This is a genomic window from Pseudomonas sp. ZL2 (genome assembly GCF_054788455.1).
The window spans coordinates 1-183,381 of the sequence record NZ_JBGOGX010000051.1; the positions used below are offsets into that span (position 1 = coordinate 1).

Genomic DNA, 183,381 nt, shown 5'->3' on the forward strand with positions numbered 1-183,381 from the left:
AGGGGGCTTCGGTGGGAGCGGGCTTGCCCCGCGATGCTTTATGAGTGCGTGAAATCATGTCAACCAACGAGCACCTCAGTGAGCTGATTCGCGCCAACGACGTCGATGGCTTCGATCGCTGGGCATTGCCCAGTTTCGACCCCGAGCCTGAGCCGGAACCCGAGCCCGAGCCCGAAGCGGTTCAGGACGAAATCGAAGAAGTGCCGCTGGAAGAAGTCCAGCCACTGACCCTCGAAGAACTCGAAAGCATCCGCCAGGAAGCCTACAACGAAGGTTTTGCCACCGGCGAGCGCGAGGGCTTTCACAGCACCCAGCTCAAGGTCCGCCAGGAAGCCGAAGAGGCCCTCAGCGCCAAGCTGGCCGGCCTCGAACAGCTCATGGGGCATCTGCTCGAGCCTATCGCCGAGCAGGACAGCCAGATCGAAAAAGCCGTGGTGCACCTGGTCGGGCATATCGCCCGCGAGGTTATCGGTCGCGAACTGCGCAGCGATTCCAGCCAGATCGCCCAGGTGCTGCGTGAAGCCCTGAAGCTGCTGCCAATGGGCGCCGAGAGCATCCGTATCCATATCAATCCGCAGGACTTCGAGCTGGTCAAGGCCCTGCGCGAGCGTCACGAAGAGCGCTGGAAGCTGCTCGAAGACGAAGCCCTGCTGCCGGGCGGCTGTCGCATCGAAACCGATCACAGCCGTATCGACGCGAGCATGGAAACCCGTATCGAAAAGGCCATGACGCAGCTCTTCGATCAGCTCCACGACCAAGGCCTGCACCCGGCGGCGCCGGACTTGCAGGTCGATCTGGACAGCCCCGATGCGCCTTGAGCGAACCAGCTTCGGCAAGCGTCTGGGGGCTTACGCCGATGCCGTCAATTTACCCTCCCAGCCGGTGGTAGAAGGCCGCCTGCTGCGCATGGTCGGCCTGACCCTCGAAGCCGAAGGCCTGCGCGCGGCGGTCGGCAGCCGTTGCGTGGTGATCAATGACGACAGCTATCACCCGGTGCGGGTCGAGGCTGAAGTCATGGGCTTTGCTGGCGGCAAGGTGTTCCTCATGCCGGTCGGCAGCGTGGCCGGCATCGCTCCCGGTGCCCGTGTGGTGCCGCTGGCGGACAGCGGCCGCCTGCCGATGGGCATGAGCATGCTCGGACGGGTGCTCGATGGCGCCGGTCGTGCCCTGGATGGCAAAGGCGGGATGAAGGCCGAGGACTGGGTGCCGATGGACGGCCCGACCATCAACCCGCTCAACCGCGACCCGATCAGCCAGCCGCTGGATGTGGGTATTCGCAGCATCAACGGTTTGTTGACGGTCGGCCGCGGCCAGCGTCTGGGCCTGTTCGCCGGTACCGGCGTCGGCAAGAGTGTGCTGTTGGGCATGATGACCCGCTTCACCGAAGCGGACATCATTGTCGTCGGCCTGATCGGTGAGCGGGGCCGTGAGGTCAAGGAGTTCATCGAGCATATTCTTGGCGAAGAAGGGCTCAAGCGCTCGGTGGTAGTGGCATCGCCCGCTGACGATGCGCCGCTGATGCGCTTGCGCGCCGCGATGTACTGCACGCGCATTGCCGAGTACTTCCGCGACAAGGGCAAGAACGTCCTGTTGCTGATGGATTCGCTGACCCGTTTCGCCCAGGCCCAGCGGGAAATTGCCCTGGCCATCGGCGAGCCGCCAGCCACCAAGGGTTATCCGCCGTCGGTGTTCGCCAAGCTGCCCAAGCTGGTGGAGCGCGCCGGTAATGGCGAGGCCGGGGGTGGCTCGATCACCGCGTTCTATACCGTGCTGTCCGAGGGCGACGACCAACAGGACCCGATCGCCGACTCGGCGCGGGGTGTGCTGGACGGCCACATCGTGCTGTCCCGGCGCCTGGCCGAGGAGGGGCATTACCCGGCCATCGACATCGAGGCTTCCATCAGCCGGGTCATGCCGCAAGTGGTCAGCCCCGAGCAGATGACCGAAGCGCAGCAGTTCAAGCAACTGTGGTCGCGCCTGTCGCAGAGCCGCGACCTGATCAGCGTCGGCGCCTATGTGGCCGGTGGCGATGCCGAAACTGACCTGGCCATCACCCTGCAGCCGCGTCTGGTGCATTTCCTGCGCCAGGGTCTGAACGACAACGTCGGCATGCAGCAGAGTCGCGAGCACCTGGCTGGCGTGTTCGCCCCCCTGCCTGCGGCAGGCGGCTGATAGATCATGGCCCAGCCAAGCCGTGCCGCGCGTCTGGCGCCGGTGGTGGAGATGGCGGAGAACGCCGAACGCCAGGCCGCCCAGCGCCTTGGGCAGTTCCAGCAACAGGTGAGCATGGCCCAGGCCAAGCTCGGCGAGCTCGACCGCTTTCGCGCCGACTACCAGTTGCAGTGGATCAATCGTGGTGCGCAGGGCGTGTCCGGTAGCTGGCTGGTCAACTACCAGAGCTTTCTCGGCCAGCTCGAAACGGCCATGACCCAGCAGCGCCAGAGCCTGGCCTGGCACCAGAACAACCTGAAAAACGCCCGGAGCACCTGGCAACAGGCCTACGCCCGGGTCGAAGGCTTGCGCAAGCTGGTGCAGCGTTACATCGACGAGGCGCGAATGCTTGAAGACAAGCGCGAGCAGAAGCTGCTCGACGAGTTGTCCCAGCGCCTGCCGCGCCACGACCGCTACTGATCCGTGCGTTGATCGGCAGGGCTTGCCGGTGGGGGGCGGGGCTGCTAAACCTTCTAGGTGTCTGCAATCGTCGCAATGGAAGGAATCATCGACATGGCAGTTGTATCTGAAGTATCCCCGGATGGGAAAAAGCTGACGATAAAGGTCAAAGGGCGTTTTGACTTCGGCAAGCATCAGGAATTTCGCCAAGCCTACGAGGACGAGCCGCGCAAGCCGGAGTCAGTGGTTGTCGACCTCAAGGACGCCACCTATCTGGACAGTTCGGCCCTGGGCATGTTGTTGCTGCTGCGCGATCACGTGGGGGGTGACGATTCGGAAATCCGCGTGGTCAACACCAGCTCCGATGTGCGAAAGATCCTCGCCATCTCCAACTTCGAAAAGCTGTTCGACATCAGTTGAGCCAGCCAGCCCATGATTTCGAAGCGCTCACTGTACTGATCGCCGAAGATGGCGCGGCAGACCGTTTGCTGCTCGCCACTATCGTGCGTAAACAGGGGCATCAAGTGCTCACCGCCGAAAACGGCGAGCAGGCGGTGACCCTGTTTGCCGAACAGCGCCCGCACATCGTTCTGCTCGATGCCTTGATGCCGGTGATGGACGGTTTCGAGGCGGCGCGGCAGATCAAGGCGCTGGCGGGTGAGGCGCTGGTGCCGATCATCTTTCTTACATCCTTGAGTGAAGAACAGGCACTGGTGCGCTGCCTGGAGGCGGGTGGCGACGATTTTCTGGCAAAGCCCTACAGCCCGGTGATCCTCGCCGCCAAAATCAAGGCGATGGACCGTTTGCGCCGCTTGCAGGCCACGGTGCTTGAGCAGCGCGACCAGATCGCCCGCCATCACAATCACCTGCTCAACGAGCAGCGGGTGGCCAAGGCGGTGTTCGACCAGGTGGCCCATGCCGGCTGTCTGAGTGCGCCGAACATCCGCTACCTGCAATCCCCCTACGCCTTGTTCAACGGCGACTTGCTGCTGGCGGCCTTCACCCCGGCGGGTGATATGCACGTACTGCTCGGCGACTTTACCGGGCACGGCCTGCCGGCTGCGGTAGGTGCCATGCCGTTGGCTGAAGTGTTCTACGGCATGACCGCCAAGGGCTACGGCCTGGCCGAAACCTTGCGGGAGATGAATGCCAAGCTCAAGCGCATCCTGCCGGTGGACATGTTCTGTTGTGCACTGTTACTCAACCTGAGCTTTCAGCGGCGGGTGGTAGAGGTTTGGAATGGTGGGATGCCCGACGGTTATCTGTTGCCGGCCGGTGGCGGCGAACCCATGCCACTGGTTTCGCGTCACCTGCCCTTGGGAATCCTGACGCCGGAGCGCTTCGACGACACTACCGAAGTGCTGCCCCTGGCCCTGGGCGAGCGCCTGTTTCTGCTGTCCGATGGCGTGGTCGATACCAGTGACGACAACGAGCAGTTGTTTGGCGTCGAACGCCTGCGTCAGGTTCTGGGTGCCAACCGTCGGCCGGCGCTGTTGTTCGAAGAAGTCCTGCAGGCGCTGGAGGGTTTTCGCGGGCGCTCGCGAGACGACGTCAGCCTGCTGGATATCGAGGTGGTCGAGCCGCAACTGTTGTCGCCGCCTCCGGTGATCTATTCTGACAGTGGTCAGTCGAGCCCGCTGGACTGGTCGTTGCAATTTGAATTTCGTGCCGACACGCTAAAGCGTTTCAATCCGTTACCGTACTTGCTGCAGCTGCTGCAGGAGATTCATGGTCTGCGGGCTCAGAACGGGGCATTGCACAGTGTGCTGACCGAGCTGTATTCCAATGCCCTGGAACATGGGGTGCTGGGCCTGGACTCAGCGCTCAAGCGCGATGCGCGCAGCTTTGCAAGTTATTACCAGATGCGCAATGAGCGTCTGCAGGCCCTGAGCGAGGGGTTCATCCGCGTGCACCTGAGGGTTGAACCCGGGCCGCGGGGCGGGCGTCTGATAATTGAGGTCGAAGATAGCGGCAAGGGCTTCAATGTGAGTAAAGTGCTCGCCAGGCCTGTGTCCGAGCAAGGGTTGTGCGGGCGCGGGCTGAACCTCATACGCCGGTTGAGCCGGCGTGCCGAATGGGTCGACGAGGGGCGTCGCGCATGCGTGGAGTTCGCCTGGGAGGCTCTGGCATAATCCAACTTGATCAAGGAGTGAGCAAGTGTCCGAAATTCACATCGATCGCAAGGTGCTCAGCGACTTGCAGGAGGTCATGGAAGATGGCTACCTGCAATTGCTCGAGACCTTTCTTGCAGATTCCGAAATACGCCTCAGCCAGTTGCATGGGGCGAAGAACGCCGACGAGCTGGCGCATGCGGCGCACAGTTTCAAGGGCAGCAGCAGCAATATGGGCGCCGTGGCGCTGGCCGAGTTGTGCCGGCAGCTCGAAGATCGGGTCAACCATGGGCCGCTGCAAGGAATCGAAGATTTGATCAACCAGATCGACCGCGAGTACGCAGCGGTCCGTGGCTTGTATTACGACGAACGCCAGCGGGTGTCGATTGGTTGAGCATAAGTTCAAACCTGGCGCGAGTTTTGCGTAGTCTTCGCTAATTCACGTTTACGACTTCTGTAGCGGAGACTCCTACATGCCTGTCGCCTCCAACCCCCTGCTGCAAACCAGTGCCGTGGCGAAGCCGTCGCGCGCCGCTGCCGGTGCGCCGGATAAATCGCTGCAGGCCCCTAACGACAAGGCGTCCGGCTTTTCCGATGTGTATGCCAAGCAGTCTCGTGAGACGGCTGTAGGCGTCAAAGACACGCCTGTGCCTGAGAAAACCACCGCTGGTGCAACTGGCGGCAAGAATGCTGCCGCCGACCAGTCGAAGGTTGCCGACAGCGGCAAGAATTTGCCTGAAGACCAGGACAGCGCCGAGGTCGAACCTTCGCAGTTGTCTGACCCGACCTTGCTCGACCCCAGTCTGGTGGCTGGGCAAGTGACCGATGCGCAGCCGGGGGCGCAGTTGATCCAGGCCCAGGCTGAAGCCGTGGCGCCGGTGATCCAGGCTGCGGCTGCACAATTGCAGGTGGCTTCGACGCCAGGCCAGGCGATAGCCGAAGAGCCCGAGTTCGATCCCGAGGCCGATCCGCTGGCTGACCTGCCGGCCTTGCGCCTGGCCCTGGAGCAAAGTGCCCAGGCCCAGGGCACCACCTCCGCCCATACCGCAGGCAAGGCCGGCAATGCCCAGCCTGAAGCGGCAACGGCGCAGCCTGCCGTCAATACACTGGCGGCCCTGCTGGACAAGCCCGATGCCGATGCTGAACAGGGCGAGCCGGGCGAAAAAGCCTTCAGCGGCCTGATCGATGATGGTCTCAAGGATCTCAAGAGCGCTTCGAGCGATACCCGTGTCGACAACTTTGCCGAGCGCCTGAGCAGCCTGACCCAGGCGGCCACGGCCAAGACCGCCAATGCCGTGCCGGTGGCCGCGCCGCTCAATCAACCGTTGGCGATGAACCAGAGCGGCTGGACCGAGGGTCTGGTCAACCGGGTCATGTACCTGTCCAGCCAGAACCTGAAATCGGCGGATATCAAACTTGAGCCGGCCGAGCTCGGGCGCCTGGACATTCGCGTCAACCTGGCGCCCGAGCAGCAGGCACAGGTGACCTTCGTCAGTGGTCATGCCGGGGTGCGCGAGGCGCTGGAAAACCAGGTCCACCGTCTCAAGGAGATGTTTGCCCAGCAAGGCCTCGGGCAGCCGGACGTCAACGTCGCCGACCAGTCCCGTGGCGGACAGCAGCAGGGTGCCCAGGACACGCCGAAGCTCAGCGGCGTGGCTGCGCGGCGCAATGAGTCTGGCGAATCCGCTGAAATCGCACCAGGCGCAATGCCGGTCGAGCAGCAGTCGGTTGTGGGCTCAAGCGCCGTGGATTACTACGCCTGATTGGCTGCGGTCTTTGTGGGAGCTGGCCTTGCCGGCGATGCAAGGCGCAACCTTGCCCTTCCAGGTTGGCATAACACTTGCTCAACCCTCGCCATGTGACTGAAATCTCCGATGAATGACGGATTATTGGCATGGCGAAGAGCGAAGCAGAGAAAGACCCCGCCGCTAAAGGCAAACTCAAGCTGATCCTGCTGTTGGTGCTGGCATTGCTGCTGGCTATCGGTCTGTCGGTTGGCGCCACCTGGTTCTTCCTGCACGCGTCCGAGGGCAAGCCAGCGGTTGATCCGGCCCTGGCCAACCTCAAGCCTGCGGCGATCTATGAGCCCCTGGCGCCGGCCTTCGTGGTCAACTTCAACCAGAACGGCCGCCAGCGCTTCATGCAGGTGAGCATCACCATGCAAGGCCGTGACCAGGCAGCGCTGGACGCCCTCAAGGTGCATATGCCGGTGATTCGCAACAACCTGGTCATGCTGTTCTCGGGGCAGGGTTTCGACACCCTGGCCAGCCCGGTCGGCCAGGAAATGCTACGTCAGAAGGCCACCGCGAGTGTCCAGGAAGTGGCGCAGAAGGAAGTCGGCAAGCCGGTCGTCGACCAGTTGCTGTTCACCAATTTCGTATTGCAGTAGGAGCCCCAGATGGCCGTGCAGGACCTGCTGTCCCAGGATGAAATCGATGCCTTGCTGCATGGCGTCGACGATGGTCTGGTGCAAACCGAGAGCAATGCCGAACCCGGCAGTGTCAAAAGTTATGACCTGACCAGCCAGGACCGGATCGTCCGCGGACGCATGCCGACCCTGGAAATGATCAACGAGCGGTTCGCCCGTTATACCCGCATCAGCATGTTCAACCTGCTGCGTCGCTCCGCTGACGTCGCGGTCGGCGGCGTGCAGGTGATGAAGTTCGGTGAGTACGTGCATTCGCTGTACGTGCCTACCAGCCTGAACCTGGTGAAGATCAAGCCGCTGCGCGGTACCTCGCTGTTCATCCTCGACGCCAAGCTGGTGTTCAAGCTGGTGGACAACTTCTTTGGCGGCGACGGACGTCACGCCAAGATCGAAGGCCGCGAGTTCACCCCGACCGAGCTGCGCGTGGTGCGCATGGTACTGGACCAGGCCTTCGTCGACCTCAAGGAAGCCTGGCAGGCGATCATGCCGGTCAACTTCGAGTACATCAACTCCGAGGTCAACCCGGCCATGGCCAACATCGTCGGGCCGAGCGAGGCGGTGGTGGTCTCGACCTTCCACATCGAACTCGATGGTGGCGGCGGCGACCTGCACGTGACCATGCCGTACTCGATGATCGAGCCGGTGCGCGAAATGCTTGACGCGGGCTTCCAGTCCGACCTGGATGACCAGGACGAACGCTGGATCAAGGCCCTGCGTGAAGACGTGCTGGACGTCAGCGTACCGCTCAGTGCCACGGTCGCCCGTCGCCAGTTGAAGCTGCGCGACATCCTGCACATGCAGCCGGGCGACGTGATTCCGGTCGAGCTGCCGGAAGAGCTGATCCTGCGGGCCAACGGCGTGCCGTCGTTCAAGGCCAAGCTGGGTTCGCACAAGGGCAACCTGGCCCTGCAGATTATCGATCCGATCGAGCGCCGCTGAGGCGCTCGTGGTTCCAACTCCGAATTGATTGCCCGTCGAGGACAAAATGGCTAACGAAAACGATATCACCTCCCCGGAGGAGCAGGCCCTGGCCGATGAGTGGGCCGCGGCCCTGGAAGAAACCGGCGACGCCGGGCAGTCCGATATCGACGCCTTGCTGGCTGCCGATGCCGGCAATACATCGCCCAACCGCCTGGCCATGGAAGAGTTCGGCAGTTCGCCGCGCAGCAACGAGCCGGTCACCCTCGATGGTCCGAACCTGGATGTGATCCTGGATATTCCAGTGAGCATTTCCATGGAAGTGGGCAGCACCGAAATCAACATCCGCAACCTGCTGCAGCTCAACCAGGGCTCGGTGATCGAGCTTGACCGCCTGGCCGGTGAGCCGCTCGATGTGCTGGTCAACGGCACCCTGATCGCCCATGGCGAAGTGGTTGTGGTCAACGAAAAGTTCGGCATCCGCCTGACTGACGTGATCAGCCCAAGCGAACGTATCAAGAAGCTGCGCTGAGTGAACAGGCTCCTGCGCAACAGCCTGGCCCTGGCCTGTGGCCTGTATGTAGACGTCGCCCTGGCCACGACGCAACCGGCTGCCGCAGTCGTGGCGCCGGTTGCGGCAAGCGGCAGCGCGGCGGGGCAGTTGACCCAGCTGGTGCTGGGCTTGCTGTTGGTGCTGGGGCTGATCTTTTTGCTTGCCTGGCTGCTGCGCCGGGTGCAGAACGCCGCACCGGGCAGTGCTCAGGTCATCGAGATCCTCGGCAGCCGTTCACTGGGGCCGCGAGATCGCCTGCTGCTGATACAGGTCGGCAAGGAGCAGATTCTCATCGGTCATTCGCCGGGCACCATCGAGGCCCTGCATGTCATGGCTGAACCGATTGAAGTGCCCGCCAGTGCGCGTCAGGCAACACCAGAATTCGCCCAGCGCCTGATGGAGCTGATGGGCAAGGATCAGAAGGGAAGGTCGTAATGGGCGCGTTGCGCATGATGTTGGCGCTGCTGCTGATGCTGGTGGCGCCTATGGCTTTGGCGGCCGATCCACTGTCGATCCCGGCGATTACCCTGTCCAGCGGGGCTGACGGCCAGCAGGAGTACTCGGTCAGCCTGCAGATCCTGCTGATCATGACGGCGCTGAGCTTCATCCCGGCATTTGTCGTGCTGATGACCAGCTTTACCCGCATCATCATCGTTTTTTCCATTCTGCGTCAGGCCCTGGGCCTGCAGCAGACGCCGTCGAACCAGATTCTCAACGGCATGGCGCTGTTTTTGACCCTGTTCATCATGGCGCCGGTGTTCGACCGGATAAACCAGGAAGCCGTGCAGCCGTACCTGGCTGAGAAGCTCAGCGCCCAGGACGCGATCAGCAAGGCCCAGGCGCCGCTGAAGAACTTCATGCTGGCGCAGACCCGCGAGAGCGACCTTGACCTGTTCATGCGCCTGTCCAAGCGCACCGATATCGCCAGCCCCGATCAGGCGCCACTGACCATTCTGGTGCCGGCCTTCGTCACTTCCGAGCTCAAGACCGCGTTCCAGATCGGCTTCATGATCTTCATCCCGTTCCTGATCATCGACCTGGTGGTCGCCAGTGTGCTGATGGCCATGGGTATGATGATGCTCTCGCCGCTGATCATCTCGTTGCCGTTCAAGATCATGCTGTTCGTCCTGGTCGATGGCTGGGCGCTGATCATGGGTACCCTGGCCGGCAGTTTCGGCGGCGTCTGACGCCGCGAGGAGAAGTAGTCCATGACCCCTGAAGTGGCTGTCGACCTGTTCCGTGACGCGCTCTGGCTGACCACCCTGATGGTTGCCATCCTGGTGGTGCCGAGCCTGCTGGTGGGCCTGATCGTGGCGATGTTCCAGGCTGCCACCCAGATCAACGAACAGACCCTGAGCTTCCTGCCGCGCCTGCTGGTGATGCTGGTGACCCTGATCGTGGTCGGTCCGTGGCTGGTGCAGAAATTCATGGAATACATCCTGTCGTTGTACGGCAGCATTCCGCAGCTGATTGGCTGATCCGGCGATGCTCGAGCTGACCGATGCGCAGATTGGTGCCTGGGTGGCCAGTTTCATCCTGCCGCTGTTTCGCGTCACCGCTGTGCTGATGACCATGCCGATCTTTGGTACAACCCTTGTGCCGGCGCGCATTCGCCTGTATTTCGCCCTGGCGATTACCGTGGTGATCGTCCCTGGCTTGCCGCCGATGCCGGTGGTCGAGGCGCTGGACTTCAAGGCGCTGTTGCTGGTGGCCGAGCAGATCGTCATCGGCGCCCTGTTTGGCATGGCGCTGCAGTTGTTCTTCCAGATTTTCGTCATTGCCGGGCAGATCGTCGCGATCCAGATGGGTATGGCCTTCGCCTCCATGGTCGACCCGACCAACGGCGTCAACGTCGCGGTGGTCAGCCAGTTCCTGACCATGCTGGTGACCTTGCTGTTCCTCGCTATCAACGGCCACCTGGTGGTCTTCGAGGTACTGACCGAGAGCTTTACCACCTTGCCGGTGGGTGGCGGCTTGCTGGTCAATCATTTCTGGGACCTGGTCGGACATCTGGGTTGGGTGCTGGGGGCGGCGCTGCTGCTGGTGCTACCGGCCATTGCCGCGCTGCTGGTGGTCAACATTGCTTTTGGCGTGATGACCCGGGCGGCACCGCAGTTGAACATCTTTTCCATCGGCTTTCCGCTGACCCTGGTGCTGGGGATGGTGATCTTCTGGATCACCCTGGCCGATATACTTCCTCACTACCATTCACTGGCTTCCGAAGCCTTGCAGTGGCTGCGTGAACTGGCACGGGCGCGCTGAGCATGGCAGAGAGCGAAAGCGGTCAGGACAAAACAGAAGACCCCACCGAGAAACGCAAGAAGGACGCGCGCGAGAAGGGCGAGATTGCGCGTTCCAAGGAACTCAACACGGTCGCGGTGACCCTGGCGGGCGCGGGTGCGCTGCTGGCGTTTGGCGGTGGCCTGGCGCAAACCCTGATGGAGCTGATGCGCATCAATTTCAGCTTGTCCCGCGAGGTGCTCATCGATGAACGGTCCATGGGTATTTTTCTCATGGCCTCCGGCAAGATGGCCCTGCTGGCTACCCAGCCGGTGTTGCTGGTGCTGCTGATCGCGGCAATCATCGGCCCGGTGTCGCTGGGTGGGTTCCTGTTTTCCAGCAGTTCGCTGGCACCGAAGTTCAGCCGCATGAATCCGCTATCGGGGATCAAGCGGATGTTCTCGGTCAACGCCTTGTCCGAGCTGCTCAAGGCGCTGGCCAAGTTCTTCATGATTCTGATCGTCGCCCTGACGGTGTTGTCGGCTGATCGCGATGACCTGCTGGCGATTGCCAACGAGCCGCTGGAGCAGGCGATCATCCATAGCGTCCAGGTGGTTGGCTGGAGTGCGCTGTGGATGGCGGCGGGGCTGTTGATCATCGCTGCGGTGGACGTGCCGATCCAGCTCTGGCAGGCGCATAAGAAGCTGCTGATGACCAAGCAGGAAGTGCGCGACGAGTACAAGGATTCCGAGGGCAAGCCCGAGGTCAAGCAGCGCATTCGCCAGTTGCAGCGCGAGGCTTCGCAGCGGCGGATGATGGCGGCGATCCCTGAGGCGGATGTGATCATCACCAACCCGACTCACTATGCCGTGGCGCTCAAGTACGACCCGGAGAAGGGTGCGGCACCGCTGCTGCTGGCCAAGGGTGCCGACTTTATCGCCCTGAAGATTCGCGAGATCGCCAACGAGCACAAGATCCAGGTGCTCGAATCGCCGGCGCTGGCGCGTTCGATCTACTACTCCACCGAGCTTGAAGAAGAGATTCCCGCCGGCTTGTACCTGGCAGTGGCCCAGGTGCTGGCCTATGTCTACCAGATCCGCCAGTACCGCGCTGGCAAGGGCAAGCCGCCGGAGCCGCTCAAGGACCTGCCGATCCCGCCGGATTTGCGTCGCGACTCCTGACCAAGTCTACGCAGGTTCATTGTGGGAGCCGGCCTTGCCGGCGATGGCTGCGCAGCAGCCCCGAGTCACTCAAACCACCTCGTTCAACAAAGTTGGAAAGCTTCTTGCAAAGGCAGCGCTGCGCGCCTCAAAGGCGTCAAAGTTTTGCTTGAGCTAACGAGGAATACCGGTGGATCGCTCTCAGTTAATCAACAGTGCCCGTAGCAACCTGGTCGGTCTAGGCCGGGGTAACCTGGGTGTGCCGCTGTTGCTGCTGGTGATGCTGGCAATGATGATGTTGCCGATCCCGCCGTTTTTGCTCGACGTGTTCTTCACCTTCAACATCGCCTTGTCGATCGTGGTCCTGCTGGTCTGCGTCTACGCCCTGCGCCCGCTGGATTTCGCCGCGTTTCCGACCATCCTGCTGGTGGCGACGCTATTGCGCCTGGCGCTCAACGTCGCCTCCACGCGGGTGGTGATGCTCCACGGTCACGATGGCCACGAGGCCGCCGGTAAGGTGATCCAGGCCTTCGGCGAGGTGGTGATCGGCGGTAACTACGTGGTCGGTATCGTGGTCTTCGCGATCCTGATGATCATCAACTTCGTGGTGGTGACCAAGGGCGCCGGGCGAATTTCCGAGGTGAGCGCGCGCTTCACCCTCGACGCCATGCCCGGCAAGCAGATGGCCATTGACGCCGACCTCAACGCCGGCCTGATCGACCAGGCCCAGGCCAAGGCACGCCGTGCCGAAGTGGCGGGCGAGGCCGAGTTCTACGGCTCGATGGACGGTGCCAGCAAGTTTGTTCGTGGTGACGCCATCGCCGGCCTGCTGATCCTGTTCATCAACCTGATCGGCGGCATGGCCGTCGGCATGTTCCAGCACAACATGACCTTTGCCGATGCCGGCAAGGTCTACGCCCTGTTGACCATCGGTGACGGTTTGGTGGCGCAGCTGCCATCGTTGTTGCTGTCCACGGCGGCCGCGATCATGGTCACCCGCGCCTCGGGCTCCGAGGACATGGGCAAGCAGATCAACCGGCAGATGTTCGACTCGCCCAAGGCCCTGGCGGTCTCCGCCGGCCTGATGATCGTCATGGGCCTGGTGCCGGGGATGCCGCACATTGCCTTCCTGAGTCTCGGCCTGCTGGCCGCTGGTGGTGCTTATCTGGTGTGGCGCAAGCAGAACCAGGTCAAGCTCAAGGCCCTGGAAGAGGTGCAGCGCCAGCAGGACCTGCTGCCATCGCCGCAGCGCGCCATGGAAACCAAGGAGCTGGGCTGGGATGACGTCACCCCGATCGACATGATCGGCCTTGAGGTCGGTTACCGGCTGATTCCGCTGGTGGATCGCAACCAGGGCGGCCAGTTGCTGGCGCGGATCAAGGGCGTGCGCAAGAAGCTGTCCCAGGATCTGGGCTTTCTCATGCCTACGGTGCACATTCGCGACAACCTCGACCTGGCGCCTAGTGCCTACCGCCTGACCCTGATGGGGGTGATCCTGGCTGAGGCGGAGATCTACCCGGACCGGGAGCTGGCGATCAACCCCGGGCAGGTGTTCGGTACCCTCAGCGGCATTGCCGCCCGCGACCCGGCCTTTGGCCTGGAGGCGGTGTGGGTCGACGTCAACCAGCGCAGCCAGGCACAATCGCTGGGCTACACCGTGGTGGATGCCAGTACCGTGGTTGCGACCCACCTCAACCAGATCCTGCACAAGCATTGCCACGAGCTGATCGGCCACGAAGAAGTGCAGCAACTGTTGCAGGTGCTGGCCAAGGCCTCGCCCAAGCTTGCCGAGGAGCTGGTGCCGGGCGTCATTTCCTTGTCGGGGCTGCTCAAGGTCCTGCAGGCGTTGCTCGCCGAACAGGTTCCGGTGCGTGATATTCGCAGCATTGCCGAGGCTATCGCCAACAACCCGGCCAAGAGTCAAGATACCGCCGCGCTGGTGGCGGTGGTGCGCGTCGGATTGTGTCGCGCCATCGTGCAAAGCATTGTCGGCGTTGAGTCCGAGCTGCCTGTGATCACCCTTGAGCCAAGATTGGAACAGATTTTGCTCAATAGTTTGCAAAGGGCTGGGCAAGGCCAGGAAGACGGTGTTCTTCTTGAGCCGAGCATGGCCGAAAAGCTTCAGCGTTCGTTGATCGAAGCCGCCCAGCGTCAGGAGATGCAAGGGCAGCCGGCGATCCTCCTGGTCGCAGGACCGGTACGAGCCATGCTGTCGCGCTTCGGTCGCCTGGCTGTACCGAATTTGCATGTTTTGGCGTATCAGGAAATACCTGACAACAAGCAAGTTACCATCGTCGCCACAGTGGGCCCGAACGGCTGAGGTAGTGGGTTATGCAAGTTAAGCGTTTTTTCGCCGCCGATATGCGTCAGGCCATGAAGCTGGTTCGCGATGAGCTGGGGGCCGAGGCCGCCATCATCGGTAATCGCCGGATTGCTGGTGGTGTCGAGCTGACGGCTGCGCTGGACTACAAGCTGTCCGCCCTGGCGCCGCGGGTGCCGAATGTCGAGCTCGAAGACGAGCTGCGCAAGACCCAGTCGCGCATCGTCACCGCGCAGGCCGAACTGAGCAGCCGCAGCGACAGCGAAGACGCCAACCGCCAGCTGTTTGCCGGCCTGCCGCTGACCGCCTCCGAGCCGCTGGTCGATCCGCAGGTCGAAGCGCCGGTGACGACTGCTGCGCCGGCCGCCGCACCCATTGATCCGCGCCTGTTCGACTCGATGCGCTCGGAACTGTCGGGGCTGCGTGAGCTGCTCGAAGTCCAGCTCGGCTCGCTGGCCTGGAGCCAGCTGCAGGGCAACAAGCCGCAGCAGGCCAACCTCTGGCGCCGCCTGCAGCGCATCGGCCTGTCTGGTCCGATTGCCCGTGAGCTGCTTGACCTGACCACCGAAATCGAAGAGCCACGCCATGCCTGGCGCATGCTCCTGGCGCATCTTGCGCGCATGATTCAGGTGCCGGAAATCGAACCGATTGAAGAAGGCGGTGTCATTGCCATGGTCGGTCCGGCAGGCATGGGCAAGACCACCACCCTGGCCAAGCTCGCCGCGCGTTACGTGCTCAAGTACGGCGCACAGAACCTGGCCCTGGTGAGCATGGACAGCTTCCGTATCGGCGCCCAGGAGCAGCTCAAGACCCTGGGGCGGATCCTCAACGTGTCGGTTACTCACGTAGACCCGGGCCAGTCGTTGGCCCAGGCCCTCGACCCGCTGCTGCGCAAGCGCGTGGTGCTGATCGATACCGCCGGCCTGCAGGCCAGCGACCCGGCGCTGCGCATGCAACTGGAAACCCTTGCCGGGCGCGGGATTCAGGCCAAGAATTACCTGGTGCTGGCAACCACCAGCCAGAAGCAGGTGCTCACCGCCGCCTATCACAGCTACAAACGTTGTGGTCTGGCCGGTTGCATCCTGACCAAGCTAGATGAAACCGCCAGCCTCGGCGAGGTGTTGAGCCTGGCAATCAGTCACGAACTGCCGGTGGCCTATCTTACCGATGGCCCGCGCATTCCTGACGACCTGCATCTGCCGCGCCGGCACCAGTTGGTCAGCCGCGCAGTGAGCGTGCAGGTGCAGGACGAGCCCAGCGAAGAGGCCATGGCCGACATGTTCGCTGATCTCTACCACAGCTCCGGCAAACGCGTGGGCTGAGGTGAACTTGAATACGTTGCAAAGTACCTACATCAATGGTCTGCCAGGCATTTTTCAGGTGTTGAAAGCGCAGCCCAGTCATGTGGCCTCGGTCTAAGTAAGACAAGGTAAAGAACAAACATGGGTAGCATGCATCCCGTACAGGTGATCGCCGTGACCGGCGGCAAAGGTGGCGTTGGCAAGACTAACGTGTCAGTGAACCTGTCATTGGCGCTGGCTGAGCTTGGCCGTCGGGTCATGCTGCTGGACGCCGATCTGGGCCTGGCCAACGTTGACGTGCTGCTGGGCCTGACGCCCAAGCGCACCCTGGCCGACGTCATCGAGGGCCGTTGCGAGCTGCGCGATGTGCTGCTGCAAGGCCCCGGTGGTGTGCGCATCGTGCCGGCGGCCTCGGGCACGCAAAGCATGGTGCACCTGGCTCCAGCCCAGCACGCCGGCCTGATCCAGGCTTTCAGCGAGATCGGCGACAACCTCGATGTGCTGGTGATCGACACCGCTGCGGGTATCGGTGACTCGGTAGTCAGTTTTGTCCGCGCCGCCCAGGAAGTGCTGCTGGTGGTGTGCGACGAGCCCACCTCGATCACCGACGCCTACGCGCTGATCAAGTTGCTCAACCGCGATTACGGCATGAACCGCTTTCGCGTCCTGGCGAACATGGCCCAGAGCCCTCAGGAAGGGCGCAACCTGTTCGCCAAGTTGACCAAGGTCACTGATCGCTTCCTCGATGTCGCCTTACAATACGTCGGTGCGGTGCCTTACGACGAATGTGTGCGCAAGGCGGTGCAGAAGCAGCGAGCGGTCTATGAAGCCTTTCCGCGTTCCAAGTGCGCGCTGGCATTCAAGGCCATTGCCCAGAAGGTCGATACCTGGCCGCTGCCTGCCAACCCACGGGGTCACCTGGAGTTTTTTGTCGAGCGCCTGGTGCAACCGACGAGCGCGGGTCCGGTGCTATGAACGCCAGCGGTTATCGGATGTACAGCAAGGCCTCGCGTGATGCCCAGTACGAGTTGATCGAGCGTTATGCGCCGCTGGTCAAGCGCATCGCCTACCACTTGCTGGCGCGTTTGCCGGCCAGTGTGCAGGTGGAGGACCTGATCCAGGCCGGAATGATCGGCCTGCTCGAAGTCTCCAACAAGTACGACGCGAGCAAGGGTGCGAGCTTCGAGACCTATGCCGGTATCCGCATCCGCGGCGCCATGCTCGATGAAGTGCGCAAGGGCGACTGGGCGCCGCGTTCGGTACACCGCAATACCCGCATGGTCAGTGACGCGATTCGAGCAATTGAAGCAAAAACCGGCCGTGACGCTAAAGATCACGAGGTTGCTGCCGAACTTCAATTGAGTCTCGATGATTATTACGGGATTTTGAATGACACCCTCGGCAGCCGCCTGTTCAGTTTCGACGACCTGCTGCAGGACGGCGAACATGAAGGGCTGCACGAGGACGGTGCCAGTGCCCAGCTCGAGCCTTCGCGCGATCTGGAAGACGAGCGTTTTCAGGCAGCCTTGGCCGATGCCATCGCCAACCTGCCGGAACGCGAGCGTCTGGTCCTGGCGCTGTACTACGACGAAGAACTCAACCTCAAGGAGATCGGTGAGGTCCTGGGGGTGAGTGAGTCGCGTGTCAGCCAGTTGCACAGCCAGTGCGCGGCACGTTTGCGTGGTCGCCTGGGGGAATGGCGGGCGCGTTGAACACCGGTTCGATGCAGTCGTGAAATGTAATGCCGAATTGATTGAATGCGCGTTCCGCGCTGAACGCGTTAAAGACTGCTTGGAGGTCTAATTGAACAAAGACATGAAAATCCTCATCGTGGACGACTTTTCGACGATGCGGCGGATCATCAAGAACCTGTTGCGTGATCTGGGCTTTACCAACACCCAGGAAGCCGACGACGGCAACACCGCGCTGCCAATGCTTGAAAGCGGTCATTTCGACTTTTTGGTGACCGACTGGAACATGCCCGGCATGTCCGGTATCGACCTGCTGCGCAAAGTGCGTGCCGACGAGCGCCTGAAACACCTGCCGGTGCTGATGGTGACTGCCGAAGCCAAGCGCGAGCAGATCATCGAAGCTGCCCAGGCCGGGGTCAACGGCTACGTGGTCAAGCCATTTACCGCCCAGGTGCTGAAAGAAAAGATCGAAAAGATCTTCGAGCGCGTCAATAGCTGAGGTACGCCACGGGGGCGCTATGGAGCAAACACAATCATCCTTGGGCGAGTTTGAGTCGACACTCAAGAAACACGCCAAGGAACTGGTCGACAGCCTGGAACGAGGCAAGTTCGGCGATGCGGTGCAACTGATCCATCAGCTGAACCAGACCCGTGACCTAGGCCTGTACCAGGAAGTCGGCAAACTCACCCGCGAGTTGCACAGCGCGATCGTCAGCTTCCAGATCGACCCGCACATGCCGCAGGCCGAGGAAGTGTCGCAGATTACCGATGCCACCGAACGCCTGTCCTACGTGGTCAAGCTGACCGAGGGCGCGGCCAACCGCACCATGGACCTGGTCGAAGCCAGCACGCCGGTACTCAATGAATTGAGCGACGAGGCCAAGGCGTTGAGCGTCGACTGGCAGCGTTTCATGCGCCGCGAAGTGGCGGCACCGGAATTCCGTGAGCTGGCCAAGCGTGTCGACAGTTTCCTGACACGCAGCGAGGAGGGCAGCCGCAAGGTCGCCGGGCACCTCAATGACATCCTTCTGGCTCAGGACTACCAAGACCTGACCGGCCAGGTGATCAAGCGCGTCACGACGCTGGTTACCGAAGTAGAAAGCAATCTGCTCAAGCTCGTGCTGATGGCAAGCCAGGTCGACCGCTTTGCCGGTATCGAACATGACCACCAGCAGCTGCGCGCTGAAAAAGATCAAGAAAAACATCCGACTCGGGGTGAAGGTCCGCAGATTCATGCCGATAAGCGTGAAGACGTCGTGTCCGGTCAGGACGATGTCGACGATCTGCTGTCCAGTCTGGGTTTTTAGGGAGCACGTTTAATGAGCTTCGGCGCCGATGAAGAAATCCTTCAGGATTTCCTGGTAGAAGCCGGCGAAATTCTTGAGCAACTGTCCGAGCAACTGGTCGAGCTGGAAAGCCGTCCGGATGATGCCGATTTGCTCAATGCAATTTTTCGCGGTTTTCACACTGTAAAAGGGGGCGCCGGCTTCCTCCAGCTCAACGAGCTGGTGGAGTGCTGCCATATCGCCGAAAACGTGTTCGACATCCTGCGCAAGGGTGCCCGGCGCGTTGATGCCGAACTGATGGACGTGGTCCTGGAAGCCCTGGACACGGTCAACAGCATGTTCGGCCAGGTGCGCGAGCGCACCGATATCACCCCGGCCACCCCTGAGCTGCTGGCGGCGCTGTCGCGCCTGGCCGAGCCTGCCGGGGAAGACGAGGTTGCTGCACCTGAACCGGAGGTGGTTGAAACGCCAGCGGCCGAGGCCGAAGCGGATATCACCGATACCGAATTCGAACAGCTGCTCGATTCGCTCAATGCGGTCAAGGCCGAAGCCGAGGCCCAGGTGACCGAGCCGGCCAGTGACGAAATCACCGACGCCGAGTTCGAGTCGCTGCTCGACCAGTTGCACGGCAAGGGCCAGTTCGCCGCCGACAGCCTCGGTGCCGCAGCTGAAGCGCCCGTTGCAGCCGCCGCAGGCGGTGACGCCAGTGGTGACATCACCGACGATGAGTTCGAAGCACTGCTCGATCAGTTGCACGGCAAGGGTAACTTTGCCGTCGATGCACTGCCGGGCGCCGCGAGTGCACCTGCCGAGGCCGTTGCGCCTGCGGCAGGCGGCGATCATATCTCCGAGCACGAGTTCGAAGCGCTGCTCGACGAGCTGCACGGCAAGGGCAAGTTCGTCCCGGATGCCGTTGTCACTGCAGCGCCTGCCGCCACCGCAGCGCCAGCCAAAGCTGCGGTCAAGCCTGCGCCGGCACCTGCCGCCAAGGCCGCTGCTCCTGCCGCCGCGCCCGCCCCGGCGGCAAAGGCTGCGGCAGCGGCGCCTGCGCGCCAGGCCGCACCGGCTGCCGAGAAGCACCCGGCCAGCGAAACCGAGACCACCGTACGGGTCGATACCGCACGTCTCGACGAGATCATGAACATGGTCGGCGAGCTGGTGCTGGTGCGTAACCGCCTGGTGCGCCTGGGCCTGAACAGTGGCGATGAGGCCATGTCCAAGGCTGTGTCGAACCTCGACGTGGTGACGGCCGACCTGCAGACCGCGGTGATGAAAACCCGCATGCAGCCGATCAAGAAGGTCTTCGGGCGCTTCCCGCGCCTGGTTCGCGACCTGGCCCGGCAGCTGAAGAAAGAAATCAACCTGGAACTGGTCGGTGAAGAGACCGACCTCGACAAGAACCTGGTCGAAGCCCTGGCCGACCCGCTGGTGCACTTGGTGCGCAACGCCGTCGACCATGGTGTCGAGACCCCGGAAGAGCGCGAGGCCTCGGGCAAGTCCCGTGGCGGCAAGGTGGTGCTCTCGGCCGAACAGGAAGGCGACCATATCCTGCTGTCGATCTCCGATGACGGCAAGGGCATGGACGCCGACGTGTTGCGCGCCATCGCGGTCAAGCGCGGAGTGATGGACAAGGACGCGGCCGATCGCCTGAGCGAGACCGAGTGCTACAACCTGATCTTCGCCCCGGGCTTCTCGACCAAGACCGAGATTTCCGATGTGTCCGGGCGTGGCGTGGGTATGGACGTGGTGAAAACCAAGATTTCCCAGCTCAACGGCTCGATCAACATCTACTCGACCAAGGGCCTGGGCTCGAAGATCGTCATCAAGGTGCCACTGACCCTGGCGATCATGCCGACCCTGATGGTCATGCTTGGCAACCAGGCGTTCGCCTTCCCGCTGGTCAACGTCAACGAGATTTTCCACCTCGACCTGTCGCGCACCAACGTGGTCGACGGCCAGGAAGTGGTGATCGTGCGTGACAAGGCCTTGCCGCTGTTCTACCTCAAGCGCTGGCTGGTCAGCTCCGCCGCTCATGAAGAGCAGCGCGAAGGCCATGTGGTGATCCTTTCGGTCGGTACCCAGCGGATCGGCTTCGTCGTCGATCAACTGGTAGGCCAGGAAGAAGTGGTCATCAAGCCGCTGGGCAAGATGCTCCAGGGCACCCCGGGCATGTCGGGCGCCACCATCACCGGTGACGGGCGCATTGCGCTGATCCTCGACGTACCGAGCATGCTCAAGCGTTACGCCGCCCGGCGTATTTGATTCTGGTGGCGCGGCGTTACGCCGCGCCCCCTAATGGAGTGTTTATGGCAGTCAAGGTCCTGGTGGTGGATGATTCCGGTTTCTTCCGCCGCCGTGTCTCGGAAATTCTTTCAGCGGACCCGACTATCCAGGTCGTCGGTACCGCGACCAACGGCAAGGAAGCGATCGACCAAGCGCTGTCGCTCAAGCCCGATGTCATCACCATGGACTACGAAATGCCCATGATGGATGGCATCACCGCCGTGCGTCACATCATGCAGCGTTGCCCGACCCCGGTGCTGATGTTCTCCTCGCTGACTCACGAAGGCGCGCGCGTCACCCTCGATGCCCTGGATGCCGGTGCGGTCGATTACCTGCCGAAGAACTTCGAAGACATCTCGCGCAACCCGGAGAAGGTCAAGCAGTTGCTGTGCGAAAAGGTCCATACCATTTCCCGTAGCAACCGTCGTTTCAGTGCCTACGCAAGCCCGGCGCCAACCCCGGCTCCGGCGCCGGCCGCGCAGCCAAGCGTCAGCAGCCTGGGCAGCACGCCCGCGCCGCGCGCCGCAGCCCCGGTACGTACCAGCGCAGCGGCAGCCAGCACGTCGCCTGCGCCCAAGCGCAAGCCGTACAAGCTGGTCGCCATCGGCACTTCCACCGGCGGCCCGGTTGCCCTGCAGCGGGTCCTGACCCAGTTGCCGGCCAGCTTTCCGGCGCCGATCGTGCTGATCCAGCACATGCCGGCGGCGTTCACCAAGGCTTTTGCCGAGCGCCTCGACAAACTGTGCAAGATCAGCGTCAAGGAAGCCGAAGACGGCGACATGCTGCGCCCGGGCCTGGCCCTGCTGGCCCCTGGCGGCAAGCAGATGATGGTCGACGGCCGCGGCACGGTGAAGATCCTGCCGGGCGATGAGCGCCTGAACTACAAGCCGTGCGTGGACATCACTTTCGGCTCGGCGGCCAAGTCCTATGGCGACAAGGTGCTCTCGGTGGTGCTCACCGGCATGGGCGCCGACGGTCGGGAAGGCGCACGCCTGCTCAAGCAGGGCGGCAGCACGGTGTGGGCCCAGGATGAAGCCAGCTGCGTGATCTACGGCATGCCCATGGCCATCGTCAAAGCCAACCTGGCCGACGCCGTCTACGGCCTGGACGAGATCGGCAAGCACCTGGTCGAGGCCTGCGTCTGATGGATGTCTTGAGCCTTATCGGGATCATCCTGGCGTTTGTCGCCATCGTCGGCGGCAACTACCTCGAGGGCGGTCACCTGTCGGCGCTGCTCAATGGCCCGGCGGCGCTGATCGTAATTGGCGGTACCCTGGCGGCAGCTTTGCTGCAGTCGCCCATGAGCGCCTTCAAGCGCGCGCTGCAGATCGTGCGCTGGATCCTCTTCCCGCCACGGATCGACCTGGCCGGCGGTATCGACCGGGTAGTCAACTGGTCGCTGACCGCGCGCAAGGAAGGCCTGCTGGGCCTTGAAGGGGTCGCCGATGCCGAGCCGGACCCGTATGCGCGCAAAGGCCTGCAGTTGCTGGTCGACGGCGCCGAACCCGAAGCCATCCGCAGCATCCTCGAGGTGGATTTCTACACCCAGGAAAGCCGTGATGTGCAGGCCGCCAAGGTGTTCGAGAGCATGGGCGGCTATGCGCCGACCATCGGTATCATCGGTGCGGTGATGGGCCTGATCCATGTGATGGGCAACCTGGCCGATCCGTCGCAATTGGGTAGCGGCATTGCCGTGGCGTTCGTCGCCACGATCTATGGCGTGGCCAGTGCCAACCTGATCCTGCTGCCGATCGCCAACAAGCTCAAAGCCCTGGCCCTGCGTCAATCGCGCTACCGGGAAATGCTCCTGGAAGGTTTGCTGTCGATCGCCGAGGGCGAAAACCCGCGCTCGATCGAGCTGAAGCTTCAGGGCTTCATGGAGTAACACATGGCGCGCCGTCGACAACCCGAAGAGCATGAAAACCACGAACGCTGGCTGGTGTCCTACGCCGACTTCATCACCTTGCTGTTCGCCTTCTTCGTGGTCATGTATTCGATCTCCTCGATCAACGAGGGCAAGTACAAGGTCATTTCCCAGGCCCTGATCGGCGTGTTCAACGACCCCGAGCGGAGCATGAAGCCGATCCCCATCGGCGACGAGCGCCCGCTCAGCGTCAAGCCGGCCGAGCCGTTGATCAAGGACAGTGAACAGGTCGACGCAGGCCTGGCACAAACCAGCAGCGACCCGTTGAAGACCATCACCGATGACGTACGCGACGCCTTCGGCGACCTGATCAAGTCCGACCAGATGACCGTGCGCGGCAACGAGCTGTGGGTCGAGATCGAACTCAATTCCTCGCTGTTGTTCGGCAGCGGCGACGCCATGCCTAGCGATGTGGCGTTCAACATCATCGAGAAGGTGGCCAATATCCTCAGGCCGTTCGCCAACCCGGTGCATGTCGAAGGCTTTACCGATGACCTGCCGATCCGCACGGCGCAGTACCCGACCAACTGGGAGCTGTCGTCGGCGCGGGCGGCGAGCATCGTCCGCCTGTTGGCGATGGAAGGAGTGAATCCGGCGCGCATGGCCTCGGTCGGCTATGGCGAGTTTCAGCCGATCGCCGGCAATGACACCGCTGAAGGTCGCGCGCGCAACCGACGGGTGGTGCTGGTGATCTCGCGCAACCTGGAAGTACGCCGCAGCCTGACCGGTACTGGCAGCGCCAATGCCACTCCGGATGCGGCCATGAAGCGGGCTGGCACACAAACTGCACCGGCTGCGGTAGCACCGACGGTGGGCGACAAACGCGTCAATTCCCCGTCACCGACCCTATAACCGATCCCGGCAGGGCAGGCTGCCGTACCGGGAGGAAGCAACGCAATGAGAGTCTGGGCAGTAGCCAATCAAAAAGGTGGAGTCGGCAAGACCACCACGTCCATCGCCCTGGCCGGCCTGCTGGCCGAGGCGGGCAAGCGCGTGGTTGTCGTCGACCTCGACCCGCACGGGTCGATGACCAGCTATTTCGGGCATAACCCCGATGCGCTGGAGCACAGCTGCTACGACCTGTTCCTGCACAAGGGCACGGTGCCCGAAGGCTTGCCCGGGCAGTTGCTGCTGCCGACCAGCGACGAGAAGATCTCGCTGTTGCCCTCGAGTACCGCCCTGGCCGTGCTCGAGCGCCAGTCGCCGGGCCAGAGTGGCCTGGGCCTGGTGATCGCCAAGTCTCTGGCGCAGCTGTGGCAGGATTTCGACTACGCCATCATCGACAGCCCGCCGTTGCTCGGCGTGCTGATGGTCAATGCCCTGGCGGCCAGCCAGCAGCTGGTGATCCCGGTGCAGACCGAGTACCTGGCGGTCAAGGGCCTGGAGCGCATGGTCAGCACCCTGGCGATGGTCAACCGCTCGCGCAAGCAGGCCTTGCCCTATCACATCGTGCCGACCCTGTTCGACCGCCGCACCCAGGCCTCCATGGGCACCTTGCGGGTGCTGCGCGACGCTTACCCCGAACATATCTGGCAAGGCTATATCCCGGTCGACACGCGCCTGCGTGATGCCAGCCGGGCCGGGCAGACGCCCTCGCAATTCGACGGCAAGAGCCGCGGCGTGGTGGCTTACCGGGCCTTGCTCAAGCACCTGCTGACGCAGAACCTTGCCTTGCAGGTGGCCTGATGAATCGCCCTCAACAGCTTGCCAGCCGGCCACAAATGGCCCTGCAGAGCTACCTCGATGGCTTGCTGCAGGAGGCCACCGAAGAACTCGATGAGGCAGTGCCGGTATCGGTCGAGCCGGACGAGTTCCAGGCGGCGGTACGTGAAGAGCAGGCCCGTGATGCCCAGGTCGCAGCCCAGGCGGTCGTGACGCCTGCGCCACTGCCGTTTGCCGAGCCGCCACGGTCGGTGTTGCCGCTGACCTTGCCGCCGGTGGTCGAGCCCGTGGTCGAAGTGCCTGAGCCTGAGCCTGAGCCTGCGGTCGAGGTCGCCCAGGTTGCGCCGATCGAGCCACTGGTGGATGTGCACCTGCCGCCGGCACCGAATCAACCGGTACCGCCGGCCACGATCGACGGCCGTCCGGCCTGGGCCGCCGAGCCGTTCGAATGCCTGTTGTTCGACGTCGCGGGGCTGACCCTGGCGGTACCGCTGGTGTGCCTTGGCTCGATCTACTCGTTGGCGGGCCACGAATTGACACCGTTGTTCGGCCAGCCTGACTGGTTCCTCGGCATCCTGCCGAGCCAGAGCGGCAACCTCAAGGTCCTGGACACCGCCCGCTGGGTCATGCCCGATCGTTACCGGGATGATTTTCGCCAGGGCTTGCAGTACGTGATTTCGGTCCAGGGCTACGAATGGGGCCTGGCGGTACATCAGGTCAGCCGTTCGCTGCGCCTGGACCCCAACGAAATCAAATGGCGCAGCCAGCGTGGCCAACGGCCTTGGCTGGCTGGCACCGTTATCGAACACATGTGCGCGTTGCTCGACGTCGCCGAACTGGCCGAGTTGATCGCCAGCGGTGCGGTCAAGCAGCTGCACAGCACCCATAAATAATCGGCCGCATCTGCCGCGACCGCACTGAGCACTCCGCCGATGGCGGATTTTGAGGGATAGGGGAATGAAAAAATCGTCTGCACAAGGTTCCGAAGATCCGATCCTGCAGTGGGTGACCTTCAAGCTGGACAACGAGTCCTACGGCATCAACGTGATGCAGGTGCAGGAAGTCCTGCGCTACACCGAGATCGCCCCGGTCCCGGGTGCCCCGAGCTACGTGCTGGGCATCATCAACCTGCGCGGTAACGTGGTCACCGTGATTGACACCCGCCAGCGCTTCGGCCTGCTGTCGAGCGAGATCACCGACAATACCCGTATTGTCATCATCGAGGCCGACAAGCAAGTGGTCGGCATCCTGGTCGACAGCGTCGCTGAAGTGGTTTACCTGCGTCAGTCGGAAATCGAGACCGCGCCGAATGTCGGCAACGAGGAATCGGCCAAGTTCATCCAGGGCGTGTGCAACAAGAACAACGAACTGCTGATCCTGGTCGAGCTGGACAAGATGATGACCGAGGAAGAGTGGTCCGAGCTGGAGAACATCTGAGTTGATCCTCGAGGTTGCAGTCATATTTCTGGCGCTGCTGTGGGCGGTCAGCCTGTGGTTCTTCCTGAACTACAGCAAGCGCCAGCGTGAGCTGGCCGCGCAACAGGCCCAGGGCGATGCTGTGCGTGACCAGCGCATCAAGGACCTGGGCAAACGCCTGGACGACTACCAGAACGGCAGCGTGCGCATGGGTGAAGCCCTGCACGAGCTGCGGGCGGTGGTTGCGCCCTTGCCGGACAAGCTCCTGCAACTGGAACAGCGTGACCCCAACAGCCTGTCGTTCGCGCAAGCGGCGCGGCTGGTGGGCATGGGTGCCAGCGTTGATGAACTGACCCAGTCCTGCGGTTTGACCCAGGCTGAGGCGGAGTTGATGAGCAAGTTGCACCGCAGCTGAAATCAATCGCGGCCTGTGGGAGCCGGCCTTGCCGGCGATCGACCGCGCAGCGGTCGTGATCCAGTCACTGCCTGGTGTGCTGGCTATACCGGCCTCATCGCTGGCAAGCCAGCTCCCACAGGTTTTGCACAATCCCTTCAAGTCTTCCCATACAAGCGGGCTTGCCCCGCGATGCTTTCAGGTACCCGGCAATCTCAGATCGGTGGGGGTGATATCGCGCTCCTGCGGCCCTTCATCGACAAACCCCACCGGCACCTTGCCCTTGAGCTGCCAGGCAAAGGCGATGATTTCGGCGATGGTCAGGTACAGGGCCTCGGGAATCTGATCGCCCAGTTCCATGCGCGCCAGCAGGCGCACCAGTTCGGCATTTTCATAGATCGGCACTTCGTGCTCGCGGGCAATCGCCAGGATTGCCTCGGCCAGCTCGTCGTCGCCCTTGGCGCTAAGGGTCGGGGCCTGCTGGCCGTCGTAGGTCAGGGCAATGGCCTGGCGTGGAGTCTTATCAATCATGCCTGTTCATCCACCCATCTTTGTTCCAGGTGCGTGCGCGGCCCCTGGGGCGGTGTGCCGTGATGGCAGTGCAGTTCGGTGACGTTCAGGCCCCGCGCCAGCAGGCGTTCGCGCAGGTGGCCGAGCTGGCTTTCGATCAATTGTGCGGTGCTCGGCAGTTCGGCCCAGAGCTGGCTGGACAGGCTGCCCTGGCTGATCTGCGCCTGTACCTGCAGCGGCCCCAGCGGATGCAGGTCGAAGGACAGCTCGATGCGCCAGAGCATTTCCAGCGGGTCGCGGCGTTCGCGCTCCGGGTCGCCTTGCTGCTCGGGGGTTTCTTCGCGCTGCAGTTTCATCTGTAGCGGCATGAAGTCCTGGCCGGTGCGCAGCGGGATCTCCAGTTGCCAGGTGGTCTGCAGGTTGCCATCGGCGGTGGTGCCGGTCTGTTCCAGGCTTGCCAGCTGATGGCTTTGCAGGCGCGATATGGCCGCAGCGGCCAGGCGCAGCAAATGCTCAAGGTCACCTTCGCCGTCCTGGCTCTGCAACAAGCGCGAGGGCAGGGGAAAGCCACCGGGATGTGGCCGCGGGCTGACCTGGCCGAGCATGCCCAGGGCATTGCGGACCATGCCGGGCATGACCTGGGCCAGGGTGCTGGCGGCGGCAGCCGGGTTGAACGTGGCGTTGCCGGGTAGCCCCGGCAGCAGTTGCGCCACCAGGCGCACCACTTGGGCTTTAAGGTCGGGTGCAAGCGCAACGGGCAGCCCGGCCAGCAGCTTGGCCTCAAGAAACACGCCGCTGTTGCTCAAGGCCTGTGCCAGGCCCTTGGGGTCGCTGAGCTGGCGGATGTCCGGCAGGCTGGCCAGCAGCTTGTCTACCGTGGCGCGCACTTCGCCCGTTTGGCTATTGTCGTTGCGCAATTGTTGCAGGGTCGCGAGCAAGCCTTGCAGGGACGCCTGGCGGCTCTGCTGGGTGCTTAGCTGCTGGGTAATCGCCAGTTGCTCCTGGCGCCCGCTGAGCGGTACGAAGCTCAGCGATTGATCACTTTGCACCCGAGCGCTGAGCAGGCTGCCCACCGGCAGCGGGCGCGGGCTGTCGATGGCCAGGGTGGCGCCGGCCTGAGGGCCGCCGAGCAAGGTCACCAGCGAGCGGAACTGGGCCAGTTGACCAGGGTTCTGAGGGAGCGCCTGGCTGGTCACGACCTTGCCTTGCAGCAGGGTGCCAACAGGCAGTTCGCGGGTGTCGATGCGGGTCAGGGTGGCCACGCTGCTGGCGATGGCCTGCTGCACGGTGATGGTCAGGTTGGCGCTGCTGCTCTGGCTCACCGCCAGTTGGCTGCCCTGGGCCAGGGGCAGGGTGCTGCTGGCCTGGATGTTGGTCTGCTTGCCGTTGTCCTGGGTCAGCTTGAGCAGCATCTGGAAGTCCTGGCCGACCTGGCGCAGGGCCAATACCTCGGCCTTGGCGGTTTCGCCCGGGGCCAGCAAGGCCTGTTGCGGTTGCAGCAGGCGCAGCAGCTCACCGGTCATCGCCGAGCGCAGCTGCGGGTTGGCCGGAATCTGTGCAGCAAGGTTGTTGATTTCGCCTGTCATCCGCTCGCAACCTGTTGAAATAGCCCTCTTTGCAGTAGGACATCACATGTATAATGCCGCCCGATCTTTGGCGATCAGCGCGGCCGGGCCACATCGTCGTTGCCAGTATAACGGCAAGGCCGGGACCGACTTGAGACAGGCATCCCAAGCATAAGGCGAAACCGTGACCCCTCATCTCCAAGCCGTGGGCCTGGCCTGCGAGCGCGACTGGCGAATGCTCTTCGAAAACCTCGAATTGCACCTGGGCGCAGGCGACATGCTGCAGATCAGCGGCCCCAACGGCAGCGGCAAAACCAGCCTGCTGCGCTTGATGGCCGGCCTCATGAGCCCGACCGCCGGGCAGATTCTCCTCAGCGGCAAGCCTTTGGCTGAACAACGCAACGAACTGGCGCGCATCCTCTTGTGGATCGGCCACGCGGCCGGCATCAAGGATGTCCTCAGCCCCGAAGAGAACCTCGCCTGGCTCTGCGCCCTGCATCGCCCGGCCGCGCCGGCGGCAATCCGCACGGCCCTGGAAGCGGTCGGCCTGCGCGGTTTCGAAGACGTCCCCTGCCATACCCTGTCGGCCGGCCAGCAACGCCGCGTGGCCCTGGCCCGACTGTACCTGGACAGCCCGCCGCTGTGGATTCTCGACGAACCCTTCACTGCCCTCGACAAGCAGGGCGTGGCCCAGCTCGAAGCGCACCTGGCCGCCCATTGCGAGCAGGGCGGCATGGTTGTGCTGACCACCCACCACACGCTGGAACGCAAGCCGTCCGGTTACCGTGAACTGAACCTGGGGCAGTGGGCCGCATGAGTGTGTTTGTACTGTTGTTGCGTCGTGAAGCGCGTCTGCTGTGCCGACGTCCGGCAGAGCTTGCCAATCCGTTGGTGTTCTTCGCCATCGTCGTCGCCCTGTTCCCGTTGGCGGTCGGTCCGGAGACTCAATTGTTGCAAACCTTGTCTCCGGGACTGGTCTGGGTCGCCGCGCTTTTATCGGTTCTGCTCTCGCTGGACGGGCTTTTCCGCAGTGATTTCGAGGATGGGTCGCTGGAGCAGTGGGTCCTTTCGTCGCACCCCCTGCCTCTTCTGGTGCTGGCAAAAGTACTGGCACACTGGGCCTTTTCCGGCCTGGCACTGGTATTGTTGGCACCCTTGCTGGCACTGATGCTAGGTTTGCCTGCGGCGTGCCTGCCGGTACTGCTGGCATCGCTTTTGCTCGGTACCCCGGTACTGAGCCTGTTGGGCGCTGTGGGTGCAGCCCTGACAGTCGGCTTGAAACGTGGCGGCCTGCTGCTGGCGCTACTTATTTTGCCGTTATATATCCCGGTATTGATCCTGGGCAGTGGCGCCTTGCAGGCGGCATTGCAAGCTATGCCGGCAACCGGTTATCTGCTCTGGCTTGGCAGCCTGACCGCCCTGGCAGTAACTCTGGCACCCTTTGCAATAGCGGCTGGCCTGAAGATCAGCGTCGGCGAATAATGAGGTCTGGGCCCTGCCCAGCAAAGACCCTGGATGTACCGTGATGAAAAGCAGCGCAATCAGCTGGACGTGGTTTCACAAACTGGGTTCACCCAAATGGTTCTATTCCATCAGCGGGCGGATGCTGCCGTGGCTGGCTATTGCCGCCATCCTGCTGATCGGCATCGGCGTGGTCTGGGGCCTGGCCTTCGCGCCCCAGGACTACCAGCAAGGTAACAGCTTCAGGATCATCTACATCCACGTGCCGGCGGCGATGCTCGCCCAGTCCTGCTATGTGATGCTGGCGGTCGCCGGAGTGGTGGGCCTGGTGTGGAAGATGAAAATCGCCGACGTCGCCCTGCAGTGCGCGGCGCCCATCGGTGCCTGGATGACCGCCGTGGCGCTGGTCACCGGCGCCATCTGGGGCAAGCCGACCTGGGGCAGCTGGTGGGTCTGGGATGCACGACTGACGTCGATGCTGATCCTGCTTTTTCTGTACTTCGGTCTCATTGCCCTGAGCCATGCAATCAGCAATCGTGAGAGCGCGGCCAAGGCCTGCGCGGTGCTGGCCATCGTCGGGGTGATCAACATCCCGATCATCAAGTATTCGGTGGAGTGGTGGAACACCCTGCACCAGGGCGCCACCTTCACCCTCACCGAAAAACCGGCGATGCCTGCCGAGATGTGGCTGCCGCTGCTGCTGACGGTACTGGGCTTCTACTGCTTCTTCGGCGCCGTGCTGTTGCTGCGCATGCGCCTTGAAGTGCTCAAGCGCGAGGCGCGCGCCAGCTGGGTCAAGGAGGAGGTATTGAACAGCCTGGGTCGGGAGATGGCACGATGAGCTTTACCTCCTTCAGTGATTTTCTCGCCATGGGCCATCACGGCCTGTACGTCTGGTCGGCCTACGGCATCTGCCTGCTGGTGCTGGCCTTCAACGTCGCCGCGCCCGTGCGCGCCAAGCGCCGTTACCTGCAAGAACAGGCGCGCCGTCTGCGCCGGGAGAACAAACCGTGAATCCGCAGCGTAAAAAGCGTCTGTTCATCATCCTCGGCCTGCTGGCCGGGATTGGCATCGCCGTGGGCCTGGCCCTGAGCGCCCTGCAGCAGAACATCAACCTGTTCTATACCCCGACCCAGATCGCCAATGGCGAAGCGCCGCTGGACACCCGCATCCGCGCTGGCGGCATGGTCGAGAAAGGCTCGCTGCAACGCTCCGGTGACTCGCTGGACGTGCGCTTTGTGGTCACCGACTTCAGCAAGTCGGTGCCTATCACCTACCGCGGCATCCTCCCGGACCTGTTCCGCGAAGGGCAGGGTATCGTCGCCCTGGGCAAGCTCAATGCCGAAGGCGTGGTGGTGGCCGATGAAGTGCTGGCCAAGCACGACGAGAAATACATGCCGCCGGAAGTCACCAAAGCCCTCAAGGAAAGCGGCCAGGCCGCCACCGATGCTGGAGCCAAGCCATGAATGCGGCACTGATCATTCCTGAACTGGGCCAGCTGGCGATGATCCTGGCGATCTGTTTCGCTTGCGTCCAGGCCACCATCCCGCTGCTCGGCGCCTGGCGCGGCGACAGCCTGTGGATGAGCCTGGCGCGCCCGGCAGCCTGGGGCCAGTTCGCCTTTTTGGCGTTCGCCTTCGCCTGCCTGACCCACGCCTTCATGACCGACAACTTCTCGGTCGCCTATGTCGCCAACAACTCCAACAGTGCCTTGCCCTGGTACTTCAAGTTCAGCGCCGTGTGGGGCGCCCACGAAGGCTCGCTGCTGCTCTGGGCGATGATCCTCGGCGGCTGGACCTTTGCCGTGTCGATCTTCTCCCGGCAATTGCCGCAGGTGATGCTGGCGCGGGTGCTGGCGGTGATGGGCATGATCAGCGTCGGCTTCCTGTCGTTCCTGATCATCACCTCCAACCCGTTCAAACGCCTGCTGCCGCAGGTGCCAAGCGACGGCGCCGACCTCAACCCGCTGCTCCAGGACATTGGCCTGATCGTCCATCCGCCGATGCTGTACATGGGCTACGTGGGCTTTTCGGTAGCCTTTGCCTTCGCCATTGCCGCCTTGCTCGGCGGCCGCCTGGACGCCGCCTGGGCCCGCTGGTCGCGGCCGTGGACCATCGTCGCCTGGGCCTTCCTGGGTATCGGTATCACCCTCGGTTCCTGGTGGGCTTACTACGAGTTGGGCTGGGGTGGCTGGTGGTTCTGGGACCCGGTCGAAAACGCCTCGTTCATGCCCTGGCTGGTGGGCACCGCGCTGATTCACTCGCTGGCGGTCACCGAGAAGCGCGGCGTGTTCAAAAGCTGGACGGTATTGCTGGCGATCGCCGCGTTCTCCCTGAGCCTGCTGGGGACCTTCCTGGTCCGTTCCGGGGTACTGACCTCGGTGCATGCCTTCGCCTCCGACCCCGAGCGCGGCATCTTCATCCTGATTTTCCTGTTGTTCGTGGTCGGTGGTTCACTGACCCTGTTTGCCCTGCGTGCACCGGTGGTCAAGAGCCAGGTCGGCTTTGCCCTGTGGTCGCGGGAAACCCTGCTGCTGGCCAACAACCTGGTGCTGGTGGTGGCGGCTTCGATGATCCTCCTGGGCACCCTGTACCCGTTGATCCTCGACGCCCTGACCGGCGCCAAGCTGTCGGTCGGCCCGCCGTACTTCGATGCACTGTTCATTCCGTTGATGGCGGTGCTGATGGTGGTGATGGCGGTGGGCGTGATCGTGCGCTGGAAAGACACCCCGAGCCAATGGCTGCTGGGCATGCTCACCCCGGTGCTGATCGCCAGCGCCGTGCTGGCGCCGATCGGCGGCTTTCTGGTCGACGATTTCGACTGGCAGGTGCTGGCCACCTTTGCCCTGGCCGCGTGGGTCATCCTCGCCGGTGCCCGCGACATCCTCGACAAGACCCGCCACAAAGGCCTGTTCAAGGGCCTGCGCGGCCTGAGCCGCAGCTACTGGGGCATGCAGGTGGCGCACCTGGGCCTGGCGGTGTGCGCCCTGGGCGTGGTGCTGTCGAGCAACAACAGCGCCGAACGCGACCTGCGCCTGGCACCGGGCGAGTCGGTGGAACTGGCCGGCTACCAGTTCATTTTCGAAGGCGCCAAGCACTTCGAAGGGCCGAACTTCACTTCCGACAAGGGCACCGTGCGAGTGGTCGAGGATGGCCGCGAGATCAGCGTCCTGCACCCGGAAAAACGCCTGTACACCGTGCAGCAGTCGATGATGACAGAAGCCGGTATCGATGCCGGTTTCACCCGTGACCTCTATGTTGCCCTCGGTGAGCCGCTGGATAACGGCGCCTGGGCGGTGCGGGTGCACGTCAAGCCGTTCGTGCGCTGGATCTGGCTGGGTGGTTTGCTGACCGGCCTGGGCGGCTTGCTGGCAGCACTGGATGGTCGTTATCGCGTCAAGGTGAAAACCCGCGTGCGTGAGGCACTGGGCATGTCTGGAGCAACTGCATGAAGCGTTGGATCATGGTGCTGCCGCTGGCGGTGTTTCTGCTGGTGGCGGTGTTTCTCTATCGCGGCCTGTTCCTCGACCCGAGCGAACTGCCCTCGGCGATGATCGGCAAGCCGTTCCCGGCCTTTGCCCTGGCGTCGGTAGACGGCAAACCGCTGACCGAGGCCGACCTGCTCGGCAAGCCGGCGCTGGTCAACGTCTGGGCCACCTGGTGCCCGTCGTGCAAGATCGAGCATCCGTACCTGAACAAGCTGGCCGAGCAGGGCGTGGTGATCCACGGGGTCAACTACAAGGACGACAACGCCGCCGCACTGAAATGGCTGGCCGAGTTCCACAACCCGTACCAGCTGGATATCCGTGACGAGCAGGGCAGCCTGGGCCTGGACCTGGGGGTGTACGGCGCGCCGGAAACCTTCCTGATCGACGCCAAGGGCATCATCCGCTACAAGCACGTAGGCGTGGTCGACGCCACCGTCTGGCGCGAGCAACTGGCGCCGCAGTACCAGAGCCTGGTCGATGAGGCCAAGCCATGAAGCGCTGGCTGGCAGCCGCCGTACTCGGCCTGAGCCTGGCCGGGGTGACCCAGGCGGCAATCGACACCTACCAGTTTGCCGATGAGGCGGAACGTGAGCGTTATCACGAGTTGACCAAGGAACTGCGCTGCCCCAAGTGCCAGAACCAGGACATCGCCGACTCCAATGCGCCGATCGCCGCCGACCTGCGTCGGGAGATCTTCCGCATGCTCGGCGAAGGCAAGAGCAACCAGCAGATCGTCGATTTCATGGTTGATCGCTACGGTGACTTCGTCCGCTACAAGCCCGCCCTGAGTGCTCGTACCTGGCTGCTGTGGTTCGGCCCGGGCGTGTTGCTGCTGGGCGGCTTTACCGTGCTTGCGCTGATTGTGCGCAAGCGCCGTGGCCAGGCAGCTGCAGGCAGCGCCGACCTTTCCCCCGAGGAGCGTGAGCGCCTCGCCAAATTGCTGGACAAAGAACAGACCCATGACTGATTTCTGGCTTGCTGCAGGCCTGCTGTTGCTGGTGGCCCTGAGCTTTTTGCTGATCCCGGTGTTGCGCAGCCGTCGTGCGCAACAGGAAGAAGACCGCACCGCCCTCAACGTTGCCCTGTACCAGGAACGCGTTGCCGAGCTGGCTGCCCAGCAGGCCGCCGGGGTGCTCGATGCCGAGCAGTTCGGCAAAGGCCGCGATGAGGCCGCGCGCGAGCTGCTGGCCGATACCGAGGGCGTCGAACCGCAGCGCCTGGGTCGCCTGGGCAAACCCTTGCCGCTGCTGGCGGCGGTGCTGGTGCCGTTGATGGGCCTGGGCCTGTACCTGCATTTCGGTGCCAGCGAGCAGGTCGAGCTGACCCAGCAATTTGCCAAGGCGCCGCAGTCCATGGAAGAAATGACCCGCCGCCTGGAGCTGGCGGTGCAGGCCCAGCCGGACTCGGCCGAAGGCCTGTACTTCCTCGGTCGTGCCTACATGGCCCAGGAGCGTCCTGCCGATGCCGCCAAGGTCTTCGAGCGCGCCGTGGCGGTTGCCGGGCGTGAGCCGGAGCTGCTCGGACAGTGGGCCCAGGCGTTGTACTTTGCCAACAACAAGCAGTGGAACGCCCAGACCCAGGCCCTGACCGACGAAGCGCTCAAGGCCGACGCGAACGAAGTCACCAGCCTCGGCCTGCTCGGCATCGCTGCGTTTGAGTCCGAGCACTACCAGCAAGCCATCGACTACTGGAACCGCCTGCTGGTACAACTGCCTGAAGGCGACGCCTCGCGGGCAGCGTTGCAGGGCGGTATCGAACGCGCCAGCGAAAAGCTCAAGGCTGGCGAGGGCAAGGCCGCACCGGCAGTTGCCGAGCAGGGCACGGCACGCCTGAAGGTACGGGTGGAACTGGCAGCGGCGCTCAAGGACAAGGTCAAGCCTGACGACACCGTGTTCATCTTCGCCCGTGCAAGTTCCGGCCCGCCGATGCCGCTGGCGGCCAAGCGGGTTACCGTGGCGCAGCTGCCGATCGAAGTGGAGTTGAGCGACAGCGATGCGATGATGCCGAACATGAAACTGTCGAGCTTCCCTGAAGTCCAACTGGTTGCGCGCATCTCTCGCGCTGGCCAGCCGACCCAGGGCGAATGGGTTGGCAAGGGTGCTCCGCTGGCCAGCAGCACTACCGCCGCGCAACACCTGACCATCGACAGCCCGGACCAGTAAGAGACCGACTATGAACAGCATCGCACGCCTGACCTTTCTCTCCCTGGTTGTGGGCTTGAGTGCATGTACCGTTCATCAGCCCTCCGAACCCACCGCGCCGCCGATCGAGACCCTGCCGCCTGGCCCGAGCACCAAGCCTGCGCCCAAGCCGGGCGCGGTGCCGAGCAAACCGGCCGTCACCCCGGTGCCCAAGCCGGTACAGCGCACCTCACCGAGCTTTGCACCACCGCCCGGTGGTGCCAGCCACTGGGACCCGCGCCTGGGTGTGTACGTGCTCGACGGCAAGCCCAACACCTTCTACCGCCAGCGCACCTACTACCGCTGGAACAACGGCTGGAGCTGGTCGACCAACCTCAACGGTCCCTGGCAGGAAACCGACAGCAGTGGCGTGCCGGGCGGTCTGGGCCGGGCTTTCGCCCAGTAGCCTGAAGTCCGCATAATGCCCCCTCGCGAATAGCCCGGGAGCTTGGCATGACACAGACGGTACTGGTGCTGGTAGAAACGGTCGACGCCTACCTGCCCCTGTTGGAGAGCAACGGTTTTCGCCTGATCCGCGCGCAGACCCCGGCTTTGCGTGCCGAGGCCATTGCCCGTCATGGCAGCGAGATCGATGCGGTACTGACCCGCGGTCCGCTGGGCCTGTACGCCGATGAAATTGCTGCCTTGCCCGCCTTGAAAATCATCTGCGTGATCGGCGCCGGTTACGAGCAGGTCGATCTGGCGGCCGCCGCTGCGCAGGGTATCACCGTGACCAACGGCGCTGGCGCCAATGCCACGGCGGTGGCTGACCATGCCATGGCCTTGCTGTTGGCGGTTGTGCGCGATATTCCCCGTGCCGATGCCTCGACCCGCCGTGGCGAGTGGAACCGGGTGATCAGCCCGTCGGTCAGCGGCAAGCGCCTGGGTATTCTCGGCCTTGGCGCGGTCGGCCTGGCGATTGCCAAGCGTGCGGCGCAGGGCTTCGACATGCAGGTGAGCTATCACAACCGCAACCCGCGTACCGATGTGGTCTATCACTACTGCGACAGCCCCTTGGCATTAGCCCGTGAATCGGATTTTCTGATCGTCGCTACCCCGGGTGGTGCCAATACCCGCCAGCTGATCGACAGGCCGGTGCTTGAAGCCCTGGGTGCAGAGGGTTTTCTGGTCAACATCGCCCGGGCCAGCGTGGTTCGCACCACTGATCTGGTCGAGGCCTTGGCAAACGGGGTGATAGCCGGTGCGGCGCTGGATGTGTTCGATGAAGAACCGGCAGTGCCCGTCACCCTGAAGGCCTTGCCCAATGTGGTGCTGACGCCGCATGTCGCCGGTCAGTCGCCGGAGGCCGCGCGCGACACGGTGCAACTGGTGCTGAAGAACCTGCAGGCATTCTTTGCCGGCGAGCCGGTGCTGACCCCGGTCACCGGCTGACAGCTGCTAGACTTGCCGCCTACCTCTCCCAGCAAGGAGCCTTGACCATGTCCCTGGAAAAACACGGCAGCTGCCTGTGCGGCGCCGTCAAACTCAGCGTCAGCCTGGAGAAAGCCAGCGTCAACGCCTGCCATTGCAGCATGTGCCGGCAGTGGGGCGGCGGGCCGTTCCTGTCGGTGCATTGCGCTGAGCCGGTGCAGTTCACCCGCGGCCAGCCGGTGTTCCATGACTCATCTGACTGGGCCCAGCGCGGTTTCTGTGGCACCTGTGGCACGCACCTGTTGTACCGGCTGAAATCCGGCAATTTCGATGCGGTGTCGGTCGGCGTGCTGGAGGGCGATACCGACTGGATCTTCGATCTGCAGGTGTATGTCGACAAGAAACCGGGCTACTACTGCTTTGCCAACCGGACCGAGGAAATGACCGCCGCGCAGGTCGAAGCGCTGTTCAACTGAGGGTCAGCAGCCAATCCTCGAACACCTGCGCCGCCGGCGAGCGCAGGGCCTGTTTGTCGTGCACCAGGTAGTCGGCCTGGCCGGTGTGCACGACAAACGCCGACACCTGGCGGATCAAGCCGTTGTCGATCCGCTCGCGGGCCATGAACTCCCAGCCCAGCCCCACACCCATCCCCTGCATCACCGCATCGAACACCAGGTTGACCTGGTTGAAGGTCACCGCATTGGCCGGCGCCTGGTAGCGCAAGCCCTGGTGGCCGAACCAGTCCTGCCAGTCCAGGCAGTTCCAGGCCGAGGCGTCCAGTTGGATCAACGGCAATGCCTGCAGCTCGCTCAGTGAATGCACTGCGGGCAGGGCACGTTTGACGCTGGCAATCGGGTAGATGGCCTCATCGAACAACTTGCTGGCCTTGAGTGAACTCCAGTGGCCATGGCCATAGAGGATGCCGAAGTCGTAGTTGCCGATATCGCTCTCGCTGATTTCGTTGCTGGCGTGAATGTTCACCGTCAGCTCCGGGTGCTGCTCGTTGAAGCGCAGCAGGCGCGGGAACAACCAGTACTGGGCCACCGCATGGGTGCAGATGACGCTGACATTACGGCTGCCGTGGCCGCTTTTCAGGCGCAGCACATTGTTCAACAGGCTTTCCAGCATGGGTTCGACAATGGCGTTGAAGCCTTCACCGGCTGTCGTCAGGGCGATACCCCGGGCGCGGCGCTCGAACAGGATCGCGCCGAGGTGCTCTTCCAGCACCTTGATCTGTTTGCTCACTGCGCTCTGGGTCAGGTACAGCTCGCTGGCGGCGCGGGTGAAGCTGCCGGTGCGGACCACCGCTTCGAAGGCAATCAGGGTGTCCAGCGGCGGCAAGTGACGGCTGAAGCGGCTCATGCTTAGGGTCCAGTCTGGGGAATGCCTCAATCATAAGGTCGATGCTTTCGGCATGAAAGGTATTCCCTGTGGGAATGTCTGCATGCCAAATCATCTTTTGTCGGAACGGCGCCCTGGCGTTAGCCTGCGCACTTCTTTGAACAGGAGCAGGCAAGTGAAGCGGGGTGTGGCTTACGCCGGTGTAGCCGGTGCGATGTGGGGGCTGGTGCTGATGGTGCCGCAGCTGTTGCCGGAGTTCAGCCCGGTGCTGCTCAGTTGTGCGCGCTTTGTCCTGTTCGGCCTGGTGACCCTGGTACTGGCGATTCCCATGCGCACGGCCCTGGGCCGCTTGACCCTGAGCGACCTGTGGATGATCGGGCGCCTGGCCCTGATCGGCAATCTGCTGTATTTCATCTGCCTGGTGGCGGCAATCCAGCGCCTGGGCGTGGCGCCGGCGTCGTTGATCGTCGGCGTGCTGCCGTTGACCATCACCCTGTACGGTCGTCACGACAGTGGCGGGGTGACGCTGCGGCAATTACTCCTGCCGCTGGGCCTGATTCTCGCCGGCATGCTGTGCATCAACCTGCAGACTTTTGCGGTCGAACCCGGTGCACTGGCCGACAAGCTTGCCGGTGTGCTCTATGCCCTCGGCGCGCTGGCCTGCTGGACCTGGTACGCGGTGCACAACAGCCGCTACCTCAAGCAGTGTGGGCATTTCGACAGCCACCAGTGGTCGGTGCTCAGCGGGGTGATGACCGGGGTGTTGAGCCTGGTACTGGTGCTGGTGCTTGCCTTGTGGCAGCCAACCCAGTTGCAGGTCGAGGCGGCGCCTGAGCGCTGGACGCTGTTCTGGCTGTACAGCCTGGGTTGCGCGGTGTTCGGCTCGTGGCTGGCGGCGTTGTTGTGGAATGCCGCGTCCAAGCGCATGCCGTTGACCCTGAGCGGCCAGTTGATTGTCTTCGAGACCCTGTTTGCCTTGCTCTATGCCTTCATCTGGCGCCAGAGCGGCCCGAGCCTGCTGGAAGGTCTGGCGATTGTCCTGGTGATCGGCGGTGTGTGCTGGTCGATGCGCCAGCATGAGCCGGGCAGGGTGCCAGCGACAGCCTGAGGTCGGTGTGGGAGCGGGCTTGCCCCGCGATGCCATGATGGTCATGGGCCTTGCAAAACCCCGCCAACCCTGCGAAAACGCTGCCCACTAAAGGCATATCCCGCTTCAACGAGGTCAAGCATGAGCAGCGAACTGCAAATCATCGATATCCAGCCAGGCGATGGCAAGGCCGTGGTCAAGGGCGCGCTGATCACTACCCATTACACCGGCTGGCTCGCCGACGGCAGCGAATTCGATTCTTCCCACAGCCGCGGCAAACCGTTCCAGTGCGTGATCGGCACCGGCCGGGTGATCAAGGGCTGGGACCAGGGCCTGATGGGCATGCAGGTCGGCGGCAAACGCAAGCTGCTGGTGCCGGCGCATCTGGCTTACGGCGAACGCAGCATGGGCAAGATCCCGCCCAATGCCGATCTGACCTTCGAGATCGAACTGCTCGAAGTCCTTACCCGCGACGATTGAGCGCCGTCCGTCTTAATTCAGCAACATCACCACGCTACAGTGGCTCTGGCTCAGGGCCGAGCGCTCAGGGATCGAACCAAAAGGCATTCTTGTACTCTGAAGCATGCCCGATTCCACGGATGGAACATCAGACAGGGATTCCCCCGCGGCTTCGGCCGCGGGGGCACAGGCGGGTCAGCCTCAACCCTTTTTGCTGTGAAGAGCCCTATGAAGTTGCCGTCCCTGTTCAAGCGTCACCGTCACGCTGCGTTGTCCCTTGCCCTGCTTGCCGGAGTCGGCCTGCTGGCCGTCGAGGCGGTGGAAAGCCGCGCCGAACCGATGGACGGTGTACAGACCCTGGTGTTCCTGCGCCACGCCGAAAAGCCCGGTGAAGGCCTTGGGCAACTCAATTGCCAGGGACTCAACCGGGCGCTGGACCTGGCCACGCTGCTGCCAGAGAAATTCGGCAAGGCCGATTATGTGTTTGCCGCCAACCCCTCCCGGCACGTCGAAGAGGGCAGCAAGGACGACGCCTACAGCTATATCCGCCCGTTGATGACCATCAGTCCCAGCGCCATCAAGCTTGGCCTGCCGGTGAACATCGACTTCGGCGCCAATGACACCGGCGAGCTGGCCGACGAGCTGCTGCAGGATAAATACCGCAACGCCACCGTCTATACCGCCTGGTCCCACGGCTACCTGCCGGAACTGATCAACACCGTGGCCGGCAAGGCCCTGGGTGAAAAACGGGTGATCACCGACGATTGGGATGGCGAGGATTTCGACTCGATGTATGTGCTGACCCTCACCTGGCACGATGGCAAGGCCAGCCTGCTCAGCCGCAATTACAAGCAGGGCCTGAACAACGGCGAGCACACCTGCCCGAGCTGATGCTCAGTTCAATGCTTCGAACTGCCCCTTGGCCTCGCGCCATTCAAACACCTTGCCCAGGCAATAGCTGTTGGTTTCCAGCAGCACCTGGGTACTGCCGCCTTCGAGACGTACCTTGACGCTGTCGATACCCTGGCTGTAGCAACCGGGCAGGCCTACGTCGAGGGTTTGCACGCGTTTGCCGCTGGCCTTGTCCATGACCTCGATGGTCTTCACCCGGTCGTGGTCGTCGGCCAGCGGAATCTGGAAATAGAAGCGCTCGGTAGATGCCGCCTGGGGTAACGACGGGGTGCCCGCCGGCCAGACCTGCTGATGACCGAAGTCAGCCACCAGGCGCAACTCCAGGGGTAGCTGCCTGGCATTGGCGTAGGCCGTCCAAGTGCCGAGCATGGGCTTCGAGGCGCCGTTGTCGTCGGGGTTGTAGAACCTCAGGCGAGCCGTGGGCAGACCGCTGCTGTCCAGTTCATCCATGGATAACTGGCGTCCATTGTTGACCGAGCGCTTGAGGCGGATCGGCGTGCGGTAGCGATCATAGAAGTAGAACCCATGCTTGTAGTCATTGGTTTTCTCGATCACCAGGGTGATCGCCTGCTTGCCCAGGGAGCCCTGATAAACAGACTGGTAGGCCTGAGTGCCGAGGCTCAGGCCAAGCAACCCGGCGGCCAGCAGGCATTTGCCCAAGGTGTTCATCGGTTGCGCTCCCTGGCTTGCTGCTCGGTCTTGAGCTCGTAGCGATTGCTCGCCGGTTGGTAGACGTAGTACTGCGGGTCTTGTCCGGCAGCACCGCCGCTGGCCAGCTGCCCGACCGGGGTGGCTTTGAAATCGATCACCCCATCACCGTTGAAGTCGGCAAAGCTCAGGCTGGCGCTGCCCTGGAAGAACAGCGCCAGGTTGTCGATGACCTGCACCGGCTGGCCGCTGGTGCGATCGAGGATAGTGATGCGGTCGACGGTGCCGACATACTCGCCTGCGGTCTTGTGCGCGTGCACGCGAAACAGCCTGCGCCCGTCCAGCGGAAGTTGCAGCAGTTCGCCCTGCCAGGAGGCGTCCCGGCGGTCACTGAAACGCGTAACGCGCTTGAGCTCCAGCGCTTGTCGCTCGCGGTTGCGCAGGTTCACCCGGGTTCCGCGCAGTTCGCGGTCGTGGCTAAAGGCGAAAGGCTGAATCAGCAGCGCGGCGGATGGCAGGTCCGGGTTATCCAGGAGATTGATCAGCAGCGGCAAGCGATGGTCGTAGGGCGTGCGTTCAAGCGGGATCAGCCACTGGCGCTGCGCCTCCAGCCAGTACCCCTCGACGGTCTGGTGCTGGGCGTCGTAGGTCAGGGCGACTTCCACGGCGGTATCGCCCTGGGTGCCTTGGTAGACACTGACGGGAAGGGCCGCTTCAACAGTGGCGCAGGGCAACAGGGTTGCCAGGCTGAGCGAGAGCAGCAGCCTTGGGAGGGGGATCATTTGAGCTGGGCGTCCATGCGAAAAAACAGCGCAAGGCTAGCAAACCTGAGGGGCGGCGGCGACTGGATATGCGTCAACAGTCAGCTCCATTTGAGAGTATTTCTCTTTAACGTCTTTCCGTTGAATCATGTGCAAAATGAGCTGGTAAAATAATACTGTTCAAATATACAGTAGTTTTGTCGCCCACGAAGGGTGACCAACCAACGACCGGGGTTCAAAAACCATGTCTTGATTGAAAACGTCCAAGCAGTAAAAGGATAGAAACATGCCAGGAAGCCTTGTATTACCCCCTATCATCATCACCGGTAGGGAACAGATTTACGGTCCGGGTGGGGGCGGTGGCTACGATCCCAACGCGGACTTGAGCTACAACCTCGCCATTCTTCAGCAGCCGGATGCGCTGCAGTCGCTGACCAAACAGCACTTACGGGGTCGGGTGTATTCCTCGCTGCGTGCGATCGAGAGCAAACTCAAAGCCTTCTTTTCGGCCAAGTTGGCAACAGTTTCGACTGATACCGAAAGCGAGTTGCAGGCAGCCGGTGTGCGCAACGAGGCCACTTACCAGACCTCGGTCGAAACCGAAAACGCCAAGCGCACGGTAGATGGCCTGATTCAAACAAAAAATGCCCTGCTCGGTGCCTATCAGGCCTTGGCGCTGGTTTATTCCGGCAGCGATCCGCTGACGCTTACGGATGCCCAAAAGGCGCAGATCGTAGCTCGGGAAATGGGCTGGAACCTGGGCCAGTACCCGGCGCTGGGCAAAGCTCAGCAAGACAGCTTCGGCGACTCTTACAGTGCCGCCTATCAGGCCAGGATCCTTGCCGAAGCCATCGCCATTCTCAACCGCAAGTCTGCTGCGCTGGCGGCGCGGCTGGCTCAGGTTCAGGCTGCTGAAGCCGAGGCGCGGCGGGTTGCGGCCGAACAGGAGGCGCGTCGTCTGGCCGAAATCAAGCGCCAGGCTGAAGAGCAAGCGCGCCTGGCTGAAGCCAAGCGTCAGGCCGAAGAGCAAGCGCGTCTGGCCGAAGCCAAGCGTAAAGCCGAGGAACAGGCACGTCTGGCGGCCGAGGAGGCGATTCGCGCGGCCAACACCTTCCGGGTGCCGGTTGCCGGAAACAAGGCCCAACTCAGTGCCGTGGCAGGTTCCATTGGCCTCGCCACGGGTTCGAAGTTCACCCTCGATGCCGCCATCCAGGGTGCTATAAAACTGTTGCAAGCTGCAGCCGGTGTTGTGCTCGATCGCGCCACCGGCGTGGGTATCGGTTTGCTGGTTTACTCACCCTCGCTAGGCAACAGTGACCGATTTCCGTCGACCTCGCTGACCGTTCCAGCCAGCAGCCTGGCGCCGAATCTGCCGCAGAACCTGGCGGCGATCGCCGCTGCTGGCGGTACGGTCGACCTGCCGTATCGGGTGGTTGGCAGCCGTACGCAGTACTCGGTGGTCAAGACCGGTTCGGCAGGTGGCCTGTCGCCGAAGGTCAAGGTCAGGATGCTGACGCTCAATCCTGCGCGCAGTGCCTACACGTTCACCAGCGCCGATACGCCGCCAATCACCCTGAGCTTTCCGATCGCATCGCCCGGCAACAGCTCCACGGGTACCCCGGCAAAACCTGTAGACGTTCCAGTTTACAACGGGGTTACCCTGACGCCGGTCCAGGTTGAGGGTGAGGTCTTTCCAGCGCTTAACCCGTTGGATATCCATGACGGCATTTACGTCTTTCCGGCCGACTCGGGATTGGCGCCACTGTATGGTGTGTTCAGCTCGCCTTATGATGGTGCCACCACTGTCGGCGTGCATAGCGGACGAAAGTACAACCCTGCCAAGGCGGGCGGCCCCGTCCGGGAGCTGGATTGGAAGAGCGCATCGGTCACTCAGGCGGGGCTCGCGCAGGTCAAGCTTCACACCGGGCGTTTTGCACCCTCTGATGCCAACAATGTCATGATTGATCGCTTGGAAAAGATCCTGCGCGGCGAGATTCCGGTCACTGATACGGACAAACGCTTTTACACGCATGAAGTCAGGGAACTGGAGCGTTATCGAGCGCTAGGCGTCAAGGACGGTCACGAAGATCGTTCGGTATGGAACGATGCCCATACGGCAACGCTTGAAGATTACAGCATCAATGAACGGACTAATCCGCTGTATACCCAGGAAGCCAAAGAGGCGGGTGACCGGCAGGAATACAGGGAAGCAATGAGGAATTTGAAATGAGCACTATCAAAGACATTATCTTGAATGAGTCGGTAGCGGATGTACTGACGGCATTGATTCCGGGATCTTCGTATCCGCGCATTGACCGGATGTACGTGGATTACAAGTTCGAGGTCATCAAGAGTGGCGAGCTGCAACGTACATTCGAGAAGCTGTTTGCCGATGGCGTATTCGCCACGGATAACAATGGCCACCCTATCAAAGGTCCAAAGTGGGTAGCGCCTGGCTTCGTGACGTCGAAAAAATACGGTCCGGCTTCATGATCTGATGCGCCATCAGAAGCACTCTCGGGGTGCTTCTTTGCTGGTGCAAGGCCCCGCTCAGGCGGGGCCTTTTTCATGCCGGCTCAAACGCCTCTGGTGACCCGCGCAATCTGCTCCCGCGCACGCTCGGCAAAATGCTCCAGCAACTCATCCAGTGTGTGCGGGTGGCTCTCGTTGGCGCGGGTCAGGGCGTAAAGGGTAATAGGCAGGGCAGGATTCAACGGCCGAACCAGCGTTCGCGCCGAATCCTGGGCGGTAAAAGGATCGATCAACGCCAACCCTGCACCGGACTCGACCATGGCCCGGGCCAGGGAATAGGTCTGCACGCGGATGCTGATCCGCGGCGCCGGCTCCAGGTTCTTCAGGTACTGGCCGACCTGGGCGGCCAGCGGGTCACTACTGCTCAGGCCGATCAACGGCGCATCGGCCAGGGACTCGACTGCCAGCGGCACGCCCTGGCGGTCTTCGCTCCAATAGCCTCTGGGCGCCAGTACCACCAGCATTCCATGGGCCAGAGGCTGCACATTCAGGCCGGGGTGTTCGGGATGGCGCAAGGTCAGGGCGACATCGATCTCGCGCATCAACAACTGCTGCACCAGCTCGCGGCTGTGCAAGCTCGACAGTTCGCACTCGGATTGTGGATGGCGCTCGGCCCACTGGCTGATCACCGGGGGGAACAGCGACAGCGCCAACGCCGGCGTTGCCCCCATGCGCAGGGTCATGCCCGGTTGCCGGCGCAGGCTGGCAGCCAGGCGCCGAACCCCCTCTACGCTGTCGCTGACCTTGTCGACTTCGCGCTCCAGCGCCAGGGCCTCGGGGGTGATCTGCAACTTGCCGCGCACCCGCAGGAACAGCGGGAAGCCCAGCTGTGCTTCTGCATGCTGGAGTATCTTCGACACCGCTGGCTGAGTCACGTGCAGCAGTTGCGCGGCGCCGCTGATGGAGCCGGTCTGGCGGATGGCCTGGAACACTTCGATATGACGCAAGCGCATGGGATCGCCCATAACCTTTGTTTATGCTTTACCCATTTTTATTCATTATCGCCAGGCTGTCACCGGGCCTAGTCTGAAGGCCTTCAGATTGGCGGATGAAAAGCACATGGCACAGCGGGTAACGGTCATCGGCGGCGGCGTTATTGGTCTGGCAACGGCGTATGCCCTGGTGCGCGAAGGCTTTGCCGTCGACCTGATCGAGGCGCGGGACAACCTTGCGGGCGGCACCAGCTTTGCCAATGGCGGGCAGCTGTCCTATCGCTATGTCGCGCCGCTGGCCGATGCCGGGGTGCCGCTGCAAGCGCTGGGCTGGCTGCTGCGCAGCGAATCGCCGCTGAAACTGCGCCCCCGCCTGGACCTGGCGCAGTGGCGCTGGATGGGCGCGTTCATGGCCGCCTGCCGCAGTTCGGTCAATCGCGCCAATGCCGCACACCTGCTGCGCCTGGCGCTGCACAGCCAGAGCACCTTGGCGCAATGGCGCGAGGAAGATGGCCTGGACGGCTTTGCCTGGCGGCGCAACGGCAAGCTGGTGACCTTTCGCAACCGCGCAAGCTTCGAGCATGCCCGCCTGCATCTGCTCGACCCGCATGGTCAGCAGGTATTGGATGCGCAGGAGATCAGCGTATTGGAGCCGGCATTGACCCATGCGCCGTTCATTGGCGGGGTGTTCACCGCCGACGAGGAGGTCGCTGATTGTCACCGCTTCTGCCTGGCCCTGGTCGAGCGCCTTCAGGCTTCGGGGCAATGCCGCTTGATGCTCGGCCAGGCGGTGACGCGCATCCACCACAGTGGCGGGGTGGTGCAGGCGCTGGAACTGGGTGAGCAGGTCTTGCCGGTGGAGCGTCTGGTGCTGTGTGCCGGGCACCGCAGTGCCAGCCTCGGCCTGCCCGGGCTGCACCTGCCAATCTATCCCCTCAAGGGCTACAGCCTGACTGCGTCGATCCAGGCCGGGCACCGGGCGCCTGAGGTGAGCATTACCGACTACGACCGCAAGATCGTCTATGCCCGCCTCGAAAACCAGCTACGCATTGCCGCCATGGTCGATATTGTCGGCTTTGATGAATCGCTGGATCCGCCGCGGCTGGCCAGCATGCGTCAGTTGGCTGAGGCGACCTTGCCCGGTGCCGCCGATTATCAGCATGCCCGCGAATGGGCCGGCATGCGCCCGGCAACCCCCAGTGGCGTGCCGTTGCTCGGTGCTACGGCGTATCGCAACCTCTGGCTCAACCTTGGCCACGGTGCTCTGGGCTTCACTCTGGCCTGCGCCAGTGGCCGACTGTTGGCCGAACTGATAGGCGGCCGCGCGCCGTCGATCGACCTGCACGGCCTGACCCCACGGGCGGCCTGACCTGAACAAGAACAACAAACGCAAGGAGTGTCCCGATGTCGATTACCCGTTTGCACCGTCCTGCTCTACTTGCCCTGTCATTGTGTTTTGCATAGCCGATTCTGGCTGAAACGCCGCCGCTCACCGGCAGCCTGAAGAAGATCGCCGAGTCCGGCAGCATCACCCTCGGCTATCGCGACTCGTCCATTCCTTTTTCTTATGTGGGCGATCACAGCGGCAAGCCCATGGGCTACTCGGTCGACCTGGCGGCTGAAATCGTCAAGCACCTGCAGGCTAAGCTGGCAGTGCCACCGCTTAAGGTGCGCTACAACCTGGTGACCTCACAGACGCGTATCCCGCTGGTGCAGAACGGTACGGTCGATCTGGAGTGCGGAACCACCGGGGTTACTGCCGAGCGGCAGAAGCAGGTGGATTTCTCCTATGGCTTTATTTTCGTCAAAGGCCAGCTGCTGACCAAAAAGGACAGCGGCATCCAGGGCCTGGATGACCTCAAGGGCAAGAATGTGGTGAGCACGGCGGGCACCACCAATGAGAAGTACCTGAAGAACTACAACCTGGAGCACCAGTTGGGGGCTTCGGTGATCAGTGCCAAGGACCACGGCGAGGCGTTCATGATGCTGCAGTCCGGGCGCGCTGCGGCGTTCTACATGGACGATGCACTGCTGTACGGCGAGCGGGCCAAGGCGCGCAACCCGCACGACTGGGTGGTGGTGGGCAAGGCGCAATCGAAGGAGATCTACAGCTGCATGGTGCGCAAGGGTGATGACGGCTTGCTGGCGCTGGTCAACGAGGCGCTGGCGGATGTCTATCGCAGCGGGCGCATCGAGGCAATCTACAACCGCTGGTTCCAGCAGCCGATCCCGCCCAATGGCCTGAACCTGGAGTTTCCGATGACCAGTGAACTGAAGGGCCTGATTGCCAGGCCCTCGAGTGAGCCGGTGCAGTAACGCCGCAGCTCTTGCAGGGGACACACAGCGCCACTGTGGGAGCCGGCCTTGCCGGCGATGAGGCCAGTGCGGTCAGCACCCCATCTGCGGCCTGACTTGCGACCGCTGCGCGCTCGATCGCTGGCAAAGCCAGCTCCCACAGTGGCCGCGGATCGTTCAGGCCATCGGTGGCAAGCGCCGTTTCACCGGGGTTTTCTTGACGATTGCGGTGTTGGTCTCGGCATGGCTGTTGAGCTTGTCCAGCACGGTGTCGAGCTCTTCCATCGAGCGTACGTGCAAGCGTGCGATAAAGCAGTCATCGCCGGTGACCTTGTCGCACTCGGTGAACTCGGGGATGGCCATGATCTGCCGTTCAACCTCTTGCAACTGCCCCGGCAACGGCCGCACCCGCACAATGGCCTGCAGCTGGTAACCGAAGCAGCGCGGGTCGATCTCCACCGTGTAGCCCTTGAGCACGCCGCGCTCCTCCAGCCGGCGCAGGCGTTCACTGACGCTGGGCGAAGACAAACCGCTGAGCTGCGCCAGGGCCTTGAGCGAGCGCCGCGAGTCTTCCATCAGTGCCTTGATCAACAGCTGGTCAATGTCGTCGGTCATACGGGCCTCGTTAGGCAAAAATCGAAAACTGCCTTGATAGTAAAGGTAGAGAGTCAGTCTAGCCTGTTTTATCAACTGGAACGGGCCCCGGCACCCTTGCCATAATTTGCCCATCGTCAAGGAGGTGAGTGATGGACAGTTCAATACGCCGTGGGTCGTTCGAAATGGTCGCTGCGATGTTGATTTCCGGGACCATTGGCTGGTTTGTGCTGGTGTCCGGGCAACCGGTGCTGGATGTGGTGTTCTGGCGCTGCGTGTTCGGTGCCGGGACCTTGTTGCTGATCTGCCTGGCCATGGGCTTTCTCAAGCCCAGCCTCCTGACCCTGACCACCTTCGCCTTGGCGGTGCTCAGCGGCGTGGCCATCGTCGGCAATTGGGTGTTGCTGTTCGCGTCTTATTCCCGCGCCTCGATTGCCATCGGTACCGCGGTGTACAACGTCCAACCGTTCATGCTGGTCGGCCTGGCGGCGCTGTTTCTCGGTGAGAAGATCACCGTGCCCAAGCTGTTCTGGCTGGCGGTTTCCTTTGCCGGGATGCTGGCGATCGTCAGTGCCCATGGCAACCAGGGCGGTAGTGGCAACGATTACCTGCTGGGCATCGCCCTGGCCTTGGGCGCGGCGCTTCTCTATGCAGTGGCGGCGTTGATCATCAAGCGCCTGAGCGGCACCCCGCCGCACCTGATCGCCCTGATCCAGGTGTGCACCGGCATTCTCCTGCTGGCGCCCTGGGCCAACACCAGCGGCCTGCCAGGCGATGTCGGCGCGCTCGCCAGCCTGGTGACCCTGGGCATCGTTCACACCGGGGTGATGTACGTGCTGCTGTATGGCGCGATCCAGAAACTGCCGACCGCCTTGACCGGGGCACTGTCGTTCATCTACCCGATCGCGGCGATCTTCGTCGACTGGTTCGCCTTCGGCCATCGGCTTGAACCACTGCAATGGCTGGGCGTGGCCGCGATCCTGCTGGCCGCGGCCGGCATGCAGCAAGGCTGGTGGTTCAAACCCGCGCTGAAGGTCCCGGCGGTCAAGCCAGACTGACCGCCGCACGGTCGATCAGGGCTGCCACTTCGGCGGCCCTGGAGGCCAGTGAGGCGTGGCTGGCGTCCAGCTTGAGCAGCTCCTTGGGTTGCATGCGTTGAGCCATGAGTTGCTGGTTGTCCGGGTGGATCATCCGGTCGTGGGTCGAGAGCTGGTACCAGGTGGGTTTGTGTTTCCACGCAGGGTCGCCGATGGTGTCGCCGAAGGTGCTGGCCAGCGGCGCTTTCTGGGTCACGCTCATGACCAGCCCTTCATCCTTGCCCAGGTCCTGGCAAAAACTCTCATGCATCTTGTCGGGTTTGATCCACAGGTAGCCATCGCCGTCCGGTTGCAGGTTGGCGGCCGCTTCCGGCGGGTGCTGGGCGGTGATGCCGCCGGGGCTCTCGCCGTTATCAGGGGCAAAGGCGGCAATGTAGACCAGGCCCGCGACATTTTTCTGGTTGCCCATCTGGGTAATCACCGCGCCGCCATAGGAATGACCGACCAACAACACCTTGCCGGGTATTGAGGCGACCATCTTGCGCGTGCGTTCGGCGTCGTCGGCAAGCGAGGTCAGGGGCATTTCCACCGCATGCAGGTTGCGGTGGCCCAGGCGTGACAGCTCAAGGATGACCCGGCTCCAGTGGGCGGCGCCGCCCCAGAAACCATGAACCAGGACAATGGATGGGGTGTCGCTCATGGCCGTTCTCCAGCTAAGGGTGGGAAAGCCAGTGTAGACGCTCCTGCCTGATTGCGAGGAGTCCTGCCGCGGGCCACGGCGCCGCGACAGGCCCAGGTCAGTTCAGCCAGGGCAGGGCTGGGCCCTGGGGGACGATACGGGTCGGGTTGATGTGGTCGTGGGAGTAGTAGTAATGCAGCTTGATATGGGCCATGTCGATGGTGCGGTAGATCTCCGGAATCCTTACCAGGCGGCACAGGTACTCATACAGCGCCGGGTATTCGCTCAAGGTCTTGAAGTTGGCCTTGAAGTGCACGTAGTACACCGCTTCATAGCGGATCAGCGTCGGCAGCAGGAACAGGTCGCTCAGGCTCAGCGTGCCACCGACCAGGTAAGGCTGCTTGCGCAGCCGGTTTTCCAGGCTGTCCATGGCCGCGAAGAACTGCGCGTAGGCCTTGTCGTAGCTGTGCTGGTCGGGGGCAAAGCCCATGTGGTAGACCATGCGGTTGATGTTGGTGTGCAGCCAGCTGTTGAGCTCGACGATGTCGCAGCTGGAGCGCTCTGGCACCAGGTCTAGCGGGGTGCGCGCCAGGGGCAGCAGGCGGGTGGCCATCTGCAGGGCCAGCTCGGCCGAATCGTTGTGGGCGATGCAGTCCTTGCGTCGGTCCCAGAGCACCGGCACCGACTGGTTGCCGCTGAAGTCCGGGTGCGAGCGTTGGTACAGGGTCGACAGCAGCGTTACGTCCTTGTGCAGTGGATCCTGGTCGCGTTCATCGAACTCCCAGCCCTTGTCGTAGCGACGCGCCGCCACCGAGGTGACATCCAGCGCATCGCCCAGGCCCAGCAGGCTCTGCACCAGGTGCACGCGGTGCGAGAATGGGCAGGCGTGGGAGATGTACAGGTGATAGCGGTTGGGTTCGGCCACCAGTTCGCTGAGGATCAGCGCTTCACCCAGGGTGTTGTCGTTCGCTTTGGACATGTTACCTCCCTTGCGCGGCAGCCAGGCTCAGGCGCGGGCGTGCGCCCATGGATTCAATGCTGTGCTGGATCTGCCGACGGGCAGCGGCCAGGCCGTTGGCCAGGCTTTCCTCGCCCATGCCCAGGCCTTCGGCGTAGATGAATTCGACGTGCTGCAGGCCGATGAAGCCCAGGGTCTGCGAGAGCCAGCCGGCCAGGCTGTCGCTGCCCTGGCTGTAGACGCCACCGCTGGTGTTGAGCACATGCACCGGTTTGTCGTTGATCAACCCGACCGGGGCGCCATCGACGTAGTTGAAGGTGACGCCGGCGCGTACCAGATAGTCGACCCAGGCATGCAGGATCGACGGTGCGCCGAAGTTGTAGCGGGGCAGGCCGATGACCACGCGGTCGGCTTCCTGCAGTTCTTCGATCAGTTCGTTGGACAGTTTCAGCGCGGCGCTGGCTTCGGCGCTGCTGGCATCGCCACCGTACAGGGCATCCATGGTCACCGCGTTGAGGTGCGGGATCGGCTGGGCGTGCAGGTCGCGCACGACAATCGAGGCTTCTGGAATCACCTCCTTGAGTTCTGCAAGGAAGTTGTCGACCAGTTGCCCGGAAAAACCGCCGTCGGTTTTGATCGAAGAACGAATGACCAATACTTTGTGATTCATGGCTTGAACTCTTGTGATGAGGGAGTCACTAGAGTTTTTAACAATTGGCCGGACAAAAATAGCGCATATATTCAGGTTCAAACTTCAAGGGTCTTCATGTATTTCCCGGCCCCCAACGCAAACAGCCCGGTGGCGCAGGCGAGTGCGCTACCGGGCTGTTTGCCGGGGCTGCGGGAGCAGCCCTTACCACTGGTGTTTGAGGCGAAACTTGGTCAGTTGCGCGCTGGCCACCTGGGTGCGGCTGCCATCGGCATTGAGCCGCCAGGCGTCGGCCTGGGTGAAGATCAGGTTGCGCCCGTCACGGATCACCCGGGCCTTGAACTCCAGCTCGCTGTGCAAGGGGCTGGCCGACATCAGCATGGTATTGAAACTGCTGGTCAGGGCATATTCCTCGGGGCCGAGAATCGGCAGCGTGGCAAGCATGCTGACCACATCGAGCATCGAATAGATCACCCCGCCGTGCAGGGTGTGGCTGAGGTTGTCGATGGCTTCGGTGACCCGCAGGCGGCAGGTGCAGGCGCCAGGCGATTGCTCCAGCAGTTCGAGCCCGCAGTAGCGCTGGTAGGCGTGTTCGAGCAGCGCACTGGAGTGGGCGGCGGCGTGTTTACTGATCTGACTCATGGCTGTGTTCCTTCACAGTTGCCGGGCAATGATTTCCAGCATGATTTCGTGGGTACCGCCGCCGATCGCCAGCAGGCGGGCATCGCGGTGAATGCGTTCGACGCCGTTGGGCGCCATGCAACCGTGGGCGCCCTGCAATTGCACGGCATCGCGGGCGATGGTTTCCAGGGTCTGTACCGCGCTGTTCTTGGCGATTGCCACCTGGTGCGGGCTCAACTGGCCGGCGGCCTGCAAGGTCACGCAGGCCTGCACGTAATGACGGCTGACGCTCAGTTGCGCGTAGTGCTCGCTCAGGCGATGGCGAATCACCGATTTGTCGATCAGGGCCTTGCCGCCGACCTTGCGCTGCCTGCACCAGGCAATGGCTTGCTGCAAGGCGATATCGGCTGAGGTGCTGGCCATTACCGCCAGGTTCAGACGCTCCTGCTGCAGGCTACCCTGCAGCAGACGGCCGACACCGCCGCCCTGGGTCAGGCGTACCACCGGGGTGTTGTCGAAGCTCAGGTCGGCCAGCGGCAGGCAGCGCCAGCCCAGGCATTGGCGCGGCGTATGGCTGATACCGGCGGCCTTGCCGTCGACCAGGAACAAGGCCAGGCCGTCTTCACAGTGGCCGACCAGCAACAGCCAGTCGGCCCGCGCGCCGTTGCAGATGAACGCCTTGTGGCCGCTTAACCGGTAGCCGTCGGCGTGGCGTTCGGCGCGGCAGGTGAGGGCGCGCAGGTCGGAGCCGGCCTGGCTTTCGGTGATCGCCAGGGCGATGCTCTGGCGGCCATCGAGCACCGCCGGGATCAGGTCGGCGGCCAGTTCCGGGGCGCTGGCCTGCAGGGCCTTGAGGCTCACAAGGTGCGAACCCAGGCCCATGGTGATGCCTTGGGCACCGCTGCGGGTCAGTTCCTCGACCAGGATCGCCAGGCGCTGTGGATCGTCCGGCAACACTGCGCTGGTATGGCCCAGGTTGAGCAACCCGGCTTCGCCGGCCAGCTGATTGAGTTGTGGCGGGTAGGCCCCGGACTCTTCCCACTGCGCCACATTGGGGCTGATGTGCTGGCTGACAAAGGCGCGCACGTCGTTGCGATAGGCTTCGCTCATGCTCGTTCCCTCAGAATACGGTGGTATGGGCCAGGTCGTGGAAGCGGTTGACGATCGGCAGGATGCGCGCCGGGGTGACCGCGCTGTCTTCTTCGAAGTAGTACAGGTCGGTCATGTCGCGCATCACTTCCAGCATCACCCGCGAGCGCTCGGCAGCGCGCACTTCGTAGCGCTGCAGGGCGGCATCGAGGCTGTCGTCGCACAGGCCGACCAGGGCCTGGGCGAGCATGAAGCCGTTCTCCAGGCCCAGGGTCAGGCCATAGCCGAGCGTCGGCAGCATGGCGTGGATGCTGTCGCCGAGCATCGCCACCCGGCCGTTGTGCCAGCGCCCGGCGCCGGTCAGGGCCATCATCTTGTGGGTGAGGATCTGCTCGTGCGGGGTCCGCTCGATCATCCGCAGGATGTCCGCGGGCAGGTCGGCGAACAGCTCCAGCAGCCCGTCACGGTCGTGCAACGGCTGGTTGTGGTGCTGGTAAGCGGCGAACCAGTACCGGTACGGCCGGTCGGCGGCCAGCGGGTAGGTGACCACCCGCGAGAAGGCCGAGGTGAAGATCTGGCAGCGGTCGCTGTGCAGCAGCGGCGAGTCGAACTCGACCATGCCGCGGCTGGCCACCAGGCCGGTGTCGTAGGGCTCGAGCCCCGGCTCCAGGCATTGGCGTACGGTCGAGCCGACGCCATCGCTGCCGATCACCAAGTCAAAGTCCTGTTGATGACCATTGCTGAAGTGCACCCGGGCCCGATCGCCGAGGTTCTCGATCCGCTCGCAGCCCATTTCGTAGCGTACCTGCTCGCCACCGAGCTTCTCGCGCAGCAGGCCGAACAGCTCGCTGCGCGGGAACATCACCGCCGGTGCCGGGATCCCCAGCCCGGCCGGACGCACCGGCTGGCTGTGGATCAACTGGCCATCGCGACCATGGGTGTCGAGGTACTCGATGGCTTTGCCGTGCTGCATGAACTCACGATCGTTGAACAGAAAGCGCAACACCTGCACGCCCTGGGGCCAGACGTAGATCCCGGTCCCGGAATCCCGTGGCCCGTGGCTGCGTTCGTAGACCGTGCAGTCCAGGCCGAAGCGCTTGAGCATGAGGGCACAGGCCAGGCCATTGAGGCCCGCGCCAATGATCGCGATCTTCATGCCGCCACCCCTGCATCCAGGGGGTTCCATTGCTGGCTGGTCATGCGGTAGCGACGTTGCAGCAGGCACAGGCTGGTCAGCTCCATCAGCATCGGGTCAAGCAGGCCCTGTTCCTGGGCCGACAGGCTCGGCAGTTGGTTGAGCAGGGCACGCACCTTGGCCGCATCGAAGAACGGCAGGGCGTCCAGGTCGCTGCTGTTGAGGGTGTCCTGGACCAGTTGATACAGGCGTCCTTGCTGCTGCAGGGTGGCCGGCGGCGCGCGGAAGTAGTGCTTCTTGCGCTCGTACAGTGCAGTCGGCAGGTAGGGGCGCATGGCTTCGCGGAAGACGAACTTCTCGGTGGCGCCACGCACCTTCATCCACACTGGCATCTGGCAGGCCAGCTCGACCACGTGGTGGTCCAGCAGCGGTACCCGGCCTTCGATGCTGTTGGCCATCTCCATGCGGTCACCGAGGGTGGTGAGGACGAAGTTGGGCAGGTACGACTTGGCCCACAGGTACATCGAGTTGTGCACCGGATCGCGGCCTTGCAGCTTGCTGTGGTCGAGACGGTCGAAGAACTGGCGGTACGGGTCGATACCGGCGAAGTGATCGCGGAAATCGGCGCGGTACAGGCCTTCCAGGGCTTTGAACCAGCCGGCCTGGTTGTCCAGCCAGGACACGCCGTGCTTGAGCTGATTGACCATCCAGTGGATGTCATGGGGCATGTTGGCGCCGGTGTAGCCCTGTTCGTTGTCCTTGATCCGCTGGCGCAGCAGGCTGATGACTTTCGGGTCCTGCTGCTCGTTGTTGTACAGCAGCATGTCGCGACGAAAATGCGGGTAGCCGGCGAACACTTCATCGGCGCCTTCACCGGTCAGCACGACCTTCATGCCGGCCTTGCGCACTTCGCGGCTGAGGATGTACTTGGCCACGCCGTGGGCGTTGAAGAATGGCGTTTCGTTGTGCCACAGGGCCTGCTCGAAATTGTCCGCCAGGTGGTCCTGGGTGATTTCGATGGTGTGGAAGCGTGCATTGTTGTGCTCGGCAGCCAGGCGCGCGAAGCGGTTCTCGTCGTAGTCGTCCATGTCGGTGAACGACAGGTTGAAGGCATCCAGCGGCTCGCCATGCAGCTTGGTGGCGATCCCGAGCATGGCCGAGGAGTCGATGCCGCCGCTCAGGTAAACGCCCATGGGCACATCGGCACGCAGGCGCAGGCGCACCGATTCCTCGATGGCTTCGCGCACTGCCTGGATCATCCCGGCTTCGTCGGACGGTGCCACTGCGTCGCGGCGGGCAAACTCCATGTCCCAGTAGCGGCCGCTGTGCAAGCCGCCGTGGTCGACCATGATCCAGCAGCCCGGCTGCACACTGCGTACACCCTTGAACAGGGTGTGATCGCGCAGGTAGAAGGCGCGGCTGGCGTAGGCGTTTTCATCCCACTCGGCGCTGACACCGGCCGCCACCAGGGCCTTGATCTCCGAAGCGAAGTACCAGTTGCCCTCATGCTGGGCGTAGAACAGCGGCTTGATCCCCAGGCGGTCACGCACTGCCAGCATCAGGCGGCGCTGACGGTCGAACAGCACCATCGAGAACTCGCCGCGCAGGCGGTTGAGCCCGGCCAGGCCCGAGCGGCGGTACAGGTGCAGGGCGATCTCGCTGTCCGAGGCGGTCTTGAAGGTGGCACCGTCAGCTTCGAGCTCGGCGCGGATGCGTTCGTGGTCGTAGAACTCACCATTGACCACGATCACCAAGTCACCTTCGTCGGCAACGATCGGCTGCATGCCGTTGTCCAGGCCGATGATGCTCAGACGGGTATGGCCGAGCACGGCGTGCTCGCCGGGGTCACGCCAGAGGCTGTGTTCGTCCGGACCGCGGTGATTGATGGCGACCAGGGCATCAAGCACTGCCTGGTCGGGAACATTGTGGCGATTGGACTGATACACACCGATAAAACCACACATGGCAAATTCCTTTTTGAATGAGGTCGGGCGTCGTCATCGGGCGGCGCCGGGTAGCGGGGGCAAACTCACCCGCAACACATCAGGGTTCACTCCACCCAGTCAGGCCGGGTGCGATTGAAAAAAGCGTTGAGTCCGTGCTGGCCTTCTGGCGAAGTGCGCAGGCGGGCGATCAGCCGCAGGTTTTCCGGTTGCTCTTCGAGCAGGCCGTCCTGGCGGCCCAGGCGCAGGAGCATGTGCTTGACCGCGCGGCTGGCCTGGGGGCCGGTCTGCAGCAGCAGTCCCAGCCAACGGTCGCGGCAACTCTCAAGCACCTGCAGCGGCACCTGCTTGTGCACCAGTTGCAGCTGCACCGCGCTGTCGCCGTCGAAAATCTCTGCCGACAGCATGTAGCGCCGCGCCTGGCGCAGGCCCATGGCGCGCACTACGTAGGGGCTGATCATCGCCGGCGCCAGGCCCAGGCGCGCTTCGCTGAAGGAGAATCGCGTCTGTTCGGCTGCCAGCACATAGTCGGCGCAGCACAGCAGGCCCAGGGCACCGCCGAACACCGAACCCTTGGCGACGACGATGACCGGCACCGGGAAGTTGTCCAGTTGCTGCAGGACAGCGGCCAGAAGGCCGGCGTCCTGCAGGTTCTGGGCTTCGCTGAAAGCCAGGCTGCGACGCATCCACTCAAGGTCGGCACCGGTGCAGAAATGCTCGCCGGCGCCGTCCAGCACCAGGGCCCGCAGCCCGGGGCGGCTGGCCAGTTCATCCAGATGCCCGGTCAAGGCCCGCAACAGGCTTTCATTGAGGGCGTTGCCGGCATGGGGACGGTTCAGGGTCAGGCAGGCAACCGTCGGCTGCAGCCAGCTCAGAAGCACTTCGCTCATGGCTTAGCTCGCCATCTGCAGCTGCTGGGCGGTGCTTTCGTACAGACGGCGGTAACCTTCGGCGCCGCAGTAGCGGAAGGCGCCAGTGGTCACGCGCGGGGTGCTGTAGTCGGCGCTGGCCGGCTGGTTGTTGCCGTAGAACCAGTCGCTGTACTGGGCGTGGCTCAGGCGCGTGCGCTGGGCGAGCATGCGCGCATGTTGCTGGCGTCGCGAATGGGCCTGGTAACCCTTGACCACGGTGGCGCTGAAGAACTCGCCGACGCTGCCCGAACCGTAGCTGAACAGGCCGATGTGCTGGCCGCTGAGGTCTTCCTCGGTCTTGTCCAGCAGCGACAGCAGGGCGATGTACAGCGAGGCGGTGTAGCAGTTGCCGATGGCTTTGCCGTATAGCTGGCTGGTGCTGTAGGCCTTGTCGCCGAGGGCCTTGGCGGCTTCCGGCTCGATATTCTCGAACACCGAGAAGGCTTTTTTCGCCATCTTGGTGAACGGCTGGTGGAAGCACAGGTAGCTGATGTCAGTGAGGGCCAGGCCGCCATCGGCACGGTAGTTCTGCCAGGCGTGTTGCAGCGACTCGAGGTAGACATCGATCGACAGTTTGCCGTCCACCAGCGCGGTGCTGCGGTAGTTCGGCCGCCAGAAGTCCATGACGTCCAGGCTGTAGCGGCCCTGGTGCGGATGGATCTCCAGCAGGCGCGGGTTTTCGCTGACGATCATCGCCACGGCGCCGGCGCCCTGGGTGCATTCACCCTCGGAGTTCTGCTCGTAGCGGGCGATGTCGGTGGCGATCACCAGGACTTTTTCCTGTGGGCGCTGGCGGACCAGGGCACAGGCCATCTGCAAGCCGGCAGTGGCGCCGTAGCAGGCCTGCTTGAACTCCACCACCCGGCAGTCGGCACGCAGGCCGAGCAGGCTATGGACGAACAGACCGGCCGATTTCGACTGGTCGATGCCGCTTTCAGTGGCCAGGATCACCGTGGCAATGCTGGCCCGGGTTGCGCTGTCGATCAACGGCAGTGCAGCGTTGGCCGCCAGGGTGACGATGTCTTCGTCAGGGGCGGGGACGGCCATGAATTCCTGGCCAATACCCACCAGGTATTTATTAGGGTCGATATTATGCCGTGCGGCAAGTTCATCGAGTGGAAAGAAGTGCTCCGGTACAAACAGCCCAATATCGTCAATGCCGATTTTCATGTGTATGCCCATTTATTATTCGTTCGAGAAGTTCCAGATACACGCCCGGGTTGTAGTTTTCCGGTGCCGACTTATCCAGTTGCAAGTGGCGGTAGAATTATTGCGGCTGAAGGTTCAATCAGGAAAAGCGAAATATTCAGATAGGATTCATGAGGGGGGTTCATGGGTTGTTGACTGTTGTTTTTTTATGACAGGCAGCCGTTGTTTTACGGCGCTGGTGTCGTATTCATTCAGCTATGCAGGGCTTTGTAACAGGCAGGCTAAAGCCTCGCGCAAGCACGAAGCGAAAAGAACAGGTGAAAGACAAGTATTATTTTATTTTGCCGGTTTGTTCGACAATAACTGTTTATTTAAATAATCAGGCGGCGCCGGGTGGAGGTCGCTTTATTGAATATTTATGCCGGTAGGGGCGGGCGCTGTACACCCGTTGCGCTGTTGCTTTAGTTGTTCGTGCCTGAGTCGCTGAATCCATAGCGTTCTCCCTGAAGGTCGGCGTTTCATCCCTGATTGAACAATCGCTTTGCTATTCAGTTGTCGCATGAAGGCGAAGGCCGGGAAAAGTGAATTAAGTAGCGCTGAACCGGTCACCCGCTTCATGTATCCGCTGCGCCTGTGGTACAAACGCCGGGGTGACGTAGTTGACGTCCCGATGCCGGTCATACAAGGAGGTAGGCATGTTTTCCAAGATCAGTCTCGATCAGTGGCGCGCGTTCGTCTCCACCGTGGAGTGCGGCGGCTTTCAGCAGGCTGGCGAGCACATGTACAAATCCCAGTCGGCGATCAGCCATTCGGTCAATCGCATGGAGATGCTGCTGGGCCAGGAGCTGTTCATCATCGAGGGGCGCAAGGCGGTGCTGACGCCGCTGGGCAAGGCCCTGTTGCCCCAGGCCAAGCACCTGCTGGGGGCGGCGCAGAAGCTCGAGCACCTGGCCAACCAGTATCAGCCGGGACTGTTTACCGAGCATGCGATGGCGGTTGACGTGTTGTTTCCCATCGAATTGCTCCAGCAGGGCTTGCATGAGTTCTCCTCGACCTTCAAGGACCACCGCATCCGTTTGTACGAAACCGCCCTGTCCGGAGCCCGCGAGCTGCTGGAAGACGGCAAGGTCGAATTGGGTATCGCCAGCAGCCTGCCATCCGGTTACCTGCAGGAGTTCCTGCTCAATGTCTCGCTGATCTGCGTGGTGGCCGCCGACCATCCGCTGGCGGCGGTCGAGGGCGAGCTGAGCCTGGATGACATGAAGACTCACCGCCAGGTGGTGATCCGCGATTCGGGTACGCGCAGTTCGCAGAACAGCGGCTGGCTCGGTACCTCGCAGCGCTGGACGGTCAGCAGCCTGGCGGCGGCCAAGACCTTCGTCGAGCGCGGCCTGGGCTTTGCCTGGCTGCCAGAGCACGTAATCGCCGACGAGCTGGCCGACGGCAGCCTGCGCCGAGTGCCGCTGCAGCACCAGCGCGAGCGCGAAGTGCCGATGTACATGGGCTATGCCGAAGAGTTCAAGCACAGCCCGGAGGTGCGGCTGATGGCGCAGATCATTCGTGAGCTGTGCCAGCAGCACAAGGACAGCGCGCAGCGCCTGGTCAGCTGAACCGGCGCCGGCCTGGTTCAGCCCTGGCGGGCCAGGTCGGCGGGCAGGAAATCCTTGTCCGGATCGTAGTCGGGCTTGAGGAACTGGGCCAGGCTCTGCAGGTCGCCGGGGTTGAGGCTGCCGGCCTCAAGCTTGAGGCGCAGGCCATTGAGGATGTAGCCGTAGCGGGCGATGTTGTAGTCGCGCACGGCGTTGTACAGATCCCGCTGGGCATCGAGGATATCGACGATGTTGCGGTTGCCCACCTCGTAACCGGCTTCGGTGGCCTTGAGCGAACCCTGGCTGGAGATGATGGTCTGGCGCCGCGCCCGTACCTGCTCGACATCACTGTTGACCGCACGAAAGGCGTTGCGCGAACGCTCCACCACTTCCCGCTGCAGGCTGGTCTGGTCGTATTCGCTCTGGTCCAGGCGATGGCTGGCCTGGCGCACTCGCGAGCTGGTGCCGCCACCGCTGAAAATCGGCAGCTTGAACTGCACCATCACCGAACTGTCGCGCTGGTTGCCCGCACGCTGGCCAAAGTGGCTGGGGTTGTCCATCAGGTCGCTGTCGCCTTCGGCATAGCCCAGCGCCAGGTTTAGGGTCGGCAGGTGTTCGGCCTTGCTGCTGCGCAGGGTCTGTTCGGCAACCTTCAATTGCGACTGGCTGGCGCGCAGGCGCAGGTTTTGGCTCAGCGCCTGGTCAACCCAGGGCTCGACCTGGTTCGGCACCGGCGCCACCACCGGCAGGCTGTGGCGGATGCCGATCAGCGGCGGCTGCGCCTGCCCGGTCAGGCGCATCAGGGCCTGGTAGGCATCATCGCTGCGGCGCTGGCTGTCGATCAGGTTGGCGTTGGCGCGGTCGAAACTGGCCTGGGCCGAGAGCACGTCGTTCTGGTCGGAGAGGCCGGCATCGAAACTCTGGCGGGTCTGGCGCAACTGGCGCTCGAAGGCGCGCAGTTCGGCCTTGGTCGCGGCCAGGTTGTCCTCGGTCAGCAGGGTGTTGAAGTAGGCCTCGGCGGTGCGCAGGATCAACTGCTGCTGGAATGCCGAGAAATCCAGCTCGGCCTGCTCGCTCTCGGCTTGCGCAGCCTTGAAGGTGAACCAGCGCGAGGCATCGAACAGCGGCTGGTTGAGGGTCAGGCGATAGAGGCTGCCGCTGCGTTCCTCGACATCATGGCGGTCGCTGCGGCGATTGCCGGCGTCAGCTTCCAGGGCCACCTGTGGCAGCAACTCGGCGCGGGCCTGGGGCACGCCCTCCTGGCGCGCCAGGTAGTTCTCCCGGGCGGCGGCCATTTCACTATTGTGTGCCACCACCTGGGTGTACACCGACATCAGGCTGCTGCGGTTAGCCTCTTCGGCCTGGGCCAGCGGCGCCAGGATCAGCAGGGTCAGGATCGACTTTCGAAACATGTGCGGTTCTCTTTTTTTACCAAGCCGGCCCCGCAGCAGCCCTTGGGGGCCACCGGGGAAGGCGGAGGGAAACAGGCGGGCAGGGCGCAGGCCGTGCCCGGTTGAAGTCAGGCCAGGGCGCTCACGTCGGCCAGTTCCTGGTGGCGTGGCGACTGGTTGGCGGCGCGGTGGTCCTTGGCCAGCAAGGAGTACACGGTCGGCAGGATGAACAGGGTGAACAGGGTGCCGATGAGCATCCCGACCACGATCACCAGGCCCAGGCTGAAGCGGCTGTGGGCGCCGGCGCCACTGGCCAGCAGCAGCGGTACCAGGCCGACGACCATGGCCGCGGTGGTCATCAGGATCGGCCGCAGGCGGATCTCTGCGGCGCGTTCGATGGCGCTGCGGCGGTCGAGCTGTTCGGCCTGTTGCAGTTCGTTGGCGAACTCGACCATGAGGATGCCGTGCTTGCTGATCAGGCCGATCAGGGTCACCAGGCCGATCTGCGTGTAGATGTTCACCGTGGCATAGCCCAGGTACAGCGGGATCAGCGCACCGCAGATCGACATCGGCACGCTGATGAGGATCACCAGCGGATCGCGCAGGCTTTCGAACTGCGCGGCCAGCACCAGGTAAATCACCAGGATGGCGAAGATGAAGGTGATCACCAGGGCGCTGCCTTCCTGCACGAACTGGCGGGCGTCGGACAGCCAGTCATGGCTGAAGCCCACCGGCAGGTTGTCGGCCTGGGCGCTGAGGAACTGCACCGCAGCGCCGATGCTCACCCCCGGCGCCGGCACGGCCTGCAGGGTGGCCGAGTTGAGCTGGTTGAACTGGGTCAGCTTGTTGGCCTCGATCGACATGTCGAAACTGACCAGGGTCGACAGCGGGATCTGTGCGCCGTTGGCTGCCTTGACGTATTGCCCGACCAGCATCTCGGCGGACATGCGCTGGTTGCGCAGCACCTGCGGAATCACATCGTAGGAGCGGCCGTTGAGGGCGAAGCGGTTGATGTAGTTCTCGCCCACCAGCACCGCCAGGGCATCGCCGATGGCCTGCATGCTGATGCCCAGGTCGTTGGCCTTGTTGCGGTCGATGGTGATATTGACCAAGGGGCTGTTGAAGTCCAGGTCGCTGTCGACCACGGCAAACAGGCCGCTGGCCATGGCGGCCTGCTTGATCTTCTCCATCGCCTCGAATACCACCCGGTGTTCCTGGGAGCTCTGGATCACCATCTGCACCGGCAGGCCACCGGTGGAGCCTGGCAGCGACGGCAGCTGGAAGGCGAAGATGCTGACACCCTCGATTTCACCGACCGCCTTCTGGATCTCGCCTTGAAGTTCGTCGGCGCTGCGTTCACGCTCTTCCCAGACGCTGAGGTTGGCGCCGCCGAAAGCGGTGCGCGGGCCATCGTTGCCATTGACCACCCAGGTGATGTCGGTTTCCGGAAAGCTGGCGAACAGGCGGTCCATCTTCATGGCATAGACTTCGGTGTAATCGATGTTGGCGTATTGCGGCGCCTTGGCCACGGCCAGCACCTGGGCCTGGTCTTCGACCGGCGCCAGTTCGCGCTGGGCGCCGAGGTACAGGACCGGCAGGCTGATGAACACCGCCGCCGCCACCACCAGGGTCACGCTGCGATGGTGCAGGGAGATGTCCAGCAGGCGCCGGTAGCTATTGCCCAGGCTGTGGAAGAACCGTTCGGCGGCGCGGGCCATCGGCCCTTCGTTGACCTGGCGGCTGAGCAGGAACGAGCTCATCACCGGCGACAGGGTCAGGGCCACCACCCCGGACACCACCACCGCCCCGGCCAGGGTAAAGGCGAACTCCTTGAACAGCGCCCCGGTCAGCCCGCCCATCAGGCCGATCGGTGCATACACCGCCGCCAGGGTCAGGGTCATGGCAATCACCGGCCCGGCGATTTCCCGGGCGCCGACCAGCGCCGCATGCAGCGGCGACTTGCCCGACTCGATATGGCGGTGGACGTTCTCCACCACCACGATCGCATCGTCGACCACCAGGCCGATGGCCAGGACCATGGCCAGCAGGGTCAGCAGGTTGATGCTGAAACCGAACAGGCTCATGATCGCCGCCGCACCGATCAGCGACAGCGGAATGGTCACCAGCGGGATCAGCACGGTGCGCAGCGAACCGAGGAACAGGAAGATCACCACGGCGACGATGATCACCGCTTCGACCAGGGTCTTGAGCACTTCGTCGATCGACGCCTGGATGAAGCGCGCCACCTCGAAGACGATGTTCGCGGTCATGCCCGGCGGCATGTTTTCGCGAACTTGCGGCATCAGGTCCTTGACCCCCTGGACGATGGTCAGCGGGTTGCCGGTAGGGGTCGGGTGCAGGCCGATGAACACGCTCGGTTCACCGTCCATGATGCCGCTGGTGTCAAAGGACGTGGCGCCCAGCTCGGCGGTGCCGATATCGCTGAGGCGGATCAGGGTGTCGCCCTGGGTCTTGACCACCATCTGGCGGAACTGCTCGACGCTGGTCAGGTCGGTGTTGACGTTGATGTTGGCCGAGACGTACTGGCCCTTGGTCTGGCCCGGGGCGGCCTGGAAGTTATTGTTGCGGATCGCTTCGGCGACATCGCTGGCAGAGATGTTGCGCGCCGCCATGCGCGCCGGGTCCAGCCACAGGCGCATGGCCAGTTTCTGCCCGCCGAGGATCTGCGCTTCGGCGACGCCGTCCACCGAGGCGAACAGCGGTTGCACCACCCGCGAGATATAGTCGGTGATGGCCGGCAGGCCGATCTCCTTGCTCGAGAAGCCGACATAGATCACCGCCGTGCCTTCCCCCGAGGACTTGGCAATCACCGAGTCATAGGCGCCTTCGGGCAGGCGGTACTTCACCTGGTTGACCGCGGCCATGATCTCGGTGAGCGCCTTGTTCGAATCGGCGTTGAGCTTGAGGCGGATGCTGATCACGCTCTTGCCCTGGGTCGAGGTCGAACTCAGGTAGTCGACGCCGTCCACCGAGGCGACCGCCTGGGCGATGGGCTGGGTGACGAAGCCCTGCATCAAGGAGGAGCGGGCCCCCGGGTATTCGGTGGTGACGGTGATGGTCGCGCTTTCCAGCTGCGGGTACTGGCGGATCGGCAGGTTCAGCAAGGCCAGCAGGCCGAGCATGACGATCATCGAACAGACGACCAGCGTCAGCACTGGCCGACGGATGAACAGGTCAGTGAATTTCATAGCGGAACAAGTCCCTTTCAAAGGCACGCAAGGCGCAGGTCGGCGTTACAGTTGCTGGGCCACGTCGGGTTTCTTCAGGTCGCTGGCGGCCATGGCATCCTGGGTCAGGCGCACTGGCATGCCGTTGCTCAGGCGGATCTGCCCGGAGACCACCACCCGGTCGTTGGCATTGATCGCATCGAGTACCACCACCCGGTCATTGCGCCGCGCGCCGAGCTTGACGAAGACCTGCTCGACATTCAGCTGGCCGTTGTTCTCGCGCAGGACGAACAGCGAGTTGCCGTAGGCGTTGTAGCTGATCGCGGTTTCCGGAACGCTGAGCACATCGGCCAGGCTCGGCAGCTCGACGCTGACGTTGGCGAACATGCCCGGCTTGAGCAGCAGTTCGGGGTTGTCCAGGGTCGCCTGGACCTGCATCGAACGGGCGCCGGGGTCGATCTGCGGCTCCAGGGTGGTGACCGTGGCCTGGAACGGGCGCTGCGGCCAGGCGTCGACCTTGAGGTTGATCAGTTGCCCGGGTTGCAACTGGGCGGCGGCCTGTTCCGGCAGCGAGAAGTTCACGTACAGGCGCGACAGCTGGGTCAGGGTCACCACGCTGTCGCCGGGGCTGATGTACTGGCCCAGGTCGACCTTGCGGATCCCCAGCACGCCGGCGAACGGCGCGCGGATGGTCTTCTGGTTGATCACCGCCTGGACCCGGGCGATCTCGCCACGGACTTGATCGTAGTTGGCCTGGGCCTGGTCCAGTTGCGACTGGGTCGAGGCCAGCAGCAACACCTTGCGCGTGCGCTCCAGGGCCAGCTTGGCGTTCTTGGCCTGGGCCTGGAGCTTGGCCAGGTCGCCTTGCTCCGGGCCGTCGTTGAGCTTGAGCAGCACCTGGTTGGCGCTGACGGCCTTGCCGGCGGTGAAATTGAGTTCGACGATGCGTCCGCCGACTTCCGGCGATACCTGCACCTGTTGCACCGCGGCCAGGGTGCCGACGCTGGACAGCACCACCGGCATCGGCCCCGACTGCACATTGGCCACGGCCACCGGGGTAGCTGGCGCCGCGGTCGGTGCCGGTGCGCTGGTGTCGCTGACGCCGTTTGGCGACCAGACCATGAAGGCTGCCGCCAATGCCGCGACGGCGCTGCCTGAACCTACCCAGTAGCGCGCTTTCATTGCACCGCTCCTTCTGGCTTGGCCGCCAGTTCCTGACGAATGTTGTTCAGTGACTGGCGCAGTTGCTCAAGCCCCAGGGCGCCTGGGATCAGGTACCGATCGGCAATCACCAGCGACGGCACTGAGCTGATGCCCAGGTGGCGGCCCAGGCGAAGGTCCTGTTCGAGCAGGGCCGGAGCGTCATGCTCGAAGGCGTGCTCGAAGGCCTGCGGGTCAAAGCCGGCTTCGGCGGCAATCGCCAGTACCGTGGCCTTGTCGCCGATGTTGCGGCTTTGCACCAGGTGCGCCAGTTGCAGGCGATCGAACATCTGCTCGTGAGCGGCATTGCCCCCCAGCGCATTGGCGGTCTGGCAGGCGCGGGCGGCGAGCAGGCCGTTGGGGTATTCGAACGGTTGCTGGCGCATGCCTTCGATGTTGATGCGTTTTTCATCCTCGGCGCGGGCGCAGGCTTGCCAGTGGCCGAGGATGGTGTCCTTGGCCTGGGGCATCGAGCCGAAGCGCTCGATCATCGCCTCACGGCTGGTTTGCAGAATGAAACTGCGGTGCTGGATATCCAGGTCGAGTTCGGCTTGCAGCTGCTTGAGCCGCGGGGCGAGGACGAAGCACCAGCCGCAGACGACATCGTGGAAAAATTCGACTTTCAAGGAGGACATGGTAGTGACCCGATAGCAGAGGGGATGGAGGCACTATCCACAGCGGCTGGGGGAGAAAAAAGCGACAAAAGTGCAGCTAATCCTCCCATCCCCTTCATCGATGGCCGAACGGCCTGCCAGCACGGGCCGGGCAAGGTAGAATGGGCGCCTTTAGCCAACTGATTGTGCCCATGACTTCCGTGATCGATACCCTCCAGCAGCACCTGCTCGCCGCCCTTGACCCGGCGCCGGGCGAAACCCGCCGCGTGTTCCATGGCCGCGGGCGCTGCTGGCCGGGGTTGGAGCAGATCACCGTGGACTGGCTGCAGGGTGTGCTGCTGGTGTCGCTGTTTCGCGAGCCGCCCGAAGGCCAGTTGCCGGCGCTGGAGCAGATGCTCCTGGCCCTGGCCGAAGCGCCGTGCTGGAGCGGCCAGGCGATCCTGATCCAGCACCGCTACCTGCCGGACAGCCCCGGCCAATGGTTGCTGGGTACGCCCAGCGAGCACTGGCTGATCGATGAGGACGGCCTGCGTTATCAGCTGGACCTGGGCCTGAAGCAGAACACCGGTTTGTTCCTCGACATGCGATATGGCCGGCGCTGGGTACGCGAGCAGGCGGCGGGCAAGCGCGTGCTCAACCTGTTCGCCTATACCTGCGGGTTTTCGCTGGCGGCGATTGCCGGTGGCGCCGAGCAGGTGGTGAATCTGGACATGGCGCGTTCAGCGCTGAGCCGTGGGCGCGACAACCATCGGCATAACGGCCATGACCTGGGCAAGGTGAGTTTTCTTGGCCATGAGCTGTTCAAGTCGTGGGGCAAGGTGCGCAAGTCAGGGCCCTATGACCTGATCATCATCGACCCGCCGACCTTCCAGAAAGGCAGCTTCGTCCTGACCCAGGATTACCGCAAGATCCTGCGGCGCCTGCCGGAGCTGTTGAACGACGGCGGCACGGTGCTGGCCTGCGTTAACGACCCGGCGATCGGCCCGGACTTTCTCATCGAAGGCATGGCCGCAGAAGCGCCGGGGCTGGCCTTCGTCGAACGCCTGGCCAACCCGCCGGAATTCCCCGACAGCGATCCGGCGGGCGGGCTCAAGGCCCTGGTGTTCAGGGACCTTGTGTAGACGCGGGCTTGCCCCGCGATAGCATTCTGTCAGCCATCGCGCATCGCGGGGCAAGCCCGCTTCTACTTGGCCAACCGTCGCCAGCCGAGCACCACACCACTGACACTCAGCACCAGCCCGCCCAGGCTGAACAGGATCATCCAGGCATCCCACAGCGGCCGCTGTTGCAGCAATGGCAACCAGTCCCAGCTGTGCAGCAATGAGAACAACCAGCGCGACACGCGCCGGGGCTGGTCCAGCACGCCCAGCATCTCGCCGGTGTACAGGTCCAGGTGCAGCCAGCTCTGCTGCGGGTCTTCAAAGCGTACGCGCAACACCGGCAAACGCTTTTCCAGGTGGCCGAGCATGCTGTGCTCGGCCCTGGCGTAGTAGTAGAAGTCGTAGGTTTCTAGCTGCTCGCTGTGCATCTGGCCCTGAGGCAAAATCGCTTGCGCTGCACGCTCCAGTACGTCCCGTGGCAGGCGCTCGAGTACCTGCCCGTTGGCCATCGACAGCACCCGGGTTCGGCCAGCACCCTCATGGCCGACCAGATAGCCCGCACCGCCGATCAAGCGCCACTCAAGTTCACGGGCCTTGAAGCCTTGCTGGCCAAACCGCGCCAGCGCCTCGTTGGCCGAGAGCGGGAAAGCCGCCGCGGTCAAAGGCCCGCCTTGATAGGCCGCAACGTTCAAGGGCGCTGAACTGCTGAACAGCCGCCACGGGTTCATCGACATCAAACCACTGAAGATCCAGGTGATCGCCAGCACGCCGAACAGCAAGCCACCGATATGGTGCCAGCGGGCAAACCCGCGGTAGGGCGAGCGCGAGCCACTGCGGTAGGGCTGGCGCAGACGCCAACGGAGGATGCCGATCACCGCGCCGAGCAGCGCCATCAGCGTGCCGGCCAGCGACAGGTAGATCACCAGGTTGCTCCACAGGCCGTCCGCGCCAATGCCACGCAACGGGTACAGCCAGTGCAGCCAGGCGCCGACCAGGTTCCAGCCGCGCTCCAGGGCGCTGGCATCGCGCACCACTTCACCGGTATGGCCGGAGATGTACAGCAGGGTACGCTCGCCATCGTCGAGCTGGACCCGCTGTAACGGCCGCTCGGCGTCCAGGGCGCGCGAGTGGCTCCACAGGTCCTCACTCACTGCGCCGCGATAGCTGGCCTTTGCCCCCGGGTCGTACTGACGAGCACTGGCCAGCGCCTGGTCGCGGTCGATCGGTTGCAGGCGCTGGCCCGTGCGGGCATCCACCGCCACGCTGGCGTGACCCGGATAGCCGAACAGGTAGCGCGGCGTGCCGGCCACCATGATCAGGCGGATGCTTGCCGGGTTGCGCTCGGCATCGGCGCTGCGCAGGGCAGTGCCGAGGTCGACGCAGCAATCCTGCAGGCGCAACTGCGGCAGGTGAGCGAAGTGCTCGCGCGGGGTCAGCTTGGGGTAGCCGACATAGAGCATGACCATCCCCGAAAAGAACCACAGGGCCATGAACAGACACAGCCCGATGCCCAGCCAGCGGTGCCACAGGTACAGGTAACGTTTCATCGGTGGCGTCCTAGAAGCGCGTCTGCACGGCCAGCTCCAGGGTGCGCGGGGCACCGAGGTAGAGCATGCTCGCAGAGGTCCAGCGGGCGTACACCTCGTCGGTCAGGTTGCGCACCCGGGCGGTGATGCGCGTGTCGTCATCGACCTTGAAACCGAGGAAGGCGCCGAAGATCGTGTATGACGGCGCATAGCGGGTGTTGGCTGCATCGGCATACACCGAAGATACATAGCGGCTGTCGGCACCGACTTGCCAGCTCGGGTCGATGTCGTAGGTCAGCCACAGGTTGGCGACCCGCTCGGGGATGTTGGTCGGGGTGTTGCCCTTGCGCGAGATCGAGCGGCCGCCGACGTTCTCGTTGAACTCATCGTACTGGGCGTCGACATAGGCGAAGTTGCCCTCGGCCAGCAGCTTCGGCGTGACGTGCAGCGACGCGGCTACCTCGACCCCGCGTGAGGATTGCTTGCCCACCGGCTGGGTGACGCTGGGGTTGGCGGCGTCGGCGGTGGCCAGGTTCTTGCGCTCGATATGGTAGGCGGCGACGGTAGCGGCACCACGGCCGTCGAGGAAGCTGAACTTGCTGCCCACTTCCAGTTGCTTGCCGGTGCTCAGGTCGAAGTCGCGTACCGAGGCGAAGCTGGCGGTGCTGAGCATGCCCGAGGGCGGGTCGGCGGCGGTGCTGTACTGCACGTAGACGTTGGCCGCCGGGGTCAGCTCGTAGACCAGGCCGATGCGCCCGGTGGTGGGCTCGTAGCTGCGCTGGAAGTCCAGCGGGTTGTTGGCATCGACCGTGCGGTAGTTGTGCACATCGAGGTCGATATGGTCGTAGCGCAAACCAGTGAGCAGCGACAGGCGCTCAGTCAGTTGCAGACGGTTTTCGACGAACGCTGCCCAGGTGTCGACGGTGTTCTCGCGGTTCTTCTGATAGCCCGGGACCATGCCGTTCAGATCATAGAAATGCCCGGGTTCGAAGGTGGCCGGGTCGACGCTGTCGAAAATGCCGGTGATCGAGCGCGGGTAGCTCATCTGCACGTTGTGGCTGTAGTCCAGGCCCGCCGACCACTGGCTGTTCAAGCCGAACAACTGGCCTTCGTGGAGCAGCTCGAAGCGGTTGCCGTTGAGTTCCTGGTCGTGGCGTTGCAGCAGCGCGTTGGAGCGGTTTACCCGGCTGTTGTCGGCGTTGTAAGCGTAGGTTTCGAGGTTACGGAAGTTACGCTCGGTGTTGTAGTGGTAGAGAGTGTTGCGCAGCGAGGTGTTGTCGTTGAAACGGTAGTCGGTGATCGAGCGCAGCCAGCGCACGCGTTGTTCGTAGCGGCCGTCTTCGACGTTGTAGTTCTCGAAGCGGCGGCTCTCGTCGACCTTCATTTCGCCACCCAGCGGGTTGAGCACCGGGCTGCCCCAATAGGGGCTGTCGACCGTTTCGTTCTGATACTCCACGGCCAGGGTGTGGGACAGCTGGTCGTTGATGTCGGTGAGCAGGGAGAACGCCACGGTCCAGGCATCGCGCTCTTCGCGATCGACATAACCATTGCTTTTGCTGTGGCTGAAATCCAGGCGGGCGTAGTTGCGGATGCCGTCGCCGTCGTTGAGCGCATGGTTGAAACCGAACGAGGTCTCGCTGCTGTCATAGGAGCCGTACTTGATTCGCCCCTCGTTGAAGTTCTCGTCGCGGCTGGCCAGCTTGGTGATGTAGTTGATCGAACCACCCACGGCACCGGCACCGAAGAGGAAGCTCGACGGCCCGCCGACGGCTTCGACCCGGTCATAGATCCAGCTGTCCACCGGGCGTGCGGCGATGGAGTCGTATTGCACGCTGATGCCGTTGAACAGCTGGGTGATCTGTGCCCCGGAAAAGCCCCGATAAGCCACTGAGCCGGCAGAGCCGGGCGGCGAGGCGGCGGTCATGCCGGGCACGCCGTTGAGCACGTCCTGGGTAGTCTGGGCGCCGCGCTGCTGAATCTGCTGGCGGTTGACGATGTTCACCGAAGCCGGGGTTTCCCGTGGCGTCAGGCCAAGGCGTGAGCCGGTTTGCGACGGGGTGTCGAGCAGTACGCCGTCTTCGGCGTCGGCGCGGCCGTTGATGCGCAGGTCGGGCAGGGTCAGCGGCGCCTCGGCCACAGCATTGAAGGACAGCGCGCACAGCAGCGCCGCGCAACCGGAAAGGCGATAGGAGTAGGGCATGAATCACACTCTGGAAATTGAGCCAGCGGCCGCCTGCACCTGTCAGGCAGGCGCAGCAAAAACGGCCGGTTTCAGGCAGCCCGGGGAGCTGCCAGGAGGTTCAAGCCAGAAGCGGGGAGGCGCGGGGGTTGGCGGCGGGCCAGCAATAGCGCGGCGGTGCTTTGCTGCGCAGCTCACGGTGATAGCGACGTACACGAGTGACCGCCAGCAGCCAGCCGATGACCAGCGCAAGGCCCAGGCAAACTACGGCGGCGGCGCACACCGGGCAGGTTTGCATGCTGTCCCAGCCGGCCACCGACTGGTCGTCGAAATCGCTTTTCAGTGTCGGCCCGGCGCTGCCCATGGCTGAGCAATAGGCGCCGCCAATGCCATTGAGCTGCAGGCCCATCATCTGCCCGTGACCGATCCCGCAGGCGAACAGATTGAACAGGACACAGAAGTACAAGGTCCAGGCAATCAGCGGGCGGTCGGAGGGGGTGCGGTTCATGGCCGCGACTTTAGCACCGATGCCCGCAGGCGTTAAAGCCGAATCAGGCCTGTTGTTCGGTGAGTTTCAGCGGCGGCGGGTTGTATTGCGCGAAGCAATCGCCGGGCAAACCCGCTCCTACACATTCAGTAGGAGCGGGCTTGCCCGGCGATGAGGCCCTTACTGCCCGGTATAGATCTGGTCGAAAATCCCGCCATCGTTGAAGTGGGTTTTCTGCACGGTGCGCCAGTCACCGAAGGTCTTCTCTACCGACAGGAAGTCGACTTTCGGGAAGCGGTCGGTGTACTTGGCCAGTACCGCCGCATCACGCGGACGCAGGTAGTTGTTGGCAGCAATTTCCTGCGCCTCTGGCGACCACAGGTACTTCAGGTATTCCTCGGCGGTGGCGCGGCTGCCTTTCTTGTCGACCACCTTGTCGACCACGCTCACTGGCGGCTCGGCCTCGGCGGAGACGCTCGGGTAGATCACTTCGAACTGATCGCGACCGAACTCGCGGGCGATCATTTCGGCTTCGTTCTCGAAGGTCACCAGCACGTCGCCGATCTGGTTGGTCATGAAGGTGGTGGTCGCGGCGCGGCCACCGGTGTCGAGCACTGGCGCCTGCTTGAACAGCTTGCCGACAAAGTCCTTGGCCTTGTTCTCGTCACCGCCGTTCTTCAGCACATAGCCCCAGGCCGAGAGGTAGGTGTAGCGGCCGTTGCCGGAGGTTTTCGGGTTAGGCACGATGACCTGGACGCCGTCCTTGAGCAGGTCGGGCCAGTCTTTCAGGGCCTTGGGGTTGCCCTTGCGGACGATGAACACGGTGGCCGAAGTGAACGGCGCGCTGTTGTTCGGCAGGCGGCTGACCCAATTGTCCGGCACCAGCTTGCCATTGTCGGCCAGGGCATTGATGTCGGTGGCCATGTTCATGGTGATGACGTCAGCCGGCAGGCCATCGATCACCGAACGGGCCTGCTTGCTCGAACCACCGAAGGACATCTGCACGGTGATCTTCTCTTTGTGCTCGGCTTCCCAGTGCTTCTGGAACGCGGCGTTGTAGTCCTTGTAGAAGTCGCGCATCACGTCATACGAGACGTTCAGCAAAGGTGCCGGAGCAGCCTGGGCCACGGAGCCGAAGGCGAGGCCGGCGGCCAGAAGCGAGGCACTGAAGAGTTTTTTCACTGCGCATTCCTTGTTCGAGTTGGCGTTAAAGGCATTATGCCAGCGACTATAGCGGTTGGACCTTAGGCGCTAAAAGATTAAAAAGTGCTTTGCTTATTACGTTTTATTGAACAGTGCGTTACCGCAACGGGAGCAGAACGCGGCGCCGTGTTCATGGCTGTTTTTCCGACACACCGGGCAGTCGTGCTGCAGCTGTTCGCCGCGCATGGCGTTGGCCAGCTCCGCGGTGAAAATCCCGGTGGGCACGGCAATGATCGAATAACCGGTGATCATTACCATCGACGACAGCACCTGGCCCAGCGGAGTCTTGGGCACGATGTCGCCAAAGCCGACCGTGGTCAGGGTGACGATGGCCCAGTAGATGCCCTTGGGGATGCTGGTAAAGCCATGCTCGGGGCCTTCGACTACGTACATCAGGGTGCCGAACACGGTCACCAGGGTCGAGACGCTGAGCAAAAAGACGATGATCTTCTGCTTGCTGCCGCGCAACGCCGTGAGCAGGTAGTTGGCCTGCTTCAGGTAAGGGCTGAGCTTGAGCACCCGGAAGATCCGCAGCATACGGATGACGCGGATGATCAGCAGGTACTGGGCGTCGCTGTAATACAGGGCGATGATCCCCGGGACGATGGCCAGCAGGTCGACCAGGCCATAGAAGCTGAAGGCGTAGCGCAAGGGCTTGGGCGAGCAGTACAGGCGGATCAGGTACTCGACCAGGAAGATCGCGGTAAAGCCCTACTCGATGGCCGCCAGCAGCCCGGCGTAGCTCTGGTGCACCTCGTCGATGCTGTCCAGGATCACCGTCACCAGGCTGGCGAGAATGATCAGCAGCAGGATCTTGTCGAAGCGTCGGCCGGCGACGGTGTCGGTTTGAAAGACGATGACGTAGAGCTGCTCGCGCCAACTCGAAGGGGTGTCCATAGGCTCGTTCCAAAGGCAGATGGGCAGAGCCTAGGGGCTGCACCTCAGCTGTGCAAGCGACGCCGGCTGTGGGACGCCGGCACGCGTAGCAGGCGGCCACCGGCATGCAGCAGCCAACAGGCGAGGATGAACGGCGCGGTCAGGCCGGCGACCGGCAGCAGGCTGAACACCGGTTGCAGGGCAATCGCCAGGACGATGGCCAGCAGCGGCAACCAGGGCCGCTGGCGCTCTTGGCTGAAGGCCAGGGCGGCCAGGGCGGCGTTGAAGCCGAACAGGCCGTTATAGGCCGCCGTGGCCTCGCCACCGATCAACGCCACGCTGCCACCGATGGCCGAGCCGAGCAAGGCCCAGACTGCCGCGTAGCGATTGGAGATCAGCAGGCCGATGGCAATCAGCACGCCGGCCAGGGGCTGGTCGAGCAAGAAGATCTGCCCGAGGCCACGGGCCAGGGCAAATAGCGGGTTGGCCTCGACGCCGGTACTGGCGGCGCCGGCGGGTTCGGCCATGGTCAGCGCAGCCCAGCCGAGCAACACGAACGGCGCCGTGTAGGCGGGCAGCAATTGCTGGGGGCCGCGCTTGAGCCACTGGTGCACGAGCATGCTGCTCAGGCCGCCGGCGGCGATGATCAGTGGCGGCAGGATCGCCGACCAGGGCAGGGCATAGCTGATCAACAGGCCGATCAGCACGCCGTTGTAGCTGTACAGGCCGGCCTGGCGGTCGCTGCGGTTGTAGCCGCGGCGTTGCGCGGTCAGCAGCCCGGCGAGGGCACCGAGCAGCGCGCCGCCGACCAGGTCGGGCGCGGTCAGGGTGATCGCCAGCAGGCAGCACAGGCCACACAGCGGGTTGCGCTGCAGCAGCACCTGGCTGAAGCCGTTGAGCAAGGCCGTGGGCCAGTCGGGGCACGGGTTGACGAAATTCTTGGTGTACATGGGGGCAGTCTGGGTTGATGTGGAGTGGGGAGCCTCTTTGGGCCGGGTTGTCCCACCGGAATTGTTGTTGGCCGGTCTGGCCTCATCGCTGGCAAGCCAGCTCCCACAGGTTCGGTGTGCACAGCACCTGTGGGAGCTGGCTTGCCAGCGATGGGGTTCAACTCAGATCAAGCTCTCGATCCGCAGCGTGTTAGTCGACCCGGGCTTGCCAAAAGGCACACCGGCGGTGATCAACAGCGTATCGCCACGGCTGGCCATGCCCTGGGCCTGAGCGATTTCCAGGGCGGTGGAGCAGATCTCGTCGACCTGGCGCAGGCGATCGTTGACTACCGAGTGCACACCCCAGGCCACGCTCAGGCGCCGGGCGGTGGACAGGTTGGGAGTCAGGTTGAGGATCGGTGCCCGTGGCCGCTCGCGGGCGGTGCGCAGGGTCGAAGCCCCCGACTCGCTGTAGTTGACCAGCACCGCCACCGGCAGGATGCCGCTGATGCGGCGGATCGCGCAGCTGATGGCGTCCGATACGGTGGCTTCGGCTTTCGGCCGGCCGACGTCGAGCTGAGCCTGGTAGTCCGGGCCATTCTCCACCTGGCGGATGATCTTGCTCATCATCTGCACCGCTTCCAGCGGGTAGTCACCCGAGGCGGTCTCGGCCGAGAGCATCACCGCATCGGCGCCTTCGGCCACGGCGTTGGCCACGTCGGTGACTTCGGCGCGGGTCGGGGCCGGGGAGAAGCGCATCGATTCGAGCATCTGCGTGGCCACCACCACCGGTTTACCCAGTTCGCGGCAGGTGTTGATGATGCTCTTCTGGATCTGCGGCACGCTTTCGGCCGGCACTTCCACGCCCAGGTCGCCACGGGCGACCATGATCGCGTCGCTTAGCTCGGCAATGGCGCGCAGTTGGGTGACCGCCGAAGGTTTCTCGATCTTGGCCATCAGGTAGGCGCGGTCACCGATCAGCTGGCGCGCTTCGACGATGTCTTCCGGGCGCTGCACGAACGACAGCGCCACCCAGTCCACGCCCAGCTCCAGGCCGAAGCTCAGGTCGCGGCGGTCCTTGGCGGTCAGCGGGCTGAGGTCCAGCACCGCTTGCGGCACGTTGACGCCCTTGCGGTCGGACAGCTCGCCGCCGTTGAGGACTTCGGTCTCGATCGCATCGCTGTGCTTGGCGGTCACCCGCAGGCGCAGCTTGCCGTCATCGAGCAGCAGGTCCATGCCCGGTTCCAGGGCGGCGATGATTTCCGGATGCGGCAGGTTGACCCGCGAGGCAGTGCCCGGGGTGCTGTCCAGGTCCAGGCGCAGGGTCTGGCCGCGCTGCAGTTGGACTTTGCCCTCGGCAAAACGGCCAACGCGCAGCTTGGGCCCTTGCAGGTCCATGAGGATGCCCAGCGGGTAGTTGAGCTGGCTCTCCACCTCGCGGATCCACTGGTAGCGCAGGGCGTGGTCTTCGTGCTCGCCGTGGCTGAAGTTCAGGCGAAAGATGTTCACCCCGGCCTCGACCAGCTGGCGGATGTCGTCGATGCCCTTGATCGCAGGACCGAGGGTGGCAAGGATTTTGACTTTTTTATCGGGCGTCATGTCAGGCACTCTCGAGGATCAGGATGGCGCGAAAATCGTTGACGTTGGTCCGCGTCGGCTCGGTGACGATCAGTGCATCGAGCGCGGCGAAGTAGCCGTAGCCGTTGTTGTTGTCCAGTTCATCGCTGGCCGACAGGCCCAGGGCCGCGGCGCGGGCGTAGCTGTCCGGGGTCATCAGCGCGCCGGCGTTGTCTTCGGAGCCGTCGATGCCGTCGGTGTCACCGGCCAGGGCATAGACCCCGGGCAGGCCCTTGAGGCTTTCGGTCAGGCTCAGCAGGAATTCGGCATTGCGCCCGCCACGGCCATTGCCGCGCACGGTCACGGTGGTCTCGCCACCGGAGAGGATCACGCAAGGCGGCGACAGCGGTTGGCCGTGCTGGACGATCTGCCGGGCGATGCCGGCATGGACCTTGGCCACCTCGCGTGATTCGCCTTCCAGGTCGCCGAGGATCAGCGGGCTGAAACCGGCCTGGCGGGCTTTGACCGCCGCCGCTTCGAGCGACTGCTGGGGCCGGGCGATGAGCTGGAAGTGGCTGCGGGCCAGGGCCGGGTCATCGGCCTTGACGGTCTCGGAAGCCGGGTTGTTCAGCCAGGCGGTAACCGCCGCGGGCGCTTCGATGTTGTAGCGCTTGAGGATCGCCAGGGCCTCGGCCGAAGTGCTCGGGTCGGCCACGGTCGGGCCGGAGGCGATCACCGTGGCCAGATCCCCCGGTACATCGGAAATCGCATAGGTGTAGACGGTGGCCGGCCAGCAGGCCTTGGCCAGGCGCCCGCCCTTGATCGCCGAGAGGTGCTTGCGCACGCAGTTCATCTCGCCGATGGTCGCGCCGGATTTGAGCAGGGCCTTGTTGATCTGTTGCTTGTCGGCCAGGGTCAGGCCTTCGGCAGGCAGCGCCAGCAGCGCCGAACCGCCACCGGAGAGCAGGAAGATCACCCGGTCGTCAGCCGTGAGGTTGCTGACCATTTCCAGCACCCGTTTGGCCACGGCCAGGCCGGCGGCGTCCGGGACCGGGTGGGCGGCTTCGACCACTTCGATTTTCGAGCAGCTGGCGCCGTGGCCGTAGCGGGTGACCACCAGGCCGGAGACCGGGCCCTTCCAGGCGCGTTCGACGACTTCGGCCATGGCCGCAGCGGCCTTGCCGGCGCCGATGACGATAACGCGACCGCTGAGGTCGCTGGGCAGGTGGGCTTCAAGGACCTGGCGGGGATGCGCGGCATCGATGGCCGTGGCGAACAGCTCGCGCAGAAAGTGTTGCGGATCGACCGACATGGCAGGCTCCAATCTTATTGTTCTTCGGAATCAAAAACGCCCCTGGGCCCGCCTCCGTGCAGGCTGACCCAGGGGCGGTGTTGCCCGGGGTCTTATTTGTCGTCGCGGATCGAGAAGTTGGCCATGTGTTCCAAGCCCTTGATCAATGCCGAGTGGTCCCAGTTGGCGCCGCCGATCGCGGCGCAGGTGCTGAACACTTGCTGGGCGTTGGCGGTGTTGGGCAGGTTGATGTTCAGCTCCTTGGCGCCTTGCAGGGCCAGGTTCAGGTCCTTCTGGTGCAGGCTGATGCGGAAGCCCGGATCGAAGGTGCCCTTGATCATGCGCTCGCCGTGCACTTCGAGGATCTTCGAGGAGGCGAAGCCGCCCATCAGTGCTTCACGCACCTTGGCCGGGTCTGCACCGTTCTTGGCGGCGAACAGCAGGGCTTCGGCCACGGCCTGGATGTTCAGGGCAACGATGATCTGGTTGGCGACCTTGGCGGTCTGGCCGTCGCCGCTGCCGCCGACGCGGGTGATGTTCTTGCCCATGACCTGGAACAGCGGCAGGGCGCGTTCGAAAGCGTTCGGGCAACCGCCGACCATGATGCTCAGGGTCGCGGCCTTGGCACCGACTTCGCCACCGGAAACCGGCGCGTCGAGGTAGGTGGCGCCGGTGGCTTTGATCTTCTCGGCGAAGGCTTTGGTGGCGGTCGGCGAGATCGAGCTCATGTCGATCACCACCTTGTTCGGGCCAACGCCCTGGGCCACGCCGTTGTCGCCGAACAGCACCGCTTCAACCTGCGGGGTATCGGGGACCATGACGATGATGAATTCAGCTTCCTGGGCCACTTCTTTCGGGTTGGCCAGGGCCACGGCGCCAGCGGCGACCAGGTCGGCAGGCGCGGCATCGTGGTGGGTGGAGATGAACAGGCTGTGACCGGCTTTTTGCAGGTTCTGCGCCATTGGACGGCCCATGATGCCGGTGCCGATAAATCCGATTTTAGCCATGAGAAATGCCTCTTGTAATTATTCAATCTCGGCTGGCGGGCCGGGCCCCTGTGGGAGCTGGCTTGCCAGCGATGGGAACAATGCGGTGTAGCTGTGAGGGCCTCATCGCTGGCAAGCCAGCTCCCACAGGGATGGTCGAGGCCCGTCAGTGCGTCAGATCGCGTTGTGGCTCTTCAGCCAGCCAAGGCCCGCTTCGGTGGTGGTCAGCGGCTTGTATTCACAGCCCACCCAGCCCTGGTAACCGATGCGGTCCAGGTGTTCGAAGAGGAAGCGATAGTTGATCTCGCCAGTACCCGGCTCATTGCGGCCCGGGTTGTCGGCCAGCTGGATGTGGTTGATCTTGGCCAGGTTGCTTTCCACGGTGCGGGCCAGGTCGCCCTCCATGATCTGCATGTGGTAGATGTCGTATTGCAGGTACAGGTTGCTGCTGGCCACTTCCGCCTGGATGTCCAGCGCCTGCTTGGTGGTGTTCAGGTAGAAGCCGGGGATGTCGCGGGTGTTGATCATTTCCATGACCAGCTTGATCCCGGCCGCCTGCAGCTTGTCGGCGGCAAACTTGAGGTTGTCGACGAAGGTCTTGCGCACCGTGGCGCAGTCCGGGCCTTGTGGGCGGATGCCGGCCAGGCAGTTGACCTGGGTGTTGCCCAGCACCTGGGCATAGGCGATGGCCAGATCGACACCGGCACGGAATTCCTCGACTCGGGCCGGGTCGCAGGCGATCCCGCGGTCACCCTTGGCCCAGTCGCCGGCCGGCAGGTTGAACAGCACCTGGGTCAGGCCGTGGGCATCGAGCTGCTGCTTGATTTCAGCCGAGCTGAAGTCGTACGGGAACAGGTACTCGACACCGCTGAAACCAGCGTCGGCAGCAGCCTTGAAACGGGCGAGGAAGTCCTGCTCGGTGAACAGCATGGACAGGTTGGCGGCGAAACGTGGCATGGTTGTCTCCTTGCAAAAAGGGGCCCTGTGCACCCGGCAGCAGGGCCTTCGCAGCGATCAGTCGAGCAGGGAAATCGCGGTTGGCGCGTCGTTGCCGACCAGCGCCAGGTCTTCGAATTCGTTGACCGCGTTGATCTCGGTGCCCATGGAAATGTTGGTCACGCGCTCGAGGATAACCTCGACCACCACCGGTACCCGGAACTCTTCGGCCAGTTTCTGCGCCTTGAGCAGGGCCGGGGCGATCTCGCCAGGCTCGGTCACGCGCAGAGCCTTGCAGCCCAGGCCTTCGACCACCGCGACGTGATCGACGCCATAACCGTTGAGCTCCGGCGCGTTGACGTTCTCGAACGCCAGCTGCACACAGTAATCCATCTCGAAGCCGCGCTGAGCCTGGCGGATCAGCCCCAGGTAGGAGTTGTTCACCAGCACGTGGATGTACGGCAGGTTGAACTGCGCGCCCACTGCCAGTTCTTCGATCATGAACTGGAAGTCATAGTCGCCCGACAGCGCCACGACCTTGCGGGTCGGATCAGCCTTGACCACGCCGAGGGCGGCAGGGATGGTCCAGCCCAGCGGGCCGGCCTGGCCGCAGTTGATCCAATGACGCGGCTTGTAGACGTGAAGGAACTGCGCGCCGGCGATCTGCGACAGACCGATGGTGCTGACATAGCAGGTGTCCTTGCCGAAGACCTGGTTCATTTCCTGGTAAACGCGCTGTGGCTTGACCGGCACGTTGTCGAAATGGGTCTTGCGTTGCAGGCTCGATTTGCGCTGTTGGCAATCTTCCAGCCAGGCGCTGCGGTCCTTGAGCTTGCCGGCGGCTTTCCACTCGCGGGCCACTTCGAGGAACACGTCCAGGGCGGCGCCAGCGTCGGAAACGATACCCAGATCCGGGGTGAATACCCGGCCAATCTGGGTCGGCTCGATGTCGACGTGAATGAAGCGACGGCCTTCGGTGTAAACGTCAACGGAGCCAGTGTGACGGTTGGCCCAACGGTTGCCGATACCCAGCACCACGTCGGACTTGAGCATGGTGGCGTTGCCGTAGCGGTGCGAAGTCTGCAGGCCGACCATGCCCACCATCAGCGGGTGATCGTCGGGGATGATGCCCCAGCCCATCAGAGTCGGGATCACCGGGATACCGGTCAACTCGGCGAACTCCACCAGCTTGTCGCAGGCATCGGCGTTGATGATGCCGCCACCGGCGACCAGCAATGGACGCTCGGCAGTATCGAGCATGGCCAGGGCTTTCTCGACCTGGACGCGGTTGGCCGCAGGCTTTTGCACCGGCAGCGGCTGGTAGGCGTCGATGTCGAATTCGATCTCGGCCATCTGCACGTCGAACGGCAGGTCGATCAGCACCGGGCCTGGACGGCCGGAGCGCATTTCATAGAACGCCTTCTGGAACGCATACGGCACCTGGCCGGGTTCCAGCACGGTGGTCGCCCACTTGGTCACCGGCTTGACGATGCTGGTGATGTCGACGGCCTGGAAATCTTCCTTGTGCATGCGGGCACGCGGCGCTTGCCCTGTGATGCACAGAATCGGGATGGAGTCGGCCGAGGCACTGTACAGGCCGGTGACCATGTCGGTGCCGGCAGGGCCGGAGGTGCCGATGCACACGCCGATGTTGCCGGCCTTGGTGCGGGTGTAACCCTCGGCCATGTGCGAGGCGCCTTCAACGTGACGAGCGAGGACGTGATCGATACCGCCGACTTTCTTCAGGGCCGAGTACAGGGGGTTGATGGCTGCACCCGGAATGCCAAACGCGGTTTCCACACCTTCGCGGCGCATCACCAGAACGGCTGCATCAATTGCTCTCATTTTGCTCATGGTTTTGTGCCTCTTTGATTTTGTAATTGTATACAAATGGCTTTTCACCAGAGTGTATTCACGCCAGGCGACTCTGGTCAATCCATTTTCATCGGCGATCGGCGCTTTCGTCGGGAAGCCTTTAAAAATGGCATTTCGTCAGAATTGGTTCATCGCGTCGAAATTATTGTATACAAAAATATTCGCCATTGTGTTCTATTTGTTCTATTGATTTTTACACCTGCCCTCGGGCTTCTAACAACAAGAGGACCTTTCCATGAACGCTTTGACCTTGAAAGTCGCTGTCAGCCTGGTGAACGCTGCGCTGGTTGCCGGGCGCAAGATCTCCTCCGCGCCGTTGACCGTGGCGGTGCTGGATAACGGCGGGCATCTGCTGGCCCTGCAACGTGAAGACGGCGCCAGCCTGCTACGACCGCAAGTAGCGATGGGCAAGGCCTGGGGTGCAATTGCCCTGGGCAAGGGCTCGCGCCTGCTGGCGCTGGATGCGCAGCAGCGCCCGGCGTTCTTCGCCGCGCTCAACGGCCTGGGCCAGAGCCCGGTGGTGCCGGCGCCGGGCGGGGTGCTGATTCGTAATCAGCAGGGCGTGGTGCTGGGGGCGATCGGCATCAGTGGCGATACCTCGGATATCGACGAGCAATGCGCGATCAGTGCGATCGAGGAGGCGGGGTTGACGGCGGATGCGGGGGTAGCGGCTTAAGGCCTATCGCGGAACCTGTGGGAGCTGGCTTGCCAGCGATCGAGCGCAAAGCGCTCGCTGGCCTCATCGCTGGCAAGCCAGCTCCCACAGGGATCTCGGCAAATTTGCCTAAGCGTCCGGCTCACACCCCTTGAGCACCAGGCGGATGATGGTCTGCGCCGCCGCCTCATAATCGCTGTCATCGAGCTTGGCCTTGCCGGTGACCACCGAGATCTGCCAGTCGAAGTCGGCGTAGGTCTGGGTCGCCGCCCAGATGCTGAACATCAGGTGGTGCGGGTCGAGCGGGGCGATCTGGCCGCGGTCGATCCAGGCCTGGATACACTCGATGTTGTACCGGGCCTGCTCGTTGAGCTGCTCGACCTGGCTCGGGCTCAGGTGCGGTGCGCCGTGCATGATCTCGCTGGCGAAGACTTTGGAAGCAAACGGCAGGTCGCGGGAGATTCGCACCTTGGAGCGGATGTAGGCGCTCAATACCTCTTTGGGATCGCCGTCGGCATTGAACGGCGTCGATGCCTGCATGATCGGCTCGATGATGCTTTCCAGGACCTCGCGGTAGAGGTTTTCCTTGGACTTGAAGTAGTAGTAGACGTTGGGCTTGGGCAGGCCGGCCTTGGCCGCGATGTCGCTGGTCTTGGTGGCAGCGAAGCCCTTGTCGGCAAACTCTTCACTGGCCGCGCGCAGGATCAGTTCTTTGTTGCGCTCGCGAATGCTGCTCATGGTTGACGCTGTTCCTCGTGTCTGGCCGCTGGCGGCACCGGGCCTGGGAGGGCGGTTGCGCATGGTAGCACCGCGTTCGCAAGCGGCTCAAGGTGGCGACTTTGAGCTAGACTGTGGCCCTCTCAACCCGCTGGAATCAGGCAAACATGGCAGGAAGCAGTCTTCTGGTATTGATCGACGATATCGCCACGGTACTCGACGATGTCTCGGTAATGACCAAGGTCGCGGCAAAAAAGACCGCAGGGGTGCTGGGCGATGACCTGGCGCTCAATGCCCAGCAGGTCACTGGCGTGCGTGCCGAGCGGGAAATCCCGGTGGTCTGGGCGGTGGCCAAGGGCTCGTTCCTCAACAAGCTGATCCTGGTGCCGGCGGCGCTGTTGATCAGCGCCTTCATCCCCTGGGCGGTGACGCCGCTGCTGATGGTCGGCGGTGCGTTCCTGTGCTTTGAAGGTTTCGAGAAGCTCGCGCACAAGTTCCTTCACAGCAAGGCGGAGGATCAGGCCGAGCATGCGGCACTAGTAGAAGCGGTGGCCGACCCTGCGGTCGATCTGGTGGCCTTCGAGCAAGGCAAGATCAAGGGCGCGGTGCGCACCGACTTCATCCTTTCGGCCGAGATCATCGCCATCACCCTGGGCGCGGTCGCCCATGCGCCGCTGACCCAGCAGATCATCGTCCTTTCGGGCATCGCCATTGTCATGACCATCGGTGTCTATGGCCTGGTGGCCGGCATCGTCAAGCTCGATGACCTGGGCCTGTGGCTGACCCAGAAGGCCTCGAGCGCGGCCAAGGCGATCGGCAACGGCATCCTGCGGGCGGCGCCGTACATGATGAAGAGCCTGTCGGTGATCGGTACGGCGGCGATGTTTCTGGTCGGTGGCGGGATCCTGGTGCACGGCGTGGCGCCGCTGCATCACGCCATTGAAGCCTTCAGCGCAGGGCGCGGCGGGGTGCTGACCAGTACGTTGCTCAATGCCGGGGTGGGGATTGTCGCGGGTGCGGCGGTGCTGGCGGTGGTTGCGCTGATCGGCAAGCTCTGGCGTTCAGTCAAAGGCTGATGGCCTCATCGCTGGCAACGCCAGCTCCCACAGGGGCAGGTGTTAAACCGATCCTGTGGGAGCCGGCCTTACCGGCGATCAAAGCCCGAAGGGCTTTGCCTCTTTGATCAGAAGTGCGCTTTGACCAGGAAGCTGGCAGTGTTCTGATCGGTATCGAAGGCATCGCTGTCCTTGATGCCGTACTTGTTCTTCCAGTAGTCGTATTCGAAACCGACATACAGCTGCTTCTCGCCCCAGTTCAGCGCCTTGCCCAGGTCATATTTGACCTGCGGGTTGAAGTGCAGGTTGGCGTGGTAGGTGCCACGGCGGCTGGTGGCATCGTTGTCGACGACCCAGTCCATGAAACCATCGATGAGAATGTCGGACTTGCCCACAGGAATGGTGTAGGACCAGACCGGGGTGATCTGCCAGACGTTGTCACCGGCACGGCTGCCCTCGGTGTTGCGCTGGTAGAAGTTCAGCTGGAAGTAGTCGAAGCCTGGGATGTCCAGGTCGAAACCCGGGCCGATCAGGTAGGACTCGGTGTCGCCCTCGCCAAACTCGTAGGTCATCGCCAGCAGCACGTCCTTGACCGGGCCGAAGGCCAGCTTCTGGTCGAAGATCTTGCCGAACGACAGGCGCGGGCTGATTTCGCCGTAGTAGGTGTTGGGGCCGTTGTTGAAGTCCTTGTCACCGTTGTAGAAGATCTTGTCGACGAAGATGAAGTTGTCGCCGTACTTCCAGGCATCGGCGTGCTCGAAGGTCACGGTCTGCTGGATCGACGGGTTGACGGCAAAGTTCTTGCCCCACAGGTAGGTCAGGCTGTTGTTCTGCCATTGCAGCAGATCACCGGCGCTGGCGGCGGTGCTGGCCGCCAGCAGGCCGCTGGCGAGGATCAGGCTGTTGGTAATACGCATCGCGTAGTTGCTCCCTTGATTGATTCTGTGTCGGTGCTCTGGTGCGGCACCTTTTGGGTAAATACTTGTCTTTTGGGTCAGTTTTTTTCGATTGGCCACAGCTGTTTGGCAAGAGCTGGGCCAACCTTCCGGGGTGGCGCAAGCAATCCTGCTCGACGTCTTTCTGAACAGTTGAAAATGGGTATTTCAGGTTGGCGTGACGCCTGCCAACCGCCCGAATTCATTGACTGAGCGGTCAGCAAACGCAGGCAGGATCCGTCCTGCCCTGATCGAGGGGGCGCGCAGATTACTGACTTGCGCGCCGGTCCTCAAGTGCCCCGTCCTGGAGCGGGTGAGGCAAAAACTGTGCATTTGGTCAGCTTTTAGAAGTGAACCTTAACCAGGGCGCTGGTAACGCTCTGGTTGGTGTCGAGCTTTCCACTGTTCTCGATACCGTATTTGTCTTTCCAGTAGCTGTACTCGATACCCACGTACAACTGCTTGGCGCCCAGGTTCAGGGCCTTGCCCAGGTCGTATTTGACCTGTGGGTTGAACTGCAGGTTGGCGTGGTAGGTGCCGCGCCGGCTCTGGTCGTTGTCCACCACCCAGTCCATGTAGCCGTCGATCAGCACATCGGACTTGCCCACGGGGATGGTGTAGGAAAAGGTCGGGGTAATCTGCCAGACGCGATCACCGGGGCGGCTGCCTTCGGTGTTGCGCTGCATGATGTTGAGGGTGAAGTAGTTGAAACCGGGGATCGCCAGGTCAAAGCCGGGGCCGATCAGGTAGGCCTCGTTGTCGCCTTCGCCAGACTCGTAGGTCATGGCCAGCAACACGTCCTTGATCGGACCGAACTCGAATTTGCGATCGAAGATCTTGCCGAACGACAGGCGCGGGCTGAATTCACCGTAGTAGGTGTTGTTGCCTTTGTTGCGGTCGGTGCCGCCGTTGTAGAAGATCTTGTCGATGAACAGGAAGGTGTCGCCGTACTTCCACTTGTTGGCATGTTCGAAGGTCACCGTCTGCTGGATTGCAGGGTTGACCTGGAAGTCCTTGCCGTAGAGGTAGGTGAGGCTGTTGGTGTGCCAGAGCAGCAAGTCCCCTGCGGCGGCTGGCAAGGTGGCCAGCAGACTGCTACCCAGCAGGAGGGAAGTGGTGATGCCTTTCATGTTGTGATTCCCGGCTTTGTTATTGTTAGTTTTCGGTTTTTTTGGCGCGAAGCGCCCCGGCCGACCCGCTCCCACGGGTCGACGGCCTTGCGTATTGCTTGGGTGATGCCGGGCGGCAAGCGCCGCCCAAAGGCTCAGTGCTGGTGGGCGGTATCGTTGTGGGCGGCGCGCTCGGCGCCACCGAGAATGTTGAACAGCAGGTTGAGGATCAACGCGCTGACCGTGGCCATGGCAATCCCGCTGTGGGTGATCGGTTCCATCCACTGCGGCATCTGCGCGAAGAACTCCGGACGCACTACCGGGATCAGGCCCATGCCGACGCTGACGGCCACCAGCAACTGGTTGCGGCGGTCGGCGATGTCGGCTTCCTGAAGGATCTTGATGCCAGTGGCGGCGACCATGCCGAACATGGCAATCGACGCCCCGCCGAGTACCGCAGGCGGAATCGAGGCAATCAGGAACGCCGCTTTTGGCAGCAGGCTGAGCAGGATCAGGAAGCCGCCGGCGACCACGGTGACGTAGCGGCAACGCACGCCGGTCATCTGCACCAGGCCGATGTTCTGGGCGAACGAGGAGTGGGTGAAGGTGTTGAAAAAGCCGGCCACGAACGACGCACCGGCATCGCACATCAGGCCGCGGCGCAGCATGCCCGGGGTAACTTCACGGTCGGTGACCTTGCCCAGGGCGAGGAACATGCCGGTGGACTCGACGAAGATGATCACCACCACCAGGCACATCGACAGGATCGGCGCCAGGCTGAAGGTCGGCATGCCGAAATGCAGCGGCGTCACGACCTGTACCCATGGCGCTTCACTCAGGCCAGAGAGGTCGACCATGCCGATGGAGCCGGCGATGATGTAGCCCAGGCCCATGCCGATCAGTACCGAGACATTGACCCAGAAACCACGCATGAAGCGGTTGATCAGCAGGATGGTGGCGAGCACCAGGCCGGCGACGATCAGGTAGACGGGGGAGCCGAAGGGCGCGGCATCGGCGCCACCGCCGGCCCAGTTGACGGCAACCGGGAACAGCGACAGGCCGATCGAGGTGATGACCGTGCCGGTCACCAGGGGCGGGAAGAAGCGCACGACCTTGGACATGAACGGCGCGATGATCATGCCGAAGAAACCGGCGGCGATGGTCGCGCCGAAAATCCCCTGCAGGCCGACGCCGGGCATGCCGGCCATGGCCACCATGCTGCCGACCGCGGCAAAGCTTGCGCCCATCATAACCGGCATGCGGATGCCGACTGCGCCAATGCCGAACGACTGGACGATGGTGGCGACACCAGCGACCAGCAGGTCGGCATTGATCAGGAAAGCGACTTCTTCACGAGAAAGTCCGGCGGCTTGTCCGATGATCAGCGGCACGGCAATCGCGCCTCCGTACATCAGCAACACATGCTGCAGACCCACCAGGAACAGTTGGAACAGGGGCAGTGGCTGTCGTGGGGGCGCAACAGGGATGTACGCCTTGCGTGACTCGGACATGCAACACCTCGGTTTTGTTTTTATTCTTGGAGCTGCAAGCTTCAAGCGCCAAGCTTCAAGAAGAAGCAGGAGGTCGCGCTTGGCTTGCAGCTTTTTTTTGCTTGTCGCTTACAGCTGGCAGCTTGCGGCTGCCTTAGTGGGTCGGTGCTCCCTTGGCGACCCAGGCGCCAATCAGTTCACGTTCCTGCTGGGTCATCTGGGTGATGTTGCCCAGCGGCATGATCTGCGTAGCCACGGCTTGTGCCTGGATGCGTGCGGCCTGTTGCTGGATCTGTTGCGGGGTATCGAGCATCACCCCGGCAGGAGCGGCGCTGAACAGCGGGCTGGTCGGCTTGGCCGAGTGGCACACGGTGCAACGCTCCTGGATGACGCTGTGGATCTTGTCGAAGCCGGCGTCGTCGAGCTTGGCGGTGGCGTTGGCTGGCGCCTCGGTCGGTGCGGCAGGCTGTGCTGGAGCGGCAGCCTGTTCGGCAGCTTTCTCGGCAGCGGTCTTGCCACCCAGGGCGGTTTCCGGCAACGGCTGGTACTCGACCTTGGCGGCGGCCTGCTCAGGGGCGCTCGGCATCGGCGCAGGGCCGGTGACGTACGCCAGGCAGATCATCGACAGGGCACCGACCGGCAGGGTCCAGGCGTACTTGTTGCTGTCATGACGGGTGTTGAAGTAGTGACGCACCAACACCGCAGCCACCGCGATACCCGCCAGGATCAACCAGTTGTACTGGCTGCCGTAGGTGCTCGGGAAGTGGTTGCTGATCATGATGAACAGCACCGGCAGGGTGAAGTAGTTGTTGTGCCGCGAGCGCAGCAGGCCCTTGGCCGGCAGTACCGGGTCGGGCGTCTGGTTGGCTTCGATGGCGGCGACCAGCTGACGCTGGGCCGGCATGATGGTGCGGAACACGTTGCCGACCATGATGGTGCCGATGATCGCGCCGGTGTGCAGGTACGCGCCACGGCCGCTGAACACCTGGCTGAAGCCGTAGCAGGCGGCGATGACCAGCACGAACAGCACCAGGCCGAGCAGGGCAGGGCGTTTGCCCAGCGGCGAGTCACAGAGGAAGTCGTAGATGAACCAGCCGGCGATCAGCGAACCGATACCGATGGCGATGCCTTCACCACCGCTCAGGGTGCTGCCGGGGGCCAGCAGGTACAGGGTCGGGTTCCAGTAGAACACCAGGCACAGCAGGGCGATACCCGACATCCAGGTGAAATAGGCTTCCCATTTGAACCAGTGCAGGTTCTCCGGCATTTTTGGCGGAGCCAGCTTGTATTTCTCCAGGTGGTAGATCCCGCCACCGTGAATCGCCCAGAGATCGCCGGACAGACCGTCGCGCGGGTTGGCCCGGTTGAGGTTGTTTTCCAGCCAGACAAAGTAGAACGACGCGCCAATCCATGCCACGCCAGTGATCATGTGAACCCAACGCACGCTCAGGTTCAGCCATTCCAACAGATGTGCTTCCACAGTCTTTACCTCTACCCTGGCGCCCTGTAGCCGGGCGCTCAGGTCTTCTCTTATTGGTGGGGGGCGAGGATCAATTGCTCATCCTCATTGAAAAAATGCTCATCGCAGTTGTTGCCAGTGCCACTGCGATCAACCACCAGGAAGTCATCCCGCTTTTCGATCGTCAGCACCGGGTGGTGCCAGACGCCGCGATGGTAATTGATGCCCTGCCTTCCATTACTGATGAAGGCACGGACCAGGCCTGATACAGGTGCATCGCCAACGGGCGCGACCACGATCAGAAAGGGGTTGCCGAGCAGCGGAATGAAAGCCTGGCTGCCCTGCGGATGGCGCTCCAGCATGCGGACGGTCAGCGGCATGTCCTGCGCGTCGGCGCGGAAGATGCTGATGATCGCCTTGTCGTCGGGTTGTGCGGTTTCGACCGTGGCCAGACGATGGAAGCGCATGGTCGAGCCGTTGTTGATCATGAAGTGGTCGCTGCCGTCGGTTTCGATCACGTCACCGAAAGGGGCGAAGGCTTCTTTGCTCAGGGGCTCAATCACTAAAGTGCGCATGCGGATTCTCTTTATTCTGTGTTGTGGAGGGGGCCGTTGTTGCGCCGGTCAGGCCCTGGGTACGCTCGCGTCGCGCACTCGGGCCAGCCCGGCGGTCGACGCCCTTAAAGCTGCAGCAGGCGGAACAGGGCGATCAGGTTGATCTGCGCCAGCGCTTCCTTGAACTCGGCTTCGACCGAGTTGTGGATGCGCTTTTCAAAGGCGGCCAGGATCTGGTGCCGGTTACTGCCTTTGACCGCCATGATGAACGGGAACTTGAACTTCTCTTTGTAGGCATCGTTGAGTTCGGTGAAGCGCTCGAACTCTTCGGCGGTGCACTGGTGGATACCGGCGCCGGCTTGTTCATGGGTGCTCGATTCGGTCAGTTCACCCTGGATCGCGGCCTTGCCGGCGAGGTCCGGGTGCGCGTTGATCAGCGCCAGCTGGGCGGCGTGGTCGGCGCTCAGGAGGATGTCGCTCATGCGCTGGTGCAGGGCTTCGATCTGCTCGATTTCCTGCAGCTGGCCCAGGTCGTAGGCCTTTTCGGCGACCCACGGCGAGTGTTCGTAGATGTCGGCGAAGGCTGCAACGAACGCTGCGCGATCCAGGGTCGAAGGCTTCAGGGTCTTGAATGCGGTCATCATGCTTTCTCGGCTTGGAAAGGGTGGGTGGCATGCCAGTGACGGGCGATGTCCACGCGCCGGGCGAACCAGACCTGGTCATGGCTCTTGGCGTACTCGACGAAACGCTTGAGCGCGGCCAGGCGCGCCGGGCGGCCGATCAGGCGGCAGTGCAGGCCGATCGAGAGCATCTTCGGTGCCTCGGCGCCTTCTTCGTAGAGCACATCGAAAGCGTCCTTGAGGTACTGGAAGAACTGCTCGCCGCAGTTGAAGCCCTGCACCTGGGTGAAGCGCATGTCGTTGGTGTCCAGGGTGTAGGGGATCACCAGGTGCGGCTTGCCGGTCGGATTGTTCTGTTCCCAGTAGGGCAGGTCGTCGTCGTAGGTGTCGCTGTCGTAGAGGAAGCCACCTTCCTCCATCACCAGGCGGCGGGTGTTCGGCCCGGTGCGGCCGGTGTACCAGCCCAGCGGACGCTCGCCGGTGAGTTCGGTGAGGATGCGGATGGCTTCGAGCATGTGCTCGCGCTCCTGGGCCTCGTCCATGTATTGGTAATCGATCCAGCGGTAGCCGTGGCTGCAGATCTCGTGGCCGGCTTCGACCATGGCGCGGATCACGTCCGGGTGGCGCTGGGCGGCCATGGCCACGGCGAAGATGGTCAGCGGTACACCGGTGTCCTTGAACAGCTTGAGCAGGCGCCACACGCCGGCACGGCTGCCATACTCGTACAGCGATTCCATGCTCATGTTGCGCGCGCCCTGCAGCGGCTGGGCGGAGACCATTTCCGAGAGGAAGGCTTCGGACTCTTTATCGCCATGAAGGATGTTGCGTTCGCCACCTTCTTCGTAATTGAGCACGAAAGACAAAGCAATGCGGGCGTTCCCCGGCCAGCGCGGATGGGGTGGGGTGTTGCCGTAACCGATCAGGTCGCGAGGGTAATCAGCGCTCACTGCAGTCTTCCTTCTTGTACGTTAATGCGGAGGGCGTGGGCACCCGGGTAGGGTATCGGCCACGACGATGGAATGATTGTATACAACTTTGTTTGCGATTTGTAAGCCTGTTTTTTCGCTTTTCTTTGCCTTTTTACCCACTCCTGCCTCTATAAGGAGCCCTGCAAGAAACCTGCCTGATCGGTCAGCTAATGACGGTCGCGTCGGCCAATGGCGTGGTTTTGCGACTGATGGCTTATTTACAGAGGATGAGCGGCATGTCAGGAAAGAATACCGAATTATTGTGTACAATTTTGCAGAGAAATGTCTTAATAATCCGACAGCCGCACGTTGTCGGGCTTCCTGACGCTGGCGTGCGGGTATTTTTTGCCCACAGATAGAACAGAGGCGAGCAAGCAATGGGACGTTTGACCACGCATGTACTGGATGCCGCTCATGGCTGCCCTGGCAGCTCGATCAAGGTCGAGCTGTACCGGGTCGAAGGCCAGCAGCTGGAGCTGGTGAACACTACCCTGACCAACAGCGATGGCCGTTGCGACGCGCCGCTGTTGCAAGGCGATGATTACCGCAGCGGTGTCTACCAGCTGCAGTTCAGCGCCGGCGATTACTACCGTGCCCGCGGCGTACAACTGCCCGAGCCTGCTTTCCTTGATGTGGTGGTGCTGCGTTTCGGCATCAGTGCCGAGCAGGATCACTACCACGTACCGCTGCTGATCTCGCCGTACAGTTACTCGACCTATCGTGGAAGCTAGTTGGTCGCTAGAAGAATCTTCGTAGGTCCTTGCCCGCTCACACTGCGGGCTTTTTTTTGCCTGTTATTCGAGATCCCGCCTATCCCTGTGGGAGCTGGCTTGCCAGCGATGAGGCCAGTGCGGTTCGCACCAAAGTTGTTGCCCGGATTACGACCGCTTCGCGGTCGATCGCTGGCAAGCCAGCTCCCACAGGGACCACTCAGGCATCAGCACTGTTTAGCCGACAACAAAAAGCCCCACCCGAAGGTGAGGCTCTGTTTACCTGCAGTTGTGTTTACAGGAATACAAACTTGGCAATGAAGATCGCCGTCAGCACCCACAGGCTTGCCGAGATCTCCTTGTAGCGTCCGGTCCCGGCCTTGAGCACCACATAGGTGATAAAGCCCAGGGCGATGCCGTCGGCGACCGAGAAGGTCAGCGGCATCATGATCGCGGTGACAATCGCCGGGATGCTGTCGGTGGCTTCATCCCAGTTGATGTGGGCCATGCTGCCCATCATCAGCATCGCCACGTAGATCAGCGCGCCGGCTGTGGCATAGGCAGGAATCATCCCGGCCAGCGGGGCGAAGAACATCGCGGCGATGAAGAACAGGCCCACCACCACCGCGGTAAGCCCGGTACGGCCACCGGCGGCGACCCCCGCGGCACTCTCCACATAGCTGGTCACCGGTGGCACGCCGACCACGGCGCCAAACACGCTCGATGCACTGTCGGCTTTAAGCGCTCGCGACAGGTTCTCGATGCGCCCGTCGGCATTCACCAGGTTGGCCCGCTGGGCCACGCCCATCAGGGTGCCGGCGGTGTCGAACATGTGCACGAAAAGGAAAGCGAACACCACGGCAATCATGCTGACGTTGAACACGCCGGCGACATCCATGGCCATCCAGGTCGGCGCCAGGCTCGGCGGCAGCGAGAACAGTCCGCCGTACTCCACCAGGCCCAGGCCCCAGCCGGCGAGGGTGACGCTGATGATGCTGATCAGGATCGCGCCGAACACCCGGTGGTAGCTGAGCACCGCGATCATCAAAAAGCAGATGGCCGCCAGCAGCGGGCCAGGCTCATGCAGCGAGCCGAGCTTGATCAGGGTCGCCGGGCTGTCGACGACAATCCCGGCGGTTTTAAGACCGATCAGTCCGAGGAACAATCCGACGCCGGCACCCATGGCATGCCGCAGGCTGACCGGAATGCTGTTGAGCAGCCATTCGCGCACCCGCGACAAGGTCAGCAGCATGAACAGCACCCCGGAGACGAACACCGCGCCCAGCGCGGCTTCCCAGGTGTAGCCCATGGTCCCGACCACGGTGTAGGTAAAGAAGGCGTTGAGCCCCATGCCCGGCGCCAGGCCTACTGGCCAGTTGGCGTACAGGCCCATCAACAGGCAGCCAAGGGCGGCGGCGATGCAGGTGGCGACGAACGCCGCGCCGTGATCGATGCCGGCATCGGCCATGATGTTGGGGTTGACGAAAATGATGTAGGCCATGGTGATGAAGGTGGTCAACCCGGCGATCATCTCGGTTTTGACGGTGGTGCCATGTAGCTTGAGTTTGAAAATCCGCTCCAGCCAGCTCGTTTCGAGCGGTGGGGCAAGATCCAGCGTAGGGGCGTCGGATTTGCGGCTTTCCACAGCGTGTACTCCTCAAGTCTTTTCTTGTTTTCCAGAACCAATCCTGCGCACGCACTGGGGGGCTCTGTGAGGCGGATGGGATGGCAGGCCACCGGACCGTTTGTTGACTTCTGGGTCAGGAAGTTGCACGGATGGATTATGCGTTTGTATACAAAGAATGCAAATAATGTTTTCTTTGTTGTGCTCAGATAATTTGCCAGTGCAGCTATAAAGGCCATCGCCACCTGCAGAAATCCCTGCGGCTGTGTACAATGTGCCAATACCTTAATCGTTTAATTTTCTTACCAGGACTTGCCATCGCCCCACTGGCTGGTATTACAGTCAGGGTCCGACTGGCGGATCTCCGTGCTCGAGTGCCCATGAACGAACAGCTGCAACCTCTCAAGAAACCAGTGCGTACCGGCAAGGCCGGTCGTAGCGGAACCCAGGACGATATCGTCTACGCGCACATTTTCGAGGCCATCCTCGAGCAGCGTCTGGCGCCGGGTACCAAGTTGAGCGAGGAAGCCCTGGGCGAGATCTTCGGCGTCAGCCGCACCATCATCCGTCGCGCCCTGTCGCGCCTGGCCCACGAAAGCGTGGTCCTGCTGCGGCCCAACCGCGGCGCGGTAGTGGCCAGCCCGACGGTCGAGGAAGCCCGCCAGGTGTTCTTCTCGCGACGCATGGTCGAGCGCGCCATCACCGAGCTTGCGGTCGAGCACGCCACTGCCGAGCAACTCAACGAACTGCGCCAGATGGTCCGCGAGGAGCGCGACAGCTTCTCCCGTGGCGATCGCGGTGCCGGTATTCGTTTGTCCGGCGAGTTCCACCTGAAACTGGCGGAAGCGGCGGGCAATGCCCCATTGATCAGCTTCCAGCGCAGCCTGGTGTCGCAAACCTCGCTGATCATCGCCCAGTATGAAAGCGGCAACCGCTCGCATTGCTCCTACGACGAGCACATGCAGCTGATCGACGCCATCGAGGCCCGTGACGTCAACCAGGCAGTGAGCCTGATGATGCACCACATGGACCACATCGACAGCAAGCTCAACCTCGATGAAGACAGCGCCTCGGATGACCTGCATGCGGTGTTCTCGCACCTGCTGCAGACCAAGAAGCGTGGTGGGATTGCGCCGCTCAAGGGTTGAAGGCCAGTAGCACCCAATGTCCGGCCACTGGCAGGTTATCCAGCCTCTGCTAGATTCTCACCTGATCCACCGCAAACCTTCATCAAGCAGTTGGGCTTGCGCGCTATGCGTAGAACTTCAACTACTTGAGGACAGGTATATGTCGATGCCCCTGAGCAAACGCATGGGTGCTGAACTGATCGGGACGTTCTGGCTGGTGTTGGGTGGCTGCGGCAGTGCGGTGATCGCCGCGTCGTTCCCCATCGGCATCGGCCTGGTCGGGGTGGCCATGGCCTTCGGCCTGACCGTGCTGACCATGGCTTTCGCCATCGGCCATATTTCCGGATGCCACCTCAACCCCGCGGTGTCGGTCGGGCTGGTGGTGGGTGGGCGGTTTCCGCTCAAGGACCTGCTGCCCTACGTCATCGCCCAGGTGATCGGGGCAATTCTCGGTGCGGCGGTGATCTACTTCATTGCCAGCGGCAAGGCCGGTTTCGAGTTGTCGGCAGGGCTGGCGTCCAACGGCTATGCCGAGCATTCCCCCGGCGGTTATTCATTGGCGGCAGGCTTTGCCAGTGAAGTGGTGATGACCGCGATGTTCATCCTGATCATCATGGGCGCCACCGACAGCCGTGCCCCGGCAGGCTTTGCACCGATTGCCATCGGCCTTGCGCTGACCCTGATCCACCTGATTTCGATTCCGGTCACCAATACCTCGGTGAACCCTGCGCGCAGCACGGGCCCGGCGATTTTCGTCGGTGGCTGGGCACTGCAGCAGTTGTGGCTGTTCTGGGTGGCGCCGCTGATCGGGGCAGTGATCGGCGGCGCGCTGTACAAGGGGCTGTTCCGCGAGCCTTAGCGCTGATGCACGCAGCGCCCGGCAGCGAAGGTCTGCCTGACGGTGCGGTCATCGCCCAGGGTCATCAGCACGAACAGCGTCTCGTCGATGCTGTTCGACTGCTGGATGCGGTAGTCCATCAGCGTCGTGGCCTTGTAGTCGAGCACCAGGAAGTCGGCATCGTTGCCCGGCTGCAGGCTGCCGATGCGGTCATCCAGGCTCAGCGCCCGGGCGCCGCCCAGGGTCGCCAGGTACAGTGACTTGAACGGGCTCAGGCGCGCGCCCTGCAGTTGCATGACCTTGTAGGCTTCATTCAGGGTGTTGAGCAGCGAGAAGCTGGTACCGGCGCCCACGTCGGTGCCCAATCCGACCTTGACCTTGAACTTCTCGGCCTGCGGCAGGTTGAACAGGCCGCTGCCGAGGAACAGGTTGGAAGTCGGGCAGAAGGCCACGGCCGAACCGGTTTCGGCCAGGCGCTGGCATTCGTCGTCGCACAGGTGCACGCCGTGGGCGAACACCGAGCGCTGACCGAGCAACTTGAAGTGATCGTAGACGTCCAGGTAGCCCTTGCGCTCCGGGAACAGTTCCTTGACCCAGTCGATTTCCTTGAGGTTTTCGCTCAGGTGGGTGTGCATGTACAGGTCGGGGTATTCGCCCAGCAGCTGGCCGGCCAGGGTCAGTTGCTCCGGGGTGCTGGTCGGTGCAAAACGCGGGGTCACTGCGTAGTGCAGGCGGCCCTTGCCGTGCCAGCGCTCGATCAGCGCCTTGCTCTCGATGTAGCCGGACTCGGCGGTGTCGGTCAGGTAGTCCGGGGCATTGCGGTCCATCATCACCTTGCCGGCAATCATTCGCAGGTCCAGGCGCTCGGCTTCTTCGAAGAAGGCATTGACCGATTCCGGGTGCACGCTGCCGAACACCAGGGCGGTGGTGGTGCCGTTGCGCAGCAGTTCCTCGACGAAGATCTTCGCGACCTTGTCGGCATGCGCCTTGTCGGCAAACTGCTTCTCGCAGGGGAAGGTGTAGGTGTTGAGCCAGTCCAGCAACTGCTCGCCGTAGGAACCGATCATGCCGGTCTGCGGGAAGTGGATATGGGTGTCGATAAAGCCCGGGGTGATCAGGGCATCCTGGTAATGCTCAACCTCGATGTCAGCCGCCAGGGTCGGCAGCAGGTCGCGGGCATCGCCCAGGGCGCTGATCTTGCCGTCGTCGATCAGCAGCAGGCCGTCTTCGAAATACTGATAGGAGGCTTCGACGCCTACTTCGGCAGGGTCGGCGATGCTGTGCAGGATGGCGGCACGGTAGGCTTTGCGGGTTGCGCTCATAGGGCTCTCGTCATATGGCTTGGCTGCGCCGTGACGGCGGCAGCAATTGGGCAATGGGGCCGGCGTTGACAGCGTTGTTGTGCTGGCCAAAGCTGGCGTTGTAGGTGGCAATGATTTCCGCGGCGATCGACACGGCGATCTCGATCGGCAGCTTGCCCTTGACCTCGGCGATGCCCATCGGGCAGCGCATGCGTTGCAGGCGATCCTCGGCAAAGCCGCGCTCACGCAGGCGATGCTCGAACTTGACGCGTTTGGTCTTCGAGCCGATCAGGCCGAACCAGGTGAAGTCATTGCGTTTGAGGATCGCCGCGGTCAGTTCCAGATCCAGCTGATGGTTATGGGTCATGACGATGCAGTAGCTGCCGGCAGGCAGCTCATCGACTTCATCCACCGGCTCTTCGCTGACGATCTTGCTGACCCCGGCGGGAAGGCTCTCGGGGAATTCCTGCTCGCGCGAATCGATCCAGCGCACCTTGCAGGGCAGGGCGGCGAGCAAGGGTACCAGAGCGCGGCCGACATGGCCTGCGCCGAATACGGCGATCTGCGCCTGCACCTGACCCATCGGCTCGAACAGCAGCACGGTGGCGCCACCGCAGCACTGGCCGAGGCTGGCGCCGAGGCTGAAGCGTTCCAGGTGCGGCGCTTCACGGCGCTCGGCGAGCATCTGCCGGGCGATGTGCATGGCCTTGTATTCCAGGTGGCCGCCGCCGATGGTGTCGAACAGTTGCTCGGCGCTGACGACCATTTTCGAGCCGGCGTTGCGTGGCGTCGAGCCGCGTTCTTCGATGATGGTCACCAATACGCAGGGCTCGCCGCGAGATTGCAGGTCGGACAGGGCGTTGATCCAGGTGTGCATTATTCAGTTACCTCTACGGTGCCTGTTCTGGCCTCATCGCTGGCAAGCCAGCTCCCACAGGTCCGGTGTACACAGATCCTGTGGGAGCTGGCTTGCCAGCGATAGCGGACTCACGGTGTCACTGTCTCAACCTCGGTAGCAGGCTGCTGCGCCGCCACTGCCTTGCGCATCTGCTCGCAACCCCAGAGCACCCGCTCCGGCGTCGCCGGCGCATCGATCAGCGGATGCACGCGGTAATCGCCCAGGCTCGCCACGGCATCCTTGATCGCACACCAGGCAGCGATGCCGAGCATGAACGGCGGTTCGCCCACGGCCTTGGAATGGAACACGGTGTCTTCCGGGTTCTTGCGGTTTTCCACCAGCTTGACGCGCAAATCCACCGGCATGTCGGCTACCGCCGGGATCTTGTAGCTGGCCGGGCCATTGGTCATCAGCTTGCCCTTGGCGTTCCACACCAGCTCTTCGGTGGTCAGCCAGCCCATGCCCTGGATGAAGCCGCCCTCGACCTGGCCGATGTCGATGGCCGGGTTCAGCGAGGCACCGACGTCGTGCAGGATGTCGGTGCGCAGCATCTTGTATTCGCCGGTCAGGGTGTCGACGATGACCTCGGCACAGGCTGCACCGAAGGCGAAGTAGTAGAACGGCCGGCCACGCGCCTGGCTGCGGTCGTAGTAGATCTTCGGGGTCTTGTAGAAGCCGGTGCTCGACAGCGAGACCTGGGCGAAATAGGCCTGCTGCACCAGCGCTTCGAAACTGAGGATCTCATCGCGCACGCGCACGTGGCCGTTGCGAAACTCGACGTCTTCCTCGCTGACTTTGTATTGCCGTGCGGCGAACTCGGTCAGGCGTTTCTTAAGGATCTCGGCCGCATTCTGCGCCGCCTTGCCGTTCAGGTCGGCGCCGCTGGAGGCGGCAGTCGGCGAAGTGTTGGGTACCTTGTCGGTGTTGGTCGCAGTGATCTGGATGCGCTGGAAATCAACCTGGAACACTTCAGCCACCACCTGGGCCACCTTGGTGTTCAGGCCCTGGCCCATCTCGGTGCCACCGTGGTTCAGGTGAATGCTGCCGTCGGTGTAGATGTGCACGAGGGCGCCGGCCTGGTTGAGGAAGCTGGCGGTGAACGAGATGCCGAATTTCACCGGGGTCAGCGCCAGGCCTTTTTTCAGGATCGGGCTGTTGGCGTTGAAGCGGCGGATCGATTCGCGACGCTCGGCGTAATCACTGCTGGCTTCAAGCTCGGCGGTGATCTCTTCGAGCATGTTGTGCTCGACGGTCTGGTAGTAGTGGGTGACGTTGCGCTCGGTCTTGCCGTAGTAGTTGGCCTTGCGCACCGCCAGCGGATCGAGGGCCAGGTGGCGGGCGATATGGTCCATCACCTCCTCGATGGCGACCATGCCCTGCGGGCCGCCAAAGCCGCGGTAGGCGGTGTTCGAGGCGGTATTGGTCTTGCAACGGTGGCCATGGATGGTGGCGTCGCCCAGGTAGTAGGCGTTGTCGGCGTGGAACATGGCGCGGTCGACGATCGAGGCCGAGAGGTCCGGCGAGCAACCGCAGTTGCCGGCCAGGTCGAAGTTGATGCCGTGCAGGCGGCCGTTGTCATCGAAGCCGACGTCGTACTCGATGTAGAACGGGTGACGTTTGCCGGTCATCAGCATGTCTTCGACCCGCGGCAGGCGCATCTTGGTCGGCTGGCCGGTGAGGTGCGCGATCACTGCGCACAGGCAGGCGGGGCTGGCCGCCTGGGTTTCCTTGCCGCCGAAACCACCGCCCATGCGGCGCATGTCAACGACGATCTTGTTCATTGGCACGTCGAGGACTTCCGCCACCAGCTTCTGCACTTCGGTGGGGTTCTGGGTCGAGCAGTAGACGATCATTCCGCCGTCTTCGGTGGGCATCACCGAGGAGATCTGGGTTTCCAGGTAGAAGTGCTCCTGGCCGCCGATGTGCAGGGTGCCCTGCAGGCGATGCGGGGCGCTGGCCAGGGCGCTGACCGAGTCGCCACGCTGGTGGGTGTGGCTGTCGAGCACGAAGTGTTTCTTGCGCAGCGCCTCGACCACATCCAGCACCGGTTCCAGGTCTTCATATTCGATGATCGCGGCCATGGCTGCGCGGCGCGCGGTATCGAGGTCGCGGGCGGCGACGGCAACCACCGGCTGGCCGACGAACTCGACGGTGTCGATGGCCAGCAGCGGGTCGCCGGGCAGCAGCGGGCCGATGTCCTTGAGGCCCGGCACGTCTTCATGGGTGATGGCGATGCGCACGCCCTCGAAGGCGTAGCAGGGGCTGGTGTCGATGCTCAATACCCGGGCGTGGGCGCGGTCGGACAGGCGCGCATACACGTGCAGCTGGTTGGGAAATTCCAGGCGGTCATCGATGTACACCGCTTCGCCTGACACATGCTTGTCGGCGCTGTCGTGCTTGAGGCTGCGACCGACCCCGGTGGTCAGGTCCTGGCTGAACAGTTCGGCCAGCTCTGCCTGGCTTTTGGCGACGTGATGGTTAGACATAAGCGGTCACCCGAGTCTCGATGTGCGGCGTTTGTAGTTCAATGAAGTATTTGCGCAGCAGGTTCTGCGCGCTGAGCAGGCGGTATTCCTTGCTCGCGCGAAAATCCGAGAGTGGCGTGAAGTCCTCGGCCAGGGCCTGGCAGGCGCGCTCGATGCTGGCCTGGTTCCAGGCCTTGCCAACCAGTGCCGCTTCGCAGGCGCGGGCCCGTTTCGGGATCGCCGCCATGCCGCCGAAGGCAATGCGCGCAGCCTCGACCACGCCGTTGCTGATGCGCAGGTTGAATGCCGCGCACACCGCCGAGATATCGTCGTCCAGGCGCTTGGACACCTTGTAGGCGCGGAACGCCCAGTCGGCACGGGCCCGTGGCACGATGATCTTCTCGATGAACTCGCTTTCCTGGCGCGCGGTGATGCGGTAGTCGATGAAGTAGTCTTCCAGCGCCAGGGTGCGGGTGCTTTCACCTTTGCGCAGAACGATCTGCGCATCCAGGGCAATCAGCAGGGGTGGCGAGTCACCGATCGGCGAGGCGTTGCCGATGTTGCCGCCAAGGGTGCCCTGGTTACGGATCTGCAGCGAGGCGAAACGGTGCAGCAGCTCGCCGAAATCCGGGTACTCGGCGCTCAGGGCGTCGTAGCAATCGGTCAGCGGCGTTGCGGCGCCGATTTCCAGGTACTGGCCTTGAGTCTCGATGCGCTTGAGTTCGGCGACGTTGCCGACATAGATCATCACCGGCAGGGTCTTGTGGAACTGGGTGACTTCCAGCGCCAGGTCGGTGCCGCCGGCCAGCAACCGGGCTTCGGGGTGCGAGCCGTAGAGTTCGGCCAGATCGGCCACGGTCAGCGGCACCAGGCAGCGCTTGTCGCCGCTGTTGAGCTCACCGGTTTCACCCGGCGCGATGGCCTTGAGGCGGGCGATGGTCTGGGCTTCGCTGCTGTCGAACTGATCAGGCTTGGCCTGGCAGCAGGACTGCTCGGCGGCGGCCAGGATCGGCCGGTAACCGGTGCAGCGGCAGAGGTTGCCGGCCAGGGCTTCCTGGGCCTTGTGCAGATCGGGTGCATCGCTGTTCTTTTGCAGGGCGAACAGTGACATGACAAAGCCCGGGGTGCAGAAGCCGCATTGCGAGCCGTGGCAATCGGCCATGGCCTGCTGCACGCTGTGCAGCTTGCCCTGGTGCTTGAGGCCTTCGACGCTGATCAGTTGTTTGCCGTGCAGCGAGGAGACGAACGTCAGGCACGAGTTGAGGCTGCGGTAGCGGATGTGCTCGCGGCCGTCCTCGCCCTGGGCCAGCTCGCCGACCACCACGGTGCAGGCGCCACAATCGCCGCTGGCGCAGCCTTCCTTGGTACCGGACTTGCCCAGGTGTTCACGAAGATACTCGAGCACGGTCAGGTTGGGGTCCAGGGCATGCTCACTGCGCAGCTCCTGGTTAAGTAGAAACTGGATCACGGGAAGGCCTCACAAGCGACTTATTGTTGTTGAGCGGACTGTAAGCAGACTTGATTTTCAGGTCAACAATTTTCTGACCTTCGGGTCAGGAAATTTCTCGTGGCGCTTCCGCCCTTTCACAGGTGCTCTGTTATGAGCATAGTTGGCTCTGTGGGATCCGAATCTTTTGCGCCAATCGTGCCAACTTCTGCTATATGGCCACTGCGCGGCGCGGGGGCAAGTGCGCTACAATTCGGCGCTTGTGCACAGTTCAATGATTTTGAAGGAAAACCATGACGTTCAAGGCGCCGGACAGCCTCTCCGAGCAAATTGCCCATTACCTGGCCGAGCGGATCATCCGCGGCGAGCTCAAGCCTGCCGAACGTATCCAGGAGCAGAAGGTTACCCAGGCGTTGAATGTCAGCCGTGGTTCGGTGCGCGAGGCGCTGCTGATCCTCGAACGCCGCCATCTGGTGACCATCCTGCCGCGTCGTGGTGCCCACGTGACCGAGCTCGACGAGCACAACGTGCGCAGCCTGTGCACGTTGATGGGCGAGCTGTACACCTTGCTCGGCAACGCCGTGGCACAGCACTGGCGCAATGACGCTGACCTGCTGCCGTTCCTCAAGATCCAGCAGCGACTGACCAGCGCTTTTGAGCGTCAGGACATCCGTACCTTCGTCGAAGACAGCTTCGCGGTGATGCGCGCTGCCTATCCGTTCGCCGACAACCCCTACTTGCAGGAAACCGTCGAGAACCTGCAGCCGGCCATGAGTCGTGCCTATTACCTGGCACTGGACCAGCGCAAGGCCAATATGAACGACTTCCTGGTGCTGTTTGCCAACCTGCTCGAGGCCGTGGTGGCCCGTGACCAGCTGCGCATCCGCACGGTGCTGGCCGAGTACTGCCAGCGCAGCTGCGAGCTGGTGCTGGCGGCGCTGGCGACTGCCTGAGCATGCGCTTAAAGTGCATTCGCCTGGCCGGGTTCAAGTCGTTCGTCGACCCGACCACGGTCAACTTCCCCAGCAACATGGCGGCCGTGGTCGGGCCCAACGGCTGCGGCAAGTCCAACATCATCGATGCGGTGCGCTGGGTGATGGGCGAAAGCTCGGCCAAAAACCTGCGTGGCGAGTCGATGACCGACGTCATCTTCAACGGCTCGACCAGCCGCAAGCCGGTGAGCCAGGCCAGCATCGAGCTGGTGTTCGATAACTCCGACAGTACCCTGGTCGGTGAATACGCGGCTTATGCGGAAATTTCCATTCGCCGCAAGGTGACCCGCGACGGGCAGAACACCTATTACCTCAACGGCGCCAAATGCCGGCGCCGGGACATTACCGATATCTTCCTCGGCACCGGCCTGGGCCCGCGCAGCTACTCGATCATCGAGCAGGGGATGATCTCCAAGCTGATCGAAGCCAAGCCCGAAGACCTGCGCAACTTCATCGAAGAGGCGGCGGGTATCTCCAAGTACAAGGAGCGCCGGCGCGAGACCGAGAACCGCATCCGCCGCACCCATGAGAACCTCGAGCGCCTGACCGACCTGCGCGAAGAGCTGGAGCGCCAGCTCGAACGCCTGCACCGCCAGGCCCAGGCCGCCGAGAAGTACAAGGAATACAAAGCCGAAGAGCGTCAGCTCAAGGCGCAACTGGCGGCCCTGCGCTGGCAGGCCCTGAACGATCAGGTGGGCCAGCGCGAAGCGGTGATCGGCGACCAGGAAGTCGCCTTCGAGGCGCTGGTGGCCGAACAGCGCAATGCCGATGCCAGCATCGAGCGCCTGCGTGATGGCCACCATGAGCTGTCCGAGCGTTTCAACCTGGTGCAGGGGCGCTTCTATTCGGTCGGCGGCGATATCGCCCGGGTCGAGCAAAGTATCCAGCACGGTCAGCAACGGCTGCGCCAGTTGCAGGATGACCTGAAAGAGTCCGAGCGCGCGCGGCTCGAAACCGAATCGCACCTGGGCCACGACCGTACGATGCTCGCCACCCTGGGTGAAGAGCTTGAAATGCTCGAGCCCGAGCAGGAGATGACCCTGGCCGCCGCCGAAGAGGCCGCCGCCACCCTGGAAGATGCCGAAACCACCATGCACGGCTGGCAGGAGCAGTGGGACAGTTTCAACACCCGCTCGGCCGAGCCGCGGCGCCAGGCCGAAGTGCAGCAGGCGCGTATCCAGCAGCTGGAAACCAGCCTCGAGCGCCTGGCCGAGCGCCAGCGCAAGCTCGGCGAAGAGCGCGATCAGCTCAGTGCCGACCCGGAAGACGCAGCAATCCTTGAACTGGGCGAGCAACTGGCGACCAGCGAAATGCTGCTCGAAGCGCTACAGACAGACGAGCTGCAGGTGGTCGAGCAGCTCGAAGCCCTGCGCGATCAGTTGCAGCAGGCCGTTCAGGCCCAGCAACAAGCCCAGGGCGAGTTGCAGCGCCTGGGCGGTCGCCTGGCTTCGCTCGAAGCCCTGCAGCAAGCGGCGCTCGACCCCGGCACCGGCACTGCGCAATGGCTGCGTGAGCAAGGTCTGGCACAGCGTCCGCGCCTGGCCGAAGGCTTGCGCGTTGAGCCGGGTTGGGAGCTGGCGGTGGAAACCGTGCTTGGCGCCGATCTGCAGGCAGTAGTGGTCGACGATTTCAACGGGCTGGACCTGGGCGCCTTCGATCAGGGCGAACTGCGCCTGCTCGACAGCCGTGGCGAAGGCGTGCGCATTCCCGGCAGCCTGCTCGACAAGGTCGAAGGGCGCATCGATCTGGCGCCCTGGCTCGGCCAGGTCAAACCGGTAGACAGCCTCGAACAGGCCCTGGCCCTGCGCGCTCAGTTGGCAGACGGGCAAAGCCTGATCAGCCGGGACGGTTACTGGGTTGGCCGGCATTTTTTGCGCGTCAGCCGTGCCAGCGATGCCCAGGGTGGCGTACTGGCCCGTGGCCAGGAGCTGGAGCGCCTGGGCCAAGAGCAGCAAGAACATGAAGCCGCATTGGAGCTGCTGGAAGCCAGGCTGCAGGAGCAGCGCGAACAGCAGCAACAACTCGAAGAGCGCCGCGAGCAACTGCGCCGCCGCGCCCAGGACGAAGCCCGCCAGCAAAGCGAACTCAACGCCAGGCTCTCGGCCGGCAAGGCCCGCGCCGAGCAGTTGAGCCTGCGCCGCCAGCGTCTGGAAGAAGAGCTTGCCGAGCTGCTTGAACAACGCAGCATCGAACACGAAAACCTCGGCGAGTCGCGCCTGCAACTGCAGGAAGCCCTCGACCTGATGGCCCAGGACACCGAGCAGCGCGAGTTGCTCCTGGCCCAGCGCGACAGCCTGCGCGAGCGCCTCGACCGGGTGCGCCAGGAGGCCCGTCAGCACAAGGATCACGCCCACCAGTTGGCTGTGCGCCTGGGCTCGTTAAAGGCCCAGCACGATTCTACCCGCCAGGCCCTGGAGCGCCTGGAGCTGCAGTCCGAGCGCCTGAGCGAGAAGCGCGAACAGCTGACCCTGAACCTGGAGGAGGGCGAGGCGCCGCTGGAAGAGCTGCGCCTCAAGCTCGAAGAGCTACTGGAAAAACGCATGAGCGTCGATGACGAGATGCGTCAGGCGCGCCTGCACATGGACGAAGCCGACCGCGAGCTGCGCGACGCCGAGAAGCGCCGCACCCAGGCCGAACAGCAGTCGCAGCTGCTGCGTGGCCAATTGGAGCAACACCGCCTGGAATGGCAAGGGTTGAGCGTGCGGCGCAAAACCCTGCAGGAGCAGCTGCACGCCGATGGCTACGACCTCGACGGGGTACTGGCGACCCTGGGCGAACAGGCCAGCGAGGAGGAAGCCGAACAGGAGCTCGAGCGCATCGACGCGCGTATCCAGCGCCTGGGGGCGATCAACCTGGCGGCCATCGACGAGTATCAGCAGCAGTCCGAGCGCAAGCGCTACCTGGATGCCCAGGACGCCGACCTGGTCGAAGCCCTGGACACCCTCGAGAACGTCATTCGCAAGATCGACAAGGAAACCCGCAACCGCTTCAAGGATACCTTTGATCAGATAAATGCCGGATTACAGGCACTTTTCCCAAAAGTTTTCGGTGGCGGCAGCGCTTACCTGGAACTGACGGGCGAAGATCTACTCGATACAGGGGTGACAATCATGGCGCGGCCACCGGGCAAGAAGAACAGCACCATTCACCTGCTCTCGGGCGGTGAGAAAGCGCTGACCGCCCTGGCCTTGGTATTTGCCATTTTCAAGTTGAACCCGGCACCGTTCTGCATGCTCGATGAAGTCGATGCACCGTTGGACGATGCCAACGTCGGGCGTTACGCCCGGCTGGTGAAGGAGATGAGCCAGACGGTGCAGTTCATCTATATCACCCACAACAAGATCGCCATGGAAATGGCTGATCAACTCATGGGCGTGACCATGCATGAACCGGGTTGTTCACGGCTGGTGGCGGTGGATGTGGAGGAGGCGATGGCCATGGTCGACGCCTGATTCGAGGCAATAAGGCGTGAACCTGCGGTAAATGGCCCTGTCAGTTGCGACAGACGGTGTAAAGTTATCTTTGGTCGTGCTAGCTTAATGTCACTTATTTTTTTGCGTGGGTAAAACGCCTGTCAGAACATAGAGTTGGCGCCACGTTTTAAAGGGGTTTAAACCCTTTATTTTTCAGCATTTTTTACAGAGGCACGGGATTACATGGAAATCGGTCTGCGCGAGTGGCTGATCGTCATCGGCATTATTGTCATTGCCGGTATTCTTTTTGACGGCTGGCGCCGCATGCGCGGCGGCAAGGGCAAGTTGAAATTCCGTCTGGACCGCAGCTTTTCCAACCTGCCGGACGATGACAGCAGCAGTGGTGGCACCGAAGTGGTCGGCGAGCCCCGCGTGCTCGATAACCACAAAGAGCCTGCGCTGGACGAGCACGATCTGCCGTCGATGAGTGCCGGGCGTGACCGTGAGCGTGAACCCAAGGTCGGCAAAAACAAGCGCAACAAGCGCGGCAACGAGCCCCAGCAGGGCGACCTGAACCTGGCCGCCGAACCGCGTGAGCCTGATCTGTTCGGCAATGCCGACGATGACTTCCCGGACGAAAGCCCGAAAACCAGCGGCTACGGTTCTGCGCCGGACAAAGACCTGCCACCGGTTGAAGAAGTACTGGTGATCAGTGTGATTTCCCGCGATGAAGGCGGCTTCAAGGGCCCGGCATTGCTGCAGAACATCCTTGAAAGCGGCCTGCGTTTCGGTGAAATGGACATCTTCCACCGTCACGAAAGCATGGCCGGTAACGGCGAAGTACTGTTCTCGATGGCTAACGCGGTCAAGCCGGGCGTGTTCGACCTCGATGACATCGACCACTTCAGCACCCGTGCGGTGAGCTTCTTCCTCGGTCTGCCAGGCCCGCGTCATCCCAAGCAGGCCTTCGACGTGATGGTGGCGGCAGCGCGCAAGCTGGCCCACGAACTCAACGGCGAGCTCAAGGATGACCAGCGCAGTGTGATGACCGCGCAAACCATCGAGCACTACCGCCAGCGCATCGTCGAGTTCGAGCGCCGGGCGTTGACCCAGAAACGTTAAGAGCATCGCCGGCAAGGCCGGCTCCCACTGTGGGAGCCGGCCTTGCCGGCGATGAAGACGCAACTGATAGTTCAGACATGCCCCAAAGAGCAGCCACGGCTGCTCTTTTGCTTTGCAAGAGATTACACACCATGACCGCCGAATCCCGAATTCTTGAACTGCGTGCCGAGCTCGATCAGCACAACTACCGCTACTACGTGCTCGATGAGCCGAGCGTGCCTGACGCCGAATACGATCGCCTGTTCAACGAACTCAAGGCCCTGGAAGCCGAACACCCGGAGCTGGTGACCGCTGACTCGCCGACCCAGCGCGTCGGTGGCTCGGCGCTGTCGGCGTTCAGCCAGGTACGCCACGAAGTGCCGATGCTCAGCCTCGGGAATGCCTTCGAGGAAAACGACCTGCGTGAATTCGACCGCCGTGTGGTTGAAGGCCTGGACCTGCCGGCCGGCGATCTGTTCGGCAACGGCGCCGCAGTCGATTACAGCTGCGAACCCAAGCTCGACGGCCTCGCGGTCAGCCTGCTGTACCGCGACGGCCAACTGGTGCAGGGCGCAACCCGTGGCGACGGCACCACGGGTGAAGACATCAGCGTCAACGTGCGCACCGTGCGCAACATCCCGCTCAAGTTGCAGGGCGAGGGTTGGCCGGCGGTGCTGGAGGTGCGTGGCGAGGTGTACATGTCCAAGGCCGGATTCGAGCGCCTCAACCGGTCGCAGATCGAGGCCGGCGGCAAGACCTTCGCCAACCCGCGCAACGCCGCTGCCGGCAGCCTGCGCCAGCTGGACTCGAAGATCACCGCCAGCCGCCCGCTGGAATTCTGCTGCTACGGCGTCGGCCAGGTCTCGGCGCCGATTGCGGACAGCCATATCGGCACCCTGGAGCAGCTCAAGGCCTGGGGCATGCCGATCAGCCGCGAGTTGCGCCATGCCGCCGGCGTGGCTGAATGCCTGGAGTACTACCGCGACATCGGCGCACGGCGCAACGACCTGCCTTACGAGATCGATGGCGTGGTGTTCAAGGTCAACAGCCTCGCCTCCCAGCGCGAGTTGGGCTTCCGGGCCCGTGAGCCGCGCTGGGCGATTGCCCACAAGTTCCCCGCCATGGAAGAGCTGACCGAAGTGCTGGATGTCGAGTTCCAGGTCGGTCGTACCGGTGCGGTAACCCCCGTGGCCCGGCTCAAGCCGGTCAAGGTCGCCGGTGTGACCGTGTCCAACGCCACTTTGCACAACATGGACGAAGTGGCGCGCCTGGGCTTGATGATCGGCGACACGGTCATCATCCGCCGCGCCGGTGATGTAATTCCGCAGGTGATGCAGGTGGTCACCGAGCGCCGTCCCGAGGATGCCCGCCCTGTGCACATCCCCACCGAGTGCCCGGTATGCGGCTCGCAGGTCGAGCGCACCCAGCTGGTCAAGCGCAGCAAAGGCAAGGAGACCGTCAGCGAAGGCGCCGTGTACCGCTGCGTCGGCCGCCTGGCCTGCGCCGCCCAGCTCAAGCAGGCGATTATCCACTATGTTTCGCGCCGCGCCATGGATATCGAAGGCCTGGGCGAGAAGAGCGTCGAGCAACTGGTGGACGAAGGCTTGATCCGCTCGCCAGCTGATCTGTACCAACTGACCTTTGAGCAGATCGTCGACCTTGAAGGCTTTGCCGAGCTGTCGAGCAAGAACCTGTTGGCGGCCATCGAAGCCAGCAAAAAACCGGGCCTGGCGCGCTTCATCTACGCCCTTGGCATTCCGGATGTGGGCGAGGAGACGGCCAAGGTACTGGCTCGCTCCCTGGGTTCGTTGCAACGGGTCATGGCGGCGTTGCCGCAGGTGCTGACCTACCTGCCGGACATCGGCCTGGAGGTCGCCCACGAGATCCACAGCTTCTTCGAAGACGAGCACAACCGCACAGTGATTGCCCAGCTGCTCGAACGCGGCCTGCAGTTGCAGGACGAAGGGGAGCTGGGCGCCGAATTCGCCGCCAGCACTACCCTGGCCGGGTTGATTGCCAAGCTGGATATTCCGTCGGTCGGGCCCACCGGCGCCGAAAAACTGGTGGCCAAGCTCGACAGCCTGGAGAAGATCATCGCCGCTGACGGCATCGACCTGCGCCAGGCCTTGGCGGCCAAGCCGGCCGAAGCGGTACGGGCCTTCTTCCAGGTCGCGGAAAACGCCACCCTAGCCCTGGCCATCGAAGCGCAATTGCGCGACTTCGGCATGCACTGGTCGAGCGAGAAGAAAGTCGCCGAAGGTTTGCCTCTGGCTGGCCAGACCTGGGTGCTGACCGGCTCGCTGGAGCGCATGAGCCGCGATTTGGCCAAGGACAAGCTGGAAAGCCTTGGGGCCAAGGTCGCCGGTTCCGTGTCGGCCAAGACCCACTGCGTGGTTGCCGGCCCCGGCGCCGGCTCCAAGCTGGCCAAGGCCAGCGAGCTGGGCCTGAAGGTGCTGGATGAAGATGCCTTCGTCGGCTTCCTGGCCGGTCACGGCATCGAGGTGTAAACACGGCACTCGCGGCGGTCGCCATGGTCTAGTCTTGGCAAGCAGCCAGGAGGGATCGCCATGTACCGTTTTTTCGAACAGCTGGGCGCCAGGATCGCGGCGCCCTTTGTCAGCCAGCAGCAGCGCCCGGATCGGGTCTGGCAGTGCCAATGCGGGCAGTCGGTGTTCTTTCGCAACAGCCAGTGCCTGGCCTGCCAATCGGCGCTGGGCTACTGGCCGCCGAGCAACCGGGTGGCGAGCCTCTTGCCCGGGCCTGCTGCGCGGCTCTGGCTGCTCGATGGCGAGCCTGAGGCCGGGCCGCTGCGGCGTTGCGCCAACCTCGATACCCCGGCTGCCTGCAACTGGCTGTTGGCCGACCGCGAGCCGGATAGCCTGTGCCTGGCCTGTCGCCTGAACCGGACCATTCCGGACCTTTCCATCGCTGACAACCACCTACGCTGGCGCAAGCTGGAAACCGCCAAGCGCCGGCTGACCGCGCAGCTGTTGCACCTGGGCTTGCCGGTGGAGCCGAAAGGCGAGGAGGGTGGCCCGGGCCTTGCGTTCGATTTCATCGGCGTCGATCTTGAGGGCAACGCACCAGTGACCGGTCATGCCAATGGCCTGATCACCCTCGATGTGCGCGAGGCCGATGATGACTGGCGCGAGCGGGTGCGGGTGCAACTGCACGAACCCTATCGCACCTTGCTGGGCCACCTGCGTCACGAAGTCGGTCACTACTATTGGGACCGTTTGATTGCCGACAGCCATTGGCTCGACGGCTTTCGCGACCTGTTCGGTGACGAGCGCGAAAGCTACAGCGAGGCATTGGAGCGCCACTACCAGCGAGGTGCGCCGAGCGACTGGGCCGCAGCTCATGTCAGTGCCTACGCGACCATGCACCCGTGGGAAGACTGGGCCGAAACCTGGGCGCATTACCTGCACATGACCGATGCCGTCGACACCGCGCTGGCATTGGGCATGAATGCCAGCAGCCTGGAGCTGGACTTCCCGCCTTTCACCCGTGAAGACCTGTACCGCCCGGATGACCCCGGGGCAAAAGACTTTCTCGCCTTTATCAATGCCTGGGTCGAGCTGTCAGCGATGCTCAATGAGTTGTCGCGCAGCATGGGCCAGGTGGATTTCTATCCGTTTGTGCTGCCGTCGGCGGTGGTGGCCAAATTGCACTTCATTCATCTGCGCATTGCCGACTGTCAACTGGCGCCGGTGGCATAGCTATGTAGTGCAGCTGCTGCAGGACAATTCAATAGCCTCGTGTCTTTTGTGAAGCCATCACTGACAGGAGGACAGCATGACCCGCGCCCGCCAGAAAACCGACCCGGATGCCGAACACAGTCATCGGCAGAGCAATCTCGATACCCTGGCACGCGCCTGCCCCGAATGGTTGTTGAAGGCTGATCTCTCCACCCGTCAATCCTACAGTCGCAGCCTGAGCAAGGCGCACAAGGCCGGGCGCGCGGCCAGGCAGGTCATGCAACGGATCGAGCCGCTGGAGCGGTTTGCGATCTCGCTGCTGAGCGAGAAACTGATCCAGCGTTTTCGCGTGTCTGTCGATGTGACGCAGGTGCAGCTCGATCATTACACCTGGTATTTATCGGCGCAGATCGGGTCGCCTTCGAACCTTCAGCGGGTCTCCAGACTGTGGCAGCAGGGCAGCCTTTTGCACATGGCCCTGCAGAATTTTACCGCTGCGCAAGCGGACGCCGTCGAGTCGGCACCAGGGTCGAAAGTGCACCTTGCCCAGGTGCAGATCAGCGCCATCGCGGCTTCTGACTTTATCGCCCTGTGCCGGGAAGTCGATATCGGCCGCCGTTACCAGGAACATCTCGCCTCGGTGCTGGCGCCAGGGCAGCCGGGCAGTACCTGGACCGGAGAGCCCAGCGCATCGGTGTTGTCGACCCTGGCCAGCACCAAAGCGGCCAATCTGGAACTCTCGGCACAGGTTGCATTCATGCGTGGGTATATCAGTTGGTCGGCTTACCAGATGCTGCTGGCGGTCAGCAATGGCGAGCAGTCTGTGCCCTACGACCTGCAACCGCTCGAATGCTGCCAGCTGGTGCTGCATGGTCATGTGCTGGAGGGCGTGCTGGTGTTTCGCCAGGCGCAGTCGCTTTACCCTTACCCGGTGTCTCGCAAGCGGGTGCTCTATGTACCGCAAGGGGCTGCGGGCGAGTTGCATGAGTACGCTGATTTACCCTTCATGGTTACCGCGCTTTCCCGCCAGCTGATCTACACCACATTCAGGCAGGCCCTGTTGCGCCACGCGCCGCTGACCGAGCAGGCAGTGCTGAACAACAAGCTTGAAAGCGGCATCGACGGGCATGTCCGGGAACAACCGCTCAGTGGCAAGCTGTTCGAGCAACTGGTCCGGCGCCAATGCCTGCAGCGGCGCCAGGACAGCCTGGTGCTGGCAGTACCGACGGCGCAGGTCGATCATCAGCAACGCCAGCAACTGCTGGAAACCCTGGAAAGCGTCGGCTTGCAGGTGCTCAATCTGGTATCGCTGTTCGTCCCGGTGCTCAATGCCGCGATGCTGGCCTATACCGCCTATGACCTGATGTCCGAGGTGTACCACGGTATCGAGGACTGGAGCGAGGACAGGACCGATGAGGCCATGGAGCACTTGCTTGGCGTGGTTGAAACCATCGCCGTAGGCGCGGTGCTCGGGCTTGCGGCGCACAAGGTCGGGCGATGGGTGAACGAGCACGGCTTTTTTCAGAGTTTGCGGCCGGTGCAACGCTTCGACCGCTCCCTGCAACTCTGGAGTCCGGAACTCGAGCCCTATCGCCAGCGCCTTGAAGTGACGCCTGCAGCCATCGATCAGCGCGGGCGCTTGCTGGCCCATGGCAATGATCATGTGGTTATCGAAGGTCATGCCTACCGCGTCGAGCAAGATGGCGCCGGTGGTTCCTGGCAGATTGTCCACCCTGAACGTCCCCAAGCCTTCAAGCCCAGGCTTGAACACAATGGCGAAGGGGCCTGGCGGCATCAATGGGAGCGCCCCTGGGAGTGGTCTTCGGCCCGCTATGCCTTTCGCCGACTGGGGCCGCTGGCCCAGGGCATGGACGATGCGGACATTGCCCGCGTATTGCGCTGGGCCGACGTCGATGCGGCGCAGCTCTGCCAATTGCACATGGACAACGCACCGGTACCGGCTCTATTGCGCCAGGCCTGCGTGCACTGGCGTCTGGACAGGGACATCAGCGGATTCATCGCGGCGCTTGGGACGACGACTGTCAGCGATAACGCCATGGCGATTTTCCTCTTGCCGCATCTCCCGGGTTGGGACCCGCAACTGACGCCGCGCATCCAGGCCGCACAGGATTCGCTGCTGTTGACGGTGTTGCGGGATGCGCTGGGCGAGCAGCAGCTTGAGCAACTGGGCATCGAAGCCGAGGCGCTCGACACGCTGGCGCAGCAGAAATTCTGTGAGTTACTGGCGACCGAAGCGCAGGGGCAACGTCAGGCCCTGTTCGATTTCTGTCAGAGGCGGGCTGAACCGGCTGTGCAGGAAAGCAGCTTGCTCAGGCGGGATTTTCCTGGTTTGCCGGTAAGAATGGCCGAAGAGCTTCTGGGCCAGGCCCGCGAGGATCTGGTCGCCCGCATGCATCGTCAGGCACGGGTGCCCCTGGCAATAGCCCAAGGCGCCAGAAGGCAACTGAGTCAGTACCGATTCCTGTGTGTCCGCCAGGGCTTCGAATGGCCCTGGCGGCGCGATCACCGGTTCGACCAACTGGTCTTCGGTTTGCTCGAACATCTGCCTGGCTGGCCTTCCGGCTTGCGCATCGAACTGCACGGCCAGGACAGTGCCGGCGTGCTGCTGGCAAGTGCCGGAACAAACCTTCCGGGCCAGGTGCGCACCGTGGTCAAAAGTGCCGAGGGGCATTTCAGCATCGAGGGGCAGGAGGGGAGCGATACCGACCTGTTTACAATGTTGAACCCGTTATTGCCAGAGGGCGTGCGCCAGGAGGATGGCCAATCACTGGCTCAGGCACTGGCGGAGTTGGCCGATACCGACCGTAATCGCGCCCGACGCCTGAGTGGCCAGGTATTGTTGGAGGACCGGTTCAGGCCTCCGGTGCGCCTGGCCGATGGGCGGGTCGGCTATCCCTTGAGTGGCCGCGGTGCAGCGGACGAGCAATGGCAGTTTTATCGCGACCAGGCCAAGCAGTTGTTTCCGCGGCTCACGGATGCTGAACTCACCGATTACCTGCAAGGCCTGTCGATGGCCAGTGTCGATGTGCCCAGGCTGCTCAGGGAGAAAGCCGAGGAACTGGCCAGTTTGCGCGAGTCTTTGAGTGAGTGGGTGCAGGATCGTCCTGGGCCGCACTCCAGTGGCATGCAGCGGCGGCGTCAGCGTGTGGCTGACACGCTCATCATGGCCTGGCGCCGGCAGACACCTCGGGAATTCGGCGATACCGGCGAGCTGCGCGGCTACCGCCTGGACCTTGAAGGCGCCGACCTGGGTTCGCCGCCGCTGTTCCCGCTTGGCGTGGACTTCAGCCATGTTCAGCGCCTGTCGCTGAAAAATACTGGCCTGACGGCCATCCCCAACGGTTTTCTCGATGCATTCAGCAAGCTGCGCGTGCTCGAGCTTGGGCGTAACCGGCTCACGGAACTGCCCGCCATCATTATCGACATGACCCGCCTCGAAGAGCTGCGTTGCGCCGATAACGACATACAGTTGACCGAACGAACGGCGGGTATCCTGGGCAATCTGCGCCGGCTGGAGGTGCTTGACCTGAGTAACAACCCCTTGGGCACGCCTCCGCATCTGACCGGCCTCACCGGCCTGCGAAGCCTGAACCTGCGTTTCACCTCAATCGATGCGTTTCCGCAAGGCTACGTCGAACTGACGCGGCTGGAACTGGCCGATCTGCGTGACAACCAGTTGAGTGAGCTGCCTGAAACGCTGTACCAGTCACAGTCGCGCCCGGCGCGTGCCCTGTATTTGCAGGACAACCCGCTGTCGGCGTCGACAACTACGCAAATCGAGGCCTATCGTCAGCAGACCGGAATCAACCTGGGTGGCCTGGTCGAGTCGAACGAGATCGGGCCGGAGCTGTTCTGGACCCGGGGCGACAACGAAGCGTTGACACGCCAGCGTGAGATGAAGTGGTTCAGCTTGCGCAAGGAGGCGGGTAGCCAGGAGTTCTTCCGCATCCTGGGCGAGCTGAGCATGACCGCCGAGTACGACGTGGCGCGTACCGAGTTGTTCGACAGGGTCTGGCGCATGATCGATGCTGCCAGCGCCGACAGTCAGTTGCGTGCCAAGTTGTTCAGGCTGGCGGGCCATCCGCGTACCTGCGGTAACAGTATTGCGCTGAACTTCAGCTACCTGGAAATCCAGGTCCAGGTCTTTCAGGCCCTGGCGGCGAGCGAGAACTCCCAGGTGACCGCCCGACTGCTGCGTCTGGGCAAGGGCCTGTTCCGCCTGGACAAGCTCGACAAGGTGGTGCTGGACGATATCAGGCTGCGGCGGGAAAGCGCCCAGGGGCGCTGGCGCGATGTCGAGGAAGTGGAAGTCAGCCTGGGTTATCGGGTCAGGCTGGCCGAAGCGCTGGACCTGCCGGGGCAGCCATCGGCCATGTTGTTCCCGGACCTGGAGATGATCAGCCCCGAGCAGATCGAGGCGGCCAGGCAGGCGATACAGGCTGCCGAAACGCCCGCGGCGCTGGCCGAGTACCTTGGCATGCAGGACTTCTGGTGCGACTGGTTGCGCCAGCGCGACACCCCGGCATTCCTTGCCCTGCGCAACTCGCTGGAGCAACAGGAGCAGGCGTTGGAAGAGCGTCGGGCCTCGATCAACGATGCCGAGTACTACGCCGGCTACTCGAGCCTCTTCCAGGTGTTTCAGGAAAAAACCGCCGAACTGATCCAGAGCCTGAGCGAAGAGGCGGTGGGACGGGACCTGGCGGATGTTGCAAGCCTGCGTCACCTGCAAGGGTAAACATGCAGTAGAAGCCGCCTGCAGCGTGCCTGGGTGCAGGCGTTACTGAGCACGTTGCAGGCGCTGCCGGCTTTGCCCGAACGCCAAGTCATTGAGTAATGATGAGTTTTTAGCAATTAAAGGTTGTAACTTGGCTTGATGCCGTTACAATGGCGCGGCTCGTCGCCAGATGAGCTGCGTTATGGTGACCCCATCGGTCCCCCCGCAACGATCAACCGTGAACCCGGTCAGGCCTGGAAGGGAGCAGCCGCAGCGGTGACATTGTGTGCCGGGGTGTGGCTGGTGGGGTTGCCACCCATCATGCCTGTTGGCACTCTGTATTTCCCCCCCAGTTCGAACACCCGCCCGCGGATTCCTCCGCAGCCAGTATTTCTCCGCAACCGGTTTAGTTGCCTGCGTGCCTGCGAGACCAACCGTGTGGTGCGGGCTCCCCCAGATGTCTTCATCCGCGGTTGATATCGGCAGGGTGCAATTTTGCCCCCGCTCCGCTACGATTAGCGGTCTTCAGCTTGCAGTCGCGACGGTTTTCGATGAGTTATCAGGTTCTTGCACGTAAATGGCGTCCGCGCTCGTTCCGCGAAATGGTCGGCCAGACCCATGTGCTCAAGGCCTTGATCAACGCGCTGGACAACCAGCGCCTGCACCATGCCTACCTGTTCACCGGCACCCGCGGCGTGGGCAAGACCACCATCGCGCGGATCATCGCCAAGTGCCTTAACTGCGAAACCGGTATCACCTCGACGCCCTGCGGCACCTGTTCGGTGTGCCGGGAAATCGACGAGGGGCGTTTTGTCGACCTGATCGAGATCGACGCCGCCAGCCGCACCAAGGTCGAAGACACCCGCGAGTTGCTCGACAACGTGCAGTACGCACCGAGCCGTGGGCGTTTCAAGGTCTACCTGATCGACGAAGTGCACATGCTCTCCAGCCACTCGTTCAACGCCTTGTTGAAAACGCTGGAAGAGCCGCCGCCCTACGTCAAGTTCATCCTTGCCACCACCGATCCGCAGAAACTGCCAGCGACCATTCTGTCCCGTTGCCTGCAGTTCTCGCTGAAGAACATGACCCCCGAGCGGGTGGTCGAGCACCTGAGCCATGTGCTCGGCGCCGAAAACGTACCCTTTGAAGACGATGCCCTGTGGCTGCTCGGCCGTGCAGCCGACGGCTCCATGCGCGATGCCATGAGCCTGACCGACCAGGCCATCGCCTTTGGTGAAGGCAAGGTACTGGCAGCGGATGTGCGGGCGATGCTCGGCACCCTGGATCATGGCCAGGTGTATGGCGTGCTGCAGGCCCTGCTCGAAGGGGACGCCCGGGCCTTGCTCGAAGCCGTTCGGCACCTGGCGGAACAGGGGCCGGACTGGAATGGCGTGCTGGCCGAGATGCTCAATGTGCTGCATCGCGTGGCCATTGCCCAGGCACTGCCGGAGGCGGTCGATAACGGTCAGGGTGATCGCGATCGGGTCCTGGCCCTGGCTCAGGCATTGCCGTCCGAGGATGTGCAGTTCTACTACCAGATGGGGCTGATCGGTCGACGCGACCTGCCATTGGCGCCGGATCCGCGTGGTGGCTTCGAGATGGTCCTGCTGCGGATGCTGGCGTTCCGCCCCGCCGATACCGACGATGCGCCGAAACCGGTGCTAAAGCCGGTGGGGATCAGCCAGGCCACAGCTGATTCTGCAAGCACGGTGGCAGCCGCCACCCAGGCTGCGCCGGCCATGGCTGTTGCACCGGTTGCGGCGCCAGCGCCAGTGGTTGCCGAGCCTGAACCTGTTGCCGAGCCAGAGCCAGCGCCTGAACGTGTACCCGAGCCGGTCGAGGCCCCGGCGCCTGAGCCGGTTGTCGACCTGCCCTGGAACGATCCTGTCGCCTGCGAACCTGAAGTCGAGGCCACGCCGGTTGCCGTAGAGCCGCCTGCGCCTGCGCCGGTTCAGCAAGTTGCGCCACAGGACCTGCCCGCGCACGACGACGGTATTGGTTACAGCCCGGCCGGCATGGATCGCGACGACGAGCCGCCGCTGGACGAAGACTATTACGAGCCAGAAATGGACCCGGCCAGCTACAGTTATCTGGATGAGCTGGCCATCGAGCATGCCAACGAAGTTGACGCGCCGCCTGCCGAGCCATTGCCCGCCGCGCAACCGGCCACGGGCCTGGCGCTGAAATGGCTGGAATTGTTCCCGCAGTTGCCGATTTCCGGGATGACCGGCAATATCGCCGCCAACTGTACGCTGATCAGCGCCGAAGGCGACGACTGGCTGCTGCACCTGGACCCGGCTCACAGTGCCCTGTTCAACAGCACGCAACAGCGGCGCCTGAACGACGCGTTGAACCAGCACCTGGGCCGCACGCTCAAACTGACCATCGAGCTGATTCGCCCTGAGCAGGAAACCCCCGCCCAGGCCGCAGCCCGCAAACGGGCCGAGCGTCAGGGTCAGGCCGAGGCCTCGATCGAGGATGATCCGCTGATCCGGCAGATGATCCAGCAGTTCGGCGCCATGGTCCGCCACGATACGATTGAACCTGTCGACGCCCCGGTTGCCCAGGGCGAGTAACGGATAAACAGCAGCGGCCCGGGCCTGACCCGCGCCGCACCCCGTAACCTAATATTTGAGGTGATCCCCATGATGAAAGGTGGCATGGCCGGCCTGATGAAGCAGGCTCAGCAGATGCAGGAAAAAATGGCCAAGATGCAGGAAGAGCTGGCCAACGCCGAAGTGACCGGCCAATCCGGTGCCGGTCTGGTCAGCGTGGTGATGACCGGTCGTCACGACGTCAAACGCATCAGCCTGGACGACAGCCTGATGCAGGAAGACAAGGAAGTGCTTGAAGACCTGATCGCCGCCGCCGTCAACGACGCCGTGCGCAAGGTCGAAGCCAACAGCCAGGAAAAAATGGGCGGCATGACCGCCGGCATGCAGTTGCCGCCGGGTTTCAAGATGCCGTTCTGAGGTACGAGAATCAACAAGCCAGGCCAATGCCTGGCTTTTTTTTTTGTGTGTGCAGATGATCAATCGTAGGTAATGGCGAACGTGGCCCGGCCTGGCGCCAGGCCGGGGCGTATTTGTGACGGCGCTACTTGCTGAATGTACTGGGCGCTTAGGTGGATCACATGGCGCGAGGTACCGGGATAGACCGTTCCGGCAGTTTGTACCGTGCCCAGTGTAACGATCGAAGGAATACCGTTCAGATTGCGTTGAATACGAATGCCAACGCCATGGGCACTTGCGCCAGGTGCCAGGCTCAAAGCTTGGGTCCTGTTACCCAGAGAGTGGGCGTCCAAGAGAGTGAAACGAATGTTCAGGCTGCCGCCCGATGACCCGCCCGAGCAGTTGAGGTTAATGTTGAAGGGGACTTCGTTGGTTACGTAGCCGATGCCGTTGAAGTTCCTGCGGGGGTGGTCACCCAAAAAAATGCCGGAATGTTTCCTGAGCCGTTATCGACCGAGCAAGTCGGGTTAGGCGAGATGATAGCAACCGTGGTGCGCGAAGGTCTCAGCTCAGCTGCAGTGATGGGCGTTGTGACTGCTGTCGCCAATTGGGCGGAAAGTTGGAGGGTACCGCTGACCGGGCCGTTCGATAATTTTATCAGCTCTATATCGTAGCTTGGAGTGACATGATGACGGCCAGCAGGGTGTGAAGACACTCCACGAGGCCAGCTCATATACGTGCTGTTGGGGCCTCCAGGGCCTGTCTCTCGCAAAAAGATTCGAATGCCGAGACCTGGTACGTTGGTGCGATAATATTGTTCGTGCGAGTAACTCAGTGGTGTCGTATAGCCATAATTGTTTTGGTGGCTGCTCGGGCATGTCACCCGAAACTGGGGCCCGCTGACGCTGGTCCGATATACCACGGTGCCATAGGAGGCCGAAGGCGAAACGATGAGCTGTGAAGGTAAATCGAACGTAGCCCTTGAAATGCCGCCCGATTCAAAGCGGCAATTGTTGCGGGCCGTGGATCCATCCGGGCCACCTACGCCGCTACCCAGAAGCGAGTTATACGGTGGTTCTGTTGCCCAGCTGGGCAAGCTGGCAAGCAGACAGCCCAGGATGACCAGGTAATTTGTGGGAAAGGGATGGACGTGCGGTGAAGTCATGGCGTGTCTCTGCAGGAATTGGCGCGTGCTGCATGCTTCAACGCGCAATGGATGTGGGCGAAAAGTCAGGCCCCCGACGTCTGATCAGCTGATGGCATATCGCAGGTGGCATCCAGGCGTTGAATGTCGCCGTCGGCCTGAATGATTGCGCAGCGTCGCGCGTGGTTCGCTTCATTGACGCCCGGGGCACGGAGGGGTACAGGTGCTGGCTGGCGAATTCGAAGCGACTGCCGGCATTGCTGATCAGTTGTGCCAGCGCCAGGCACATCAGTGATAATCCATGGTGAACAGCGCGCGCCCAAGGGCCGCTCCTGGGCGAATCTGGGAAGCTGGAACCTGCTGGATGTATTGCGCCTTCAGCGGAATGTCATAACGAGTTGTTCCATGATCAACCGTACCGGCCATGCGTGCGGCGCCCAGGCGTATGGCTGTGTCGTTCCTGTCCAGCAGTCGAATACCAACACCATGAGCACCGGCCCCGGGTGCCAGGTTTACTGCAAGGGTCTGATTGCCCGGAAAATGGGCATCGGTAATGGTGTAGCTGATATTTCGCGAGCCACCCGTAGATCCACCCATGCAATTAAGGCGAATGTTGAATGACCTTTCCGGAGTCGTCTTGTTCACGCCTGTGAAGAACGATTGCGGGTGGTTTCCAAGGTTCACCGGAATGTTTTTCGAGCTGGCGTCGATGTCGCAGGTAGGCTCGGCTGAGACAACCTCGACTCTGGTTTGCGGAAGCGTCAGTCTGGCGATGTTGTCTGGGGTATGTGGTTCAAAGGAGTGACGAATGATTACCTGCGGGAAACGCAGGACGCCGCTGTTCACCGGTCCGGTCTTGATCAGTTGCAGTCGGTACGAAGGGGTGATGTCGATTTCGCCGGCCGGATGTCTGGTGTTGATAATCGGCCAGCTGAAATAACCGCTGGCACCGGCTTCGGAGCCCGTTATCTTGATGCCGACCCCCGCCAGATTGGTATGATGAATACCTTCGCCGATGTGAGTGAAAGGCTCGGTAAAACCAATCCGCCGCTCATGGGTAGTTGAGCAACGGTAGGCCATGCGTGTCGCGTACAGGGTGCCGCTGTCATAAATTACCTTGCCTACTGGATCTGCGGCAGACACCGTCAGTCTCGAGTCTATGATGATGAACCTCTGGGACGGGGTTGAGCCGCTATGTACACAACTGGCGGTACTGATGCCGCTATGGGCCAGCAACAGTAATCCTGTCGCGCCGGCGATGCGCGCGGGTAAAGAACAAAGCATGGGCAGGTCTCGACGGTTCAAGGGTGGGCTGGCGTTGCAAGGCAAACGGACTGAATGTTTTGCGGCGCGGCGCCCGCAGTTTTTTTCGCGGCGGCGGGCAGGGCATAGGTAATCCGGCAATTGCCTGTCGAGCCGTTGTCCCAGCGCACGATGATTTCACCTTCATCCTGAAGGCCGCGGGCGAACAGTTGGCTGCCTTGTCCGACGGCACCCAATTCATTGCCGTCGGTATCCACCACCGCTGCGCCAAACGGCAATGGCTGGCCATCGACCTGGCGGGCGTGGATAACGGCCGAACGCCCGGAGCGGGTCTGGAATACCAGCAGTGGAATGGCGCCGGCCCGTGGCACGGTCTGCTGGCTGCTCGATTGCAACTCGACGTCGGTCGACAGCCTCTTGGGGTCGATGGCAACCGTGTTGCGCCGGTAAGGCGTAAGGTTTGGTACTACGGCATAGCCACTGCTGTCGACTCTCAGCGCGGTGCCTGAGGTGACTCGTGCGCCATCGGCGTCTTTGGCGTGAATCAGGCCGAAGGTTTCACTCAAGGGTTGCGACAAGGTTAAACCGTCGGCATGGGCGACGATGGCGCCGCGCAGGCCAAGCGAGGCTTGCGAAGTGTGCCGTCCCTGGCTGAGTGAACCGCTGAGCTCGGCGGCCGAGCCGCGGTAGAGTAGGTTGCTGCTGAGTGTATGGTTGTTCTGGCCATGATGGCGGTCCTGGCTGGCGGTGATGCCGTAGCTCAGGTGCTGATCGTCACTGGTGGCGCCCGTAAGGGTGGCCTGGGCCCGGCTGTTGCCGTTGCTGTCCCTGGAAATACTGCTGCTGAGGCTGCGCACACGCTCGCTGCCCAGTGGTAGGGACAGGCTCAGATAGAGGGTGTTGCCGGCGCGCCCGAAGCGGTCACGTTCCCGAGTACTGCTGAGGGTGTAGCCCAGGGTCTTGTAGTGATTGCTATAGCCGATCGAGTAGCTCAGATCACTGCCGGCATGGTCCCAGTAGCTCGACGCCGAGGCGCTCAGGTGCAGTTGGCCGTAATTTAGTGCCAACGGTTGGGCTAGTGACAGGGTGGTGCGGCTGCGATGGCGCTGGTAGCGCTGATCGCCGGCATCGCGCAGGAACTGGCGGCTGAGCTGGGCGTCCTCCAGGCCATAGAAGCCGCGGGTGGAGTAGCGATAGGTGGCCAGGGCGATCTGCGTGTCGGTTTCGCTCAGGGTCTTTGCGTAGCTCAGGCGCAGGCTCTGGCCTTGCTGACTGCCGAGCCCGGGCAGGTGGGTACGGGCCTGGGTAAGGTCGGCGCCGAACGCACCCAGCTCAGTGTTGAGGCTACCACCGAGCAAGGCTGAGCCATACCCGGATGCCAGGGTCATACCGCTGTAGGTGCTGACCAGGTTGTTCAGGCCATATTGCCAGGTGCCTTCGACGAACACCGGGTCGCTGTTCAGTTGCTGGTTGCGCAAGGTGCCCAGCGTTGCACTGTAGCGGCTGGCACCGGCGCGCAAGGACAACGGAACGGCGGCGTAAGGCACGGAGAAACTATGTTCGCGGCCGTCCGCCTCGGTCACTGTGACCTCCAGGTCGCCGCCGTAGCCGGTTGCATACAAGTCATCGATTTCGAATGCGCCCGGTGCGACGGTGGTTTCGTGCAGGGTTACACCGCGTTGTCGGATCAGCACTCGTGCGTTACTGCTGGCGATACCGCGCACCACTGGTGCATAGCCGCGCAGCGAGGCGGGCAGCATGCGATCGTCGCTGGCCAGGCGTATGCCGGTGTAGCTCAACGAATCGAACAGCCCGCCCGAGGTGTAGCTTTCACCCAGTGTCAGTTGCGAGCGCCAGGGGGTGATATCACGCTGGGCATAGCTGGCAATGCTCTGGTAGCGCTGCTGGCCTTGGTCGCTCCAGTTCAGCGAACCATCATGGCGCAGGCGCCACGGCCCGATATTGAGCCCGGCACCGAGCCCCAGGTAGGTCTGGCGAAAATTGCCCTGGCTGCGATGCTGGGTGCCGTAGGTGTTGAGGTTGTAATCGAGAAAACCCGCTGTTATGCCGCTGTCCCATTGTGACGGGTCAACCGTTTCGCGGGCGCTGCGTTTGACCGCGATTTGCGGCACCGACAAGTACAGGCGCTGGTTGGCAAAGTCCAGGCGGCTGCTGGCATCGTCCAGTGCTCCGTCGATGGGTATGCAGGCCTCGGCGGCAGAAAGTTGCTGTTGCGCTTGCGGGTAAAACTTGCTGCTATCCAGGCCGAGACGCTCTAGCAGGGCATTGTCGAAACAGGCCAGGGCTTCTTCGTTACCAGGCCGGGCCTTGAAACTGAGGTTGAAGCGCCCGTGCCACTCGTCGTTGACCACAACGTCCACATTGTAGATTCCAGGGCTTGCGACGTTGCGCCGCTCGAAGCGCGACAGGTCCACGGGCAGGTTACTGCCGTTGCCCAGGAATGCCGGTTCAAATTCAACCTGCGCGGATAAGGCGGTGTCGGCCATGACCGAAACGTGCCATGACAACAAACCGGACAGACCAACAGATAATCGGCTTATTGTTGAGACTGATTTTTTTCGGGGCGAGCGAAAGTGTAATGATATTAAAGTCATTTTCAGGGGTGCCAATATTAAACTTGGGCACGCACGAAAACTTCGAGAACGCCCGGAGTGTCGAGGAGGGAGAGTGGGCTAAGGGGATGGAGTACTGGCAGGCGTAGAGCTCAATAGTTGGTTATGGTTATTCCCGGCGCCGTAGTCATTGATACTGGTGAAGTTGACCGTTGAGCGCGGGTTGACAGGTGACGAGGATATGAAGTGTCCCAGTGAATAAGGCGCAATGTAGCCCGTGCCCAGTGAAGTCGACTTGCCGTTATATTCAATTTTTATTTCACCGAGATTGACGTAGTAGGCCGACGGGTTACGGCCAACCAGCGTCTCAGGCTTGCCGTCTTGTCCAGGCGCTCGGTGCCAGGTCACCAGGGCCGGTGCGTCCTCGGCCTTGCCCGGCAGGCCCTGCGGGCGGTACAGCAGCTTGATACGGGTACGGAAGGCCAGTTGCAGGACATTGCTGTCCTTGGTTTTTGGCGGAACCTCAAGCATGTTGAACCAGAACAGCGACTCTCGATCACTGGCCATTGGACTGCCGGTATGCAGCAGGCGAATACTTTGCCCTTGTGCAGGTTCGACACGGGCCAGCACTGGCGTCACGGTAAACGGCACCTGGATGGTCTCGGGCGCGGCACGAGTATCGCCATCGTCTACCCAGACCTGGACCAGGCTGGGGTCTTTGCCATTGTTGACAAGGTTGACGGTGGCTTCGCGCTCTTGAGCCGCAAAGATGATGCGGGTACCGGTAATTACAACGCTGGCATGCACGGGCACACTGGCCGCCAGTAGCGCGAGGGCCGTCAGCAGGGAGGGGAAAAAGCGAGTCATGAATGCGAAATCCGACCTGATTAGGGGTAGCAGGCGCGCTGAGCGCGCCTGCCGGTTCATTACGGGAGATTGATCAGGTACTGAACACGGGAGTTGGCGGCACCCGGGGTGACCGTTGCGGCAGTGGCGTAGTACTGGCTGGTGTAGCGCAGGGTTGCCGCGCCGTCTTCAAGGTCAACCGGAATGGTGTTCTGCGAACCGGTTGGCCCGCCGATAATGATCTGTCCGCCTTGTTGGTTGAGCAGTTGGTACTGCACGTTGGTTGCGCTGGCAGGGCCGGCATCCATGTTCAGGCGGCCGTTTTGCACCAGGGCGCCTCCCAGGAACTCGATGTCTACCTGTCCGCCGCTACCGGCGGCACAGTTGGTCAGGGAGATCTCGAAGGTGCGAGGCTGGGCAATGCTGCCGGCCCCTGAGAACTCGCTGGTGTGCGCCGGGCTCATGGGGACGGTGAAGTTCTGGCCGCCAGGGCCGCCGTTGATGGTGCAGGTGGTGCCCGAGATACTGCCGGTGAATTCGATCTGTCCATCAGTTGCCTGGGCATGGAGGCTGATACCGGCCAGCAGCGGTAAAGACAGTGCAAAGCCCAAAGTACGTTTGTTCATTTGTTTTCCAGCTAGATTGATAAAGGTTGTGCGTTAATAAGTAAGTGAGTTGTTGTGGAGGCATATTTACTTGTTTTTAACGCCGGGAAATTATGCGGTTTATTTGATTGGCTGGATGTAGGAAAGAGGGTGGTGGCAACGGGAGGATTTAGCCGGATGCTGTACGATTGGGAGTCTTTAGATGGGGTGTGCTTCTGCAGGTGTTTGAAAGTGTGCCAATTGCTGTATGTTATGTAGGTAATGTTCCTGCTTAAGAAATAGAAATATTATCTTCTTACGATGCTAATCTAAATGTCTGTAAGATTTGACGTTGGCCAGTCTGGCAGGTATAAACCGCCTTCACTTGCATCAAGGCCTTTTCCCATGAGTTTCAGCCCGCTTATCCGACAGCTGATCGACGCATTGCGCATCTTGCCTGGTGTCGGCCAGAAAACCGCCCAGCGCATGGCCTTGCAGCTACTTGAGCGTGATCGCAGTGGGGGGACTCGTTTGGCCCAGGCCTTGAACCAGGCCATGGAGGGCGTCGGGCACTGCCGCCAATGCCGGACCCTGACCGAGCAGGAGCTGTGCCCGCAATGCTCCGACCTGCGGCGTGACGACACACTGTTGTGCGTGGTGGAAGGTCCGATGGACGTCTATGCCGTTGAGCAAACCGGTTATCGCGGCCGCTACTTCGTGCTCAAGGGGCATCTGTCGCCGCTGGATGGCCTGGGCCCGGAAGCCATTGGCATTCCGCAACTGATGGCGCGAATCGAAGAGCAGGGCAGCTTTACCGAAGTGATCCTGGCTACCAACCCGACGGTGGAAGGTGAAGCGACCGCCCATTACATCGCCCAGTTGCTGGCCGACAAGGGCCTGGTCGCTTCACGTATCGCCCACGGCGTGCCCTTGGGCGGTGAGCTGGAGCTGGTCGATGGCGGGACCCTGGCGCATTCGTTCGCCGGGCGCAAACCTATCTCGCTGTAATCCAGGCTCTTTATTCGCGGGGCAAGCCCGCTCCCACAGAACCTCAGCCTGTGGGGGCGGGCTTGCCCCGCGATGCTATCAATACTCGCTCAGCGAGAACTCGGTCAGGCAAAAGGTCGGCACACCCGCCTCATTCAGGCGCTGCGAGCCGCCCAGCTCCGGCAGATCGATGATCGCCGCTGCCTCGAACACCTGCGCACCCATGCGCCGCACCAGCTTGGTGGCGGCCAGCAAGGTGCCGCCGGTGGCGATCAGGTCATCGAAAATCAGCACAGAGTCGCCTTCGCAGAGGCTGTCGGCGTGCACTTCGAGGAAGGCTTCGCCGTATTCGGTCTGGTAGCCTTCGGCGAGTACATCGGCCGGCAGCTTGCCTTGCTTGCGAAACAGGATCAGCGGTTTGTTCAACTGGTGGGCGATGATCGAGCCGATCAGAAAGCCGCGCGCATCCATGGCCCCGATATGGCTGAATTCGGTTTCGACGTAGCGTTCGATAAAGGCATCGGCGACATGGCGCAAGCCCCGCGGCGACTGGAACAGCGGGGTGATGTCGCGAAAGATCACGCCAGGCTTGGGGAAGTCCGGTACCGGGCGGATGAGGGCTTTAAGGTCGAAAGTGGCGCTGGGCATGAGGCGGGTATCCTGAAAAACGAATGCCCGCCAGTATACCTGTTATCCGAGGGGTCAGCTTTCCAGCGAACCACCGGCCAGGGCGCACAGCTGGATCGGGTCAAGGATATGGATTTCCTTGCCTTCGGCCTGGATCAGGCCGTTCTGCTGGAAGCGCGTGAACACCCGCGAGACAGTTTCCACTGCCAGGCCCAGGTAGTTGCCGATCTCGTTGCGCGACATGCTCAGGCGGAACTGGTTGGCCGAGTAGCCACGGGCACGGAAGCGCGCCGAGAGGTTGACCAGGAAGGTGGCGATGCGCTCATCGGCGGTCTTTTTCGACAGTAGCAGCATCATCTGCTGATCGTCGCGGATTTCGCGGCTCATCACCCGCATCAACTGGCGGCGCAGCTGTGGCAGTTGCACCGACAGCTCATCCAGGCGTTCAAAGGGGATTTCGCAGACCGACGTGGTTTCCTGGGCCTGGGCCGACACCGGGTAGGCCTCGGTGTCCATGCCCGACAGGCCGACCAGTTCGCTGGGCAGGTGGAAGCCGGTGATCTGTTCTTCGCCACTGTCGCTCAGGCTGAAGGTTTTCAGGGCGCCGGAGCGCACGGCATAGACCGAGCCGAAATTGTCGCCCTGGCGGAACAGAAACTCGCCTTTTTTCAGCGGACGCCCGCGTTTGACGATTTCATCCAGTGCATCCATGTCTTCCAAGTTCAGCGACAAGGGCAGGCACAGAGGCGCCAGGCTGCAATCCTTGCAATGGGCCTGGTTGTGGGGGCGCAGTTTGACTGGCTCGGACATTTCTTCAATCCTTGTGGGAATGCACACATAAGCCGTAAGGGTAACCCAGGGCAGGGTGTTTCGGCCAGCTTGGACGATTGTGTCGTCGGCAGGCGCAAGGATGCCATCTATAGACGGTGAGGCTTACAGCCTGTGCGCTGTAGAGCCTCTGAGCGCTGCTTGGCCCCGGTTTTATTGGGCGAAGCCAGAGAAAACTGCGACAAAAAACCTCAGTATCAGATCACGCGGGAAAAGCGCTGACGGTTGTGCAGGTCCAGGTAGGCGTCGAACACCATGCACACCGAACGCACCAGCAGCCGCCCGGCCGGCAGTACTTTGATGCCCGCGTTACTCAGCTCGATCAGCCCGTCCTTGTGCATGGTGTGCAGGGCGGGCCACTGGTCCTTGAAGTAGCCGCGAAAATCGATGGTGAAGGCCCGTTCGATGGTCTCGAAATCCAGTTCGAAATGGCAGATCAACTGCTGGATCACCGCCCGGCGCAAGCGATCATCCTCGGTGCAGATCAGCCCGCGGCTGGTGGCCAGCTGGGCCGTGGACAAGGTGTCCTGGTAGGTGGTGAGGTCGCTGCTGTTCTGGCAGTAGAGGTCGCCGATCTGGCTGATTGCCGAGACCCCGAGGCCGATCAGGTCGCAATGGCCATGAGTGGTGTAGCCCTGGAAATTGCGCTGCAGGGTCGACTCTTCCTGGGCAATCGCCAATTCGTCGTCCGGCAGGGCGAAGTGGTCCATGCCGATGTACACGTAGCCGGCGGCCGTCAGTTGCTCGATGGTGTTGTGGAGCATTTCCAGTTTTGCCGCCGGGGCCGGCAAGTCAGCGCTGTCGATACGCCGCTGGGGCATGAAGCGCTCCGGCAGGTGGGCGTAGTTGAACACCGAGAGGCGGTCCGGTTGCAGCTTGATGACTTCTTCGACGGTGCGGGCGAAGCCTTCCGGTGTTTGCTTGGGCAGGCCGTAGATCAGGTCGAGGTTGATCGAGCGAAACTGCAGGGTGCGCGCGGCTTCGATGATCGCCCGGGTCTGCTCCAGGCTCTGCAGGCGGTTGATCGCCCGTTGCACCAGCGGGTCGAGGTCCTGCACGCCGAGGCTGACGCGGTTGAAGCCCAGTTCACGGAGCAGGCCCATGGTCGACCAGTCGGCCTCGCGCGGGTCGATCTCGATGCCGTAGTCGCCGGAGTCGTCGTCCAGCAGGTTGAAATGCTGGCGCAGGTGGGCCATCAGCTGGCGCAGTTCGACGTGGCTGAGAAAGGTCGGGGTGCCGCCGCCAAAGTGCAGTTGCTCGACGGTCTGCTTGGGGGCCAGGTGACAGGCGATCAGCTGGATTTCCTGCTCCAGGCGCTGCAGGTAGGGCGCGGCGCGGCCACGGTCCTTGGTGATGACCTTGTTACAGGCGCAGTAGTAGCAGATGTTGGCGCAGAACGGCACATGCACATAGATCGACAGTGGGCGTACGGCGCGACGGCTGTCACGCAGGGCGTGCAGCAGGTCGAAGGAGCCGACTTCGCTGTGCAGTTGCACCGCGGTCGGGTAGGAGGTGTAGCGTGGGCCGGCCAGGTCGTAGCGGCGAATCAGGTCGGAGTCCCAACGAAGAACGTCGAGCATGCGGGCAGTCCCCAGAAAGAGCAGCAGTGTCCGGAGTCTAGGGAGCGCGGGGCAAACCCGTGTTGATTTGTATCAACGCCGCTTCAGTGGCCCATCAGCCAGTGTTGGTGCGGGCCCGGCAGGGTCCACAGGCCGAAGAGCATCACCAGCACACCGCCGGCAATGCGCACGCCACGCTGGCGCAGCAGGGCGCTGGTGCGTTCGGCGGCGAGGCCGGTGGCGAGCAGCACCGGCCAGGTGCCAAGGCCGAAGGCCAGCATCAGCAGTGCGCTGTCGGCGGCATTGCCCTGGCTCGCCGCCCAGAGCAGGGTGCTGTACACCAGCCCGCACGGCAGCCAGCCCCACAGGGCGCCAAGCAGCAGCGCGCGCGGCAGGCTGGAAACCGGCAGCAGGCGGTTGGCCACGGGTTGGATATGCCGCCACAGGCCTCGACCCAGGCCTTCGATGCGGGTCAGGCCGCTCCACCAGCCGGCCAGGTACAGGCCCATGCTGATCAGCAGCAGCGCTGCCAATACGCGCATGGCGGTCGCCACCGGGCTGTTGGCCACCGCCCAGCCGGCCAGGCCGAGCAACAGGCCGGCCAGGGCGTAACTGAGGATGCGCCCCAGGTTGTAGGCCAGCAGCAGGCGAAAGCGGCGGCTGCGTTGTTCCTTGGGGATGGCCAGGGTCAGCGCGCCCATCAGGCCGCCGCACATGCCCAGGCAGTGGCCGCCGCCGAGCAGGCCGAGGATCAAGGCGGAGCTGAGCAGGGGTAGAAGTTCAGTCACGAGGCGGCGTACCGTCGTCGGGTTTCTTGCCGTCGGCCTCGTCCATGGCAGCCTGGTGCTGCGGGTCCTGGTCGTCGAACAGGATGCTGTGGGCCGGGCCGTCGAGGTCATCGTACTGGCCGCTGTCCACCGCCCAGAAGAAGATGTAGATGGCGATGGCGACGATCAGCAGGGCGGCCGGGATCATGATGTAAAGCGCGGGCATGGAGGCTCCTGGTCAGGCCGTCGCGGGATGCGTGGCAGTGGCTGGCGCATGGCTGGCCGGCAAGCCGCTGGCGCGGGTCAGGCGCAGGGCATTGAGGACCACGATCAGCGAACTGACCGACATGCCGACCGCCGCCCAGATTGGCGTGATCCAGCCCAGCGCGGCAAACGGCAGCATGACGCCATTATACGCCGTGGCCCACAGCAGGTTCTCGATAATGATCCGCCGGGTGCGGCGGGCCAGGCTGAAGGCCTGGACCAGGGCGTCCAGGCGGTTGGACAACAGCACCGCGTCGGCACTGGTCTTGGCGAGATCGGTGGCCGAGCCCATGGCGATGCTGATATCGGCAGCCGCGAGTATCGGCACATCATTGACCCCGTCGCCCAGCATCAGCACCTTGCGCCCTTGCTGTTGCAGGGCCTTGAGTTTTTCCAGTTTGTCGTCCGGGCGCAGGCCACCGATGGCCTGGTCGATCTGCAGTTCGGCGGCCACGCTCTGGACCATCGGCGAGCTGTCGCCGGACAACAGCAGGGTTTGCCAGCCACGGGCACGGCAGGCAGCCAACAGGTCGGCAGCGTCGCTGCGCAGGCGGTCGTCGAGGACGAACCAGGCCAGCGGGCCTCGCTGGTCACCGAGCAGCAACCATTGCCCGGCTTCGTCCGGCATCGCCGGTGCGGTGGTGCCACTGAGGGCGCAGGCGAAGCCCGCTTCGCCGATGCGTAGGCGCTGCCCGCCGACTTGGCCTTCCAAGCCCAGGCCGGGCACTGCCTGGACCTCTTCAGCGGCCTGGCTGGCGCGGCCAAACGCGCGGGCGATGGGGTGCTCGGAGCGGTTCTCGAGTGCCGCGGCGAGCATCAGGCAGCGGTCGGCATCGGTATCGCTCAAGGGACGAATCGCCCGCAGGGTCAGGCGGCCTTCGGTGAGGGTGCCGGTCTTGTCGAAGATCACCGTGTCGATCTGGTTCAGGCCTTCCAGTACATGGCCGCGGGTCAGCAGCAGGCCGAGCTTGTGCAGGGTGCCGGTGGCGGCGGTCAGCGCGGTTGGGGTGGCCAGCGACAGGGCGCAGGGGCAGGTGGCAACCAGCATGGCCAGGACGATCCAGAACGCCCGCGACGGGTCGATCTGCCACCAGAGCAGGCCGATGGCGGCGGAGGCGATCAGGGTGAACAGCAAGAACCATTGCGAGGCACGGTCGGCGATTTCCGCCAGGCGCGGCTTTTCCGACTGTGCCCGTTCCAGCAGGCGCACGATGGCCGAGAGGCGGGTGTCCTGGCCCAGGGCCTGGACCTCGACGGTCAGCGCGCTTTCGACGTTCAGGGTGCCAGCGGTGACTGCGTCGCCGGCACTGCGTGGTTGCGGCAGGTATTCGCCGGTCAGCAGCGATTCGTCGATGCTCGACTGGCCGCTGACAATACGCCCGTCGGCGGGGATCACATGACCGGGCTGGATCAGCACGCAGTCCTTCAGGCGCAGCTCGCTGAGCAGGATCCGCTCGCTCTGCCCGGCCGCGCCAAGGCGCAGGCACGAGGCCGGCAGCAGGTTGACCAGTTGCGCGGTGGCGGCGGCAGTGCGTTCGCGGGCGCGGCGTTCAAGATAGCGCCCGGCCAGCAGGAACAGGGCAAACATGCCCACCGCGTCGAAGTACAACTCGCCGCTGCCGGTGATCGCGGTCCAGATCCCGGCGCCGTAGGCCAGGCCGATGGCCAGTGACACCGAAACGTCCATGGTCAGGTGGCGGGTGCGCAGGTCGCGGGCGGCGCCGCGAAAGAACGGCGCGCAGCTGTAGAACACGATCGGCGTGGTGAGGAACATCGCCACCCAGCGCAGGATGGTGTGCAGCTCAGGGCTCAGGTCGATGTTGAATTCCGGCCAGGTGGCCATGGTTGCCATCATTGCCTGGAACCATAACAGCCCGGCGACGCCCAACTGGCGCAGGGCTGTGCGGTTTTCGCTGGCCAACTGTTCGGCGGCGCGATCGGCCTGGTAGGGGTGAGCGGCGTAGCCGATATGGCGCAGCTCGGCGAGCAGTTTCGAGAGCGGCAACTGGCTGTCGGCCCAGCTCACCTGCAGGCGGTGATTGGACAGGTTCAGCCGCGCCTCGGCCACGGCGGGAAGGTTGCGCAGGTGTTTCTCGATCAGCCAGCCGCAGGCGGCACAACTGATGCCTTCGATCAGCAGAGTGGTTTCGGCCAGCTCGCCGCTGTGACGGACAAAGGGTTTTTGCACGTCGGCGCGGTCGTACAGAGCCAGTTCGTCGACCAGTTGCTGAGGCAGGGCGTCAGGGTTGGCGCTGGCTTCACTGCGGTGCTGGTAATAGCTTTCCAGGTTGCCGGCGACGATGGCTTCGGCCACCGCCTGGCAGCCCGGGCAGCAGAACGCCCGCGGCTGGCCAAGCACCACGGCGGTGAAGTGGCTGCCGGCAGGCACGGGTAGGGCGCAGTGGTAGCAGGGCGTGGGGCTGGTCATGGTAGTCGTCGCAGATTTTTAGGGTGGCCGCATCGCTGGCAAGCCAGCTCCTACAGGGATAGTGCAACCTGTGGGAGCTGGCTTGCCAGCGATAGGGGCGACTCATTTTTCCAGGTGTTCAGCCCCTTGCAGCGCCTCGTCACCGAGAACCAGGGTCTTGTCGTGGGCGACTTCTTCTTCCTCGAACAGACGCCAGACATGCTCATTCTGGCTACCCAGCAGCTCGACGAAGCGCCGGCCTTCGACCTTGTCGCTGAGCTGGCCGAGGTAGCGACCGGCTTCGCTGTCGCTGCGGGTCAGGACGATCTTGCGGTCTTTCTCCGGCTGGGTCGGCGAGATCAGGTTCAGTTCCAGGGTCTGCGGCTGGCTGTTGCCGGTCAGGCGCAGGTCGACTTCGCCGGTCAGCTCGTCCAGGTGCACGCTGGCCTTGAGGTTGAGGGTCTGGGCCAGCAGTTCACGGTCCAGCGAGCGGTTGATGCCTTTGCCGGCCTCGTAGTAGTTGTCGTTGACCAGGTTGTCCGGGTTGTTCACCGCAATGGTCACCATGGTCAGGCTGAGGGTCACCGAGGTGGCCAGCACCCCGATGATGATCCACGGCCAGAGGTGCTTGTACCAGGGGCTAGCGGCAGTTGCAGAAGGCATGGGCTCAGTCTCTTATCGAATTTGCGGGCCGATGAAGCGGCTCTTGGCTTCAACCTGGGTAGCGCTGTCGTCAGCGTCCTTGAGGGTGAAGATGACTTCGTTGGTGGTCGACGGCAGTTGTTCCGGGGCCATCGACAGTTGTACCGGCAGGCTGACGATGTCGCCGGCGGCGACGCGGATTTCCCGTGCGCCTTCAAGCTTGAGGTCAGGCAGGCCACCGGCCTCGAGCACGTAGACGTGATCGCGCTGGTCCTTGTTCATGACCTTCAGGCTGTAGACGTTCTCGATCCGCCCCTGGGCGTTCTCACGGTACAGCACGCGGTCCTTGCTGACGTCGAATCCGACCAGCGAACGCATGACGAAGGCGCTGGCCAGCAGGCCGATCATCGCCAGCAGGACTACGGCATAGCCGATCAGGCGCGGACGCACCATGTGGGTTTTTTGCCCCGACAGGTTGTGCTCGGTGGTGTAGCTGATCAAGCCTTTGGGGTAGTTCATCTTGTCCATGATGGTGTCGCAGGCATCGATGCAGGCGGCGCAGCCGATGCACTCGATCTGCAGGCCGTCACGGATGTCGATGCCGGTCGGGCACACCTGTACGCACATGGTGCAGTCGATGCAGTCACCCAGGCCCTTGGCCTTGTAGTCGAGGTCTTTCTTGCGCGGGCCGCGGGTTTCGCCACGGCGCGGATCGTAGGAAACGATCAGGGTGTCCTTGTCGAACATCACGCTCTGGAAGCGCGCATACGGGCACATGTACACGCACACCTGCTCGCGCAGCCAGCCGGCATTGCCGTAGGTGGCCAGGGTGAAGAAACCGACCCAGAAGTAGGCCCAGCCGTCGGCCTGGCCGGTGAAGAACTCAATCACCAGCTCACGGATCGGCGAGAAGTAGCCGACGAAGGTCATGCCGGTGACAAAGCCGATGCTCAGCCACAGGCTGTGCTTGGCCAGCTTGCGCAGGAACTTGTTGCCGCTCATCGGGGCCTTGTCGAGCTTCATGCGCTGGTTGCGGTCACCTTCAGTGACTTTCTCGCACCACATGAAGATCCAGGTCCACACGCTTTGCGGGCAGGTGTAGCCGCACCAGACGCGGCCAGCGTAGACGGTGATGAAGAACAGGCCAAAGGCGGCGACGATCAACAGCCCCGAGAGCAGGATGAAATCCTGGGGCCAGATGGTGGTGCCGAAAATGTAGAACTTGCGCTCCGGCAGGTTCCACCAGACGGCCTGGTGACCGCCCCAGTTCAGCCATACCGTGCCGAAGTACAGCAGGAACAGGACGGCGCCGCCGACCATGCGCAGGTTGCGGAACACGCCGGTGAAGGCGCGGGTGTAGATCTTTTCTCGGGAGGCGTAGAGATCGACGCTGCTGTTGTCTTTACTGGCAGGCGGGGTGACGTCATGTACCGGAATCTGCTTGCTCATCATTGAGTCCCACGGCAGTGGTGAAGTGCCGCGGCCAGTACATGCCGGCCGCAGTCGGAAGCTTGCTGCTCTAGGGCGCATGATACGCCTGTGTTGCCGGTAGGGGGGAGGGGTGCGACCTTTGGCCGCGTTGGGGAATCGCAGGTAATAGTGTATTGGCCCGTGTCAATTGACGCAGATCATGGCTAGGGGCGGGGGTCTATAAAAAAGCCCCGGCAGTTTTACTGCCGGGGCTTTTGCCAGCTGGGCGAATTACTTCGCTTCAGCGGTTTTCTCAGGCTGGTGCGACAGGCTGTAGACATAGGCCGCCAGCAAGTGGACCTTGTCGTTGCCCTGGATCGCTTCCTGGGCAGGCATCTGGCCCTGGCGGCCGTAACGGATGGTCTGCTGCAGTTGGGCGAAGCTCGACCCGTAGATGAACGCGGTCGGGTGGGTCAGGTCAGGCGCACCCATGGCCGGGGTGCCCTTGCCTTCAGGGCCGTGGCAGGCCACGCAGTTGGTGGCAAACAGCTTCTGGCCGTTGGCCGGATCGGCCTTGGCGTCCTTGGGCAGGGTGCGGCCATCGAGGTTGGTCAGCACGTAAGCGGCCACGTCGGCAACGCCTTGCTCGCCGATCACTTCGGCCCAGGCCGGCATCACGCCGTGACGACCGCCCATGATGGTGGCCTTGATGGTTTCAGGCTCGCCACCCCAACGCCAGTCGTTGTCGGTGAGGTTGGGGAAGCCGTAGGAGCCCTTGGCGTCGGAGCCGTGGCACACCGAGCAGTTGGAGGCGAACAGACGGCCGCCCATCTTCAGCGCTTGCGGGTCTTTGGCCACTTCTTCAATGGGCATCGAGGCGAATTTGGCGAAGATCGGCCCGAACTTGGCGTCCGAGCGGGCCATTTCCTTCTCCCACTCGTGCACGCCGGTCCAGCCGGCTTGGCCGTTGGCGAACTCGGTTTTCTTGTCGTTGTCCAGGTACTGGTAGCCCGGCAGCAGGCCTTTCCAGTTACCCAGGCCCGGGTACAGCACCAGGTAGCCCAGGGCAAAAACGATGGTACCGACGAACAGCATGAACCACCATTTGGGCAGCGGGTTGTCGTACTCCTCGATGCCGTCGTAGGCGTGGCCCACGGTTTCTTCGGTGGTTTCGCTGCGCTGGCCCTTGCGGGTGGACAGCAGCAGCCAGGTCAGGGCGAAGATGGTGCCCAGACTCAAAACGGTGACGTACAGACTCCAGAAGGTAGTCATTCGTTGTTACTCCTAGACGCTTTCGCTTGCGCTTGCTCGACGTGCTTGCTGGCTTCGGGATCATCCGCGAAGGGCAGCATGGTCGCTTCGTCGAACTCGGACTTGCGCCGAGAACTGAACACCCACAACGCCAGGCCGATAAAGGCCACCATCACTACGACGGTGCCCAAGCCACGAATCATCCCGATATCCATCAATGTCACCGTTTGCTTTTGATGATGGTGCCCAGGCCTTGCAGGTAGGCAACCAGGGCGTCCATTTCAGTCTTGCCCTTGACCGCGTCGCGGGCACCGGCGATGTCTTCATCGGTGTACGGCGTGCCGAGGGTGCGCAGGACTTCCATCTTCTTCACCGTGTCCTTGTCGTCGAGCTTGTTCTCTACCAGCCACGGGTAGGCCGGCATCTTCGACTCGGGCACGACGTTGCGCGGGTTGTACAGGTGAGCACGGTGCCAGTCGTCGGAGTAACGACCGCCGACGCGGGCCAGGTCCGGGCCGGTACGCTTGGAACCCCACAGGAACGGGTGATCCCAGACGCTTTCGCCCGCGACCGAATAGTGGCCGTAGCGTTCGGTTTCGGCGCGGAACGGCCGGATCATCTGCGAGTGGCACTGCACGCAGCCTTCGCGGATGTAGATGTCGCGGCCTTCGAGTTCCAGCGCGGTACGCGGCTTCATGCCCTCGACCGGCTTGTTGGTGACGTCCTGGAAGAACAGCGGGACGATCTGGGTCAGGCCGCCGATGCTCACGGCGATGACCATGAAGAAGGCCAGCAGGCCGATATTCTTCTCGACTACTTCATGCTTCATCAGTGAGCTCCAACTACAGCGATCTGAGCGGCGGCTTCAGCTTCGGCCGGCTTCGAGGCGCGTACGGTACGGAAGACGTTGTACGCCATCAGCAGCATGCCGGAGGCGAAGAACGCACCGCCCAGGGCGCGGACGATAAAGCCCGGATGGCTGGCTTGCAGGGCTTCGACGAAGGAGTAGGTGAGGGTGCCGTCGTCGTTGATTGCACGCCACATCAGGCCCTGGGTGATGCCGTTGACCCACATCGAGGAGATGTACAGCACGGTACCGATGGTCGCCAGCCAGAAGTGTGCGTTGATCAGGCCGGTGCTGTGCATCTGCTCGCGGCCGTAGACCTTCGGAATCATGTGGTACAGGGCACCGATCGAGATCATCGCGACCCAGCCGAGGGCGCCGGCGTGTACGTGGCCAACGGTCCAGTCGGTGTAGTGCGACAGCGAGTTGACGGTCTTGATCGCCATCATCGGCCCTTCGAAGGTCGACATGCCGTAGAACGCCAGCGATACCACCAGGAAGCGCAGGATCGGGTCGCTGCGCAGCTTATGCCAGGCGCCCGAGAGGGTCATCATGCCGTTGATCATGCCGCCCCAGCTTGGCGCCAGGAGGATCAGCGACATGATCATGCCCAGCGATTGCGCCCAGTCGGGCAGGGCGGTGTAGTGCAGGTGGTGGGGACCTGCCCAGATGTACAGGGTGATCAGTGCCCAGAAGTGCACGATCGACAGGCGATAGGAGTAGATCGGGCGCTCGGCCTGTTTCGGCACGAAGTAGTACATCATGCCCAGGAAGCCGGTGGTCAGGAAGAAGCCCACGGCGTTGTGGCCATACCACCACTGGATCATCGCATCGGTGGCACCCGAATAAGCCGAGTAGGACTTGAACAGGCTGACCGGCAAGGAGGCGTGGTTGACGATGTGCAGCATCGCGGTGACCACGATGAAGGCGCCGTAGAACCAGTTGCCCACATAGATGTGTTTGGTCTTGCGCTTGACGATGGTGCCGAAGAACACCACACCGTAGGTGACCCAGACAATGGCCAGCAAAATGGCGATCGGCCATTCCAGCTCTGCGTATTCCTTGGTCGTGGTGTAGCCCAGCGGCAAGGTCACGAGCGCGCCGACGATCACCGCTTGCCAACCCCAGAAGGTGAAGGCCGCGAGGCTGTCGGAAATCAGTCGCGTCTGGCAGGTTCGCTGCACGACATAGTAGGAAGTGGCAAACAGTGCACAACCACCGAAGGCGAAGATCACCAGGTTGGTGTGCAGCGGGCGAAGGCGTCCGAAGCTCGTCCACGGCAGGTCCAGGTTAAGCTGGGGCCAGACCAGTTGCGAGGCGATGAAGACACCAAGCCCCATGCCAAGGATCCCCCAGACCACCGTCATGATGGCGAACTGGCGGACGACCTTATAGTTATAAGCAGTCGGACTGATTGCTGTGCTCATTCTAAGGTTCCACGGTTTGGGTGTTTTTATAGGGTAAAAATCGGCGCAAGTATGTATAAACCGTGTGGTTATTGCAACGCGATGGCGCCCGCGCCGATCCTTGCCAACGCCTGCTCCACAGCGGTTTCGAGCCTTTTCGGCGGGCAAATTGTACACAATTAATTAGTTGATATGTGTACCAAAATTTGATTTTTCGTCTAAGGCAAAGGCTTCTGCCGAACGCTTGCTCAGTGCCGTTGATCACTCGCACATCGGCGCTTGAGTCGGCCCCATCAGCCTTTGCGCAGAACCGCTGACGAAAAATGCCCCAAAAAGGTGCAAGCGCGCCGGCTGTTTCAGTCGCTGTGGCAACAAGCTTAGTTGTGATCGAGGGGGGTGCAAGGCGTGGGCAGGGCGGGGTGCGACACTTGGTCGCAAGGGGCGAAGGGAACCGCCGCATCGGGTGCCGATGCGGCGGTTTGAGTCAAGGCTCAGTTACTCAATCGTTTTACTTGGCAGACAGGGTTTCGCCTTGGGCAGGTTCCTCCTGGGACAGGCTGTAGACATAGGCGGCCAGCAGGTGGACCTTGTCGTTACCCTGGATCGCTTCCTGGGCAGGCATCTGGCCCTGGCGGCCGTAACGGATGGTCTGCTGCAGTTGGGCGAAGCTCGAACCGTAGATGAACGCGGTCGGGTGGGTCAGGTCCGGTGCGCCCATGGCCGGGGTGCCCTTGCCTTGCGGGCCGTGGCAGGCCACGCAGTTGGTCGCGAACAGCTTCTCGCCGTTGGCAGGGTCGGCCTTGGCCTCCTTCGGCAGAGTGCGGCCATCGAGGTTGGTCAGGACGAACGCGGCCACGTCGGCAACGCCTTGCTCGCCAATCACTTCGGCCCAGGCTGGCATCACCCCGTGACGACCACCCATGATCGAGGCCTTGATGGTTTCCGGATCGCCGCCCCAGCGCCAGTCCTTGTCGGTGAGGTTAGGGAAGCCGTAGGCACCCTTGGCGTCCGAGCCGTGGCAGACCGCGCAGTTGGAGGCGAACAGACGGCCGCCCATTTTCAGCGCCTGGGGATCCTTGGCCACTTCCTCCACCGGCATGGCGGCGAACTTGGCGAAGATCGGTCCGAACTTGGCGTCGGCCTTGTTCATTTCCTTTTGCCATTCGTTGGTCTGGGTCCAGCCGTCCTCATAACCGGGCAGGATGCCTTTCCAGTTGCCCAGGCCCGGATAGAGGATCAGGTAGCCGACCGAAAACACCAGGGTGCCGACGAACAGCCAGAACCACCACTTGGGCAGCGGGTTGTCGTACTCCTCGATGCCGTCGAAGCTGTGGCCCATGGTCTGGTCGGTGGTGCCTTTGGTTTCGCCCTTGCGGGTGCCCAGCAGCAGCCAGGTCAGGCCGATCAGGCTACCGATGGTCAGTACGCAGATGTACGTACTCCAGAAGGTGGTCATTGCCCGTTACTCCTCGGTTCGGGTTCGTTGGCGGCAGGTGCCAGGCGCTCGTCGGCGAATGGCAGCAGGCTGGCTTCGGCGAATTCACGGTCACGCCGGCCGTTGAACACCCACAGCGACAGGCCGATGAAGGCGATGGCCACCAGCAGGGTGCCCAGGCCTCGTAGCTGGCCGATATCCAGTGTGAAGTCCATGGCGCTTACCTCTTGTTCTTGATCGCGGTGCCAAGCACCTGCAGGTAGGCGACCAGCGCGTCCATTTCGGTCTTGCCCTTGAGCGACTCCACCGCGCCGCTGATGTCGGCGTCGGTGTACGGCACGCCGAGGGTGCGCATGGTGCGCAGCTTGGTCTCGGTGTGGCTGCTGTCGACCGGGTTGGCGACCAGCCATGGGTAGGCCGGCATCTTCGACTCGGGCACGACGTTGCGCGGGTTGTACAGGTGCGCACGGTGCCAGTCATCGGAGTAGCGGCCGCCAACGCGGGCCAGGTCCGGGCCGGTACGCTTGGAACCCCAGAGGAACGGGTGGTCCCAGACGCTTTCACCGGCTACCGAGTAGTGGCCATAACGCTCGGTCTCGGCACGGAACGGCCGGATCATCTGCGAGTGGCACTGCACGCAGCCTTCACGGATGTAGACGTCGCGGCCTTCCAGTTGCAGCGCGGTGTAGGGCTTCATGCCCTCGACCGGCTTGTTGGTGACGTCCTGGAAGAACAGCGGGACGATCTGGGTCAGGCCGCCGATGCTGACGGCAAACACCATCAACAGCACCAGCAGGAAGACGTTCTTCTCGATTACTTCGTGTTTCATCAGGGTCTCCTCAGGCCAGCTGCGCGGCGGCAGGGGCGGTCGCGGCCACCGGGGCACGCACGGTGCGCCAGGTGTTGTACGCCATCAGCAGCATGCCGGTGAGGAAGATCGCCCCGCCGACGAAGCGCACGATGAAGCCAGGGTGGCTGGCCACCAGGGTTTCGACGAAGGAGTAGGTCAGCGTGCCGTCTTCGTTGACTGCGCGCCACATCAGGCCCTGGGCGATGCCGTTGACCCACATCGAGGCGATGTAGAGCACGGTGCCGATGGTCGCCAGCCAGAAGTGCGCGTTGATCAGGCCGAGGCTGTACATCTGCTCGCGGCCGAAGACTTTCGGGATCATGTGATACAGGGCGCCGATCGAGATCATCGCGACCCAACCGAGGGCGCCGGCGTGGACGTGGCCGATGGTCCAGTCGGTGTAGTGCGACAGGGCGTTGACGGTCTTGATCGCCATCATCGGCCCTTCGAAGGTCGACATGCCGTAGAACGCCAGCGATACCACCAGGAAGCGCAGGATCGGGTCGCTGCGCAGCTTATGCCAGGCGCCCGAGAGGGTCATCATGCCGTTGATCATGCCGCCCCAGCTTGGCGCCAGGAGGATCAGCGACATGATCATGCCCAGCGATTGCGCCCAGTCGGGCAGGGCGGTGTAGTGCAGGTGGTGGGGACCTGCCCAGATGTACAGGGTGATCAGCGCCCAGAAGTGCACGATCGACAGGCGATAGGAATACACCGGACGCTCGGCCTGTTTCGGCACGAAGTAGTACATCATGCCGAGGAAGCCGGCGGTCAGGAAGAAGCCTACGGCGTTGTGGCCGTACCACCACTGGACCATGGCGTCGGTGGCGCCACCGTACAGCGAGTAGGACTTGGTCAGGCTGACCGGGATTTCCAGGTTGTTGACGATGTGCAGGATCGCCACGGTGATGATGAACGCACCGAAGAACCAGTTACCGACATAAATGTGCTTGGTGGTGCGCTTCATCAGCGTGCCGAAGAACACCACGGCGTAGGCCACCCAGACAATGGTGATCAGGATGTCGATCGGCCATTCCAGTTCGGCGTATTCCTTGGAGCTGGTATAACCCAGCGGCAGGCTGATGGCAGCCAGCAGGATCACCAGTTGCCAGGCCCAGAAAGTGAAAGCTGCCAGGCGTGGCGAGAACAGGGTGGTCTGGCAGGTGCGCTGGACCGAATAATAGGAAGCGGCGAACAGTGCGCAACCACCGAAGGCGAAGATCACCGCGTTGGTGTGCAGCGGTCGCAGGCGGCCGAAGCTGGTCCAGGGGAGGTCGAAGTTGAGCGAAGGCCAGACGAGTTGCGCGGCGAGAAAAACGCCGAGCCCCATCCCGACGATTCCCCACACCACCGTCATAATGGCGAATTGGCGGACCACCTTGTAGTTGTAGGCGGTACTGCTGGTTGTGTTCATGTATGGGTTCCCATCCACGGTTATAGGCAGACTAAACAGCGAGGCAAGCATGAGTAATGGGCAACTGGCCGGTATTGACGGGGATCAATGGGCGCGGCTGGTCGAAAGCCGCGGCTGGCTGTGGAATGCCCCGCAAAATCAGGGGGATGGCCAGCATTCGGGGTGCCTGATCCTGGCCCATGGCGCCGGTGCGCCGATGGATAGCGGGTTCATGCAGGAAATGGCGCAAAGGCTGGCGGAGCAAGGGCTGGGGGTGCTGCGCTTCGAGTTTCCCTACATGGCCCAGCGGCGCATGGATGGTGGCAAAAGGCCGCCAAATCCGCAGGCGAAGTTGCTGGACTGCTGGCGTGAGGTGTACGCGCAGGTGCGACCATTGGTCACTGGGCCATTGGCCATTGGCGGCAAGTCCATGGGCGGACGCATGGCCAGCATCCTGGCTGACGAGTTGGAGGCTGATGCGCTGGTGTGCCTGGGCTATCCGTTTTATGCAGCGGGGAAACCGGAAAAGCCGCGGGTGGCGCACCTGGCTGAACTGAAGACACCGACGTTGATCATCCAGGGTGAACGCGATGCCCTGGGCAATCGGCAGACGGTGGAGGGGTACGAGCTGTCGTCAGCGATCGAACTGTGCTGGCTGCAGGCGGGGGATCATGACCTGAAGCCGCTGAAGGCTTCGGGGTTCAGCCATGCCGATCATCTGGCGACGGCGGCGGACAGGATTGTCGCGTTTCTGAAGTGAGGGGGCTGCTGCGCAGCCCATCGCTGGCAAGCCAGCTCCCACAAGTTGTTCACCGCAATCCTTGTGGAAGCTGGCTTGCCAGCGATGGGGTCGGCGCCTGATTCAGGCTTAGCCGCGATACTCGCACAGGTAAGCAGTATCAACCGCCACCTTCAGCTGGAACTTGCTGTTGGCCGGCACATTGAACTGGCTGCCGGCGCTGAAGGTTTCCCAGTTGTCGCTGTCGGGCAGTTTGACGGTCAGGGCACCCGACACCACATGCATGATTTCACGCTGGGCAGTGCCGAACTCGTATTCGCCCGGGGCCATCACGCCAACCGTGGCCGGACCTTCAGCGGTGCCGAAAGCGATCGACTTGACCGTGCCATCAAAGTACTCGTTGACTTTAAACATGGGCGACTCCTGAAAAAGGGGCTAAAAAGGCAGGCCAGTATGCCCAAGGCCCGGAGCGCCGTCATCCGCTTTCAGGTGCCATTGGCCGGCAGGGTCAGGGGCAGCAGGCGAGCGGTGTTGCGTGCGTCTTCCAGGGCCCGGTGCTGCTGGCCACTGAACTGCAGGCCAGCCAGCTGCAGCGCGCCATTGAGGCCTAGCGGCCGCTGCAGTTGGCGGGCTTTGGCGAAGCGTTGCTTGAGGTTGATGTGCGGCAGGGTCTCGAGCAGGCTGCCGAGCTGATACTGCTGCCATTCCTGCAGCAGTTGCTTACGGTCGTAGTCGCCCCAGCTGACCCAGCCCTGCAGGTGCTTGGCATGATGACCGAGCCAGCGCTCGAACTGCGCCCAGACTTCGGCGAAGGTTGCCGCCGTGTCGACATTGGCCTGGCTGATGTGGGTCAGCTCGCGGCAGAACGGGGTCAGTTGCGGTCGCCGCCGCGGGCGCACGAAACGCTGGAAATGCCCAACTTCCCTGCCCTGGCGGTCGACCAGGGTCGCGCCGATTTCAATGATTTCCATCTCCGAGACCGGCCAGCCGCCATCGTCTGTGGTTGCTTCAAGGTCGATCACCAGCCAATGGCCCATAGTAGGCTCCCATGCAAGACTGGTTAGAGCGTAGCCAAACTCGCGCGCGGCGGGTATCCCCTGGCGTTTTGCCTGCTGTGCTTGGCACAACCGACAGTTGTGCAACGCCTTGAAAACGCCTAGCTTAGACAGATTCCGGTTCAAACCCGCAAAGAGTGTGTTGCTTTGAGTTCAACGCCCATGCCACAGACGGTGTCCTTGCTGTTAATGCTTGCCGCAATGTGGCTGCTTCCGTCGGTCCGGGCGGCCGAAGAAATCGAGGTCAAGGTCGGGGCGGCGCATTTCCCTCCCTATACCGTGCGCCCGGAGCAGGGGGCCGATACCGGCCTGTTGCCGCAACTGGTCGAGGCGCTCAACAACAACCAGCAGCGTTACCGCTTTATCCTGGTACCCACGTCCATCCCGCGGCGCTTCGGCGACTTTCAGCAGGGCCGCACCGACATGGCGATCTTCGAGAATCCCGAATGGGGCTGGCAGCAGATCCCCCATGTGAGTGTCGACATGGGCCTGGAAGATGCCGAGGTCTTCGTCACCCATCGCCAGCCTGGACGTGACCAGAACTACTTCACCGATCTCAAGGGCAAGCGCCTGGCGCTGTACAGTGGTTACCACTACGCCTTTGCCGATTTCAATCCCGACCCCAGGTACCTGGCCGATACCTACAACGCGACCCTGACCTATTCCCATGACAGCAATTTGCTGATGGTCCAGCGCGGCCGCGCGGATATCGCCCTGGTCACCCGTTCATACTTCAGTGACTTTCTGGTCCGTAACCCGCAAAGCGCCGAGCAGTTGCTGGCGTCCGACCGCGTCGATCAGGTCTACCATCACTACGCACTGTTGCGCCCCGACGCGCCCATCAGTGGTGCGGAGTTTGCCAGGCTGTTGCAGTCCCTGCGTGACAAGGGCGCGTTGCTGAAAATATTCCAGCCTTACCGTATCAGCGTCAGCACCCCCAAGGCCGACTAAATTTGCCTGGGCTGGCGACGTTCACAAGGGTGAGCCGATCATTCCCTTGTGAGCCCAGATCATGCCATTCGATTCTGCTTCGCCGACTTTGTCCTTGCCTCGCTGGCGCAGCCTCAGCGCCGATGAAGGTGATTGCCACCTGAGCCTGGTGCTCGAAGGCAGCCCGTTGGTGCGTGTGCGCCTGCAACGCGGCGAAACCTTGCAGGTCCAGCTTGAAGAGCATGCCCGCGACCGTGTGCAACAGGCCCTGTGGGCTGTTTGCTACTGGCTGTTCGCCCGTGATCCCGGCTGCCAGCGCCTGACCTGGCAGCTGCATCAGCCGCCGCAGGAAGCCTTGAACAGCGGTTTGCTGATCGCCACGCAGGTGAAGGGCCAGTACTTGTGTGAGCGCAGCCTGTTCTGGCAGCTGCCCCAGCCCTGGCTTGGCCAGCCCTTGGCGGGCGTCTATCCGCAACAGATGCAGATCAGCGACGGCAAGCGACACCCTCGGCGTGCGCCAAAGCCGCGTGGCGAAGTGTATCGGCGCTTCGATGCGCGCTTGGGTGCCTGGGTCTCGCTGCGCACCCTGGAAATCGACCAGGACCTGGAGCGTTTCAATCGCTGGCAGAACAACCCGCGGGTGCTGAACTTCTGGCAGGAGGGCGGGAGCCTGGAGCAACACCGCGAGTACCTGAACAAGCTTGAGGCCGATCCCCACAGCCTGACCCTGATCGGCTGTTTCGATGACCAGCCCTTCGCCTACTTCGAAGCCTACTGGGCCAAGGAAGACCGTATCGCGCCGTTCTATGCGGTGGATGACTACGACCGTGGCATTCACATGCTGGTGGGCGAAGAGCTGCACCGTGGGCCGCACAAGGTCGCCAGCTGGTTGTCAGCGCTGGTGCATTACCTGTTCCTGGATGACCCGCGCACCCAGCGCGTCGTGGCTGAACCGCGGGCGGACAACGGCAAGATGATCGGCTACATGCACGATCAGTGTTTTCATTGCGAGAAGGAGTTCGACTTTCCGCACAAGCGTGCGGCATTGATGATTCTGGGCAGGGAGCGGTTTTTCGAAGGTTGCAAGTTGCTCTGACCCCAAGCGGCAAGCGGTATCACCACCCTCTTGCCGCTTGAAACTTGTAGCTTGCCGCTCTCAAGCCCTCTGGCTTGAGACCTTGCGACAATGCACCAGGGCATCGCGAATCATGAAGTTGACCAGGGTCGGCGAGACGCCCAGTTCCTTGGCGATGTCCTTTTGCGGTACGCCATGCAGGCGGTACATCTCGAAGGCATAGCGGGTGCGTTGGGGCAGATCGTTCAGGGCCTCGGCGATGTGTTCCAGGGTGGTGAAGTTGGTATGCGTAGCTTCTGGCGAGGCGCCCTGGATGACCACATTCAGGCCCTCCTCTTCGCTGCCGGAATACTTGAGCTCCATCGCCTGCTTGCGGTAGTGGTCAATGGCCAGGTTGCGCACGATCTGGAACAGGTAGCTGAGCTGGGCCTTGAACGAGGAAGTGATCTGCGGCGCCGAGCTGAGTCGGAAGAAAGCATCCTGAACGACATCTTCGGCCCGCGAGTGGCAGCCGGTGATGCGTGCGGCAATCTTCACGAGGATGCTACGGTTGTCGACAAACGCCTGGAGTAACGGTGAATCGCACTTACTTGTGGATAGTTGTTCCGCCATGGAAATCACCTTATCTCTAAGAGGGAAGTGGAGCACTCCAGATCCGGAGGCTTCCTACGACGTGCGACAAACTATTCGTAATGATAATTATTGTCAAATGCGAAAGTTAATAAGTCTCTATGCTTTTTGGTTCTAAGCTTGCGCTTTGTGACCGGCTTCAAATTCCACCTTTTTTCTCCCTGCCTGGCGCTGGCCACGGGCCTTAATTATTTCTCCGGCCCATCCGTTCCTCTCTGTACATCCTCGGCTCTGGCAAGACGCACCTCGGTGCCTGGAAGCCCGCCCTGCGCGCCACCCGAGACCTGATTTTACGTACAGACTCTGGCAGGAACCCCCATGATGGACGCCTTCGAACTCCCGGTTACGCTGGTCCAGGCATTGGCCCAACGCGCGGCGCTTACCCCCGACCGCGTTGCCTTGCGCTTTCTGGCCGAGGATCCGTGCGATGAAGCCGTGCTGTCCTATCGCGAGCTCGACCAGCGGGCGCGGACCATCGCCGCCGCCTTGCAGGCGCGCACCGAAGTGGGGGATCGGGCGATCCTGTTGTTTCCCAGTGGCCCGGATTACGTCGCGGCGTTCTTCGGCTGCCTCTACGCCGGCGTCATCGCGGTGCCGGCTTATCCGCCAGAATCATCGCGGCGTCATCATCAGGAGCGTTTGCTGTCGATCATCGGCGATGCCGAACCGCGCCTGCTACTGACCATCAGTGCCTTGCACGACAACCTGCAGGCCCTCGAGGTGCTGGCAGAGCCAAGCGCGCCACAGCTGCTGGCGGTCGATACCCTGGCTCAGGAGCAGGCCGGCAGTTGGCAGGCGCCGACCCTGCAGGCCGACGACATTGCATTTTTGCAGTACACCTCCGGCTCCACGGCCTTGCCCAAGGGCGTGCAGGTCAGCCATGGCAACCTGGTGGCCAACGAAGTGCTGATCCGCCAGGGTTTCGGCATCGATGTAAACCCGGATGACGTGATCGTCAGCTGGCTGCCGCTGTACCACGACATGGGCCTGATCGGCGGCTTGCTGCAACCGATCTTCAGTGGCGTGCCCTGTGTGTTGATGGCCCCGGCGTACTTCCTCGCCCGGCCGCAGCGCTGGCTGCAAGCGATCAGCGATCACGGCGGCACCATCAGCGGAGGGCCGGACTTCGCTTATCGGCTGTGCAGCGAGCGGGTCAGCGCCGCGGCAATGGCCAGCCTTGACCTGAGCAAATGGCGCGTGGCCTATTCCGGTTCCGAGCCGATCCGCCAGGACAGCCTGCAGGCCTTCGCCGACAAGTTCGCTGCCTGTGGCTTTGTGCCTGAGAGCTTCTTTGCCAGTTACGGGCTGGCCGAGGCCACGTTGTTCGTCAGCGGCAGCACCCGAGGCCAGGGGATTGGCGCGCTTGAGCTGGATGCCCTGGCGCTGGCGCGCAACAACGCAGAAACGGGCAGGGGCACGGTGCAGATGAGTTGCGGGCGTAGCCAGCCCGGGCATGCCGTGCAGATTGTCGAGCCGCACAACCTGACGCTGCTGGCCGACAACCGGGTCGGCGAAATCTGGGCCAGTGGCCCGAGCATCGCCAAAGGCTACTGGCGCAACCCCGAAGCCACGGCCCGCACCTTCGTCGAGCAGGGCGGGCGCACCTGGCTGCGTACCGGCGACCTGGGTTTTTTGCGTGACGGCGAGCTGTTCGTTACCGGCCGCCTCAAGGACTTGCTGATCGTGCGTGGGCACAACCTCTACCCACAGGATCTGGAAAAGACCCTGGAGCGTGAAGTCGACGTTCTGCGTAAAGGCCGGGTGGCGGTGTTCGCGGTCGATGACCGGGGCGAGGAGGGCATCGGCGTTGCCGTCGAGATCAGCCGCAACGTGCAGAAAGTCATCACGCCTGCGAGCCTGATCAAGACCCTGCGCCAGGTGATCGCCGATGCCTGCCAGCAGGCGCCGGCGGTGGTGCTGCTGCTCAATCCCGGCGCGTTGCCGAAGACCTCCAGCGGCAAGCTGCAACGCGCCGCCTGCCGGTTGCGCATGGACGACGGCAGCCTCGATTGCTACGCGCGCTACCCTGATCAGCAAGCAGCGGCCGTAGCCGATCAAACCGCGTCGGCGACCGGCATGCAGGCCCGGATCGGTCGTCTGTGGCGTGAGCAGTTGGGCGTGGAGCAGGTGGCCGCGGACGATCACTTCTTCCTGCTCGGTGGCAACTCGATTGCCGCCACCCAGGTCTGCGCGCGCTTGAGTGACGAGCTGGATCTTGAGGTGGGCGTACGGGTGCTGTTCGAGGCACCGACCCTGGCCGACTTCAGTGCCGCGGTGACGGCGTTGCAGAGCGATGGCGGTGTCGCCCGTGGCGCCATCAGCCGCCTCGGCCGCGCGCAGGCCTTGCCGCAGTCGCTGGCACAGAATCGCCTGTGGCTGACCTGGCAGCTTGAGCCGCACAGTGCGGCGTACAACATTCCCGGCGCCCTGCGCCTGCGTGGCGAGCTGGACGAAGCGGCATTGCAAGCCAGCTTCCAGGCCCTGGTCGAGCGTCACCAATCCCTGCGTACGGTGTTTGCCGAGCAGGATGGCCAGGCCTTGCAACGCGTCCTGCCGAGCCTGGCGTTGACCTTGCAGCGCCTGGATCTGTCTGCTGCCCGTGCGCAAGAAGTACTGGCGCAGCGCGAAGCCGAAGCGGTGCAGCCTTTCGACCTGCAGCAGGGCCCGCTGCTGCGCGTGACCCTGGTGCGCCTGGACAGCGAAGAGCATCAGCTGTGGGTGACGTTGCACCACATCATCGCCGACGGCTGGTCGATGAACATTCTCATCGACGAGTTTTCGCGCCTGTATGCGGCCCGCTGCCAAGGCCAGGACGCCAAGCTGCCGGCCTTGGGGCTGGACTACGCCGACTACGGCAGTTGGCAGCGCCAGTGGCTGGCCCAGGGCGAAAGCGCCCGGCAACTGGCGTACTGGAAGGATCGGCTGGGTGAGCAGCAGGCGGTGCTCGATCTTGCCACCGATTACCCGCGTTCAAACCGCCACAGCAACGCCGCCGCCCGCTTGAGCGTGCGCCTGCAGCCCACCCTGGCGGAAGCTTTGCGCAGTATCGCCCGCGCCCATGACGCCACGCTGTTCATGGTCTTGCTGGCCGGTTTCCAGAGCCTGTTGCATCGCTACAGCGGGCAGACCGACATCCGCGTCGGCGTGCCCAACGCCAACCGTCCGCGCCTGGAAACCCAGGGCCTGGTGGGCTTTTTCATCAACACCCAGGTACTGCGTGCGCAGCTCGATGGGCGCTTGCCGTTCAACCAGTTGCTGGCCCAGGTGCGCCAAGCCACGCTGGAGGCCCAAGCCCACCAGGACCTGCCGTTCGAACAACTGCTCGAAGCCTTCCCCGAAGCTCGCGAGCAGGGCCTGTTCCAGGTCATGTTCAACCACCAGCAACGCGACCTCAGCGCCCTGCGTCGCCTCCCGGGGCTGCTTGCCGAAGAACTGCCGTGGCACAGCCGCGAAGCCAAGTTCGATCTGCAGTTGCACAGTGAAGAAGACCATCAGGGCCGCCTGATCCTGTCGTTCGACTACGCCGTGGAGCTGTTCGATGCGGCGACCGTCGCACGAATCAGCGCACAGCTGGTCGGTTTGCTGGAACAAGTCTGCGCTCAACCGCAGGTCGCCATCGGCGCTGTGCAACTGCTTGACGCCGATGGCCGCGGGCAATTGCTCGCATGGGGGCAGGCGCCGACGGTACCGGCGCAACAGTGGGTGGTCGACCAGCTCAACGAGCAAGCACGTCTGGCTCCAGAGCGCACTGCCCTGGTATGGCAGGGTGGCAGCCTCGATTACGCCAGCTTGCATCAACAGGCCAACCGCCTGGCCCATTACCTGCGCGACAAGGGCGTCGGTCCGGATGTTTGCGTGGCCATCGCCGCCGAACGTTCGCCGCAACTGCTGGTCGGCCTGCTGGCCATTCTCAAGGCCGGTGGTGCCTATGTGCCGCTGGACGTCGATTACCCGGCCGAGCGCCTGGCCTACATGCTCGCCGACAGCGGTGCCAGCCTGCTGCTCAGCCACAGCGATGTGCTCGAACGCCTGAGCCTGCCGACGGATGTCAGCGCCATCGCGATGGACCGCCTCAAGCTCGACAGCTGGCCAAGCCAGCCGCCGGGCCTGCACCTGCACGGCGACAACCTCGCCTATGTGATCTACACCTCCGGCTCCACCGGGCAGCCCAAGGGCGTTGGCAACACGCATGCGGCACTGGCCGAGCGTCTGCAATGGATGCAGGACCGCTATGAGCTCAATGACAGCGACGTGCTGATGCAAAAGGCGCCGATCAGCTTCGACGTGTCGGTGTGGGAATGCTTCTGGCCGCTGGTCAACGGCTGCCAACTAGTGCTGGCCGGCCCCGGCGAGCACCGCGACCCGCAACGCATCGCCGAACTGGTCCGCGAACATCGCGTAACCACCCTGCATTTCGTCCCGGCCTTGCTTCAGGTGTTTGTCCAGGAACCGCTGGCCGCGCAGTGCAGCAGCCTGCGCCGGTTGTTCTCCGGTGGCGAAGCCTTGTCGGCGAACCTGCGCGAGCGGGTGCTGCAGGTATTGCCGCAGGTGGCCTTGCATAACCGCTACGGCCCGACCGAAACCGCCATCAACGTCACCCACTGGCAGTGCAGCGATGCCGACGGTGCGCGCTCGCCGATCGGCCGGCCGCTGGCCAACGTGTTGTGCCGGGTGCTGGATGATGAGCTCGAACTGACGTCGCCCGGCGTAGCGGGTGAGCTGTATCTGGGCGGTGCCGGCCTGGCTCGGGGGTACCTGGGGCGTGCGGGGCTCACCGCCGAACGTTTCGTGCCGCAGCCCGATGGCGACGGCCAGCGTCTGTACCGCAGTGGCGACCGGGCGCGCTGGCTGGCTGATCTGGGTGCGCTGGAGTACCTCGGGCGGCTCGATCAGCAGGTCAAGCTGCGGGGGTTTCGGGTCGAGCCGGAAGAGGTCGAGGCCTGCCTGCTGGCGCAGGCGGGTGTCGAGCAGGCGCTGGTGATGATTCGCGACACCGCCGCCGGCCCGCAACTGGTCGGTTACTACAGTGGTATCGACGCGAGCGCGCAGTGGCTGGCGGCACTGGCAGAGCAACTGCCCGCCTACATGGTGCCGGCGCAGTTGGTTCACCTGGCGCAAATGCCGCTGGGCCCGAGCGGCAAGATCGAGCGCAAGGCCTTGCCCGAGCCGCAATGGCAATCGCGTGAACACATCGAGCCGGGCACCACCCTGCAACAGCAGATCGCCGCGATCTGGCGCGAGGTGCTGGGTATCCAGCGGGTCGGCTTGCAAGATGACTTCTTCGCCCTTGGCGGCCACTCGTTGCTGGCCACCCAGATCATTTCCCGCACCCGCCAGGCTTGCAACGTCGAGTTGCCGCTGCGCACCCTGTTCGAAGCCAGCGAACTGGGCGCCTTTGCCTCTGCGGTCGAGGCGATCCAGCACAGTGGCGCGCACAACCTGCAGGGCGAGATCCAGCGCATCGACCGTCGTCAGGCCGTGCCGCTGTCCTACTCCCAGCAACGCATGTGGTTCCTCTGGCAGATGGAACCGGACAGCCCGGCCTATAACGTCGGCGGCATGGCCCGCCTGAGCGGGGTGCTGGATGTCAGCCGCTTCGAACAAGCGCTGCAGGCGCTGATCGTGCGGCACGAGACGCTGCGCACTACCTTCCCGAGCATCGACGGCGTGCCCTATCAGTGCGTGGCCGAAGACAGCAACCTGCAGATGAGCTGGCTGGATTTCTCCAGTGCCGCAGCGCAGGTACGCGAGCAACGCCTGCAGGCCTTCGCCGACGAGCAGGCGCACCAGCCGTTTGACCTGGAGCGCGGGCCGCTGCTGCGCGCCTGTCTGGTCAAGACCGGCGAGCGTGAGCATTACTTCGTCCTGACCCTGCACCACATCGTGACCGAAGGCTGGGCCATGGACATCTTCGCCCGCGAGCTGGGCGAGCTCTACGAGGCTTTTGTCGACGAGCGCGAATCGCCGCTGCAACCCTTGCCGGTGCAGTACCTGGACTACAGCGTGTGGCAGCGCCAGTGGCTGGAAAGCGGCGAGCGCCAGCGCCAGCTGGACTACTGGCAAGCCAAACTGGGCGATGAGCATCCGGTACTCGAACTGCCGGCCGACCGTCCGCGTCCGGCGGTGCAGAGTCACCGTGGCGAGCTCTATCGCTTCGACCTGAGCCCGGAGCTGGCAGCGCGAGTACGTGCTTTTAATGCCGAGCGCGGCCTGACCCTGTTCATGACCATGACCGCAACCCTGGCCGTGCTGCTCTACCGCTACAGCGGCCAGACTGACTTGCGCATCGGCGCGCCGGTGGCCAACCGCATCCGTCCGGAAAGCGAAGGCCTGATCGGTGCCTTCCTCAACACCCAGGTGCTGCGTTGCCAGCTTGATGGGCAGATGCGTATCGGCGAGTTGATCGAGCAGGTGCGCCAGACCGTGATCGACGGCCAGTCCCATCAGGACCTGCCCTTCGATCAGCTGGTCGAGGCCTTGCAGCCACCACGCAGCAGCGCCTACAACCCGCTGTTCCAGGTGATGTGCAACGTCCAGCGCTGGGAGTTCCAGCAAAGCCGTGAGCTGGCCGGCATGCAGGTCGAGTACCTGGTAAACGATGCCCGCGCTACCAAGTTCGACCTTAACCTGGAAGTCACCGACCTCGACCGCCGCCTGGGTTGCTGCCTGACCTACAGCCGCGACCTGTTCGACGCGCCGCGTATCGCGCAAATGGCTGCCCACTGGCAGAACCTGTTGGTGGCAGTGCTGGGTGATCCCGAGCAACGCCTGGGCGAATTGCCGTTGCTGGCGGCGGTCGAGCAAAAGGCTTTGTGCGATTCGCTCAAGGGAGACAACACCCTGGCGCTGGATCACAACATTCATCAGCTGTTCAGCGAGCAAGCCGCGCATCAGCCTGATGCCCCGGCCCTGACGTTCGCCGGGCAGCACCTGAGCTACGCCGAGCTTGACGCCCGCGCCAACCAGTTGGCCCGTGTGCTGCGTGAGCATGGCGTCGGCCCGCAGGTGCGCGTCGGCCTGGCCCTGGAGCGCTCGCTGGAGCTGGTAGTCGGCCTGCTGGCGATCCTCAAGGCCGGTGGCGCCTATGTGCCACTGGATCCGGAATACCCGCTGGAACGCCTGCACTACATGATTGAAGACAGCGGCATCGAACTGCTGCTGGGCCAGCGTGCGCTGTTTGAGGCCCTCGGCGAGTTGCCCGCCAAGGTCGGTCGCTGGTGCCTGGAAGAGGACCGTGACGGCCTCGCGGCTTACAGCCGCGAAGCCTTGCCGTCGCTGACCTTGCCGGGCCATCAGGCCTACCTGATCTACACCTCCGGTTCCACCGGCAAGCCCAAGGGGGTGGTGGTCAGCCATGGCGAAATCGCCATGCACTGCCAGGCGGTGATCGAGCGCTTCGGCATGCGCAGCGATGACTGCGAGCTGCACTTCTATTCAATCAACTTCGACGCGGCCACCGAGCGCCTGCTGGTGCCGTTGCTTTGCGGTGCGCGGGTGGTCCTGCGTGGGCAAGGGCAGTGGGGCGCGGAAGAAATCTGCACGCTGATCCGCGAACAGCAGGTATCGATACTCGGCTTTACCCCAAGCTACGGCAGCCAGCTCGCCCAGTGGTTGGCCAGCCACAACGCAAGCCTGCCGGTGCGCCTGGTCATCACTGGCGGTGAGGCACTGACCGGCGAGCACCTGCAGCGCATTCGCCAGGCGTTCACGCCGCAGCAGTTCTTCAACGCCTATGGCCCGACCGAAACCGTGGTCATGCCCCTGGCGTGCCTGGCTCCCGAGCAACTTGAAGCCGGCGCCGGCAGCGTGCCGATCGGCCGCGTGGTCGGTGCCCGCACGGCGTACATCCTCGATGCCGACCTGGCCCTGGTGCCGCAAGGCGGCATTGGCGAGCTGTACGTCGGTGGCGCGGGCCTGGCCCAGGGTTACCACGAGCGCCCCGGTTTGAGCGCCGAGCGCTTTGTCGCCGACCCGTTCAGCGACAACGGCGGGCGCCTGTACCGTACCGGCGACCTGGTGCGCCAGCGCGCTGACGGTCTGGTGGAGTATGTCGGTCGAATCGACCATCAGGTGAAGATTCGCGGCTTCCGTATCGAGCTGGGCGAAATCGAAACCCGTCTGCTCGAACACCCCGCGGTGCGCGAGGCCGTGGTCCTGGCCCTGGACATGCCCGGTGGCAAGCAGCTGGCCGGTTATCTGGTCTGCGATCAGGCGCGGGCGGACGCCGCCGGGCAGGTTGCCCTGCGTGAAGCGCTGAAGGCGCAACTGCGCCTGCACCTGCCGGACTATATGGTGCCGCCCCATCTGGTGCTGCTTGAGCAAATGCCGCTCACCGGCAATGGCAAGCTCGACCGCCGCGCCTTGCCGGCGCCGGACCTGGAGCAGGGCCGCCAGCACTATGAAGCGCCGCGCAGCGAGCTGGAGCAGCAGTTGGCGACGATCTGGCGCGAGGTACTGAACGTGCAACAGGTCGGTTTGCAGGACAACTTCTTCGAACTGGGCGGCGACTCGATCCTGTCGATCCAGGTGGTCAGCCGTGGGCGTCAGGCCGGGCTGCATTTCACCCCGCGCGACCTGTTCCAGCATCAGACCATCCAGACCCTGGCCACGGTGGTCAGCCGCAGTGAAACCACTCAGGTCGATCAGGGCCCGCTGAGCGGACGCGCAGCGTTGACGCCGATCCAGCACTGGTTCTTCGACAGCGACGTGCCGCAACCCCAGCACTGGAACCAGGCGGTATTGCTGATGCCGGTCGAACGCTTGAATGGCAAGACCCTGGAGCAGGCGTTGCAGCAGTTGCTGCAGCACCATGATGCCTTGCGCTTGCGCTTCACCCAGGCAAGCGCTCAATGGCAGGGCGAATACGTCCAGGCCGACCATCGCGAGTTGCTCTGGCAGGCTTCGGTAGCCGATCTGGGCGCCTGCCAGGCGCTGTATAGCGATGTGCAGCGCAGCCTCGACCTGGCACAGGGGCCGCTGCTGCGCGCCTTGCTGGTCGAAGACGGCGAGGGTCGTCAACGCCTGTTGCTGGCCATCCACCACCTGGTGGTCGATGGCGTGTCCTGGCGCGTGTTGCTGGAAGATCTGCAAGCGCTGTACCGCGGCCAGCCGCTGGCGGCCAAGACCCGCGCCATGAGCGATTGGGCGGCACGCCTGGTGGCTTATGCCGGCAGTGACTCGTTGCGTGACGAGCAAACCTGGTGGCAGGCACAGTTGGGCACCGCCAGCCGCGAACTGCCCTGCGATCATCCGCAAGGGGCCAACCTGCACCAGCAGGCGCAAACCCTCAGCGTGCGCCTGGATGCGACCCGCACCCGGCAACTGCTGCAGGAGGCGCCCGCTGCCTATCACACCCAGGTCAACGACCTGCTGCTGACCGCCCTGGCCCGCGTACTGTGCCGCTGGAGCGGTGACAGCACGGTGCTGGTGCAACTGGAAGGCCACGGCCGCGAGAGCCTGTTCGAGGACATGGACCTGACCCGTAGCGTCGGCTGGTTCACCAGCGCCTACCCGTTGAGCCTGAGCCCACTGAACGTCGAAGAAGCCGCGGGGCAGGGCGCTTCGATCAAGGCCATCAAGGAACAACTGCGTAATGTGCCGCACAAGGGTCTGGGCTATGGCGTGCTGCGCTACCTGGCCGATGCGCCGGTGCGCGAAGCCATGGCGGCGCTGCCCCAGGCGCGTATTACCTTCAACTACCTGGGCCAGTTCGACCAGCAGTTCCAGGCCGATGCGCTGTACCAGCCAGTGGATGAAAGCGCCGGGCTCGCCCACGACCTGGCGGCGCCGCTGCCCAACTGGCTGAGCGTCGATGGCCAGGTGTATGGCGGTGAACTGCAACTGCGCTGGACCTTCAGCCGTGAGCGCTATGACCCGCAGACCATCGAAACACTGATCGAAGCCTACCGGCTCGAGCTGATCACCCTGATCGAGCATTGCCTGACCCCGGGCATCGGCAGCTTCACGCCCTCGGACTTCCCCCTGGCGCAGCTGAACCAGGAGCAGGTCGATGCCTTGCCGGTCGCCGCTGCACAGATCGAGGACGTCTACCCGCTGACGCCGATGCAGGAGGGACTGCTGCTGCATACCCTGCTGGAGCCGGGCACCGGCATCTACTACATGCAGGACCGCTACCGGATCAACAGTGCCCTCGACCCGCAGCGTTTCGCTGAGGCTTGGCAAGCGGTGGTCGGCCGTCATGAAGCCTTGCGCGCCTCGTTCTGCTGGAACGCCGGCGAGGCCATGCTGCAGATCATTCACAAACCGGGCGCGACGCCGGTCGACTATCAGGACTGGTCAGCCATCCCTGACACTGAACAGGAAGCGCGCCTGCAAGCGCTGCACAAGCAAGAGCGCGAAGCCGGTTTCGACTTGCTCCGGCAGGCGCCGTTCCACCTGCGCCTGGTGCGGGTGGGCGAGGACCGCTACTGGTTCATGATGAGCAACCACCACATCCTTATCGATGCCTGGTGCCGTTCGCTGCTGATGAATGACTTCTTCGAGATCTACCTGGCCATGGGCGAGGGCCGTCAGGCGCAGTTGCCGGTGCCGCCGCGCTACCGCGACTACATCAGCTGGCTGCAGCATCAGGACCTGGACGAGGCGCGCCAGTGGTGGCGCACTAACCTCGAAGGCTTTGAGCGCAGTACCGCAGTGCCCAGCGACCGGCCATTGTTGCGTGACCACGCGGTAGAGAATGCCGGGATGCTGGTCGGCGATTGCTACACCCGCCTCGATGCCGCCGATGGCGCCCGCCTGCGTGAGCTGGCCCAGGCCCATCAGTTGACCATCAATACCTTTGCGCAAGCCGCCTGGGCCCTAGTGCTGAGCCGCTACAGCGGCGAGCGCGACGTGGTCTTCGGCGTTACGGTGGCCGGTCGCCCGGTGAGCATGCCGCAGATGCAGCGCACCGTCGGGCTGTTCATCAACAGTATTGCCCTGCGGGTGAAACTGCCCACAGCGGGCGAGCGCTGCAGCGTGCGCCAGTGGCTGCAGGGCCTGCTCGAGCGCAACATGGAGCTGCGCGAGTACGAATACCTGCCGCTGGTGAGCATCCAGGAGTGCAGCGAGCTGCCCAAGGGCCAGCCGCTGTTCGACAGTCTGTTCGTGTTCGAGAACGCGCCGGTGGAAGTTGCCGTGCTGGACCGTGCACAGAGCCTGAACGCCAGCTCCGATTCCGGGCGCACCCATACCAACTTCCCGTTGACCGCCGTCTGCTATCCGGGCGATGACCTGGGGCTGCACCTGTCCTTCGACCAGCGTTACTTCGATACCGCCACGGTCGAGCGCTTGCTGGCCGAGTTCAAGCGTTTGTTGCTGGCGCTGGCCGAGGGCTTCCAGGGGGATGTCAGCGAGCTGCCGTTGCTCGGTGAAACCGAGCGGCACTTTTTGCTCGACGACTGCAACCGCAGCGAGCAGGCCTACAGTCTTGAGCAAAGTTACGCCGAACTGTTCGAAGCACGGGTTGCCGCGCACCCGCAGCGGGTGGTTGCGCGGTGCCTGGAGCAAACGCTGAGCTATGCCGAGCTCAACCGCCAGGCCAACCGCCTGGGCCATGCGCTGATCGCCGCCGGGGTGGCGATCGATCAGCCGGTGGCATTGCTGGCCGAACGCGACTTGCCGTTGCTGGGCATGATCGTCGGCTGCTTCAAGGCGGGGGCTGGTTACCTGCCGCTTGACCCGGGCCTGCCGGTTACGCGCCTGCAACGTATCGTCGAACTGAGCCGCACGCCGGTGCTGGTGTGCAGTGCAGCCTGTGCCGAACAGGGGCGTGCCTTGCTCGACGAGCTGAGCTGTGCCGGGCGCCCGAAACTGCTGGTCTGGGAGCAGATCCAGGCGGCAGTCGGGCCGGACGGCAACCCGGGCATCTATAGTGCGCCGGACAACCTCGCCTACGTGATCTACACCTCAGGCTCCACCGGGCTGCCCAAAGGGGTGATGGTCGAGCAGCGCGGCATGCTCAACAACCAGTTGAGCAAGGTGCCCTACCTACAATTGGACGAGCAGGACGTGATTGCCCAGACCGCCTCGCAGAGCTTCGATATCTCGGTCTGGCAGTTCCTCGCCGCACCGCTGTTCGGTGCTCAGGTGGCCATCGTGCCGAACGCCATCGCCCACGACCCGCAAGGCCTGCTGGAGCACGTGCAGGCTACCGGCATCACCGTGCTGGAGAGCGTGCCTTCGTTGATCCAGGGCATGCTCGTCAACGAGCATCAACAGCTCGATGGCCTGCGCTGGATGCTGCCGACCGGTGAGGCGATGCCGCCGGAGCTGGCCTCGCAATGGCTGCAGCGTTATCCGCACATTGGTCTGGTCAATGCCTATGGCCCGGCCGAATGCTCGGATGACGTGGCGTTCTTCCGCGTCGATGCCGCCTCGACCCGGGGCAGCTACCTGCCGATCGGCACGCCGACCGACAACAACCGCCTGTACCTGCTTGGCGACGATCAGCAACTGGTGCCGCTGGGGGCCGTAGGTGAGCTGTGCGTTGCCGGTACCGGCGTCGGCCGTGGCTATGTCGGTGACCCGGTGCGTACTGCGCAAGCCTTTATCCCGCATCCGTTCGGTGCGCCTGGCGAACGTTTGTATCGCACTGGCGACCTGGCGCGTCGACGTACCGACGGTGTGCTCGAGTACGTCGGGCGTATCGACCATCAGGTGAAGATCCGCGGCTACCGCATCGAGCTGGGCGAGATCGAAGCGCGCCTGCATGAGCAAAGCGATATTCGCGATGCGGCGGTGGGCGTGCAGGATGGGGTCAATGGCAAGCATCTGGTCGGCTATCTGGTGGCCAGCACTGCGGGTGCCGATACCAGCGTGTTGCTGGAGCAGGTCAAGCAGCACCTGCGTGCCGAGTTGCCGGAGTATATGGTGCCTCTGCACTGGGGCTGGCTCCAGCAACTGCCGCTCAATGCCAACGGCAAGCTCGACCGCAAGGCCTTGCCGGCCATCGACATCGGCGCCCAGCACAGCCAGGCCTACCTGGCGCCGCGCAGCGAGCTGGAAACGACTCTGGCCAGCATCTGGGCCGAAGTACTCAAGGCTGAACGGGTCGGGGTGCGCGACAACTTCTTCGAGTTGGGCGGGCATTCGCTGCTGGCTACCCAGATCGCCTCACGGGTGCAGAAGGTGCTGCAACTGAACGTGCCGCTGCGGGCGATGTTCGAGTGCAGCACCGTCGAGGAACTGGCGACCTACGTCGAAGGCCTGAAGGCCAGTGAGCTGAGCGACGACAAGGTCGACCGTCTCAGTGACCTGATGGCCGAGCTGGAAGCACTGTAGGGCTTCAGGCCGGGGCAGGGCTGCTGCGCAGCAGGTCGTGCTTGAGCAAGGCGACCGAAGCCGCCAGCAGCACGGCGTCCTTGATCAGGAAGGACGTCGCTCCACCCATGGCCGGGAACCCGCCGGCGCTGTTCTCCCAGCCGCCAGGAGTGGTAAGGATCAGGGTCAGGGTTGTCAGGTAGGTGACCACCGAACCGAGCGCCCCGATCACTGCCACCCGCGGTTGCCAGATACCGGCCAGCAACGCCGCGCCAATCGCCCATTCCGCTACCCCCAGCGCATAGCTGGCACCTTGGATGCCAAAGGCCAGGTGCAGCCAGGACAACAGCGGGCTGTTATCGATCAGCGGGATCAACGCCTGGGCTTCGTAGTCGAACCACTTGGCATAGCCAAAACCGAAGAAGATCAGGATCAGGCTCCAGCGCAGCATCTGGATATCCAGGGAGGAGCGGGTGAAACGGTCGAGGCAGGCAGGGCGGGTCATGGCAAGGTCCTGTGGTTGGATGAGGCAGGTATCCTGCAGACGCCGTGACCGCCCTGTTGTTACATCAGCCGGTCGCTCACCGCTTGCCGAGAATCTTGCCAAGCAGCTCCGGTCGCGGTGCGCCCTGCTGGGTTTGCAGCTGTTGCTGGTCGTCCAGGTAGAAAATTGCCGGCGTCGCTGACAGGCCGAGTTCTTCCATCACCGCCAGGTTGGCGTCGAGCTTGCTCTGTACGGCTTCGGGAATCTTGTCCAGGGCCTTGAGGGTGCTGGCCTTGCCGGCCTTCTCATGTTGCGCGAGGGCCTTGGCCGGGTCCTTGCTGGCCAGCAAGGTGGCTGATTTACCCGGGCTGTCCTCGCGAATGATGCCGACCATGATATGCCGCAATTGCACCTTGCCCGACTCGACCCAGGGCCGCGCCTGTTGCCAGAACATATTGCAATATGGGCAGTTGGGGTCGCTGAACAAGTAGACGATACGCGGCGCGTCGGCCTTGCCGTCGGCGATCCAGGCGGTGTTCTCCATCTTCGCCCAGACTTCCTTGGCCATCGGTGCATACACCAGTTTTTCCAGCGGCGCCTGGCTCAGGTCCTTGCCCTGCTCATCGAACAGGCTGCCCACCAGCACGTGTTTGCCATCGGCAGTCAGGTACAGCGCCAGGCCGCGGTTCTGGTACTCGGCAGCATAGCCGCGCAGGCCATCGGGAGCGTTGAAGCTGCCTTTGATTTTCGCGCCTTTGGCCTCCAGTTGCTGGATGGCTTTGGGCAAGTCTTCAGCCAGCACCAGCTGGCTGGTCATCAAGCCCAGGGCCAGTGTGAGGGGCAGTTTCAGCAGAGATCGCATGCGACGTTCCTTGTGGGGGATGGGGCGGCAGGCGCGGGCGCGCGCTCGAAGGATTGCAGGGCATGGCTGAGGCTGGCCCGCGACAGCTCGCCGAGGTGGCTGCCGACCAGGCGGCCCTCGGCGTTGTAGAACAGGGTGGTGGGCAGGGCCATGGAGCCGACCTTCTGCGCCAGTTGGCCGCCGCTGTCGAATAGCACGTGGGAGAGGTTCAGGCCGGTGGTGGCAAGGAAGGTGACCACGGTTTGCGGCGCTTCGCCCTGGTTGACGAACAGGAAGGTGATGTCCGGGTAGTCGCCCTGGGCCTGTTGCAACACCGGCATCTCGCGCCGGCACGGCGGGCACCAGGTGGCCCAGAGGTTGATCACCAGTGGCTTGCCGCGGTATTCGGCAAGCTCAACGGCTTGGCCATTGGCCTTGCGCAGGCTCATCTCGGGCAGTTGCGTGCCTTGATCATAAAGATGGCTGGCCAGGCTGCCGAGCAACCAGAACAGACCACCACTGAGCAGGCCCCAACCCAGCGGCCGACGCAGGGCGGGGCGGCGGTAACCCTGCCACAGGGCACCGAGGGCCACGGCAACAAGCGCTGGCCAGAGCAGGAAACCGCCGTCACGCAGGTCGATGATCTGCAGCAGGTCGTCGCGGTACATCGACCAGTAGCTGATGACGAAGCCCAGGCGGGCGCTGAGCAGACCCAGCAGGAACAGGCCGAACAGTACCGACTCCGGGTTGTCGCCGCCACGCTTGGCGACGCGCCAGCCAACCAGGCTGGCCAGGGCCAGGGCGCAGATCAGCAGCAGGTGGTTCAGGGCCATGGTCAGCGGCCCGAGAGAAACTGTCAGCATCAGCCTTGGCTCCGGGTAGTGACCCAGTGTTGGAGGAAGTTCGCCGCATCGATTTCACCGGTGATGCGTCGGGCCCGGCGTTCGCTGCCCTCTGGGCCGATCCAGATCAGGCTGGGAGGGCCGGGGACCTGATAGCGCTGCAGCAACTCGCGGCTGGACGCTGCATCGGCAGTTACATCCAGGCGCAGCAAGCGTACGCCGTTCAGCGCCGCCAGCACATCGGCGCGGGCGAATACCTGTTTTTCCATGACCTTGCACGACACGCACCAGTCAGCATAGTAGTCGAGCATCACCCACTGGCCCTGGGCCTTGGCCGCCTCCAGCTCGCGCTGCAGTTCGGCCGGCTGGCTGACGGTGGTGAAGGCATCACGGTGAGCGCCAGGGGCTGTCGGGGCGGTGCTGGCGGTGAACGGTTGCAGCGGTTGCCAGGGGTCATTGCCACCGGCGGCAGCGCCGACGATCAACAGGCTGCCCCAGAAACCCAGCAGCAGCGACAGCGCGCGCAGCGGGCGCAGTGCCTGCATGGCCGGCCAGGCGGCCCAGGCCAGGGCGATCAGCCAGGCCCCGGCAAGGCCCAGCCATAGCGACGCTTCCAGTACCGCGCGCAAGGTATACAGGGCCATGGCCAGGAAGACAAAGCCGAAAAGGCCCTTGACCCGGTTCATCCAGGCGCCCGGGCGGGGCAGGTAGCGGTTGCCGAGGGTGACCAGCAACAGCAGCGGCAGGCCCATGCCCACGCCCAGGGTGAACAGCACCAGGCCGCCGTGCACGGCGTTGCCGCTCTGGGCGATGTACAGCAGGGCGCCGGCCAGCGGTGCGGTCATGCACGGGCCCATCAACAGGCCCGACAAAGCTCCGAGCAAGGCGGCGCCATACAGGTTGCCGCCACGGGTGCCGTGCCCTGCACGCTCCAGGCGGTCACGAATCCACACCGGTAGCTGCAGCTCGAAAGCACCGAACATCGGCAGGGCCAGCAGCACGAACAGCCCGGCCAGGGTGCCCAGCAGCCAGGGTTGCTGCAACCAGGCCTGGAAGCTGGCGCCCAGCAGTGCGGCGACCACGCCCAGGGCGGCATATACCAGGGCCATGCTCAGCACATAGACACTGGCCAGCAACCAGCCACGGCGGGCACTGGCACCGCTGCCCAGTACCAGCCCGGCGAGAATCGGCAGCATCGGCAAGGAGCACGGGGTGAAGGCCAGCAGCAGGCCCAGGCCGAGAAAGGCCAGCAGGTTCCAGGCCAGGCTGGACTGCTGCAGGCCACCGGCCAGGGCCTGATCGCTGGCCTGTGGGGTGACAGTTGCGCCGCCCAGGCTGACCAGGCTGGTTTGTGGCGGGTAGCACAGCCCGGCATCGGCGCAGCCCTGCCAGCCCATGCGCAGCTCACCGTTGGCACTGGCGGGCAGGATCAGTTCCAGTTCGCCACGGTATACCTGGGTTTCACCAAAATATTCATCGCTGTGGGGCAGGGCGGCGGGCAGCTGGGGCTGCTGCTCCGGCGCCAGGCCGTCGAATTTCAGGCGTTTCTGGTACAGGTAGTAGCCATCGGTGATTTGCCAGTGCAGGCGCATCTGCCCCGACTCCAGGCGTTCGCTGCTGAATACGAAGGCCTTGTTGACTGGCAGGAAATCGCTCTGGGCAAAGGGGTTGGCCTGGCTCAGGCCGCTTAGCAGGAACATCAGGGCAAACAGAAAAACGCGCATGTCGAAGCCTTGGCAATGCGATGAAGCGCTAACTCTGGCCCAGCCCGATTAACCGAAAGTTAACCCGGCAACCAACGGCTGTCGCCCGGGCCGCGACGGCTGCGCCTGGGCGCGGCATAATCCTGGGTTAATCCGCCTGGGCTTGAATAAGGCCTTTACTGACCGAGACCCCACCATGCACGTACTGCTCTGCGAGGATGATGACCTGATCGCCAGCGGCATCAGTGCCGGCCTGACCGCCCAGGGCATGACCGTCGACCGGGTGGCCAGTGCCGGCGCGGCCCAGGCCATGCTCCAGGCCGCGGCGTTCGACGTCATGGTGCTCGACCTGGGGCTGCCCGACGAAGATGGTCTCAAGCTGTTGCAGCGCCTGCGGCAGCAGGGCGAGTCGTTGCCGGTGCTGATCCTCACCGCCCGTGATGCGGTCACCGACCGCGTCGATGGCCTGCAGGCCGGCGGCGACGACTACCTGCTCAAACCCTTCGACCTGCGCGAACTGGCTGCACGCCTGCACACCTTGCTGCGCCGCGCTGCCGGGCGAGCGGTGAACATCATTGAGCACGGCCCGCTCAGCTATGACCCCAGCAGCCGCGAAACCTGCCTGGGTGGCCAGCCGGTCGACCTGTCGCGTCGCGAACAGGCGCTGTTGCAGGCACTGTTGCACAACCGTGGCCGGGTGCTTTCCAGCGAGCAGCTCAAGGACAGCGTTTACGGTTTTGGCGATGAGGTCGAGAGCAATGCCCTGAACGTGCATATCCATCACCTGCGGCGCAAGCTGGGCAACGGTATCGTCGAGACGGTGCGTGGCCTGGGTTATCGCCTGGGGCCGGCGCAATTGCCGCAGGAGCCGCAACCATGACCCTGCGTTTGCGCCTGACCCTGATCCTGGGTACCGCCTTCATCGTCATCTGGGTGCTGGCCGCGGCCTGGATGCTGCGCGACCTGCGCATGCAGATGATGTTTTCCCTCGACCAGCGCCTGGTGGCCTCGGCGCGCATGGTCGCCGGCCTGGTCGACCAGTTGCCGCAGCCGTTGTCGAGCAAGGGCGAGGGTACGCGCCTGAGCGCTGATCAACTGAGCGTCGATGGCATGGCCTGCCAGGTCAGTTCGCTGCGTGGCGAAATCCTCGCCCGCAGCCACAACAACGAGCAGCCCCTTGATGATCAGCGCAGCGGTTTCCACGACCAGACCATTGATGGTGCGCGCTGGCGCAGCTTTACCTATGCCCACGGCGATGTACGCATTACCACCGCTGACCGGCACCAGGAGCGCGAGGCACTGAACCGCTCGATTCTGCTAGCGGCTTCGGCGCCGGTGCTGATGGCATTGCTAGGCAGTCTCGGTTTGCTGTGGATGGGGGTTGGCAAGGGCCTGGCCCCGCTCAATCGCATGCGCGATGCCTTGCGCCGGCGCAGCCCGGACTCCCTCGAGCCGCTGCAGGTGCGCGGCCTGCCCAGCGAGTTGCAGCCGTTGCTGGAAACCCAGAACCAGCTGTTTTTGCGCATCGGCCAGACCATCGAGCGCGAACGCCGGCTGACCGACGATGCGGCCCATGAATTGCGCAGCCCGCTGACGGCAATCAAGACTCACCTGCAGGTGGCGCGAATGACCGACGGCGAAGTGCGCGAGCAGGCCCTTGAACATGCCGAGCAGGGCGCTGATCGCCTGCACCGGACCCTTGAGCAACTGTTGTTGCTGGCACGGGTGGAGGGTCGCCTGTCGTTTGAAGACGGACTGCAATGCAATGCCGAGCAGATTGCTCGCCAGGCGATTCAGGACACCGGCGTCGACAACGCCCGGCGTATTGATCTGCAGCTGGCGCCGGGCGCGGCCCAGGTCTACCTCGGGATGCCTACCCCGCTGGCGGTGACGGCATTGCGCAACCTGCTCGACAACGCCCTGCGTCATACCCGCGGAAGCGAACCCGTGGAGCTGGCGGTGCAGATGGACCAGGACCGGGTGGCATTCCTCGTGCGCGATCATGGCCCCGGCATTCCCGAGCAAGACATAGAACACCTGACCGAGCGTTTCTGGCGCCACAGCCAGAGTGGCGGTTGCGGGCTGGGCCTGGCCATCGTCCAGGCGATTGTCCAGCGTTGTGCCGGTAGCTTGCGCTTCGACAGCCGCAGCGACGGCTTGCGGGTGCTGCTGCATATTCCGCTGCGAGCGAACCCGGCCTGACTGGCCTGGGCAGCAGGACGCTGACAAAAATCCTCACAGGCGAGGGGCGAGCGGCTAAATCCTCGCTGCGCTGAAGCGTTTTTCAAGCGACAACAACCCGCACACCTCTGGCAACAGGCGCGTGACGGGCACATCCGCTTGCTTGCGAGGGTTTCCCCAGATGTCAGTCGCTACCAGCCTTGCCCAGGCGCTGCCGGTATCTTCAGCCGCAGACGCTCCTGAAACACTTTACGCGTTCGATGAGTCGCCGTTGCTCGCGCGGCAAAAACTGCAGGAATCCAATGCCCGCAGCTACCCGCGGCGAATCCCGCTGGCGCTCAAGCGCGCCCGTGGCATTTATGTCGAGGACGTCGAAGGGCGTCAGTTCATCGACTGCCTGGCCGGTGCCGGTACCCTGGCGCTGGGTCACAACCACCCGGTGGTGATCGAGGCGATTCAGCAGGTGCTGGCCGATGAGCTGCCGCTGCACACCCTGGACCTGACCACGCCGGTCAAGGACCAGTTCGTCCAGGACCTGTTCAGCCTGCTGCCGGAGCAACTGCGCAGCGAAGCGAAGATCCAGTTCTGCGGTCCGACCGGCACCGATGCGGTGGAAGCGGCGCTGAAACTGGTGCGCACCGCCACTGGACGCAACACCGTACTGTCGTTCCAGGGCGGCTACCACGGTATGTCCCAAGGCGCCCTGAGCCTGATGGGCAGCCTGGGGCCGAAGAAGCCGCTGGCTGCCTTGCTCGCCAATGGCGTGCAGTTTCTGCCTTACCCCTATGACTACCGCTGCCCCTTCGGGCTGGGCGGCGAGGAGGGTGTGAAGGTCAACCTGCACTACCTGGAAAACTTGCTGAGCGATCCAGAAAGCGGCGTGCAACTGCCGGCGGCGGTGATTGTCGAAGTGGTCCAGGGCGAAGGCGGGGTGATTCCGGCGGACATCGAATGGCTACGCGGTGTGCGGCGCATCACTGAAAAAGCCGGTGTAGCGCTGATCGTCGACGAAATCCAGAGTGGCTTTGCCCGTACTGGCAAGATGTTCGCTTTCGAGCACGCTGGCATCACTCCGGATGTGGTGGTGCTGTCCAAAGCCATCGGCGGCAGCCTGCCGCTGGCGGTGGTGGTCTATCGCCAGTGGCTCGACACCTGGCAGCCTGGCGCCCACGCCGGCACCTTCCGCGGTAACCAGATGGCCATGGCTGCGGGTTCGGCGGTGATCAATTACCTCAAGCGACATGACCTGTGCGCTCACGCCCAGGCCATGGGCGAGCGCCTGGTGGCCCACTTGCGCCGCTTGCAGGAGGTTTTTCCGCAGTTGGGTGATATCCGCGGGCGCGGTCTGATGCTGGGGGTCGAGCTGGTCGATCCCAAAGGGCAGGTCGATGCCCAAGGGCATCCAGCCGTCTGCCCGCGTCTGGCCCCCCTGGTGCAGCGCGAATGCCTCAAGCGCGGCCTGATTCTGGAGCTGGGCGGTCGTCAGGGCGCGGTGGTGCGCTTTCTGCCACCGTTGATTATCACTGCCGAGCAGGTTGATGAGGTGGCGGCGCGTTTTGCTCGTGCTGTCGCTGCGGCGGTGGCCAGCCTGTAAACGGCCCAGGCATGTAAAAGCCCGGGGCAGTGCACCGGGCTTTTTTATCGTTCTTCATTGAATCTCGGGGGGCCAGCAGCAGCGCCACAGCGAATGGATAAGCTCGCGCCCCCCAACCCCGGATTCAGTGAAGAGCCCTTTTTATGGCCCTCAGTCGAACGTGCGACCGGCGCGCCAGTAGCCCATCAGGGTCAGGGCGCTACGGTCCAGCCCGCGCTCGGTGATCAGGTAGCGACGGATGTTCATCACAGCGGCAGACTCGCCGGCGATCCAGGCATAGAAATCACCGCTGCCGGGTTTGGCCAGTTCCCAGAGGATCTGCCGGTCGATATCGACCTCCTCCAGTTTGACCTTCAGGCCTGCTCCGGCCACGGTGGGTGGAAGGCGTGCCAGTTCGCGGCTGGCGTGAATCATCGCTTCGCCATGGGTGCAGTGCAGTACATCGCGTGGCAACCAGCTGAGCTCGGTTGCCGGGCTGCAAGCCAGATCAAGGCAATCGGCTTCGCCAGGCACTTCGATAAAGGCCTGGACTGCCACCTCGGGCAGGTCCCTGGCGATTTGTTCGAGTATGCCGGCAATTGCCGGCAGGGCGGTTTCATCGCCGATCAGCAACAGGTTGCGCAGAGCCTTGGGCGGGCGCCACTCATAGCCGCCCGGATCACCATCGAAGGCCAGGTTCGGGGCCACCATCTGCAAGCGATCGCCGATCCTGGCCTGGGTCGCCCAGGTCGAGGCGGGGCCATTGACGCCGTGCAGGACAAACTCGACATCCACCTCCTGCGCTTCGCGGCGCAGCGCCCGAATGGTGTAGGTGCGCATCGGCGGGCTCTGCTCGGCGCTCAGGCCACGGCGGGCATCCTGCCAGGAGCCGTGCTTGGGCAACTGCGGTGGCTGGCCATTCGCAGAGGGGAAGAAAATCTTGATGCGCTGATCGGCGGCCAGGCTGTGCATTTGCGCGACATCCTCACCGCTGAAGACGAAACGCGTGAGCGACGGGCTGAGCGCGATGATGGCTTTGAGCTGAACATCGAACAGGCGGTAGGCGCTGGCTTTGGCGGGTTTGCCGGCCAGCTTGCGCAGACCATTGCCCAGGGCGTTGGTCAGTGAAGTGGAGGCGGACATGGGCGGTACCTCTGGCAAGGGGGGTACCTGGAAAACGAAACGCCTGGCTGCTGAATTAGCCGACGGCCGCCGCGGTTAAATTTCCCTCGCCAGCATACGTCCTAGCTTGGATAAGGCCTGCTTCATGGCTGATACGGGTAGGACGATGACGATTTCGCGACGAGGATTCATAGCAGGCCTGGCAGTGGCGGGCGCGACCGTGCCAGCCGCCTATTACGCGCACAAGCAACTGACCCATGATCCAGAAGACGACATCGTTACCCCGGGTGAGGCCAGTGTCGAACTGGCCGATGCTGCCGGCCAGCAGTTGGCCGATCAGTTGCGCGGGGTCTGGGAGCTGCGTTTCGCGGGTGCCGACGGCGGCTTGGCAGGCGTCCCCCGGGAAGGCGTGCTGATGTACCTGGACGTCGCTGCCAAGGGCCGCGGCCTGCGTGGGTACGTGGACAGCGAAAGCGTCCTGGGCAGCGATGCGCCGGCAGCCTACCGGGTGCTGGGTGATCTGGTCGGTGCCTCCACGGCCTCGGTGCGCTGGCGGCTGATGAGCACTCAGGACGGGCCTGGCTACGAATGTTCAGCCAGCCTGGACGAGGTCTGGGGCAGTTTCGGCAATGCCGGCAGCGGCACGCTCAGCGGCCGCTTGCAGCCGCTGGATCGCTCGATGGCCTTGCCCCTGGCCGACAGCCATTTCGTCGCGGTCAAGCGCCTGTTCCCCGAAGCCCGTGAACGCTTGCCCTACACGCCGCAGTTGCAGGCTTGGCTGATCAGCGCCGAGCACCGTTTGTTCCATCAGCTCTGGCATGCAACCCGTGACAAGTGGCACCGGCTGTCTGAAGAAAAGCACGGTGCCTTGCGCGGCCTGGGCTGGCAGCCCGGCCCGCGTGACAAGGAGCGTGATGCCCGTGGCCCGCGCAAGCACCGCAATGGCTCGGGCGTGGACTTTCTGTTCATGCACCGGCACATGCTCGGTACCGCCCGGTCAATGCAGGACCTGCCGTCGTGGACGCATTTCCCCTTGCCGCAACCGAGCGTCGAGCTCGACCGCCAGGGCTTTGCGCGCTACTACGACAATCACGACGGCTACTGCGTACCGCCAAGCTGGCGGGCGCCGGGCGACAATGCCTACGGGCAGTGGGTGTCGGCGATCAAGGCCGGCGAGACGTTCTGCAGCAACTTCCAGGTCTGGGAGTCGCAGTACCAGGACCCGCTGTACCTGTCGAGACTGACCCTCGGGGCGTTCGGCTCGGAGCTGGAAATGAACCTGCACGATTGGCTGCACATGTGCTGGGCCTCGGTGCCGCGCGATCCGGTCAACGGCGCGCCGGTGCCTTTTGCCCGTGATCCGGCCGATTTTGCCGGGCGCTGGTACGGAGCAGAAAACGACTTTCTCGGCGACCCGTTCTCGTCCCATGTGAATCCGGTGTTCTGGGGCTTTCACGGCTGGATCGATGACCGCATCGAGGACTGGTACCGCGCCCATGAGCGCTATAACCCGGGGCAGGTGCGGCGCCTTGAGGTCAATGGCGTGCAGTGGTTTGCCCCGGGGCGCTGGGTCGAGGTCGATGACCCGTGGTTGGGGCCGGTGACCCATGGTTGCAGCACTACGCCAGGGATGTTCCCCGGCAAATCGGTGGAAATGGATGTCGAGACCATGAAGCTGGCCCTGCGCATTACCTTTGGCGACGACGACAAGATTGGCGACCTGGTACGCCGGGTACCGCAACGGCCCTGGTATGCGCGGCATCTGTCATTGCGCGGGATTGTTTCCTGATTCCTTGTGTTGGGCCTGCTTTGCAGGCCATCGCCGGCAAGGCCGGCTCCCACAGGGTTTGTGCAGGCAGGTCAATGATTTAGCGAACCACCTGCCATCCGCCACCTAATGCCTTGTACAGCGCCACGCTGCCTTGCAACCGGGCCAGGCGCAGTTGTACCTGCTGGTCCTGGGCTTGATACAGCGTGCGTTGGGTTTCCAGTACTGTCAGCAGGGTCTCGGCACCCGCCTGGTAGCGGCGCTCAGACAGTCTGAAAGCGATCTGCGCCTGCTCCACTTCCTCATCCTGCGACTGGCGCTGCTGGTCGACGCCACTGATGCCATTGATGGCCCTTTCGACATCGGCAAAGCCGTTGATGATGCTGCTGCGGTAATTCTCCAGCAGTTCATCCTGCTTGGCGCGGGCTTTGTCGCGTTCGGCGCGCAAGCGGCCGTTGTTGAAGATCGGCGCAGCCAACCCGGCACTCAAGGTGTAGTAGGGGCTACGCATCACCTGGGCAAAGGTATCGGCGCCTGAACCCAGGTCGGCGCCCAGGGTCAGGCTCGGCAGCATCGCCGCGCGGGCCACCCGCACGTCTGCCTGGGCGGCGGCCAGGCTGGCTTCGGCGGTGGCAATATCCGGACGGCGGCTAAGCAGCTCGCTGGGCACCCCGCTGCCGATTTGCGGCCAGTTCAGGCGGGTGATCGATTCTTCAAGGGCGGGCAGCGCCTGCACCGGCTCGCCGAGCAAGGTCGCCAGGGTGATGCGCGCCTCCTGCAACTGCTGCTCGAACAGTGGTACCTGGCGTTGCTGACCGGCAACCAGGCTGCGTTGCTGGGCCAGTTCCAGGGCGGTGGCCGAGCCGGATTGATAGCGGGTTTCGACCAGGCGCAGGACATCCTCGGCATTACTCAGATTGAGGCGGGCAATATGTACCTGTTCTCGCAGGGCCAGGCTCTGCAGGTAGCTGTTGGCGACGCCGCTGAGCAGGGTCAGTTCGACGGTCTGGCGATCGAAACGGCTGGCATCCAGGTTGAACAGGGCGCTGTCGCGTGCGGCAGTCTTGCCGCCCCAGAAGTCCACTTCGTAGCTGGCGCTCAAGCGGGTGCCGAACGAGGTGCTGGTGCGTTCGCGACTGCTGGCATCGAGCTGGTCGAAGCCGTTGCCATGCAGCAGGCGTTGGCGTCTGGCATCGAGGCCGAACTTGAGCTCGGGCAACAACGGCGCGCCGGCAATGACCGCCGAAGCCTGGGCCTGGCGAATACGCGCTGCGGCAGCGGCCAGGTCGAAGCTGTTGCGCCTGGCCTGTTCGATCAGTTGATCAAGCGCGGGGCTGGAGAACTGCCGCCACCAGTTCTCGTGGGGCAGCGGGGTGCTGGTCGCCTGGCCTTGCCACTGCGCTGGCGCCTGCAGGCCGCTCGAAAGTGTAGGGGCGGTCGACGTGCAGGCGGCAAGCACCAAACTGATCGACAGGAAACTGAGACGGCTGGGCAGGTTCATGGATTATTCGCTGGTTAGGGCTTTGACCGGGTCGAGGCGGGCGGCTTTGCGGGCCGGCATGAAACCAAACACCACGCCGGTGATCACTGCACAGGCAAAGGCGCCGAGCACGGCGGGCAAGGAGAAGGCCACGGCAATATCGGCCAGGAGCAACACGCCGCCAATCAACAGCGCCAGGGCAATGCCGGTGACGCCGCCGACCATCGACAGCAGCACCGCTTCACTGAGGAACTGGCGCAGTATGTCGCGCTGGCGCGCACCGGTGGCCATGCGGATACCGATCTCGCGGGTGCGCTCGCGCACGGTCATCAACATGATGTTCATCACCCCGATGCCGCCGACCAGCAACGAGATCGCGGCGATCGAGCCAAGCATCAGTGACAGGCTGTTCTGGGTGCGCGCTTCAGCCTGGATCAGTGCGGCATCGTTGGTCAGTTCGTAGTCGTGCTTGCCGTGGTGGAGCTTGCGCATCAAGCGGTCGATGGCCGCTTCGGTGTCGGCAACCCGGCGTGAATCGGCGGCGGCGATGGTCACGTACTCCGGGTCGCGGCTGCCGAACAGGCGGATGGCGGCGGCCGAGTAGGGCACCACGATACGCTCGTCGCTGTCCTGATCGCCCGAGCTTGCGCCTTTGCCGGCGAGAATGCCTACCACCTGGAAGGGCACGTTCTCGACCAGGATGTACTGGCCGATGGGATCAATTCCGGCACCGAAGAGTTTCTCGCGCACTTTCTGGCCGATGACCGCCACGGCCGCCGCGCTCTGTTCGTCGGCTTCGGTGAAGAAGCTGCCCTCGACCACCGGCCAGTTGAAGATCTCGGAGAAGTAGGTGTTGTTGCCGCCGACATAGAACTGCTGGTTGTTGTTGCCGTAGCGCACCATCAACGAGTTGCCGATCACCGGCATGATCATCTTCACCTGGGGCAGGCTGGACACCGCGGCAACGTCATTGAGGGTGATGACGCCAGCCGGTTCGCGCAAGGTGGGCGCGCTGCCGCTGAGATAAAGGATGTTCGAGCCGAAGGCGGCCATCTGCGCCATGACCTGGCGCTTGCTGCCTTCGCCGACCGCCAGCATGACCACCACCGAGGCTACGCCGATGACGATTCCGAGCAGGGTCAGGGCAGTACGGAAGCGGTTGATCCACATGATCCGCCACGCCGCCTGCAGGGCTTCGACCAGCTCGCCTTTCCAGGCGCCGCTTGCGGTTGCGCCCTGATCCAGGCGCTGGCGCAGGTCTTCGGCCTGCAAGCCAGGGGCGGTGGGGGCAGGGCTGTTTTGCGATGCCGCCGAGTCACTGAGCACCAGGCCGTCACGAATCTCGATGACCCGGTTGGCCCGCGCTGCAACTTCGCGGTCGTGGGTAATCAGGATCACCACGTGACCCTGACTGGCCAGTTCGTCAAGCAGAGCCATGACCTCGGCACCGCTCTGGCTGTCCAGCGCGCCGGTCGGTTCGTCGGCAAGGATGATGTGTCCGCCGTTCATCAGCGCACGGGCAATCGACACCCGTTGCTGCTGGCCGCCGGATAATTGGTGCGGACGGTTGCCGGTACGGCTGGCCAGGCCCAGGCGGTCGAGCAGGGCAGCGGCGCGGGCATGGCGCTCGACGGCGGGCGTGCCGGCGTAGATCGCCGGCATCTCGACGTTCTCCTGCGCCGAACCCGAGGCAATCAGGTGATAACCCTGGAAGACGAAACCGAAAGCTTCGCGGCGCAGCCAGGCCAGCTCATCACTGTCGAGCTCGGCGACGTCCTTGCCGGCGAAGTAATAGTTGCCCGAAGTGGGGCGGTCCAGGCAGCCGAGGATGTTCATCAGTGTCGACTTGCCGGAGCCGGAGGCGCCGACAATGGCAACGAACTCGCCGGGGTGGATGGCCAGGCTGATGCCGCGGACCACCTCAACCTTGGGCGTATCGACACCGCCATAGGACTTGCGGATATCGCGCAGTTCAATCAGGGGTGTGGACATTCAACCCCCGCTCGCGGCAGGTGCGCCGATCAGCAGGCGCTCGCCTTCGGCCAAGCCGTCGAGCACCTGCACCCGCAGGCGGTCGCTCAATCCGGTGCGCACCTGGCGCTGGTTGACCTTGCCGTTGCTGTCGAGCACCTGGGCGATGCGCAGGTCATTGCCATCGGCGTGTTCATCCAGTGCCGCTACCGGCACCGTCAGGACCTTGCTGGCCTGCCCGGCGACAAAGAACACCTGGGTGGTCATCTCCGCCATCAGGGCGTTGTCCGGGTTGTCGACATCCAGCAACACGGTGTACAGCACCACTTTGCTGCTGGCGCCACTGCCACTGGAACTGTTCGGACTGCCGCCGCCCTGGCTGGACTGGTCCAGGGGTTTTGGCGGCACCGGCAGGATTTGCCGCACGTTGCTGGTCCAGCGGCGCTTGCCGCCGGCCAGGGTGGTGAAGTAGGCCGGCATGCCAGGTTTGACATGACCGATATCGGCTTCGGAGACCTGAGCCCATACGGTCATCGGCGATAACTTGGCAATGCGCAGGATCAGCGGAGTTTGCTGCTGGGCGTTGAGGGTCTGGCCTTCGCGGGCATCAACGGCGACCACGGTGCCGGACATCGGTGCGTAGATCCGCGTGTACCCCAGTTCGGCTTCGTCGCTACGCAGGTTGGCCTGTGCCTGGCGGATCTGTGCGCGGTACATGTCGATGCGCGCCTGGGTCACCTTGAGCTGGGCCTGGGCGCTTTGCACGTCTTCATTGCGGGTCGCGCCCCCGGCAGCCAGGTGGCGTTGGCGCTGGTACTGTTGCTCGGCCAGTTGGTACTGGGCTTTCTGCTCATCGAGCTGGGCCTTGAGGTTGTCGATCGAGAAACGCCCGGCATCGAGTTTTGCCTGCTGGGTCGAGGGATCGATTTCCACCAGCAATTGACCTTCCTTGACCTGATCGCCCACTTCTACATGCAGCTTGCGGATTTGTCCGGACGCTTGCGCACCGACATCTACGTAGCGCCTGGGTTGCAGAGTGCCCAGGGCGGTGACACTGCTTTCGATATCGCCGCGGGTCACTGCTACCGTGCTGTGCGGGTCGCCGCCAGTGGGCAGGGTTTTCCAGGCGAGCAGGGCGCCCAGGCTGAGCAGGCCCAGGCCGCAGAGCAACAGGCGACGGGTGTTGGAGAAGCGTCTCATGCGGGGTTTCCAGCCAGAAAGAGTGGCCCGTGACTACAGCCTGTCGCCCTATCACGACAGGCACGGGAAGCTCCCAGATAAACGAGGTGATTAGCGCAGAATTTACCGGGAATGGTTCTGAGCTTGCTGAGAATAATTATAATTTGTATTATTGCATACTGCCATCATCCTTATCCGCTCACCCTTGAGTCAGAGAATTCCCTTCGATGTCGCGGTCAGGTGCTGTGTTGGAAAACTACTATCGCGAACTGGTGAGTTTCCTTTGTGCTCGTCTGGGAAATCGGCAGGCAGCCGAAGACATTGCTCACGATGCCTACATCCGCGTGCTTGAACGCAGCGGTGGCAGTGAAATCGAACACCCGCGGGCGTTTCTCTACCGCACGGCCCTGAACCTGGTGATCGATGGCCATCGGCGTGGCCTGCTGCGTCAGGTCGAGCCGCTTGAAGTGCTCGACAGCGATGAGCGTTTCTTTTCCCCCGCGCCGTCCCAGAGCATGGACCTGAACCAGCGCCTGGAGTTGATGCAGCGCGCCCTGGCCGAACTCAGCCAGCCGTGCCGCGAAAGTTTCCTGTTGCGCAAGCTTGATGGCTTGTCGCATCCGCAGATCGCCGAGCGCCTGGGTATTTCGCGCAGTGTGGTGGAAAAACATATTGTTAACGCCATGAAACACTGCCGGCTGCGCATGCGCGATTGGGAGTCGCAGTAGGCGGTGTGCGTGGGAATTTGTGAAAATTCCGTAGAGGCGTTGCTTGATTTATGTCGATTTCCCGACAACTATCAGTAAAGACCCTTTATCTGGCGAAGTGCCCGCCAATAGCCTGCAATTGATGATCTGGCGCAGTATGGTCAAGGAACGTCGTTAACGCTCTCAGCCTTGGTCATAAACGATGCCGAACAAATCGCTGCGGATCCTGATTGCCGACGAGCACCCAAACCAGTTGCTGCAACTGGAGCGGATGCTCAATGGCATGGGCTATTACCGCATCGCTCCGGTCGAGAGCTTCGAAGATTTGCAGCGTCTGGTGCAGAGCGCACTGCAACCGTTCAATCTGCTGCTGGGCAATATCGACCTGGCCAGCCATGCCGGGGTCGACCTGGAGCGGTTTTGCCGGGTCAATCCACAGATCCAGCACGCCTTGTTGTACGAGTCGCAACATCTGAAGATCCCCTCGATTCCCGACAGCCAGCGCCGGGCAGTGAATATCAGCCTGCCCAAGGTCCCGGACAACGAGACCATTCAGTCCTTCATGAACATCATCGACTCGCCCCAAGTGATCGGGCGCCTGCCCGGCATCCCCGAGCACGCCCCCCTCCAGGGCTATGCCCCGCGGCGGATGAACTTCGCCCAGACCGCGTTTTCCCGTCAGTCCTGAGCCTGGACCGGCCTTTGCGCTGGGTATGGCCGGGCGGCTTTTGCTATCCTCTGGCGTTTGCCCTGACGCGCGCGATCGCGCAGGCTCCGATCACTTGCGGATACCTCTATGACTGCCACTGACCCTGCGCGCCCGCTGCGGCTGTCGCGCAGCGACCACAAGACCCTGGGCCTGGCAGCCCTGGGCGGGGCGCTGGAGATCTACGATTTCATCATCTTCGTGTTCTTCGCCCTGACCCTGAGCCAGTTGTTTTTCCCACCGCAGATGCCCGAATGGCTGCGTTTGCTGCAGAGCTTCGGCATCTTCGTCACCGGTTACCTGGCGCGGCCGCTGGGCGGCATCCTGATGGCCCATTTTGCCGACCACCTGGGACGCAAGCGGGTGTTCAGCCTGAGTATCCTGATGATGGCCTTGCCGTGCCTGCTGATCGGCGTGATGCCCACCTACGCCGATATCGGCTACGCGGCGCCGCTGATCCTTTTGGCCTTGCGCATCCTTCAGGGCGCGGCGGTAGGGGGCGAGGTGCCAAGCGCCTGGACCTTCGTCGCCGAGCATGCGCCAGCCGGGCGGCGCGGTTATGCCCTGGGCTTCCTGCAGGCGGGGCTGACCTTCGGCTACCTGCTCGGCGCCTTGACCGCCACGGCGCTGGCGCAACTGTTCAGCCCGCAGGAAATCCTCGATTACGCCTGGCGCTATCCATTCCTGCTCGGCGGCGTGTTTGGCGTGATCGGTGTGTGGCTGCGCCGCTGGTTGAGCGAGACGCCAGTGTTCCTGGCCTTGCGCGAGCGCCGTGACCAGCCGCCTGCATTCCCCCTGCGGACTGTCTTGCGCGAGCATCGCCGCGCCTTGATCCCGGCCGCGCTGCTCACCTGCGTGCTGACCTCGGCGGTGGTGGTGCTGGTAGTCATCACCCCGACGGTGATGCAACAGCGCTTTGGCATGAGCGCCGGGCACACCTTCGCCTTGAGCAGCATGGGCATCGTCTTCCTCAACATCGGCTGCGTGCTGGCAGGCTTGCTGGTCGACCGTATCGGCGCCTGGCGTGCCTTGATGATCTACAGCCTGCTGCTGCCACTGGGTATTGCCGGCCTCTATGCCAGTCTGGTCGGTGGCTGGGGCTGGACCGGCATGGCCTACGCCCTGGCCGGACTGGCCTGTGGGGTCGTCGGGGTCGTGCCGTCGGTGATGGTCGGGTTGTTCCCGGCGCAGATTCGGGTGTCGGGCATTTCCTTCACCTACAACATTGCCTACGCCTTGTGGGCAAGTACCACTCCGTTGCTGCTGATTGCCCTGATGCCGTGGAGCCCATGGGTGTGTGTGGGCTTCTGTCTGATCATGGGGGCGGTGGGCTTGCTGACGGCGATGTACTTCGGTGCGCGAGAAGCGACTACCTTCGAAGACGAAGCTGTACGCTGCTGAATTGCGGCCATTGAAAAGCCCCCTGGCCACTACGGCGAGGGGGCTTTTGTATTTACCGGTAGACTTACATGTTCGGGTAAGTCGGGCCGCCGGCGCCTTCCGGGGTGACCCAGGTGATGTTCTGCGAAGGGTCCTTGATGTCACAGGTCTTGCAGTGCACGCAGTTCTGGGCGTTGATCTGGAAGCGCTTGCTGCCGTCTTCCTGAGTGACCACTTCGTACACGCCTGCCGGGCAGTAACGCTGGGCCGGCTCGTCGTACAGCGGCAGGTTGGTACCGATCGGGATGCTTGCATCGGCCAGTTTCAGGTGGCACGGCTGCTCTTCTTCATGGTTGGTGCTGGAGAGGAACACCGAGCTCAGCTTGTCGAAGCTCAGCTTGCCATCCGGTTTTGGATAGTCGATTTTTTTCGAGTCGGCGGCCAGCTTCAGGCACGCGTAGTCCGGCTTGGTGTCGCGCAGGGTGAACGGCAGCTTGCCGCCGAACCAGTTCTGGTCGACGTAGTTGAACGCCGCACCGAAGATCGGGCCGAACTTGTGCATGGCCGGGCCGAAGTTACGGCTGGCGAACAACTCTTCATGCAGCCAGCTGGCCTTGAACGCTTCGACGTAGCTGTTGAGCTGGTCGCCGCCTTCGCTGCCGGCCAGCAGGGCGTCGGCCACCGCTTCGGCGGCGAGCATGCCGGACTTCATCGCGGTGTGGCTGCCCTTGATCTTGGCGAAGTTCAGGGTACCCAGGTCACAACCGATCAGCGCGCCACCGTTGAAGACCATCTTCGGCAGCGAGTTCAGGCCGCCTTTGCTGATGGCGCGGGCGCCATAGCTGATGCGTTTGCCGCCATCGAGGTACTTGCTGATCACCGGGTGGTGCTTGAGGCGCTGGAACTCATCGAATGGCGACAGGTAGGCGTTGCTGTAGGACAGGTCGACGATCAGGCCGACCACCACCTGGTTGTTTTCCAGGTGATAGAGGAACGAGCCGCCGGTGTTCTCGGCGCTTATCACGTCCAGCGGCCAGCCGGCGGTGTGCACCACCAGGCCTTGCTCGTGCTTGGACGGGTCGACTTCCCAGATTTCCTTGAGGCCGATACCGTAGTGCTGAACGTCGGACTCACTGTCGAGGTTGAAGCGCTTGATCAGCTGCTTGCCGATATGGCCCCGGCAGCCTTCGGCGAACAGGGTGTACTTGCCGCGCAGCTCCATGCCCGGGGTGTACAGGCCTTCTTTGGGATTGCCTTCACGGTCGACACCCAGGTCGCCGGTGATGATCCCGCGGACCACGCCGTTTTCGTCGAACAGCGCTTCCTGGGCGGCGAAGCCCGGGTAGATTTCCACGCCCAGGTTCTCGGCCTGCTGGGCCAGCCAGCGGCACAGGTTGCCCAGGGAGATGATGTAGTTGCCCTCGTTGTGCATGGTCTTGGGCACGAACAGGTCAGGGACCTTGATCGAGCTGCCAGCATCCTTGAGCACATAGATGTCGTCGCGTTTGACTTCGGTGTTGAGCGGGGCGCCGAGCTCTTTCCAGTCCGGGAACAGTTCGTTCAGGGCGCGCGGTTCGAACACCGCACCGGAGAGGATGTGGGCGCCGACTTCCGAGCCTTTCTCGACCACGCAGACGCTGATTTCGTTACCGGCTTCGGCGGCCTTCTGCTTCAGTCGGCAGGCGGCGGACAGGCCAGCCGGGCCAGCGCCGACAATGACCACGTCGAATTCCATGTATTCGCGTTCCACAGGTTCTCTCCTACTCAAGGCTCATCGGTTTTTCTTTGTTGGCGGGTGTCAGGCGGTCATTTTTCAGACGCTCGGGCTGTAGCTCGAGCGATGACGGACTACACCGCTTTCTCTTGGCCGCGCATTATATCTACACCACTCGCGGGGTCCAATACAAACGTTTGTTTGAATTTGCCGCAGGCCAGTAAAATCAAAGAAGCGCGGCTTGAAGCTGACCGGTTTGCCGTATTGACCGGATTGGGCGTTACGGTCAAGATACGAGCGGTTTTGCGCTCGCCGTAGGCTGACCGTCGGATGCAGGAGCACCCCTAAAAACCAGGCGAAAAGCAGGGCAGTTACGCCACAACCCGCTTTGTAGTGGAGTTTACACGCCACGACAAATAATGCCCCACGGGTTTTGCAACTGACAGGCCGAATCGAGACTGCTAGGTCAGGGTTAAATTCGTCCACCTGTGATCGTTTTTAGAGGTGCCCTTGTACCCACGCGCAATCGCCGGGTTTGCCCCAGGCGACATTCTTTTCACCGGAGAGTAACGAGGAATCCATGAAGGTTCTTGTAGCTGTCAAACGAGTGGTCGACTATAACGTCAAGGTTCGCGTCAAGGCGGACAACTCCGGCGTCGACCTTGCTAACGTCAAGATGTCCATGAACCCCTTCTGCGAAATCGCCGTAGAAGAAGCCGTACGCCTGAAAGAGAAGGGTGTTGCGAGCGAGATCGTCGTCGTTACCGTCGGCCCGGCCACTGCCCAGGAGCAACTGCGTACTGCCCTGGCACTGGGTGCCGACCGCGCCATCCTGGTCGAATCGGCTGAAGAGCTGACTTCGCTGGCCGTGGCCAAGCTGCTCAAGGCAGTGGTCGACAAAGAGCAACCGCAGCTGGTAATCCTTGGCAAGCAAGCCATCGACAGCGACAACAACCAGACCGGCCAGATGCTGGCTGCGCTGAGCGGTTACGCCCAGGGCACCTTCGCCTCCAAGGTCGAGGTTGCTGGCGACAAGGTCAACGTCACCCGTGAAATTGACGGCGGTCTGCAGACCGTTGCGCTGAACCTGCCAGCCATCGTCACCACCGACCTGCGCCTGAACGAGCCACGCTACGCGTCGCTGCCGAACATCATGAAGGCCAAGAAGAAGCCGCTGGAGACCGTTACTCCAGACGCGCTGGGCGTTTCTACCGCCTCCACCAACAAGACCCTGAAAGTCGAAGCGCCGGCTGCCCGCAGCGCCGGTATCAAGGTCAAGTCGGTTGCTGAACTGGTCGAGAAACTGAAGAACGAGGCGAAGGTAATCTAAATGACTATCCTGGTTATCGCTGAACACGAAAAAGGTGCCGTTGCCCCGGCCACCCTGAACACTGTTGCTGCTGCCGCCAAGATCGGGGGCGACATCCACGTGCTGGTCGCTGGCCAGAACGTCGGTGGCGTCGCTGAAGCTGCCGCCAAGATCGCCGGCGTTGCCAAGGTCCTGGTTGCCGACAACGCCGCCTACGCTCACCAGCTGCCAGAGAACGTCGCGCCGCTGGTAGCCGAGCTGGGCAAGGGCTACAGCCACGTGCTGGCACCTGCCACCTCCAACGGCAAGAACATCCTGCCACGCGTTGCCGCGCTGCTGGACGTCGACCAGATCTCCGAGATCATCTCGGTTGAATCGGCTGACACCTTCAAGCGTCCGATCTACGCCGGTAACGCCATTGCCACCGTGCAATCGAACGCTGCCGTCAAGGTCATCACCGTGCGTTCCACCGGCTTCGACGCCGTTGCCGCCGAAGGTGGTTCGGCTGCCGTTGAAGCCGTCGCTGCTGCCCACGACGCTGGCAAATCGGCGTTCGTTGGCGAAGAGCTGGCCAAGTCCGACCGTCCTGAGCTGACCGCTGCCAAAATCGTCGTTTCCGGCGGTCGCGGCATGCAGAACGGTGAAAACTTCAAGCACCTGTACGCCCTGGCCGACAAGCTCGGCGCAGCCGTTGGCGCTTCGCGCGCTGCGGTCGACGCAGGTTTCGTACCCAACGACATGCAGGTCGGTCAGACCGGCAAGATCGTTGCACCACAGCTGTACATCGCCGTCGGTATCTCCGGCGCGATCCAGCACCTGGCCGGCATGAAAGACTCCAAAGTGATCGTTGCGATCAACAAGGACGAAGAAGCGCCGATCTTCCAGGTGGCCGACTACGGCCTGGTGGCTGACCTGTTCGAAGCCATCCCTGAGCTGGAGAAGCTGGTTTAATCCAGCCGCTTCACTTATAAAAGAGCCCGGTCCGTTCGGGCTGTGCAGGCCAGCCTTGCACAGCCCGGCGGACCGGGCTTTTTCATTCGGGCTAAAAAGATCAGGGAGTCGTTGCATGGGATGGCGTGGCCGGATAAACACGGCGCTGGTGGCTGCTGCGGTGCTGATGCCGTTGCAGGCCTGGGCGGTGGGTAAATGCGAGCGGCTGGTGGCCACCGGCAGCCCCGATGCCCCGCCGTATTCATGGCGCGACCCGCAGGATCCCAAGCACCTGATTGGCGCCAACGTCGACCTGTTCAGGCAGGTTGCCGGCGAGTTGGGCCTGAAGATTGAAGTCCTCGACAGCGGTACCCGCAGTCAGGCGTTGGATGAGGTGCGCAGCGGGCGCGTCGATCTGTTGATCGATTCACCCTTCGCGGTGGCCGAACTGACCACCGTCGACTATGTTCACCCGTCGTTGCTGAGCAATGAATACGTGGTCTGGACTCGTCACGATTCGCCACTGGTTTACAACACCTTGTCCGATTTGCACGAGCATCAAGGCAGTGTGTCGGAGAAAGCCCGGCTGACGCCCGAATTTTCCGCCTACGCCAAGAGTCAGTTGAAGCTGGCGCCGGCGCAGAACCTGACCCAGGCATTCCAGAAACTGCTGCTCGGCCAGGTCGACTATGTGCTGGCCGGTCGCTACGCCGGCATGGCCATGGCCCAGACCCTGGGCATGAGCAACGAGCTGATTGCCCGCGGCTTGCCCCTGGACCGCCCTGGGCTGTACCTGGCGCTGTCGCATAATTCGGCATGCAATGACGCCTGGTTACGCGGACAACTGGCAAAAAAACTGACAGAATTGCCGGCCTCCGGCGTGTCCCAAGCGGTACTGCAACGTAATGTCGAGCGCTGGAAAGCGCAGATGCAGGCACCGCTGGATGCCCCTAAACAGTAGGAAGATTGCGTGAGAACTCATTCACTATTCGCCGCCCTGGCGCTGCTGGCCCTGGCCGGATGCGCCAATGACCCGGCCCCCAATGAACAGCTACGCCTGTCCGAACAGGCGCTGGAGCAGGCCAAGGCCGTTGGTGCCACCGATGAAGTGGCAGAGCTGAAGCTGGCTGAAGACAAACTGGCCCGCGCCCGCGCCAACATGACCAGCGAATCCTATCGCGACGCGCGCATGCGCGCCGAGCAGGCCGAGCTCGATGCACGCCTGGCCGAGGCCCAGGTGCTGACGGTCAAGAGCAAGGAGCAGCTGGACTTGCTGCAGTCGCGGGTCAATCGCCTGCGTAAACAGTTGGGAGAGCAGCGGTGAGTTCGATCAAACCTTTGGCGGCATTATTGTTGGTCGGGGTAGTGGGCCTGCAGGGCTGCGCCAGCCAGCGCAGCGAGACGGCGCTGGATGAGGCCACGGCCAAGTTCCAGACGGTCAAGGACGATTCCGACGTGTTGCGCAGTGCGCCGCGTGACGTTATCCGTGCCGGTGAATCGCTGGCCCGTGCCGAGCGCTTGTCCAGTTATCTGGGGACCGGTGCCGATGTGCGCCACTATGCCTACCTGAGCCAGCGCTACAGCGACATTGCCCGCGAGCACAGCAACCTGGTCCTCAATCAGGAGCGCCTGGCCAAACTCGAGCTCGAGCGTCAGCGCCTGCAGTTGGCCCTGCGCGAAGCCAAGCTTGCCAGCGTGCAGCAGCAGGGCAAGTGGCTGGAGGCGCAGATCGTCAGCCTGGCCACTGAGCAGAGCGACCGTGGTCTGGTCATGACCCTGGGCGACGTGCTGTTCGATACCGGCCATGCGGAGCTGAAGAACTCCGCCAGCCGTACCGTGCTCAAGCTGGTGCAGTTCCTCCAGCTCAACCCCAAGCGGGTCGTGCGTATCGAGGGTTACACCGACAGTACCGGTGCGCCGGAAGACAATCTCAAGCTCTCCCGTGATCGGGCTCAGGCAGTGGCCGACATGCTGATCGATCTGGGTGTCGATGAAAAACGCATCCAGGTCGAAGGGTACGGCGACCAGTATCCGGTCGAGGCTAACGCCTCGGAGCGGGGCAGGGCGCAGAACCGTCGGGTCGAGATCGTCTTCTCCGACGAAAAAGGCAAGCTCGGCGCCGCACGCTGAGTAATAGATGAAGAAACCCGGTGAGTGTCCCTCTCCGGGTTTTTTATGGCTCTTCAGGGGCTTGGGTTGGGTTTTTGAAGCTGCGGGCTTATCCATTCGGTGTGGTGCGGCTGCCGGCCCCTTCCGCCTTTACGGCGGCCTACTTTTCTCTTGGGAAAAGGTAGGCAAAACCGCTTGCTCCTGCATACGGCCCTACGCTGCGCTTCGGGTCCCCTCGCTA

General features: G+C 63.1%; 157 protein-coding genes, 1 other RNA gene and 1 pseudogene. 82 read left to right on the forward strand and 77 right to left on the reverse strand.

The window, feature by feature from the left end; all coding sequences use genetic code 11:
* The first annotated feature begins 56 nt into the window (after window positions 1-56).
* The 29 genes from fliH to ABM562_RS23490 all read left to right on the forward strand — a co-directional run bounded on the left by fliH (window position 57) and on the right by ABM562_RS23490 (window position 26,298).
* Window positions 57-818 (forward strand): flagellar assembly protein FliH, encoded by a 762-nt coding sequence (fliH, locus tag ABM562_RS23350; protein WP_460423486.1) that lies wholly within the window; start codon window positions 57-59, stop codon window positions 816-818.
* The gene (gene fliI, locus ABM562_RS23355) at window positions 808-2,172 is read left to right on the forward strand and encodes a flagellar protein export ATPase FliI (RefSeq protein WP_093385605.1); all 1,365 of its coding nucleotides are present in this window, start codon (window positions 808-810) and stop codon (window positions 2,170-2,172) included. Before fliH ends, fliI begins: the two co-directional genes overlap by 11 nt.
* A 6-nt stretch (window positions 2,173-2,178) precedes the next feature.
* On the forward strand, window positions 2,179-2,631 hold the full coding sequence (gene fliJ / locus ABM562_RS23360; protein ID WP_115088078.1) for a flagellar export protein FliJ: 453 nt from the start codon (window positions 2,179-2,181) through the stop codon (window positions 2,629-2,631).
* A 93-nt stretch (window positions 2,632-2,724) separates the two neighbouring features.
* Window positions 2,725-3,030: an STAS domain-containing protein gene (locus ABM562_RS23365; protein ID WP_134063685.1), complete on the forward strand. Its 306-nt coding sequence runs from the start codon at window positions 2,725-2,727 to the stop codon at window positions 3,028-3,030.
* Entirely contained in the window at window positions 3,027-4,742 is a 1,716-nt protein-coding gene (locus tag ABM562_RS23370; protein ID WP_460423489.1) for an ATP-binding SpoIIE family protein phosphatase, read from the forward strand. The genes ABM562_RS23365 and ABM562_RS23370 overlap by 4 nt, the downstream gene beginning before the upstream one ends.
* Before the next feature lie 25 nt (window positions 4,743-4,767).
* Window positions 4,768-5,115 carry an Hpt domain-containing protein gene (locus ABM562_RS23375; RefSeq protein ID WP_134063588.1) on the forward strand — a complete coding sequence of 116 codons (348 nt, stop codon included), beginning with the start codon at window positions 4,768-4,770 and terminating at the stop codon, window positions 5,113-5,115.
* Window positions 5,116-5,194: 79 nt separating this feature from the next.
* The gene (locus ABM562_RS23380) at window positions 5,195-6,484 is read left to right on the forward strand and encodes a flagellar hook-length control protein FliK (RefSeq protein ID WP_460423491.1); all 1,290 of its coding nucleotides are present in this window, start codon (window positions 5,195-5,197) and stop codon (window positions 6,482-6,484) included.
* 131 nt (window positions 6,485-6,615) lie between these two features.
* On the forward strand, window positions 6,616-7,110 hold the full coding sequence (gene fliL / locus ABM562_RS23385) for a flagellar basal body-associated protein FliL (protein WP_115088073.1): 495 nt from the start codon (window positions 6,616-6,618) through the stop codon (window positions 7,108-7,110).
* 9 nt (window positions 7,111-7,119) lie between these two features.
* A complete protein-coding gene (fliM, locus tag ABM562_RS23390) occupies window positions 7,120-8,088 on the forward strand; it encodes a flagellar motor switch protein FliM (protein ID WP_010225006.1) in 969 nt (322 codons plus the stop codon).
* Window positions 8,089-8,134: 46 nt separating this feature from the next.
* Complete coding sequence (gene fliN, locus ABM562_RS23395) at window positions 8,135-8,599, forward strand: flagellar motor switch protein FliN (RefSeq protein ID WP_010225007.1); 465 nt, start codon at window positions 8,135-8,137, stop codon at window positions 8,597-8,599.
* Entirely contained in the window at window positions 8,600-9,055 is a 456-nt protein-coding gene (fliO, locus tag ABM562_RS23400) for a flagellar biosynthetic protein FliO (RefSeq protein WP_115088072.1), read from the forward strand.
* Window positions 9,055-9,807 (forward strand): flagellar type III secretion system pore protein FliP, encoded by a 753-nt coding sequence (gene fliP, locus ABM562_RS23405; RefSeq protein WP_115088071.1) that lies wholly within the window; start codon window positions 9,055-9,057, stop codon window positions 9,805-9,807. The genes fliO and fliP overlap by 1 nt, the downstream gene beginning before the upstream one ends.
* 21 nt (window positions 9,808-9,828) lie before the next feature.
* Window positions 9,829-10,098 (forward strand): flagellar biosynthesis protein FliQ, encoded by a 270-nt coding sequence (fliQ, locus tag ABM562_RS23410; RefSeq protein WP_038996371.1) that lies wholly within the window; start codon window positions 9,829-9,831, stop codon window positions 10,096-10,098.
* A 7-nt stretch (window positions 10,099-10,105) separates the two neighbouring features.
* On the forward strand, window positions 10,106-10,882 hold the full coding sequence (gene fliR / locus ABM562_RS23415) for a flagellar biosynthetic protein FliR (protein ID WP_346616658.1): 777 nt from the start codon (window positions 10,106-10,108) through the stop codon (window positions 10,880-10,882).
* Window positions 10,883-10,884: 2 nt separating this feature from the next.
* Complete coding sequence (gene flhB, locus ABM562_RS23420) at window positions 10,885-12,021, forward strand: flagellar biosynthesis protein FlhB (protein WP_115088069.1); 1,137 nt, start codon at window positions 10,885-10,887, stop codon at window positions 12,019-12,021.
* A gap of 169 nt (window positions 12,022-12,190) precedes the next feature.
* Entirely contained in the window at window positions 12,191-14,320 is a 2,130-nt protein-coding gene (gene flhA / locus ABM562_RS23425) for a flagellar biosynthesis protein FlhA (protein WP_115088068.1), read from the forward strand.
* 11 nt (window positions 14,321-14,331) lie between these two features.
* Entirely contained in the window at window positions 14,332-15,642 is a 1,311-nt protein-coding gene (flhF, locus tag ABM562_RS23430; protein WP_134063580.1) for a flagellar biosynthesis protein FlhF, read from the forward strand.
* A 120-nt stretch (window positions 15,643-15,762) separates the two neighbouring features.
* The gene (gene fleN / locus ABM562_RS23435) at window positions 15,763-16,596 is read left to right on the forward strand and encodes a flagellar synthesis regulator FleN (protein ID WP_038613333.1); all 834 of its coding nucleotides are present in this window, start codon (window positions 15,763-15,765) and stop codon (window positions 16,594-16,596) included.
* On the forward strand, window positions 16,593-17,333 hold the full coding sequence (fliA, locus tag ABM562_RS23440) for an RNA polymerase sigma factor FliA (RefSeq protein ID WP_115088066.1): 741 nt from the start codon (window positions 16,593-16,595) through the stop codon (window positions 17,331-17,333). The genes fleN and fliA overlap by 4 nt, the downstream gene beginning before the upstream one ends.
* A gap of 103 nt (window positions 17,334-17,436) precedes the next feature.
* Window positions 17,437-17,811 carry a chemotaxis response regulator CheY gene (locus ABM562_RS23445; protein WP_036990294.1) on the forward strand — a complete coding sequence of 125 codons (375 nt, stop codon included), beginning with the start codon at window positions 17,437-17,439 and terminating at the stop codon, window positions 17,809-17,811.
* Between the two features lie 19 nt (window positions 17,812-17,830).
* The gene (locus tag ABM562_RS23450; protein ID WP_010225027.1) at window positions 17,831-18,619 is read left to right on the forward strand and encodes a protein phosphatase CheZ; all 789 of its coding nucleotides are present in this window, start codon (window positions 17,831-17,833) and stop codon (window positions 18,617-18,619) included.
* 12 nt (window positions 18,620-18,631) lie between these two features.
* Complete coding sequence (locus ABM562_RS23455) at window positions 18,632-20,860, forward strand: chemotaxis protein CheA (RefSeq protein WP_460423496.1); 2,229 nt, start codon at window positions 18,632-18,634, stop codon at window positions 20,858-20,860.
* 44 nt (window positions 20,861-20,904) lie between these two features.
* Window positions 20,905-22,026 carry a protein-glutamate methylesterase/protein-glutamine glutaminase gene (locus ABM562_RS23460; RefSeq protein ID WP_460423497.1) on the forward strand — a complete coding sequence of 374 codons (1,122 nt, stop codon included), beginning with the start codon at window positions 20,905-20,907 and terminating at the stop codon, window positions 22,024-22,026.
* On the forward strand, window positions 22,026-22,766 hold the full coding sequence (locus ABM562_RS23465) for a flagellar motor protein (protein WP_115088063.1): 741 nt from the start codon (window positions 22,026-22,028) through the stop codon (window positions 22,764-22,766). The genes ABM562_RS23460 and ABM562_RS23465 overlap by 1 nt, the downstream gene beginning before the upstream one ends.
* A gap of 3 nt (window positions 22,767-22,769) precedes the next feature.
* Complete coding sequence (gene motD, locus ABM562_RS23470; protein ID WP_115088062.1) at window positions 22,770-23,657, forward strand: flagellar motor protein MotD; 888 nt, start codon at window positions 22,770-22,772, stop codon at window positions 23,655-23,657.
* A 45-nt stretch (window positions 23,658-23,702) separates the two neighbouring features.
* On the forward strand, window positions 23,703-24,491 hold the full coding sequence (locus ABM562_RS23475; RefSeq protein ID WP_010225035.1) for a ParA family protein: 789 nt from the start codon (window positions 23,703-23,705) through the stop codon (window positions 24,489-24,491).
* Entirely contained in the window at window positions 24,491-25,360 is an 870-nt protein-coding gene (locus ABM562_RS23480; protein ID WP_115088061.1) for a CheW domain-containing protein, read from the forward strand. The genes ABM562_RS23475 and ABM562_RS23480 overlap by 1 nt, the downstream gene beginning before the upstream one ends.
* 64 nt (window positions 25,361-25,424) lie before the next feature.
* Entirely contained in the window at window positions 25,425-25,904 is a 480-nt protein-coding gene (locus ABM562_RS23485) for a chemotaxis protein CheW (RefSeq protein ID WP_010225041.1), read from the forward strand.
* Window position 25,905: 1 nt separating this feature from the next.
* The gene (locus ABM562_RS23490) at window positions 25,906-26,298 is read left to right on the forward strand and encodes a DUF2802 domain-containing protein (RefSeq protein ID WP_010225042.1); all 393 of its coding nucleotides are present in this window, start codon (window positions 25,906-25,908) and stop codon (window positions 26,296-26,298) included.
* Between the two features lie 177 nt (window positions 26,299-26,475).
* Here ABM562_RS23490 and ABM562_RS23495 read toward each other — a convergent pair whose 3' ends face one another.
* Window positions 26,476-26,808, reverse strand: a complete 333-nt coding sequence (locus tag ABM562_RS23495; protein ID WP_233673977.1) for an EscU/YscU/HrcU family type III secretion system export apparatus switch protein — start codon at window positions 26,806-26,808, stop codon at window positions 26,476-26,478.
* Window positions 26,805-28,373, reverse strand: coding sequence for a flagellar hook-length control protein FliK (fliK, locus tag ABM562_RS23500; protein WP_460423501.1), 1,569 nt, complete (start codon window positions 28,371-28,373; stop codon window positions 26,805-26,807). The genes ABM562_RS23495 and fliK overlap by 4 nt, the downstream gene beginning before the upstream one ends.
* A gap of 163 nt (window positions 28,374-28,536) precedes the next feature.
* Here fliK and ccmA point away from each other — a divergent pair, with 163 nt between their 5' ends.
* The 12 genes from ccmA to ABM562_RS23560 are packed head-to-tail and all read left to right on the forward strand — an operon-like array spanning window position 28,537 to window position 37,327.
* Complete coding sequence (gene ccmA, locus ABM562_RS23505) at window positions 28,537-29,169, forward strand: cytochrome c biogenesis heme-transporting ATPase CcmA (protein ID WP_115088058.1); 633 nt, start codon at window positions 28,537-28,539, stop codon at window positions 29,167-29,169.
* Complete coding sequence (gene ccmB / locus ABM562_RS23510) at window positions 29,166-29,834, forward strand: heme exporter protein CcmB (protein WP_026001415.1); 669 nt, start codon at window positions 29,166-29,168, stop codon at window positions 29,832-29,834. Before ccmA ends, ccmB begins: the two co-directional genes overlap by 4 nt.
* A 43-nt stretch (window positions 29,835-29,877) precedes the next feature.
* Window positions 29,878-30,654: a heme ABC transporter permease gene (locus ABM562_RS23515; protein ID WP_038996353.1), complete on the forward strand. Its 777-nt coding sequence runs from the start codon at window positions 29,878-29,880 to the stop codon at window positions 30,652-30,654.
* Window positions 30,651-30,827 carry a heme exporter protein CcmD gene (gene ccmD, locus ABM562_RS23520; protein ID WP_115088057.1) on the forward strand — a complete coding sequence of 59 codons (177 nt, stop codon included), beginning with the start codon at window positions 30,651-30,653 and terminating at the stop codon, window positions 30,825-30,827. Before ABM562_RS23515 ends, ccmD begins: the two co-directional genes overlap by 4 nt.
* A complete protein-coding gene (gene ccmE, locus ABM562_RS23525; RefSeq protein WP_115088056.1) occupies window positions 30,824-31,279 on the forward strand; it encodes a cytochrome c maturation protein CcmE in 456 nt (151 codons plus the stop codon). The genes ccmD and ccmE overlap by 4 nt, the downstream gene beginning before the upstream one ends.
* An 11-nt stretch (window positions 31,280-31,290) precedes the next feature.
* On the forward strand, window positions 31,291-33,264 hold the full coding sequence (locus ABM562_RS23530; protein ID WP_460423582.1) for a heme lyase CcmF/NrfE family subunit: 1,974 nt from the start codon (window positions 31,291-31,293) through the stop codon (window positions 33,262-33,264).
* A complete protein-coding gene (locus tag ABM562_RS23535; RefSeq protein ID WP_115088054.1) occupies window positions 33,261-33,794 on the forward strand; it encodes a DsbE family thiol:disulfide interchange protein in 534 nt (177 codons plus the stop codon). Before ABM562_RS23530 ends, ABM562_RS23535 begins: the two co-directional genes overlap by 4 nt.
* Entirely contained in the window at window positions 33,791-34,267 is a 477-nt protein-coding gene (locus ABM562_RS23540; protein ID WP_115088053.1) for a cytochrome c-type biogenesis protein, read from the forward strand. The genes ABM562_RS23535 and ABM562_RS23540 overlap by 4 nt, the downstream gene beginning before the upstream one ends.
* Window positions 34,260-35,462: a c-type cytochrome biogenesis protein CcmI gene (gene ccmI / locus ABM562_RS23545; RefSeq protein WP_115088052.1), complete on the forward strand. Its 1,203-nt coding sequence runs from the start codon at window positions 34,260-34,262 to the stop codon at window positions 35,460-35,462. The genes ABM562_RS23540 and ccmI overlap by 8 nt, the downstream gene beginning before the upstream one ends.
* Before the next feature lie 10 nt (window positions 35,463-35,472).
* A complete protein-coding gene (locus tag ABM562_RS23550) occupies window positions 35,473-35,886 on the forward strand; it encodes a hypothetical protein (protein ID WP_460423505.1) in 414 nt (137 codons plus the stop codon).
* A 47-nt stretch (window positions 35,887-35,933) separates the two neighbouring features.
* Entirely contained in the window at window positions 35,934-36,872 is a 939-nt protein-coding gene (locus ABM562_RS23555; protein WP_460423507.1) for a 2-hydroxyacid dehydrogenase, read from the forward strand.
* 47 nt (window positions 36,873-36,919) lie between these two features.
* Entirely contained in the window at window positions 36,920-37,327 is a 408-nt protein-coding gene (locus ABM562_RS23560) for a GFA family protein (RefSeq protein WP_134063567.1), read from the forward strand.
* On the opposite strand, the gene ABM562_RS23565 is transcribed toward ABM562_RS23560, so the two are convergent.
* On the reverse strand, window positions 37,320-38,213 hold the full coding sequence (locus ABM562_RS23565; RefSeq protein WP_134063565.1) for a LysR substrate-binding domain-containing protein: 894 nt from the start codon (window positions 38,211-38,213) through the stop codon (window positions 37,320-37,322). The genes ABM562_RS23560 and ABM562_RS23565 overlap by 8 nt on opposite strands.
* A 154-nt stretch (window positions 38,214-38,367) precedes the next feature.
* Here ABM562_RS23565 and ABM562_RS23570 point away from each other — a divergent pair, with 154 nt between their 5' ends.
* The 3 genes from ABM562_RS23570 (at window position 38,368) to ABM562_RS23580 (ending at window position 40,629) form a co-directional block, all read left to right on the forward strand.
* The gene (locus tag ABM562_RS23570; protein ID WP_460423509.1) at window positions 38,368-39,300 is read left to right on the forward strand and encodes a DMT family transporter; all 933 of its coding nucleotides are present in this window, start codon (window positions 38,368-38,370) and stop codon (window positions 39,298-39,300) included.
* 120 nt (window positions 39,301-39,420) lie between these two features.
* Complete coding sequence (locus tag ABM562_RS23575; RefSeq protein ID WP_115088047.1) at window positions 39,421-39,759, forward strand: FKBP-type peptidyl-prolyl cis-trans isomerase; 339 nt, start codon at window positions 39,421-39,423, stop codon at window positions 39,757-39,759.
* 207 nt (window positions 39,760-39,966) lie between these two features.
* Window positions 39,967-40,629 (forward strand): histidine phosphatase family protein, encoded by a 663-nt coding sequence (locus ABM562_RS23580; protein ID WP_115088046.1) that lies wholly within the window; start codon window positions 39,967-39,969, stop codon window positions 40,627-40,629.
* A 3-nt stretch (window positions 40,630-40,632) separates the two neighbouring features.
* Here ABM562_RS23580 and ABM562_RS23585 read toward each other — a convergent pair whose 3' ends face one another.
* Window positions 40,633-41,319 (reverse strand): hypothetical protein, encoded by a 687-nt coding sequence (locus ABM562_RS23585; RefSeq protein ID WP_115088045.1) that lies wholly within the window; start codon window positions 41,317-41,319, stop codon window positions 40,633-40,635.
* Window positions 41,316-42,080 (reverse strand): hypothetical protein, encoded by a 765-nt coding sequence (locus ABM562_RS23590; protein ID WP_460423511.1) that lies wholly within the window; start codon window positions 42,078-42,080, stop codon window positions 41,316-41,318. The genes ABM562_RS23585 and ABM562_RS23590 overlap by 4 nt, the downstream gene beginning before the upstream one ends.
* Window positions 42,081-42,345: 265 nt before the next feature.
* On the opposite strand from ABM562_RS23590, the gene ABM562_RS23595 reads away from it, so the two are divergent.
* Both ABM562_RS23595 and ABM562_RS23600 read left to right on the forward strand, forming a co-directional pair.
* Complete coding sequence (locus tag ABM562_RS23595; protein WP_460423513.1) at window positions 42,346-44,289, forward strand: S-type pyocin domain-containing protein; 1,944 nt, start codon at window positions 42,346-42,348, stop codon at window positions 44,287-44,289.
* Window positions 44,286-44,552 (forward strand): immunity protein, encoded by a 267-nt coding sequence (locus tag ABM562_RS23600; protein ID WP_115088042.1) that lies wholly within the window; start codon window positions 44,286-44,288, stop codon window positions 44,550-44,552. Before ABM562_RS23595 ends, ABM562_RS23600 begins: the two co-directional genes overlap by 4 nt.
* An 83-nt stretch (window positions 44,553-44,635) precedes the next feature.
* On the opposite strand, the gene ABM562_RS23605 is transcribed toward ABM562_RS23600, so the two are convergent.
* Complete coding sequence (locus ABM562_RS23605) at window positions 44,636-45,544, reverse strand: LysR family transcriptional regulator (protein WP_460423515.1); 909 nt, start codon at window positions 45,542-45,544, stop codon at window positions 44,636-44,638.
* Between the two features lie 106 nt (window positions 45,545-45,650).
* Between ABM562_RS23605 and ABM562_RS23610 the strand changes: the two genes are divergently transcribed.
* Both ABM562_RS23610 and ABM562_RS23615 read left to right on the forward strand, forming a co-directional pair.
* Window positions 45,651-46,892, forward strand: coding sequence for a D-amino acid dehydrogenase (locus tag ABM562_RS23610; protein WP_233673982.1), 1,242 nt, complete (start codon window positions 45,651-45,653; stop codon window positions 46,890-46,892).
* Between the two features lie 98 nt (window positions 46,893-46,990).
* Window positions 46,991-47,839 carry a transporter substrate-binding domain-containing protein gene (locus tag ABM562_RS23615; RefSeq protein ID WP_460423584.1) on the forward strand — a complete coding sequence of 283 codons (849 nt, stop codon included), beginning with the start codon at window positions 46,991-46,993 and terminating at the stop codon, window positions 47,837-47,839.
* A gap of 156 nt (window positions 47,840-47,995) precedes the next feature.
* Here ABM562_RS23615 and ABM562_RS23620 read toward each other — a convergent pair whose 3' ends face one another.
* The gene (locus ABM562_RS23620; protein WP_115088039.1) at window positions 47,996-48,433 is read right to left on the reverse strand and encodes an Lrp/AsnC family transcriptional regulator; all 438 of its coding nucleotides are present in this window, start codon (window positions 48,431-48,433) and stop codon (window positions 47,996-47,998) included.
* A 131-nt stretch (window positions 48,434-48,564) separates the two neighbouring features.
* On the opposite strand from ABM562_RS23620, the gene ABM562_RS23625 reads away from it, so the two are divergent.
* The gene (locus tag ABM562_RS23625; RefSeq protein WP_346616647.1) at window positions 48,565-49,470 is read left to right on the forward strand and encodes a DMT family transporter; all 906 of its coding nucleotides are present in this window, start codon (window positions 48,565-48,567) and stop codon (window positions 49,468-49,470) included.
* Here ABM562_RS23625 and ABM562_RS23630 read toward each other — a convergent pair.
* The 9 genes from ABM562_RS23630 to ABM562_RS23670 all read right to left on the reverse strand — a co-directional run bounded on the left by ABM562_RS23630 (window position 49,457) and on the right by ABM562_RS23670 (window position 58,604).
* Window positions 49,457-50,149, reverse strand: a complete 693-nt coding sequence (locus ABM562_RS23630; RefSeq protein ID WP_115088037.1) for an alpha/beta hydrolase — start codon at window positions 50,147-50,149, stop codon at window positions 49,457-49,459. The genes ABM562_RS23625 and ABM562_RS23630 overlap by 14 nt on opposite strands.
* A 97-nt stretch (window positions 50,150-50,246) precedes the next feature.
* Entirely contained in the window at window positions 50,247-51,107 is an 861-nt protein-coding gene (locus ABM562_RS23635; protein WP_115088036.1) for a glutathione S-transferase C-terminal domain-containing protein, read from the reverse strand.
* Between the two features lies 1 nt (window position 51,108).
* The gene (locus ABM562_RS23640; RefSeq protein ID WP_115088035.1) at window positions 51,109-51,756 is read right to left on the reverse strand and encodes an FMN-dependent NADH-azoreductase; all 648 of its coding nucleotides are present in this window, start codon (window positions 51,754-51,756) and stop codon (window positions 51,109-51,111) included.
* 183 nt (window positions 51,757-51,939) lie between these two features.
* Complete coding sequence (locus ABM562_RS23645; RefSeq protein ID WP_460423517.1) at window positions 51,940-52,377, reverse strand: PaaI family thioesterase; 438 nt, start codon at window positions 52,375-52,377, stop codon at window positions 51,940-51,942.
* A 12-nt stretch (window positions 52,378-52,389) separates the two neighbouring features.
* Complete coding sequence (locus ABM562_RS23650; RefSeq protein ID WP_115088033.1) at window positions 52,390-53,466, reverse strand: acyl-CoA dehydrogenase family protein; 1,077 nt, start codon at window positions 53,464-53,466, stop codon at window positions 52,390-52,392.
* A 10-nt stretch (window positions 53,467-53,476) separates the two neighbouring features.
* Entirely contained in the window at window positions 53,477-54,601 is a 1,125-nt protein-coding gene (locus ABM562_RS23655) for an FAD-dependent oxidoreductase (RefSeq protein WP_115088032.1), read from the reverse strand.
* Window positions 54,598-56,544, reverse strand: coding sequence for an asparagine synthase (glutamine-hydrolyzing) (asnB, locus tag ABM562_RS23660; RefSeq protein ID WP_115088031.1), 1,947 nt, complete (start codon window positions 56,542-56,544; stop codon window positions 54,598-54,600). The genes ABM562_RS23655 and asnB overlap by 4 nt, the downstream gene beginning before the upstream one ends.
* 86 nt (window positions 56,545-56,630) lie before the next feature.
* Complete coding sequence (locus ABM562_RS23665; RefSeq protein ID WP_115088030.1) at window positions 56,631-57,413, reverse strand: enoyl-CoA hydratase-related protein; 783 nt, start codon at window positions 57,411-57,413, stop codon at window positions 56,631-56,633.
* Between the two features lie 3 nt (window positions 57,414-57,416).
* Window positions 57,417-58,604 (reverse strand): hydroxymethylglutaryl-CoA synthase, encoded by a 1,188-nt coding sequence (locus tag ABM562_RS23670; protein WP_429506361.1) that lies wholly within the window; start codon window positions 58,602-58,604, stop codon window positions 57,417-57,419.
* A 674-nt stretch (window positions 58,605-59,278) separates the two neighbouring features.
* On the opposite strand from ABM562_RS23670, the gene ABM562_RS23675 reads away from it, so the two are divergent.
* On the forward strand, window positions 59,279-60,193 hold the full coding sequence (locus ABM562_RS23675; RefSeq protein WP_115088028.1) for a LysR family transcriptional regulator: 915 nt from the start codon (window positions 59,279-59,281) through the stop codon (window positions 60,191-60,193).
* Between the two features lie 17 nt (window positions 60,194-60,210).
* Here the strand turns inward: ABM562_RS23675 and ABM562_RS23680 are convergent, their stop codons facing one another.
* The 4 genes from ABM562_RS23680 to ABM562_RS23695 all read right to left on the reverse strand — a co-directional run bounded on the left by ABM562_RS23680 (window position 60,211) and on the right by ABM562_RS23695 (window position 66,586).
* The gene (locus ABM562_RS23680) at window positions 60,211-61,584 is read right to left on the reverse strand and encodes a TolC family outer membrane protein (RefSeq protein WP_233673984.1); all 1,374 of its coding nucleotides are present in this window, start codon (window positions 61,582-61,584) and stop codon (window positions 60,211-60,213) included.
* A gap of 107 nt (window positions 61,585-61,691) precedes the next feature.
* Window positions 61,692-64,772 (reverse strand): MexW/MexI family multidrug efflux RND transporter permease subunit, encoded by a 3,081-nt coding sequence (locus ABM562_RS23685; protein WP_115088026.1) that lies wholly within the window; start codon window positions 64,770-64,772, stop codon window positions 61,692-61,694.
* A 45-nt stretch (window positions 64,773-64,817) separates the two neighbouring features.
* A complete protein-coding gene (locus ABM562_RS23690) occupies window positions 64,818-65,933 on the reverse strand; it encodes an efflux RND transporter periplasmic adaptor subunit (RefSeq protein WP_115088025.1) in 1,116 nt (371 codons plus the stop codon).
* Entirely contained in the window at window positions 65,930-66,586 is a 657-nt protein-coding gene (locus tag ABM562_RS23695) for a DsbA family oxidoreductase (RefSeq protein WP_115088024.1), read from the reverse strand. The genes ABM562_RS23690 and ABM562_RS23695 overlap by 4 nt, the downstream gene beginning before the upstream one ends.
* A 170-nt stretch (window positions 66,587-66,756) precedes the next feature.
* On the opposite strand from ABM562_RS23695, the gene ABM562_RS23700 reads away from it, so the two are divergent.
* Window positions 66,757-67,686, forward strand: a complete 930-nt coding sequence (locus ABM562_RS23700) for a class I SAM-dependent methyltransferase (protein ID WP_258578932.1) — start codon at window positions 66,757-66,759, stop codon at window positions 67,684-67,686.
* Between the two features lie 62 nt (window positions 67,687-67,748).
* Here the strand turns inward: ABM562_RS23700 and ABM562_RS23705 are convergent, their stop codons facing one another.
* The 11 genes and pseudogenes from ABM562_RS23705 to gcl all read right to left on the reverse strand — a co-directional run bounded on the left by ABM562_RS23705 (window position 67,749) and on the right by gcl (window position 81,489).
* Window positions 67,749-69,212 (reverse strand): PepSY domain-containing protein, encoded by a 1,464-nt coding sequence (locus ABM562_RS23705; protein ID WP_460423522.1) that lies wholly within the window; start codon window positions 69,210-69,212, stop codon window positions 67,749-67,751.
* A 10-nt stretch (window positions 69,213-69,222) separates the two neighbouring features.
* Entirely contained in the window at window positions 69,223-71,391 is a 2,169-nt protein-coding gene (locus ABM562_RS23710; RefSeq protein ID WP_115088022.1) for a TonB-dependent receptor, read from the reverse strand.
* Window positions 71,392-71,491: 100 nt separating this feature from the next.
* Window positions 71,492-71,878, reverse strand: coding sequence for a DUF2946 domain-containing protein (locus ABM562_RS23715; protein ID WP_115088021.1), 387 nt, complete (start codon window positions 71,876-71,878; stop codon window positions 71,492-71,494).
* 159 nt (window positions 71,879-72,037) lie between these two features.
* Window positions 72,038-73,039 carry a sulfate ABC transporter substrate-binding protein gene (locus ABM562_RS23720; protein ID WP_115088020.1) on the reverse strand — a complete coding sequence of 334 codons (1,002 nt, stop codon included), beginning with the start codon at window positions 73,037-73,039 and terminating at the stop codon, window positions 72,038-72,040.
* A gap of 96 nt (window positions 73,040-73,135) precedes the next feature.
* A pseudogene (locus ABM562_RS23725) lies at window positions 73,136-73,957 on the reverse strand (ion transporter).
* Window positions 73,958-74,001: 44 nt separating this feature from the next.
* Complete coding sequence (locus ABM562_RS23730) at window positions 74,002-74,886, reverse strand: urea transporter (RefSeq protein WP_460423525.1); 885 nt, start codon at window positions 74,884-74,886, stop codon at window positions 74,002-74,004.
* Window positions 74,887-75,048: 162 nt separating this feature from the next.
* Window positions 75,049-76,464 carry a pyruvate kinase gene (gene pyk, locus ABM562_RS23735; RefSeq protein WP_460423527.1) on the reverse strand — a complete coding sequence of 472 codons (1,416 nt, stop codon included), beginning with the start codon at window positions 76,462-76,464 and terminating at the stop codon, window positions 75,049-75,051.
* A 1-nt stretch (window position 76,465) separates the two neighbouring features.
* Window positions 76,466-77,734, reverse strand: coding sequence for a glycerate kinase type-2 family protein (locus ABM562_RS23740; RefSeq protein WP_460423529.1), 1,269 nt, complete (start codon window positions 77,732-77,734; stop codon window positions 76,466-76,468).
* A 92-nt stretch (window positions 77,735-77,826) separates the two neighbouring features.
* Window positions 77,827-78,720, reverse strand: a complete 894-nt coding sequence (locus ABM562_RS23745) for a 2-hydroxy-3-oxopropionate reductase (RefSeq protein WP_134063541.1) — start codon at window positions 78,718-78,720, stop codon at window positions 77,827-77,829.
* 153 nt (window positions 78,721-78,873) lie between these two features.
* Window positions 78,874-79,656: a hydroxypyruvate isomerase gene (gene hyi, locus ABM562_RS23750; protein ID WP_115088014.1), complete on the reverse strand. Its 783-nt coding sequence runs from the start codon at window positions 79,654-79,656 to the stop codon at window positions 78,874-78,876.
* 57 nt (window positions 79,657-79,713) lie between these two features.
* Window positions 79,714-81,489 (reverse strand): glyoxylate carboligase, encoded by a 1,776-nt coding sequence (gene gcl / locus ABM562_RS23755; RefSeq protein WP_115088013.1) that lies wholly within the window; start codon window positions 81,487-81,489, stop codon window positions 79,714-79,716.
* A 256-nt stretch (window positions 81,490-81,745) separates the two neighbouring features.
* Here gcl and ABM562_RS23760 point away from each other — a divergent pair, with 256 nt between their 5' ends.
* Entirely contained in the window at window positions 81,746-82,186 is a 441-nt protein-coding gene (locus tag ABM562_RS23760) for a GlcG/HbpS family heme-binding protein (protein ID WP_010225106.1), read from the forward strand.
* 108 nt (window positions 82,187-82,294) lie between these two features.
* Here the strand turns inward: ABM562_RS23760 and ABM562_RS23765 are convergent, their stop codons facing one another.
* Window positions 82,295-82,903, reverse strand: coding sequence for a TetR/AcrR family transcriptional regulator (locus ABM562_RS23765; protein WP_460423532.1), 609 nt, complete (start codon window positions 82,901-82,903; stop codon window positions 82,295-82,297).
* 146 nt (window positions 82,904-83,049) lie between these two features.
* Between ABM562_RS23765 and ABM562_RS23770 the strand changes: the two genes are divergently transcribed.
* On the forward strand, window positions 83,050-83,958 hold the full coding sequence (locus ABM562_RS23770; protein ID WP_460423534.1) for a DUF808 domain-containing protein: 909 nt from the start codon (window positions 83,050-83,052) through the stop codon (window positions 83,956-83,958).
* Between the two features lie 107 nt (window positions 83,959-84,065).
* On the opposite strand, the gene ABM562_RS23775 is transcribed toward ABM562_RS23770, so the two are convergent.
* The 7 genes from ABM562_RS23775 to puuE all read right to left on the reverse strand — a co-directional run bounded on the left by ABM562_RS23775 (window position 84,066) and on the right by puuE (window position 91,051).
* Window positions 84,066-84,854, reverse strand: coding sequence for an outer membrane protein OmpK (locus ABM562_RS23775; RefSeq protein WP_115088008.1), 789 nt, complete (start codon window positions 84,852-84,854; stop codon window positions 84,066-84,068).
* A 362-nt stretch (window positions 84,855-85,216) separates the two neighbouring features.
* On the reverse strand, window positions 85,217-86,002 hold the full coding sequence (locus ABM562_RS23780; protein WP_115088007.1) for an outer membrane protein OmpK: 786 nt from the start codon (window positions 86,000-86,002) through the stop codon (window positions 85,217-85,219).
* A 134-nt stretch (window positions 86,003-86,136) separates the two neighbouring features.
* Window positions 86,137-87,492, reverse strand: a complete 1,356-nt coding sequence (locus ABM562_RS23785; protein ID WP_115088006.1) for a nucleobase:cation symporter-2 family protein — start codon at window positions 87,490-87,492, stop codon at window positions 86,137-86,139.
* 133 nt (window positions 87,493-87,625) lie between these two features.
* Window positions 87,626-88,951, reverse strand: coding sequence for a urate hydroxylase PuuD (locus tag ABM562_RS23790; RefSeq protein ID WP_115088005.1), 1,326 nt, complete (start codon window positions 88,949-88,951; stop codon window positions 87,626-87,628).
* A gap of 50 nt (window positions 88,952-89,001) precedes the next feature.
* A complete protein-coding gene (locus ABM562_RS23795) occupies window positions 89,002-89,505 on the reverse strand; it encodes an ureidoglycolate lyase (RefSeq protein WP_045200421.1) in 504 nt (167 codons plus the stop codon).
* A 104-nt stretch (window positions 89,506-89,609) separates the two neighbouring features.
* Window positions 89,610-90,125 carry a 2-oxo-4-hydroxy-4-carboxy-5-ureidoimidazoline decarboxylase gene (uraD, locus tag ABM562_RS23800; protein WP_115088004.1) on the reverse strand — a complete coding sequence of 172 codons (516 nt, stop codon included), beginning with the start codon at window positions 90,123-90,125 and terminating at the stop codon, window positions 89,610-89,612.
* Window positions 90,125-91,051, reverse strand: a complete 927-nt coding sequence (puuE, locus tag ABM562_RS23805) for an allantoinase PuuE (protein ID WP_115088003.1) — start codon at window positions 91,049-91,051, stop codon at window positions 90,125-90,127. Before puuE ends, uraD begins: the two co-directional genes overlap by 1 nt.
* A gap of 398 nt (window positions 91,052-91,449) precedes the next feature.
* Between puuE and uraH the strand changes: the two genes are divergently transcribed.
* Window positions 91,450-91,803, forward strand: coding sequence for a hydroxyisourate hydrolase (gene uraH / locus ABM562_RS23810; RefSeq protein ID WP_010225132.1), 354 nt, complete (start codon window positions 91,450-91,452; stop codon window positions 91,801-91,803).
* Between the two features lie 274 nt (window positions 91,804-92,077).
* Here uraH and ABM562_RS23815 read toward each other — a convergent pair whose 3' ends face one another.
* Entirely contained in the window at window positions 92,078-93,427 is a 1,350-nt protein-coding gene (locus ABM562_RS23815; RefSeq protein WP_038996292.1) for an NCS2 family permease, read from the reverse strand.
* Window positions 93,428-93,786: 359 nt separating this feature from the next.
* Between ABM562_RS23815 and ABM562_RS23820 the strand changes: the two genes are divergently transcribed.
* Together ABM562_RS23820 and aqpZ are read left to right on the forward strand one after the other, a co-directional pair.
* Window positions 93,787-94,554, forward strand: coding sequence for a GntR family transcriptional regulator (locus ABM562_RS23820; RefSeq protein WP_115088002.1), 768 nt, complete (start codon window positions 93,787-93,789; stop codon window positions 94,552-94,554).
* 145 nt (window positions 94,555-94,699) lie between these two features.
* A complete protein-coding gene (gene aqpZ / locus ABM562_RS23825) occupies window positions 94,700-95,392 on the forward strand; it encodes an aquaporin Z (RefSeq protein ID WP_420832719.1) in 693 nt (230 codons plus the stop codon).
* Here the strand turns inward: aqpZ and guaD are convergent.
* From guaD to xdhA, 4 genes are all read right to left on the reverse strand, one after another.
* Entirely contained in the window at window positions 95,389-96,693 is a 1,305-nt protein-coding gene (guaD, locus tag ABM562_RS23830) for a guanine deaminase (protein WP_460423538.1), read from the reverse strand. The two genes, aqpZ and guaD, sit on opposite strands and share 4 nt — an antisense overlap.
* Before the next feature lie 10 nt (window positions 96,694-96,703).
* Window positions 96,704-97,549: a xanthine dehydrogenase accessory protein XdhC gene (gene xdhC / locus ABM562_RS23835; protein WP_460423540.1), complete on the reverse strand. Its 846-nt coding sequence runs from the start codon at window positions 97,547-97,549 to the stop codon at window positions 96,704-96,706.
* 110 nt (window positions 97,550-97,659) lie between these two features.
* Complete coding sequence (xdhB, locus tag ABM562_RS23840) at window positions 97,660-100,056, reverse strand: xanthine dehydrogenase molybdopterin binding subunit (RefSeq protein WP_258578937.1); 2,397 nt, start codon at window positions 100,054-100,056, stop codon at window positions 97,660-97,662.
* Window positions 100,049-101,503: a xanthine dehydrogenase small subunit gene (gene xdhA / locus ABM562_RS23845; protein WP_115087997.1), complete on the reverse strand. Its 1,455-nt coding sequence runs from the start codon at window positions 101,501-101,503 to the stop codon at window positions 100,049-100,051. Before xdhA ends, xdhB begins: the two co-directional genes overlap by 8 nt.
* A 272-nt stretch (window positions 101,504-101,775) precedes the next feature.
* Here xdhA and ABM562_RS23850 point away from each other — a divergent pair, with 272 nt between their 5' ends.
* The 9 genes from ABM562_RS23850 (at window position 101,776) to ABM562_RS23890 (ending at window position 118,393) form a co-directional block, all read left to right on the forward strand.
* A complete protein-coding gene (locus tag ABM562_RS23850) occupies window positions 101,776-102,435 on the forward strand; it encodes a GntR family transcriptional regulator (protein WP_115087996.1) in 660 nt (219 codons plus the stop codon).
* Between the two features lie 2 nt (window positions 102,436-102,437).
* Window positions 102,438-105,926 carry a chromosome segregation protein SMC gene (gene smc / locus ABM562_RS23855; protein ID WP_460423542.1) on the forward strand — a complete coding sequence of 1,163 codons (3,489 nt, stop codon included), beginning with the start codon at window positions 102,438-102,440 and terminating at the stop codon, window positions 105,924-105,926.
* A 204-nt stretch (window positions 105,927-106,130) separates the two neighbouring features.
* Window positions 106,131-107,009 (forward strand): cell division protein ZipA, encoded by an 879-nt coding sequence (zipA, locus tag ABM562_RS23860; protein ID WP_460423544.1) that lies wholly within the window; start codon window positions 106,131-106,133, stop codon window positions 107,007-107,009.
* Window positions 107,010-107,140: 131 nt separating this feature from the next.
* Window positions 107,141-109,495, forward strand: a complete 2,355-nt coding sequence (ligA, locus tag ABM562_RS23865; RefSeq protein ID WP_460423545.1) for an NAD-dependent DNA ligase LigA — start codon at window positions 107,141-107,143, stop codon at window positions 109,493-109,495.
* Between the two features lie 60 nt (window positions 109,496-109,555).
* Window positions 109,556-110,707: a zinc-binding metallopeptidase family protein gene (locus ABM562_RS23870; RefSeq protein WP_460423547.1), complete on the forward strand. Its 1,152-nt coding sequence runs from the start codon at window positions 109,556-109,558 to the stop codon at window positions 110,705-110,707.
* A 76-nt stretch (window positions 110,708-110,783) separates the two neighbouring features.
* Complete coding sequence (locus ABM562_RS23875) at window positions 110,784-115,442, forward strand: NEL-type E3 ubiquitin ligase domain-containing protein (RefSeq protein ID WP_460423549.1); 4,659 nt, start codon at window positions 110,784-110,786, stop codon at window positions 115,440-115,442.
* 191 nt (window positions 115,443-115,633) lie between these two features.
* Window positions 115,634-115,730: signal recognition particle sRNA small type (gene ffs / locus ABM562_RS23880), an RNA gene on the forward strand.
* A 242-nt stretch (window positions 115,731-115,972) separates the two neighbouring features.
* Window positions 115,973-117,997, forward strand: a complete 2,025-nt coding sequence (gene dnaX / locus ABM562_RS23885; protein ID WP_460423551.1) for a DNA polymerase III subunit gamma/tau — start codon at window positions 115,973-115,975, stop codon at window positions 117,995-117,997.
* A gap of 69 nt (window positions 117,998-118,066) precedes the next feature.
* A complete protein-coding gene (locus tag ABM562_RS23890; protein WP_010226011.1) occupies window positions 118,067-118,393 on the forward strand; it encodes a YbaB/EbfC family nucleoid-associated protein in 327 nt (108 codons plus the stop codon).
* A gap of 59 nt (window positions 118,394-118,452) precedes the next feature.
* On the opposite strand, the gene ABM562_RS23895 is transcribed toward ABM562_RS23890, so the two are convergent.
* The 5 genes from ABM562_RS23895 to ABM562_RS23915 all read right to left on the reverse strand — a co-directional run bounded on the left by ABM562_RS23895 (window position 118,453) and on the right by ABM562_RS23915 (window position 124,824).
* Window positions 118,453-118,851: a fimbrial protein gene (locus ABM562_RS23895; protein ID WP_460423554.1), complete on the reverse strand. Its 399-nt coding sequence runs from the start codon at window positions 118,849-118,851 to the stop codon at window positions 118,453-118,455.
* A 953-nt stretch (window positions 118,852-119,804) separates the two neighbouring features.
* A complete protein-coding gene (locus ABM562_RS23900; RefSeq protein WP_460423556.1) occupies window positions 119,805-120,800 on the reverse strand; it encodes a fimbrial protein in 996 nt (331 codons plus the stop codon).
* 17 nt (window positions 120,801-120,817) lie between these two features.
* On the reverse strand, window positions 120,818-123,286 hold the full coding sequence (locus ABM562_RS23905) for a fimbria/pilus outer membrane usher protein (RefSeq protein WP_460423558.1): 2,469 nt from the start codon (window positions 123,284-123,286) through the stop codon (window positions 120,818-120,820).
* A gap of 186 nt (window positions 123,287-123,472) precedes the next feature.
* Window positions 123,473-124,219 carry a fimbria/pilus periplasmic chaperone gene (locus tag ABM562_RS23910; RefSeq protein ID WP_115087986.1) on the reverse strand — a complete coding sequence of 249 codons (747 nt, stop codon included), beginning with the start codon at window positions 124,217-124,219 and terminating at the stop codon, window positions 123,473-123,475.
* 59 nt (window positions 124,220-124,278) lie between these two features.
* Complete coding sequence (locus ABM562_RS23915) at window positions 124,279-124,824, reverse strand: fimbrial protein (protein ID WP_115087985.1); 546 nt, start codon at window positions 124,822-124,824, stop codon at window positions 124,279-124,281.
* Between the two features lie 363 nt (window positions 124,825-125,187).
* On the opposite strand from ABM562_RS23915, the gene recR reads away from it, so the two are divergent.
* Window positions 125,188-125,790 (forward strand): recombination mediator RecR, encoded by a 603-nt coding sequence (gene recR, locus ABM562_RS23920; protein ID WP_115087984.1) that lies wholly within the window; start codon window positions 125,188-125,190, stop codon window positions 125,788-125,790.
* A gap of 78 nt (window positions 125,791-125,868) precedes the next feature.
* Here recR and ABM562_RS23925 read toward each other — a convergent pair whose 3' ends face one another.
* The 16 genes from ABM562_RS23925 to ccoN (ABM562_RS24000) all read right to left on the reverse strand — a co-directional run bounded on the left by ABM562_RS23925 (window position 125,869) and on the right by ccoN (ABM562_RS24000) (window position 141,473).
* Window positions 125,869-126,417, reverse strand: coding sequence for an adenine phosphoribosyltransferase (locus ABM562_RS23925; protein ID WP_115087983.1), 549 nt, complete (start codon window positions 126,415-126,417; stop codon window positions 125,869-125,871).
* Between the two features lie 54 nt (window positions 126,418-126,471).
* Complete coding sequence (gene fnrA / locus ABM562_RS23930; protein WP_010226003.1) at window positions 126,472-127,206, reverse strand: Crp/Fnr family transcriptional regulator FnrA; 735 nt, start codon at window positions 127,204-127,206, stop codon at window positions 126,472-126,474.
* A gap of 215 nt (window positions 127,207-127,421) precedes the next feature.
* Entirely contained in the window at window positions 127,422-128,804 is a 1,383-nt protein-coding gene (hemN, locus tag ABM562_RS23935; protein WP_460423561.1) for an oxygen-independent coproporphyrinogen III oxidase, read from the reverse strand.
* Window positions 128,805-128,887: 83 nt separating this feature from the next.
* Window positions 128,888-129,571, reverse strand: coding sequence for a sulfite exporter TauE/SafE family protein (locus tag ABM562_RS23940; protein ID WP_010226000.1), 684 nt, complete (start codon window positions 129,569-129,571; stop codon window positions 128,888-128,890).
* Complete coding sequence (gene ccoS, locus ABM562_RS23945; protein WP_010225999.1) at window positions 129,564-129,776, reverse strand: cbb3-type cytochrome oxidase assembly protein CcoS; 213 nt, start codon at window positions 129,774-129,776, stop codon at window positions 129,564-129,566. Before ccoS ends, ABM562_RS23940 begins: the two co-directional genes overlap by 8 nt.
* 12 nt (window positions 129,777-129,788) lie before the next feature.
* Window positions 129,789-132,242 (reverse strand): heavy metal translocating P-type ATPase, encoded by a 2,454-nt coding sequence (locus tag ABM562_RS23950; RefSeq protein ID WP_460423564.1) that lies wholly within the window; start codon window positions 132,240-132,242, stop codon window positions 129,789-129,791.
* Window positions 132,243-132,344: 102 nt separating this feature from the next.
* A complete protein-coding gene (locus ABM562_RS23955) occupies window positions 132,345-132,884 on the reverse strand; it encodes a FixH family protein (protein WP_258578955.1) in 540 nt (179 codons plus the stop codon).
* A 12-nt stretch (window positions 132,885-132,896) separates the two neighbouring features.
* On the reverse strand, window positions 132,897-134,312 hold the full coding sequence (gene ccoG / locus ABM562_RS23960; RefSeq protein WP_115087978.1) for a cytochrome c oxidase accessory protein CcoG: 1,416 nt from the start codon (window positions 134,310-134,312) through the stop codon (window positions 132,897-132,899).
* Window positions 134,313-134,564: 252 nt separating this feature from the next.
* Window positions 134,565-135,545 carry a cytochrome-c oxidase, cbb3-type subunit III gene (gene ccoP, locus ABM562_RS23965; RefSeq protein WP_115087977.1) on the reverse strand — a complete coding sequence of 327 codons (981 nt, stop codon included), beginning with the start codon at window positions 135,543-135,545 and terminating at the stop codon, window positions 134,565-134,567.
* A complete protein-coding gene (locus ABM562_RS23970; protein WP_010225992.1) occupies window positions 135,542-135,739 on the reverse strand; it encodes a CcoQ/FixQ family Cbb3-type cytochrome c oxidase assembly chaperone in 198 nt (65 codons plus the stop codon). The genes ccoP (ABM562_RS23965) and ABM562_RS23970 overlap by 4 nt, the downstream gene beginning before the upstream one ends.
* A 5-nt stretch (window positions 135,740-135,744) precedes the next feature.
* A complete protein-coding gene (ccoO, locus tag ABM562_RS23975; protein ID WP_115087976.1) occupies window positions 135,745-136,353 on the reverse strand; it encodes a cytochrome-c oxidase, cbb3-type subunit II in 609 nt (202 codons plus the stop codon).
* Window positions 136,353-137,795: a cytochrome-c oxidase, cbb3-type subunit I gene (gene ccoN / locus ABM562_RS23980; protein WP_460423567.1), complete on the reverse strand. Its 1,443-nt coding sequence runs from the start codon at window positions 137,793-137,795 to the stop codon at window positions 136,353-136,355. Before ccoN (ABM562_RS23980) ends, ccoO (ABM562_RS23975) begins: the two co-directional genes overlap by 1 nt.
* Window positions 137,796-138,282: 487 nt before the next feature.
* Entirely contained in the window at window positions 138,283-139,230 is a 948-nt protein-coding gene (gene ccoP / locus ABM562_RS23985; RefSeq protein ID WP_115087974.1) for a cytochrome-c oxidase, cbb3-type subunit III, read from the reverse strand.
* The gene (locus ABM562_RS23990; protein ID WP_115087973.1) at window positions 139,227-139,424 is read right to left on the reverse strand and encodes a cbb3-type cytochrome oxidase subunit 3; all 198 of its coding nucleotides are present in this window, start codon (window positions 139,422-139,424) and stop codon (window positions 139,227-139,229) included. Before ABM562_RS23990 ends, ccoP (ABM562_RS23985) begins: the two co-directional genes overlap by 4 nt.
* A 5-nt stretch (window positions 139,425-139,429) precedes the next feature.
* Complete coding sequence (ccoO, locus tag ABM562_RS23995; RefSeq protein WP_115087972.1) at window positions 139,430-140,038, reverse strand: cytochrome-c oxidase, cbb3-type subunit II; 609 nt, start codon at window positions 140,036-140,038, stop codon at window positions 139,430-139,432.
* Between the two features lie 10 nt (window positions 140,039-140,048).
* The gene (ccoN, locus tag ABM562_RS24000) at window positions 140,049-141,473 is read right to left on the reverse strand and encodes a cytochrome-c oxidase, cbb3-type subunit I (protein ID WP_038996264.1); all 1,425 of its coding nucleotides are present in this window, start codon (window positions 141,471-141,473) and stop codon (window positions 140,049-140,051) included.
* Window positions 141,474-141,522: 49 nt separating this feature from the next.
* On the opposite strand from ccoN (ABM562_RS24000), the gene ABM562_RS24005 reads away from it, so the two are divergent.
* Complete coding sequence (locus ABM562_RS24005; protein WP_115087971.1) at window positions 141,523-142,212, forward strand: alpha/beta family hydrolase; 690 nt, start codon at window positions 141,523-141,525, stop codon at window positions 142,210-142,212.
* A 108-nt stretch (window positions 142,213-142,320) separates the two neighbouring features.
* Here ABM562_RS24005 and ppnP read toward each other — a convergent pair whose 3' ends face one another.
* Complete coding sequence (gene ppnP, locus ABM562_RS24010) at window positions 142,321-142,605, reverse strand: pyrimidine/purine nucleoside phosphorylase (RefSeq protein ID WP_010225980.1); 285 nt, start codon at window positions 142,603-142,605, stop codon at window positions 142,321-142,323.
* A gap of 71 nt (window positions 142,606-142,676) precedes the next feature.
* Window positions 142,677-143,228, reverse strand: a complete 552-nt coding sequence (locus ABM562_RS24015; protein ID WP_115087970.1) for a 3'-5' exonuclease — start codon at window positions 143,226-143,228, stop codon at window positions 142,677-142,679.
* A gap of 207 nt (window positions 143,229-143,435) precedes the next feature.
* Between ABM562_RS24015 and ABM562_RS24020 the strand changes: the two genes are divergently transcribed.
* A complete protein-coding gene (locus ABM562_RS24020) occupies window positions 143,436-144,197 on the forward strand; it encodes a substrate-binding periplasmic protein (protein WP_134063505.1) in 762 nt (253 codons plus the stop codon).
* Between the two features lie 61 nt (window positions 144,198-144,258).
* Window positions 144,259-145,272: a GNAT family N-acetyltransferase gene (locus ABM562_RS24025; protein WP_115087969.1), complete on the forward strand. Its 1,014-nt coding sequence runs from the start codon at window positions 144,259-144,261 to the stop codon at window positions 145,270-145,272.
* A gap of 60 nt (window positions 145,273-145,332) precedes the next feature.
* On the opposite strand, the gene ABM562_RS24030 is transcribed toward ABM562_RS24025, so the two are convergent.
* Window positions 145,333-145,863 (reverse strand): RNA polymerase factor sigma-70, encoded by a 531-nt coding sequence (locus tag ABM562_RS24030; protein ID WP_115087968.1) that lies wholly within the window; start codon window positions 145,861-145,863, stop codon window positions 145,333-145,335.
* Between the two features lie 336 nt (window positions 145,864-146,199).
* Between ABM562_RS24030 and ABM562_RS24035 the strand changes: the two genes are divergently transcribed.
* Window positions 146,200-159,162: a non-ribosomal peptide synthetase gene (locus ABM562_RS24035; RefSeq protein WP_460423571.1), complete on the forward strand. Its 12,963-nt coding sequence runs from the start codon at window positions 146,200-146,202 to the stop codon at window positions 159,160-159,162.
* 4 nt (window positions 159,163-159,166) lie between these two features.
* Here the strand turns inward: ABM562_RS24035 and ABM562_RS24040 are convergent, their stop codons facing one another.
* The 4 genes from ABM562_RS24040 to dsbD all read right to left on the reverse strand — a co-directional run bounded on the left by ABM562_RS24040 (window position 159,167) and on the right by dsbD (window position 163,032).
* The gene (locus ABM562_RS24040; RefSeq protein WP_115087966.1) at window positions 159,167-159,646 is read right to left on the reverse strand and encodes a YkgB family protein; all 480 of its coding nucleotides are present in this window, start codon (window positions 159,644-159,646) and stop codon (window positions 159,167-159,169) included.
* Between the two features lie 76 nt (window positions 159,647-159,722).
* Entirely contained in the window at window positions 159,723-160,487 is a 765-nt protein-coding gene (dsbG, locus tag ABM562_RS24045) for a thiol:disulfide interchange protein DsbG (protein ID WP_115087965.1), read from the reverse strand.
* Window positions 160,472-161,329, reverse strand: coding sequence for a TlpA family protein disulfide reductase (locus tag ABM562_RS24050; RefSeq protein ID WP_346616627.1), 858 nt, complete (start codon window positions 161,327-161,329; stop codon window positions 160,472-160,474). Before ABM562_RS24050 ends, dsbG begins: the two co-directional genes overlap by 16 nt.
* Window positions 161,329-163,032, reverse strand: a complete 1,704-nt coding sequence (gene dsbD / locus ABM562_RS24055) for a protein-disulfide reductase DsbD (RefSeq protein WP_115087963.1) — start codon at window positions 163,030-163,032, stop codon at window positions 161,329-161,331. Before dsbD ends, ABM562_RS24050 begins: the two co-directional genes overlap by 1 nt.
* A gap of 175 nt (window positions 163,033-163,207) precedes the next feature.
* Between dsbD and ABM562_RS24060 the strand changes: the two genes are divergently transcribed.
* From ABM562_RS24060 to ABM562_RS24070, 3 genes are all read left to right on the forward strand, one after another.
* The gene (locus tag ABM562_RS24060; RefSeq protein ID WP_233674767.1) at window positions 163,208-163,891 is read left to right on the forward strand and encodes a response regulator; all 684 of its coding nucleotides are present in this window, start codon (window positions 163,208-163,210) and stop codon (window positions 163,889-163,891) included.
* Entirely contained in the window at window positions 163,888-165,213 is a 1,326-nt protein-coding gene (locus ABM562_RS24065) for an ATP-binding protein (protein ID WP_115087961.1), read from the forward strand. The genes ABM562_RS24060 and ABM562_RS24065 overlap by 4 nt, the downstream gene beginning before the upstream one ends.
* 160 nt (window positions 165,214-165,373) lie before the next feature.
* Entirely contained in the window at window positions 165,374-166,786 is a 1,413-nt protein-coding gene (locus ABM562_RS24070) for an aspartate aminotransferase family protein (RefSeq protein ID WP_115087960.1), read from the forward strand.
* A gap of 150 nt (window positions 166,787-166,936) precedes the next feature.
* On the opposite strand, the gene ABM562_RS24075 is transcribed toward ABM562_RS24070, so the two are convergent.
* Window positions 166,937-167,908: a siderophore-interacting protein gene (locus tag ABM562_RS24075; RefSeq protein WP_258578962.1), complete on the reverse strand. Its 972-nt coding sequence runs from the start codon at window positions 167,906-167,908 to the stop codon at window positions 166,937-166,939.
* Between the two features lie 145 nt (window positions 167,909-168,053).
* Here ABM562_RS24075 and pvdP point away from each other — a divergent pair, with 145 nt between their 5' ends.
* Entirely contained in the window at window positions 168,054-169,676 is a 1,623-nt protein-coding gene (pvdP, locus tag ABM562_RS24080; RefSeq protein ID WP_460423575.1) for a pyoverdine maturation tyrosinase PvdP, read from the forward strand.
* Between the two features lie 79 nt (window positions 169,677-169,755).
* Here pvdP and ABM562_RS24085 read toward each other — a convergent pair whose 3' ends face one another.
* Genes ABM562_RS24085 through ABM562_RS24095 form a run of 3 tightly spaced genes read right to left on the reverse strand, consistent with a single transcriptional unit; the run spans window position 169,756 to window position 174,306 of the window.
* Window positions 169,756-171,156 (reverse strand): efflux transporter outer membrane subunit, encoded by a 1,401-nt coding sequence (locus ABM562_RS24085; RefSeq protein ID WP_115087957.1) that lies wholly within the window; start codon window positions 171,154-171,156, stop codon window positions 169,756-169,758.
* A 3-nt stretch (window positions 171,157-171,159) separates the two neighbouring features.
* Window positions 171,160-173,127 carry a MacB family efflux pump subunit gene (locus ABM562_RS24090; protein WP_115087956.1) on the reverse strand — a complete coding sequence of 656 codons (1,968 nt, stop codon included), beginning with the start codon at window positions 173,125-173,127 and terminating at the stop codon, window positions 171,160-171,162.
* Window positions 173,128-174,306: an efflux RND transporter periplasmic adaptor subunit gene (locus ABM562_RS24095; protein ID WP_115087955.1), complete on the reverse strand. Its 1,179-nt coding sequence runs from the start codon at window positions 174,304-174,306 to the stop codon at window positions 173,128-173,130.
* A 227-nt stretch (window positions 174,307-174,533) separates the two neighbouring features.
* Here ABM562_RS24095 and ABM562_RS24100 point away from each other — a divergent pair, with 227 nt between their 5' ends.
* The 3 genes from ABM562_RS24100 to ABM562_RS24110 all read left to right on the forward strand — a co-directional run bounded on the left by ABM562_RS24100 (window position 174,534) and on the right by ABM562_RS24110 (window position 177,099).
* Window positions 174,534-175,013: a sigma-70 family RNA polymerase sigma factor gene (locus ABM562_RS24100; RefSeq protein WP_115087954.1), complete on the forward strand. Its 480-nt coding sequence runs from the start codon at window positions 174,534-174,536 to the stop codon at window positions 175,011-175,013.
* Window positions 175,014-175,194: 181 nt separating this feature from the next.
* Window positions 175,195-175,680: a histidine kinase gene (locus ABM562_RS24105; protein WP_115087953.1), complete on the forward strand. Its 486-nt coding sequence runs from the start codon at window positions 175,195-175,197 to the stop codon at window positions 175,678-175,680.
* A 108-nt stretch (window positions 175,681-175,788) separates the two neighbouring features.
* A complete protein-coding gene (locus tag ABM562_RS24110; RefSeq protein ID WP_115087952.1) occupies window positions 175,789-177,099 on the forward strand; it encodes an MFS transporter in 1,311 nt (436 codons plus the stop codon).
* A 64-nt stretch (window positions 177,100-177,163) separates the two neighbouring features.
* Here the strand turns inward: ABM562_RS24110 and ABM562_RS24115 are convergent, their stop codons facing one another.
* Window positions 177,164-178,828 (reverse strand): electron transfer flavoprotein-ubiquinone oxidoreductase, encoded by a 1,665-nt coding sequence (locus tag ABM562_RS24115; protein WP_134063073.1) that lies wholly within the window; start codon window positions 178,826-178,828, stop codon window positions 177,164-177,166.
* Window positions 178,829-179,372: 544 nt separating this feature from the next.
* Between ABM562_RS24115 and ABM562_RS24120 the strand changes: the two genes are divergently transcribed.
* The 5 genes from ABM562_RS24120 (at window position 179,373) to ABM562_RS24140 (ending at window position 183,161) form a co-directional block, all read left to right on the forward strand.
* Entirely contained in the window at window positions 179,373-180,122 is a 750-nt protein-coding gene (locus ABM562_RS24120) for an electron transfer flavoprotein subunit beta/FixA family protein (protein WP_010224703.1), read from the forward strand.
* The gene (locus ABM562_RS24125) at window positions 180,123-181,052 is read left to right on the forward strand and encodes an electron transfer flavoprotein subunit alpha/FixB family protein (protein ID WP_115087950.1); all 930 of its coding nucleotides are present in this window, start codon (window positions 180,123-180,125) and stop codon (window positions 181,050-181,052) included. It abuts the gene before it with no gap.
* 115 nt (window positions 181,053-181,167) lie between these two features.
* Entirely contained in the window at window positions 181,168-181,992 is an 825-nt protein-coding gene (locus tag ABM562_RS24130; RefSeq protein WP_460423579.1) for a substrate-binding periplasmic protein, read from the forward strand.
* 9 nt (window positions 181,993-182,001) lie between these two features.
* A complete protein-coding gene (locus tag ABM562_RS24135) occupies window positions 182,002-182,355 on the forward strand; it encodes a DUF4398 domain-containing protein (protein WP_115087948.1) in 354 nt (117 codons plus the stop codon).
* The gene (locus tag ABM562_RS24140; protein ID WP_115087947.1) at window positions 182,352-183,161 is read left to right on the forward strand and encodes an OmpA family protein; all 810 of its coding nucleotides are present in this window, start codon (window positions 182,352-182,354) and stop codon (window positions 183,159-183,161) included. The genes ABM562_RS24135 and ABM562_RS24140 overlap by 4 nt, the downstream gene beginning before the upstream one ends.
* Window positions 183,162-183,381 lie beyond the last annotated feature (220 nt).

Bases quoted from the DNA above. Each gene is read 5' to 3' on its own strand.
- dsbG (WP_115087965.1), bottom strand. From the start codon at position 160,487: ATGCGATCTCTGCTGAAACTGCCCCTCACACTGGCCCTGGGCTTGATG.
- ABM562_RS23990 (WP_115087973.1), bottom strand. From the start codon at position 139,424: ATGGACTTCACACTGGATATCGGCCAGCTACGAGGCCTGGGCACCCTG.
- ABM562_RS23655 (WP_115088032.1), bottom strand. From the start codon at position 54,601: ATGAAGATCGCGATCATTGGCGCGGGCCTCAATGGCCTGGCCTGTGCC.
- asnB (WP_115088031.1), bottom strand. From the start codon at position 56,544: ATGTGTGGTTTTATCGGTGTGTATCAGTCCAATCGCCACAATGTTCCC.
- ABM562_RS24065 (WP_115087961.1), top strand. From the start codon at position 163,888: ATGACCCTGCGTTTGCGCCTGACCCTGATCCTGGGTACCGCCTTCATC.
- ABM562_RS24060 (WP_233674767.1), top strand. From the start codon at position 163,208: ATGCACGTACTGCTCTGCGAGGATGATGACCTGATCGCCAGCGGCATC.
- ABM562_RS23645 (WP_460423517.1), bottom strand. From the start codon at position 52,377: ATGAGTCAGATCAGTAAACACGCCGCCGCCCACTCCAGTGCGCTGCTC.
- ABM562_RS23495 (WP_233673977.1), bottom strand. From the start codon at position 26,808: ATGATTGATAAGACTCCACGCCAGGCCATTGCCCTGACCTACGACGGC.
- ABM562_RS23760 (WP_010225106.1), top strand. From the start codon at position 81,746: ATGAACGCTTTGACCTTGAAAGTCGCTGTCAGCCTGGTGAACGCTGCG.
- ABM562_RS23580 (WP_115088046.1), top strand. From the start codon at position 39,967: ATGAAGTTGCCGTCCCTGTTCAAGCGTCACCGTCACGCTGCGTTGTCC.
- ABM562_RS23910 (WP_115087986.1), bottom strand. From the start codon at position 124,219: ATGACTCGCTTTTTCCCCTCCCTGCTGACGGCCCTCGCGCTACTGGCG.
- ABM562_RS24095 (WP_115087955.1), bottom strand. From the start codon at position 174,306: ATGAGACGCTTCTCCAACACCCGTCGCCTGTTGCTCTGCGGCCTGGGC.
- ccmB (WP_026001415.1), top strand. From the start codon at position 29,166: ATGAGTGTGTTTGTACTGTTGTTGCGTCGTGAAGCGCGTCTGCTGTGC.
- ABM562_RS23600 (WP_115088042.1), top strand. From the start codon at position 44,286: ATGAGCACTATCAAAGACATTATCTTGAATGAGTCGGTAGCGGATGTA.
- ABM562_RS23820 (WP_115088002.1), top strand. From the start codon at position 93,787: ATGAACGAACAGCTGCAACCTCTCAAGAAACCAGTGCGTACCGGCAAG.
- ABM562_RS23485 (WP_010225041.1), top strand. From the start codon at position 25,425: ATGAAAAAATCGTCTGCACAAGGTTCCGAAGATCCGATCCTGCAGTGG.
- ABM562_RS23780 (WP_115088007.1), bottom strand. From the start codon at position 86,002: ATGAAAGGCATCACCACTTCCCTCCTGCTGGGTAGCAGTCTGCTGGCC.
- ABM562_RS24090 (WP_115087956.1), bottom strand. From the start codon at position 173,127: ATGTCCACACCCCTGATTGAACTGCGCGATATCCGCAAGTCCTATGGC.
- ABM562_RS23785 (WP_115088006.1), bottom strand. From the start codon at position 87,492: ATGTCCGAGTCACGCAAGGCGTACATCCCTGTTGCGCCCCCACGACAG.
- ccoO (WP_115087976.1), bottom strand. From the start codon at position 136,353: ATGAAGCATGAAGTAGTCGAGAAGAATATCGGCCTGCTGGCCTTCTTC.
- ABM562_RS23450 (WP_010225027.1), top strand. From the start codon at position 17,831: ATGGAGCAAACACAATCATCCTTGGGCGAGTTTGAGTCGACACTCAAG.
- ABM562_RS23955 (WP_258578955.1), bottom strand. From the start codon at position 132,884: ATGCCTTCTGCAACTGCCGCTAGCCCCTGGTACAAGCACCTCTGGCCG.
- flhF (WP_134063580.1), top strand. From the start codon at position 14,332: ATGCAAGTTAAGCGTTTTTTCGCCGCCGATATGCGTCAGGCCATGAAG.
- ABM562_RS23445 (WP_036990294.1), top strand. From the start codon at position 17,437: ATGAAAATCCTCATCGTGGACGACTTTTCGACGATGCGGCGGATCATC.
- ccoG (WP_115087978.1), bottom strand. From the start codon at position 134,312: ATGAGCAAGCAGATTCCGGTACATGACGTCACCCCGCCTGCCAGTAAA.
- ABM562_RS24020 (WP_134063505.1), top strand. From the start codon at position 143,436: ATGCTTGCCGCAATGTGGCTGCTTCCGTCGGTCCGGGCGGCCGAAGAA.
- ligA (WP_460423545.1), top strand. From the start codon at position 107,141: ATGACCGCCGAATCCCGAATTCTTGAACTGCGTGCCGAGCTCGATCAG.
- ABM562_RS23565 (WP_134063565.1), bottom strand. From the start codon at position 38,213: ATGAGCCGCTTCAGCCGTCACTTGCCGCCGCTGGACACCCTGATTGCC.
- fliM (WP_010225006.1), top strand. From the start codon at position 7,120: ATGGCCGTGCAGGACCTGCTGTCCCAGGATGAAATCGATGCCTTGCTG.
- ABM562_RS23630 (WP_115088037.1), bottom strand. From the start codon at position 50,149: ATGAGCGACACCCCATCCATTGTCCTGGTTCATGGTTTCTGGGGCGGC.
- ccoP (WP_115087974.1), bottom strand. From the start codon at position 139,230: ATGACCACCTTCTGGAGTACGTACATCTGCGTACTGACCATCGGTAGC.
- ABM562_RS23905 (WP_460423558.1), bottom strand. From the start codon at position 123,286: ATGGCCGACACCGCCTTATCCGCGCAGGTTGAATTTGAACCGGCATTC.
- ABM562_RS23380 (WP_460423491.1), top strand. From the start codon at position 5,195: ATGCCTGTCGCCTCCAACCCCCTGCTGCAAACCAGTGCCGTGGCGAAG.
- ABM562_RS23610 (WP_233673982.1), top strand. From the start codon at position 45,651: ATGGCACAGCGGGTAACGGTCATCGGCGGCGGCGTTATTGGTCTGGCA.
- ABM562_RS23465 (WP_115088063.1), top strand. From the start codon at position 22,026: ATGGATGTCTTGAGCCTTATCGGGATCATCCTGGCGTTTGTCGCCATC.
- ABM562_RS23950 (WP_460423564.1), bottom strand. From the start codon at position 132,242: ATGACCAGCCCCACGCCCTGCTACCACTGCGCCCTACCCGTGCCTGCC.
- ppnP (WP_010225980.1), bottom strand. From the start codon at position 142,605: ATGTTTAAAGTCAACGAGTACTTTGATGGCACGGTCAAGTCGATCGCT.
- ABM562_RS24110 (WP_115087952.1), top strand. From the start codon at position 175,789: ATGACTGCCACTGACCCTGCGCGCCCGCTGCGGCTGTCGCGCAGCGAC.
- ABM562_RS23575 (WP_115088047.1), top strand. From the start codon at position 39,421: ATGAGCAGCGAACTGCAAATCATCGATATCCAGCCAGGCGATGGCAAG.
- ABM562_RS23665 (WP_115088030.1), bottom strand. From the start codon at position 57,413: ATGAGCGAAGTGCTTCTGAGCTGGCTGCAGCCGACGGTTGCCTGCCTG.
- ABM562_RS23740 (WP_460423529.1), bottom strand. From the start codon at position 77,734: ATGTCGGTCGATCCGCAACACTTTCTGCGCGAGCTGTTCGCCACGGCC.
- ccoS (WP_010225999.1), bottom strand. From the start codon at position 129,776: ATGCCCGCGCTTTACATCATGATCCCGGCCGCCCTGCTGATCGTCGCC.
- ccoO (WP_115087972.1), bottom strand. From the start codon at position 140,038: ATGAAACACGAAGTAATCGAGAAGAACGTCTTCCTGCTGGTGCTGTTG.
- fliQ (WP_038996371.1), top strand. From the start codon at position 9,829: ATGACCCCTGAAGTGGCTGTCGACCTGTTCCGTGACGCGCTCTGGCTG.
- ABM562_RS23535 (WP_115088054.1), top strand. From the start codon at position 33,261: ATGAAGCGTTGGATCATGGTGCTGCCGCTGGCGGTGTTTCTGCTGGTG.
- ABM562_RS23455 (WP_460423496.1), top strand. From the start codon at position 18,632: ATGAGCTTCGGCGCCGATGAAGAAATCCTTCAGGATTTCCTGGTAGAA.
- ABM562_RS23585 (WP_115088045.1), bottom strand. From the start codon at position 41,319: ATGAACACCTTGGGCAAATGCCTGCTGGCCGCCGGGTTGCTTGGCCTG.
- ABM562_RS24050 (WP_346616627.1), bottom strand. From the start codon at position 161,329: ATGCTGACAGTTTCTCTCGGGCCGCTGACCATGGCCCTGAACCACCTG.
- ABM562_RS23625 (WP_346616647.1), top strand. From the start codon at position 48,565: ATGGACAGTTCAATACGCCGTGGGTCGTTCGAAATGGTCGCTGCGATG.
- ABM562_RS23670 (WP_429506361.1), bottom strand. From the start codon at position 58,604: ATGAAAATCGGCATTGACGATATTGGGCTGTTTGTACCGGAGCACTTC.
- smc (WP_460423542.1), top strand. From the start codon at position 102,438: ATGCGCTTAAAGTGCATTCGCCTGGCCGGGTTCAAGTCGTTCGTCGAC.
- ABM562_RS23590 (WP_460423511.1), bottom strand. From the start codon at position 42,080: ATGATCCCCCTCCCAAGGCTGCTGCTCTCGCTCAGCCTGGCAACCCTG.
- fnrA (WP_010226003.1), bottom strand. From the start codon at position 127,206: ATGTCCGAGCCAGTCAAACTGCGCCCCCACAACCAGGCCCATTGCAAG.
- ABM562_RS23900 (WP_460423556.1), bottom strand. From the start codon at position 120,800: ATGCTTTGTTCTTTACCCGCGCGCATCGCCGGCGCGACAGGATTACTG.
- ABM562_RS23635 (WP_115088036.1), bottom strand. From the start codon at position 51,107: ATGTCCAAAGCGAACGACAACACCCTGGGTGAAGCGCTGATCCTCAGC.
- ABM562_RS23365 (WP_134063685.1), top strand. From the start codon at position 2,725: ATGGCAGTTGTATCTGAAGTATCCCCGGATGGGAAAAAGCTGACGATA.
- ABM562_RS23710 (WP_115088022.1), bottom strand. From the start codon at position 71,391: ATGCCCTACTCCTATCGCCTTTCCGGTTGCGCGGCGCTGCTGTGCGCG.
- fleN (WP_038613333.1), top strand. From the start codon at position 15,763: ATGGGTAGCATGCATCCCGTACAGGTGATCGCCGTGACCGGCGGCAAA.
- ABM562_RS23605 (WP_460423515.1), bottom strand. From the start codon at position 45,544: ATGCGCTTGCGTCATATCGAAGTGTTCCAGGCCATCCGCCAGACCGGC.
- zipA (WP_460423544.1), top strand. From the start codon at position 106,131: ATGGAAATCGGTCTGCGCGAGTGGCTGATCGTCATCGGCATTATTGTC.
- ABM562_RS23515 (WP_038996353.1), top strand. From the start codon at position 29,878: ATGAAAAGCAGCGCAATCAGCTGGACGTGGTTTCACAAACTGGGTTCA.
- xdhC (WP_460423540.1), bottom strand. From the start codon at position 97,549: ATGCACACCTGGATCAACGCCCTGTCCGACCTGCAATCTCGCGGCGAG.
- ABM562_RS23695 (WP_115088024.1), bottom strand. From the start codon at position 66,586: ATGTCCTCCTTGAAAGTCGAATTTTTCCACGATGTCGTCTGCGGCTGG.
- fliP (WP_115088071.1), top strand. From the start codon at position 9,055: ATGGGCGCGTTGCGCATGATGTTGGCGCTGCTGCTGATGCTGGTGGCG.
- recR (WP_115087984.1), top strand. From the start codon at position 125,188: ATGAGTTTCAGCCCGCTTATCCGACAGCTGATCGACGCATTGCGCATC.
- ABM562_RS23680 (WP_233673984.1), bottom strand. From the start codon at position 61,584: ATGTTTCGAAAGTCGATCCTGACCCTGCTGATCCTGGCGCCGCTGGCC.
- ABM562_RS23765 (WP_460423532.1), bottom strand. From the start codon at position 82,903: ATGAGCAGCATTCGCGAGCGCAACAAAGAACTGATCCTGCGCGCGGCC.
- ABM562_RS23795 (WP_045200421.1), bottom strand. From the start codon at position 89,505: ATGCGCACTTTAGTGATTGAGCCCCTGAGCAAAGAAGCCTTCGCCCCT.
- ABM562_RS23775 (WP_115088008.1), bottom strand. From the start codon at position 84,854: ATGCGTATTACCAACAGCCTGATCCTCGCCAGCGGCCTGCTGGCGGCC.
- hyi (WP_115088014.1), bottom strand. From the start codon at position 79,656: ATGCCACGTTTCGCCGCCAACCTGTCCATGCTGTTCACCGAGCAGGAC.
- fliJ (WP_115088078.1), top strand. From the start codon at position 2,179: ATGGCCCAGCCAAGCCGTGCCGCGCGTCTGGCGCCGGTGGTGGAGATG.
- gcl (WP_115088013.1), bottom strand. From the start codon at position 81,489: ATGAGCAAAATGAGAGCAATTGATGCAGCCGTTCTGGTGATGCGCCGC.
- ABM562_RS23970 (WP_010225992.1), bottom strand. From the start codon at position 135,739: ATGGATATCGGGATGATTCGTGGCTTGGGCACCGTCGTAGTGATGGTG.
- ABM562_RS24005 (WP_115087971.1), top strand. From the start codon at position 141,523: ATGAGTAATGGGCAACTGGCCGGTATTGACGGGGATCAATGGGCGCGG.
- fliR (WP_346616658.1), top strand. From the start codon at position 10,106: ATGCTCGAGCTGACCGATGCGCAGATTGGTGCCTGGGTGGCCAGTTTC.
- pvdP (WP_460423575.1), top strand. From the start codon at position 168,054: ATGACGATTTCGCGACGAGGATTCATAGCAGGCCTGGCAGTGGCGGGC.
- ABM562_RS23730 (WP_460423525.1), bottom strand. From the start codon at position 74,886: ATGTACACCAAGAATTTCGTCAACCCGTGCCCCGACTGGCCCACGGCC.
- guaD (WP_460423538.1), bottom strand. From the start codon at position 96,693: ATGAGCGCAACCCGCAAAGCCTACCGTGCCGCCATCCTGCACAGCATC.
- ccmI (WP_115088052.1), top strand. From the start codon at position 34,260: ATGACTGATTTCTGGCTTGCTGCAGGCCTGCTGTTGCTGGTGGCCCTG.
- ABM562_RS24075 (WP_258578962.1), bottom strand. From the start codon at position 167,908: ATGTCCGCCTCCACTTCACTGACCAACGCCCTGGGCAATGGTCTGCGC.
- ABM562_RS23620 (WP_115088039.1), bottom strand. From the start codon at position 48,433: ATGACCGACGACATTGACCAGCTGTTGATCAAGGCACTGATGGAAGAC.
- ABM562_RS24070 (WP_115087960.1), top strand. From the start codon at position 165,374: ATGTCAGTCGCTACCAGCCTTGCCCAGGCGCTGCCGGTATCTTCAGCC.
- ABM562_RS24035 (WP_460423571.1), top strand. From the start codon at position 146,200: ATGATGGACGCCTTCGAACTCCCGGTTACGCTGGTCCAGGCATTGGCC.
- dsbD (WP_115087963.1), bottom strand. From the start codon at position 163,032: ATGCGCGTTTTTCTGTTTGCCCTGATGTTCCTGCTAAGCGGCCTGAGC.
- ABM562_RS23890 (WP_010226011.1), top strand. From the start codon at position 118,067: ATGATGAAAGGTGGCATGGCCGGCCTGATGAAGCAGGCTCAGCAGATG.
- ABM562_RS23770 (WP_460423534.1), top strand. From the start codon at position 83,050: ATGGCAGGAAGCAGTCTTCTGGTATTGATCGACGATATCGCCACGGTA.
- ABM562_RS23925 (WP_115087983.1), bottom strand. From the start codon at position 126,417: ATGCCCAGCGCCACTTTCGACCTTAAAGCCCTCATCCGCCCGGTACCG.
- xdhB (WP_258578937.1), bottom strand. From the start codon at position 100,056: ATGTCTAACCATCACGTCGCCAAAAGCCAGGCAGAGCTGGCCGAACTG.
- fliA (WP_115088066.1), top strand. From the start codon at position 16,593: ATGAACGCCAGCGGTTATCGGATGTACAGCAAGGCCTCGCGTGATGCC.
- ABM562_RS23480 (WP_115088061.1), top strand. From the start codon at position 24,491: ATGAATCGCCCTCAACAGCTTGCCAGCCGGCCACAAATGGCCCTGCAG.
- ABM562_RS23595 (WP_460423513.1), top strand. From the start codon at position 42,346: ATGCCAGGAAGCCTTGTATTACCCCCTATCATCATCACCGGTAGGGAA.
- ABM562_RS24040 (WP_115087966.1), bottom strand. From the start codon at position 159,646: ATGACCCGCCCTGCCTGCCTCGACCGTTTCACCCGCTCCTCCCTGGAT.
- uraH (WP_010225132.1), top strand. From the start codon at position 91,450: ATGGGACGTTTGACCACGCATGTACTGGATGCCGCTCATGGCTGCCCT.
- ABM562_RS24030 (WP_115087968.1), bottom strand. From the start codon at position 145,863: ATGGCGGAACAACTATCCACAAGTAAGTGCGATTCACCGTTACTCCAG.
- flhB (WP_115088069.1), top strand. From the start codon at position 10,885: ATGGCAGAGAGCGAAAGCGGTCAGGACAAAACAGAAGACCCCACCGAG.
- ABM562_RS23690 (WP_115088025.1), bottom strand. From the start codon at position 65,933: ATGAAAGCGCGCTACTGGGTAGGTTCAGGCAGCGCCGTCGCGGCATTG.
- fliN (WP_010225007.1), top strand. From the start codon at position 8,135: ATGGCTAACGAAAACGATATCACCTCCCCGGAGGAGCAGGCCCTGGCC.
- ABM562_RS24120 (WP_010224703.1), top strand. From the start codon at position 179,373: ATGAAGGTTCTTGTAGCTGTCAAACGAGTGGTCGACTATAACGTCAAG.
- ccoP (WP_115087977.1), bottom strand. From the start codon at position 135,545: ATGACTACCTTCTGGAGTCTGTACGTCACCGTTTTGAGTCTGGGCACC.
- ABM562_RS23715 (WP_115088021.1), bottom strand. From the start codon at position 71,878: ATGAACCGCACCCCCTCCGACCGCCCGCTGATTGCCTGGACCTTGTAC.
- hemN (WP_460423561.1), bottom strand. From the start codon at position 128,804: ATGCTCGACGTTCTTCGTTGGGACTCCGACCTGATTCGCCGCTACGAC.
- ccmD (WP_115088057.1), top strand. From the start codon at position 30,651: ATGAGCTTTACCTCCTTCAGTGATTTTCTCGCCATGGGCCATCACGGC.
- ccoN (WP_038996264.1), bottom strand. From the start codon at position 141,473: ATGAACACAACCAGCAGTACCGCCTACAACTACAAGGTGGTCCGCCAA.
- ABM562_RS23560 (WP_134063567.1), top strand. From the start codon at position 36,920: ATGTCCCTGGAAAAACACGGCAGCTGCCTGTGCGGCGCCGTCAAACTC.
- fliI (WP_093385605.1), top strand. From the start codon at position 808: ATGCGCCTTGAGCGAACCAGCTTCGGCAAGCGTCTGGGGGCTTACGCC.
- ABM562_RS24025 (WP_115087969.1), top strand. From the start codon at position 144,259: ATGCCATTCGATTCTGCTTCGCCGACTTTGTCCTTGCCTCGCTGGCGC.
- ABM562_RS23915 (WP_115087985.1), bottom strand. From the start codon at position 124,824: ATGAACAAACGTACTTTGGGCTTTGCACTGTCTTTACCGCTGCTGGCC.
- uraD (WP_115088004.1), bottom strand. From the start codon at position 90,125: ATGACCGCATTCAAGACCCTGAAGCCTTCGACCCTGGATCGCGCAGCG.
- ABM562_RS23540 (WP_115088053.1), top strand. From the start codon at position 33,791: ATGAAGCGCTGGCTGGCAGCCGCCGTACTCGGCCTGAGCCTGGCCGGG.
- ccoN (WP_460423567.1), bottom strand. From the start codon at position 137,795: ATGAGCACAGCAATCAGTCCGACTGCTTATAACTATAAGGTCGTCCGC.
- aqpZ (WP_420832719.1), top strand. From the start codon at position 94,700: ATGCCCCTGAGCAAACGCATGGGTGCTGAACTGATCGGGACGTTCTGG.
- ABM562_RS23675 (WP_115088028.1), top strand. From the start codon at position 59,279: ATGTTTTCCAAGATCAGTCTCGATCAGTGGCGCGCGTTCGTCTCCACC.
- ABM562_RS23640 (WP_115088035.1), bottom strand. From the start codon at position 51,756: ATGAATCACAAAGTATTGGTCATTCGTTCTTCGATCAAAACCGACGGC.
- fliL (WP_115088073.1), top strand. From the start codon at position 6,616: ATGGCGAAGAGCGAAGCAGAGAAAGACCCCGCCGCTAAAGGCAAACTC.
- ABM562_RS23870 (WP_460423547.1), top strand. From the start codon at position 109,556: ATGTACCGTTTTTTCGAACAGCTGGGCGCCAGGATCGCGGCGCCCTTT.
- ABM562_RS23550 (WP_460423505.1), top strand. From the start codon at position 35,473: ATGAACAGCATCGCACGCCTGACCTTTCTCTCCCTGGTTGTGGGCTTG.
- ABM562_RS23705 (WP_460423522.1), bottom strand. From the start codon at position 69,212: ATGAAACGTTACCTGTACCTGTGGCACCGCTGGCTGGGCATCGGGCTG.
- ABM562_RS23460 (WP_460423497.1), top strand. From the start codon at position 20,905: ATGGCAGTCAAGGTCCTGGTGGTGGATGATTCCGGTTTCTTCCGCCGC.
- ABM562_RS24015 (WP_115087970.1), bottom strand. From the start codon at position 143,228: ATGGGCCATTGGCTGGTGATCGACCTTGAAGCAACCACAGACGATGGC.
- ABM562_RS23700 (WP_258578932.1), top strand. From the start codon at position 66,757: ATGACTTCCGTGATCGATACCCTCCAGCAGCACCTGCTCGCCGCCCTT.
- ABM562_RS23475 (WP_010225035.1), top strand. From the start codon at position 23,703: ATGAGAGTCTGGGCAGTAGCCAATCAAAAAGGTGGAGTCGGCAAGACC.
- ABM562_RS24130 (WP_460423579.1), top strand. From the start codon at position 181,168: ATGGGATGGCGTGGCCGGATAAACACGGCGCTGGTGGCTGCTGCGGTG.
- ABM562_RS24125 (WP_115087950.1), top strand. From the start codon at position 180,123: ATGACTATCCTGGTTATCGCTGAACACGAAAAAGGTGCCGTTGCCCCG.
- ABM562_RS23745 (WP_134063541.1), bottom strand. From the start codon at position 78,720: ATGGCTAAAATCGGATTTATCGGCACCGGCATCATGGGCCGTCCAATG.
- ABM562_RS23850 (WP_115087996.1), top strand. From the start codon at position 101,776: ATGACGTTCAAGGCGCCGGACAGCCTCTCCGAGCAAATTGCCCATTAC.
- dnaX (WP_460423551.1), top strand. From the start codon at position 115,973: ATGAGTTATCAGGTTCTTGCACGTAAATGGCGTCCGCGCTCGTTCCGC.
- fliH (WP_460423486.1), top strand. From the start codon at position 57: ATGTCAACCAACGAGCACCTCAGTGAGCTGATTCGCGCCAACGACGTC.
- ABM562_RS23685 (WP_115088026.1), bottom strand. From the start codon at position 64,772: ATGAAATTCACTGACCTGTTCATCCGTCGGCCAGTGCTGACGCTGGTC.
- fliK (WP_460423501.1), bottom strand. From the start codon at position 28,373: ATGACAGGCGAAATCAACAACCTTGCTGCACAGATTCCGGCCAACCCG.
- pyk (WP_460423527.1), bottom strand. From the start codon at position 76,464: ATGACGCCCGATAAAAAAGTCAAAATCCTTGCCACCCTCGGTCCTGCG.
- ABM562_RS23875 (WP_460423549.1), top strand. From the start codon at position 110,784: ATGACCCGCGCCCGCCAGAAAACCGACCCGGATGCCGAACACAGTCAT.
- ABM562_RS24085 (WP_115087957.1), bottom strand. From the start codon at position 171,156: ATGAACCTGCCCAGCCGTCTCAGTTTCCTGTCGATCAGTTTGGTGCTT.
- ABM562_RS23555 (WP_460423507.1), top strand. From the start codon at position 35,934: ATGACACAGACGGTACTGGTGCTGGTAGAAACGGTCGACGCCTACCTG.
- motD (WP_115088062.1), top strand. From the start codon at position 22,770: ATGGCGCGCCGTCGACAACCCGAAGAGCATGAAAACCACGAACGCTGG.
- ABM562_RS23650 (WP_115088033.1), bottom strand. From the start codon at position 53,466: ATGAGCGAAGCCTATCGCAACGACGTGCGCGCCTTTGTCAGCCAGCAC.
- ABM562_RS24105 (WP_115087953.1), top strand. From the start codon at position 175,195: ATGCCGAACAAATCGCTGCGGATCCTGATTGCCGACGAGCACCCAAAC.